General features: G+C 62.9%; 200 protein-coding genes, 5 tRNA genes, 2 pseudogenes, 2 riboswitches and 1 other annotated feature (1 of these 210 running past the window's edge). Of the genes and pseudogenes, 101 read left to right on the top strand and 106 right to left on the bottom strand.

The features are described from left to right. From AB5Y47_RS14680 to AB5Y47_RS14660, 5 genes are all read left to right on the top strand, one after another. Positions 1–645, top strand: the 3' portion of a protein-coding gene (locus AB5Y47_RS14680) for a multidrug efflux RND transporter permease subunit (protein WP_368220343.1). It extends 2,481 nt beyond the left edge of the window; 645 of the gene's 3,126 nt are visible here — the last part of the coding sequence; its start codon lies beyond the left edge, outside the window; it ends in the stop codon at positions 643–645. Positions 646–1,456: 811 nt separating this feature from the next. Then, the gene (locus AB5Y47_RS14675) at positions 1,457–2,806 is read left to right on the top strand and encodes a putative glycoside hydrolase (protein WP_139739425.1); all 1,350 of its coding nucleotides are present in this window, start codon (positions 1,457–1,459) and stop codon (positions 2,804–2,806) included. 61 nt (positions 2,807–2,867) lie between these two features. Beyond that, on the top strand, positions 2,868–4,157 hold the full coding sequence (locus tag AB5Y47_RS14670) for a carbohydrate porin (protein ID WP_041214661.1): 1,290 nt from the start codon (positions 2,868–2,870) through the stop codon (positions 4,155–4,157). A gap of 74 nt (positions 4,158–4,231) precedes the next feature. Then, positions 4,232–5,023: a MalM family protein gene (locus AB5Y47_RS14665; RefSeq protein WP_264818411.1), complete on the top strand. Its 792-nt coding sequence runs from the start codon at positions 4,232–4,234 to the stop codon at positions 5,021–5,023. Between the two features lie 217 nt (positions 5,024–5,240). Next, positions 5,241–6,263 carry a LacI family DNA-binding transcriptional regulator gene (locus AB5Y47_RS14660; protein ID WP_041201452.1) on the top strand — a complete coding sequence of 341 codons (1,023 nt, stop codon included), beginning with the start codon at positions 5,241–5,243 and terminating at the stop codon, positions 6,261–6,263. Between the two features lie 327 nt (positions 6,264–6,590). On the opposite strand, the gene AB5Y47_RS14655 is transcribed toward AB5Y47_RS14660, so the two are convergent. The 3 genes from AB5Y47_RS14655 to AB5Y47_RS14645 form a co-directional block, all read right to left on the bottom strand. Beyond that, the gene (locus tag AB5Y47_RS14655; RefSeq protein ID WP_124244621.1) at positions 6,591–7,922 is read right to left on the bottom strand and encodes an ABC transporter substrate-binding protein; all 1,332 of its coding nucleotides are present in this window, start codon (positions 7,920–7,922) and stop codon (positions 6,591–6,593) included. Between the two features lie 10 nt (positions 7,923–7,932). Next, entirely contained in the window at positions 7,933–9,906 is a 1,974-nt protein-coding gene (locus AB5Y47_RS14650; protein ID WP_185367370.1) for a methyl-accepting chemotaxis protein, read from the bottom strand. Positions 9,907–9,999: 93 nt separating this feature from the next. After that, positions 10,000–12,720: a glycoside hydrolase family 3 N-terminal domain-containing protein gene (locus AB5Y47_RS14645; RefSeq protein WP_368220340.1), complete on the bottom strand. Its 2,721-nt coding sequence runs from the start codon at positions 12,718–12,720 to the stop codon at positions 10,000–10,002. 676 nt (positions 12,721–13,396) lie between these two features. Here AB5Y47_RS14645 and AB5Y47_RS14640 point away from each other — a divergent pair. The 6 genes from AB5Y47_RS14640 to AB5Y47_RS14615 all read left to right on the top strand — a co-directional run bounded on the left by AB5Y47_RS14640 (position 13,397) and on the right by AB5Y47_RS14615 (position 20,957). After that, positions 13,397–15,748, top strand: coding sequence for a glycoside hydrolase family 9 protein (locus AB5Y47_RS14640; RefSeq protein ID WP_029313904.1), 2,352 nt, complete (start codon positions 13,397–13,399; stop codon positions 15,746–15,748). A gap of 828 nt (positions 15,749–16,576) precedes the next feature. Beyond that, positions 16,577–16,882 carry a PTS sugar transporter subunit IIB gene (locus tag AB5Y47_RS14635; RefSeq protein ID WP_010673339.1) on the top strand — a complete coding sequence of 102 codons (306 nt, stop codon included), beginning with the start codon at positions 16,577–16,579 and terminating at the stop codon, positions 16,880–16,882. A 27-nt stretch (positions 16,883–16,909) separates the two neighbouring features. Then, positions 16,910–18,262 (top strand): PTS cellobiose transporter subunit IIC, encoded by a 1,353-nt coding sequence (locus tag AB5Y47_RS14630; RefSeq protein ID WP_010673338.1) that lies wholly within the window; start codon positions 16,910–16,912, stop codon positions 18,260–18,262. Positions 18,263–18,319: 57 nt separating this feature from the next. Then, on the top strand, positions 18,320–19,699 hold the full coding sequence (locus tag AB5Y47_RS14625; protein ID WP_010673337.1) for a glycoside hydrolase family 1 protein: 1,380 nt from the start codon (positions 18,320–18,322) through the stop codon (positions 19,697–19,699). Positions 19,700–19,709: 10 nt separating this feature from the next. After that, positions 19,710–20,021 (top strand): PTS lactose/cellobiose transporter subunit IIA, encoded by a 312-nt coding sequence (locus tag AB5Y47_RS14620; RefSeq protein ID WP_010673336.1) that lies wholly within the window; start codon positions 19,710–19,712, stop codon positions 20,019–20,021. A 240-nt stretch (positions 20,022–20,261) separates the two neighbouring features. After that, positions 20,262–20,957, top strand: a complete 696-nt coding sequence (locus AB5Y47_RS14615) for a family 16 glycosylhydrolase (RefSeq protein ID WP_080560416.1) — start codon at positions 20,262–20,264, stop codon at positions 20,955–20,957. A gap of 94 nt (positions 20,958–21,051) precedes the next feature. On the opposite strand, the gene AB5Y47_RS14610 is transcribed toward AB5Y47_RS14615, so the two are convergent. Then, positions 21,052–21,139: transfer RNA gene (locus tag AB5Y47_RS14610), tRNA-Ser, on the bottom strand. Positions 21,140–21,337: 198 nt separating this feature from the next. On the opposite strand from AB5Y47_RS14610, the gene AB5Y47_RS14605 reads away from it, so the two are divergent. Further along, positions 21,338–22,087: a DsbA family protein gene (locus AB5Y47_RS14605; RefSeq protein ID WP_010673333.1), complete on the top strand. Its 750-nt coding sequence runs from the start codon at positions 21,338–21,340 to the stop codon at positions 22,085–22,087. Between the two features lie 118 nt (positions 22,088–22,205). Here AB5Y47_RS14605 and galE read toward each other — a convergent pair whose 3' ends face one another. The 20 genes from galE to AB5Y47_RS14505 all read right to left on the bottom strand — a co-directional run bounded on the left by galE (position 22,206) and on the right by AB5Y47_RS14505 (position 39,821). After that, positions 22,206–23,231, bottom strand: a complete 1,026-nt coding sequence (gene galE, locus AB5Y47_RS14600) for a UDP-glucose 4-epimerase GalE (protein WP_010673332.1) — start codon at positions 23,229–23,231, stop codon at positions 22,206–22,208. Between the two features lie 85 nt (positions 23,232–23,316). Continuing rightward, complete coding sequence (locus tag AB5Y47_RS14595; protein ID WP_010673331.1) at positions 23,317–24,336, bottom strand: hybrid-cluster NAD(P)-dependent oxidoreductase; 1,020 nt, start codon at positions 24,334–24,336, stop codon at positions 23,317–23,319. Between the two features lie 100 nt (positions 24,337–24,436). Then, a complete protein-coding gene (gene hcp, locus AB5Y47_RS14590) occupies positions 24,437–26,086 on the bottom strand; it encodes a hydroxylamine reductase (RefSeq protein ID WP_010673330.1) in 1,650 nt (549 codons plus the stop codon). A 236-nt stretch (positions 26,087–26,322) separates the two neighbouring features. Continuing rightward, a complete protein-coding gene (locus AB5Y47_RS14585) occupies positions 26,323–26,790 on the bottom strand; it encodes a Dps family protein (protein ID WP_010673329.1) in 468 nt (155 codons plus the stop codon). A gap of 130 nt (positions 26,791–26,920) precedes the next feature. Next, entirely contained in the window at positions 26,921–27,463 is a 543-nt protein-coding gene (locus tag AB5Y47_RS14580) for a DUF3833 domain-containing protein (protein WP_010673328.1), read from the bottom strand. Between the two features lie 11 nt (positions 27,464–27,474). Further along, positions 27,475–28,017, bottom strand: coding sequence for a chalcone isomerase family protein (locus AB5Y47_RS14575; protein ID WP_029313899.1), 543 nt, complete (start codon positions 28,015–28,017; stop codon positions 27,475–27,477). Beyond that, complete coding sequence (locus AB5Y47_RS14570; RefSeq protein WP_010673326.1) at positions 27,974–28,192, bottom strand: TIGR02450 family Trp-rich protein; 219 nt, start codon at positions 28,190–28,192, stop codon at positions 27,974–27,976. The genes AB5Y47_RS14575 and AB5Y47_RS14570 overlap by 44 nt, the downstream gene beginning before the upstream one ends. Continuing rightward, positions 28,189–28,668, bottom strand: coding sequence for a DUF2878 domain-containing protein (locus tag AB5Y47_RS14565; protein WP_010673325.1), 480 nt, complete (start codon positions 28,666–28,668; stop codon positions 28,189–28,191). Before AB5Y47_RS14565 ends, AB5Y47_RS14570 begins: the two co-directional genes overlap by 4 nt. 2 nt (positions 28,669–28,670) lie before the next feature. Further along, positions 28,671–29,927 (bottom strand): cyclopropane-fatty-acyl-phospholipid synthase family protein, encoded by a 1,257-nt coding sequence (locus AB5Y47_RS14560; RefSeq protein ID WP_010673324.1) that lies wholly within the window; start codon positions 29,925–29,927, stop codon positions 28,671–28,673. 106 nt (positions 29,928–30,033) lie between these two features. After that, entirely contained in the window at positions 30,034–30,813 is a 780-nt protein-coding gene (locus tag AB5Y47_RS14555; RefSeq protein WP_180906996.1) for a DUF1365 domain-containing protein, read from the bottom strand. Further along, a complete protein-coding gene (locus tag AB5Y47_RS14550; RefSeq protein WP_010673322.1) occupies positions 30,810–32,069 on the bottom strand; it encodes an NAD(P)/FAD-dependent oxidoreductase in 1,260 nt (419 codons plus the stop codon). Before AB5Y47_RS14550 ends, AB5Y47_RS14555 begins: the two co-directional genes overlap by 4 nt. Then, complete coding sequence (locus tag AB5Y47_RS14545; RefSeq protein WP_270821137.1) at positions 32,066–32,800, bottom strand: SDR family NAD(P)-dependent oxidoreductase; 735 nt, start codon at positions 32,798–32,800, stop codon at positions 32,066–32,068. Before AB5Y47_RS14545 ends, AB5Y47_RS14550 begins: the two co-directional genes overlap by 4 nt. Then, positions 32,797–33,225: a nuclear transport factor 2 family protein gene (locus AB5Y47_RS14540; protein WP_010673320.1), complete on the bottom strand. Its 429-nt coding sequence runs from the start codon at positions 33,223–33,225 to the stop codon at positions 32,797–32,799. The genes AB5Y47_RS14545 and AB5Y47_RS14540 overlap by 4 nt, the downstream gene beginning before the upstream one ends. 1 nt (position 33,226) lies before the next feature. Continuing rightward, a complete protein-coding gene (phrB, locus tag AB5Y47_RS14535; protein ID WP_368220339.1) occupies positions 33,227–34,651 on the bottom strand; it encodes a deoxyribodipyrimidine photo-lyase in 1,425 nt (474 codons plus the stop codon). Further along, complete coding sequence (locus AB5Y47_RS14530; RefSeq protein WP_368220338.1) at positions 34,648–35,535, bottom strand: MerR family transcriptional regulator; 888 nt, start codon at positions 35,533–35,535, stop codon at positions 34,648–34,650. Before AB5Y47_RS14530 ends, phrB begins: the two co-directional genes overlap by 4 nt. A 139-nt stretch (positions 35,536–35,674) precedes the next feature. Beyond that, positions 35,675–36,619 carry a YbgA family protein gene (locus AB5Y47_RS14525; RefSeq protein ID WP_368220337.1) on the bottom strand — a complete coding sequence of 315 codons (945 nt, stop codon included), beginning with the start codon at positions 36,617–36,619 and terminating at the stop codon, positions 35,675–35,677. A gap of 173 nt (positions 36,620–36,792) precedes the next feature. Next, positions 36,793–37,422: an outer membrane beta-barrel protein gene (locus tag AB5Y47_RS14520; RefSeq protein WP_039041374.1), complete on the bottom strand. Its 630-nt coding sequence runs from the start codon at positions 37,420–37,422 to the stop codon at positions 36,793–36,795. A gap of 178 nt (positions 37,423–37,600) precedes the next feature. After that, entirely contained in the window at positions 37,601–38,155 is a 555-nt protein-coding gene (locus AB5Y47_RS14515; protein ID WP_042864298.1) for a DUF3157 family protein, read from the bottom strand. 88 nt (positions 38,156–38,243) lie between these two features. Further along, positions 38,244–39,107 carry a hypothetical protein gene (locus tag AB5Y47_RS14510; RefSeq protein WP_185975471.1) on the bottom strand — a complete coding sequence of 288 codons (864 nt, stop codon included), beginning with the start codon at positions 39,105–39,107 and terminating at the stop codon, positions 38,244–38,246. A gap of 114 nt (positions 39,108–39,221) precedes the next feature. After that, positions 39,222–39,821 (bottom strand): HAD family phosphatase, encoded by a 600-nt coding sequence (locus AB5Y47_RS14505; RefSeq protein ID WP_210538475.1) that lies wholly within the window; start codon positions 39,819–39,821, stop codon positions 39,222–39,224. 191 nt (positions 39,822–40,012) lie between these two features. Next, positions 40,013–40,146 (top strand) — a sequence feature (Phe leader region). A gap of 38 nt (positions 40,147–40,184) precedes the next feature. Between AB5Y47_RS14505 and pheA the strand changes: the two genes are divergently transcribed. After that, entirely contained in the window at positions 40,185–41,357 is a 1,173-nt protein-coding gene (gene pheA / locus AB5Y47_RS14500) for a prephenate dehydratase (RefSeq protein ID WP_010673312.1), read from the top strand. A 625-nt stretch (positions 41,358–41,982) separates the two neighbouring features. On the opposite strand, the gene AB5Y47_RS14495 is transcribed toward pheA, so the two are convergent. After that, entirely contained in the window at positions 41,983–42,408 is a 426-nt protein-coding gene (locus tag AB5Y47_RS14495) for an LPP20 family lipoprotein (protein WP_010673311.1), read from the bottom strand. A gap of 88 nt (positions 42,409–42,496) precedes the next feature. Continuing rightward, positions 42,497–43,117 carry a FlgO family outer membrane protein gene (locus tag AB5Y47_RS14490; RefSeq protein WP_010673310.1) on the bottom strand — a complete coding sequence of 207 codons (621 nt, stop codon included), beginning with the start codon at positions 43,115–43,117 and terminating at the stop codon, positions 42,497–42,499. Between the two features lie 265 nt (positions 43,118–43,382). Between AB5Y47_RS14490 and AB5Y47_RS14485 the strand changes: the two genes are divergently transcribed. The 4 genes and pseudogenes from AB5Y47_RS14485 to AB5Y47_RS14470 all read left to right on the top strand — a co-directional run. After that, positions 43,383–44,534 (top strand): flagellar assembly protein FlgT, encoded by a 1,152-nt coding sequence (locus AB5Y47_RS14485; protein ID WP_039041370.1) that lies wholly within the window; start codon positions 43,383–43,385, stop codon positions 44,532–44,534. Positions 44,535–44,584: 50 nt separating this feature from the next. Then, positions 44,585–44,661, top strand: a tRNA-Arg gene (locus tag AB5Y47_RS14480). A 262-nt stretch (positions 44,662–44,923) separates the two neighbouring features. Then, positions 44,924–45,748, top strand: coding sequence for a polyphosphate kinase 2 (ppk2, locus tag AB5Y47_RS14475; protein WP_041214649.1), 825 nt, complete (start codon positions 44,924–44,926; stop codon positions 45,746–45,748). Between the two features lie 159 nt (positions 45,749–45,907). Next, positions 45,908–47,102: pseudogene (locus tag AB5Y47_RS14470) on the top strand (PQQ-dependent sugar dehydrogenase); the annotation flags it as partial. 81 nt (positions 47,103–47,183) lie between these two features. Here AB5Y47_RS14470 and AB5Y47_RS14465 read toward each other — a convergent pair. After that, a complete protein-coding gene (locus AB5Y47_RS14465; RefSeq protein WP_010673300.1) occupies positions 47,184–47,978 on the bottom strand; it encodes a DeoR/GlpR family DNA-binding transcription regulator in 795 nt (264 codons plus the stop codon). Between the two features lie 256 nt (positions 47,979–48,234). Here AB5Y47_RS14465 and ltnD point away from each other — a divergent pair, with 256 nt between their 5' ends. From ltnD to AB5Y47_RS14415, 10 genes are all read left to right on the top strand, one after another. Then, entirely contained in the window at positions 48,235–49,143 is a 909-nt protein-coding gene (gene ltnD / locus AB5Y47_RS14460; RefSeq protein ID WP_045523655.1) for an L-threonate dehydrogenase, read from the top strand. Next, complete coding sequence (gene otnK, locus AB5Y47_RS14455; protein ID WP_194860082.1) at positions 49,140–50,390, top strand: 3-oxo-tetronate kinase; 1,251 nt, start codon at positions 49,140–49,142, stop codon at positions 50,388–50,390. Before ltnD ends, otnK begins: the two co-directional genes overlap by 4 nt. Beyond that, positions 50,383–51,015: an aldolase gene (locus AB5Y47_RS14450; RefSeq protein WP_319888494.1), complete on the top strand. Its 633-nt coding sequence runs from the start codon at positions 50,383–50,385 to the stop codon at positions 51,013–51,015. The genes otnK and AB5Y47_RS14450 overlap by 8 nt, the downstream gene beginning before the upstream one ends. A gap of 61 nt (positions 51,016–51,076) precedes the next feature. Continuing rightward, the gene (otnI, locus tag AB5Y47_RS14445; RefSeq protein ID WP_039041065.1) at positions 51,077–51,850 is read left to right on the top strand and encodes a 2-oxo-tetronate isomerase; all 774 of its coding nucleotides are present in this window, start codon (positions 51,077–51,079) and stop codon (positions 51,848–51,850) included. An 11-nt stretch (positions 51,851–51,861) separates the two neighbouring features. Further along, positions 51,862–52,836 carry a D-erythronate dehydrogenase gene (gene denD, locus AB5Y47_RS14440; protein ID WP_319894299.1) on the top strand — a complete coding sequence of 325 codons (975 nt, stop codon included), beginning with the start codon at positions 51,862–51,864 and terminating at the stop codon, positions 52,834–52,836. Continuing rightward, the gene (locus AB5Y47_RS14435; RefSeq protein WP_368220335.1) at positions 52,833–54,338 is read left to right on the top strand and encodes a GntP family permease; all 1,506 of its coding nucleotides are present in this window, start codon (positions 52,833–52,835) and stop codon (positions 54,336–54,338) included. The genes denD and AB5Y47_RS14435 overlap by 4 nt, the downstream gene beginning before the upstream one ends. Before the next feature lie 90 nt (positions 54,339–54,428). Then, on the top strand, positions 54,429–55,319 hold the full coding sequence (locus AB5Y47_RS14430) for a DMT family transporter (RefSeq protein WP_103244395.1): 891 nt from the start codon (positions 54,429–54,431) through the stop codon (positions 55,317–55,319). A gap of 59 nt (positions 55,320–55,378) precedes the next feature. Then, positions 55,379–57,316 carry a methyl-accepting chemotaxis protein gene (locus AB5Y47_RS14425; protein WP_302098091.1) on the top strand — a complete coding sequence of 646 codons (1,938 nt, stop codon included), beginning with the start codon at positions 55,379–55,381 and terminating at the stop codon, positions 57,314–57,316. A 683-nt stretch (positions 57,317–57,999) separates the two neighbouring features. Next, positions 58,000–59,400, top strand: coding sequence for an OprD family outer membrane porin (locus AB5Y47_RS14420; protein ID WP_010673291.1), 1,401 nt, complete (start codon positions 58,000–58,002; stop codon positions 59,398–59,400). A gap of 114 nt (positions 59,401–59,514) precedes the next feature. Further along, entirely contained in the window at positions 59,515–60,345 is an 831-nt protein-coding gene (locus AB5Y47_RS14415) for an SDR family oxidoreductase (RefSeq protein ID WP_010673290.1), read from the top strand. An 81-nt stretch (positions 60,346–60,426) separates the two neighbouring features. On the opposite strand, the gene AB5Y47_RS14410 is transcribed toward AB5Y47_RS14415, so the two are convergent. Then, complete coding sequence (locus AB5Y47_RS14410; protein ID WP_010673289.1) at positions 60,427–60,759, bottom strand: DUF1904 family protein; 333 nt, start codon at positions 60,757–60,759, stop codon at positions 60,427–60,429. Between the two features lie 70 nt (positions 60,760–60,829). Here AB5Y47_RS14410 and AB5Y47_RS14405 point away from each other — a divergent pair, with 70 nt between their 5' ends. The 6 genes from AB5Y47_RS14405 (at position 60,830) to AB5Y47_RS14380 (ending at position 66,547) form a co-directional block, all read left to right on the top strand. Beyond that, positions 60,830–61,717, top strand: coding sequence for a TraB/GumN family protein (locus AB5Y47_RS14405; RefSeq protein ID WP_041214639.1), 888 nt, complete (start codon positions 60,830–60,832; stop codon positions 61,715–61,717). A gap of 155 nt (positions 61,718–61,872) precedes the next feature. Then, a complete protein-coding gene (locus AB5Y47_RS14400; RefSeq protein WP_010673287.1) occupies positions 61,873–62,022 on the top strand; it encodes a DUF3149 domain-containing protein in 150 nt (49 codons plus the stop codon). Between the two features lie 115 nt (positions 62,023–62,137). After that, entirely contained in the window at positions 62,138–62,719 is a 582-nt protein-coding gene (smrA, locus tag AB5Y47_RS14395) for a DNA endonuclease SmrA (protein WP_010673286.1), read from the top strand. Between the two features lie 106 nt (positions 62,720–62,825). After that, the gene (locus AB5Y47_RS14390) at positions 62,826–64,304 is read left to right on the top strand and encodes a carboxypeptidase M32 (RefSeq protein WP_010673285.1); all 1,479 of its coding nucleotides are present in this window, start codon (positions 62,826–62,828) and stop codon (positions 64,302–64,304) included. A 261-nt stretch (positions 64,305–64,565) separates the two neighbouring features. Continuing rightward, positions 64,566–66,074, top strand: coding sequence for a DNA-3-methyladenine glycosylase 2 (locus AB5Y47_RS14385; protein ID WP_010673284.1), 1,509 nt, complete (start codon positions 64,566–64,568; stop codon positions 66,072–66,074). Then, positions 66,071–66,547, top strand: a complete 477-nt coding sequence (locus AB5Y47_RS14380) for a methylated-DNA--[protein]-cysteine S-methyltransferase (RefSeq protein ID WP_010673283.1) — start codon at positions 66,071–66,073, stop codon at positions 66,545–66,547. Before AB5Y47_RS14385 ends, AB5Y47_RS14380 begins: the two co-directional genes overlap by 4 nt. A gap of 22 nt (positions 66,548–66,569) precedes the next feature. Here AB5Y47_RS14380 and AB5Y47_RS14375 read toward each other — a convergent pair whose 3' ends face one another. From AB5Y47_RS14375 to AB5Y47_RS14350, 6 genes are all read right to left on the bottom strand, one after another. Beyond that, entirely contained in the window at positions 66,570–67,235 is a 666-nt protein-coding gene (locus AB5Y47_RS14375; protein ID WP_010673282.1) for a class I SAM-dependent methyltransferase, read from the bottom strand. Between the two features lie 111 nt (positions 67,236–67,346). Further along, positions 67,347–67,604, bottom strand: coding sequence for a DUF1272 domain-containing protein (locus AB5Y47_RS14370; RefSeq protein WP_010673281.1), 258 nt, complete (start codon positions 67,602–67,604; stop codon positions 67,347–67,349). Between the two features lie 43 nt (positions 67,605–67,647). After that, the gene (locus tag AB5Y47_RS14365; RefSeq protein WP_010673280.1) at positions 67,648–67,977 is read right to left on the bottom strand and encodes a DHCW motif cupin fold protein; all 330 of its coding nucleotides are present in this window, start codon (positions 67,975–67,977) and stop codon (positions 67,648–67,650) included. A 117-nt stretch (positions 67,978–68,094) separates the two neighbouring features. Next, positions 68,095–69,957, bottom strand: a complete 1,863-nt coding sequence (locus tag AB5Y47_RS14360) for a U32 family peptidase (RefSeq protein ID WP_368220334.1) — start codon at positions 69,955–69,957, stop codon at positions 68,095–68,097. Positions 69,958–70,134: 177 nt separating this feature from the next. Further along, positions 70,135–70,746, bottom strand: a complete 612-nt coding sequence (locus AB5Y47_RS14355) for a LysE family translocator (protein WP_010673278.1) — start codon at positions 70,744–70,746, stop codon at positions 70,135–70,137. Positions 70,747–70,874: 128 nt separating this feature from the next. Continuing rightward, the gene (locus tag AB5Y47_RS14350; protein WP_010673277.1) at positions 70,875–71,828 is read right to left on the bottom strand and encodes a LysR family transcriptional regulator; all 954 of its coding nucleotides are present in this window, start codon (positions 71,826–71,828) and stop codon (positions 70,875–70,877) included. A 200-nt stretch (positions 71,829–72,028) separates the two neighbouring features. Here AB5Y47_RS14350 and AB5Y47_RS14345 point away from each other — a divergent pair, with 200 nt between their 5' ends. From AB5Y47_RS14345 to AB5Y47_RS14315, 7 genes and pseudogenes are all read left to right on the top strand, one after another. Further along, positions 72,029–73,117, top strand: a complete 1,089-nt coding sequence (locus tag AB5Y47_RS14345; protein ID WP_010673276.1) for a ketoacyl-ACP synthase III — start codon at positions 72,029–72,031, stop codon at positions 73,115–73,117. A 223-nt stretch (positions 73,118–73,340) separates the two neighbouring features. Continuing rightward, positions 73,341–73,425, top strand: a tRNA-Tyr gene (locus AB5Y47_RS14340). A gap of 42 nt (positions 73,426–73,467) precedes the next feature. Then, positions 73,468–73,552: transfer RNA gene (locus AB5Y47_RS14335), tRNA-Tyr, on the top strand. 31 nt (positions 73,553–73,583) lie between these two features. Continuing rightward, positions 73,584–73,668, top strand: a tRNA-Tyr gene (locus tag AB5Y47_RS14330). Between the two features lie 136 nt (positions 73,669–73,804). Further along, on the top strand, positions 73,805–74,077 hold the full coding sequence (locus AB5Y47_RS14325; RefSeq protein WP_010673275.1) for a hypothetical protein: 273 nt from the start codon (positions 73,805–73,807) through the stop codon (positions 74,075–74,077). Between the two features lie 100 nt (positions 74,078–74,177). Beyond that, the gene (locus tag AB5Y47_RS14320) at positions 74,178–74,909 is read left to right on the top strand and encodes an EAL domain-containing protein (protein ID WP_029313880.1); all 732 of its coding nucleotides are present in this window, start codon (positions 74,178–74,180) and stop codon (positions 74,907–74,909) included. A gap of 82 nt (positions 74,910–74,991) precedes the next feature. Beyond that, positions 74,992–76,294, top strand: a pseudogene (locus AB5Y47_RS14315) (endonuclease/exonuclease/phosphatase family protein). Between the two features lie 56 nt (positions 76,295–76,350). Here the strand turns inward: AB5Y47_RS14315 and AB5Y47_RS14310 are convergent. From AB5Y47_RS14310 to dsrO, 3 genes are read right to left on the bottom strand one after another with little or no spacing between them, the layout of a single operon-like run. Then, entirely contained in the window at positions 76,351–79,458 is a 3,108-nt protein-coding gene (locus AB5Y47_RS14310; RefSeq protein ID WP_010673272.1) for a tetrathionate reductase subunit A, read from the bottom strand. After that, the gene (gene nrfD, locus AB5Y47_RS14305) at positions 79,458–80,564 is read right to left on the bottom strand and encodes an NrfD/PsrC family molybdoenzyme membrane anchor subunit (RefSeq protein WP_010673271.1); all 1,107 of its coding nucleotides are present in this window, start codon (positions 80,562–80,564) and stop codon (positions 79,458–79,460) included. Before nrfD ends, AB5Y47_RS14310 begins: the two co-directional genes overlap by 1 nt. After that, positions 80,554–81,342 carry a sulfate reduction electron transfer complex DsrMKJOP subunit DsrO gene (dsrO, locus tag AB5Y47_RS14300; RefSeq protein ID WP_011707059.1) on the bottom strand — a complete coding sequence of 263 codons (789 nt, stop codon included), beginning with the start codon at positions 81,340–81,342 and terminating at the stop codon, positions 80,554–80,556. Before dsrO ends, nrfD begins: the two co-directional genes overlap by 11 nt. 259 nt (positions 81,343–81,601) lie before the next feature. Between dsrO and AB5Y47_RS14295 the strand changes: the two genes are divergently transcribed. The 3 genes from AB5Y47_RS14295 (at position 81,602) to pepE (ending at position 84,971) form a co-directional block, all read left to right on the top strand. Then, complete coding sequence (locus tag AB5Y47_RS14295) at positions 81,602–83,509, top strand: PhnD/SsuA/transferrin family substrate-binding protein (RefSeq protein WP_368220365.1); 1,908 nt, start codon at positions 81,602–81,604, stop codon at positions 83,507–83,509. 1 nt (position 83,510) lies between these two features. Beyond that, entirely contained in the window at positions 83,511–84,122 is a 612-nt protein-coding gene (locus AB5Y47_RS14290) for a response regulator transcription factor (RefSeq protein ID WP_010673268.1), read from the top strand. A gap of 120 nt (positions 84,123–84,242) precedes the next feature. After that, positions 84,243–84,971: a dipeptidase PepE gene (gene pepE, locus AB5Y47_RS14285; RefSeq protein WP_043152647.1), complete on the top strand. Its 729-nt coding sequence runs from the start codon at positions 84,243–84,245 to the stop codon at positions 84,969–84,971. 66 nt (positions 84,972–85,037) lie between these two features. Here the strand turns inward: pepE and AB5Y47_RS14280 are convergent, their stop codons facing one another. From AB5Y47_RS14280 to AB5Y47_RS14270, 3 genes are read right to left on the bottom strand one after another with little or no spacing between them, the layout of a single operon-like run. After that, a complete protein-coding gene (locus AB5Y47_RS14280; protein WP_010673266.1) occupies positions 85,038–86,576 on the bottom strand; it encodes a DHA2 family efflux MFS transporter permease subunit in 1,539 nt (512 codons plus the stop codon). A gap of 1 nt (position 86,577) precedes the next feature. Beyond that, positions 86,578–87,645 carry an HlyD family secretion protein gene (locus AB5Y47_RS14275; RefSeq protein WP_010673265.1) on the bottom strand — a complete coding sequence of 356 codons (1,068 nt, stop codon included), beginning with the start codon at positions 87,643–87,645 and terminating at the stop codon, positions 86,578–86,580. Between the two features lie 37 nt (positions 87,646–87,682). After that, the gene (locus AB5Y47_RS14270) at positions 87,683–88,111 is read right to left on the bottom strand and encodes a MarR family winged helix-turn-helix transcriptional regulator (RefSeq protein WP_010673264.1); all 429 of its coding nucleotides are present in this window, start codon (positions 88,109–88,111) and stop codon (positions 87,683–87,685) included. Between the two features lie 122 nt (positions 88,112–88,233). Between AB5Y47_RS14270 and fumC the strand changes: the two genes are divergently transcribed. Further along, positions 88,234–89,625 (top strand): class II fumarate hydratase, encoded by a 1,392-nt coding sequence (fumC, locus tag AB5Y47_RS14265; protein ID WP_368220332.1) that lies wholly within the window; start codon positions 88,234–88,236, stop codon positions 89,623–89,625. Positions 89,626–89,756: 131 nt separating this feature from the next. Here the strand turns inward: fumC and AB5Y47_RS14260 are convergent, their stop codons facing one another. Further along, the gene (locus AB5Y47_RS14260) at positions 89,757–90,194 is read right to left on the bottom strand and encodes a VOC family protein (RefSeq protein WP_010673262.1); all 438 of its coding nucleotides are present in this window, start codon (positions 90,192–90,194) and stop codon (positions 89,757–89,759) included. Positions 90,195–90,592: 398 nt separating this feature from the next. On the opposite strand from AB5Y47_RS14260, the gene putA reads away from it, so the two are divergent. Further along, complete coding sequence (putA, locus tag AB5Y47_RS14255) at positions 90,593–94,540, top strand: trifunctional transcriptional regulator/proline dehydrogenase/L-glutamate gamma-semialdehyde dehydrogenase (protein WP_368220331.1); 3,948 nt, start codon at positions 90,593–90,595, stop codon at positions 94,538–94,540. A gap of 157 nt (positions 94,541–94,697) precedes the next feature. On the opposite strand, the gene alr is transcribed toward putA, so the two are convergent. Together alr and dnaB are read right to left on the bottom strand one after the other, a co-directional pair. Further along, positions 94,698–95,771, bottom strand: a complete 1,074-nt coding sequence (gene alr, locus AB5Y47_RS14250) for an alanine racemase (protein ID WP_368220330.1) — start codon at positions 95,769–95,771, stop codon at positions 94,698–94,700. Positions 95,772–95,909: 138 nt separating this feature from the next. Next, on the bottom strand, positions 95,910–97,304 hold the full coding sequence (gene dnaB, locus AB5Y47_RS14245) for a replicative DNA helicase (RefSeq protein ID WP_039040054.1): 1,395 nt from the start codon (positions 97,302–97,304) through the stop codon (positions 95,910–95,912). A 421-nt stretch (positions 97,305–97,725) separates the two neighbouring features. Here dnaB and AB5Y47_RS14240 point away from each other — a divergent pair, with 421 nt between their 5' ends. Next, positions 97,726–98,580, top strand: a complete 855-nt coding sequence (locus AB5Y47_RS14240) for a Tim44 domain-containing protein (protein ID WP_010673257.1) — start codon at positions 97,726–97,728, stop codon at positions 98,578–98,580. Positions 98,581–98,773: 193 nt separating this feature from the next. Here AB5Y47_RS14240 and ushA read toward each other — a convergent pair whose 3' ends face one another. Continuing rightward, positions 98,774–100,444 (bottom strand): bifunctional UDP-sugar hydrolase/5'-nucleotidase UshA, encoded by a 1,671-nt coding sequence (gene ushA / locus AB5Y47_RS14235; RefSeq protein WP_010673256.1) that lies wholly within the window; start codon positions 100,442–100,444, stop codon positions 98,774–98,776. Between the two features lie 248 nt (positions 100,445–100,692). Between ushA and AB5Y47_RS14230 the strand changes: the two genes are divergently transcribed. The 3 genes from AB5Y47_RS14230 (at position 100,693) to AB5Y47_RS14220 (ending at position 102,446) form a co-directional block, all read left to right on the top strand. Continuing rightward, positions 100,693–101,031: a DUF2956 domain-containing protein gene (locus AB5Y47_RS14230; RefSeq protein WP_010673255.1), complete on the top strand. Its 339-nt coding sequence runs from the start codon at positions 100,693–100,695 to the stop codon at positions 101,029–101,031. Positions 101,032–101,146: 115 nt separating this feature from the next. Beyond that, complete coding sequence (locus tag AB5Y47_RS14225; protein WP_010673254.1) at positions 101,147–101,482, top strand: hypothetical protein; 336 nt, start codon at positions 101,147–101,149, stop codon at positions 101,480–101,482. A 97-nt stretch (positions 101,483–101,579) separates the two neighbouring features. Then, positions 101,580–102,446: a tetratricopeptide repeat protein gene (locus tag AB5Y47_RS14220; protein ID WP_010673253.1), complete on the top strand. Its 867-nt coding sequence runs from the start codon at positions 101,580–101,582 to the stop codon at positions 102,444–102,446. Positions 102,447–102,515: 69 nt separating this feature from the next. On the opposite strand, the gene AB5Y47_RS14215 is transcribed toward AB5Y47_RS14220, so the two are convergent. Together AB5Y47_RS14215 and fkpA are read right to left on the bottom strand one after the other, a co-directional pair. Then, entirely contained in the window at positions 102,516–103,919 is a 1,404-nt protein-coding gene (locus tag AB5Y47_RS14215) for a sigma-54 dependent transcriptional regulator (RefSeq protein ID WP_029313876.1), read from the bottom strand. A 148-nt stretch (positions 103,920–104,067) separates the two neighbouring features. Next, complete coding sequence (fkpA, locus tag AB5Y47_RS14210) at positions 104,068–104,877, bottom strand: FKBP-type peptidyl-prolyl cis-trans isomerase (RefSeq protein ID WP_029313875.1); 810 nt, start codon at positions 104,875–104,877, stop codon at positions 104,068–104,070. Positions 104,878–104,996: 119 nt separating this feature from the next. Here fkpA and AB5Y47_RS14205 point away from each other — a divergent pair, with 119 nt between their 5' ends. Together AB5Y47_RS14205 and AB5Y47_RS14200 are read left to right on the top strand one after the other, a co-directional pair. After that, positions 104,997–105,965, top strand: a complete 969-nt coding sequence (locus tag AB5Y47_RS14205) for a WD40 repeat domain-containing protein (RefSeq protein WP_041211198.1) — start codon at positions 104,997–104,999, stop codon at positions 105,963–105,965. A 14-nt stretch (positions 105,966–105,979) separates the two neighbouring features. Continuing rightward, positions 105,980–106,195: a SlyX family protein gene (locus tag AB5Y47_RS14200; RefSeq protein WP_010673249.1), complete on the top strand. Its 216-nt coding sequence runs from the start codon at positions 105,980–105,982 to the stop codon at positions 106,193–106,195. A 64-nt stretch (positions 106,196–106,259) separates the two neighbouring features. Here AB5Y47_RS14200 and AB5Y47_RS14195 read toward each other — a convergent pair whose 3' ends face one another. Together AB5Y47_RS14195 and AB5Y47_RS14190 are read right to left on the bottom strand one after the other, a co-directional pair. Next, on the bottom strand, positions 106,260–106,898 hold the full coding sequence (locus AB5Y47_RS14195) for a peptidylprolyl isomerase (RefSeq protein WP_010673248.1): 639 nt from the start codon (positions 106,896–106,898) through the stop codon (positions 106,260–106,262). A gap of 146 nt (positions 106,899–107,044) precedes the next feature. Further along, positions 107,045–107,251: a YheV family putative zinc ribbon protein gene (locus AB5Y47_RS14190; protein WP_010673247.1), complete on the bottom strand. Its 207-nt coding sequence runs from the start codon at positions 107,249–107,251 to the stop codon at positions 107,045–107,047. 39 nt (positions 107,252–107,290) lie between these two features. Between AB5Y47_RS14190 and AB5Y47_RS14185 the strand changes: the two genes are divergently transcribed. From AB5Y47_RS14185 to AB5Y47_RS14175, 3 genes are all read left to right on the top strand, one after another. Beyond that, on the top strand, positions 107,291–107,977 hold the full coding sequence (locus tag AB5Y47_RS14185; RefSeq protein WP_045523722.1) for a hypothetical protein: 687 nt from the start codon (positions 107,291–107,293) through the stop codon (positions 107,975–107,977). A 138-nt stretch (positions 107,978–108,115) separates the two neighbouring features. Beyond that, entirely contained in the window at positions 108,116–109,015 is a 900-nt protein-coding gene (locus AB5Y47_RS14180; protein ID WP_045523724.1) for a chemotaxis protein, read from the top strand. A 60-nt stretch (positions 109,016–109,075) separates the two neighbouring features. Continuing rightward, positions 109,076–110,059: a hydrolase gene (locus AB5Y47_RS14175; RefSeq protein ID WP_045523726.1), complete on the top strand. Its 984-nt coding sequence runs from the start codon at positions 109,076–109,078 to the stop codon at positions 110,057–110,059. Here the strand turns inward: AB5Y47_RS14175 and AB5Y47_RS14170 are convergent. After that, positions 110,041–111,192 carry a GGDEF domain-containing protein gene (locus AB5Y47_RS14170; protein WP_045523728.1) on the bottom strand — a complete coding sequence of 384 codons (1,152 nt, stop codon included), beginning with the start codon at positions 111,190–111,192 and terminating at the stop codon, positions 110,041–110,043. The two genes, AB5Y47_RS14175 and AB5Y47_RS14170, sit on opposite strands and share 19 nt — an antisense overlap. Positions 111,193–111,281: 89 nt before the next feature. Between AB5Y47_RS14170 and AB5Y47_RS14165 the strand changes: the two genes are divergently transcribed. From AB5Y47_RS14165 to AB5Y47_RS14155, 3 genes are all read left to right on the top strand, one after another. Next, the gene (locus AB5Y47_RS14165) at positions 111,282–111,527 is read left to right on the top strand and encodes a YheU family protein (RefSeq protein WP_045523730.1); all 246 of its coding nucleotides are present in this window, start codon (positions 111,282–111,284) and stop codon (positions 111,525–111,527) included. A gap of 235 nt (positions 111,528–111,762) precedes the next feature. After that, complete coding sequence (locus AB5Y47_RS14160; RefSeq protein WP_010673241.1) at positions 111,763–112,632, top strand: phosphoribulokinase; 870 nt, start codon at positions 111,763–111,765, stop codon at positions 112,630–112,632. 16 nt (positions 112,633–112,648) lie between these two features. After that, positions 112,649–113,182 (top strand): lipoprotein, encoded by a 534-nt coding sequence (locus AB5Y47_RS14155; protein ID WP_043152620.1) that lies wholly within the window; start codon positions 112,649–112,651, stop codon positions 113,180–113,182. 69 nt (positions 113,183–113,251) lie between these two features. Here AB5Y47_RS14155 and AB5Y47_RS14150 read toward each other — a convergent pair whose 3' ends face one another. After that, a complete protein-coding gene (locus AB5Y47_RS14150; protein WP_010673239.1) occupies positions 113,252–113,551 on the bottom strand; it encodes a hypothetical protein in 300 nt (99 codons plus the stop codon). Between the two features lie 48 nt (positions 113,552–113,599). After that, positions 113,600–114,004, bottom strand: a complete 405-nt coding sequence (locus tag AB5Y47_RS14145) for an OsmC family protein (RefSeq protein WP_010673238.1) — start codon at positions 114,002–114,004, stop codon at positions 113,600–113,602. A 374-nt stretch (positions 114,005–114,378) separates the two neighbouring features. Here AB5Y47_RS14145 and crp point away from each other — a divergent pair, with 374 nt between their 5' ends. Further along, positions 114,379–115,017: a cAMP-activated global transcriptional regulator CRP gene (crp, locus tag AB5Y47_RS14140; RefSeq protein ID WP_010673237.1), complete on the top strand. Its 639-nt coding sequence runs from the start codon at positions 114,379–114,381 to the stop codon at positions 115,015–115,017. A 127-nt stretch (positions 115,018–115,144) separates the two neighbouring features. Then, the gene (locus AB5Y47_RS14135; protein WP_368220328.1) at positions 115,145–115,945 is read left to right on the top strand and encodes a putative RNA methyltransferase; all 801 of its coding nucleotides are present in this window, start codon (positions 115,145–115,147) and stop codon (positions 115,943–115,945) included. A gap of 140 nt (positions 115,946–116,085) precedes the next feature. Here the strand turns inward: AB5Y47_RS14135 and AB5Y47_RS14130 are convergent, their stop codons facing one another. The 4 genes from AB5Y47_RS14130 to AB5Y47_RS14115 all read right to left on the bottom strand — a co-directional run bounded on the left by AB5Y47_RS14130 (position 116,086) and on the right by AB5Y47_RS14115 (position 126,105). Beyond that, positions 116,086–118,683, bottom strand: a complete 2,598-nt coding sequence (locus AB5Y47_RS14130; RefSeq protein WP_043152616.1) for a glycosyl hydrolase family 18 protein — start codon at positions 118,681–118,683, stop codon at positions 116,086–116,088. A 111-nt stretch (positions 118,684–118,794) separates the two neighbouring features. After that, a riboswitch (cyclic di-GMP riboswitch) is annotated at positions 118,795–118,881 on the bottom strand. A gap of 201 nt (positions 118,882–119,082) precedes the next feature. Then, positions 119,083–122,544, bottom strand: coding sequence for a PAS domain-containing hybrid sensor histidine kinase/response regulator (locus AB5Y47_RS14125; protein ID WP_182957157.1), 3,462 nt, complete (start codon positions 122,542–122,544; stop codon positions 119,083–119,085). Positions 122,545–122,607: 63 nt separating this feature from the next. Beyond that, the gene (locus AB5Y47_RS14120; protein ID WP_010673233.1) at positions 122,608–123,750 is read right to left on the bottom strand and encodes a 3-phenylpropionate MFS transporter; all 1,143 of its coding nucleotides are present in this window, start codon (positions 123,748–123,750) and stop codon (positions 122,608–122,610) included. A 261-nt stretch (positions 123,751–124,011) separates the two neighbouring features. Further along, on the bottom strand, positions 124,012–126,105 hold the full coding sequence (locus AB5Y47_RS14115; protein ID WP_216987943.1) for a TonB-dependent hemoglobin/transferrin/lactoferrin family receptor: 2,094 nt from the start codon (positions 126,103–126,105) through the stop codon (positions 124,012–124,014). Between the two features lie 196 nt (positions 126,106–126,301). Between AB5Y47_RS14115 and AB5Y47_RS14110 the strand changes: the two genes are divergently transcribed. The 3 genes from AB5Y47_RS14110 to AB5Y47_RS14100 are packed head-to-tail and all read left to right on the top strand — an operon-like array spanning position 126,302 to position 128,283. Next, positions 126,302–127,270, top strand: a complete 969-nt coding sequence (locus tag AB5Y47_RS14110; protein WP_268452297.1) for a ChaN family lipoprotein — start codon at positions 126,302–126,304, stop codon at positions 127,268–127,270. A 14-nt stretch (positions 127,271–127,284) separates the two neighbouring features. Then, complete coding sequence (locus AB5Y47_RS14105) at positions 127,285–127,818, top strand: cysteine hydrolase family protein (protein ID WP_182957147.1); 534 nt, start codon at positions 127,285–127,287, stop codon at positions 127,816–127,818. Between the two features lie 57 nt (positions 127,819–127,875). Further along, positions 127,876–128,283 (top strand): hypothetical protein, encoded by a 408-nt coding sequence (locus AB5Y47_RS14100; RefSeq protein ID WP_201896623.1) that lies wholly within the window; start codon positions 127,876–127,878, stop codon positions 128,281–128,283. A gap of 64 nt (positions 128,284–128,347) precedes the next feature. On the opposite strand, the gene hutZ is transcribed toward AB5Y47_RS14100, so the two are convergent. Together hutZ and hutX are read right to left on the bottom strand one after the other, a co-directional pair. Beyond that, positions 128,348–128,905 (bottom strand): heme utilization protein HutZ, encoded by a 558-nt coding sequence (gene hutZ, locus AB5Y47_RS14095; protein ID WP_010673228.1) that lies wholly within the window; start codon positions 128,903–128,905, stop codon positions 128,348–128,350. After that, positions 128,902–129,414 carry a heme utilization cystosolic carrier protein HutX gene (gene hutX, locus AB5Y47_RS14090; protein ID WP_045523746.1) on the bottom strand — a complete coding sequence of 171 codons (513 nt, stop codon included), beginning with the start codon at positions 129,412–129,414 and terminating at the stop codon, positions 128,902–128,904. Before hutX ends, hutZ begins: the two co-directional genes overlap by 4 nt. A gap of 167 nt (positions 129,415–129,581) precedes the next feature. On the opposite strand from hutX, the gene AB5Y47_RS14085 reads away from it, so the two are divergent. Genes AB5Y47_RS14085 through AB5Y47_RS14075 form a run of 3 tightly spaced genes read left to right on the top strand, consistent with a single transcriptional unit; the run spans position 129,582 to position 132,262 of the window. Further along, the gene (locus tag AB5Y47_RS14085) at positions 129,582–130,427 is read left to right on the top strand and encodes a hemin ABC transporter substrate-binding protein (RefSeq protein WP_103260746.1); all 846 of its coding nucleotides are present in this window, start codon (positions 129,582–129,584) and stop codon (positions 130,425–130,427) included. Then, positions 130,424–131,455, top strand: coding sequence for an iron ABC transporter permease (locus AB5Y47_RS14080; protein ID WP_039040072.1), 1,032 nt, complete (start codon positions 130,424–130,426; stop codon positions 131,453–131,455). The genes AB5Y47_RS14085 and AB5Y47_RS14080 overlap by 4 nt, the downstream gene beginning before the upstream one ends. A gap of 15 nt (positions 131,456–131,470) precedes the next feature. Further along, positions 131,471–132,262, top strand: a complete 792-nt coding sequence (locus AB5Y47_RS14075) for a heme ABC transporter ATP-binding protein (protein ID WP_368220326.1) — start codon at positions 131,471–131,473, stop codon at positions 132,260–132,262. Between the two features lie 97 nt (positions 132,263–132,359). Here the strand turns inward: AB5Y47_RS14075 and AB5Y47_RS14070 are convergent, their stop codons facing one another. Continuing rightward, positions 132,360–132,968 carry a YitT family protein gene (locus AB5Y47_RS14070; protein ID WP_124243950.1) on the bottom strand — a complete coding sequence of 203 codons (609 nt, stop codon included), beginning with the start codon at positions 132,966–132,968 and terminating at the stop codon, positions 132,360–132,362. A 292-nt stretch (positions 132,969–133,260) separates the two neighbouring features. Between AB5Y47_RS14070 and AB5Y47_RS14065 the strand changes: the two genes are divergently transcribed. Genes AB5Y47_RS14065 through AB5Y47_RS14055 form a run of 3 tightly spaced genes read left to right on the top strand, consistent with a single transcriptional unit; the run spans position 133,261 to position 135,605 of the window. Further along, a complete protein-coding gene (locus AB5Y47_RS14065; protein ID WP_368220324.1) occupies positions 133,261–134,298 on the top strand; it encodes a UDP-glucose/GDP-mannose dehydrogenase family protein in 1,038 nt (345 codons plus the stop codon). A 15-nt stretch (positions 134,299–134,313) separates the two neighbouring features. Continuing rightward, the gene (locus tag AB5Y47_RS14060; protein WP_368220323.1) at positions 134,314–134,610 is read left to right on the top strand and encodes a UDP binding domain-containing protein; all 297 of its coding nucleotides are present in this window, start codon (positions 134,314–134,316) and stop codon (positions 134,608–134,610) included. Continuing rightward, complete coding sequence (locus tag AB5Y47_RS14055) at positions 134,607–135,605, top strand: NAD-dependent epimerase (RefSeq protein ID WP_368220322.1); 999 nt, start codon at positions 134,607–134,609, stop codon at positions 135,603–135,605. The genes AB5Y47_RS14060 and AB5Y47_RS14055 overlap by 4 nt, the downstream gene beginning before the upstream one ends. A 42-nt stretch (positions 135,606–135,647) precedes the next feature. Here the strand turns inward: AB5Y47_RS14055 and AB5Y47_RS14050 are convergent, their stop codons facing one another. From AB5Y47_RS14050 to AB5Y47_RS14040, 3 genes are read right to left on the bottom strand one after another with little or no spacing between them, the layout of a single operon-like run. Then, positions 135,648–137,336, bottom strand: a complete 1,689-nt coding sequence (locus AB5Y47_RS14050) for an ArnT family glycosyltransferase (RefSeq protein WP_368220321.1) — start codon at positions 137,334–137,336, stop codon at positions 135,648–135,650. Then, positions 137,326–137,685 (bottom strand): lipid-A-disaccharide synthase N-terminal domain-containing protein, encoded by a 360-nt coding sequence (locus AB5Y47_RS14045; protein ID WP_045523761.1) that lies wholly within the window; start codon positions 137,683–137,685, stop codon positions 137,326–137,328. The genes AB5Y47_RS14050 and AB5Y47_RS14045 overlap by 11 nt, the downstream gene beginning before the upstream one ends. Further along, complete coding sequence (locus AB5Y47_RS14040) at positions 137,685–138,425, bottom strand: glycosyltransferase family 2 protein (RefSeq protein WP_323929032.1); 741 nt, start codon at positions 138,423–138,425, stop codon at positions 137,685–137,687. The genes AB5Y47_RS14045 and AB5Y47_RS14040 overlap by 1 nt, the downstream gene beginning before the upstream one ends. 312 nt (positions 138,426–138,737) lie before the next feature. Here AB5Y47_RS14040 and AB5Y47_RS14035 point away from each other — a divergent pair, with 312 nt between their 5' ends. The 4 genes from AB5Y47_RS14035 to AB5Y47_RS14020 all read left to right on the top strand — a co-directional run bounded on the left by AB5Y47_RS14035 (position 138,738) and on the right by AB5Y47_RS14020 (position 143,498). Then, positions 138,738–139,580, top strand: a complete 843-nt coding sequence (locus AB5Y47_RS14035; protein ID WP_368220319.1) for a lytic transglycosylase domain-containing protein — start codon at positions 138,738–138,740, stop codon at positions 139,578–139,580. Between the two features lie 198 nt (positions 139,581–139,778). Further along, a complete protein-coding gene (gene ettA / locus AB5Y47_RS14030) occupies positions 139,779–141,446 on the top strand; it encodes an energy-dependent translational throttle protein EttA (RefSeq protein WP_368220318.1) in 1,668 nt (555 codons plus the stop codon). Positions 141,447–141,557: 111 nt separating this feature from the next. Next, complete coding sequence (locus AB5Y47_RS14025) at positions 141,558–141,887, top strand: hypothetical protein (protein ID WP_045523765.1); 330 nt, start codon at positions 141,558–141,560, stop codon at positions 141,885–141,887. 255 nt (positions 141,888–142,142) lie between these two features. Continuing rightward, positions 142,143–143,498 (top strand): NCS2 family permease, encoded by a 1,356-nt coding sequence (locus tag AB5Y47_RS14020; protein ID WP_045523766.1) that lies wholly within the window; start codon positions 142,143–142,145, stop codon positions 143,496–143,498. 84 nt (positions 143,499–143,582) lie between these two features. Here AB5Y47_RS14020 and djlA read toward each other — a convergent pair whose 3' ends face one another. Genes djlA through AB5Y47_RS14005 form a run of 3 tightly spaced genes read right to left on the bottom strand, consistent with a single transcriptional unit; the run spans position 143,583 to position 146,102 of the window. Continuing rightward, the gene (gene djlA, locus AB5Y47_RS14015; protein ID WP_368220317.1) at positions 143,583–144,407 is read right to left on the bottom strand and encodes a co-chaperone DjlA; all 825 of its coding nucleotides are present in this window, start codon (positions 144,405–144,407) and stop codon (positions 143,583–143,585) included. 19 nt (positions 144,408–144,426) lie between these two features. Beyond that, positions 144,427–145,095, bottom strand: a complete 669-nt coding sequence (murU, locus tag AB5Y47_RS14010) for an N-acetylmuramate alpha-1-phosphate uridylyltransferase MurU (protein ID WP_052816414.1) — start codon at positions 145,093–145,095, stop codon at positions 144,427–144,429. Continuing rightward, positions 145,092–146,102: an aminoglycoside phosphotransferase family protein gene (locus AB5Y47_RS14005; RefSeq protein WP_049636187.1), complete on the bottom strand. Its 1,011-nt coding sequence runs from the start codon at positions 146,100–146,102 to the stop codon at positions 145,092–145,094. Before AB5Y47_RS14005 ends, murU begins: the two co-directional genes overlap by 4 nt. Before the next feature lie 174 nt (positions 146,103–146,276). Here AB5Y47_RS14005 and lptD point away from each other — a divergent pair, with 174 nt between their 5' ends. The 6 genes from lptD to AB5Y47_RS13975 are packed head-to-tail and all read left to right on the top strand — an operon-like array spanning position 146,277 to position 153,075. Then, entirely contained in the window at positions 146,277–148,709 is a 2,433-nt protein-coding gene (lptD, locus tag AB5Y47_RS14000; RefSeq protein ID WP_045523771.1) for an LPS assembly protein LptD, read from the top strand. 30 nt (positions 148,710–148,739) lie between these two features. Continuing rightward, entirely contained in the window at positions 148,740–150,032 is a 1,293-nt protein-coding gene (surA, locus tag AB5Y47_RS13995; RefSeq protein WP_010673209.1) for a peptidylprolyl isomerase SurA, read from the top strand. A 50-nt stretch (positions 150,033–150,082) separates the two neighbouring features. Further along, positions 150,083–151,078 (top strand): 4-hydroxythreonine-4-phosphate dehydrogenase PdxA, encoded by a 996-nt coding sequence (pdxA, locus tag AB5Y47_RS13990; RefSeq protein ID WP_080944220.1) that lies wholly within the window; start codon positions 150,083–150,085, stop codon positions 151,076–151,078. Then, complete coding sequence (gene rsmA, locus AB5Y47_RS13985) at positions 151,068–151,880, top strand: 16S rRNA (adenine(1518)-N(6)/adenine(1519)-N(6))-dimethyltransferase RsmA (protein WP_010673207.1); 813 nt, start codon at positions 151,068–151,070, stop codon at positions 151,878–151,880. Before pdxA ends, rsmA begins: the two co-directional genes overlap by 11 nt. Before the next feature lie 4 nt (positions 151,881–151,884). Continuing rightward, a complete protein-coding gene (gene apaG, locus AB5Y47_RS13980) occupies positions 151,885–152,247 on the top strand; it encodes a Co2+/Mg2+ efflux protein ApaG (protein WP_010673206.1) in 363 nt (120 codons plus the stop codon). Between the two features lie 6 nt (positions 152,248–152,253). Beyond that, positions 152,254–153,075: a symmetrical bis(5'-nucleosyl)-tetraphosphatase gene (locus AB5Y47_RS13975; RefSeq protein ID WP_039040022.1), complete on the top strand. Its 822-nt coding sequence runs from the start codon at positions 152,254–152,256 to the stop codon at positions 153,073–153,075. Positions 153,076–153,201: 126 nt separating this feature from the next. On the opposite strand, the gene AB5Y47_RS13970 is transcribed toward AB5Y47_RS13975, so the two are convergent. Together AB5Y47_RS13970 and AB5Y47_RS13965 are read right to left on the bottom strand one after the other, a co-directional pair. Next, on the bottom strand, positions 153,202–153,687 hold the full coding sequence (locus AB5Y47_RS13970; RefSeq protein ID WP_041211140.1) for a 2TM domain-containing protein: 486 nt from the start codon (positions 153,685–153,687) through the stop codon (positions 153,202–153,204). Positions 153,688–153,870: 183 nt separating this feature from the next. Further along, a complete protein-coding gene (locus AB5Y47_RS13965) occupies positions 153,871–154,860 on the bottom strand; it encodes a luciferase-like monooxygenase (protein ID WP_368220316.1) in 990 nt (329 codons plus the stop codon). 216 nt (positions 154,861–155,076) lie between these two features. On the opposite strand from AB5Y47_RS13965, the gene AB5Y47_RS13960 reads away from it, so the two are divergent. Next, on the top strand, positions 155,077–157,962 hold the full coding sequence (locus AB5Y47_RS13960) for an HD domain-containing phosphohydrolase (RefSeq protein ID WP_045523773.1): 2,886 nt from the start codon (positions 155,077–155,079) through the stop codon (positions 157,960–157,962). A gap of 70 nt (positions 157,963–158,032) precedes the next feature. Here the strand turns inward: AB5Y47_RS13960 and AB5Y47_RS13955 are convergent, their stop codons facing one another. The 4 genes from AB5Y47_RS13955 to rplU all read right to left on the bottom strand — a co-directional run bounded on the left by AB5Y47_RS13955 (position 158,033) and on the right by rplU (position 161,748). Beyond that, positions 158,033–159,403, bottom strand: a complete 1,371-nt coding sequence (locus AB5Y47_RS13955; protein ID WP_010673201.1) for a YjiH family protein — start codon at positions 159,401–159,403, stop codon at positions 158,033–158,035. Between the two features lie 366 nt (positions 159,404–159,769). Further along, positions 159,770–160,972 carry an Obg family GTPase CgtA gene (cgtA, locus tag AB5Y47_RS13950; protein WP_010673200.1) on the bottom strand — a complete coding sequence of 401 codons (1,203 nt, stop codon included), beginning with the start codon at positions 160,970–160,972 and terminating at the stop codon, positions 159,770–159,772. A 189-nt stretch (positions 160,973–161,161) separates the two neighbouring features. Then, on the bottom strand, positions 161,162–161,419 hold the full coding sequence (gene rpmA, locus AB5Y47_RS13945; protein WP_010673199.1) for a 50S ribosomal protein L27: 258 nt from the start codon (positions 161,417–161,419) through the stop codon (positions 161,162–161,164). A 17-nt stretch (positions 161,420–161,436) separates the two neighbouring features. After that, complete coding sequence (gene rplU / locus AB5Y47_RS13940) at positions 161,437–161,748, bottom strand: 50S ribosomal protein L21 (protein ID WP_005304210.1); 312 nt, start codon at positions 161,746–161,748, stop codon at positions 161,437–161,439. Positions 161,749–161,990: 242 nt separating this feature from the next. On the opposite strand from rplU, the gene ispB reads away from it, so the two are divergent. Further along, complete coding sequence (ispB, locus tag AB5Y47_RS13935; protein WP_010673198.1) at positions 161,991–162,962, top strand: octaprenyl diphosphate synthase; 972 nt, start codon at positions 161,991–161,993, stop codon at positions 162,960–162,962. 88 nt (positions 162,963–163,050) lie between these two features. Here ispB and AB5Y47_RS13930 read toward each other — a convergent pair whose 3' ends face one another. From AB5Y47_RS13930 to AB5Y47_RS13885, 10 genes are all read right to left on the bottom strand, one after another. After that, positions 163,051–163,239, bottom strand: coding sequence for a DUF2065 family protein (locus tag AB5Y47_RS13930; RefSeq protein ID WP_049636189.1), 189 nt, complete (start codon positions 163,237–163,239; stop codon positions 163,051–163,053). Positions 163,240–163,330: 91 nt separating this feature from the next. Then, a complete protein-coding gene (gene hflC, locus AB5Y47_RS13925; protein ID WP_010673196.1) occupies positions 163,331–164,215 on the bottom strand; it encodes a protease modulator HflC in 885 nt (294 codons plus the stop codon). 3 nt (positions 164,216–164,218) lie between these two features. Then, positions 164,219–165,370, bottom strand: a complete 1,152-nt coding sequence (hflK, locus tag AB5Y47_RS13920; protein WP_010673195.1) for an FtsH protease activity modulator HflK — start codon at positions 165,368–165,370, stop codon at positions 164,219–164,221. 93 nt (positions 165,371–165,463) lie between these two features. Continuing rightward, positions 165,464–166,750 carry a ribosome rescue GTPase HflX gene (gene hflX / locus AB5Y47_RS13915; RefSeq protein ID WP_010673194.1) on the bottom strand — a complete coding sequence of 429 codons (1,287 nt, stop codon included), beginning with the start codon at positions 166,748–166,750 and terminating at the stop codon, positions 165,464–165,466. Between the two features lie 63 nt (positions 166,751–166,813). Beyond that, positions 166,814–167,077: an RNA chaperone Hfq gene (gene hfq / locus AB5Y47_RS13910; protein ID WP_011704864.1), complete on the bottom strand. Its 264-nt coding sequence runs from the start codon at positions 167,075–167,077 to the stop codon at positions 166,814–166,816. 72 nt (positions 167,078–167,149) lie between these two features. Beyond that, entirely contained in the window at positions 167,150–168,067 is a 918-nt protein-coding gene (gene miaA, locus AB5Y47_RS13905; RefSeq protein ID WP_080770083.1) for a tRNA (adenosine(37)-N6)-dimethylallyltransferase MiaA, read from the bottom strand. A gap of 92 nt (positions 168,068–168,159) precedes the next feature. After that, positions 168,160–170,043: a DNA mismatch repair endonuclease MutL gene (mutL, locus tag AB5Y47_RS13900; RefSeq protein WP_043152557.1), complete on the bottom strand. Its 1,884-nt coding sequence runs from the start codon at positions 170,041–170,043 to the stop codon at positions 168,160–168,162. A 106-nt stretch (positions 170,044–170,149) separates the two neighbouring features. After that, positions 170,150–171,700, bottom strand: a complete 1,551-nt coding sequence (locus tag AB5Y47_RS13895) for an N-acetylmuramoyl-L-alanine amidase (protein WP_041214594.1) — start codon at positions 171,698–171,700, stop codon at positions 170,150–170,152. After that, the gene (tsaE, locus tag AB5Y47_RS13890; protein WP_029313846.1) at positions 171,691–172,164 is read right to left on the bottom strand and encodes a tRNA (adenosine(37)-N6)-threonylcarbamoyltransferase complex ATPase subunit type 1 TsaE; all 474 of its coding nucleotides are present in this window, start codon (positions 172,162–172,164) and stop codon (positions 171,691–171,693) included. Before tsaE ends, AB5Y47_RS13895 begins: the two co-directional genes overlap by 10 nt. Positions 172,165–172,181: 17 nt before the next feature. After that, positions 172,182–173,684 (bottom strand): bifunctional ADP-dependent NAD(P)H-hydrate dehydratase/NAD(P)H-hydrate epimerase, encoded by a 1,503-nt coding sequence (locus AB5Y47_RS13885; RefSeq protein ID WP_043152655.1) that lies wholly within the window; start codon positions 173,682–173,684, stop codon positions 172,182–172,184. A 99-nt stretch (positions 173,685–173,783) separates the two neighbouring features. Between AB5Y47_RS13885 and queG the strand changes: the two genes are divergently transcribed. Next, positions 173,784–174,938, top strand: a complete 1,155-nt coding sequence (gene queG / locus AB5Y47_RS13880; RefSeq protein ID WP_043152555.1) for a tRNA epoxyqueuosine(34) reductase QueG — start codon at positions 173,784–173,786, stop codon at positions 174,936–174,938. A gap of 83 nt (positions 174,939–175,021) precedes the next feature. After that, positions 175,022–175,765, top strand: a complete 744-nt coding sequence (gene ppgK / locus AB5Y47_RS13875; protein WP_010673187.1) for a polyphosphate--glucose phosphotransferase — start codon at positions 175,022–175,024, stop codon at positions 175,763–175,765. 52 nt (positions 175,766–175,817) lie between these two features. On the opposite strand, the gene AB5Y47_RS13870 is transcribed toward ppgK, so the two are convergent. Next, complete coding sequence (locus tag AB5Y47_RS13870; RefSeq protein WP_253585488.1) at positions 175,818–176,273, bottom strand: hypothetical protein; 456 nt, start codon at positions 176,271–176,273, stop codon at positions 175,818–175,820. Between the two features lie 472 nt (positions 176,274–176,745). On the opposite strand from AB5Y47_RS13870, the gene metN reads away from it, so the two are divergent. The 4 genes from metN to rfaH all read left to right on the top strand — a co-directional run bounded on the left by metN (position 176,746) and on the right by rfaH (position 179,848). After that, positions 176,746–177,789 (top strand): methionine ABC transporter ATP-binding protein MetN, encoded by a 1,044-nt coding sequence (gene metN, locus AB5Y47_RS13865; protein ID WP_045523782.1) that lies wholly within the window; start codon positions 176,746–176,748, stop codon positions 177,787–177,789. Further along, positions 177,770–178,423 (top strand): methionine ABC transporter permease, encoded by a 654-nt coding sequence (locus AB5Y47_RS13860; RefSeq protein ID WP_029313844.1) that lies wholly within the window; start codon positions 177,770–177,772, stop codon positions 178,421–178,423. Before metN ends, AB5Y47_RS13860 begins: the two co-directional genes overlap by 20 nt. A 26-nt stretch (positions 178,424–178,449) precedes the next feature. Continuing rightward, complete coding sequence (gene metQ / locus AB5Y47_RS13855) at positions 178,450–179,250, top strand: methionine ABC transporter substrate-binding lipoprotein MetQ (RefSeq protein ID WP_041211129.1); 801 nt, start codon at positions 178,450–178,452, stop codon at positions 179,248–179,250. A 97-nt stretch (positions 179,251–179,347) separates the two neighbouring features. Next, complete coding sequence (gene rfaH / locus AB5Y47_RS13850; protein WP_010673182.1) at positions 179,348–179,848, top strand: transcription/translation regulatory transformer protein RfaH; 501 nt, start codon at positions 179,348–179,350, stop codon at positions 179,846–179,848. A 167-nt stretch (positions 179,849–180,015) separates the two neighbouring features. On the opposite strand, the gene AB5Y47_RS13845 is transcribed toward rfaH, so the two are convergent. The 6 genes from AB5Y47_RS13845 to arcB form a co-directional block, all read right to left on the bottom strand. Continuing rightward, a complete protein-coding gene (locus tag AB5Y47_RS13845; RefSeq protein WP_368220315.1) occupies positions 180,016–181,992 on the bottom strand; it encodes a methyl-accepting chemotaxis protein in 1,977 nt (658 codons plus the stop codon). 37 nt (positions 181,993–182,029) lie between these two features. Further along, a complete protein-coding gene (locus AB5Y47_RS13840; RefSeq protein WP_041214588.1) occupies positions 182,030–183,241 on the bottom strand; it encodes an EAL domain-containing protein in 1,212 nt (403 codons plus the stop codon). After that, a complete protein-coding gene (locus tag AB5Y47_RS13835; protein ID WP_368220314.1) occupies positions 183,234–187,508 on the bottom strand; it encodes a transporter substrate-binding domain-containing protein in 4,275 nt (1,424 codons plus the stop codon). The genes AB5Y47_RS13840 and AB5Y47_RS13835 overlap by 8 nt, the downstream gene beginning before the upstream one ends. A 144-nt stretch (positions 187,509–187,652) precedes the next feature. Further along, on the bottom strand, positions 187,653–187,856 hold the full coding sequence (locus tag AB5Y47_RS13830; protein ID WP_041211124.1) for a hypothetical protein: 204 nt from the start codon (positions 187,854–187,856) through the stop codon (positions 187,653–187,655). 293 nt (positions 187,857–188,149) lie between these two features. Further along, positions 188,150–189,526, bottom strand: a complete 1,377-nt coding sequence (gene dgt, locus AB5Y47_RS13825) for a dGTPase (RefSeq protein ID WP_069651844.1) — start codon at positions 189,524–189,526, stop codon at positions 188,150–188,152. Between the two features lie 29 nt (positions 189,527–189,555). Then, positions 189,556–191,868, bottom strand: a complete 2,313-nt coding sequence (gene arcB, locus AB5Y47_RS13820) for an aerobic respiration two-component sensor histidine kinase ArcB (RefSeq protein WP_045523789.1) — start codon at positions 191,866–191,868, stop codon at positions 189,556–189,558. Positions 191,869–192,070: 202 nt separating this feature from the next. Between arcB and AB5Y47_RS13815 the strand changes: the two genes are divergently transcribed. Continuing rightward, on the top strand, positions 192,071–193,069 hold the full coding sequence (locus tag AB5Y47_RS13815; RefSeq protein WP_042881204.1) for a DUF2860 family protein: 999 nt from the start codon (positions 192,071–192,073) through the stop codon (positions 193,067–193,069). 61 nt (positions 193,070–193,130) lie between these two features. Here AB5Y47_RS13815 and AB5Y47_RS13810 read toward each other — a convergent pair whose 3' ends face one another. The 4 genes from AB5Y47_RS13810 to AB5Y47_RS13795 all read right to left on the bottom strand — a co-directional run bounded on the left by AB5Y47_RS13810 (position 193,131) and on the right by AB5Y47_RS13795 (position 196,062). Continuing rightward, on the bottom strand, positions 193,131–193,823 hold the full coding sequence (locus AB5Y47_RS13810; protein WP_029313837.1) for a DUF3334 family protein: 693 nt from the start codon (positions 193,821–193,823) through the stop codon (positions 193,131–193,133). A 118-nt stretch (positions 193,824–193,941) separates the two neighbouring features. Continuing rightward, entirely contained in the window at positions 193,942–194,388 is a 447-nt protein-coding gene (locus AB5Y47_RS13805; RefSeq protein ID WP_368220313.1) for an HIT domain-containing protein, read from the bottom strand. A gap of 73 nt (positions 194,389–194,461) precedes the next feature. After that, positions 194,462–195,085, bottom strand: coding sequence for a DUF2057 domain-containing protein (locus tag AB5Y47_RS13800; RefSeq protein ID WP_324022874.1), 624 nt, complete (start codon positions 195,083–195,085; stop codon positions 194,462–194,464). A gap of 74 nt (positions 195,086–195,159) precedes the next feature. Next, positions 195,160–196,062, bottom strand: a complete 903-nt coding sequence (locus AB5Y47_RS13795) for a LysR family transcriptional regulator (RefSeq protein ID WP_042016837.1) — start codon at positions 196,060–196,062, stop codon at positions 195,160–195,162. A gap of 97 nt (positions 196,063–196,159) precedes the next feature. On the opposite strand from AB5Y47_RS13795, the gene AB5Y47_RS13790 reads away from it, so the two are divergent. Then, complete coding sequence (locus tag AB5Y47_RS13790; RefSeq protein ID WP_042881199.1) at positions 196,160–196,762, top strand: short chain dehydrogenase; 603 nt, start codon at positions 196,160–196,162, stop codon at positions 196,760–196,762. A 123-nt stretch (positions 196,763–196,885) separates the two neighbouring features. Here the strand turns inward: AB5Y47_RS13790 and AB5Y47_RS13785 are convergent, their stop codons facing one another. The 3 genes from AB5Y47_RS13785 to dapA all read right to left on the bottom strand — a co-directional run bounded on the left by AB5Y47_RS13785 (position 196,886) and on the right by dapA (position 200,157). Beyond that, positions 196,886–197,989 carry a phosphoribosylaminoimidazolesuccinocarboxamide synthase gene (locus AB5Y47_RS13785; RefSeq protein WP_039040947.1) on the bottom strand — a complete coding sequence of 368 codons (1,104 nt, stop codon included), beginning with the start codon at positions 197,987–197,989 and terminating at the stop codon, positions 196,886–196,888. A gap of 169 nt (positions 197,990–198,158) precedes the next feature. Beyond that, positions 198,159–199,277, bottom strand: coding sequence for an outer membrane protein assembly factor BamC (bamC, locus tag AB5Y47_RS13780; protein WP_029313833.1), 1,119 nt, complete (start codon positions 199,275–199,277; stop codon positions 198,159–198,161). Beyond that, positions 199,270–200,157, bottom strand: coding sequence for a 4-hydroxy-tetrahydrodipicolinate synthase (gene dapA / locus AB5Y47_RS13775; RefSeq protein WP_029313831.1), 888 nt, complete (start codon positions 200,155–200,157; stop codon positions 199,270–199,272). Before dapA ends, bamC begins: the two co-directional genes overlap by 8 nt. 188 nt (positions 200,158–200,345) lie before the next feature. Between dapA and AB5Y47_RS13770 the strand changes: the two genes are divergently transcribed. The 3 genes from AB5Y47_RS13770 (at position 200,346) to AB5Y47_RS13760 (ending at position 202,062) form a co-directional block, all read left to right on the top strand. After that, on the top strand, positions 200,346–200,879 hold the full coding sequence (locus AB5Y47_RS13770; RefSeq protein ID WP_010673166.1) for a glycine cleavage system protein R: 534 nt from the start codon (positions 200,346–200,348) through the stop codon (positions 200,877–200,879). 23 nt (positions 200,880–200,902) lie between these two features. Next, on the top strand, positions 200,903–201,367 hold the full coding sequence (bcp, locus tag AB5Y47_RS13765) for a thioredoxin-dependent thiol peroxidase (protein ID WP_045523796.1): 465 nt from the start codon (positions 200,903–200,905) through the stop codon (positions 201,365–201,367). A 194-nt stretch (positions 201,368–201,561) separates the two neighbouring features. Continuing rightward, a complete protein-coding gene (locus tag AB5Y47_RS13760; RefSeq protein ID WP_214002839.1) occupies positions 201,562–202,062 on the top strand; it encodes a YfbU family protein in 501 nt (166 codons plus the stop codon). Between the two features lie 52 nt (positions 202,063–202,114). Here AB5Y47_RS13760 and yfbV read toward each other — a convergent pair whose 3' ends face one another. Beyond that, positions 202,115–202,555, bottom strand: a complete 441-nt coding sequence (yfbV, locus tag AB5Y47_RS13755) for a terminus macrodomain insulation protein YfbV (RefSeq protein WP_029313829.1) — start codon at positions 202,553–202,555, stop codon at positions 202,115–202,117. Between the two features lie 301 nt (positions 202,556–202,856). On the opposite strand from yfbV, the gene AB5Y47_RS13750 reads away from it, so the two are divergent. Further along, entirely contained in the window at positions 202,857–204,059 is a 1,203-nt protein-coding gene (locus AB5Y47_RS13750; protein ID WP_010673162.1) for an acetate kinase, read from the top strand. A 70-nt stretch (positions 204,060–204,129) separates the two neighbouring features. Continuing rightward, positions 204,130–206,283: a phosphate acetyltransferase gene (pta, locus tag AB5Y47_RS13745; protein WP_010673161.1), complete on the top strand. Its 2,154-nt coding sequence runs from the start codon at positions 204,130–204,132 to the stop codon at positions 206,281–206,283. A gap of 478 nt (positions 206,284–206,761) precedes the next feature. On the opposite strand, the gene ilvN is transcribed toward pta, so the two are convergent. From ilvN to AB5Y47_RS13715, 6 genes are all read right to left on the bottom strand, one after another. Further along, entirely contained in the window at positions 206,762–207,256 is a 495-nt protein-coding gene (gene ilvN / locus AB5Y47_RS13740; RefSeq protein WP_010673160.1) for an acetolactate synthase small subunit, read from the bottom strand. Beyond that, positions 207,256–208,974: an acetolactate synthase 3 large subunit gene (locus AB5Y47_RS13735; RefSeq protein ID WP_201888591.1), complete on the bottom strand. Its 1,719-nt coding sequence runs from the start codon at positions 208,972–208,974 to the stop codon at positions 207,256–207,258. The genes ilvN and AB5Y47_RS13735 overlap by 1 nt, the downstream gene beginning before the upstream one ends. A gap of 390 nt (positions 208,975–209,364) precedes the next feature. Further along, on the bottom strand, positions 209,365–209,517 hold the full coding sequence (locus AB5Y47_RS13730; RefSeq protein ID WP_010673158.1) for a hypothetical protein: 153 nt from the start codon (positions 209,515–209,517) through the stop codon (positions 209,365–209,367). A 35-nt stretch (positions 209,518–209,552) separates the two neighbouring features. Then, on the bottom strand, positions 209,553–210,662 hold the full coding sequence (locus AB5Y47_RS13725) for an MJ1255/VC2487 family glycosyltransferase (RefSeq protein WP_103244288.1): 1,110 nt from the start codon (positions 210,660–210,662) through the stop codon (positions 209,553–209,555). Beyond that, on the bottom strand, positions 210,659–211,162 hold the full coding sequence (locus AB5Y47_RS13720) for a phosphatase PAP2 family protein (RefSeq protein ID WP_119197347.1): 504 nt from the start codon (positions 211,160–211,162) through the stop codon (positions 210,659–210,661). The genes AB5Y47_RS13725 and AB5Y47_RS13720 overlap by 4 nt, the downstream gene beginning before the upstream one ends. A 125-nt stretch (positions 211,163–211,287) precedes the next feature. After that, positions 211,288–211,911: a TetR/AcrR family transcriptional regulator gene (locus AB5Y47_RS13715; protein WP_010673155.1), complete on the bottom strand. Its 624-nt coding sequence runs from the start codon at positions 211,909–211,911 to the stop codon at positions 211,288–211,290. A 405-nt stretch (positions 211,912–212,316) separates the two neighbouring features. On the opposite strand from AB5Y47_RS13715, the gene leuA reads away from it, so the two are divergent. From leuA to AB5Y47_RS13690, 5 genes are all read left to right on the top strand, one after another. Further along, entirely contained in the window at positions 212,317–213,879 is a 1,563-nt protein-coding gene (leuA, locus tag AB5Y47_RS13710) for a 2-isopropylmalate synthase (protein ID WP_010673154.1), read from the top strand. Between the two features lie 111 nt (positions 213,880–213,990). Next, positions 213,991–215,076: a 3-isopropylmalate dehydrogenase gene (gene leuB / locus AB5Y47_RS13705; protein ID WP_039041178.1), complete on the top strand. Its 1,086-nt coding sequence runs from the start codon at positions 213,991–213,993 to the stop codon at positions 215,074–215,076. A 32-nt stretch (positions 215,077–215,108) separates the two neighbouring features. Then, positions 215,109–216,506, top strand: a complete 1,398-nt coding sequence (leuC, locus tag AB5Y47_RS13700) for a 3-isopropylmalate dehydratase large subunit (protein ID WP_041211113.1) — start codon at positions 215,109–215,111, stop codon at positions 216,504–216,506. Positions 216,507–216,522: 16 nt separating this feature from the next. Continuing rightward, complete coding sequence (gene leuD, locus AB5Y47_RS13695) at positions 216,523–217,122, top strand: 3-isopropylmalate dehydratase small subunit (RefSeq protein ID WP_039041180.1); 600 nt, start codon at positions 216,523–216,525, stop codon at positions 217,120–217,122. 112 nt (positions 217,123–217,234) lie between these two features. Next, positions 217,235–218,164 carry a hypothetical protein gene (locus AB5Y47_RS13690; protein ID WP_049637128.1) on the top strand — a complete coding sequence of 310 codons (930 nt, stop codon included), beginning with the start codon at positions 217,235–217,237 and terminating at the stop codon, positions 218,162–218,164. A gap of 51 nt (positions 218,165–218,215) precedes the next feature. On the opposite strand, the gene AB5Y47_RS13685 is transcribed toward AB5Y47_RS13690, so the two are convergent. Then, a complete protein-coding gene (locus tag AB5Y47_RS13685) occupies positions 218,216–218,506 on the bottom strand; it encodes a PilZ domain-containing protein (RefSeq protein ID WP_039041182.1) in 291 nt (96 codons plus the stop codon). 91 nt (positions 218,507–218,597) lie between these two features. Continuing rightward, positions 218,598–218,688, top strand: a riboswitch (TPP riboswitch). 83 nt (positions 218,689–218,771) lie between these two features. Here AB5Y47_RS13685 and thiB point away from each other — a divergent pair. From thiB to thiQ, 3 genes are all read left to right on the top strand, one after another. Then, positions 218,772–219,752: a thiamine ABC transporter substrate binding subunit gene (thiB, locus tag AB5Y47_RS13680; protein ID WP_049637129.1), complete on the top strand. Its 981-nt coding sequence runs from the start codon at positions 218,772–218,774 to the stop codon at positions 219,750–219,752. Beyond that, positions 219,728–221,356, top strand: a complete 1,629-nt coding sequence (gene thiP / locus AB5Y47_RS13675) for a thiamine/thiamine pyrophosphate ABC transporter permease (RefSeq protein WP_368220312.1) — start codon at positions 219,728–219,730, stop codon at positions 221,354–221,356. Before thiB ends, thiP begins: the two co-directional genes overlap by 25 nt. A gap of 141 nt (positions 221,357–221,497) precedes the next feature. Next, positions 221,498–222,208, top strand: coding sequence for a thiamine ABC transporter ATP-binding protein (thiQ, locus tag AB5Y47_RS13670; protein ID WP_368220311.1), 711 nt, complete (start codon positions 221,498–221,500; stop codon positions 222,206–222,208). A gap of 209 nt (positions 222,209–222,417) precedes the next feature. On the opposite strand, the gene AB5Y47_RS13665 is transcribed toward thiQ, so the two are convergent. From AB5Y47_RS13665 to AB5Y47_RS13650, 4 genes are all read right to left on the bottom strand, one after another. Then, positions 222,418–223,788 (bottom strand): PhoH family protein, encoded by a 1,371-nt coding sequence (locus AB5Y47_RS13665; protein WP_010673145.1) that lies wholly within the window; start codon positions 223,786–223,788, stop codon positions 222,418–222,420. Between the two features lie 206 nt (positions 223,789–223,994). Further along, positions 223,995–224,678 (bottom strand): hypothetical protein, encoded by a 684-nt coding sequence (locus tag AB5Y47_RS13660; RefSeq protein WP_010673144.1) that lies wholly within the window; start codon positions 224,676–224,678, stop codon positions 223,995–223,997. Between the two features lie 9 nt (positions 224,679–224,687). Continuing rightward, positions 224,688–226,835: an adenosylcobalamin-dependent ribonucleoside-diphosphate reductase gene (locus tag AB5Y47_RS13655; RefSeq protein WP_368220310.1), complete on the bottom strand. Its 2,148-nt coding sequence runs from the start codon at positions 226,833–226,835 to the stop codon at positions 224,688–224,690. A gap of 207 nt (positions 226,836–227,042) precedes the next feature. Then, the gene (locus AB5Y47_RS13650; RefSeq protein ID WP_029313820.1) at positions 227,043–227,495 is read right to left on the bottom strand and encodes a pullulanase; all 453 of its coding nucleotides are present in this window, start codon (positions 227,493–227,495) and stop codon (positions 227,043–227,045) included. Between the last annotated feature and the right edge of the window lie 348 nt (positions 227,496–227,843).

Genomic DNA, 227,843 nt, shown 5'->3' with positions numbered 1-227,843 from the left:
GTGTCCAGTGGCGCCGCGATGGCGGAAATGGATCGCCTGGTGGCGCAATTGCCGCCAGGCTTCGCCCTGGCCTGGACGGGACAGTCGCTGCAGGAGCGCCAGTCGGCGGCCGAGGCCCCCCTGCTGATGCTGCTGTCGGCGCTGGTGGTCTTCCTGGTGCTGGCCGCGCTCTACGAGAGCTGGTCCATTCCGCTCTCCGTGATGCTGGTGGTCCCCCTGGGCCTGCTCGGCGCCGTGGCGGCGGTGATGCTGCGCGGCATGCCCAACGACGTCTTCTTCAAGGTGGGCATGATCACCATCATCGGCCTGTCGGCCAAGAACGCCATCCTCATCGTGGAGTTTGCCCGCCAGTTGCACGGCGAAGGGCGCTCGCTGCTTGACGCTGCGGTGACCGCCGCACGCCTGCGTCTGCGCCCCATCCTGATGACATCACTCGCCTTCACCCTCGGTGTGGTGCCGCTGATGCTTGCCAGCGGTGCCAGCGCGGAGACCCAGCATGCCATCGGCACCGGCGTGTTCGGCGGCATGATCAGCGGCACCCTGCTGGCCATCTTCTTCGTGCCGGTCTTTTTTGTCTTCGTCATCGGCACCCAGGCGCGCATTCAGGCCTGGCGGGCACAGCGAATACTGCACCGATCATGCTGACCGCTGCGCGGGTTTGCTGGCCATGGGGAGGCGATTAGCATGCAATGCATGCCTGGCACCATTCTGCGTTCCTTCGAAGAGGATGAGCGCGCCATGGTGCCGGGCCTGTGGTTCATGACCGATGCTGCGGGGACGGCCTTATCGCGGGTTGCCTCTCCTGGGTTTGTGACCAACCCTCCGTCGCCGGTGCATCCTTGGTCTTCTCCAAGATGGCGATCTGCTATCTGGCACAGGGGGCTTGCACCATCCCGGGTCGGTGCCAACCCTGCCGGAACCAGGCCTCAGCATCGCTCTGACGGCCGACTCCCTTGGCCTCATCGACTGCATGCTGTCTGCCATCACCAGTCAAGGCTGGACACTCCTGGTGCCTGAACCGCTGGAGAGGCCCCCGCAATGTTGATGACAGCCTGAGTCTCATTCAATACACCATGAAATCGAAGTCAGTTTAAGTGTTGCTCAGAAATCGACACATCGCAATCACCTCCGATACATTGCAGATCTACTCCGATACTTTCCCTCTGATCGTCAGTCTCAAGAGAAAAATAAAATAAGCCATTAAAAACAACACCATGAACTCTTTTCATTTAAAGATAACTCTTTCTTGCACATCCCATCAGCTGGTCATCAGGACACGCTTTCTGTGATTTGAAACACAAACTTTGATCATCACAGGGGATAAGCATTGCATTGGAAATCGATTTCAAGAAAATGAAGCCAGCATGATTTGTCTTGGCATCGATTGCATAGCGTCTGTTTGAGTCTTGACGGTTCATCGCGGTGGATATTTTTCCCATTGATTGGAGTGGTCAGTATGAATGCATCAAAAAAAGGACTTTTGGCGTCGTTGATCGCCGCTGCCCTGCTTGGCGGGTGTGGTGGGGCCGATAATATCGACTCGAATAGTGGCAACACCGGTGGTAATAACGGTGGCGACAACGGTGGCACCACGCCCCCTGGCGACAGCACCCTGATCCTGTTCGGGGTCGGTGCCAATGGGGGTACAACCCCCAGCATCCAGTCAGAGAAGGACAACTGGAGCTTGCAACCGGTCACCGCTTCTCCCGTCGCCATGACCAGCATCAGCGCCGTGCTCATCAACAATGCCGGTACCGATGACACCGCCGATGTGCAGGTAGCCGGTGACGGAGATGGCACCTTCATGCTCAAATCCGCCACCCCTCTGAACCTGAGCAAATACGCCTCCGGTTTCATCGAGTTCCAGTTGCGGACCAAGAGCAAGGTGCCGGAAGTGCTCAATGCCTCCATCGACAACGAATATCCCAACCGCAGCAGCCTGCCCATTGCCAGCGCCCTGACCGGTTCCGGCGACTGGGAAACGCTCACGCTGCCCATCAACTGCATGAAGCCCTTCCCCGGTGCCACGGCCATCAACCTCGCCACTGTGGGCACACCGTTCCACCTGGCCACCAAAGAAGCCTTCAACTACGAAATCACCAACATCAAGTACCTGCTCACCACCTCGGCCAAGCCCGTTGTCGACCCGGTCACCTGTGAAGCGCCTGGCGGCGCTACCGACCCGGGCACAGACCCAGGCACCGACCCGGGAACCGATCCTGGCACCGATCCAGGTACCAATCCGGACACAGGCTCCGGCGTCAACAATGCCCCCGCGCTGGTGGCCACCGATGCCGCACTCTACTACTCCGGTGACAAGAGCCAGGCCTTGGACCGCAGCGCCGATTACCCGGCAGCCAGCTTCGGCGGCACCCTGACCGATGAAAACCAGGTCATCACTATGGACCTGCCAGGCAATGGCGCCGCCTTCCTCGGGACCGACAGCGCCAATGGGGATCTCTCCGCCTATCAGGATGGCGCCATGCTGCTCGACCTGAAAGTCTCCAGCTACGGTGACTCCCCCAACATCCAGATCCGCATGGACGGTACCGCAGGCCCGGACTTTGGCACCTTCTTCACCATGGACAGCAACATCGTGCCCGATGACGACACCTGGTACCGCTGCATCCTGCCGGTCGCCTCTCTCATTCCGGCGGCCAACACAGGCTCGGTGCAAAAGGCGCTCTACCTGAGCGGGGCCTGGGACTCCATGGCCGGTCTGCGCTTCGCCTTCACCAACGTGGCCCTGAAAACAGCCATCCCGGCAGACTTTGACAGCAATCAGCCCTGCCAGCAGATCAAGTGACAAGGCATTGAATCTTCGAGAAATCGATTGAAAATAATTTTCTACGGATTGGAGCAATAAGATGAAATTGAAGTCACTCGCCTTGTTTGTCGGGGCATGTTGCGGGCTGGCAATGCCCGCAGTATCGAATGCCGCCGAGAGTTTTGGCTTCCACGGTTATATTCGTGCCGGCTCGATGTTTGACGCCAAGGACAACTTCGCCAAGGCGGGATACGAATATGAGATGGACAAGACCATGGGGCGCCTGGGCTCCGAGCTGGACAACAGCTGGGAAGCGGGCCTGAACAAGTTGTGGGATCTGGGCAGCAACAAGTCGGTCAACATCCACTTCAAGGTGGAGTCCGATGCCGATGGCCTGCAAACCCGTGCCGCGCCTCGCGAAAGCGGTGTGTCAGAAACCTATGTGGAGCTGGGTGGCATCACCCCGACCGGGACCATGTGGGGTGGCCTGCGCTATTACGACCGCGAGAACTACATCTGGACCACCGACTATTTCTACACGGACTACTCGGGAACCGGCGTCGGCATCAAAGCCATGGAGATGGCGGGTGGCAAGTGGGACTTTGCCTATATCAACAGCAACGACACCAGCCACTCCGACCGCGCCAATGGCACTGAAGCCACCATGCACACCCTCCACACCAGCGCCCTCTACGGTGCCTGGGACATGGAGATCGCACTCAAGCAGATGCCCAGCAACGAGTTCACCGGCGACAACAAGCAATATGCGACCAAGGGGGCAGAAGGAACCGTCATCTATTCCCGCGACGACTTCTTCTTCATGCCGGGCGGCTTCTCCAAGTTCATCGCCCAGGCAGGACGTGGGCTGGGTTCAGGGGACTTGCTGGGTGCCAACCTGACCAATACCGCCATGTATCGCAAGGGCTCCCTGTATCAGAAGACACTGCAGGACAAGGCGGATGGCTATAAACCCTACCAGTCCAAGGTGATGGAAGGCGATCAATCCTACCGCCTCTTCCTCTGGGGTGGCTGGTATGGCGCCAATATTCATCTGCTGCCGACCCTCTCCTATCAATACAACGATTACGAGCTGGGTGGCCATGACTCCTGGTATGCCGCATCTCTGCGCCCGGTATTCCCGATCAATGAGTTCTTCTCCATCCAGACGGAAGTCGGATATGTGAAAAACAACCTGATCATCGACAACGTCGAACGGGGTGGCACCTCTCACAAGGTCAGCATAGTGCCGACCTTCACCGTCAATACCGGCATGGGGCCCTCACCGGAGATCCGCATTCTGACGACCTATGTCGATCACAACAACGAGACCCCCTGGCAGGAAGACCGGGAAGATTTCCTGGTCGGTGTACAGGCGGACATGTGGTGGTAGGTTAGGTCGCGATACTTATCTGCACTATAATCTCGGGTCCCTTGGGGGACCCGCATTGCATACGAGGAAACACGATGAAGGGAACGAAGCAGTGTCTGCCTTTCCTGGTCAGTCTGCTGATGGCCGGATGCGCCGGCATGGGCCCGGAGCATTCGCCAGGATCGGCAGTCTCCGCCCTGCAGCAACAGGTTGAGCAAGGTCGGGAACAATTGTCGAACAAGGTGGCGGTCGAGTCATTCAAGGAACTTCGCTTCCAGTCCCTCGGGCAGGAGAGCCGCTGGATCGATGTGAGCACCGACAGCCAGGTCTATGCATTTGATTCAGGCAAAAGCTATGTAATGGCCTTCTCGCTGCCCGAAGTCAGCCAGGCAACTCGCGTCAAAATAACCATTCCGGTCGACTATACCGTCTTCCTGCCCAGCATCCTGTTGCTGGACGAGCAATACAACGCCGTTCAAACCATTCCCGGTTCCACATTCAGTTATGACGGTCGTTCGTTAATTTCAGGGCAGAACATTCAGGGGGAATTCACCATTCCGGCCCCCATCGGCAGCGCTCGGGCCGCCTATATGGTGATCTATTCCACGGCGAAGGACATGCAGGGCAGTACCCGGCTCAACCCGGACGATCTCCAGCGCGCCATGCAATATGATCGCACCACGGATGTCGCCCGCCTCATCAATGTGGAGGTGCCTCACTCTGCGACCGGACGCCTATATTTGACGCTGGACGCAGAGCCCGCTGCAAATGCGACGCAGATCGCAAAAACCATATCGCCCGTGATGGTCTCACCAGATAAATCGTTGGGTGAACTGGATTATTATCAGCATATTCGCACTGCCGTTCAGAGCAAAAACTATGAGTAGGCGCTCGCCTGGGTCAAAGCCGCCGAGCAAGCCGGTTTTACCAAGGCAAAAGAGGTCTTTTTTGCCGCCCAGCAGTAGCATTCCCTCCCCTGGCAAGGCGCATCATCGCTTGTCACCACCAGGGGAAACGGGTATCCTAACTTGCTGATTTATTAAGAAGATATTCATATAACACTGGCCATGACCAGGGGTTTTCACAGTCGAGTACGGAGGGGGGATGTCGAAGTCAGCTCAGGAGAAAAAAGCCACTGTCTATGATATCGCCCGCCGAGCCGGTGTCTCGGCAAGCACTGTATCCCGGATATTGAACGGCTCGGCCAAAGTGGCCGCAGATAAACGTCAGGCGGTGGAAGATGCCATTCAGGAATTGAATTTTCGTCCCAACCTGATGGCGCAATATTTGAAAACGGGTCAGTCCATGACCCTGGGTGTTTTGACCCAACATGTGGAGAGTCCATTTTCCAACGAAATGTTGCGGGGTGTTGAACACACTCTTCAGGGCATGGAGTATGTGCCGCTGATTGTCAGCGGTCACTGGAATGCGGAAGAAGAAGTTGAGCGGTTGCGCCTGCTGGTAGCCCGGCGGGTTGATGGCCTTATTATTTTGACCGGCCACGTCAATCAGCAAACACTGCTCGAGTTTTCCCAGCAAATACCGATTGTGGCCACAGGTCACAATATCATGACCGAGCGGGTACACTCCTTCAGCATCAATAACCGGCTGGGTGGCTACATGGCGACTCGCTATTTATTGGATCTGGGTCATCGTGACATCGCTCATATCGTCGGTTTACCGGATCATAACGATGCCATCGAGCGTCATCATGGCTATCGCCAGGCCCTGGTGAGCGCAGGTATCGAATATGACCCCTCCCTGGTCATCCAGGGGGATTTCGCCGAAGTCGGCGGGCTCAATGCCGTCAAGAAGCTGGTGGAGAGCGGCCGGAAATTCTCCGCCATCTTCTGCGCCAACGATCAGACCTGTTACGGTGCCATTCTGGGGCTCAAGCAGTGCGGCTTGCGGGTGCCTGAGGATGTCTCGCTCATCGGTTTTGACGACCTGCCCTTCTCTACTTATTCCAACCCGCCATTGACCACGGTACGTCAGCCCATCTACGAGATGGGTGTCAAGATGGTCAAGACTCTGTTGGGTTTGATCGAGAACACGGAGCTGAACTCGGACGAACTGCCCGAGTTGAGCATTGTGGTGCGTGATACCACACTGCCGTACAAGGGGTGAACACAGACCGGGGCGGTTCCCTGCGCAGCATCAGATCCCAGCACAGCATCAGCGCAAAGCGGCCTTCGGGCCGTTTTTCTTTTGTCAGCCACCTGCCCAGCGAATGACTTGCCCCTGTCGCGTCTTCCACCTTGACTCTCTGACATAGCACAGAGACTACGCACAACCTGGCGTCCCTCTTCTGCCGGCCCCTCAATCCGGCCTGGCCCGATGACACCAGCCAAAGCCTGGCAATCACAACCCGATGAACCCGGTCGACCTGAATGAAACAAGGCGCCTGAAGGCGCCTTGGGGAGTGTGCAGATCCCTGCGGGAGCAGGGCCACCGTCAAGGCGCTGCGAAGGGGGATTCCGTCCCGGTGGCCGCGCTGGTTGCCAGCGTGGGGAGAGGCTCGTCCGCTTCACACAGACTGGCTCTTCTCGTGGCCGCCTTCTGGGGGGGATACCAGTTTGCCAACCCCTGCTGGATGCGCGCGGCGGCCGCTTCCGGCGTCATGGTGCCGAGCACCACGGATTGCGATACCTCCGCAAGCTCTGTGGTAAGCGATGGCTCACCCCGGGTGAGGAACTGCGCCCCCAGACGCAAGGTGGAATCGCAGGTATCCCGCCAGCCCATCATGGTGCTCGCCACCGGGTCCTTGAGCTCGAAGAAGTGATTGGAGAGGGAGAAAAAGCCGGGCACCGAATTGGAGAAACGCTCGGCAAAGTCGGCGCTTGCCATCCACTCCACCAGTTTCAGGGCGGCCTCCTTGTTCGGGCTGGCGGCATTGATGCCGATCCCCATGTCGGTGTGATCGGTGAAATAGCAGGTGTCCCCCTCCCGCGCGACGGGGGGCGGGAAGGCACCAAAATTGACCTTGCCGGTGAACTGGGCCAGCGACCAGGAGCCCGCCACTATCATGGCGGCCTTGCCCGCGGCAAAGGCATCCACCGCCTGTGCTTCGGTGGCATCGGCAGGATGATCCCCTATGTAGGGCCGCCAGCTTGCCAGCTCACGAAACGCCGCCACATAAGGGGCATCGGTCACTCGCGCCTGACCGTTGATCAGCGCCAGGCGGCCATCTTCCCCATGCCAGTAATTGGGACCGATATTCTGATAACCAAGCTCGGAGACCACCCAGCTGTCGTGAGCCGCCAGTGCCAGCGGCAGATAGCGGCCATCCTGCTTCACCTTCTCCAGCACGGCGAAGAAGTCGGCACGGGTTCGCGGCGGTGTCAGCCCAAGGGCGTTGAAGATATCGACATTGAAGTAGAAACCCTGGATCACGGAGGCAATGGGCAGGCAGAAGGTCTGGGCCCCGGAGTCGGTCTGCCAGGCGGCCTTGGCAAAGCTCGGGAAGTTCTCCATCCCGGGCAGGTCCGTCAGATCCAGCAGATGCCCCTGCTGGAACAGCCGCAGGGACTGATCATAAGGACGGCAAGTGATGAGATCCCCCGCCTTCCCTGCCGCCAGCCGCTCGGCAAGCTCCCGATCGTAATCCGCCGAGCGCTGCGAATGCAGCTTAAGGGTGATCTCGGGATGGATCGCCTGAAAACGGGGCAGAAACTGCTCCTTCCAGAGCGCCTCGTCATCCACGCGCCAGGTTTCCAGCACCAGCTCCTGGGATACCGCCGCCGTACTCAGCCCCCAGACCAGCAGGGCACTCACAGATTTCCACATCGCCTCTCTCCTACACCTTGAAACGGGCCACCAGACTCTGCTGCTGGCTGGCCAGCCCCGACAACACCTCACCACTGCTCGCCGATACCCGGGACGCCTGCTCGGTCTCGTGAGCCACGTCTGCGATGGCCGCCACGTGCTGGGCCACTCCCTGACTCACCGAAATCTGCTCCGCTGCGGCATAAGCCATGTGATCCGCAATCTCCTTGATGGCCTCCATGCGCGAGGCGATCCCCGCCAGGGCACTCTCGACATCCCGGGTCTGCTGCACACTCTGCTGGGTCTGCTCATGGCTCTGGGCCATCACGCTCGCCACATCGCGGGCGCATCCCTGCAGGTTGTCGATCATCACCTGGATCTCCTGGGTCGCCCCTTGTGAACGGGTAGCCAGCGCCCGCACCTCCTCGGCCACCACGGCAAAGCCCCGCCCGGCCTCCCCGGCACGGGCCGCTTCGATGGCCGCATTGAGGGCAAGCAGGTTGGTCTGTTCAGCCATGCCACGGATCACCTCGAGAATGTTGCCAATGTTGCTGCTGTAGCCTTCGAGCTTGCGGGTGATCGCCATGGCCCCGGCGATGTCGGTCGCCAGTTGTTCGATGCCATCCCGATTGGCCTGCATCAGATGACGTCCGAGCCGGCTCTCGTCATTGGCCTCCCCCACCTCCCGACGAACATGATCGCTCGAGCGCGCCACTTCGGTCGCACTGGTCTCCAGCTCGAAGATGGCGGCCGCCACCTGATCGGTCTGAGCCTTCTGCGCCTGCACCTGCGACATCACCTGCTCGCCGATCTCCGCGGTCTTGCGCGTCTCGCTCACCAGGTACTCAGAGCCGGTCTGGACCTCCATCAGGAGCGTCTTGGTATGGTGGGCCAGCTGGTCGATGGAGTTCGCAACCTCACCAAGCTCGTTCCTGGCGGGGTAGCGAACCCGCAGCGTCATGTCCCCTTGTGCCATCAGACCGAGAACCCGATTGATCCGCACCAGCGGCACCTGGATGCTGCGGGCCGTACTCCAGGCAACAATGAGGGCGATGAGCACGGAACACAGGGCCACCATCACGATCCAGGTGCGGGCGCTGTCAACCGCGACGTCGGCACTCAGCCTGTCCTCCTGCATGCTCTGGTTGCTGATGGCGATAAGCCTGTCCAGGACCTCCCCCAGTTGCTGGCTCTGCGCCTCCTGCTGTTCACGCAAGCCATGGAGTTGCTGGCTGATTTGCTGACGGCGCACCAGGGTGGCAATCAGCCCCTTGTCGCCAAATACAAGTTGGGGAATGCGCGCCACATGGCGGGTGAACCTGGCCTTGACGTCATCGGGGACAACAATCCGCTCCAGACGCTGGTTCGCAATGTCGATGTCTTTGGCCAGCCCCCCCTGTAGCGCCACCAGATCCGTGTTGCCGTCGGCACGCAGGATCAGCTTGAGATCCCGTGCAATACCGCTGGTGATGAGCTCCGCCTTGTTCTGCAAAGAGCGCCGCCCTGCCGTGTAACGCACCAGCAGGTCTGCCGCCGAACGGTAGTTGTCGTCCAGGTGCAGCAGCTCGCTCCGCATCCGTGCGAGCACCCGTTCCAGCTCGACCGACTCTTCGTGCAGGCTCATCAACTGCTCAGAGAGGGTAAACAGCCGGGGGGCCTGGTCGGTGACCCGGGCGAGTTGCCGCTCACTCTCGGTATCGAGTGTCAGGGCCGCGAATGCCTTGATGTGCTGCTCATAGCGGACCTTGTCATGGGCAACACGCTGACGGGACTCGGGGAACGCCGACGTCTCCCGGATGGCGAGATGCGCCAAGCTGTCCCTGTCAGCCATCAGCAACGCGGCGCGCAGCCGGCTGGCGGTCAGGGCCTGAGGCGTCGCCTCCTCGGTCACCTGCTGGAAACGACCGTGAATGGAGGTCGTCTTCAGGTAACTGATGGCCCCGAGCAATAGCAACAGGACCAGCAGCAGCGTAAAGCCCAATCTGATCCGCTGTACGATCGACATCCTTCTCTCCCACCTCTCCCTCCGCATCGGGGCGGAGCCGGTTATCAAGGCACCAGGAGCCCGACAGGCATCCTGGTGCATCTGGCTGACGGCTTATCGGCTCAACCTGCCCTGGCAATCGAGCCTGACCACTTCCCCTGAGGCCCCCAGCAGAGAAGCCGGTACCCAGCGTACGGTCGCCATGTCGATGCGTGCCTGTCCACTGGTGCCCAGGATGAAGGGGGTATTGACCTTCGCGAAGTCCATGCCCTCTTCGAGGCAGCGCAGGGGCAGACTCAGGGTCACCCACTTCTGCGGGGGCAACTGGCGCAAGGTCGGAGCAATCTCGATGGACTTGCCGCAGGGCCAGCCACACTGCAGCCCCAGCGTCATGTCCCCCGCTGGCGCCTGCTGCACCCGCAGCGTCACCTGCAGCTCGCTCTCTCCCTTCAGGTAGGTGCGACGATCCGCCCCCTTGACCTGGGTGGTCTGCAACTGGATCGTGGCCCCGGAGTCGACATCCGGCTTGTTCGCCCCGAGGAAGGTGACCGCTCGCGCATCCTGCTGGCGCAGGTAGTCGATGGGCTGAACCTTGATGAAGGTCATCTCGGTCACGCTGTTGCCGGAGACTTCAGTCCCCGTCCAGTTGCTGGCATCCCCCATGCGCAGACGGTGTTCTTCACCCGCCTTTGGCCCGAACAGCTCGAGCACCTTGTCAGCGGCGCTCAGTTTGGCGGGGTCGCTCTCGTTGCAGCCGAAGGTACGATTATCCAGGGTCAGGGTATTGAGGTTGCTGACCCGGGCCGCCACAGGGGAAGGCTTGCCGTAGCTGAGCCCGTAGCCATAGGGGAAGAGCGGTGCGTACTCACCCGCTGGATCCTGCTCGAAGGCTGGACGCTGCCAGCCCGGGATATGGGTGGGCGTGTGATTGATGGTGGTGGCGCACTTGCTGAAGGGCCATGAGAAGGAGAGGCGTCCCTGGAAGTCATGGGCCACCTTGCCCTTGGCATCCCTGAACAGCAGATCGGTGATCCCCTCCCCCTCGGTGCCCGGCAGCCAGGCGGCGACAAAGGCGGAAGAGAGATTGAGCTCCTCATTGACGTAGAGCGGACGTCCGGAGAAAAGCACGGTCACCACGGGGATGCCGGCCGCCTTCAGCCGCTTGAGGGTCAACAGGTCCTCGTGATAGCTGCTCTTGAGATCCCCATAGGCAAGGGTCTTGTTGTCAGGAATGTCGCCGAACCACTCGGCATAGGGATCCTCCCCCATGACCAGGATGGCGACATCGGGCTTGGCTCCCGCAAACTCACCGGATCCCGTGCTCACCTGCACATGATCCGCACCGACGGTGGCGGTCACCGCATCCAGCACGCTCTGGGCACCGGGGAAATCACCGCGCCCGTTCTCGCTGCCTTGCCAGGTCAGGCTCCAGCCCCCCACCTGCTTGCCCAGATCGTTGGCGGCGCTCCCAGCCACCAGCACCCGGCTCTGCCGGCTCAGAGGCAGGATCCTGCCCTCGTTCTTGAGCAGCACCAGCGACTTGCGTACCGCCTCCCGGGCCAGCGCCTTGTGCGTCACGGCACCAAGTTCACCCTGCTTGCCCGCCAGCTCACGGGCCGACGGCATGGGTTTCTCCCACAGCCCGGCCCGCATCTTGACCCGCAGGATACGCGTCACGGCATCGTCGATCCGGCTTATCGGGATCTGCCGGCTCGCCACGCCATCGAGCAGGCTCTGGCGAAACTCCATCCAGTCCTTGCGCGCCGTGACCATGAAGATGTCGACCCCGGCCAGCACCGCAGGCAGGCAGCTCCCCATGGTGCAACCGGGGATCTCGCTGTGACCGTTCCAATCAGAGACGACAAGACCATCAAAGCCCATCTTGCCCTTGAGCACGTCGGTCAGCAGATAGCGGCTGCCGTGCAGCTTGCCGTTGTACTCCACCCCGTCTTCTGGCAGCACGTCGCGGTTGAGCTCGTTGTGCCAGCTGTTGAACGAAGCCATGACCACCTGGGCACCGGCATCCAGCCCCGAGAAGTAGCCCACCGCGTGCAGGTTGCGCAGGTCCTCTTCCGAATAGAAGTTCTGACCCCGGTCGACCCCGTTCAGGGTACCGCCGTCCCCCACGAAGTGTTTCACGTTCGAGATGACATGGCGCTGGCCGCGCAGATCCGTCGCGGAACCTTGCAGGCCACGCACCATCTCGCCGGCATAGTGATAGACGATGGCGGGATCTTCGGAATAGCCCTCATAGGTCCGGCCCCAGCGATCATCCCTCGGCACCGCCACCGTCGGTGCGAAGGTCCAATCCAGCCCGGTGGCGGCCACTTCCCGCGCCGTCACCTGGCCGATACGGTAGATGAGATCCGGATCCCGCGCCGCCCCCAGGCCGATATTGTGCGGGAAGAGGGTCGCCGCGAAGACGTTGTTGTGGCCGTGCACCGCATCGGTCGCCCACATGAAGGGGATGCGATACCCCCTGCCCTCAAAGCCCGCTTCCGCCGCCTGCCAATAGGTGTCGGCCTGGTGTGCCCAGTCCTGGGCCGACGCGTGTTTGTTGTTGCCGGGCCAGCCCCCCCCTCCGTTGAGGACGGAGCCAATCTTGTAGCGCGTCACCTCCTCAGGTGTCACTTCACGAAAGTCGGGCTGGATCATCTGGCCAACCTTCTCCTCCAGGGTCATCCGGGAGAGCAGAGCCTGGATCTGGCGCTCCATCCCCTCCTCCCTGGCAATGGCGCTGTGGATCTGCGGCCAGGTGGAAAAATAGGGCATGGTCGACAACTCATCCGCCATCCCGGCACTCCAGATGCCGCACCCCACGAATAGGCAGGTCATAGACCTGGTGAGACCTGTAGTTTTACGCATTTTCCTTATGACTCTCCGGATGTTCTCGTTCATCGCCTGGACTCATCGTTCATGGCGAGTCGTCTTGAAAAACAGTCAAATTTGAAATCGATTGCAAGGATATTAAATGGTAAACAGAAATCTCTTCGTCATTCCAGCAGTATCTTTGTCATGCCATGACAAAGATCCCGCTGAAAGAGAAAATAGTGATGCAACTCACAAACTCGGGGGCGTGCATCATCAGCAGAATACCCAGGAAGGAACGGAGAGAACAGGTAGACTCATGTCAGGAAGATCAACAAAATAAAATTAAAACAATAGTTTAAATGCAATCCACCACATTGATTTGCCGCATGAGCTGCCTGGAGCGACACCGATATGGCCAAACGGCTGGGGAGTCAGAGGAATGTTGAAAGGATTCAATGGAATTCAATTCAAGTGCATGAATATATCAATAAACGAAAATTTGCCGTCTCCATCACATTTCATAAAAGCAAACTTGATCTGCCAAAAAATTTACTGTTACCTGAATCGTGAAATCGATTTCCACTCAGGGATTGTGTGTGAATCTTGACAGTGAAATGCGGGCCGCAGGATGACTCGGTCATTTTCTGCGTGAGTGCGAAAATCGACGCCATTATTTCCGTCTGTGATCAAAGGGGTAACAATGAAAACATCTCGGCTTAGTGCCCTGACGCTTGCCATGTCTTGCGTCATTGGCTTGCATGGCTGCTCACTGCCCAGCGCAGGGGCATCTGGTTCAGGTACCTCCTCGGCATCTGCCGGGCCTGTGGGTGAATTGCTGACCAATGGGGGCTTCCAGGGAACCGATGGATGGTGGACGGCCGGGGGGACCCTGAACGCCGAGAACCAGATGGGCTGTATCACCTTCACCGAGTCGGGCTCCAATCCCTGGGATGTCATCCTGGGTCAGTCCAATCTCGGCCTGGTGCAGGGGCAAACCTACAAACTCCATTTCACTGCCATGGCCAAGAGTGACATCAACGTCAAGGCCCTGATCCAGCATGATGGCGCCCCCTACACCAACTACATGGTGCAGGACCTCGCCCTCGGCAGCACGCCCAAACCGTTCGATATCCAGTTCACACCTTCTGCCACTGACGAGAAGACCCAGTTCCAACTTCAGATGGGCACCCAGACACCGACCACTGTCTGTATCGGTGAAGCCACGCTATCGGGCCCCTCCTTGATCAAGAAATCGGAGCTGGGCAGCGTGCGCGTCAACCAGGTCGGCTATCTGAGCAAGGCTCTGAAACGGGCGACCATCGCCACCGACAGCAAGGACTCGCTCCCCTGGACCCTGCGCAATGCCCAGGGTGAGACCATCGCGGAAGGCAAGACCACGCCCTTTGGCCTGAATGCCGCATCCGGCGAGAACGTACAGATTGCCGACTTCAGTCAGGTCACCACCCCGGGCACCGGCCTGGTACTGGAGGTCGCCGGCCAGAAGAGTCATCCGTTCAGCATCGGCGATGACATCTATCACACCATGAAATTCGATGCCCTCTCCTTCTTCTATCAGCAGCGTAGCGGCATCGACATCGAAGCCAAATATGTCCAGCGCCCCGACCTTGCTCGCCCGGCAGGACACAAGCCCGAGAACGTAACCTGCTTCAACAAGCAGGACGCCAAAGGCAACCAGTGGCCTGGCTGTGACTTCACGCTGGATGTGACCGGCGGCTGGTACGACGCCGGCGATCAGGGCAAGTACGTGGTCAACGGGGGGATCTCGGTATGGACCTTGATGAACCTTTATGAACGGGAGCAGCTGGCGAAAGAGGGTGACAAGAGCGCCTTTGCCGACGGCAAGGTCAAGATCCCGGAACAGCACAACGGCTACAACGATCTGCTGGACGAGTCCCGCTGGATGATGGAGTTCTTCCTCGCCATGCAGGTGCCCGAAGGCAAGAAGGCCTGGGTGCCGGTAGGCGATCAGTCCAAGCAGCTCGACAGCCTGAAACTGACCGAGATCGATGCCTCCGGCATGGTCTTCCACAAGGTCGCCGACGAAGCCTGGACCGGGATGCCGCTCCCGCCCCACAAGGATCCACAACCCCGTTTCCTGAGCCACCCCAGCACGGCTGCGACTCTGAACCTGGCGGCCACCGCCGCCCAGTCCGCTCGCGTATGGAAGAATCTGGATCCGGCCTTCGCACAGCGCAGCCTGCAGGCAGCGGAACGAGCCTGGAAGGCGGCCAACCGCCATCCGGACGTCTATGCCTATGACAACTTTGTGGGATCCGGTCCCTATGATGACACCAACCTGAAGGACGAATTCTACTGGGCTGCCGCCGAGCTGTTTGCCACCACCGGCAAAGCCGAGTACAAGCAGGCCGTCCAGCAGTCCCCTCTCTATCTGGCTGCCCCCAAGGGGGATCGCAGCGCAAGTGGTGATCTCTACTGGCAGGATCTCAGCAGCGCAGGGACCATCACGCTGGCCATGGTGCCTAACAAACTGGGCAAACAGGAAGTGGAGAAGGCACGCGCCGCTATCATCGCCGCAGCTGACGGCTACCAGAAGAGCGTGGCGACGGAGGGTTACCTTATCCCCTATCAGGCGACCGAATACCCCTGGGGCTCCAACTCCAACCTGATGAACCGCAGCATCTTCCTCGGGTTGGCCCATGACTTCACGGGAGAGCGCAAATACCTGCAGGCCATGTCCGATGCCATGGACTATGTGCTCGGCCGCAACCCCCTCGACCAGTCCTATGTGTCGGGCTACGGCAGCCGTCCGCTGAAGAATCCGCACCACAGGTTCTGGGCTCACCCCATCGACCCCGCGTCTCCCCTGGTTCCGCCAGGTGTACTCTCGGGCGGACCGAACTCCATCAACTTCAGCGATCCCGTTGCCTCCACCCTCAAGGGCAAGTGTACCGGCCAGACCTGCTGGAAAGATGAGATTGGTGCCTGGACGCTGAACGAGGTCACCGTCAACTGGAATGCCCCCTTCTTCTGGACGGTCAGCGTACTGGATGAAGGTGGATTGACCCGCTGATCACCCTTCCAATGCTCCGTCCCCGTGACGGAGCATTGTTTTACTCCCCTGCCATTCTTGCCCAGGACAGCTCCCGCACCGGTCGCCACCCTCAGCTTTACGTTTTCCTTTTCCCTTTTCCATCATCATTCAGAGGCTGACGGCAGCAGAACCCTCTCTTATCGATCATTTCATCTGACCGCACCTTCGCAACCCTGTCATTTACATGTCCGTCTCTTGGCCACCTTATTTTGCGCATCCACTTGATCCCTCATTTGCCATCAGATCTGCTGACGCCATCTGGGCATCACCCGCCCCCCGCCTCTTCTACAGTGCCCCGCGCGCGAAGAAGGCGGGACAGCAAGATACCCGGCTCCTGAATCGGGTTTCGTGACCCTCAGCGAGAACCACAAGGCAACCCCAGGCTGAGCCCGCCATCTGAGCAAGACACTGTACAGAGCCCCTTAGCCGCCACCATGACCCCCTGCCACCAGAGGGTGAAGGAGCACGGCGATGGGCTCGGTTATCCAGGATTGCTGGCATGGGCGCCGGATCGGCACCATGCCGAAAGCGCCCCCTGCATCATGCAGGGGTCCAGGAGCAGCATGAAAACCACGACAGATTTGAAATCGATATTTCAAAATGCCAAGTCGAATAAACATGGCGTAAATCACATCATAAAAACAATTATAACTAACTGACAAATAACGATATTTTATTTTATAGACCTTATATCAAATATCCATCAAGTGATCGCGATCACAATTACAAAACCCCATTCGTGAAATCGATTTCCCACCTTGTTGCATCGATCTATAGTGAGCCCAGCTTAATAACTGAGGAATGATCATGAAAAAAATCATGTTGTGCTGCTCTGCCGGGATGTCCACCAGCCTGCTGGTGAAAAAAATGCTGGTAGAAGCCGAAAAACGGGGCCTGGCTGCCGAGATCAAGGCTTTTGGCGCATCGGAGTTCGATGACCAGATGCCCCATTACCAGGTGGTCTTGCTGGGACCGCAGATCAAGTACATGCAACCGGAGTTGCAAGCCAAGGCGGCGGCTCACGGCATCAAGGTACAACCTATCGACATGATGGATTACGGCATGCAGCGCGGCGACAAGGTGCTGGACTACGCCCTGTCCCTGATTGGTTAAGCGTGCTCACAAGGAAGGACACACACTATGAGTTCACTCTATGGGATGCTGGTCAAGTTGATCGAACAACGGATCGGCCCATTGGCAGGAAAACTGGGCCAGCAACGCTATGTTCTGGCCATCCGTGACGGTTTTATTGCCGCGCTGCCGTTCATGATCGTCGGCAGCTTCATGCTGGTCTTCATCTTCCCACCCATCTCCAGCGAAACCACCTGGGGCTTTGCCAGAGCCTGGCTCGATTTTTCCAACACCTATCGTGCCGAACTCATGTTGCCCTTCAACATGAGCATGGGGCTGATGACAGTCTTCATCTCGGTGGGCGTCGCATCCAGCCTGGCCAAGCAGTACTCCCTGGACCCCATCACCACGGGCCTGCTGTCGCTGATGTCGTTCATGCTGGTGGCAGCGCAATACAAAGACGGCACCATCTCCACCCAGTATTTCTCCGGTCAGGGCATCTTTACCGCTCTTATTTGCGCCATCTATTCGACTGAGGTCTATGCCTGGCTCAAGCGCAACAACATCACCATCCGTCTGCCCGAGCAGGTGCCGATGGGGGTGGCGCGCTCCTTCGAGGTGCTGATCCCGGTCCTGGCGATTATCCTGACCCTGCACCCCTTCAACATGCTGCTGCAGGAAACCACTGGCATGATCCTGCCCGAGGCGATCATGTCCATGCTCAAACCGCTGGTGGCGGCTTCCGACAGCCTGCCTGCCGTCTTGCTGGCGGTGCTGTTGTGCCAGATCCTCTGGTTTGCCGGCATCCACGGCACCATGATCGTCACCGGCATCATGAACCCCTTCTGGATGGCAAACCTGGCCAGCAACCAGGCCGCATTGGCCGCCGGCCAAGCTATTCCCCACACCTTCCTGCCCGGTTTCTGGGATCACTTCCTGTTTATCGGCGGCGTGGGCTCCACCTTGCCACTGGCATTCCTGCTGATGCGCAGCCGCGCCGTACACCTGCGCACCATAGGACGAATGGGCGTGGTCCCCGGGTTCTTCAACATCAACGAGCCGATCCTGTTTGGTGCTCCCATCATCATGAACCCGGTCTTCTTCCTGCCCTTCATCCTGGTGCCGGTGATCAACGCCATCCTGGCCTGGTTCGCGGTGGATCTGGGTCTGGTTGAGAAGGTCGTGATGCTGACCGCATGGACCACGCCGGCCCCCATCGGCGCCTCCTGGGCGACCAACTGGGCCTTCAGTCCGGTCATCATGTGCTTCATCTGCATGGGGATCTCCGCCCTGATGTATTACCCCTTCGTGCGGGCTTACGAACGCACCCTGCTCAAGCAGGAAGCCGAGACGGCTGAAGCGGAAGAAGCCGCCAGATCAGAAAAAGCAGACACAATCACACCGATTCAGAGTCAGGCGTAAGCGCCAGGCGTGCGGGCGCCACGCCGCCTGCACGCCGGTCATCAAGAGGAAACTGCAATGCAATATACATTCCCCGAAGGCTTCTGGTGGGGTAGCGCCTCGTCGGCCGCACAATCGGAAGGAGCTGCCAATGTGGGCGGCAAGGCACCGACCATCTGGGATCACTGGTTCGAGACGGAGCCACACCGTTTCCACGGTCAGGTTGGCCCGGCCAACACCTCCACCTTCTACGATCGTTATCGTGAAGACATCGCATTGATGGAACAGATTGGCCACAACAGCTTCCGCACATCCATCTCCTGGGCCCGGTTGCTGCCGGATGGCCACACCGTCAACCAGGAGGCCGTCGACTTCTACAACAAGGTTATCGATGAGCTGCTAGCCAAGGGGATCAAACCCTTCATCGGCCTGTTCCACTTCGACATGCCGATGTACTGGCAGGAGCAGGGTGGCTGGGAGAGCCGCGAAACCGTGGCGGCCTATGCCGAGTACGCAGCGCTCTGCTTCAAACTGTTCGGTGATCGCGTCGCCTGCTGGATGACCTTCAATGAACCCGTTGTGGTAGTGGAAGGAGGGTATCTGTATGACTTCCATTACCCGAACCAGATGGACTTCAAACGGGCAGCCCAGGTGGCCTATCACATGATGCTGGCCCACAGTCTGGCGGTGAAGCGTTATCGCACACTCTCCCTGCCCGGCCAGATCGGCATCGTCCTGAACCTGACCCCCTCCTATCCGCGCTCTTCAAACCCGGCAGACTTGAAGGCCTCGTTCATTGCCGACCTGTTCTTCAACCGTGCCTTCCTCGATCCTGCGGTGAAGGGGGTTTATCCCCAGGAGCTGATCGATATCCTGCGCGAGCACGATCAGATGCCAGTTGTGCAAAGCGGCGACTGCGAACTGCTGGCCGCCGGCAAGATCGATCTGCTCGGCATCAACTACTACCAGCCGCGGCGAGTGAAGGCACGCATGACGGCCATCAACCCGGACTCCCCTTTCCTGCCTGACTGGTTCTTCGAGAATTACGAGATGCCAGGCCGCAAAATGAACCCTTATCGCGGCTGGGAAATATATGAGCGCGGTATTTATGACATATTGATCAACCTGCGAGATAACTATGGAAATATCCCAAGCTATATCTCCGAAAATGGTATGGGTGTCGAAGGGGAGCACAGATTCATTGGTGAAGATGGTCAGGTAAAAGACGATTATCGTATCGACTTCATTCGCGGCCACCTCCAGTGGATTCATACCGCCATTGCCGAAGGAAGTAATTGCCGTGGTTATCACCTGTGGACCTTTATTGACAACTGGTCCTGGATGAATGCCTACAAGAACCGTTATGGATTCATCAGCCTTGATTTGGAAAGCCAGCAGCGCACCGTCAAGAAAAGTGGTGAATGGTTCGCCAACGTCTCTCGTAATAATGGATTTTAAGGAGTCATAAATGATGGATCTTGAAGAAGCAGTCATGGGCATCATCGTCAATGCCGGCCAATCTCGCAGTCTCTGTTTCGAAGCCCTGCGTCAGGCTCGTGCTGGCCAGTTCAGCGAAGCGGATGCCTTGCTGCTCCAGGCCACCGACGCGGGGAAGGCTGCCCATGCCGTACAAACCAAACTGATTGAAGCCGATGAGGGCGAAGGCAAGACCAAGATGACACTGGTCATGGTACATGCCCAGGATCACCTGATGACCTCCATTCTGTGCCGCGAACTGGCCACCGAACTGGTCGAGATCTATCGCCGCCAAGCCAGCTGATTTTAACTCATCGGATCGGGAGTCCGTGCTTTTGCCACCGTTATATACGGTGGCTTTTTTTATTCTGGTTATACCAGCCAGCCGTCATGTCTTTCATACCTTTTTCAGGCAATTTCAAAAGTATGAAACTGTCATGACGCGATACCAGTATAAGTTTCAATATCTGTTTATGGCTATTCTGATGCTGCTTGTAGTCATCAATAAAACACTCATTAATAAACACACAGGAATGTGGATAATATGCGTAAACTTGGACTGATGTCAGTATTGCTGATGGCGGGAGGATTATATTCCACTCAGGCATCGGCATGGTGGTGGAGCAATCAGGACTGGCAGGTCTCTGATGGTTGGCGCAATGGCGGGTCAGAATTCGACTGCACCTGGCGCGCCGCCAACGTCTGGATGGAGTCCGGCACGGCCATCCTCCATGCGAAATCCGACAAAGGGAACAAGAGCTGTGCTGAGCTGCGAACCTACAACTACACCCGCAAGGGTCGTTATGAGGTGCAGATGCAGGCAGGATCGGTGCCCGGCACCATCAGCTCCTTCTTTACCTATACCGGAGATGCAGGCACCAGCTCTCACTATGAAGTCGACATCGAGCTGATGGGGGGCACCAACCTGCTCCATACCAACGTCTGGATCCAGGGGCGTCAGTATCCCCAGGACATCGACCTGGGCAAGTACGGTATCTCCATCTGGAACATGGAGCGCTACGCCTTCAACATCGACGAGGCGGGAGTCACCTGGCAGGTCTTCAGCCGCACCCAGAACAAATGGGTGAGCGTGCGCCGCGAGAGCCGCCCCGTCACCAGCTGGATGCAGACGTTTGTGAATAACTGGATCAGCGCCAACCCGAGCTTCCCGCCCAGTTCCTACAACGGCCAGCCCGTCTACGCCAAATACAAGTACGCCAATGTGACGCCCTGGGAGTGATCGCGATGGTCAACTAAATCCGGGCACACGGCGGCATACCCAAAACCGAAGACACAAAAAAGCCCAACTGAATAAATCAGTTGGGCTATGTAGATGGCGGAGGAGGTGGGATTTGAACCCACGGATGGTCGCCCATCGCCGGTTTTCAAGACCGGTGCATTCAGCCGCTCTGCCACCCCTCCGCAGCAGTGCGACGCATATTACCCATGCCCCCAGCCCTTGTAAATCCCCACTCCGTTTGTTTGCCCATTTATTGGGCTATCTGGCGCACAAAACCGGCAAAACCTCTGCAAACCGTGCTTTTTCAAGCGGATGGCTTGACTTGAAAACAGACTCACCCACTATAGGGGCCACTACCACATCCCCAGCAAGATGGACTTATGAGAATCAAACATGCCCTGTTCGCCGCCCTGACCGGCGCGACCCTGCTTGCGGCGCCCGTGCAGGCGAGCGAGCTGACCAAGAGCGATGTCGAGCAGATCGTGCGCGACTATCTGGTCAAGAATCCGGAGATCCTGGTCGAGATGTCCAACGCCCTGCGTGCCAAGCAGGAGAGCCAGCAGGCCGAGAACGACAAGACGCTGATAGAAGCCCATGCCAAGCAGCTCTTCGCCAACCAGGATCCCGAGAGCGGCAATCCCAAGGGCAGCCTGACGGTGGTGGAGTTCTTCGACTACAACTGCGGCTACTGCAAGCGCGCTCATCCCCTCATTCAGCAACTGCTCTCTGAGGACAAGGAGATCCGCTACATCTACAAGCAGTTCCCCATCCTGAGCGAAACCTCCTACTACGCCGCCCGCGCGGCGCTGGCGGTGAAGCTCGGCCAGCCCGACAAATACCAGGCCTTCCACGACAAGCTGTACGCCCATCAGGGGCCCCTCTCCGATGAAGCCCAGGTGAAAGACGTCGCCAGGGCCGCCGGCGTGGACTGGAGCAAGGTAGAGGCGAAGATCAAGGACAGCAGCATCGATCAGAATCTGGGTACCAACCGGGCGCTGGCCGAAGCCATGGCCATTTCCGGTACCCCGGCCTTTATCATCGGCGATCAGATCCTGCGCGGCGCACCGCGGGATCTGGCCAGCCTCAAGGCCATCATCAAGGATGTCCGCGCCGGCAAGAGCATTCAGTAACCCGCGCGTTGTTCATGAAAAAACGCCCCGGCATGCCGGGGCGTTTTGCTATTCAGGCTGCAAACCATCAGGTCGCGAGACGCTGTCAGCAAGGCGAAGAGCAGCGCATGACCCTTGATCACGGCTTCGCAGCAGGGCCATAACCGTTCGGGTTCTGGCTTTGCCAGCGCCAGGTATCGATCATCATCTGCTCCAGCCCCCGCTCGGCCTGCCAGCCCAGCTCATCACGGGCCAGAGCCGGTTCAGCCCAGCACTCGGCGATGTCGCCGGGGCGACGGGGCTTGATCTGGTAGGGAATGGCACGGCCACTGGCTGCCTCGAACGCCTTGACCATCTCCAGCACGGAATAGCCCTGACCGGTGCCGAGGTTATAGGTGAAGACGCCGGTATCACTCTTGATGCGGGCCAACGCTTTGAGGTGACCGATGGCGAGATCCACCACGTGGATATAGTCGCGCACCCCGGTGCCGTCCGGGGTTGGATAGTCGTTGCCAAAGACCCCCAGCTCCTTGAGCTTGCCCACGCCGACTTGACTAATGTAAGGCAGCAGGTTGTTGGGGATGCCGTTGGGATCTTCACCGATGAGGCCGCTCTCGTGAGCCCCCACCGGGTTGAAGTAGCGCAGCAGCACAATGGCCCAGCGAGGATCGGATTTGGAGAGGTCACGCAGGATCTCTTCGACCATCAGCTTGGAGCGGCCATAGGGGTTGGTGGCGCTGGTGGGGAAATCTTCCCGCAGGGGTACCGAGGCCGGATCCCCATAAACGGTGGCCGAGGAGCTGAACACCAGCCGGAACACGCCGGCCCTGGCCATCTCTTCGCACAGCACCAGGGTGCCGGTGATGTTGTTCTGATAGTAGGTGAGCGGGATCTGGCCGGATTCCCCCACCGCCTTGAGGCCGGCGAAGTGGATCACGGATGCTATCCTGTGCTCGGCAAACAGCCGCTGCAGGCAGGCTCTGTCCAGAATGTCCCCTTCCACGAAGGTGACCGGCTTGCCGGTGATCCGCTCGACCCGTTTGAGAGATTCGGGGGAAGCGTTGGAGAGGTTGTCCAGTACTACGACCTGCTGCCCGGTACCAAGCAGCTCGACCAGGGTGTGGGAACCGATGTAACCGGCTCCCCCCGTCACCAGAATTGTCATTTTTTATCCCGTACTTTGCTGAAACTGGGGTTGAGTCTACCCGCACGACCCGTCCGGGAAAAGCTCGGGATACCAATGACGCCCGTCAGTACTCCAGGCTCACATCCCCTCTGGCGGTGCAGGAACAGGCCAGCGCCACCCCGTTCTCGAGATCTTGCGCGCTCAAGGTCATCACGCTCTGGCGCTCGATTTCGCCTTCCGTGGTGCAGCGACAGGCGCCGCACACCCCGGCGCGGCAAGCGGCCATCATGGTCTCCCCCGCCCCCTCCAGCGCTGCCAGCAGGGTCTGACCCGGCAGGATCTTCACTTTCTTGCCGCTCTTTTTGAGGGTCAGCCAGAAGTGGTCGCTGCCGGCCGCAACTGGCGCCGCACTCGATGTTCCAGCAGGCAGGCCGAACGACTCCTGGTGCAACTGCGCTGCCGGCAGTCCCAGCTCCGCCAGCATGGTGCAGACTGCGGTCATGTAGGGGGCAGGCCCGCACAGATAGACGTGGCGCGCCAGCAGGTCTGGCGCCAGTTCCCTCAACATGTCCGGTGTGAGCCGGCCAACCCAGGGATGAGCCGTTGGCGCCTCTTCCCCAACTTTCTCCAGCACTAAAGCATGGCGCACACCGGCATGAGCCTCGGCCAGTGAAGCCAGTTCCCTTGCGAAGATCACATCCCCGGGGGTTCTGGCGCTGTGAATAAAGCGGATATCGGCGTCCGGTCGCTTGGCGAGCTCGTCCCGCAGCATGGCCCACATGGGGGTGATGCCGGAGCCGGCGCTGAGCAGCAGCGGCCGCTCGCAGGGGAACGCGGTCAGGTGGAAATCGCCGAAGGGGCCGTCTACCCGGATCTCGTCCCCCACTTGCAGGCTCTTGTGCAGATGGTGAGAGACCAGCCCCACATCCTTGATGGTGACCTGCCAGAAAGGATCCTGCGGGCTGGAGGAGAGGGTGTAGGCGCGGCAGTGAGGCTTGCCGTCAATCATCGTGTGCAGGGTGACGCACTGGCCGGCCAGCACGGAGGGCAGGTCGCCAGCCAGGGGTTCAAATTGCCAGCTCGCCACGTCGTGGGTCTCTGCCCGGCGGGCTATACAGCGCAGGCTCAAAGAGGTGGAGGTCATCGCAAGGCTCCTCTTGCTCGGAAATAGCGTTGAAAAAAGGCGAGCCATCAGGCTCGCCAAAGGCTTACAACATGCTGAGCGTGTAAGGCTGTATCTTTGCTCAGGCCGCCAGGATCTCGGCGAGATCCGCGTCTGCCGTGGTGGTTCCTTTCAGGCCGAACTGCTCCTCCAGCACCTTGAGCAGGGCCGGGGTGAGGAAGGCCGGGGCGGTCGGGCCGGTGCGGATGTCCTTCACGCCGAGCGCCAGCAGGGTGAGCAAAATGACGATGGCTTTTTGCTCGAACCAGGAGAGCACCAGGGTCAGGGGCAGATCGTTGACGCCGCACTCGAACGCGTCGGCGAGCGCCAGGGCCAGCTGGATGGCGGAGTAGGCATCATTGCACTGACCCACGTCCAGCAGACGGGGAATGCCGCCGATGTCGCCGAAATCGAGCTTGTTGAACTTGTACTTGCCGCAGCCCAGGGTCAGCAGCAGGCTGTCCTGCGGGATCGCCTTGGCAAACTCGGTGTAGTAGGCGCGCTCGGCACGGTCACCGTCACATCCCCCCACCAGGAAGAAGTGGCTGATTTCGCCAGCCTTGACCTTGTCGATCACCGCAGGAGCGGCCTGCATCAGGGCGTTGCGGGCAAAACCGATGGTGATGAAGTGCTCGAGCTCAACGTGCTTGAAGCCTTCCAGCGCTTGCGCCTTGGCGATAACGGCGGAGAAATCTTCCCCTTCCAGGTGGGTCACACCGGGCCAGCCGACGATGGAGCGGGTGAAGATGCGATCGCTGTAGTTGCCCACGTTCGGGTCGATGATGCAGTTGGAGGTCATCACCACGGCGCCCGGGAAGTTGGCAAACTCCTTCTGCTGGTTCTGCCAGGCGGAGCCATAGTTACCCACCAGGTGCGGGTACTGCTTGAAGAAGGGGTAGGCCAGGGCCGGCAGCATCTCGCCATGGGTGTAGACGTTGATGCCAGTGCCCCTGGTCTGCTCCAGGATGAGCTTGAGATCCACCATGTCGTGGCCGGAGACCAGGATGCACTTGCCCGGTACCGGAGTGACGCGTACCTGGGTCGGCTCGGGATGGCCGAAGGCGGTGGTTTCACCGAGATCCAGCATCTCCATGATTTTGAAGTTCAGCAGGCCAATATCCATAGCGCACTTGAACAGGGGATCCAGATCGCAGGGATCCGTGCCGAGCCAGCTCATGATGCGATGGAATTCGGCGGCGACCCCGGCATCCTGCTGATCCAGCACCCGGGCGTGTTCCATGTAGGCGGCGGCCCCCTTGAGGCCATAGAGGCAGAGCAGGCGCAGCCCCATGATGTCTTCGTTGACCTCGTTCTTGCCCCGGTTGACCGCGGTCTGCGGCGCCTGGGCAAGCTGGGCCAGCAGATCGGCACCCGGCTCGAAGCTGGCCGCGGCGGGCAGTGTGTCGGCCTGCACCGCCAGCGGTGTCAGCTTGGCGGCCAGTTGCTGGCGATAGGCCAGTGCCTGGTTGACGTAGGCGACGATGCGAGCGGAGTCGAAGTTGACGTTGGTGAGGGTGGCAAAGAACGCCTTGGGCACGAAAGCGTCTATTTCGCTGTCGACGATGCCGTGCTCGCGGGCCGCCAGGGCCCAGGCGCTGAGCCCTTGCAGGGTATAGATCAGCACATCCTGCAGGTCGGAGGTTTCCGCCGTCTTGCCGCACATGCCTTGTGCATAGGCGCAGCCGTTGCCTGCCGGGGTACGAATAGTCTGTTCACATTGCACACAAAACATCATGTCTCTCCTAATTGGACATTTCAGTTATCTGTTTTGTGGCGATTCTATTCCCCTCCTGGAAAACTTAATAGGCATTCAATTTACCAATTAACGTTTCATTGATGCAGATCAAATAGAAAAAAGCCGCCCAAATCGGGCGGCAAGCGGGTGGGAAATCAAGGAGAGACAACTCGGGTTTGCAACAACAGGGGCAATGATACGGGCCGGAGCATGGGCAGCCGGCCCCAGGTTCATCAGGCCAGATAGGCGCGCAGCATCCAGACCAGTTTTTCCTGCTGCTGCACATAGTCGGAGAGGATGGACGCAGTCCCTTCATCACCGGCATCGGCGGCCTGACCCAGGATGCGGCGCTGGGCAACCAGCAGTTCGCGGAAGCTCGCCAGCAGGGATTCCACGCAGGCACGACCGTCATGCAACCCCTTCTGCTCGGGGATGGCGGACACCTGGATGTAGTCGCTGAAGCTGTGCAGGGGCACCCCATCCAGGGTCAGAATGCGTTCGGCCAGGGCATCGACTTTCAGCAGCAGGTCGTTGTAGATCTCTTCGAATTTCAGGTGCAGCTCGAAGAACTGGTTGCCGCGGATGTTCCAGTGGAAGCCACGGACGTTCATGTAGAGGATCTGATAGCTGGCCAGCAGCTTGTTGAGCTCGGCGGCCAGGGCTTGTGATTGAACGGTATCAAGACCAATGGGGCTCTTCATGATTCACCTCCAGGTGGTAAGCATTATCGGGAACGGAGTCAGCTTATCCAGAAGCAGACTCAAAGGACAATCGTTCGTGCCTTGCCGATCAATAGCCAATGGCTATCGTCGGCAAAAAATGCACCGGCGTTCATTGCTCAAGCCGTTCGATATAGAGGATCACCTCGCCGAGGTAAATGCCGAACTTGCTGATCTTCGCACGGTTGATCAGGCGATCGTCGTCCAGCAGATACATCCAGTCATCGAAGCTCACCCTCACCACGCTCTCATCCGGCAGAGCCAGATCGAGTTGATAACGCCAGTTGAGGGCGAAACCCTCTGTCTTGCCTACCGCCTCCCCCACCACGTCTGAAGCCGTGCCGCGCCAGTGGCCATCCGCCCCCTTGCTCAAAAACCAGGTGCGGGTCTGCCGACGGCCATCATCGAAGTAGAACTGCTCGAACAGCTCCCCCTTGCCCTCTCGCCAGTGCCCCTGCATCTCGACCCGAAAGCGACTGGTCACTTCGCCGCTGCGGTCCGTCACCAGGCCGTGGGCCACCAGCTTGCCATTGAAGAAACGGGCGAGATCCCAGCCCGGCCGGGAGCCGCGATAATCGTCAAGACCCGCGCCGCAACCAGAGAGCCACAGCAGGGGCAGCAACCAGGCAAGACGCCACCAGGAAGAGAACTTCATGGAATACTCCATCAGGATTGGCCGCGCAGGCGGCGGGTCAGAGCGGGATCCCGGCTGTCGTCAGTCAGCCAGATAGCAAGAAACGCGGGGGCGAAGGCGGGATCATCGAGAGAGCCAAGGAGGCGATCTCGCAACCAGAAGTGGCCCGTGCCTTGCTCGTCCACATAAAAAACCAGCTTGTCGCCGGGGGCGACATCCGGCCAGAGCGTGGCCAGTCGAGCCAGCCAGCGTTGGCGCTCACTCTCGCTACCAAGGCCGAGCCGCTGCCACTCGGCGGCGGTCGCCTCCAGCAGATCCTGGCGCTCGATGGCCCTCGCGTAGGTAATGCTGAGGGCCTGCGGGTAGCGCCCCGGCTGATAGCGACCGCTCTCGCTGTAGAGGGTGGCGTCATAGAGCTTGAACCAGAGCCAGCGCATCTCCCCCTGTCCCACGGTACGCAGCCCCTGCCAGGGGGCGGCAACGCTCTGGGCGGTCGCAAACAGTGGCAGGCTCAAGGCCGCCAGCAGCAGGCTAGTTCCACCCCATGTGCCAACGGGCGGGATCCTCCAGTTCATGCCAGTCCATCTCCTGTTCCTGCAGGGTGTTGATATCCTGCATCACCACGCTCGCCAGATGCCCCTGGGCATCGCGCTGGCAGGCCACCACCAGGTAGAAACGCTCGGCCAGCTCGCACTGGCCATCCCTGGTCCACTTGGAAAACAACAAGGTGTCGGTCGAAAAGGTGTTCATCTCGTCTCACCCTCCAGCTTGACCGTTACCCACAGGAGTACGGGTAACCACCACATCCAGATCACCGCCAGCAGCACTGCGCTTGTCCAGATGCCCCAGGGTAAGTTTACTGCCCCCATGGCGGCCCCCGCCATATAGGAGGAGGCGCCCCCCACCATGCCGAACAGCCCCTGTTGCCAGCGCGGCAAGGGGCGAAGCCAGGGAAGGCCGTGGGAGAGGGTCAGGGCGAAACCGCACCAGAGCAGCAACAGCCAGAGCGGAAAACCGGACGGAAAGTGAAACAGGCCGAGGCGCCAGAGCAGGATGTCGAGCAGGCAGCCTGCCAGGGCGACCGGGATGAGGCGCCAGTCCTGCCCACGGCGGGGGGAGAAGATGAAATGGAGCAGCAGCATCCCGAGCAGCGGGCCCGGTTGCTGCCATGTCACCGCCAGCAACCAGTAGAGGTTGAATCCCAGCAGGTGGGCCCACTGCCACATGATCAGCGACCGCTTGCCGGCAAGTCCCCGGACCAGCCATGGGGCCCCGGCTTGGCGGCCTCCAGTTGCACCAGGCTGATGGCCCGTTCCCAGAATCCCCCTTCACAGTAGGCGAAGTAGAAGTGCCAGAGCCGGATGAAATCCTGGCTGTAACCGAGCTTGGGCAGCTCCGGGGCCAGCGCCAGGAAGCGTTCGCACCAGTGGGCCAGGGTACGGGCATAGTGGTGGCCGTGATCGTGCAGCCGTACCAGCTGCATGTCGGTCTCCCGCGCCAGCAGACCCGCCATCTGGGAGACGCAAGGCAGGCAGCCTCCCGGGAAGATGTAGCGCTGGATGAAGTCCACCCCGCGCAGATACTGGGCGTGGCGCTGATCGGCGATGGTGATGGCCTGGATCAGCAGGCGTCCGCCGGGCTTGAGCAGGCGCGACAACTGGCGGAAATAGTCGGGCAGGAAGGCGTGCCCCACCGCCTCGATCATCTCGATGGAGACCAGCTTGTCATAGCGTCCCTCCAGCTTGCGGTAATCCTCCAGCAGCAAGGTGATGCGATCTCCCAGCCCCTCCCGCTCGATCCACGCCTTGGCATAGTCGTGCTGGGCCCGGGAGATGGTAGTGGTGGTGACCCGGCAGCCGTAGTGACGGGCCGCATAGACGGCGAGACCGCCCCAGCCGGTGCCTATCTCCAGCAGATGGTCGTCCGGCCCAAGCTCAAGCCGCTCGCAGATGGTGCGCAGCTTGGCCTGCTGCCCCTCCTCCAGGGTGGCATCCGGGTGGGGATAGATGGCGCTCGAATACTGCATGTGATCGTCGAGAAAGCCCTGATAGAGGGTGTTGCCAAGGTCATAGTGGGCGGCGATGTTGGCGCGCGAACCGGTCAGGGTATTGCGATTGAACCAGTGGCGCACCTTGTTGAACGGGAAGCTGAGCCAGCCGAGGCGCCGTTCCAGGGCGTCGAGCAGCGGCAGATTGCGGGCCAGCAAGCGCACCAGTGCCACCGGCTCCGGGCTGGTCCAGAGACCCTCCACCCAGGTCTCTCCTGCGGCGATGCTCCCCCCCAGCAGCAGGCGGCGATAAAACGCCGGATCCTGCACCACCAGCTCGGCATGCAGGTCGCTGCCCGCCTTGCCGAAACGGTGGCACTCGCTGCCGTCGTGGAGCACCAGCTGGCCCTGCTCAAGGCGCGCCAGCAATTTGAGCAGCAGTTGCTTGGCCCCCTTGTCGATGAAAGAGGCAGAGAGGGTTGATTGAGCAAGTTCCATTAGCGGCTCTCCGAATGGGTCAAGAGTGGGGTCGTTCGGTTGGGATGAACCCGCACCATGGGCTGCTGACAACACCAGGAAGCGGAGTTAAACGGGTGTGTCAGCGTCACGGGCGGCTCTCCGGATGGGTGAAGACGGGGGTGCGTTTGATAAAAAGGCGCAGGGCCTGCCAGTAGATCCCGAGCAGCACCTTCAGGGTCATCCAGGGCCAGCGAGCCAGCAGCGCCGCCAGCCCCTTGCGCGACAGCGGCGCGCGGCGCAGGGCCAGGGTGGCGTCAAACAGCTTGCTCTCACCGGATACGGGGTGGCTCTCGATATGGATCAGCGCCTCCTCTTTCGGCGCCCGGATGCGCCAGTGGTAGCGCATCCCCAGCCCCATGAAGGGGGAGACATGAAAATCCTTGTCATGGGGGGAGAGCGCCGCCAGATCCAGCAGGTAGTAGTGGCGCTCGTTCCAGGGGGTATTGGAGACCTCCGCCAGCAGGTAGCGGGTCTCCCCCGCCCGATCGCAGAAATAGAAATTAACCGGGCTGAAATAAAACCCGAGGCAGCGCACGTTGCCAAGGAGCAGCACCCGCCCGCCGGGCTCCGCATCCCCCCCAAGGGCCGCCACCTTGTCCCAGACCGCCTGCTTGAGGGGCCCTTCGCTGCCCCGCATATAGTCCTCGCGGCGAAACGAGAGCAGTCCGGCCCGCTCCACGGTAAACCAGCGCCCCTGCTCAAGCCCGGGCAGTTCGTCCAGATCCAGCCCCAGCATGAAGAGGCTGTATGAAAAAGCGTGGGCCCTGGGGGCGAAGCGGCGATGGCGCACCGAGCCTTGCCAGATGGCGCTGATCCCCTCCCCCATTCCCTCGTCCCCCTGCGTCAAGGCCGCGGCGCCGCTCATAGCTCGGCCCCGAAGCGTCTGGCCACGTCCAGGGCGCTGCGCACCCCGTCCTCGTGAAAACCGTTGTACCAATAAGCCCCGCAGAAGTGGGTATGCTGATGGCCACAGATCTCGCCCCGTCGCTGCTGGGCGGCGATGGAGCCCTGATTGAATACCGGATGATGATAGACGAAACGGCGCAACACCTTGCTCTCGTCCACCCGTCCACGGGGATTGAGGCTGACGCAGAAGGGCGCTGGGGAGCTCACCCCCTGCAGGATGTTCATGTTGTAGCTCACCAGGGGGCGCGCCCCGTCATCCTCACCGAGCTGGTAGTTCCAGCTCGCCCACGCCTTGCGGCGCATCGGCAGGCAGGAGGCGTCGGTGTGCAGCCAGACGTCGTTGGCCTGATAGGGCATGTTCCCGAGGATGGCCCTCTCTCCCTCGCTCGCATCCGCCAGCAGGGCCAGGGCCTGATCGCTGTGGCAGGCGAAGATCACCTCGTCAAAATGGGCCTCCTGCCCCTGGCTGGTGACCACGACGCCATCCGCCACCCGGCGCACCGCCTCCACCGGGGTAGCGAGGCGGATGTGCGACTGCCAGCCCGCCGTGAGCGGCCCTATGTACTCTCGCGAGCCCCCCGGGATCACATACCACTGGGGCCGGTTCGCCACCTCCAGCAGCCCGTGGTTGGCGAAAAACCGCAGGAAGAAGCTCAAGGGGAAGGCACGCATGTCCGCCAGGGTGGAGGACCAGATGGCCGCCCCCATGGGCAGGATGTAGTGACGGGCGAAATAGTCGCTGAATTTCCCCGCCTGCAGGAAGTCCCCCAGGGTCAGCTCGGGGGTCAGCTCCCGCTGGCGATGCGCGGCCAGCCAGGCCCGCGCCTCCCGGTTGAAGCGCAGTATCTCGGCGACGAAGCGATAGAAGCGCGGGCTCAGCAGATTGCGGCGCCGGGCGAACAGGGTATCGAGGTTGTGGCCGTTGTACTCCATCCCCTCGGGACTCTTGACCGAGAAGCTCATCTCGGCGGGTTGGCGCCCCACCCCGATGCGCTCCAGCAATTTGAGGAAGTTGGGATAGGTGCGGTCATTGAAGACGATGAAGCCGGTGTCGATGGCATAGTGGCGCCCAGCCTGTTCCACCTCCACGGTGGCGGTGTGGCCTCCCAGGGTCGGCGCCGCCTCGAACAGGGTGATGTCATGCAGCTTGTGGAGCAGAAAACCGGCGGTGAGACCGGAGATACCGGAGCCGACGATGGCGATCTTTTTCTTCATGAAGGGCGTCCTTTCGAAACGAGTGTGCGGCCAAGGCGCAGCCAGAGCCCCGTCGGCAGAGCGCCGAGCAGGCGCAGCAGCCAGATGAAGCGACGGGGAAAGTGGATCTGGTGGCGACCGGCGGCAAGCCCCGTCATGATGGCGCGGGAAGCCTCTTCCACCGTCACCAGGCAGGGCATGGGAAAATCATTCTTGTCGGTGAGCGGCGTCTGCACGAAGCCCGGGCGGATCAGGGTCACCCCGATGCCCTTGCTGGCCAGATCCAGGCGCAACGTATCCGCCAGATAATCGAGGGCCGCCTTGGAGGCGCCATAGGCCTCCGCCCGTGGCAGGGGCAGCCAGCTCACCGAGGAGCTGACGATGGCAAGCCGTCCACCCGCCCCCAACCGCGGCAGCAAGGCGGCCAGGGCGTTGCCGGTGGCAATGAGGTTGGTCTCGATGACCCGGGCAAACAGGGCGCCGTCAAAGCCTTCTGCCGGATCCATGTATTCACAGTTGCCCGCATTGAGAATGAGCAGGTCGAGGGCGGGCAAGCTTGCGGCCACCCCGGCCATGGCGGCGCTGTCGCGCGCATCGAATCGCAAAGGGGTGATCCCCAGGTCGGCCAGAGCCTGCAAGCGCGCCTCGTCCCGGCCACAACCCCACACCTGCCAGCCGGCGCGCCGATAATCCAGCGCCAGCTGGCGGCCGATGCCCGAGGTGGCCCCGGTGATCAGCACCCGGCCGCTCATGTCCCCAGCCTCCCCTTGATGGCCCGTACCACGGGCCCCAGCAGCGGCAACTGCTCGTAGAGCATGGCCCCGAGATCGAAGTAGTCCCGGTGCAGGCACACCTTGCCCCAGGAGTCGAACGTCAGCCGGGTGGCCCCCTCCACCCTGACGGCCCGGCCACCGGCAATCCTGGGGTGGGAGAAGGTCATGACCCAGGCGAGCCAGGCTTCGTTGCCCGACTGCTGCTGACTCGTTATCTCGAAACTGCACTGGGCAAGGCGCTCATAAAGGGAGGAAAAGTAGCGGGTGAGCGCGGCCAGCCCCTCTATCCGGTGCGCAGGATCGATGAAGAGCACCTCATCGGCATAGACCTCCGGCAAGCGGTGCAACTGATGCTTGTCCAATTGCAGGTAGAGGATGACAAAGCGGGCCAGCGCGTCATTCATACTAGTTTTTCTCCAGTTCGCGGAACATCTCGATGGCCCTCACCCGTGCAACGGCATGATCCACCATGGGGGCCGGATAATCCTGCCGCCCCTTGAGCCGCAACCAGTCGTGGGGCTCGTGGAGATAGGCAGCAGGCACATCCGCCAGCTCAGTGACCCAGGTACGAATGAACTCCCCTTGTGGATCAAATCGTTGCCCCTGGGTGGTGGGGTTGAAGACCCGGAAATAGGGCGCCGCATCGGCCCCGGTCCCCGCCGCCCACTGCCAGCCGCCATTGTTGGCCGCCAGATCCCCGTCGATGAGCCGACTCATGAAGTAGTCCTCCCCAAGCCGCCAGTGGATATGGAGATCCTTGGTGAGGAAGCTCGCCACTATCATCCGCAGCCGGTTGTGCATCCAGCCGGTGGCGTTGAGGCAACGCATGGCCGCATCGACCACGGGGTAGCCGGTGCGCCCCTCGCACCAGGCGGCGAAGGCATCCGGATCCCAGCTCCACGGCAGGGCCGCCGTCTCCGGCTTGAAGGGGCGGTTCATGGAGAGGCTCGGGATCAGCACCAGCAAGTGGCGGTAGAACTCGCGCCAGATGAGCTCGTTGAGCCAGACGAAACCGGGTTGGGCCTTCGACTGGGGCCGGTAGCCGAGACGCTGCTGCAGCGCCCCAACGCACTGGCGGGCACTGATGATGCCCGCCGCCAGATAGGGGGAGAGCACGGAGGTGCCCGCCAGCGCCGGAAAGTCCCGGGTCTCGCCGTAATCGAGCACAGCCTGATCCAGAAAAGTGTGCAACCGGCGGCTCGCCTCGGCCTCCCCCACCGGCCAGCGGGTGTCCGGCGTCAGATCCCCCAGCCCGTCGTCCACCCACTCCCGCTCGGCCAGGGGCAGCCACGGCAACGGCTCACCGCGTGGTGCGGGGGCACGGTGAATGACGAAGCCATCCTCCTCGAGAGCCTTGAGCCAGGCGCGGCTGAAGGGGGTGAAGACCTTGAACATCTCCCCCGACCCGGTCAGCACCCGACCGGGCGGCAGTACGCAGCAGCCGTTGAACCAGTGGCTGGTCATGCCCTGCTCCCCCAGCGCGGCGCTGACGGCGTGGTCGCGGCGCAGCTCGTCAATCTCGATGGCCTGGTTGGCGTAGAGCTGGCTCACCCCGAGATCCCGGCAGAGCGCCGTCAGCGCCGTCGGCACCTCGGCAAAGGTCTCGACCCGCAGCAGATGAAGCGGAATGCCGAGGGCCGCCAGCTCGCGGCCCATGGCATCCACCTGCGCCAGCATGAAGCGCTGGCGGACCGGGGCCAGCTTGTGCGCCTGCCACTGGGTCGGCGAGACGATGAAGAGTGCGGCGACCGGTTCATCTCCGGCGCAGGCGTGGCGCAGGGCCGGGTTGTCGGCCAGACGCAGATCGTTGCGAAACCAGACCAGCCTCATGACGGTGTTCTCCCGCCCTTGCCCTTCGCCTTGGCAGTGCGGGGCGTCGCACTGACCTCTGCCAGGGTGGCGTGCCAGTTGCGGGCACGCCGCCACGGCTCATCGTAGAGGCGTCCCAGCTCGCCAAAGAAGCGTGTGCCCGCAGGCCATTCGGCGGCCTGGTCCTGCTTGCCGAGCCCGGCCCCCAGCAGGATCAGCCAGGGGGGAGTGGCACGCCCCTCCAGCAAGGTGGCATGGCGGGGCTCCACCGCCCCCAGCAGTTGCACCTCATAACCCTGACCGATGAGCTCATACGCAGCCCAGACCAGATCCAGCGGCCCCACCTGCCCCCAGCTTGCCAGGGTGACGGGCACGCCCTTCTCCTGCTCGATGAGGTGGCGGGCGAAGCGGGTATGCAGCCAGCCGAGCCACACCTGTTGCAGCAGCTCGCCATCGGGACGCTCGCGCCACAGCCCCAGCAGCCGCTCCACCAGGGGCTGCAGCACCCGGCTGCGCACCAGCTCGAAGGGGTAGCTCGCCAGCAGATCGCCAAGATCGGCCTCCGCCTTGCGCTGGTTGAAAGCGAGCAGCGCCTGGCTGAACTGCTCCAGGGTCTGCTGCCAGTGATCGCTCACCGGCGCACTCTGGGGCTCGCTCAGGAGCCCCTTCACCTGACCTATGCTCACCCCCCGCTCCAGCCAGCTCAGGATCTCGCCTATCTGGCGGATATCCTGCTCGCTGTAGAGGCGATGGCCCTTCTCGGTTCGGGCCGGTTGCACCAGCCCGTAGCGGCGCTGCCAGGCGCGCAGGGTGACGGCGTTGACGCCGGTGAGGCGGGAGACCTCGCGAATGGGGTAGACGCCCTCGTCGGGGAGAGGCGCGGCTGCTTGTGATTCATCAGACATGAGAGAGTCCATCAGACGTTGGGAAGAGGCCCCGGTGATCCGCCGGGGCCTGCACAGGGTGTTCAGAGCCCGTAGCGCAGCTTGAGCGTGTCGGGATGAAGGTCGAGGTAGGCCTGATCGGCCAAATCCAGCCACACCTTCACAGCCCGTAACGCAATTTCAGCGTGTCGGGATGGGGATTGAGGTACACCTGCTCGGCGAGATAGGGGTTCGGGTACTCGCGCAGGTAGTGGCGGATCAGGGTAAGGGGCACCAGCAACGGGAAGACCCCGGTGCGGTACTTGTCGATGGTGTCGCACAGCTCCTGCTTCTGGGCCGGGGTCAGCACCCGCTTGAAGTAGCCCTGCAGGTGCATCAGCACATTGGTGTGGCTGCGGCGGTTGGCCCGCAGGGTCAGCGCCGCCATCAACCCCTGGATGTAGCTGTCGGCCACCTCCTGCAGGTTGGCCTTGCCAAGGTTGGCGAGCAGGCGCCCCAGCGCCCGGTAGTGGGTGGTGGCGTGGGAGAGCACCAGGTACTTGTAGCGTGAATGGAAGCGGAGCAGGGCTGAGGCGGTGATCCCCCGGGCGCAGAGCTGCTGCCAGTCGTGGTAGGCGAAGACCCGCAGCACGAAGTTCTCCCGCAGGATGGGGTCGCACAGGCGGCCATCTTCCTCCACCGGCAGCAGGGGGTTGGCCTCCATCAGCGCCTTGGCGAAGAGGCCGACCCCCTCCTTGGCGCTCCCCTCGTTGTTGGCGCCATAGATGCGCACCCGCTCCATGCCGCAGCTGGGGGACTTGGCGCAGAGGATGTAGCCGGAGAGGAAGTCGAGCTGGCGTGCCTTCTGCTCGCTGAAGGCAATCAGCTTGTCGGTGACGTCGAAGCTGCCGTTGCTTGCCTCGGCCCGCACCTCGCCCTGGCGCTTCACCAGCCGGATGGCGGCGCGGGGTGCCCCCAGGCCAATGGCCATCTCGGGGCAGACGGGGTGATAGTCGAAATGGGCACCCAGATCCCGTTCGCAGAAACTGGATCGTTTGTGGCCCCCGTCGAAGCGCACTTCCTGGCCGAGCAGACAGGCACTGATACCGACCTTGATCTTGTACATGATGAAGCCCCTTGTATAAGCCTTGAGTAAGTTATAGCAGTTATACAAAAGATTGGAAGCTGTATAACTATTGCGAACTGATACGGCCAGGGGGCGGCGGGCGGATCAGCCCCCATAAAAAAAACCCATGACCGAAGTCATGGGTAAAGGTGAAGACCCTGCAGGAAGGATGATCAGAAGCTGTATTTCACACCCAGGCTGGAGATGGAGCCTTTTTGCAGATCCCAGTTGCGATAGGTGTAGTCGGCGGTGAGGGCCAGGTTCTGGGTCAGCTTGTAGGCCGCCCCCGCCTTGAAGTCGTGCATGTCGTCGGTCATGTTGGCGTAGCGATAGCCGGTGGAGAGCTCGACGGCGCCGATGTCGTAGCGCAGGCCCACTTCTCCGTAGAGGCTGCCGCTCTTCTTGCGGGCCAGGGTATCCCAACCGGAATGGTTCACGTCGGAGGCCAGCTCCCGTTCCAGGCTGTAGCCCATCAGGCCGGTTTCACCGTAGAGGTTCAGGCCGGTGCTGAGGGGGGTGTAGACACCCATCCCCAGGCTGGAGATGGCCATGCTGTCGTTGCCGCTGCTGCGGGAGGTGTATTCGCTGCCGATCCGGCCATAGACATTGCTGGTGAAGCTCTTGGAGAGATCCAGGCTCAGGCCGCCGAAGTCGCGGTTCTCCCCATCCTTGCCACCGATGTAGTCAGACTTGGTGTGGGCCCAGGTGGCAGAGCCCTTGGCATAGCTGAAGGCATCTTGCGCCAGGACGGAGGTGGAAGAGAGGCCGGCCAGAACCAGAACAGACAGTGCGATCTTTTGCATTTTGTTGACTCCATGGGTTGAGTTAGGCGGACCTAACTGGAATGGAGCCATTGTGACGGGCAAAGGGGGCAACGCCGAGGAGCAAGCTGTTGCCAAACCATGTCAGATGTAAGCGGATATTGCTGGCGGTTACCGGTGCAACACTCTGCGGGGGAGCGAGGGCTCCCCCGCCGTCATCCTAGCGGAACTCCACCTCGTCGATCTGCACCCGCACCAGCGGCTTGCCGGTGAGGCCGGCGGGTCGTGCCAGCTCGATGGCCCGGGAGGCGCGTGCCTCCCCCTTGCGCAGGTAGGAGTCAGGCAGGCGGTTCTCCCCGACCCAGAAGCGCACGGGCTCGGTCGAGAGCTGCACCCCGTCGGCACTGAACAGGGTCAGGCTGCCGTTGACGCGCACCACGTTGCGACTGCCGGTGTTGCTCACCACGAACTGCAGGCTGAGGGGATCGTCCCCCGCCACCTGGTCCAGCTTCACCGTGATGCCGTCCCGGGTCGCCTGGGAGAGCAAGTCGGGATGGGCCATGGCCTGCTCGGTCAGCACCGGGGCTGCGACACTCGCCGTCACTGCCTGACCGGCTACCGTGGCTGCCGGCTTGACCAGCAGGTATTCCCAGGTGAAATCGTCATTGAGTTGCACCTGGCGACCATCCGGCAAGGTGATCTGGTGCAGGGGAGCCGCCTCGGCCAGCAGAGGGCACAGACAGAGGGCGACCAGCAGTCGGGAGAGGGGTTTCATGGGCAGGCACTCGATAAAGGATGCGAAGGGGGCAGTATAAAGAGTCGTGCCCTCCTTGCCTATGACCCCCCTCACGTTACGCCCCGGCTCAGATGACCAGGGGGTGGGGATCCTCCAGCGTGGCCAGATCCAGGGTCACCAGATCGAACTGGGCACTCCTGAGGGCCTTCTGGATGGTGGGCTGCATGTCGAACACCAGGGCCCGCAGCCGTTCGGGCACCCGGATCCTCGCAAGGGTGGTGACCCTGTCACCCAGGGTATGGAAGAAGACCTGGGCTCCCCCCAGCCCCATGTCCACCAGCATCTGCTCGGCCATGTCGACCATCCGCAGGTGCCGCCTGTCCAGGGAGGCCATATCGACAAACCGCCGGCTCAGGCAGGCCTCCCCCACGTCTCCCCAGAGCGCCAGTTGCCGCTGGTGAAAGCCGTAGCGAAAATCCCGGTTGGTCATCCCCTGCTCGGCAAAGATCCAGAGGGTGTTGGCGGGCAGGCTGTGGAATCGGCGCAGGTACTCCCGCTTCTCCTCCACCGAGGCCGACATCAGCAGCGGCGGGCCCTCTTCATGTTCGAGCTGCTGGCAGAGGTAGCGCACCGGGTCGGTCACCTCGGCGAGGTGGCCCAGGTGGGCGCTGAAGATCATCTCGTCGGTCTTGAGCACCTGATGGGGGATGCCGTAGTGCCGGCAGTAGCGCTGTGCCCTGGCCACCGACTGGCGGCTGAGGGTGGGGTTGTCCAGGGTGATGGCGCGAAATCGCACCCCGCTGGCCCGGCACAGATCCATGCTGTAGCAAGATTCCAGTCGGCCGGAGAAGGAGACAAGCAGTTCGCTGTAACCGGCCAGGGTGTTGATGAGCCTCTGTTCCCTGGCTTGAAAGGTCTGATCGTATCCCCGATGCAGCGCAACGACATTGGCATCCATAACAACAACTCCGGATGATGAACTGGATACCATTTTGCCCGCACCAAGCTGAATATACACTTAAAGAGCATGGATAAAGCTGTACGTTATTTGCCCTCAATCAAGGTTTTGCACACTTTTTTCGCTGCGAAGCGAAACTGGCTCTCCTCAGGCAGGCAACAACCCCTGAGCGATCAGATGCGCCCGGCACCGGGCCGGATCGGTGAAGATCAGCCCCCGCAGACCGAGCGCCTCGGCCGCCGCCACGTTGGCCGGGCTGTCGTCGATAAAGAGGCACTCCCCAGCCTTGAGGTCGAACGACACCAGCAGATAGCGGTAGATGTCGGGCTCGGGTTTGAGCATCCGCACCCGGGCCGACACCACCTTGCCGCTGAAGAAGCGCCAGAAGGACTGATGCTGCTCCAGCCAGTCGATGCTGGCGTGCCCCATGTTGGAGAGGGCATAGAGGGGGTGGCCTGCACCGTGCAATTCTTCGATGAGCGCCACCATGGCAGGATCCGGCACAAGGGAGGACGGCACCGCCTGCAAGATGGCCAGATTCTCCGCCATCGACAGGCCGGTGCGCCCCTGCGCCTGACGGGCCATGGTGTGCAGGGAGAGGGTCCCCCTGTCCACCTCCAGCCAGTCCGGGTGGTTGAACAGCTGCTCCGCGATCGCTGTCGCCCCATCGGGTCCGCGCACCCCACTCACTATGGCCACCGGATCCCAGCGCACCACCACCCTGCCCAGATCGAAGATCACCGCCATCGTCTCGTCCCCTCTATGTGTTGTTGCCACGGATGTGGTCACGGCGGTTGCCACAAACAGGGACCAGAACGACGCTCACTCCCCCTCGGCAACCCGAGCCACCACCCTGCCCCGTTCAACGCCCCCGGGCAAGTTTTACTTGCATCGCACCGCCAAATCCCTTAATGGTTATGGCGTTACATTCAGGACACGCCCATGAACACACCATTCTTCTTTGTTTTCTCGTTTACCCGGCCCACATGAGGGAAGGCCCGTCGTCACGTGAACCATTCGCGTAAACAGAAACCAAAGACGAATCGAGCCTCCCCAGCGGAGGCTTTTTTTTGCACCACACACCACAGAATCACTGGATAGGGAACCACCATGGCAACGCTCGACGAGATCAGACACGACATCACCCAGTTGGATCAGGAGCTGCTCGCCCTGCTGGCCAAACGCAAGACCCTCAGCATCGAGGTCGCCCGCGCCAAGCAGGCCAATCCCCGTCCCATCCGTGACCACCAGCGCGAACAGGACTTGCTGGTCGCCCTGATCCAGAAAGGGCGCGCCCTCGGACTGGATGCCCAGTACATCACCCGCATCTACCACACCATCATCGAAGACTCCGTGCTCTCCCAGCAGGCCTACCTGCAGAGCCTGCTCAACCCCCAGCAGCAGGAGCCCATGACCAGCGTCGCCTACCTGGGACCGCGCGGCTCCTACTCGAGCCTGGCCGCCCGCAAGTACCTGGCCCGCTACAAGGATCAGGTGATCGAGGTGAACTGCCAGAACTTCCGCGAGGTGCTGGACACCGTGGAGTCGGGCCGTGCCGCCTTCGGGGTGCTGCCCATCGAGAACACCAGCTCGGGCTCCATCAACGAGGTGTACGACGTGATGCAGCACACCACCCTCTCCATCGTGGGTGAACTCACCTATCCCATCGAGCACTGCATCCTCACCGCCGTGCCCACCGAGATCGAACGCATCAAGACCTTCTACGCCCATCCCCAGGTGTTCCAGCAGTGCTCCCATTACCTCAGCAAGCTGGAAGGGGCGCGCCACGAAATCTGCGACTCCTCCTCCAGCGCCATGATGAAGGTCAAGGAGCTGGCAAGCCCGGAAGCGGCGGCCATCGGCAGCGCCGCCGGCGGCGAGCTCTATGGCCTGGACGTGCTGGCCGAGCAGCTCGCCAACCAGAAGGAGAACTACAGCCGCTTCATCGTGGTGGCGCGCAAGCCCATCGACGTGGCGCCCCAGATCCCCGCCAAGACCACCCTCATCATGTCCACCTCCCAGAAGCCGGGCTCCCTGGTGGAGGCGCTGCTGGTGCTGCGCAGCCACGAGATCAACATGACCAAGCTCGAATCCCGTCCGGTGCAGGGCAACCCCTGGGAGGAGATGTTCTACCTGGATGTCTCCGCCAACCTGCAGACCCCGGCCATGCAGGCCGCCCTGCTGGAGCTGACCAAGATCACCCGCTACATCAAGGTGCTGGGCTGCTACCCGAGCGAAGACGTCAAGCCGACCGCCGTGCCGCCCGTCTTGATGGGAAGCTGATGGGGAGCGGATCCCGCCCCTGCCACACAAAGGCGAGCACCGGCTCGCCTTTGTGCTCTCTGCGCCCTCCCCGTGAGACGCGCCCGGTCCCGCCCCTCCCTTCCGGCGTTAAACCGCCCTCCACCCCCTTCCTCGTGGACCCGGGATCCTGGCGCTGCTGTCTTTCCACTCACCATCAGGCCATCTTCCTCCCGTTGCGGCCTCCTTTTGCCGCCTGCCGGGCCTTTCTATCGTTTGACTTTATTTAACGACATGGCAGCATCGTTAGATTTCCCTAAACAAAAAAGGCCGCCATTCCGGCGCCCGGGCACCTCTTGTTCTACTTCAGCCCCCTTTTTCCTCGCCACAGGCCGGATCCCGCCCGGCCATCAAGTCCGTTTCTCCTGCAGAAGACCAGCTCTCCCCCCAAGACGCCAATCCCGGTTATCCTCACCGCAGGCCAGTTATCCCCCAAGACGCCAACCCCGGTTATCCTCCCCAGGCCCTATCCCGTCCAAGGCGCCAGCCCCGGTTATTCCCCGCAGATCCGAGCTCTTTCCCGACCAAACAAAAAGGCGAGCCTGCGCTCGCCTTTGTCTGTGCCGTGATGATCGCCGGGCTCATGCCGGCGCCCCCCGGACCCGCCCTAGAACTGGCCCGCCATCAGCTGGTTCAGGTGATAGAGGTTGCGGGTGTCGAGCTCCAGCTCGGTGGCATAGGTGTTGCCACGGGGATAGGTCGCCACCACCCGGGCACCGCGCACCATGCCCGCCACCGACACATCCAGGGAGTTGGAGGTCTGGGTCAGGTCCTTGTAGCTGCTCTGGCCGCGCACCTGCTGGCCATTGAGCTGCTCCGCCAGCTCCCGGTAGGCGTCCATCTTGGAGGCGCGGATCGCCTGCAACATCTTCTCGGACTGGGAGGGACCGGGCTGGATGTCGATCACCGCATAACCCACCGCCTTGAGCACCGGGAAGTCATCGGGCTTCTCGCCCACGTCATAGTTCACCACCCGGTTGCCACTGCACGCCGTCAGCAACATGGCCATCAGGCAACCCAACAAGATTTTCATCGCTGTTTCCCCGTTTTCCTGTTCACCACACCCGATGTGTCACGGCTCAATGTCAGCCAGCCCGCTTCACGCTTCATGACGCGCCACCTCAAGGGGTCAGGTTGACCAGATGGCCGGACGGGCTCTGGCCCCCCCGCATCAGGTAACCGCGATTGATGGAGGCCCGGCCAAAGGAGTTGCTGGCACCGGACAAATATTGTTTCGGGATCAGGCTCTGGGCCGTGGTCTCCACCATCTTGGTGCGCAGATCGATGATGCGGGCGTTGACCAGGATCCCCTGCTGATTGCGGCTGAAGGTGCCGGTCAGGATGCGGGAGATGGGCAACCGGGACGAGAGATCCTTGTAGTTGCGGCTCATCACGAAGTCCCCCTGCGGGGTCACCTGGATGTTGCCCGTGGTCTTGAAGTCCACCACCACTTCCCCGCGCCGGTTCAGCTCGTAGATGAAGCTCTCCTCGATCTGCTGCCCCATCCAGTTGGTGTCCTTCAGGGTGTCGAGATCGACAAAGGAGGCGACCGCAATGGGCTCGGTCAGAGTCGTGAGGGACTTGCGCTCCATCAGCTGATCCGTCATGCGGGCCACCAGCCAGTTGAGCTCCATCCCCTTCGCCGCCTGGCGAGGGTCTCCCAGCTCCCGATTGATGGGGTCGGCCGACCCGCAACCGACCAATGCCAGCGCCACCGCCAGCACCGTGATAACTCTCTTCATGGATACCTTTCCTGTATCTGCACCTGACCTGTTATCGGTCGCAACCGCCAACACTTGAGGCGGGAATGCGCGCAGGATCCTCGATGATCCCCAAGCAGAGGCGCGTACTGTGCCACCGGAGCCCGCCGTACGGGCTCCGGCCAGGGAAGAAGGCATGGTTCTTGCTTTTATTTGGTCACCCGCTCCGGTGCAGACCGGATCTGTGTCCAGGATCCCTGACCCGCCCCACCGGCGGCAGCGGGGTCGCCCACTCAAGGTGTTTGTTATGAAAGTTTCGCTGCTGTTCACCCTGCTGCTGGCCAGCCTGTCGGCCAGGGCCGAACTTATCGAGGCCCAGGGCAGTGCCGCCATTCTGGGGGGCGACGAGGTCTACGCCCGCGAGCAGGCGACCCGGGATGCCCTGCGCCAGGCGCTGCTGGCCAGCGGTGCCTCCGTCTCCAGCATCCAGCGCCTGGAAAACGGCAGCCTGCGCTCCGAGCAGATCCAGATCCGCTCCGGCGGCGACATCCGCCAGTACCGCCTCAAGCGCGAAGAAGTGCGCAACGGCCGCATGTACATCACCCTCGTGGCCGACATCCAGGCGGAGCGGCAGATCTGTCAGACCCAGCACTACGCCAAGGATTTGACGCTGGTGCGTCTGCGCATGCGCTACCCGGACCAGGCGAGCACCGGTGCCCTGGACGACATGCCCGCCGATCTCTCCCGCCGGCTGTTTGAAACCCTGGCGACGACGCCCCAGGTGGTCGCACGCCAGTGGCTGGACGAGAACCTGCGCATCGACCCTCTCCATCTGCAACAGGGGGATCGCAGCGCCCTCGAGGAGATCAAGGCCCTGAGCCTGCGCACCGACAGCCAGTATCTGGTGCTCGGCAGCATCGACGACCTCTCCCTCGAGCCCCAGGGCAACGCCCTCACCAGCTGGTATGAGGATCCCGTGCGCAACTTCTCCATGCAGCTCTACCTGTTCGACGGCATCAACGGCAGCCTGCTCGGCCGCAAGGAGTACAAGGGCCGTGCCAACTGGACCTTCTCCAAGCGGGAACAGGTGGGCAGCAGCGGCGGCCAGTTCTGGCAGTCGAGCTTTGGCCAGGAGGTGGGCTACCAGTTGAAGGAGGCGGCCCAGGACATCGCCGCCGAACTCGCCTGTGCCCCCGTCACCGCCCGGATCGTGGCCCAGCACGAGCGCGGCCCCCACATCAACCTGGGCCGTCGCAACGGGGTCAAGCTCGGGGACCAGTTCCGGGTCCAGCACAGCGCCGACTTCGTCGACCCCTATGGCAAGTCCAGGGTGATGCGCAACCCCGCTGACGGTCTGTTCGAGGTGGTACAGGTGTTCGAGGATGGCGCCATCATCAGCAGTCAGAACAAATATTCGCCGTTCAATGTCCAAATCGGTGACCTGGCCGTATTGGAATAGGAATCAAGGGTTTAAAAGCACAATGCTTCTTGTATAATGCCCGCCACAAGGTTCCCGTAGCTCAGCAGGATAGAGCGGTCCCCTCCTAAGGGACAGGCCACTGGTTCGACTCCAGTCGGGAACACCATACACAGCAAGGGGCTGGCATCGTCATGATGCCAGCCCCTTGTGCGTTTCTGCGCCATTTCCCCTGCATCCATGGCGGCCAGGTCCCGCCCCCCCCTCTTCAATGTCTCACTGCCACCAACAACCCCGCGAGCCCCACCAAAGATGATCCCGGCCATCCCCCGGTAGTTGCCACTCCCGGTGGCGGCACACCGTCATCTACCCTTGAAGGGCGCCGTCCGGCAGGACGGCCTTCCATTCGCCGAGACACAGAGAAGGACATCATGGGCAGCAAACGAAAATCCAGAACGGAAGAACCGGTCGTGGCCGAGGCGCAAAAGCCCCTTGGCAACAAGGCATACGAAAAAGCGCTGCGCCTCTTGCACGTGGAGCTGGTCAGGCTGCAGCAGTGGGTGGTGCACAAAGGACTCAAGGTCTGCATCGTCTTCGAGGGGCGCGACGGGGCCGGCAAGGGGGGCACCATCAAGGCGATCACCGAGCGGGTCAGCCCCCGGGTCTTTCGGGTCGTCGCACTGCCCGCCCCCACGGAGCGGGAGAAGAGCCAGCTCTACTTCCAGCGCTACATCCCCCATCTGCCGGCGGCGGGGGAGATCGTCATCTTCGATCGCAGCTGGTACAACCGGGCCGGGGTGGAGCGCATCATGGGCTTTTGCAGCGAGGAGGCGAGCGACAAATTCCTGGCTGGCACCCCCATGGTGGAAAAAGCCCTGGTGGACTCAGGCATCATTCTGCTGAAGTACTGGCTGGAGGTGACCCCACAAGAGCAGGAGCGGCGGCTGCGTGATCGCATCGACGATGGCCGCAAGATCTGGAAGCTCTCCCCCATGGACATCAAGTCTTTCGATCGCTGGGATGATTACACCCGGGCGCGGGATGCCATGTTCATCGCCACCGACACCGCCTGGGCCCCCTGGTTCGTGGCCCACTCCGAGGACAAGAAACGGGTGCGCCTCAACATCATCTCCCACCTGCTGGCGCACATCCCCTACGAGGCGCTGCCGGCGGAGCCGGTGAAGCTGCCCAAGCGCAAGATAGGCAAAGTCAAACCATCGGAGCACCCGCTTCGCATCGTGCCAGCCCTCTTCTAGCCAGAGGGGGTGAGCCCTGGCTCACCCCCTTTCCCTTCCTACCCCAAGGGGCAACAGGCGCTGCCGGTATCACCCAATAGCTTGTTGTTGCTCACGTTTTCCCGTTTGCCTCCCCTATACTTCAGCGACATTCAGGTCTGGCCGAGCGAGGAGGCCCCCATGTTGCGACTGTTTGCCCTGCTGCTTGTCTGCCTGGTGCTCCCGGTGCGGGCGCTGACCCTGACCCCGGTGGCGGGGGAGCTACGCCACCCCTGGGGGCTCGCCTTCCTGCCGGATGGCGGCTACCTCGTCAGCGAGCGCCCTGGGCGCCTGCTGCGCATCGACGCGGGTGGCAACCGCCATGTGGTCTCCGGCCTGCCGCCCCTCGCCGCCACGGGTCAGGGGGGTCTGCTCGATCTCGCCCTGGACGGCGATGGCTGGCTCTATCTCAGCTACAGCGAGCCGGGGGACGGAGGCGCCGGCACCGCCGTGGCCCGGGCCCGACTGCAAAAAGACACCCTCGTCGACTGGCAACTGCTGTTTCGCCAAGAGCCCAAGGTGGCCGGCGGCGCCCATTTCGGCTCCCGCCTGGTGCTGACGGAGGACCACCTCTTCATCACCCTGGGGGATCGCTACAGCGAGCGGGAGCGGGCCCAGACGCTGGACAACCACCTCGGCAAGACGGTGCGTCTGCACAAGGACGGCCGGGTCCCCGCCGACAACCCCTTCGTCAAGACGCCGGGGGCCCTGCCGGAGATCTGGAGCCTGGGCCATCGCAACATGCAGGGGGCGGCCCTGCGCCCGGGCAGCCAGCAGTTCTGGGCTCACGAGCACGGTCCCCAGGGCGGGGACGAGGTCAACCTCATCCTGCCAGGCCACAACTACGGCTGGCCCAGAGTGACCTTTGGCGAGGAGTACGGGGGCGGCAAGATTGGCGTGGGCCAGAGCGCGCCGGGCATGACGGCGCCACGCTGGATCTGGGTGCCCTCCATCGCCCCCTCGGGCATGACCTTTTATCAGGGGGACCTGTTCAGGGAGTGGCAGGGGGATCTGCTGGTCGGCGCCCTGCGTGGTCAGGCCTTGTTGCGCCTGCACCTCGACGGAGACAAGATAGTGTCGGCAGAGCGGCTGCTGACCGATCTGGGGGAGCGGATCCGTACCGTCAAGGAGGGCCCCGACGGCGCCCTCTACCTGTTGACGGATTCAGGCCAGGGGCGCCTGCTCAAACTGACCCCATAGCATGAAAGGAGCAAGGATGAAGACGAATCGCATGCTGCTGGTGCTCTGCACCAGCCTCTGGTTGCTGGGCTGCAACACCATCCACGGGATGGGGCGGGACATCGAGAAGGCGGGGGAGGTGATCCAGGGCTCCGCCAAGCTGACGGACGCACCGGCCGCAGAGGGTCGCTGATCCCGGCCAGGTGGCGCTGTGGTTCGCCGCCTGTCGCCCCTCCTCTTACCCCTGTTCGGCGCTGGCCACCAGACTGGCCAGCGGCGCCATGGTCACCCTGACCCCGTGCTGTGCCAATGCCTCGCGGGCGCTCTGGGGCAGTTGCTCGTCGGTGATCACCTGATCGATCGCATCCCAGCTCACCACGTTGAAGGTCCCCACCTTGCCATATTTGGACGAATCGCAGATGAGGATGCGGGTCGCCGCCGACTCCACCACGGCCCGCTTCACCGGCACCTTCTGTTCGCTCGGGGTGGAGATCCCCTGACTGTCCCAGGAGGAGGCTGACAGGAAGGCGATGTCCAGATGGAGGTTGCGCAGGAAGTGGGCAGTGGCCTCCCCGGCACAGGACTGGTTCTCGCGAATGACCTGACCCCCGGTGTGATAGAGGCGGCAGCGGCCGTGCTCGATGAGGTAGGCGCAGACCATGAAGTCGTTGGTCACTATCATCAGGTCTTCCCGAAGCGCCAGCTCCCGGGCCAGCTCCAGGGAGGTGGTACCGGCATCCAGATAGACGGTGCTCCCCTCGCTCACCTGGGCGGCGGCGAGCCGGGCAATGGCCAGCTTGGCCCCCTGCATCAGGCTGCGCTTGGCGGCGTGGGAGGGCTCGCTCTTGATCCGCTGGGAGAGGCTGACCCCGCCGGAGACGGAGAGTACCCGCCCCTGCTCCTCCAGCTTCTGGATGTCGCGCCTGATGGTCATGTGGGAGACCTGCAGCCAGTCGGTCAGCTCCACTATGCTGACCACACCGCGCTCTGCCAGCAGTTGCAGGATACGTTGCTGTCGCTCTACGGGAATCATCTTGCCTCGCGCCTCGGGAAAAGGAAGGTGCCATTCTACCCCAGCGACCTGGGAAAAAATGATAAATAACCTGAAACGGGCTCACAAATCACATTTATTCACAATAAACACGCTAAAACTTGACCCAAAAGAATCTCAATCCGCATAAATAACAAAAATTAACACTCAATAAGTTATTTTTTGTGACGACTGCCTGATATTTCATCGCCGCAAGCCTCTACTATCTGCTCATCAGTCGTAATCGAGGAATCACGAGATGAGCACTCCCTATCATGTTGCGGTCATCGGCCTGGGCGCCATGGGCATGGGCGCCGCCCGTTCCTGCCTGCGGGCCGGGCTCACCACCTATGGCATCGACCTCAGCGAACAGGCCCGCGGCCAGTTGCAGCAGGCCGGTGCCGCCGCCGTCATGGCCGATGCCAGGCCCCTGGCCGAGACACTCGATGCCGTGCTGTTGCTGGTGGTCAACGCCACCCAGGTGCGCCGCATCCTGCTCGGCGAAGCGGGGTTGGCTCGCCACCTCAAACCGGGCACCGCCATCATGGTCTCTTCCACCATCGCCGCCGAAGAGGCGAGCGCCCTGGCTGCCGAGCTGGCGCTGATGGGGTTGCCGATGCTGGATGCGCCGGTTTCCGGTGGTGCCATCAAGGCCGATGCCGGCGAAATGACGGTGATGGCCGCAGGCTCCGACGCCGCCTTCGACAAGCTGGCCCCGGTGCTGGATGCGGTGGCCGGCAAGGTCTACCGGGTCGGCAGCGAGCCGGGCCAAGGCAGCACAGTCAAGATCATCCACCAGCTGCTGGCCGGGGTGCACATCGCGGTGGCCGCCGAGGCCATGGCGCTGGCCAGCCGGGCAGGGGTGTCCCTGGATCTCATGTATGACGTGGTGACCCATGCCGCCGGCAACTCCTGGATGTTTGAAAACCGCATGCCTCGGGTGCTGGCCGGTGACTACCAGGCCCGCTCCGCAGTGGACATCTTCGTCAAGGATCTCACCCTGGTGGCGGACACCGCCAAGGCGCTGCGCTTCCCGCTGCCGCTCGCGAGCACGGCGCTGAACATGTTCCTCGGCGCTAGCAACGCAGGGCACGGCCAGGAAGATGACAGCGCCGTCATCAAGATCTTCTCAGGCATCACCCTGCCGGGTCAGGAGGAGCAAGCATGAAACTCGGAGTCATCGCAGACGACTTCACCGGCGCCACCGACATCGCCGGTTTCCTGGTGGAGAACGGCCTCGCCACCATCCAGTTTGCCGGCATCCCGGCAGAGGCGGATCTGACCGGGGTCGACGCCGTGGTGATCAGCCTCAAGAGCCGCTCCTGCCCCGCGGACGAAGCGGTGCGCGACTCCCTGGCGGCCCTCGACTGGCTCAAGGCCCGCGGCTGCCCGCGCATCTACCAGAAGTACTGCTCCACCTTCGACAGCACGGCGGCGGGCAACATCGGCCCCGTCACCGACGCCCTGCTGGCGGCGCTGGAGAGCACGTTCACCCTGATCTGCCCGGCCCTGCCGGTGAACGGTCGCACCGTCTATCAGGGCAACCTCTTCGTCGGCACCCAGCCGCTCGCCGAGTCCGGCATGCGCCATCACCCCATCACCCCCATGACCGACAGCAACCTGCTGCGGCTGATGGAGGGACAGGCCCAGGGCCGTGCCGGTCTGGTGCCGTTCAATACCATCGCACAGGGCCCCGGCGCCATTGCCGACGCCTTTGAGCAGCTAACGCAAGCTGGTGTGCGCTACGCCGTGGTCGACACCCTGACCGAGCAGCACCTGCTGGACATCGCCACCGCCGCCCTCGACATGCCCCTGGTGACCGGCGGATCCGGCCTCGCCATCGGCCTGGCCCGTCAGCTTGGCAGCGGCGATCTGCAGGGTGCCCGCGAAGCGGGCTGGCCCAGAGGCACCCGCGCCGCGGTGCTGTCGGGCTCCTGCTCCGAGATGACCAACCGTCAGGTGGCCCGCTATCGCCAGCACGCTCCTGCCCTGGCGCTGGATGTGGTGCGCTGCCTCGAAGATGCCGACTACCCGGCCGAGCTGGCGCGCTGGGTACTGGACCAGCCCCGTACCCCGGCGCCGCTGGTCTACGCCACCACCAGCCCGGCAGAGCTGGCCCGCATTCAGGAAACCCACGGCCAGCAGGCGGCCAGCGATGCGGTGGAACACTGCTTTGCCCGCCTCGCCCAACTGCTGCAAGGCGCCGGCGTGGACCGCTTCATCATCGCCGGTGGCGAGACCTCGAGCCGGGTCACCCAGGCCCTCGGCGTCAAGGCGTTCCACATAGGCCCGCAGATCGCCCCCGGTGTGCCCTGGGTGCGGGCCATCGACGCCCCCCTGTCGCTGGCCCTCAAGTCCGGCAATTTCGGGAGCGACGACTTCTTCGACAAGGCTCAGGAGTACTTCCATGACTGAACAGGCACTGCGCGACACCATGGTGATGCTGGGGGCTTCTCTCTTCCAGCGCGGTTATGCCACCGGGGGCGCCGGCAACCTCTCCGCCCTGCTACCGGACGGCACCCTGATCGCCACCCCGACCGGCTCCTGCCTGGGACGGCTCAGCGCCGACAGGCTCTCTCACGTCAACCTGCAGGGGGAACACCTGGGAGGTGATCGCCCCTCCAAGGAGGTGGCCTTCCACCTCGCCATCTACCACAACAATCCGGACTGCCGGGCCGTGGTGCACCTGCACTGCACCCACCTGACCGCCCTCTCCTGTCTGGAGGGGCTGGATCCGGCCAACGTCATCCGCCCCTTCACCCCCTACTACGTGATGCGGGTCGGCCAGTTGCCGCTCATCCCCTACTACAAGCCGGGGGATGCCCGCATCGCCGAGGAGCTGGGGCGCCGCGCCCCCGAGGGCAACGCCTTCCTGCTCGCCAACCACGGCCCCGTGGTGACCGGCAAGGATCTGGTGGATGCGGTCAACAACATGGAAGAGCTGGAGGAGACGGCGCGTCTGGCCCTGATGCTCCATGGCCAGTCCATCCGCTACCTGAGTGAACCCGAGATCACCGAATTGAGGAGCCTGAAGCCATGAGCCAATCCTGGTCCGCCTCTCTGACCCGATACGAACACAACGCATTGAGGAACATCACGCCATGAGCAAGTTTGCCGCCAATCTCACCATGCTGTTTACCGAGGTGCCGTTCCTGGAGCGCTTCGCCGCCGCCCGCGACGCAGGCTTCGAGGCGGTGGAGTTCCTCTTCCCCTACGAGTGGCCGGCCGCAGAGCTGGGCCGCCGCTTGCGCGAGCAGGGGCTCTCCCAGGCCCTGTTCAACATGCCGCCGGGCAACTGGGCGGCAGGGGAGCGCGGCATGGCCGCCATTCCGGGGCGGGAAGCGGAGTTTCGCGGCCACCTGCCAAGCGTGCGTGACTATGCCCTGGCGCTCGGCTGCACCAAGGTGCACGCCATGAGCGGCATCGTGGACCCTGCTCATAGCCTCTCGGCCCACCGCCAGACCCTGATCGACAACATCCGCTTCGCCGCCGACTTCCTGGCCGAAGACGGCATCAAGGTACTGCTGGAGCCGCTCAACGATAGAGATGTGCCCGGCTACTTCCTGGCCCACCAGCTCGACGCCCTGGCCCTGGTGCAGGAGATAGACAGGCCCAACGTGGGGGTGCAGCTCGACCTCTATCACGCCCAGATCATGGACGGGGATCTCACCCGTCTCATCGGCAAGCTGGGTCCGGCCATCGGCCACGTCCAGATCGCCTCGGTGCCGGATCGCCACGAGCCTGACGAGGGGGAGATCGCCTACCCCCACCTGTTCAAGGCGCTTGCGCAGGCGGGCTACCACGACTGGATAGGCTGCGAGTACAACCCCAGAGCCGGCACCCGGGAAGGGCTGGGCTGGCTGACACAACAATAACGACCCTGAACATGAACGAGTCTGAGGATAACAAGATGCAGATCATCATCACCGGCGGCGGTGGCTTCCTGGGCCAGAAACTGGCCCGGGCCCTGCTGCAAGGCCCCCACCCTTTCACCGAGCTGCTGCTGGTGGACATCCAGCAGCCGCAATCCCCCCTGCCGGACCCCAGGGTTCGCTGTCTGCGGGCCGACCTCACCGAACCCGGTGTCGCCGAGTCCCTCATCAGCGAGCGGACTGCCGTGGTCTACCACCTGGCCGCCATCGTCAGCAGCCACGCGGAGCAGGACTTCGATCTGGGCTGGCAGGTCAACCTGGACACCACCCGCACCCTGCTGGAGGCGTGCCGCCATGCCCGGCCGGGCATCCGCTTCGTCTTCACCAGCTCGCTCGCCGTCTATGGCGGCCCGCTGCCGGAGCTGGTGAATGACGGTACCGCCCTGACCCCCACCTCCTCCTACGGCGCCCAGAAGGCCATGGGGGAACTGCTGGTCAACGACTACAGCCGCAAGGGCTTCGTCGACGGTCTGGTATTGCGCCTGCCCACCATCTGCGTGCGGCCGGGCAAGCCGAACCGCGCCGCCTCCTCCTTTGTCAGCAGCATCATCCGCGAGCCGCTGCAAGGGGAGAGCGCAATCTGCCCGGTGAACCCGGATCTGCGTCTGTGGCTCTCCAGCCCCGCCACCGTGGTCGCGAACTTCCTGCTGGCGGCCAGGCTCCCCGCCACCGGTGACGCCCGCAGCATCAACCTGCCCGGCATCAGCGTGACCGTCGGCGAGATGCTGGAGGCCCTCGCACGGGCCGGTGGCCGGGCGGCCCGGGATCGGGTGCAGTTTGCCGCCGATCCGGCCATCGAGCGCATCGTGGCGAGCTGGCCGGGACGCATCGACAACCAGCGGGCCAGCGCCCTCGGCTTCGCGGCAGACAGGACGTTTGCCGACATCATCGACAGTTTCATCACCCATGACATGCAGGAGGCATCATGAGCGACATCCCAACCCCCATCATCGGTCTCATCATCGCGGTCTTCGTGCTGGTGTTCCTGGTCATCCGCACCCGGGTGCACGCCCTGATCGCCATGCTGGCGGCGGCCTGCATCGCCGGGATCACCGGCGGCATGAGCATCGACAAGACCCTCACCGTGATCACCCAGGGCTTTGGCTCCACCCTCGGCAGCATCGGCATCGTCATCGGCCTCGGGGTCATGATGGGTCGCCTGCTTGAGGTCTCCGGCGCCGCCGAACAGATCGCCTACAGCTTCATCAAGTGGCTCGGCAAGCGCCGCGAGGAGTGGGCACTGGCCATCACGGGCTACATCGTCAGCATCCCCATCTTCGTGGACTCCGCCTTCGTCATCCTCTATCCGGTGGCCAAGGCGCTGGCGAAAAGCGGCAAGCGCTCCCTGCTCACCCTGGGGGTGGCGCTCGCGGGCGGCCTGGTGGTAACCCACCATACCGTGCCGCCGACCCCGGGCCCGCTGGGGGTTGCCGGCCTGTTTGGCGTGGACATCGGCGCCATGCTGCTGACCGGCATGGCCCTGGCCATCCCCTGCGTGCTCGGCATCGTCTTCTACGCCCAGTGGCTCGACAAGAAGTACCCCGAGTTCGGTGCCCAGGCCGCCCAGACCCCGGACGAGCTGCAAGCCACCTATGAGCAGTACCTCAAGGAGAAGGAGGGCAAGACCCTGCCGAGCCTGACCCTGTCGCTGCTGCCGATCCTGGTGCCCATCGTGCTCATCTTCGTCAAGGCCATCTTCACCACTCTGGCCACCCTGGAGGGCATGGACGGCCTGATGGCGAACCCCCTGGTGCAGGGCATCAACTTCATCGGCACCCCCATCATCGCGCTGGCCATCAGCGTGCTGCTGGCGGTCTATACCCTGGTCCCGCACATGGACAGGCACGCCACCGCCGCCCGCCTGGAAGAGGGGTTGCAATCCGCCGGCATCATCCTGCTGGTGACCGGTGCCGGTGGGGCGCTGGGGGCCGTGCTGCGCGACAGTGGCGCAGGCCAGCAACTGGCCGAGCAGATCGCCCAATTGCCCATCTCCCCCATCCTGATCCCCTTCATCGTGGCGACTCTGGTGCGCCTCATCCAGGGGTCCGGCACCGTGGCCATGGTGACGGCGGCCTCCATCTCCGCCCCCATCCTGGCGCAGATCCCCGGGGTCAACATGCTGCTGGCCGCACAGGCCGCCACCATGGGGTCGCTCTTCTTCGGTTACTTCAACGACAGCCTGTTCTGGGTGGTCAACCGCATGATGGGGATCTCCGACGTCAAGCAGCAGATGATCGTCTGGTCCATCCCGACCACCATCGCCTGGGCCATCGGCGGCACCGGCGTCGCCCTGCTGAACCTGCTGTTCGGCTCCGGCGGCACCTGGTTCGACCCCGTGCTGCCGCTGCTGGTGCTGGCCCTCATCGTCTGGTACGTCAAGGGGCAGTCCCTGGCTCCGGCGACAGGGGCCGTCCCGAGCCGGGAGTCATAACTCGCGCCGTCACGGCACCGCTGTGTGACGAGGGCCGGTCTGCTAGACTGGCCCTCTTTTTCGTTCATTCATCTTGCAAAGGAGTGTTGGATGCCTGCGTCTTCCTGGTGGGACAAGTCCACCGGTTTTGCCCTGCTCACCATCTTGTTGTGGGCCTCCCTCGCCGCGCTCACCTCCCGGATCACCAGCGTCTCGCCGCTCGTGCTGGTGGGGCTGGTGCTGCTGTTCTGCGGGGCGGGCACCCTGCCATTCTGGCGCCAGTGGCGCGCCAGCCCCCTCACCTGGCTGGTGACCATCACCGCCCTGCTGCTCTATCACCTGCTGCTGTTCACAAGCTTTCGCCACGCCCCCGTGCTGGAGGCAAACCTCATCAACTACCTCTGGCCGCTGTGCATCATCCTGTTCACCCCCTTGCTGCTGCCGGGTCATCCCCTGAGCCTGCACCATCTGCTGGCCGGGGCCCTGGGTCTCGCGGGATCGGTGCTGGTGATGGTCGATGGTCACCTGCAACTGCAACAGGCCCATCTGCCCGGCTACCTGCTGGCCCTCGGCGCTGCCATCGTCTGGGGCGCCTACTCCGTGCTCTCCCGCCGCCTGCCTCCCGCTCCCGCCGTGGTCACGGCCGCCGCCTGCCTGCCCGCAGGGCTCCTGGCCCTGCTGCTGGCATGGATGCTGGAAGGCCCCTTGCCATTCGCCCGGATCCCCCTGGGGGACTGGCTGCTCATCGCCGGGCTCGCCCTCGGCCCCATGGGGGCGGCCTTCGTCACCTGGTATCTGGCGCTGCGGGACGGAGATCCGCGCCGCATCGGCGCGCTCGCCTACCTCACCCCCTTGCTGAGCACCCTGCTGCTGGTCTGGCTCAACGGCGAGGCGCTCACCCCGCGCCATCTGCTGGCGGGGGGGCTCATCATGGGCGGCGCCCTGCTCGGCCTGCTGGTGAAGAGCCCAAGTCAACGGGAGCTGGCACGGCCACTGTCATAAAAACGCCATCAGACCTGATTAAGCTCGCGCCCATTGCGTGATTCAAGCAGGAATCTGATGTGAAAATTGCCCATTTTGCCTCCCTCTCTTCCCTCGTCTTGCTGCTGGTGGCCGGTGTTCAGGCCACCGCGCTCTATCATGGCTGGCAACAATTCAACCACTCGGCCCAGGCCCAGCGTCTGCAGGAGCGCCTGCAACAGCAACTGAGCGGTCCGTTGCAGGGGGCGCTTCGCGACTATCTCGGCAGCGGGGATCCCCTGCTGCTGGCCCAGGCACAGGGAGTGCGCCAGCAGGCGCTGGCGCTGTTGTCCCGCCTGGAGGATCCCCAGACCCAGCCGCTAAACGCCCGGCTTGAGCAGATGAAAACCCGCATTGACGGCGACTATCTGGCGGCGGGCAAGCTCTCCGGCAACAGCCAGTGGTTGCTGCAAAATGCCGAGAACGAGTTGACCACCCAGGCCAAAGCCTTGCTCCGTTACGGCCAGCAGGGAGCAGCCGCCGGGCGGGATCCGGTCCTGGCCGAGCAGTATCGCCAGGGGGCGGCCGACATCCTGACCGCCCTCCCCTCCCTCGCCCACCAGCGCCAGAACTACATGGAGCAGGCGAGTGCCAAGCGTCTCGAAGGGCTGCAATTCGAGCTGGCTGCCCTGCAAAAGCAGGCCGACTCCCTGGCCGCCCTGCCGAGCATGGAGCTTTTCGAGGAGGCACCGGCCGACGAATTCACCCTGGGAGAGCCAATACGCAAGGAGCTCGGGGATCAGCCCAAAGCCGAGTTGACCTCCCTGCTCAAGCGCTATCCCCAGGAGCTGGAAAACAGCCGCAAGGCGCTGCAACAGCAGCAGGCCGCTCGTCAGATGGTGCAGCAGGACATCACCCAGCTGCTGCAAGCGGGGGAGCAATTGGGCGAACAACTCGCCGCCGCCCGTCAGACCATGAACCGGGAGCTGGCCACCGTGCTCGGCGTGCTGGCGCTCTGCCTGGTCGTGGTGGCCCTGCTGTTCGCCCTAGTGCAGCGTCGCTGGCTGGTCAGGCCCCTGCTGCAACTGCGGGCAGCCTTCCTGCAGCTCGACGCCACGGGTCAGGCCCAGCTGCTGACCCCGGGGCGCGAGCGCAACGAACTGGCGGACATCGTCGCGAGCTACAACCGCCTGATACAGCGCCTGCAACAGGATCAGCAGCAGAAAGAGGGCCAGCTATCGGCGGTGTCGCAAAGTCTGCAAGGGATGGTCAACCAGGTGCAGGAGATCCATCACAGCACCCGCACCACGGAGCAGGCGGTGGATGAGAGCGACACCATGATGCAGGAGCTCAACCAGCTCGCCAGCGAGGTGCACCAGGTCGCCGCCGAAATCGCCCAGCACGCCCAGCACAATGAACACTCCATGAGCCAGAGCGAGCGGCTGGTCGGGGGCATGCTGACGGCTACCGCCCAGACCGGGCTCGCCATCGACGAGAGCAGCGGCGCCCTGGCCCAGCTGACCCGCTCGGTGGAGGACGTGACTGCCATCGTCGACGTCATCGGCCATATCTCCCAGCAGACCAACCTGCTGGCCCTCAACGCCGCCATCGAGGCGGCCAGGGCCGGGGAGCAGGGACGCGGCTTCGCGGTGGTAGCCGACGAGGTGCGCCACCTCTCCGCCGACACCCAGCGCTCCCTCGGCCAGATCACCGAGATCCTGGCCAGCCTCACCCAGGCGGGGGATCAGCTCGCCACCGTGCTGGCCCGCATCACCGCAGAGGCCGCCGAGCAGCGCCAGCAGGCGGAGCAGCTGCGCCAGACCACTCTGACGGTGCGGGAGATGGCGCGCAGCACCGCCGTCATCGCCCTGCAAGGGGCCGACAATGCCAAGAGCCAGGAGCACAGGCTGGCGAGCTTCGCCGCCCTCATCGGTCGCATCAGCCAGCACGCCCGCCAGGGCAGCCGCCTCTCGGTACAGGTCTCGGAGCACATACACCACCAGGCCCAGCAGATCCCCCGGATCCTGAGCCAGGCCTGATAACCCCCGGGTCTGGTTCGCACCAGACCCGGGGCGCGTTCCCTGTCTACCTGCCCGCAGTACGGCCTTGCCGCAACCCTTCTCTTGATGCTCCCGTCATGTCCTCACGGCCAATGACGGATTGCCTCATCCATTCAGTCACAGGCTCCCTCAGCCCTTTCACATCCCTGGTCCCCCTGTCTGTCGGGGGGGGACGGCTCACGCTCGTGACAGTGGGCATCCCGCCGGGCCCATCTTTTTTTGTGATACAAAATTATATGTTGCCACCGGGTTAACAAAGAAAGTTCTGCCTTGACGGCAAGATCTGCGCAGGAGAACGGTGAAACCACCATGAAAGCGTTGTCATTACCGACATGAGTGGCCTGGGAGTGCCCACACCAAGAATCATGATTATTTGCACTCGGTCATATTTTTGAAACTTGCCGGGAACTTTACATTGATATTTCGCACCGCGAACGTACTCTTGGTGATGTCAGATCGCCAAGGATCGACAGCCAAAAAATAACGACTGTAACGATGCAGATAGCCCCGACCGATGCGCCAAGGCATCAGGCACAAGGGCTCGACAGAGAACCATTTTTTTGCCCTTCGGGGTGTTGATTGCAATGCCAATACCGAGCGGCGGGTGCCTACCCGGCTGCCGGATAAAAAAGCTAAGTCCATAAAATCAGGAGCAATAACAAATGGAAAAAGTGATCTTCAAGCGCGCCGCGTTGAGTGCTGCCGTGGTCGCGGCACTGGTCGCCCCCGGCATGGCGTTCGCCGCTCAAGACATGATGAGCCCGGAATACGGCAAGTCCTACAGCGCCTTCATCGACGAAGGCAAGCTCACCGGTGGCCTGTTCTACTTCCAGCGTGAGCGTGATCGCGTCCAGGCAGGTCCGGGTCAGGATGGCAAATACCACTCCAACCTGAGCCATGCCACCACCCAGGCAGCCCTGAACTTCAACTCCGGCTATGCATGGGGTGTGGTCGGCGTCGACGTGGGCGGCTTCGGAGCCTACGACCTGGCCGTTGACGAGAGCAATGGCGTCAACGAAGAGAACGAGTTCTCCTTCTGGGGCGACAAGTGGGGTTCAGGTGGTGACGGCGTTCCCGAGAACGGCTTCAGCCTCTCCAACGCCGCCCTGAAATTCAAGTTCGGTGACGCCGTCACCGCCAAGGGTGGTTACACCCAGCTCTATGTACCCGGCATCCTCGGCGTCAACTGGTCCTATCAACCCGGTACCTACCGTGGTGGCCAGATCGAAGGCACCTTCGGCGGCCTCTACCTGACCTACGCCATCGCCGACGAGTACAAAGCTCCCTGGTTCAAGAACACCACCGGCTTCTCCAAGAGCAGCCCCTATGCCAGCGATCCCTTCACCGATGCGAACAAGATCGACTACATCCACGGTCTGGCCGCTCGCTACACCTTCGAGAACGGCACTGCCGTCACCGCCGGCTTCGGTCAGTCCGAAGGCTACATGGACAGCTACCACTTCAAGCTGGCCCACAAGTTCGACGTACTGGGTGGCCTGAACACCAGCTACCAGTTCTACGGTTCCGACACCGAGAACAGCGACTATGACGGCCTGGCCTGGCAACAAGCCCTGACCGCCAGCTGGGCAGCCGGCCCCTATGGCTTCCGTCTGGAAGGCCTGTGGACCAAGGCTGAAGGGGATCTGGGCAACTACCTGCCCCGTCTGACCCGCGGCTACGGCAACTCCCAGGGCGCGAACGAAATCTGGTGGGATTCCCGCTCCGACTGGAACCACAACGACGAGAAAGCCCTGTTCTTCGGCGTGACTCGTTCCCTGGATGATCTGGTGGGTGCACCGGGCTGGGGCGTGGGTGTCTCCGGTGCCTACGGCTGGGATGCCAACAACGGCGACAAGTCCCTGGAAGGCGGCAAAGAGTGGGCAGCCAACTTCGACGTCATGTACACAGTGCAGGACGGCAAGCTGAAGGGCACCCTATTCAAGCTGCACTACACCGACTACAACAACGAACAGGACGACAAGGGCAGCTGGTACTACCCGAACATGTTCAGCTCCGAGCATGACGTCAAGTTCCACATCATCATGCCGTTCACCATCATGTAATCAGGCATCTGACGTGACCGAAAACCGGGCCTCTGGCCCGGTTTTGTTTTTGGTGGCACCACGCTACCATGCCAGCTTCGGGCCACCTGCCGGCCGTCAATCAGGACCATGCTCATGCCCCATCCCTTCGTGCTCGTCACCGGCTGCTCCAGCGGCATCGGCCTCGCCGCCGCAAGAAAGCTCGGCGCCCGGGGCTTCACCGTCATCGCTTCCGCCCGCAAGGGCGAGGATGTGGCCCTGCTGCAGCAGCAGGGTCTGTTGGCGGTGCAACTGGATCTGGCGGACAGCGCCAGCATAGAGCGAGGGGCGGCAGAGGCGCTGGCCCTGGCAGAAGGGCGCCTCTACGGCCTCTTCAACAACGGCGCCTACGGCCAGCCCGGTGCGCTGGAAGATCTGCCCACCGAGGCGCTGCGCGAGCAGTTCGAGACCAACCTCTTTGGCTGGCATCACCTCATTCGCCAGATATTGCCCCCCATGCTGGCGGCAGGCGAGGGGCGCATCGTACAGAACAGCTCGGTGCTTGGCCTGGTGGCCATGAAGTATCGTGGCGCCTACAACGCCAGCAAGTTCGCGCTGGAAGGCTATACCGATACCCTGCGCCTGGAACTCGCGGGCAGCGGCGTGCACGTCAGCCTGATCGAACCCGGCCCCATCGACACCCGGTTTCGCGCCAATGCCCGGGAGGCCTTCCTGCGCCACATAGACCCGAGCGCGAGCCGCCATCAGGACGCCTATGCCCAGACGCTGGCCAGGCTGGAGCGTGAAGGGGGTGCCCGGGGCTTTACCCTGCCAAGCGAGGCCTGCATCCCGCCGTTACTGCATGCGCTCACGAGCAAGCGTCCCAGGCACCGCTACCCGGTCACCTTCCCGACCAAATTGTTTACCGTGCTGCGCCGCCTGCTGCCAAGCCGCTGGCTTGACAAGCTGCTGATCAAATCCGCCTGATAAAGGGAGCCCGGACGGCAGGGGCCCTCGGCGGGCCTCCTCTTGACATGCACCTGTCTTAGCAACGATACCCGCTCAATCTCAATAGTGCTGGCCGTTGCTGTAGTAGTGACTCTTGACGATGGGCAGCACCTGCACCACCACATAGGTCTGCTCCCCCAGCACCCCTTTCAGGTGGCGGGTGATGAGGGCGGCGGCGGCATCCTGCATCTCCTGCGGTCGCTCGAACCAGACCAGCTCCACGAAGGGGAAACCGGCTTCGGGCTGGCCATCTCGTACCCACTGGCTCGGCACGCACTCCAGGGTGACGAACTCCGGCTTGCCACCGGTCAGGGCGCAGAGATCCGTCATCAGGGGGGCGCTTATCCGCTGCAGGGTGTCGACAGAAACTGCCCGAAAACGAAGGTGGGGCATGGGAAACCTCTTGGCTGTGACAAATGAGGACTTATCATAGAGCACTCATCCAGCTCACATAAGGTGCCTCATGAGATTCCATCCCACGCTGCTCTCCTTCCTGCTCTGCCTGCTGCTGCCGCTCCATGCCATGGCCGATCCGGCCTTCTACCGCATCAACAAGGGCAACGAACAGCACTGGCTGCTGGGGTCCATCCATGCGGGCAAACCCTCTCTCTATCCCCTGCCGGACCCGGTGGAGCGCGCCTGGCAGCAGAGCCGCGCCCTGGTGATGGAGGTGGACATGACCCACATCAGCCAGGAGCAGTGGCAGGAGATGGGCGCCATCACCCGGCTCGTCGACGGCAAGACCCTCAAGGATCACCTGCCCATCGACCTCTACCGTCGCACCCTCATCGCCGCGGGCCAGAACGGTCTGAACGAGAGCATGCTGGCCCCGCTGCGTCCCTGGTTTGCGGCCATTACCCTGACCCAGGCGGCCCTGGAGCGCACCGGCTATCGCGGTGAATACGGTGTCGACCAGCACTTCGCCAAGCGGGCGAACGACGGCGGCAAACCCATCGTCGGGCTGGAGACCCTGCTGGAGCAGCTCGGCTATCTCGCGAGCGTCGGCGACAACCAGACCCTGATGCTGGAGAGCACCCTGGACGAGCTGCCCGACATCCAGCAGGGGTTCGACGCCGTGATGACCGCCTGGCAGAACGGGGACGAGGCCACCCTCATCAATCTGCTCAGGGAGGAGATGGCGCCGCCCAAGCTGCAAGCCTGGCTGGAACAGACCCTGCTGGCAGAGCGCAACCGCAACTGGGTCAAGAAGTGGCCCAGCCTGCCGAACGAGAGCTTTATCGTGGTAGGGGCCCTGCATCTTTACGGCGAGCATGGGCTGCTCGCCCTGCTGGAGCAGCAGGGCTGGCGCATCACGCCCCTCACCGAACCGACCCTGGAGAAAGCAAAGTAGCGTCCAGTCCGGCGACCTGACGCGCCGGATGCGTGTCGGCTCACAGAATTTGCTGCCGATTAAATAACCAGAGAGGGAGTTGATCGAGATCATCCCCTCCCTCCTGAAGAGGTATCTATCATGCCTGTCACCGCCCAGTGACAGGAGTGAACGAGATGGAATTCTGGATGAACCTGATGTTCGGCAACAGCGTGGGGCTGATGTCCATGCTGGTGATTTTCGGCACCTTCCTGCTCATCAGCGCCTATGCGGTCTATTTCATCTACAAGGTGATGCACGCAGAGCCGCCCAAAGAGGGGCAATAACCAGGCTCGCTCAGACCGCCCTCCCCGGCAGGGCCGGGGCCCGCGAGCGTTGCCATTCTAAGGCCCACCAAGGCCCGCTATACTGGCTCCCTCATTTTCATGCGGGGAGCCTGCCGTGTCTCATAACGACGAACTCTCACTGTTCCTGCAGGAAGTGGCCGACGTGCGGCCCCTTCGCAGCGACCATATCGCCCCCGTTGCGGGCAACAGCCAGCCCACCGAGGCGCAACTCGCGCGCCGGGAAGCCGCCACCGCCGAACAACTCACCCTGGATCACCTCGGCACGGAAGCAGTCGAGATGCTGGACCCCCACGCCATCGTCGGCTTCAAGCGTGACGGCGTGCAGGAGGGAGTCTACAAGAAGCTGCGCCTTGGCAAATACGAGCTGCAAGGCTCCCTCGACCTGCACCACAAAACGCTCAACGAGGCCCGTATCGCCCTGGTGCAGTTCATTGCCGAATGCGAAGTGCGGGATATCCGCTGCCTGCTGATCCTGCACGGCAAGGGGGAGCGCAGCACCCCGCGTGCCCTGCTCAAGAGCCATGTCAGCGCCTGGCTGCCACAGTTGCCTTCGGTGATGGCCATGCACAGCGCCGAGCGCCGCCACGGCGGCAGCGGTGCGCTCTACGTATTGCTGCGCAAGAGCGAGCGCAAGAAGGCGGAAAACCGCGAACGGCACCAGAAGCGCCTCGGCTGACTGCCTGAGGGTGGCACCAGGGTGGATGGCAGTGCTAGCATCGGGCGGCCCCGATCATGCCAGGTACGGGGTGCATACCATCAGGGACGATAACAAGGACAATCCCATGTCATACCAGAAACTCGAACAACATCAGCAACAACTGCACCGCCTCTCCCACCTCTCCGCCATCTGCGGCTGGGATCAGGCCGCCATGATGCCGGAGGGAGGCAACGAGGCCCGCGCCGAGGCGATGGCGGAGCTCGGCGTGCTGATCCACGGCAAGCGCACCGCCCCCGAGCTTGGGGAGTGGATAGCCAAGGCAGAGAGCGAACCGCTGGACGAGCACCAGCGTGCGAACCTGCGGGAGATCAAGCGCCAGTGGCAGGATGCAAGCCTGCTGCCGGGGGCGCTGGTGGAGGCGCTGTCGCTCGCCGGCAGCAAATGCGAGCACGCCTGGCGTCGCCAGCGCAAGGAGAACGACTGGGCAGGTTTTGCCCCGAACCTCGAGGAGGTGGTGCGCCTGTCGCGGGAGGTGGCGACCTTGCGCGCCGACGCGCTCGGGGTGCGCCCCTATGACGCCATGCTGGCGCTGTACGAGCCCGGCATGACGAGCGCGAGGCTGGATCAGATCTTCGGCGATCTGACGAGCTGGTTGCCCGGCCTCATCCAGACCGTGAGCGAGCGGCAGAAGAGCGACACCCTCCTCACCCCGCAAGGCCCGTTCCCGGTTGCGACGCAGCAGGCGCTCGGCCAGGAGGTGATGGGGCTGCTCGGCTTTGATTTTGCGCACGGCAGGCTCGACGTGAGCAGCCACCCGTTCTGCGGCGGCGTGCCGACGGACGTGCGCATCACCACGCGCTACAACGAGCAGGAGTTCGTCTCCAGCCTGATGGGCATCGTCCACGAGACGGGCCACGCACGCTACGAGCAGGGCCTGCCGCGCGCACTGCTCGGCCAGCCGGTGGCCGAGGCGCGCTCCATGGGCATTCACGAGAGCCAGAGCCTGTTCTGCGAGATGCAACTCGGCCATCACCCCGCGTTCCTCACGCTGATTGCGCCGCGCATTCGCGCGCACTTCGGGGCAGAGGATGCGCTCGCACCCGCGAACCTCGAGAAGCTGTACAACAGGGTCGAGCCCGGCTTTATCCGCGTCGATGCGGACGAAGTCACCTACCCGGCCCACGTCATCCTGCGCTACGAGCTGGAGCGGGACTTGATGGAAGGGCGCATCGAGGTCGCGGACATCCCCGAGCTGTGGGACGCGAAGATGCAGCAGTGGCTCGGCTTGTCCACGAAGGGCAACTACCAGAACGGCTGCATGCAGGACATCCACTGGACGGACGGCTCGTTTGGCTACTTCCCGAGCTACACGCTCGGCGCCATGTACGCGGCGCAGCTGCGCTTCGCACTCGAGCGTGAGCTCGGCGACATGGGCACGCTCGTAGAGTCCGGCCGCCTGCCGGAGATCTTTGGCTGGCTCGGTCGCCATATCTGGTCCCAGGGCAGCCTGCACGGCACGGACGAGCTCATTCGCCGCGCGACCGGTGAGGCACTCAATCCCCAGTGGCTGCGCAAACACCTCGAACAACGCTATCTGAAATAAGCGAGGTTGACCCCCCTCCCAGCCTCCCCCTTCACAAGGGGGAGGAGCTAACCCCGCCCCCGTTCACAGAGGGGAGCTGTTTGTCCCCTCCCCTTACGAAGGGGAGGGTTAGGGTGGGGTCCTGCCCCCCTAACCTTACAAAGGGAGGACTGGGATTCCTCGGATCGCACTATTTTTGCTATCCCTGTCCGTTTTTGGCTAGTCACCCCTCTCGCCCCCGCTTAGTCTCTGGGACATGCCCACAGCAACCCGAGCCATGCCATGACCACAGAGCCCCCGCATTCATCCCAACGAGACGAGATCATCCCGGGTCTCACCCGGGAGCAGTGCCACGCCGCACGCCTCGCGCGAGACGCGCGTTTCGATGGTCGCTTCTTCACCGGGGTGCTCTCCACCGGCATCTATTGCCGCCCCGTGTGTCCGGCGCGGGCACCGCACGAGCACAATGTGCGCTATTTTCGCTTCGCGGCGGCGGCGGAGCAGCACGGGCTGCGCCCCTGCCTGCGCTGTCGCCCCGAGCTCGCACCGGCCCAGAGCGGCGATCTGCCACCGCTCGTCGCCCAGGTGCTGGCGCGCATCGAGCGCGGCGAGCTGGCGGAGCACAGCCTGGGCTCCCTTGCAACGCAGGCCGGGATCACGGAGCGCACCCTGAGGCGCCAGTTCGAGCAACACCTCGGCGCCTCGCCGAAACAGGTGGAGCAGACGCGCCGCCTGCTGCTTGCGAAACGGCTGCTGACGGAGACGCGCCTGCCCATCACGGACGTGGCGTTTGCCGCAGGCTTTGCGAGCATTCGTCGCTTCAACGACGCCTGGCTGCAGGCGTATGGCATGACACCGGGCGCCCTGCGCAAGCAGGAAGGGGGGACTGGCGAGGCGGCGCCGCAATCGAGCCTGCAACTGCACCTGCTGTATCGCCCGCCGTTCGACGTCCAGGCCATGCTCGCGTTCTACCGGTTGCGCGCCATTCCGGGGCTGGAGCGGGTGGATGAGCACGGTTACGAGCGCCGTCACCGGGTCGGCGAGCAGGAGGGGCTCATCCGCATCGAGCCCGTCGAGGGGGAGAGGCTCAGACTCACGGTGCGGGATCTGCCGCCGAGTGCGCTGCCGGACATCCTGTACCGCGTGCGCCGCATGTGGGATCTCGACGCCGACATGAGCCGCATCGGCGAACACCTGGGGCAGGATCCGCTGCTCGCCGGCATCCAGGGACGATGGCCCGGGGTGCGGCTGCCGGGGGGGTGGGATGAATACGAGGTGATGCTGCGCGCCATCGTCGGCCAGCAGGTGTCGGTCAAGGGTGCCATCACCATCATGGGGCGCCTGGTGGCGCGCACCCAGGCTCAGTTCGGCACCGCGCAGCTGCCCACCCCGACCCAGCTGTGCGAGCTGGATCTCGACGGCATCGGCATGCCGGGCAGCCGCATCCGCACGCTGCAAGGGCTTGCCTCGGCGCTCGCAAGCGGCGCACTCACCCTGGGCAGCGCGAGCGACGAGCAACTGCTCGCGCTGCCGGGCATAGGCCCCTGGACTGTCGCTTACTGGCGGCTGCGCTGCGGGCTCGACACGGACGCCTTCCCCGCCTCGGATCTCGTGCTGCAAAAGGCGCTGGGGGGCGGTGACAAGCTGCCGATGAAAGAGGTGACAGCGCGCAGCGCCCCCTGGCAGCCGTGGCGCGCCTACGCCGCGAGCTGGCTGTGGCACGCCATGAGTGAACAACCGGCGCTGCTCACCCGGCCAACACAGACACAAGACGAGGAGAAGAGCCCATGATCCGCTATGACATGATGCCCACCGACCAGGGCGAACTGCTGGTCGCCATCGACGAGCGCGGTCTGGTGCACGTGGACTTCCTGGCCGGGCTGCGGCCACTGCCCGACATGAGCGACTGGCGGCAGGACGGCGAGGCGCTCGCCCCCTTCCTCGCCGAGTTTCGGGACTACTTCGCGGGCCGGTTGCAGCGCTTCACCCTGCCGCTCGCCCCCAGGGGCACGGCGTTTCAGCAAGCGGTGTGGCAGGCGCTGTGCGACATCCCCTACGGGGAGACCCGCAGCTACGGCGACATCGCCCGCGCCATCGGCAAGCCAAACGCGGTGCGGGCGGTGGGTGCCGCGAACGGTCGCAATCCGCTCTCCATCATCATCCCCTGCCACCGGGTGATCGGCCAGAATGGCAGCCTCACCGGCTATGCGGGAGGCCTGCCCATCAAGCAGGCACTGCTGACGCTGGAGAGGGCCTCTCGTTGATCCGGCGCAGCCCGGCCAGGGCTCACTGCCGCTGCGCCAGCCAGCCGTGAAACCCCAGCGCCTGAAAGAAGCGGTGCGCCGCCGCGAAACCGGCCCCTTGCAAGAGGCGCCGGGTCTGTCCCTCGTCCAGGGAGGTGAAATCCTCCCCGAGGCGGCGCACCATCTGCTCGCAGGCAGGAAGCGGCAAACCGGCGAGGGCGGCTTGCAACCCCATCGCCTTGCGCTCAAGCGGGTCCGTGGGCGCCATCAGATCCGCCAGCAGCAGGGGAGCGCCAGGATTGAGCTGGCGATAAATATCACCCAATAGCGCGGCTTTGGCATCTTGCGCCAGAAAATGCAGCACCAGCAGACAGAGTGCACCATCGCAAGGCTTATCCAGCACAGGCAATGCGCCCAGGTGCCAACACACCCTCTCCCCCATGCCCGCCTGCTCGGCCCGCATCCTGGCATGGGCCAGCATGTCCGCCGAGATATCCTGGGCCACAAAGGTCCAGCGGGGGCAGAGACGGCCAAGCAGCAGCAACTCGCTGCCCGTGCCCACCCCCACCAGCAGCACACGGGCCTGCTGGCCCAGCGCGGCCATCAGCCGGGAGGCACAAAGCTGGTGCAGCAGCTCGTAGCCTGGCACCAGCAGGGGGATGCGGCTGTCATAGGCCTTCGCCCCTTCTCCTTCGAATCGCTCCGTCATCTTTTGCTCCTTTGGTGTGAGCCCCCTTGATAGGGGTTGCCGCCGGGAGAAGGTCAAGAGCCACAGGGACGAGCCAGTTGCCAGCCCAGCCCTTCCCATGAAGGGAGGGCCCTAGCCCCCCTTGCCCAGCGCCGCTTTCAGGGCCGGATTGAAGACGCGCTGGAGGGAGGCGGGGTTGTTCACCAGCTTGGCCGCCGGGCGGCGCGGGCGCCTGACCAGCTCGCCGCCACAGTTGGGGCAGGTCAGGTGCAGATACTGATCGTTGCACTCGGCGCAGAAGGTGCACTCGAAGGAGCAGATGTAGGCCGTCGCCGTGTCGGCGGGCAGATCCCGGTCACAGCACTCGCAGTTGGGTCTGAGTTCAAGCATGGCAAGTTCCTGATGTACAAGGGGAAGCGGGAAAGAGAGCGGCTCAGTCGACGATAAAGAGGCGAGCGCCCAGTTCGCTATAGGAGCGATGGGGTTCGGCGTTGTCCGCCACCTGGTAGCTCATGCCCGGCGTCAGGGTGAAGACGCGGCCATCCTGCAACTCGGTGTGCAGCTCCCCTTCGAGGCAGAGCAGCACATGGCCCTTGCTGCACCAGTGATCCGCCAGATACCCGGGGGAGTACTCCACCATTCGCACCCGCAGATCCCCGAACTGCCGGGTGTGCCAGCGGGCGACGCCGCGCTCTCCCTTGTGTTCGGTCGTCGGGACCTCGGCCCAGTTCGTGGTGCAAAACGGCAGTGCATGGATGTTCATGACGGATCCTTTGTCAGAAGAAGGCTGGGGGAAGGCGGCTCGCCACGGGATATCCGTGACAAGGCCGCGCCCCATACTGCCATCAAATCCGCTCCAGCCCCATGCCCACACGGGCAATCATCCCCTCTTCAGGCTGCCCATCACCTGCATCTCGCAGCGGTGGCAGTCAAAGCGCAGGCGGAAACTCTCCTTGCCCATCTTGAGCGCCAGGGGCTCGGCCTTGAGACCGGGTACCTCCTTGGGGCAGAGCTGCTGGCTGTAGCGGATGCAGTGCTTCGTTGTCATCAGCACCACTTCCCGCTCCTCCTTGTTCGCCTCATACGCGGGGGCGATGCTCCCCACCCCGTGCTCGCGAAAGAACTGCTCCGCCGCGCTGTTCAGCACGTTGCCCAGATAAGAGAGCCGATGTTGGGGATAAACGGCGCCTCGCAGGGGAATGCGCCGCTCGGGTCGCCGGTAGGCAGCCAGACGGGCCGCCTCCAGGGCGGCAATGCCGTCCCGGCGCAAGCCGTTAAGCTGTGAAGCCGCAATAAACAGCGGCCTCGTTATTGCCAACTCAATCTGGCGAGCCACAAACAGGGTGTTGCCGAGTTTGCCGAGCTGATCCCTGGCCTGCTGCAGCGCCCGTTCCGGGTTGTCGGCCGGCTGCTGGTCGCAGGGGAGCGTAACGGCGGCGCCAATGCCCTGCTCGTCCACAAGTTCGAGCCGCAGTCCCTCGTCGCACTCCGATAGCCGCATATCGACCCGGATGCGGCGATCCGCGCTCCCCTTTTCGAGCTGCTTGCTGAAGGCCTGATCGTGGTTGCGAAAGATCTCGGTGCCCACCTTGAGACCGGGCATGGGTTCCGACAGGAGTAACCGCTTGCTCTGTGCCTTCTCTTCCACTTTATTGAGGCGCATGCCCACCAGCTCGCCCCCCGGCTTGAAGAAGCCGAGGCCATCGCCGTTGTTGAGGGCAACGGCCTGGCCGTCGATCTCGATGCCATCGCGGGTCACGCTGGTGACGCGCCCGAGCGGCTCCCCGACGTATTTCGGGCTGCGCGGCGAGTCGATGCCTGGCTGTCGGCCATGGAGGAAGTAGTCGGTGCTGCCCCGGTTGAAACTCTTCTTGGGATCCGGCGTAAAGGTGTAGCTGCAACGACCGGCGGAAGCGGCCACCAGATCGGGGCGGCTCGCCAGGATGGAGTCCAGCTTCTGGCGATACCAGGCGGTGACGTTCTTGACGTAGTCGAGCCCCTTGAGGCGCCCTTCAATCTTGAAGGAGCGGATCCCTGCGGCGATCAGCGCCTCCAGGTTGTCGGTCTGATCCATGTCTTTCAAGGAGAGCAGGTGGCTGTTTTCCACCAGCACCTCCCCCGCCAGCGTTTGCAGGGAACAGGGCAGTCGACAGAGCTGGGCGCACTCGCCGCGGTTCGCGCTGCGCCCGGTGCGGGCGTGGCTGATGTTGCACTGGCCGCTGTAGGAGACGCACAGGGCACCGTGGATGAAGAACTCCAGCTGCACGCTCGTGGCGGCGCTTATCTCGCGGATCTGCGCAAGGGAGAGCTCGCGGGCCAGCACCACCTGGGAGAAGCCCACGTCCTGCAGAAACTTTACCTTTTCCGGGGTGCGGTTGTCGGTCTGGGTGCTGGCGTGCAGCGCGATGGGGGGCAAATCGAGCGCCAGCAGCCCCATGTCCTGCACGATCAGCGCATCGGCCCCTGCCTCGTAGATCTGGTGGGTCAGGCGCCGGGCCTGCTCCAGCTCGTGGTCGTGCAGCAGGGTATTGAAGGCGACGAAGACCTGGGCGCCGAAGCGGTGGGCATGGCGCGCCAGCGCCTCGATGTCCTCGAGGCTGTTGCCTGCTGCGCTGCGGGCACCGAAGGCGGGGCCGCCCATGTAGACGGCGTCGGCGCCGTGGTTGATGGCCTCGATGCCATAGGCAAGGTTCTTGGCCGGGGCCAGCAACTCCAGGCGGTTGTGATGGTTCTGATCGCGCATAACGTCCGGTTCGAAGGGCTGCAAATGGCCGCCACTCTAGCCAGACTCCCCGCCCCCCGCCTTGATCCCGCTTAAGATCACCGCAGAATGCAGGATTGACCCGGTACAAGGACATCTGGCGGGCCCTCAACCCCCGGCCCTGAGAGAGTGCCGACTACGCAGGCACCCGACGCGGAGCTAGATCACGACCTTGAGGGCCAGCCCCAGCAGCACCAGGCCGCTCACCTTGTCGATCACGGTGGATTTGGCCTTGAGCCAGGCGAGTACGGGCCCGCGAGAGAGCACCAGGGCCACCAGCACATACCAGAGCGCATCGATGCCGCCTGCGGTCAGCATCATGATGCCCCCCTCACGCCAGCCGGTGTCGGCGTGCACGAACTGGCTGAACAGGGCGATAAAGAAGATGGCGAGCTGGGGGTTCAAGAAGGCCACCATAAAGCCCTCGAACGCCCCTTGACGTCCCCGTGGCGGGTGCCCCTCCTCGTTGCCTGCCTCACCCCCTGCGGGCCTGGCCAGCAACGCCTTGATCCCGAGCCAGGCGAGGAACGCCGCGCCGCCGTAGCGGATGAGATCGAACAGCAGCGGGGTCTGGGTGATCAGGATGGCGAGGCCGAGGGCCGTGATCAGCGCATAGATGCCGACTCCCAGGCCGTGTCCCAGCGCCGTGGCGACCCCGTGGCCCTGCCCTCCCTGCACCGTATTGCGGATGATCAGTGCCAGGCTCGGCCCCGGGCTGATGGCCCCCATCACGCAAATGGCGGCCAGCGCCAGCCAACTCGTCAGCTCCATACCTTCTCTTCCTTCGTGTCGATTGTTGTCACCCGGGATCAGGGTAGGGGGTGGCTCGCTATGCCAGAAGTGAAAGTTATGAATAGAGCCCATAGCCAGTGGCTATAGAGTGGCACAACCCGCTGCCATCAGCGGCTCGCCTGCGGCCCTCGGGCCAACTGCTTGCGACTCTCCCCCAGGGTGAATTGCAGGTGATCCCGCAGGAAGGGATAGGCCAGCTCGCGAAACCAGCGGTGAGCCGGATCCAGGTGGTGGCGCTGGTGCCACAGCAGATGATACTGCTGGACACGGGTGGCGAAGGGGAGATCGCAAAAACTCAGGGCATGTTCCCGGGAGAGCTGCCAGGCGATATGGGCCGGGGTGGTCATCAGACAGTCTGTGCGCAGCAGCACCTCCACCGCTGCCTGGAAGAAGGGCACCCGGGCAAACCAGCGGCGGGAGAGCCCGCGGGGGGCCAGCACCTGCTCCACCGGGCTGTCCTTGTCCCCGCCCCCGCTCACCTGCAGGTGGGGCCAGGCGAGGTAATCCTCCAGGCTGAGCGCCATGCCAGAGAGCGGGTGATGGCGCCCCATCAGCACCACCAGCCTGTCCTCCCCCTGATGCAGGCCGCGGATCTGGTCCGGCACCAGCTCCGTGATGGTGGAGACCATGTCCAGCTCCGATTGCCAGAGCTGGGGCAACTGGCGCTTGTCCCACAGGCTGTACTCCAGCGCCGCCCGGGGGGCGGCCCTCGCCAGGGCCGCACAGATGTCCGGCAAGATGTGCTGGGCCACGTAGTCGGAGGAGGCGAGCCGAAACACCCGCTCGCAGCGCTCGGGGGCAAATTCCGGCGCCTCGTAGAGCCGCTCCAGGGCACCGAGGGAATCGGCAAGCTGGGCCGCCAGGGCCTCGGCCCGCGGGGTCAGCAGCCAGCGCTGCCCTTCCCGCACCAGCAGCTCGTCGCCAAACTCGCTGCGAAGCTGGCCGAGCTGCTTGCTGATGGAGGGCTGGCTCAGGTTCAGCAGCTCCGCCGCCCGGCTGATGTTGCGGGTCTCCAGCAGCACCTTGAGGGTGGGCAAGAGATTGAGATTCGCTTTGTGCACAGGAGTCACCTCGGGAAGGGGTCGCCGGGATCGGGCCTTCATCTTACGGCAAGGAGAAGCGGAAATTTAAGCAAAATCACGGTCTTGCTCCCGCCACTCCCCTTACACTGGGGGGACCGCAGGATGACAGTGAACGCCCCGTGCGGCATAATTTCGCCACTTTCCGCCCCAGAGCGGCCATCACGACAAGCGACGACAAGATGACATACGCCACTATCACCGGGTGGGGAAAATGCCTGCCCCCCGCCTCGCTGACCAACGATGACCTCGGCACCATCATGGATACCTCGGACGAGTGGATCTACCCGCGCACCGGCATCAAGGCCCGCCGGGTCTCCCATGTCAGCACCCAGGCGCTCGCCACCCTGGCCGGCCGTCGCGCCCTGGCGTGCGCAGGTCTGGACGCCGCCGCCCTCGATGGCATCATCCTGGCGACCGCCACCCCGGGCACGCTGGTCCCCAATGGTGCCTCCGCCGTGCAGCAGGCTCTCGGCGCCCACAAGGCGGCGGTGTTCGACCTCAACGCCGCCTGCACCGGCTTCGTCTATGCCCTCTCGGTCGCCACCTCCCTGGTGCAGACCGGCATGATGCAAAGGGTGCTGGTGATCGGTGCCGAGCGGCTGACCCAGTTGCTGGACTGGGCCAAGCGCGACACCGCCGTGCTGTTCGGGGATGGCGCCGGCGCCGTCATCATCGAGGCGAGCGAGCAGGAGAGCGGCCTGATTGCCAGCAAGCTCGGTTGTGACAGCGAAGCGCGGGAGATACTGCACGTGCCGAACTTCGGTACGGATCGGGTGCGTTTCGCCGACATTGACGGCCTCTTCACCTTCAACTTCGAGGGGCAGGAGATCTTCAAGCGCGCCGTGCGCGGCATGGGCGAAGCCACCGGCACCGTACTGGCCCAGGCCGGCATCGCCCCCGAGCAGATCGACCTCATCGTGCCGCACCAGGCGAACGTGCGCATCATCGAGACCCTGGCCAAGCGGATGAACGCCCCCATGGAGAAGGTGATGGTCAACATAGAGCAGTACGGCAACACCTCCGCCGCCACCGTGCCCATCGCCCTGTGCGAAGCGCTGGAGCAGGGTCGGGTCAAGCCGAACAGCTACCTGCTGACCGCCGCCTTCGGGGCCGGGCTGACCTGGGGCGCCGCCCTCATCAAGTGGGGAGACCGCGTCACCCCGATCGCGAGTTGCGACGAGGTGCTGCCCCCCTGCGAGCAGAGCGCCCTCGAACTCATCGCCCATGCGGTGCAGGGTTGCCAGCAGGCCCGCCCCGCCGACGCCTGAGCGAGCGCCAGCTCCCCATGATCCGCCAGGAGCCCCGTGGCTCCTGGCAGCCAGCCCCCCTACGTCCCCTCGCCGTTTCGGCAGCGACATAAAAGTCATTGAAAAGTGTGAATTTTGAGCGAAACATATCAAAAAATGACCACTTGACACTTTTTTGTCGTCAGAATGCGGCCAAGGGGTTCACAACCTTGCCGGATCTGGTAGTATGCGGCCTCGCACTTGGGGAGGGGTTCCCGAGCGGCCAAAGGGATCAGACTGTAAATCTGACGGCTCTGCCTTCGAAGGTTCGAATCCTTCTCCCTCCACCATTCAAGTGCGTCAAGTAAGTAAAAATCAGGAAAATACCCCGTGGAGGGGTTCCCGAGCGGCCAAAGGGATCAGACTGTAAATCTGACGGCTCTGCCTTCGAAGGTTCGAATCCTTCTCCCTCCACCATCTTCCTGAACACAATATGCAATGCCCCTGTGGAGGGGTTCCCGAGCGGCCAAAGGGATCAGACTGTAAATCTGACGGCTCTGCCTTCGAAGGTTCGAATCCTTCTCCCTCCACCATCCTTCAGACAACCCGGCCTCGCGCCGGGTTTTCGCTTTTCTGGATAGAATCCACATGGCGCTGTCAGATCTGACAATTGCCCTTCCCGCACTTTTTAGAAACAGTGGAGCCTCATGTCGCAAGGAGTGCACACAGATGTTTGAAATCTGGGATGAAACGGGTCGCGAGCACGGGCTGACACTGCCCGAGCTGCAACTGCGGCTGCGGGATTATCAGGGAGACGTGATGGTGCGCTACCTCAACCGCCTCGGCCTGCCGAGCACCCTCTTCCTGACCATCCGTCAGGGATGCGCCTATCAGCGCTTCAAGGCGGGCTCCCCCATGCTCGACTGGTCCTGGCTTGCCCAGGCCATGCACGCAGCCCCCCTGGCTGGCGCCGCACCTGCACAGGGCCATGCCCTTCCCTGACCCCCTCCTTCCTGCCCACGCCCATTATCAGACTCTTCCTACAGCCTCCCTTTAGACCCTCCCTGTATGATGCGCAGCCATGTTCCGTCAGGTGAGAGCCATGTTTGCGTTCAAAGAAGAGTATCCCGTGAGTGCCATGGTCAGCATGGCGGATATCGTCATCCCCTTTTATCAGCCCATCATCGGCCAGGATCGTCAGGTCAAGGGGTATGAGGTGCTGGCCAGGCGCTGGGATGCCGGCAACCAGGGTTATCAGAGCATCGATTTTGCCGCCCTCGGCGAGGATGATGCTCTGCACCTCGATATCGTCATGCTCAGGGCCATCATGCGCGATCTGCCCGTGCTCGCCCAAAAAGGCCCCTATGCGCTCTCCATCAACCTCAATCCGGCGCTCTCCAGCCCCACCTACCGCAATCTGCTATTGCTGGTGCTGCTCCAGGCCCGCAAGCTGGGGATCGCCATCTGGTTCGAGGTGCTGGAACACGTCAGGATCAAGCACCAGCACAGGGAGATGATCGAGGTGTTGCGAGCCCATGGCGCCCACATCGCCTGTGACGACTTCGGCTCCCTGGCATGCAACTTCCAGCGCCTGATGATGCTCCCCTACGAGATCGTGAAACTGGATCGTTCCCTGCTGCTCCAGGCTGTACGCAGCACCCATGCCCTCAACATGCTGACGGGGCTGGTGAAATACCTGCAACGACTCGGCATGGCCGTGGTGTGCGAGGGAGTGGAGACCCAGGCCCATATCGAGGTGGCGAACCGGCTGGGCTGCGACTACCAGCAGGGCTACGCCTACGCCATTCCCTCCCCTCTCTCCCGCTGGGCCTGAGCCGAGCGCTTGCGTGTCACGGGGGAAACCCGGGCACCTTTCCCATGAAATTCGGCAGGGTGCTGCCATTTTCCTGCCAAAGATGGCAGGCTGTCCCGGCCACACTGACGCCGAGGCCCGCCATGGTTCGCTTTGCCACCTTCAATCTCGCCTTCGATCGCACTGCACCCGGCATGCTGGGGGAAGAGCTCGCCCTGACCCGCACCGAGCAGGATGCCCTGCTGGCCCGCCTCGCCGACGGCACCTTGAGCGGCGCCGAGAAGACCAAGGCCCTCGACGTGCAGCAGATCCGCAACATCGCCGAAATCATCCAGCGCACCCGGCCGGACGTGTTGCTGCTAAGCGAATTCGACAATGACGGCAAGGGCCGCGACACCACGGACCTCCACGCCTTCAACGACAACTACCTGGCCCATGCCCAGCACGACGAGGTGACCGCCATCAGCTATCCGGTGCTGCAGAACTTCGCCACCAACACCGGCCTGATGAGCGGCCATGACCTCAACCTGGATGGCCGAGTGAGCAGGCCGGACGACGCCTGGGGCTTTGGCAGCTATCACGGCCAGTACGCCTTCGCCGTGATGTCCCGCTATCCCATCGATACCAGGCAGATCCGCACCTTCCAGACATTCAAGTGGAAGGAGATGCCGGGCGAAGCGAACCCCGTCATCGACGACTGCCACAACCCCAGGGCACCGATCCCGAGCGGCCGCCAGTGTGGCGATGCCTGGTATGACGACGCAGCCTGGCAGGCGCTCCCCCTCTCCTCAAAGAACCACGCCGACGTGCCGGTGCACATCAGGCAGGGAGACAGGGAGGAGGTGATCCACTTCCTTATCTCCCACCCGACCCCGCCCATCTTCGGCAACGCGGCGCGCCACAACGTCAAACGCAACCGTGCGGAGATAGCCTTCTGGCAGGACTATGTGGCAGGGGCTGGCTACATGGTGGATGACGCCGGCAAGGCGGGTGGCCTGCCCGCGGGTGCCAGGTTCGTCATCGCCGGCGATCTCAACGCCGATCCCCAGATTGGCGATGGGGATCTCACCGCCATTCAGGCGCTGCACAACCATGTGCTGGTCAACCAGGCCGTCACCAACGGCGCCCTGATCCCGGTCAGCCAGGGCGGCCCCGAGTGCCTCGCCAGCCATCCGGATCAGTGCAAGCGCAACAACAACCGCCCCACCCCGGAGCGCATCACCAGCAGCAGCGGCCTGCAGCTCGACCACGTGCTGCCCTCCGCCAACCTGAACGCGGTCGCCTCCGGCGTGTTCTGGCCGGCCAGCTTCGAGCCGGGCTACCACCTGGTGTATGACCCCAAGCTCGGCATCGCCAAGGGCGTCAGTTCGGATCACCGCCTGGTGTGGGTCGACGTCACACTGTGACAGTGACGCAGAGCAGACAAGCAACGGGGCCCGCAGGCCCCGTTTTCATTGGTTTGTCATACCAGCTTCTCCACCCGGGCCGGCAGCCCCTGGCGGGCCGACGAGCCGATGGCCCAGTCCACCAGGGGATAGCGGCCATGGCGGCTGGGATCCAGCACCGCCAAGTCATTCAGATTGACCCCGGCTCCGCGCAGGGGATTGGCGACCACTTTCTGGCCGTCTATCCAATGTTCCCGCGCCCCCAGCTCCTTGTGGCCGAAACCGTGTTCGATGGCGATGGCATCGGCCTGCACCCCGGCCACGCACTCGGCCACCCCGATCACGCTGCCATCCGGGGTGCTGACCCGCACCCTGTCCCCGCTCTCGACGCCCAGCTGCGCCGCCGTCTGCGCATTGAGCCGCACCCGGTTGCTGGGGTTCACCTGGCGCAGGCGATCCGAGCCGATGCTCATGGAGCTCATGGTGTGGGACTTGTAACTGGTGAGCAGCAGCGGCCACTGGGCCGGCTTGAACGCCTCATTGAGCGGCGTGCCGTCCGCCAGCTGGGGGCGGAAAAAGCGCGGGGTACCGCTCAAGTATTGCCCGCTCTGGCTGTGGCGGCGGCTGCCCACCTCGGGGTTCCACACCATCAGCGGCTTGGGCCAGCGCTTGCTTGGCTGACCCGCGTCATCGCGCCCCTTGGCCGCCGGCTCGAAGCGCCCGCCACGGGCGAAGAGATAGGCGGCGCGGCCCGCCTCCTCCGCACTCAGGGTGGCATTCAGCACCGGCAGGATCCGCTCCACCCCGGACCAGGCGAGATCCTCAGGCCCGATAGGAGGCACCGGCTCGCCGAGATAGGCGACGTTGGCCGCCCCGTAGAGGGAGAAGTCCGCCGCCCTGTTCAAGCCATGCAACTTGCCGTCCGCCCCTTTGAGCGCCCCCTCGCCAAAGCCCGGCAGCCCCAGCCGTTTGGCCACCGCGATAAAAAAGGACTCCATGCAGACCGGATCCCCCTCGGCAGTCTTGGCGACTCTAGGCTCCACGATAGGCCAGCGGCCGGTGGAAACCTTGGTCAGCACCCCGTGCCAGGCGGTGGCCCAGCCCCAGGACTCGTAGGTCAGGGTATCCGGCACTAGGTAGTCCGACAGCGCCGATGACTCGTTGATGAAGCTGTCGATGCTGACCACAAGGGGCAGCACGGCGGGGTCCTTGAGCTCTTCACCGATGGCCTTGCTGAGCCCGGCCTGACCGTAGAGGGGGTTGCCCATGTGGTTGATCCAGGCCTTGAGCCGGTAGGGGTAGCCGTTTACCGCCGCAGTCAGGTGCTCGCCGAGCAAGGGGCCGGAGATGGGGAACCAGGGCTCTTGCGCCGGATAGGGGTTCTGACCCGCCTCGCGCTTGCGGCGATATTCGGAAGTTTTCTCGTAGGGGAACTTGGATCGCGACAGGAAGACCCCGGCTGGCTTGACCATGCCGGGGAAGCTCGCCAGATCGTAGCGCGGCCCCGCCCCGAAGGGATCGAACTTGCCGCCGCTCGCCACGGCGCCGCCCCGGGCGTTGAGGTTGCCGATCATGACGTTGAGCATCATGATGGCCCAAGCCGAGTAGAAGCCGTTGGCGCTCATGGTGCCGCCGTGGGAGACCACTGCCGCGCGGGTGCCGTGGCTGGTGAATTCCCGCGCCAGCGCCTCGATATCGGCCACCGGCACGGCGCACTCGGCGCTGTATTGCGCGAAGGAGTGCTCCCGGCACGCCTCGGCCAGCAGCTGGAAGCTGCTCTTCACCATCAGCGCCCCCTTGGGGCCCTGAATGGGGCGATCCACCCAGAGGTTGGCCCGCTCACACTGGCCGGCGGGTCTCGGCTCGCCACTGCTCGCCTCCTCTACCAGCATGGCGTCCCCCTCTCCATAGGCTTCCCCATCAAAGGGCAAGCCAAGATCGCTGGCCCGCAGCATCTGACCGAAGCGCGGGTGGGACTCGTCGCTGAGCACCAGGTGGCTGGCGTTGCAAAAACCGCGATAACCGGCCCGCTCGGCCGCCTCGGCATTGGGCGCCATCAGGAAGGGCTCGGCATAGCGTTGGTGGTCGATGATCCAGCGCAGCATGGCCATGGCCAGCGCCGAGTCGGTGGCGGGGCGGATGGGCAGCCAGCGGTTGGCAGGGGCGGACGGCATGTTCACCGTGTTGGGCAGGCTGGGGGCCACCACCACGTAGGAGAACGGCTTGCCCGGTCGCGCCCGGTTTGCCGCCAGCTGGCGGGACTGGCGCTTGAAGGGGTTGCCCGATTGCTGGGGCGAGGTGCCCATGAACAGCAGGAAGTCGCTCTCGTCCCAGTCAGGCTTAAGGTGGGCGTTCTTCTCCAGATCGTCCAGCAGGGCGCCGGCCCCGACCCGGAATGACAGGCCACAATAAGCGCCGTGGTTGGCGAAGTTGCGGGTGCCGAAGCTGTTGAAGGTGAAACGCTTGATGAAGTGATCCCGCCCCTCGTCCGAGGCGTTGCTCACCAGCAGCTGGTTGGCTCTGGGGCCGTACTCCGGGTTTGCCGGGTCGAGCGGCTCGGCGAGGTTGCGGATGGCCCGCAGCCCCTCAACCTGGCCCTCGCCAAACAGGTCTCCCCCCTCCACCACCTCGGCCACCAGCTGCTCGAAGGGGATGCTCTGCCAGCGGCCGCTGCCACGGGGCCCCACCCGCTTGAGACAACGGGTGACCCGCTGCGGGCTGTCGAGCTGCTCGAGCATGGCGTTGCCCCGGGCGCAGGCGGTGGAGCGCCCGTCCAGCCCCCCTTCCTGGTAGCCACTGGTTGCGAGCAGCGCCTGCTTGACCGGGGTCTTGAAGTCAATGTGATGGCGAGCGGAGAGGGGGTGATAGGGGTTGCCCAGGATCCGCACTATCTGGTCGCGCTCGTTGTCGATGCGGGCCCGCACTCCGCACAGGGTCCAGCAGCCGAGGCACATGGTGTTGGCAACCCGCTGGGCCGGGTTGGGGTGCAGCTCCCCCTGCTCGTCAACCCGGTACTCCACGGCCAGCGAGTTGCCATGGATGGGATCCCGGGTCGGCTGGCCCGAGCTGCCGGTGGCGAGGCCAGTCGCCACCTGCTTGAGGGTGTCGCTGTAACCGGCGACGAACAATCCGGTACCGCCGGCGATGGCGGCGCCCTTGAGAAACTTGCGTTTGCTGTGATCCATCAGAGTGCCTCGCGTGCAAAAGGAGTGGGTGCCTTGATGGCGGGGGAAGCAGAGGGGCGCACCAGCTCCGAGAGGGCCACCAGCAGGGCCAGCAGCAGACCGAAAGTACCGAGAATGCCGAGCACACCGGCCGGGCCCCAGGCGATTTCATAGAGGTAGACGCCGGCCCCGTACTTGGGTGCGAGCTGTCCCTGGATCAGCACCAGCCAGCGCAGGCCCCACACCAGGTGCAGCCCCAGCAGCGCCAGCCCCCAGAGTGCCAGGCGGGCAGAGATCCTTGGCCACAGCAGCCTCAGCAGGCCGGCCAGCCCCAGGGTCAGCAACAGCCAGTGGGCCGCCAGCCGCCAGCTCGGGTCGAGCCGATGGAGGGCTGCGGCCTCTGCTGCCGAGGCGCCGCCAAACAGGGCCCAGCCCAGCAGGGAGAGCGCCAGCAGGCCTAACGTCCAGCCGCTCTGGCGCAGCAGGGTCGACTCGGTCTGGGCATGCCAGCCCGCCAGCAAGAGGTTGAGCAGCAGCAGGGCGCTCTGGGCCCCCAGCACGGCGCTCAGGGTCAGCAGCCAGGGCAACCAGGGGGTATGCCAGAGCGGGCGCGCCGCCACCGCCATGGTCTCGAGCCCGGTGTAGAGGGCGATGCTGAGCCCGCTCACAGCCGCCAGCAGAGAGAGCGGCCGCTGCCAGACGTGCCCCGACCAGCTTCCCAGGCAGAGCAGCCGGGCAAGGCGGGCTATCTTGTCCCCTTCTGCACCGCGCCGGGCCAGGGCGGGTCTTAGCAGCAGCCAGCCGAGCAGCATGGAGAGCAGGCTGAACAGCGGCAGCAGATAGGCGCCATACCACATGACGGAGCCAAAACGCGTCTGGGCGTAGAAGTGCCAGGCCCGGGCCGGCTGGTGCAGATCCGCGGTCAGGGCGATGGGAGCCACCAGACCAGCCGCCACCATCAGCACCGCCGCCAGGGTCTGCAGCCGCGGGTCCGGCGCCTTGCGCCACAGCTCAAACGCGCCGAGCCAGAGGGCCCCGTAGGCGAGGCCGATGAGAAAGAAATATTGCACCGCCCAGGGCAGCCAGGTGATGGGCTGAGCCGGGGCCAGCAGTTCGTTAATGACCATGGGCTATCTCCTTGCCATCGTCGGTGAGCAGGGTGCGCAGGGCCGGGTTGCCGTCGACCTTGCTGACGAAGGCCTCGTCCATGCCGAGATAAAAGACCCGCGGCTGGGTATTGGCCTCCGGCTTGAGCACCTTGAGCGCCGGCTCGTGTTCGCGCAGCAAGCGGCTTATCCGGCTCTTGGGATCATTCAAATCACCTATGATGCGCGCCTCGCCGACGCAGCTCTCCACGCAGGCGGGCAAGAGCCCCGCCTCCAGCCGATGGGCGCAGAAGGTGCACTTGTCGGCGGTGTTGGTCTCATGGTTGATGAAGCGGGCATCGTAGGGGCAGGCCTGCACGCAGTAACCGCAGCCGACGCACCAGTCGTTGTTGACCACGACGATGCCGTCGTCGCGCTGGAAGGTGGCGCCAGTGGGGCAGACATCGAGGCAGGCGGGCTCGGCACAGTGGTTGCACAGCCTCGGCAACATCAAGAGAGAGGCGGGAGCCGCGAGGGCGGCCACGTCGCTCACCTCGTACTGGCTCACCGTGGTGCGAAACTGACCGAGGGGGGGCTGATTTTCGATGGTGCAGGCCACGGTGCAGGCCTGACAGCCGACGCAGCGGCGCAGGTCGATCAGCATGCCGTAACGCTTGCGCCCGTCCCCCCGGCTGATGGCCGCCCGCCCGTTGCGGGGAGCGGGAACGGACTGCGCCTGAACCTGGGTGACGGGGATCAGGGCAGCCCCTGCGGTGAGGGCGGCGATCCCGGATAACAATCGGCGCTTGCTGGGCTCCATGGCGTCTTTCCTTCTGCTGAGCTGGCTTGAAAGGGGTTGAGCCGATTGTCCTCAACGCAGGAAGTCGCCTCTATTGTGGTTTTCCACATACCGGGAGCCGGGTTGATCCAGCGCAATAAAAAATGTCCCAGCCCTGCTGAACTGTGACCGGGGCGGCGTTTGCCGCCCCTCCCGGCCCCCGTTCGCATGCAAGCGCACGTCCCGGTGATAGACTGCCCCTTTGCATAGAGAGGAGATCCCCCTGCACGCCCCAGTTCCCTTGCCCCTGCTCAGCCTGCTGCTCTTGCTCGCCCTGTCAGCCCTGCCGCTGCGGGTGCAGGCCGCCCCGACTCCCTCTTCGCCAGCGCCGGCCCGACAGGAATCCTCACCATCCCAGGCCACGCCGGTGCAGGCCATGGCCGAGCCGATACGCATCGGCGTGCTGGCCACCCGCGGCCCGGCCCTGGCCAGAGCCCAGTGGCAACCGCTGCTTCGCTGGCTGGCACTGCGCGTGCCCGGCCATCGCTTCGTGCTGCATCCGCTGGGGCTTGATGAGCTGGCCGAGGCCGTCGCCCGCGAGCACCTCGATTTCGTCATCACCAACCCGGGCCAGTCGGTGAGTCTGGCGCGCCAGTATCCGCTGGCCTGGCTCGCCACCCTCAAGAGTCCGGCCGGGGGGGACAACCTCGCCATCGGCGCTGCCCTGGTGGTGCCTGCCCAGACCCCCTACCAACACTGGCGTGACCTCGAGGGGCAAGCGGTCGCTGCCGTTTCGGAGAACGCCTTCGGCGGCTACCTCGCCTTTCGCTTCGAGGCAGGCGAACAGGGGGTCAGGCTGGAGCGCTTCTTCTCCACCGTGCAGTTCACCGGCTTTCCGCTGGACCGGCTCATCGAGCGGCTGGCGGCAGGGGAGGTGGCTGCCGCCATCGTGCCGGTGTGTCAGCTCGAGCGCATGGAGCGGGAAGGCAAGGTCGCCAGGGGGGCGTTTCGGGTGCTGGACGATCAGGCGCCGGCCGGCTTTGGTTGCCAGAGCTCGACCCGGCTCTACCCCAACTGGTCCTTCGCCAAGACAGAGCGGGCCTCCCCCGCGCTGGCGCTGGCGGTGACCCGCGCGCTGTACGATCTGCCCGCTGATAGCGAGGCGGCCATCGCCGCCGATTCGGCGGGCTGGACCGTGCCCACCAGCGAGCTCGCCATCGACCGCCTGCTCAAGGCGCTGGATCGCCACCCGCTGCAGGGCCCCTGGTGGCAAGCGGCCTGGCACTGGCTGCGCCAGCATCAGCAGTGGGGCTGGGGCGCCCTGGCGCTGGTGCTGCTGCTGGGGGGCCACCACCTGCTGCTGCAATACCTGTTCAACCGCAGCCAGCGCCGGCTGCTCAAAGCCCGCCACCAGCTCGAGCAGAAGGGACGCCAGCTGGCACAGGCCAGACGGCTCGCCGAACTGGGCGAGCTGGGCGCCAACGTGGCCCACGAGATCAATCAGCCCCTGAGCGCCATCGCCAACTACAGCCAGGGAGCCTTGTTGCGACTGGACAAATTGGCACAGGATCCGGCCCAGTCTGCCGCCCAGGCCTCCCTGCGTCAGGCCCTGGAGCAGATAGGGCTCCAGGTCCAGCGCATCACCCAGACCGTCAACCGGCTCAGAGCCAGGCTGCAAAAGCGCCCTCCCCGCTTCGCGCCTTGCGACCTGCCCACCCTGGTGGCGGAGCTGTGCCCCCTGCTGGAGCAGATGCTGGCGCCGCTCGACGTCGCCTTCACCCTGCACTGGCGAGGCCAGCCACGCCCGTTACCTCTGGACGGCACCGGGATGGAGCAGTTGCTGGTCAACCTCATCAAGAATGGCGCCGAGAGTGCGGCGCAGAGGGCTCGCCTTCCTACGCCAGCAGCGGCACAGGAGCCTGCCCGGGTTGAGCTGCTGATCGCCTTCGAGGCGCAGAGATTGTTGCTGGAGATCCGTGACAACGGTGCCGGCCTGAGGGTCCCCACGACCGAACTTCAGCAGGCGTTTTACAGCGACAAGCCCGATGGCATGGGGCTGGGGCTGGCCATCTGCCGGGAGGTAGTCGAGAGCCATCGCGGCCAGTTCAGCCTGGAGAACCTGAGCCCCCACGGCTGCCTGGCCCGGGTCATTCTGCCCGTGCCGCCCCCCGAAACCCTCCCTTCATCCACCGACATGCCGAGGAACTGAGATGACGTCCCCTGCCCGCCCCCCGCTCTATCTGGTCGACGACGACGAGGCCGTGCTCGACTCCCTGCGCTTCATGCTGGAGAGCTGCGACGAGCGACAGCTGTTCAGCTTTTCCGATGGCGAGCGCTTTCTGGCAGAGGTCGACCTGCACCAGCCCGCCTGCCTCATTCTCGACTGCCGCATGCCGGGGCTGTCGGGCCCCGAGGTGCAGCAGCGGCTGAAGGCGGCCCAGAGCCCCATCGCCATCCTGTTTCTCACCGGCCACGGCGAGGTGCCCCTAGCGGTGGAGTCCCTCAAGCAGGGGGCGGTGGATTTCTTGCAAAAGCCGGTGCAGCTGGCCCCCCTGCTCGCCGCCATCGAGCGGGCCGAGCAGGCGACGCAGGCGGCGGCCACCCGCCTCGCCCAGCTGGCCGCCTTTGAGCGCCTCACCCCGCGCGAACGCCAGTTGTTACAGCTCATCGCCCGGGGCCACAAGAACCAGCAGATAGCGCAGGATCTCTGCATTTCGGTGCGCACCGTCGAGGTGTGCCGCGCCAGCCTGATGAAACGCCTGGCGGTGAACTCCCTCGCCGAGATGCTGCTGCGCTACGCGCAGGTGAACGAACAACTCTGAGTGGCCTGCAACCGTACAAAACGGGCAGGGATCACACATTTGGCGCTTCGATGGCGGTAGAGTGCCCTCTTCTCTTCACCAGGATCGCCCGGGTCCTGCGCCTTGTTTCGAGGACACATCATGGAACTGCTTCTGCTCAGCAACGGTAAAACCACAGAACACCCCGGCCTGCTCGGCTGGGCCCGCGACCGGGTGCAAGCCCTGCTCGCTCGCAACCAGGTCAAGCGCATCCTGCTCATCCCCTACGCGGTGATCCGCAGCGACTGGGATGCCCGTGCCCGGGAGCTCACCGAGAGTCTGGGGGTGGACGCCATCAGCATCCATCACTTCGACGATCCGGTGGATGCCATCAACCGGGCCGACGCCATCTTCATCAGCGGCGGCAATACCTGGCTCCTGAACCAGCGGCTGCACGAGTATGGTCTGGTGGTCCCCATCCAGCGTGCGGTGCGCGAGCGGAGCGTGCCCTATGTGGGCTGGAGCGCCGGCTGCAACGTGGCCACCCCCAGCATCCGCACCACCAACGACATGCCGGTGTGCAGCGCCGTCGTGCTGCCTGCGCTGGGGCTCTTCCCCGTGCAGATCAACCCCCACTATCTGGACGCCAGCATCAGCGGCCACATGGGGGAGACCCGGGACGAGCGTCTGGCCGAGTTCTGCGCCATCAACCCGAGCGAATCCGTGGTGGCCCTGCGCGAGGCGAGCCTGTTGCAGATCGGCGGCGATCACATCGAGTACTGGAGCGCCCGGGGCGAGACCTTCAAGATCTTCAAGCACGGCGAACCCGTCCGGGAATACGGGGACGCTGCGCCTCTGGCAGCGCTCACCCCCTTCACGCCGGCACGCTGATCCTGCCAAACGACAGAGGGATGGCCTGCGCCATCCCTCTTTCTTTGTTGCTCGCCCCTTCGTGATTCACTCCAGAATGGCCATCTCCTCCCTAGAGCCGCTGCGCCCGGGAGTCCTCAGCAACACCACCAGCGGCACGGCGCACAGGCTGACCCACATCATCAGGCGAAAATCCTGCAGGTAGGCGAGCAGGCTGGCCTGCCGGGTCACCTCGCCGTTGATCATGGCCAGCCCCTTCGGCGTCATCAGCTCCGCCATGCCCCCGCCCTGATGCAGGTTGACATTGAACGGGGTGATGTAGGCGGCGAACGCCTCGTGGTTCATCTGGGATCGCTGGGCCAGATAGGTGATCACTACCGAGATGCCGATGCTGCTGCCGATGTTGCGCACCAGGCTGAACAGCGCCGTCCCCTCGTTGCGATAGCGCGGCGCCAGGGTCGCAAAGGTGATGGTGGAGAGTGGCACGAAGATGAAGCCGAGTCCCAGCCCCTGGATGATGCCGGTGCGCACTATGTCCCAGCTGTCGATGTCCGTGTTGAACAGGGTCATCTCCCACATGGAGAAGCTGGTGAGCAGCAGCCCTGACAGGATGAGGTAACGGGCATCCACCCGGCCCGACAGCCTGCCCACCAGCATCATGGCAACCATGGTGCCCACCCCGCGCGGGGCGAGCAGGTAACCCACGTCGATCACCGGGTAACCCATCAGTCCCTGCATGAAGGGAGGCAGCAGCGTCATGGTCGCCAGCAAGATGATGCCGACGATGAAGATGAAGAGCAGACCGACGCTGAAGTTGCGATCCCGGAACAGGGCCGGTTCTATGTAAGGATGCGGGTGGGTGAAGATATGCACCACGAAGAGGTAGAACGCCATCACCATCAGGGCGGTCTCGATGACGATCTCCCGGCTGGCGAACCAGTTCTGGGACTCTCCCCTGTCCAGCGCCATCTGCAACGCCCCGATGCCGAGACTCAGCAGGGCGAACCCCAGCAGATCGAAGCGGCGGCTGGCATCGATCTTCGTCTCCTCGATGAAGGCGGCAAGCCCGAACCAGGCCAGCAGGCCGAACGGCAGATTGATGTAGAAGACCCAGCGCCAGTTGTAGTACTCGGTGAGCCAGCCCCCCAGCGACGGCCCCAGAATGGGGCCCACCATGACCCCAATCCCCCAGAGCGCCATGGCGGAGCCGTGCTTCTCCGGCGGATAGGTGTCCAGCAGCACCGCCTGTGAGAGGGGCACCAGGCTGGCACCGAAGATCCCCTGAAGCAGGCGGAACAGCACGATCTGCTCCAGGCTCTGGGCCGCGCCACACAGCATGGAGGCGACGGTAAAGCCCGCCACCGACCACATGAACAGCCTTTTGCGGCCAATTCTTGCCGAGATGAAACCGGTCAGCGGCATGAAGATGGCGGCCGCCACTATGTAGGAGGTGAGCACCCAGGAGATCTGATCCTGGGTCGCCCCCATCGCCCCCTGCATGTGGGGGAGGGCCACGTTGGCGATGGTGGTGTCCAGCGCCTGCATGATGGTCGCCACCATCACCGACAGGGTGATGAAGGTGCGACGGGAAGCCTGGTCTGCCTGCCCTGTGGCTGCGCTCGTCATATCAACCTCGACCTGACAGGCCAGGCAGGGTGCGCTGATGGCCGGTGTCTATCTCGGCGGTGGCACTCAGACCCGCCCTCAGGGTGGGCAGATCCGCTCCCGAATCCAGCTTGATCCGCACTGCCACCCGCTGGGCGATCTTGACCCAGTTGCCGGTGGCGTTCTGGGCCGGGATCACCGAAAACTCGGAGCCTGTGGCCGGGCTCAGGCTCTCCACCACCCCGGTCCAGTGCGCATCGGGGTAGGTATCCACACTGATGCCCACCTTCTGGCCAGGTTGCACATGGGTCAGCTCCGTCTCGGTGAAGTTCGCCTCCACCCAGGGGGTGTCGGTCTCCACCAGCATCATGGCGGTCATGCCCACCAGATTGTACTGGCCGGGCTTGGGCAACTGGCTGACGATGCCGTTGGCGGGGGCATAGATGGTGGTGCGAGCCAGATCCAGCCTGGCCTTGGCCAACTCGGCCGCGGCCTCCTGATAGGCGGGCTGCTGATCCACCGGCAGGTTCACGTCCCCGCTGAGGGAGGCTTCAATCTTCTTGAGCCCCTCCTCCAGCGCCACCTGCTGCTGGGCGGTCTGTATGGTGAGCTGGCGGGCATCGTCGTAATTGGCGGTGGAGGTGAAGTGCCTGGTCACCAGATCCGCCTGGCGATGCTCCTCCTTCAGGGCATAGGCATGGCGGGTGCGGGCCACGGCGATCTCCGCCTGCTGGCCGCGATAACTGGTCTGCAACGCCACCAGATCGGTGCGCACCTTGGCAAGTTCCGCCTCGGCCTTGGCCACGGCGACCCGGAAGGACTCCTGATCCAGCTCGAACAGCGGCTGGCCAGCCCGGACCTGCTGGTTTTCCTCGACGAACACCTTGGCCACCCGGCCCAGCACCTCGGTGCTGATGGGGACCTTGTCCGCCTTCACATAGGCGTTGTCCGTCTCCACATAGCGCCCGCCCTGCAGGTAGATAACGCCCGCCCCGAGCAGGGCCAGTGCCGGCACCACCACCAGCAACAGCAGGCGGGTGCGGCGCCGGTTGGCGGCGGGACGGGAGGAAGAGGGGGAATCAGTGGTCATGATATGGCTCCACGTTGGTTGGCATCACAGGAAAGCATCAGAGGTGGCCGAGGTTGGCACGCAGGATCTTGAGGGAGCGGCACAGCGCCTCGGTCGCCTCCTCCCCCAGCTCGCCGATGGCCCTCTGATGCACCAGATCGGACGCCTGTTTGATCATCGCCAGATAGGGGGTGGCCCCTTCGGTCAGATGGAGCTGATAGGCACGCCTGTCATGGGGGTCGCTGCGCCGCTCCACCAGGCCGCTCTCCGCCAGCTGATCGAGCTGACGGGCCAGGGTGATGGGCTGGATGTCGAGCCGCTCCGCCAGATCCACCTGGCGGATCCCTTCGCTGCGTGCAATGTGCACCAGAGCCCTGGCCTGGGCCAGGGTGAGGCAGCTTCCCTCCAGCTGCTGCTGGAACTGGCGGCGCATCAGGCGCTGGACGTCGCCGATGAGAAAGCCAAGGGTGTCCGGTTGTTTGTTCATGATATGCAACCCATATAGTAAGCTTTACTTATTATATGCAAAGCGTATCCACGTGCAAGCTGGCCCCGGCCGCCGTTTGGGTTCATGCTGGGTGCCACCACCTCAACGGCAGGAGACACGTCATGGATATCAGGATGGAGCGGGACAGCCTGGGGGAGATAGCCGTCCCGGCGGACAGGCTCTGGGGGGCCCAGACCCAGCGCTCCCTGCATCACTTCAACATCTCGGGGGAGCGCCAGCCCATGGAGATCATCCATGCCCTGGCCTGCATCAAGTCCGCCTGCGCCCGGGTCAACCACGCCCTGGGGCTACTCCCCGCCCGCAAGGCCCAGGCCATCATGGCCGCCGCCGACGAAATCCTGCGCGGCCTGCACGACGCCGAGTTTCCGCTGATGGTGTGGCAGACCGGCTCCGGCACCCAGACCAACATGAACCTCAACGAGGTGCTGGCAAACCGGGCCAGCGAACTGCTCGGCGGCTCCCGGGGGGAAGCGCGGCTGGTGCATCCCAACGACGAGGTAAACAAGAGCCAGTCCAGCAACGATGTCTTCCCGAGCGCCATGAACCTAGCGACGGTCACCGCCATCACGCAGCGGTTGCTGCCGGCCCTCGCTGCCCTGAAGCAGACCTTGGCAGGCAAGGCCGCCGCCTTCGACCACATCGTCAAGATTGGCCGCACCCATTTGCAGGATGCCACTCCCCTCACCCTGGGCCAGGAGATCTCCGGCTGGGTCGCCCAGCTTGAACAGGGGGAGCGCCATCTACGGGCCGCCCAGCCCCATTTGTGCGAGCTGGCGCTCGGCGGCACAGCCGTGGGCACCGGCCTCAACTGCCCTCCCGGCTTTGCCGAGGCGGTGGCCAGAACCCTGGCCGAGCAGACCGGCCTGCCGCTCATCAGCGCCCCCAACAAGTTCGAGGCCCTGGCGGCGAGTGACGCCCAGGTTCACGCCCACGGTGCCCTCAAGACGCTGGCAGCCTCCCTCATGAAGATCGCCAACGACGTGCGCTGGCTGGCGAGCGGCCCCCGCAGCGGGCTGGGGGAGCTGCTCATCCCCGAGAACGAGCCCGGATCCTCCATCATGCCCGGCAAGGTCAACCCGACCCAGAGCGAGGCGCTCACCATGCTCTGCGCCCAGGTGATGGGCAACGATGTGGCCATCAACATCGGCGGCGCCAGCGGCAACTTCGAGCTCAACGTGTTCAGGCCGATGATCGCCTACAACGTCCTGCAGAGCGTGCGGCTGCTGGCGGACGGCATGCAGAGCTTCCACGACCACTGCGCCGTCGGCATCACCCCGAACCAGGCCAGGATCGACGATCTGCTCTCCCGCTCCCTGATGCTGGTGACGGCCCTCAACCCCCATATCGGCTATGACAAGGCGGCCGACATCGCCAAACGGGCGCACCATCAGGGGCTGAGTCTGCGGGAGGCGGCCATTGCCTCGGGCCACCTCAGCGCGGAGCAGTTCGATGCCTGGGTGATCCCCGCTGACATGGTGGGTCGCACGCCATAAGGCAGCTCAGCGCACTGCAATCCCATGCTCGGGGCATACCAGCGCAGGTGGCAGGCGCAGCAAATAGGGACAGTGATGGGCAATAAAGATGAAAAGGGCGCCATGGCGCCCTTTTCATTGCAGATCTGCCGTCAGGTCTTGCTCTGGCAGTTGAACATCCAGTGGGTGCCGAACTTGTCCACCAGGGATCCGAAATAGTCACCCCAGAACATCTCCGCCAGCGGCATCTCCACCTGGCCTCCCTCAGCCAGGGCTGCGAACAGGCGATCGGTCTCGCCCCGGCTGTCCGGCTCCAGGTTGAGGTAGCTGTTGTTGCCCTGCACCAGGGTGAACCCCATGCTGGCCGGAGCATCCGTGCCCATCAGCACGTGACCCCCAAGGATGGGCAGGGCCACATGCATCACCAGCTCCCCGTCTTCCTCCGACAAAGGGGGCTGGCCCGGGCAACCCGGGGACTCCTTGAACCTGTGGATGGGGCCGCTGAAGTCACCGCCGAACACTTCGCGATAGAAGAGGAAGGCAGCCTCCGTCTCCCGGGCAAAATTGAGATAGGTACTGACACGCGCCATGGGTTTCTCCTTGTCACCGATAGCTGGCCCCTGTGGCCAGCTAACAGCATAGAAGAGCACGGGGCTCTGTCAGGTGGCGCTCCACCCCCTTCTGCGCACGGGGGAGCCGCGCTCACAGCCCAGGCTCGGTCGAACACGCAAAAGCGCAACCCGATTCACAGTGGGTTGCACCTTATATAGGCATTCATAAGATGCATTGCCAACCCATTAATAATGCTGTGAAAAGCGGACAAGCGGCGGGCTTGAAAGGAGCCTGATGGAGACCGGATTCATGGAAGAATTCAACAATGTAACCAATACATTAAAATTTCTTGCTTGAAGGTTGCACCTGGTTGCACCATCATCGGCGAAATTTAACCGTCCGGTAATATTGTTACCTTCTAGACACAGGAAGTCCCATGGCCACTACCACCCTCGGCGTCAAACTCGATGAAGCGACCCGCGACCGCCTCAAACAGGCTGCGCAGACCCTGGATCGCACTCCCCACTGGCTGATCAAGCAAGCCATCTTCACCTATCTGGAGCAACTGGATCGCGGTCTGACCCCGCCCGAGCACTCCGGGCTGGCTGCCGCCGCCGGGGAAGAGGCCGTCGAGACCCTGACCGAGCAGGGCATCCAGGTCTTCCTCGAGTTTGCCGAGAGCATTCTGCCCCAGTCCGTGCTGCGGGCCGCCATCACGGGGGCTTATCGCCGCCCCGAGACCGAAGCCGTCCCCATGCTGCTGGAGCAGGCCCGTCTGCCCAAGGAGAAGGCTGACGCGACCCAGAAGCTGGCCATGGGCATCGCCGAGAAGCTGCGCAACCAGAAGAGCGCCAGCGGCCGTCAGGGCCTGGTGCAGGGGCTGCTTCAGGAGTTCTCCCTCTCCTCCCAGGAAGGGGTGGCCCTGATGTGCCTGGCGGAGGCGCTGCTGCGCATCCCCGACAAGGCGACCCGGGATGCCCTCATCCGCGACAAGATAAGCGGCGGCAACTGGAGCCAGCACCTGGGCCAGAGCACCTCATTGTTCGTCAACGCGGCCTCCTGGGGTCTGCTCATCACCGGCAAGCTGGTGGCCACCCACAACGAGGCGGGCATGAACAGCTCCCTCAAGGGACTCATCGGCAAGGGGGGTGAGCCGCTCATCCGCAAGGGCGTCGACATGGCGATGCGCCTGATGGGTGAGCAGTTCGTCACCGGCGAGACCATCGCCGAGGCGCTGGCGAACGCAGGCGGCATGGAGAGCAAAGGGTTCCGCTACTCCTACGACATGCTGGGGGAAGCGGCCCTGACCGAGGAGGACGCGAAACGCTATCTGGCCTCCTACGAGCAGGCCATCCACGCTATCGGCAAGGCCTCCCACGGTCGCGGCATCTACGAGGGGCCGGGTATCTCCATCAAACTCTCCGCCCTGCATCCGCGCTACAGCCGCGCCCAGTACGATCGCGTCATGGAGGAGCTCTACCCCACCTTGCTGGGCCTGACCCAGCTCGCCAGGCAGTATGACATCGGCATCAACATCGACGCCGAGGAGGCCGATCGCCTGGAGATCTCCCTCGATCTGCTGGAAAAGCTCTGCTTCGATCCGTCCCTCGCCGACTGGAACGGCATCGGCTTCGTCATCCAGGCCTACCAGAAGCGCTGCCCCTATGTGATCGACTACGTCATCGATCTCGCCAAGCGCAGCCGTCACCGCCTGATGATCCGTCTGGTGAAGGGCGCCTACTGGGACAGCGAGATCAAGCGCGCCCAGCAGGAAGGGCTGGAAGGCTACCCGGTCTATACCCGCAAGCCCTACACGGACGTCTCCTACCTCGCCTGCGCCCGCAAGCTGCTGGCGGTGCCCGAGGCCATCTATCCCCAGTTCGCCACCCACAACGCCCACTCCCTGTCTGCCATCTATCAGCTGGCGGGTCAGAACTACTACCCGGGCCAGTACGAGTTCCAGTGCCTGCACGGCATGGGTGAACCGCTCTACGAACAGGTGGTCGGCAAGGTGGCCGACGGCAAGCTGGGTCGCCCCTGCCGCATCTATGCTCCGGTGGGCAGCCACGAGACCCTGCTCGCCTACCTGGTGCGCCGCCTGCTGGAGAACGGGGCCAACACCTCCTTCGTCAACCGCATCGCGGACAACAACATCTCCCTCTCGGATCTGGTGCAGGATCCGGTGCAGCAGATCGAGCAGATGGCCGCCCGTGAAGGGACCCTGGGTCTGCCCCATCCGCGTATCCCCCTGCCCCGGGATCTCTACGGCGAGGCGCGCCCGAACTCCGCAGGTCTGGATCTCGCGAACGAGCACCGCCTGGGGTCACTCTCCGCCGCCCTGCTCGCCAGCACCAACACCGCCTATCAAGCCGTGCCCATGCTGGGTTGCGACACCGAGGCGCCGACCCAGTTCCAGCCCGTGCTCAACCCGGCGGATCACCGCGATGTCGTCGGTCAGGTGAGCGAAGCCACGGTAGCGCTGGTGGACAAGGCTCTCGCCTGCTCCCTCACGAGCGGCCAGATCTGGCAGTCCACCCCGCCAGCCGAGCGGGCCGCCGTGCTGGACAGGGCAGCCGATCTGATGGAATCCGAACTGCAACCCCTGATGGGCCTGCTGGTTCGCGAATCCGGCAAGACCTTCGCCAACGCCATCGCCGAGGTGCGCGAAGCGGTGGACTTCCTGCGCTACTACGCCGCCCAGGCGCGCAACCACTTCGCCAACGACACCCACAGGCCGCTCGGCCCCGTGGTCTGCATCAGCCCTTGGAACTTCCCCCTGGCCATCTTCAGCGGCCAGGTGTGCGCGGCCCTGGCCGCCGGCAATACGGTGCTGGCCAAGCCTGCCGAGCAGACCCCCCTCATCGCGGCACAAGCGGTGCGCATCCTGCTGGAGGCGGGGGTTCCCGCCGGTGCGGTGCAACTGCTGCCGGGCCGTGGTGAGACCGTGGGTGCGGCGCTCATCGCGGACGAACGGGTGCGCGGCGTCATGTTCACCGGCTCCACCGAGGTGGCGGGCATCATCTCCCGCAACCTGGCCGGTCGCCTCGACGCCCAGGGTCGCACCATTCCCCTCATCGCCGAGACTGGCGGCCAGAACGCCATGATCGTCGACTCTTCCGCCTTGACCGAACAGGTGGTGATGGATGTCATCTCCTCGGCGTTCGACAGCGCCGGTCAGCGCTGCTCCGCCCTGCGAGTGCTGTGCGTGCAGGATGACGTGGCGGATCGGGTGATCCGGATGCTCAAGGGCGCCATGGCCGAGTACAAGGTCGGCAGCCCCGAGCACCTCTCCACCGACATCGGTCCCGTCATCGACGCCGAGGCCAAGACCAACATCGAACGCCACATCAAGGCGATGGGCGACAAGGGGCGCAAGGTGCACCAGATCGCTCGCACCCAGGGGGATGCCTGCAGCCGCGGCACCTTCGTGCTGCCGACCCTGATCGAGCTCGACAGCCTGGACGAACTGGGACGCGAAGTGTTCGGCCCTGTGCTGCACCTGGTCCGCTACCCGCGCACCCGGCTCGGGGAGTTGCTCGAGCAGATCAACGGCAGCGGCTACGGCCTGACCCTGGGTGTCCATACCCGCATCGACGAGACCATCGCCCAGGTGGTGAACGTGGCCAAGGTGGGCAACCTCTACGTCAACCGCAACATCGTGGGCGCCGTGGTCGGGGTGCAACCCTTCGGTGGGGAAGGGCTTTCCGGCACCGGTCCCAAGGCCGGTGGCCCGCTCTACATGTATCGCCTGCTCGGCGCCCGTCCCCAGGAAGCGGTGGCCAACCAGCTGCACCAGGAGTCCGGTGCCCTGCATGCCGAGGCGAAAGCCCCCCTCGTGGCCCTGCGCGACTGGGCGAGCAAGCAGGATCCGGCCCTCGCCGCCCTGTGCGATCACTACGCCGCGATCTCCCAGAGCGGCCGTACCCAGCTGCTGACCGGCCCCACCGGCGAGCGCAACAGCTACAGCCTGCTGCCCCGGGAACGGGTGCTCTGTCTTGCCCAGGAGAAGGCCGACCTGCTGGCCCAGCTGGCCGCCTGTCTGGCGGTCGGCAGCCAGGTGCTGCTGCCGGACGATGCCCAGACACGCTCCCTGCTCTCTTCCCTGCCGACCGAGGTGCGGGATCCCATCGCGCTGGTGGCGGACTGGGCCACGGGGGAGACGGACTTCGATGCCCTGCTGCACCACGGCGACTCGGATCAGTTGCGAGAGGTGAGCAAGCTCGCCGCCGCGCGCCAGGCAGCCCGTAACGGCGCCATCATCGGTGTGCACGGCCTGCATCGCGGCGAGACCGACATCCCGCTGGAGCGCCTGCTCATCGAGCACGCCCTCTCGGTCAACACCGCCGCCGCCGGTGGCAATGCCAGCCTGATGACCATAGGCTAAGCGCCACATAGTGACGGAGACTCAAGCCCCGCCGATGCGGGGCTTGTTCTTTCGTCTCTGGGACACGCCCATGAAAAAGGCCGCCCTTGTCGGGGCGGCCTTTTTGTTCTCCCTTCTCCCCTCGCGGGAGAAGGATGGGGGATGAGGGGCGACTCGCCTACACATACTCCATAAAGACGCGGGAGGTGAGCTTGGTGATGAGCTCATAGGGAATGGTGCCGATCTGGTCGGCCACCCGCTCTACCGGCAGCCCTTCCCCCCAGAGCACCGCCTCGTCACCGGCCTTGTCGGTGGCGCCGGGGCCGAGATCCACCGTGGTCATGTCCATGGAGACGCGCCCCACCAGAGGCACGATGCGGCCATTGACCAGCACTGGCGTGCCGTTGGGGGCCATGCGCGGATAACCGTCGCCATAGCCGATGGCAATCACCCCGAGCCGGGTATCGCGATCCGACACCCAGTTGGCGCCATAGCCTACCGGCTCGCCCGACTTGTGATCCCGCACTGCAATCAGTTGTGTCTTGAGGGTCATCACCGGCTGCAGGTCGTAATCCGCCGCCACCGTATTAGGGAAGGGGGAGACGCCGTAGAGGATGACGCCGGGGCGGATCCAATCGCAGTGGGAATCCGGCCACGCCAGGATGCCTGCCGAGTTGGCCATGGCGCGCTCGCCCAACAGCGGCGCAGTCAGCTGGCTGAACAGATCGATCTGCTCGCGGGTGGTGGGTTGCTCCAGCTCATCGGAGCGGCTGAAGTGGGTCATGACGTTGAACGGCTGCACCACGTTCTTGCACTTGCCGAGGCGTTCGATAAAGGCGGGCATCTCTTCGGCCCGCACGCCGAGTCGGTGCATGCCGGTGTCGAGCTTGAGCCAGGCTACCACGGGGGCAGGCAGCTCGGCCTGCTCCAGCGCTTCGAGCTGCTCCCAGGTGTGCACCGCGGTCTGCAGGTTGTTGGCCGCCAGCACCGGCAGGTCGGCGGCGCTGAAGAAGCCCTCCAGCAGCACGATGGGCTTGACCACGGCGCAGGAGCGCAGCATCAGCGCCTCTTCGATGCGGGCCACCGCGTAGGCGTCCGCATCCACCAGGGTGCGGGCGACCGGCAGCAGGCCGTGGCCATAGGCGTTGGCCTTGACCACGGCAATGATCTTGCATTGGGGGGCGTGGCGTTTGACCACAGCGAGGTTGTGGCGCAGGGCCGCTGTATTGATCTGGGCGATAGCCGCTTTCATCTGTTTTCCCTTACGAGGGCATGATAATCAGGCACCGGGTGGTGTCAGCCCTCAAATCTCATCGTCTAAGGCCGGACCGGCAGAATTGTCGAACCGGGAAAACTGTTTATGGATGCCGGGAGCAGGCTCCCGGCTTACTTAGTAGTCATCATCAAACGCCGGGCCCGCGTAGTTGTCAAAGCGCGAGAACTGACCCTGGAAGGTGAGCCGCACTCGTCCTATGGGGCCGTTACGCTGCTTGCCGATGATGATCTCGGCGATCCCCTTGTCGGGGCTGTCGTCGTGATAGACCTCGTCGCGGTAGATGAACATGATCAAGTCCGCATCCTGCTCGATGGAGCCGGATTCCCGCAGATCCGAGTTGACCGGGCGCTTGTCGGCCCGCTGTTCCAGGCTTCGGTTCAGCTGGGAGAGCGCCACCACGGGGCACTGCAACTCTTTCGCCAGCGCCTTGAGGGAGCGGGAGATTTCACCGATTTCCAGAGTACGGTTGTCAGACAGCGCCGGCACCCGCATCAGCTGCAGGTAGTCCACCATGATCATGCTGATGCCGCCGTTGTCCCGCGCCACCCGACGGGCACGGGAGCGCACTTCGGTCGGGGTCAGGCCGGAGGAGTCGTCGATGTACATCTTCCCCTTCTCCAGCAGCAGCCCCATGGTGGAGGAGAGCCGCGCCCAATCCTCGTCGTCGAGCTGGCCGGTCCGCACCTTGGTCTGGTCGATGCGCCCCACCGAGGCGAGCATACGCATGATGATCTGCTCGGAGGGCATCTCGAGGGAGAAGATCAGCACCGGCTTGTCGGCGGTGAGGGCCGCGTGCTCGCACAGGTTCATGGCAAAGGTGGTCTTGCCCATGGAGGGACGGGCGGCGACGATGACCAGATCCGAACGCTGCAGGCCGGCGGTCATCTTGTCCAGATCGTTGTAGCCGGACGACACGCCGGTCACCCCGTTGTGGGGGGTCTTGAACAGCTCTTCAATCTTGTCGACGGTCTGCTCGAGGATGAGCTTCAGGGGCTGGGGGCCCTCGTTGGCGCTTGTGCGCTGCTCGGCGATCTGGAACACCTTGCTCTCGGCCAAGTCCAGCAGATCGTTGGAGGTACGCCCCTGGGGCTCGTAGCCCGCTTCGACTATCTCGTTGGCGACCGAGATCATCTCCCGCACCACCGCCCGCTCACGCACGATCTCGGCGTAGGCACTGATGTTGGCGGCACTCGGGGTGTTCTTGGCGATCTCCACCAGATAGGCGAAGCCACCGGCCTCTTCCAGTTGCTCGGAGCGCTCGAGCTCCTCCTGCAGAGTGATAAGGTCGATGGGGTTGCCCGCATTGGAGAGGCGGGTCATGGCCTGGAAGATCAGGCGGTGCGGGCGGCTGTAGAAATCCTTGTCGATCACCCGTTCGGCGACCCGATCCCAGGCCTCGTTGTCCAGCATCAGGCCGCCCAGTACGGACTGTTCGGCCTCAAAAGAGTGGGGGGGTACTTTCAGCTGTTGTGTCTTGGCGTCTTTTTTCGCCGTCACTTGCTCTGCCATACACATAAAAACCGCAGCGGGAAGGGGACGGGAATTTTACAAAAGAAACCCCGCCATCGCGAGTGCTAATACGTCCCGTCATCGCATCCGGCGACAAGACGGGACCCTGGCCTCGTCAGCGTCATCCACTTCTGCGCCGCAGACCTGCCTCACAGTACGAGAAAGGGCCAGACCAGGGTCTGATCTTTCGTTCTTGCTCTTTGCTTGTTGCGCAACCTGCGCACCGAGCGACTCGGCCGTCTGTGTCTCATGGGCGCCTCCCCTGTCGGACGACTCAATCTGTTCATGAATAATTCATGCCATCCGTGATAATCATACCCGCAAGCTGCAACACAAAAAGGGACTGGCAGCCTGCCATGCGCCTCGCTGAGCTTGCACAAGCAGAGCATGCCCCCACCTACATGAGAGTGAAAGAGTCAAAATGAAAAAGATGCTGACCCTGTTTGCCCTGATCCTGGCCATTGGCCTTGGGGCACCCATCGCCGAGGCCAAGAAACTTGGTGGCGGCAAATCCTTTGGCAAGAGCTACAAGACGGCTCCGGCCCAACCTGCAGCCAAGCCGGTCGACACCAAGAACCCGACCGTGGGCGCTCAGGCACCCAAGAAAGGCGGCATGATGGGCGGCCTGCTGGGTGGTCTGCTGGCCGGCGGTCTGTTTGCCTACCTGCTGGGCAGCGGTGCCTTCGAAGGTCTGCAAGGGATGGACTTCCTGCTGATCGCCCTGCTGGCACTGGGCGGTGTCTTCCTGTTCCGAGCCCTGCGCAGGAACAAGGCGGCAGCGGCCCAGCCACAGACGGCCTATGCGGGCTATCAACCGCCCCAGAGCGCGGCCCCCCAGCAGTTCGAGCAGAGCCACAGCGCCCCGCAGGCCACCGGTTTTGCCGACAGCGACGTGCCCTTCCGTCTGCCCCCGGGCTTTGACATGAACGGCTTCCTGGCCGGCGCCCGCGATCACTACCGCACCCTGCAAGAGGCCTGGAACAAGAACGACCTGGAGAAGATCCGCGAGTACGTGAGCCCCGAGCTGTTCGAGCACCTCAAGGCAGAACGCGCCGAGCTCTCCGGTGAGCAGCACACCGAGGTGATGTACGTGGACACCCAGCTGGTCCGTGCCGACTACGGCAGCGACTGGGCCCAGGTGAGCGTGCGCTTCAGCGGCCGCTACATGGACCGTCAGGAGCAGGTCGAGGAGGACATCAAGGAGGTGTGGCACCTCGAGCGTGATCTCGCCAAGGACAATGCCCCCTGGCATATCGTCGGCATCGAGCAGCTCTAAGGCTCAACCGACCCATTTCATCAAGGCGACCTCAGGGTCGCCTTTTTATTGCCATCAGATCGTGTCATGCCCTATTTCGGGGCAGCTTCCCGTGGCCGGATATATTTCCCGAGAGACACTGCTGATGACATTGAAAATAAAAAGAGAGGCAGCCATGACTGCCTCTCTTTTTTATTGGCTCGGGGTGCAGGGATTATTTGCAACCCTCTACCGAGGTGGAGTTGATATAGCTGACCTCGCCGGCCGGCTGATAATCGGCGACCTGAATGGTCTTCTTCACCGCGATATAATCCTTCAGCACACCGGCATCCACCAGACCGGCATTGATGGTGTCGATCTTCGGATAACCGTCACCACCGGCCGCGCTGAAGCTCGGGATGGAGAAGCTGTAGGTTGCTGCCGGATCGAAGGCCTTCCCGCCGATGGTGGCGATGTCCACGCTCTTGGCCTGGCAATCCACCGTCATCTTGATGCCGCCGAACTGGGCATAGCCACCGGTATTGGCGGTCTTGGTCGCGACCTGACCCAGGTAGGTCAGCAGCTCGTTGCCGCTCATGGTCGCCTTGTTGACGGTGTTGCCGAACGGATGCACGGTCAACACGTCACGGTAGCTGATGTCCCCTGCCGCGATGGAGGCACGCACCCCACCGGAGTTGACGATGCCAAAGTCGGTGCTCAGCTTCTCGGCGGTCGCGGTGGTGATGAGACGACCCAGGTTGGTCTGCTTGTTGCGGACGTTGGCGCGCTCACCGTCCAGTACGCCATCGGTGGCACCGATGACCACACCCAGCTCCTGCTGTCCCTTCTCCTGATAGGTGAGCAGGGTGTTGTAGAGCTCGGGATCCTTGACGATCTCTTCCTGAATGAAATCACCGTCCGCATTCTTCAGGTTGACCGGGATCAGATCGTACTGGGTCAGGGTCAGCTTGCCATTCTGATAGTCAAACTGGGCACGACCCACATACTTGCCCCACTCGTGAGCCTGCATGATCCAGGTGCCGTTCTGCTGATCCGGCTGACAGTCGTCGCCCGGCTTGAAGTCGGCGTACTTGTCCGGGGTGCCCGGCTCCATGCAGACCGGGTTCTGGGAGTGACCACCGATGATGGCGTCCAGAGTACCTGCCGGCAGCGCACGGGCCATCTCCACGTCACCCGGTGCGTTGCTGCCGTGCTGACCATTCTCGTAATGGCCCATGTGGGTGATGGCAAGAACCAGGTTCGCCTCTTTGTTGTCGCGGATTTGCTTGCCGAGATTGGCGGCTTCAGTGGTCGGATCGCGGAACTCGAGGGTCTGGACGTTGTTGGGATCCACCAGCTGGGCGGTGTCCTCTGTGGTCAGACCCAGCACGGCGACCTTGAGGCCGCTCTCCAGCTTGAACACCTTGTAGGGATCGAAGTAGCGCTTGCCGCTCGTCTTGTCATAGATGTTGGCGGAGATCATCGGGAACTGGGCCCACTGACGCTGTTTCTCGAGGATGGTCAGGGGGTTGTCGAACTCGTGGTTGCCCACCGCCATGGCATCGTAACGGATGCTGTTCATGGCCATGAAGTCCGGCTCTGCATCCTGCAGATCCGACTCCGGCACCCCGGTGTTGACGTCACCGCCGGAGAGCACCAGCACTTCGCTGCCCGCCGCTTTCGCCTCGGCACGCAGCCGCTCGACCAGGGTCTTCTGGGCCGCCATGCCATATTCGCCCTTGTCGTTGTGCCAGAAACGACCGTGGGTATCATTGGTATGCAAAATGGTCAGCTTGCAGACATTTTCGGTGCAGGGGGCGACGCTGTCGTTGCTTGAGGTATTGCAGCCGCTCAATGCGGCAAGCACTGCCAGTGCGATACTTCCTTTGACAAATTTATAATTCATTTCCATATCACCTTGTTATTTTGTTATTGGACGACCCTATCCAGGATCGGGCGGTAATATAACAAACAACATGTGACGGTTTTTCATCGGCGACTCACAAATTCCGCCAAATGTGATCATCCACGCAACCTGTTTCCCCTATTTGGAACAGAGGCACCCCACTCGCAGAGCAATTTCCCCCATGATGGCAGCCCGCCGGTAACGGTTATGGCATACTGCCCGCCAATCAATGCCAAGGAGTGCCTGGAATGGCCAAGTACGACAAAATTTCCCCCGAAACCCAGCAGGAGGCGATGAAGATCGCCCGTGCCAACCAGAAGCCGGGGCAGACCAAGGAGCAAACCCAGCTCATCGCCCAGGGGATCCAGAAGGGCATAGACGAATACAAGAAACAGATGAAGGCGAAGGCCCGCGAGGCCAGCCGCCAGAAGAAACTGCAAGCCAAAGCCAGGCACTCTTCCCAAGAGACGCCGGAAGAGGAGAGCGAAGCCGAGGTCATCGAGCTCACCCGCCAGCACCCGCTGCCCTGGATCCTGCTGGTGCTGAGCTGGCTGGTATTTGCCGTGCTCTGGTTCTGGTTCCGCTGATCCTGCCCAGGCAAACCTTTGCCCTGCGATCCGCTTCACAGCCCGGGCGCGGGGGACTGGTCATTCCCCACCCGGACTGCCTACACTCTGCCCCCCTTGTCAGGAGACACTCATCATGAACCCGGCCCCGCTCTATCTGCTGGCTCCCCTCGCCCTCTTCCTCGTGACCCTGGTGCTCTATCGCATCTCGCCACTGCGGGCGGTTGCCGCCGGCCATGCCCGCTGGTTTATCCTGCCCGCCTTCACCCTCTTTATCCTGCTCATCGTCATCAATGGCGCTGCGGATCCCGCCCTGAGAAGCCCTGCTTTCCACTGGCTGATGCCGGGGTTCGGCTTTGCCCTGAGCCTGTTCCCTGCCCTGCCCAAGGCACTGGTACCGCGCCTGGCTATCAAGGAGGGAGCCTTTGCTGCCCTGGGTCTGATGCTGATGAGCCTTGCCATGGTCTACTGATCGGCAAGCGCTGGCGTCACGATGGCGCCAGTCCCCTTCTTGTACAAAGAATGGCCTTCAGGCATCTTGGTGGGCGGATAACCGGCATGGAGGCCAGATGAACAATCCGCCCGATTTCATGGCACTGTGGGATTATCAGGATCCCGTTGCCAGCGCCCAGCGTTTTCAAGCACTGCTGCCCGAGGCGCGTGCCGCCAACCTGCAATGGGAGCTGGAGCTCCTCACCCAGATAGCCCGCACCCATTCGCTGCAACGCCAGTTTGCACAGGCGCACCAGCTGCTCGACGAGATAGAACCCCGCCTCACCGAGGCGACTCCACGGGCCCGCCTGCGCGCCTTGCTGGAGCGTGGCCGCACCTTCAACTCCGCCGGTGACAAGGCCAGCGCCAGAGCCCTGTTTGAACAGGCCTGGCAACTGGGAGAGCAGTACGAAGAGCACTATCTGGCCATCGATGCGGCCCACATGGTGGCCATCGCCGCCCCCTTGGAGGAGCAGAGCCACTGGCACCAGCTGGCGATGACCCTGGCCGAGCGCAGTCACGACAAGCGGACGCGAGGCTGGCTCGCCAGCCTCTATAACAATCAGGGCTGGACCCTGTTCGAGCTGGGTCGCCTCGACGAGGCCATCGCCTGTCAGCAAAAGTGCCTGGCTTGGCACGAGCAGCACAACAACCAGGGCAAAGCCTTTATCGCCCGCTGGAGTCTGGCGCGCCTGAGCCGGGCCCAGGAGCGCCATGAACAGGCCATGGCCGAACTGGCACAGTTGCGCGACGACATGGCCGCCGTCGGCACCCCCGAGGATGGCTATGTGTTCGAGGAGCTGGGGGAGAATGCACTCGTGCTCAATGATCCCGCGGCGACCGAGTACTTTGCCCGCGCCTGGTTTCTGCTGTCACAGGATGGCTGGTTCACCGCCAACGAGGCAGAACGGCTGGCCAGGCTCAAGCAGCTCGCCAAACTCTGATAAGCGTGCGGGGCGACCAATTGGCCGCCCCGCACATCAGCATGTCTGCCCGGGAGCAGAGGTGACGGCTCAGGCCGGACTCGCCTCTTCCCAGCTCTGCTTCTTGCGATAAATCGTGGAAGGGCTTATTTCCAGCAGGGCCGCCGCCTTGGGGATGTTGCCATCACAACTGGCGATGGCCTGTTCGATGGCCTCCTTTTCCACCTGCCAGAGCGGACGAACCTGCCTGCGAACGACCACGGGTTCTGACTGGGGATCCGCGATCCCGACCGCAGGCTCCGGGGCCAGGGTACGCCCCCCGTTGAGGGGAGGTGGCAGGATATCCGGGCTCACCAGCTCGCCATCGTTGAGCACCACTATGTTGCGCACCACGTTTTGCAGCTCGCGCACGTTGCCGGGCCAGGGGTAGTCGAGCAGCACCTGCACTGCGTCCGCATCAAAGTCCCTGAATCGCTTGTTCTCCTCACCGGCATAACGCAGCAGCAACTCCCGGGCCAGCAGCAGGATGTCCTCTCCCCGCTCCCTCAGGGGGGGCAGCGCCAGCGGGATCACGTGCAGGCGGTAGTAAAGGTCTTCACGAAACCGTCCGGCCTTGACCTCCACCAGGGGATCCCGGTTGGTGGCGCAGACAAAGCGCACATCCACCGTCTCCAGCTTGCCGCTGCCGACCCGCTGCAGGGTGCCGGTCTGGATGAAACGCAGCAGCTTGCTCTGCAGGTCGAGATCCATCTCGCAGATCTCGTCGAGGAAGAGGGTGCCGCCGTTCGCCAGACTGGCCGCCCCCTTGCGATCCCCCTGGGCACCGGTAAACGACCCCTTCACGTGGCCGAAGATCTCGCTCTCCATCAGGTCATGGGGAATGGCGGCGCAGTTGAGGGCGATGAAAGGCTGATCCCGACGCGGGCTGCACTGGTGAATGGCCTCGGCGCACACCTCCTTGCCGGTGCCGCTCTCGCCGGTGATGAAGACGGTGGCCTTGCTCGGCGCCGCGCTCTCGATGATGCGATAGACCGCCTGCATCGCCATGGAGGCGCCGATGAAACCGGCAAAGGAGCTGCGCTCGAAGTTTTCCCGATACTGGGCCACCAGCGAGCTGAGCTGCTGGTGCTTCAGGGCATTGCGCGCCGTGGCGCACAGGCGCTTGCCATCGAACGGCTTGGTGAGAAAATCGAAGGCCCCGAACCGCATCGCCTCCACCGCCACATCCACCGAGCCGTGAGCGGTGATCACCACCACGGAGCAGGGCAGTTGCCGCTCCGTGATCTGCTGCAAGATGTCCATGCCGGACATGTCGGGCAACTCCAGGTCGAGCAGCACCACGGGGGGCGGGCTTGCCAGCAATTGTGCCAAAGCCTGCTGGCCACAGTCTGCCAGCTGCACCTCGTAGCCATCCTGGGCCAGATACTGCTCATAGACGACCGCCAGACTGCGGGTATCTTCCACCAACAGGACACGGGGTTTGCTTTCAGCCACGAGATCCATCCTTGCGCTTGATTTTGTTGTCTATTCTGGGGGCTAGCCGCCACACACTCAAGACGGCCTCATCGCTTTATCCGGGGGATTGCGACAATACACAAGCAAAAACGGCTCCCTGGGGAGCCGTTTTTATGGTGCTTTGAGCTTATTTCTTGGCGTTGTCGCCATCGGCAGCCGGTTTTTCGATGGCCAGCAGCTCTACGTCAAATACCAGCACGGCGTTGGCCGGGATGGAACCTGCACCGTGCTCGCCATAGGCCAGCTTGGACGGCAGGAAGAACTTGAACTTGGAGCCGACCGGCATCAGTTGCACCCCTTCGGTCCAGCCCGGGATCACCTGGTTGAGCGGGAAGGTAGCCGGCTCGCCGCGATCGACGGAGCTGTCAAACTTGGTGCCATCGGTCAGGGTACCGGTGTAGTGTACCTTGACGATGTCGGTGGCCTTCGGCTTGGCGCCGTCACCCATCTTCTCGACCTGATATTGCAGGCCGGACTCAGTGCTCTTCACGCCCTCTTTCTTGGCGTTGGCAGCCAAGAACTCTTCACCCTTCTTCAGGTTTTCCACGGCATCCTTGTCGGCCTTCGCCTTGGTCAGCTCGTTGATCTTGGCGTCGTATTCCTGCAGAACCTTCTGGATCTCCTCGTCGGTCATCTTGGCTTCTTTGCCCAGACCGTCGGTGACACCCTTCAGGATCACGGTGTTGTCCAGCTTGATGCCGAGCTCCTGCTGGCGCTCCAGGGTATTGGCGATATAACGACCCATGGAGAGGCCGATCGCATAGCCGGATTGCTCTTCAAAGCTCTTGGCCTCAGCCTTGGGGGCCTCTGCCGGCTTGCTGGCTTCTGCCTTGACCTCTGCGGTGTTGGTCGCAGCAGGTTTCTCATCTTTTTGGCAAGCAGTCAGACCGACGGCAACCGCCGCAGCCAACAGGGACACCTTCAGAAAATTGTTCATCAGTTTCTCCAAAACTCTAAATACCGCTCTCGGTTCCTTCGTGAAATGAGAGGTTTATCGTGATAAGCGCCTTATACTAACGCCGTGATCGCAGGTAACGAAAGCATGAGACAGGAAAAATGATCAAAAGTGCCATTTATCTCATCGGTATTTGCCTGATGCTGACGGGGTGCGAACAACGCTCACTTCCCAGCCAGCAGATCCGCCTCGCCAACCAGGGTCTGCTGAGCGCGGATCTCGCCAGTTCCGGCAAGCTCGCGCTGGTCTCCAGCCTGGGTCAGGGCACTGTGGTGTGGGATCTGGAACAGGGCAAGGAGCGCTGGCGCTGGCGCCAGAGCGATGACCAGGAGGAGTTCGTCACCCTGACCCGCTTCTCCCCCGATGACAGCCATGCCATCACCGCCACCCAGCACACCTTCGCCATCTGGCGCTTGCAGGATGGCCGCTCCCAGGGCTACTACTCCCTGCCAGAATCCCGCCTGCGCGATGCGGCGATCTCGGCGGATGGCCGCCAGGTGCTCATCGGCCGTGAAGACGGCAAGGCGGAAGTGGTCGACACCCAGACCGGACGCCGGCTGCAATTCCTCGGCCACACCGAACAGGTCAACACGGTGGATCTCTCCCCCAATGGTCGCTATGCCCTCACCGGCGGCAACGATTACAGCGCCTATCTGTGGGATACCCGCACGGGCCAGGTGGTGTGGCGCTTCAACCACGCCGGGCGAGTCGTGATGGCGAGACTGGATCCGTCCGGACGCTTCGCCTTCACCGCAGACAGTCGCCAGGCCAGCATCTGGGATCTCAAAACCGGCAAGGAGCACAGCCGGTTGCAATATGATCACCGCTTCGAGGTCTACACCAGCGCCCGCTTCGCCAACGGCGGCAACTGGCTCATCACCGGCGCCCCCTCCCGCCAGCTCACTCTGTGGCAGGTGAGTGACGGCCAGCCGTTGCAGAGCTGGCGCGTCTCGCCCCATCCCAAGGTGAAACCGCCTAGCGCTGTGGTCTATGGCGTGGCTTTGCGCGACAATGACCACCTCGTCAGTGCCAGCTCCAGTGGCCTGGCTGAAATCTGGACTATCAAGTAAGGACCAAAAGGCCCATGAGTCAGCAACTAAACGAACGCCTCGAAACCCTGGAAAGCCGCCTCGCCTTTGCCGAATATACGGTGGAGCAGCTCAACGACGAGGTCACCACCCAGGGTCGCGAGCTGGACCGGCTCAAACACCAGATCCATCTACTGGTGGATAAATTGCAGAGCGTACAGCCGAGCCAGATCGCCAGCATGGCCGAAGAGACGCCGCCACCGCACTACTGATGCGTGCCAGCCATAAAAAAACCCGCGCCATGCGCGGGTTTTTTTATCATCGGCCAGGCCGTGATCAGTGCTGATGGCCCTTGCCGCCACAACCACCACCACCGCAGCAACCACCGTGACCGTGATCGTCGCCGTGATCGTGTGCATGGTTGTGACCATGGCCGCCACAGCAGCCACCGTGGTCATGATCGTGATCATGGCCGTGATCATGGTCATGACCATGATCGTGACCGCAGCCACCAGCGCCGTGCACATGGCCATGGGCCAGCTCTTCGGCGGTCGCGGCACGCACGTCCTTGATCTCGACCTTGAAGCCCAGGGTCACGCCAGCCAGGGGATGGTTGCCGTCCACCTTGATGAACTCCTCGGACACCTCGATGACGGTCACCGGGCGGTGACCATCGTCGGTCTCGGCCACAAAAGTATCCCCTTCAGACACTTCCATACCGTCGAACAGCTCGCCGGGCACTTCCTGCACCAGATTCTCGTCGTACTCGCCATAGGCCTGGTTCGGCGTCAGGGTGACGTCGAACGCCTCGCCCACGCTGCGACCTTCCAGCTCGGCTTCGAGGCCGGAGACCAGGTAACGGGTACCGTGCAGATACACCAGCGGCTCTTTACCGACAGTGGTGTCGATGACTTCACCGTGTTCGTCGGTGACCGTGTATTCCAGCGTAACCACGCTCAGGGGAGCTACTTTCATGTCAGGGATCCTGCGGATAGAAAAAAACGGGCTCAGAATACCTCAAAAAGGCAGACAAGCATATGGTCGGCCCGGCTTCAGTATGATGAAAAAGTCATCAACAGCGACCCGCCTGACCGGCGTACCATCACCTTGAGGCATGTCCCTCACTCGGGACGAAACACCCCTATCACCTGCTCCGCCTCACGCGTGGCCTTGTCCACCTGCTCCTGGGTCTGCACCTGGGTATCCCCGCACTCGACACAGGTCACCTTCTCGACTCCATGCTCCATATACAGCATCATGGTGTCCATCTTGCCGCACGCCGGGCAAACCGCCCCGGCAATGAAGCGTTTTTTACGTCTGGTTTCCATTTTTGTTACCTCCAGGCAGCATCATATCAGGGTTTTTACATGCATCACGCCATCGAATATCAGCATTTTTCCACTTCCACCCTTCAGGTCGGCCCCCGCAAACGCTCCCCCATGGGCCAATTGCTGCGCGTCACCCAGGGGGCGGCGCTGCTGAAATTGGGTGCCCATGAGCTGCTGCTGACACCTGGCAGCCACTTCTGGCTCTGTGCAGATGCCCTCGCCGCCTTCACCCCTCTGGCTGACTGCCAGCATGATCTGCTGGCCTGCTCCGTGCGGGTGCCCCAGCCCGCCCAGGCTGGCTGGTTGCAGGCAAGCCCGTTGATGGACGCACTGCTGGACAGCCTGGCGGCCTGGTCACGCCCCCGCGACTGGCAAGGCCCCTATGGGCAGCGGCTGCAAGTGATAGGGGATGAGTTGCACGGCTGCACCACCTCGTCCCTGGGGGATCAGGCACTGCAAGATGCCTGGCAAGCCCTGGCCAGAGCGCAGCCGGATAGCGTGGCTGCCTGGCAGACCCTGCTGGGCACTCGCGGTCTCGAGGGCCCGGACGCCCGGGCACTGCAGGATCAGTGGCAACTGTTGCAGGGGATTCGCCTGCTGCGAAGCGGCAGCACACCGTCACAGGTGGTGAGCAGGCTGGGTTATCGGGATGAAAGCGCGCTGGCCGAGGCTCATCTGCAATGGCTCGGGGCGCCCCTCTCCCCTCAGCCGTCCGCGACCCGATAAGAGAGGCATAAAAGGATGGCAAAAGAAATCCAGTTTTGCGGCTCACCGCCGCTAACAACAAAGGAGTCATTCATGTCACCATCCTTTATGCTGAACACCCGATTGACCGTCACCGACTAGATCAACAGGACATCCGCCATGACGAGCAAGGCCAACCAATCCCAGGGCATGTTGCTGTTCCACCTCTCTGCCAGACAATCCTTCGCCATCGGTACCCTCAAGGTGAAGGAGATCGTGCCCTACACCCAGCTCACCGCCCTGCCACAATCCCATCCCACCGTGCTCGGGGCCGCCAGCATGCGCGGCACCACCATCCCGGTGATCGACATGGCAATGGCCGTGGGCTACCGCCCCATCAGCCGGGAGGAGATGCCCCACTGCTTCATCATCATCACCGATTGCCGCCGCACCCTGGTGGGCTTTCTGGTGCGGGGCATCGACAAGATCACCGAGTGCAACTGGCGTGACATCGAGCCGCCCCCTCCCTCCTTGGGACAGAACGTCTTCGTCACCGGCGTGACCCGGGTGGGAGATCAGTTGATCCAGTTGCTGGATGTGGAGCTCATCCTGTCGCGGGTCTATCCGGACGATCCCAGCCATCTCTACCCCGTGCTGACCGACGTGCAGCGCGAGCGGCTCAAGCCGATGCGGATCCTGCTGGTGGACGACTCCTCCGTCGCCCGTCGCCAGCTCATGGCGGCGCTCGATTACATCAACATCCCCTACGAGGTCTGCACCAACGGACGCGACGCCCTCACCCTGATGCAGACCCGGGTCTCCCAGGGCACGCGGATCGACATCCTGGTGAGCGATATCGAGATGCCGGGGCTGGATGGTTACGAGCTGGCCTTCGAGGTGCAGAGCGATGCCAAGCTGGCGGGAGCCTACATCATCCTGCACACCTCCCTCTCCAGCGAGATCAGCGTGGAGCGGGCCCATCAGGTCGGCGCCCACGAGGCGCTCACCAAGTTTGAAGCCAACGAACTGATCCAGGCCATGCTGCGCGGCGCCGAGCACCACGATCGTCTGCTGGCCTGATGTCGCGGCGAGCCAAGGGCTCGCCGCACCCTTTTCCTCCCAGCTCTTCCGAGTCGCTGCATGTTGACAGAAAGCCACTTCCACGCCCCCTGGTGGGCCCGCAACCCCCATCTGCAAACCATTTTGCCCAAGTGGCTGCGCCGCTCGCCTGCCCGCTTCATCCAGGAGCGCTTCGAACTCCCGGACGGCGATTTCGTCGATCTGGCCTGGAGCGGCGAACCCGGCCAGGATGAACAACCCCTGGTGGTGGTGTTCCACGGACTGGAGGGGAGCATTCACTCCCACTATGCCAAAGGGCTCTTTGCCCACCTGCAGCGGCAAGGGAACGAGGCGGTGCTGATGCACTTTCGGGGGTGCAGTGGCGAGCCGAATCGGCTGCTGCAGGCCTATCACTCAGGCGCCATCGAGGACGCCCAAGCGGTGATTGCCGAGCTGGGGCGGCGTTTTCCTGGCCGTCCCCTGGTCGCCATCGGCTATTCCCTGGGGGGCAACATGCTGGTCAATCTGCTGGCGCGGGCCTGCCCGGCACCATTGAAGGCGGCGGTGGTAGTGTCGGCCCCGCTGCAACTGGCAAGCTGTGCCGATCGGGTCAATCAGGGCTTCTCACGGGTCTATCAGAACTACCTGCTGCGCACCATGCGAACCAACCTGCAAAGCAAGATCCGGCGCCAGAGCGCGGCACGGGCGCGCTGGCAGCCGGCCCAGATCACCCGCATCGCCACACTGAGGGAGTTCGACGAGCTGGTGACGGCACCGCTCCATGGTTTCGAAAGCGCCGATCACTACTACCAGACCTGCTCCGGCCTGAGCCTGCTGGCCCGCATTCCCATCCCGACCCTCGTCATTCACGCCGCCGACGATCCCTTCATGACCGATGCCGTCATTCCGGCGGCGGAGCAGCTCTCCCCTCTGGTGCGCTACGAGCTGAGCCGCCAGGGCGGCCACGTGGGCTTCCTGCACGGCTCTCCCTGGCGCCCCCGTTTCTGGCTGGATGAGCGCATCAGCCAGTGGTTGCGGCAACAGACTCAGGGCGCGAACCGGTAACCGTTGCGCCCCTCTTCCTTGGCCTGATAGAGGGCGCCATCGACCCGCTCGAGCAGCATGACGAGGCTCTCCCCGGCTCGCCACTGGGCTATCCCCTGGCTCAGGGTGAGGTGGGGGGCTACGTCGGAATCCTCATGGGGCAGAGCCCTGGCCGCCAGAGTGGCGCGAATGCGCTCCGCCACCTCCTGGCCACCGGCCAGCGTCGTCTCCTGCAGCAACACCACGAACTCCTCTCCCCCGTAGCGCGCCACCAGATCGCCGGGCTCCCGCACACTCTCCTCCAGGCACTCGGCCACCAAGATCAGGCACTCATCCCCCGCCTGATGCCCATAGCGATCGTTGTAGCGCTTGAAGAAATCCACATCGAGCAGGATCACGGTGAGCGGTACATCCTGGGTGGTGCCTTGCGCAATGGCACGCTTGCACGCCTGATCGAAGTGGCGACGGTTGGCTATGCCGGTCAGGGGATCCCGGTTGGCCATGGCATTCATCTTGTTTGCCAGCATCAGGTTGTCGTGCTCCCTTGACACCGCAAGCTCGAACCAGCCGTTGAGCATGCGCCGTCCCGTCTCCAGCACCACTAGCAAGACCCCGACCACGATGGTGTTGACCAGAACAAAGGGCTCAGGACTCCAGGAGGCTCTCACCAACAAGAACAGCAGGGGGACCGACACCAGTGCGTAAAACAGCCGCACATCGCAATACGCGGCGACGAGACCGGTCAGCAGCAACAGACTGACCATGTTGAAAATGAAACTGAAGCCTCCCTTCAAGTCGACGATCGAGATGGTGTAACCCACCATGGCCCAGGCCAGCCCCCAGGCCAGGGCACAGACGCACAGGGACACCAGCCAGATGGCATGGGGTTGACGGGAGAGCCAGCCCCACCCGAGCGGCAGCAGCAGGCCAACACCTATCATGGCAAAGAGCTGCCATTTGTAGGACCAGGGCAGGTTGCCGACCAGTACCAGGTGTGCATCCCGATAGATGTAGAAGCGGGTCAGCAGAAATACGAGGGCGATGAGATTGATGACCCAGTACCAGCGCAAACCGGCACTCAGGGCACGGCGGCGGGCATCGAACAGATGCTGTTCGAATTGGCTGGAGGGTCGGCGTTCGTCAATGGATGGCATGGCACCCCTCGTGCGAAACGAGACAAATCCCTTGCGCTTGCCGACCAGACACCGACAATATCCGCAACCCACTGCGTGAAGATGAAATCATGATTATCCCCTGGCAAGAACTGGAGCCGGACACCCTCACCAACCTGCTCGAACACTTTGTGCTGCAAGAAGGCACCGAATACGGTGAACAGGATGTCAGCCTGACCGACAAGGTCGAAGCAGTCAGGCAACAATTGCTACAAGGTAGCGCCGTGCTTGTCTACAGCGAGCTGCACGAAAGTGTCAATGTCGTCCCAAAGACTCATTTAGGCAAGTCTCCCACTGACGACTTCCCCCAAGCGTAACGCGGTCACGGCTTATCGGGCGGCTCACCCCGCCCTCCCCCTATCCAACTCGCACCATCAGGCCGCATGGCCAGCTCGCCACCCAGCAGCACCTATTCCGGCGTCCCCAGAGCACAGGGCAGCCCTCGTTCACCGCTATTGCCGGGAAGCGTGGGGGCAGCGGGAGGATGACGGCGCACTTGACCGCACTTTGGGCCACCCCTTATAACGGAACTCCCAAGGAAGAGAGAATTCTATGTCCGCCAAGCATCCCATCATCGCGGTCACCGGTTCGTCCGGTGCCGGTACTTCCACCTCCACCAACGCCTTTCGCTCCATGTTCCACCAGCTTGGATACAAGGCGGCCGTGGTCGAGGGGGACAGTTTTCACCGCTACACCAGGCCCGAGATGGACGTGGCTATCCGCAAGGCCCGGGAGCAGGGGCGGCATATCAGCTACTTCGGCCCGGAGGCCAACGACTTCGGTCTGCTGGAGTCCTTTTTCCAGGAGTATGGCCAGAGCGGCACAGGCCAGTACCGGCGCTATCTGCACAGCTTCGACGAGGCAGTGCCTTTCAACCAGATGCCGGGCACCTTCACCCCCTGGCAGGATCTGCCCGGCGAGACGGATCTGCTGTTCTACGAAGGACTGCATGGCGGCGTGGTCACGGGGGAGCACAACGTGGCGCGGCACGTGGACTTTCTCATCGGCGTGGTGCCCATCGTCAACCTGGAGTGGATCCAGAAGCTCATTCGCGACACCTCGGAACGCGGCCACTCCCGCGAGGCGGTGACCGACTCCATCGTGCGTTCCATGGACGACTACATCAACTTCATCACGCCGCAGTTCTCCCGCACCCACATCAACTTCCAGCGGGTGCCGACCGTCGATACTTCCAACCCTTTCAGCGCCAAGGTGATACCCAGCCTGGACGAGAGTATGCTGGTGATCAGGTTTCGGGGCATCAAGCAGGTGGACTTCCCCTACCTGCTGTCGATGATAGACGGCGCCTTCATGTCCAGGATGAACACCATCGTCGTGCCGGGTGGCAAGATGGGCTTCGCAATGGAACTGATCCTGCGCCCCCTGATCCAGCAACTGATCGAAACGGGCAAGATCACCTGAGCCAAGGAGCTTAATGATGCGCGCTGCACTTCTCTCATTCACGCTGGCAACCCTGCTGGGGGGTTGCAGCTCCGGCCCCGCCGCCCCCACGGTCGAAACGGGCACCATGGTGGTTCGCCCGGCGGAGCATTGGACCTACGGGGCGACACCACGCTATGCGCTGGCCGAACAATTCCAGTATGCGGGCAACAGCGCCGCGCCCTGGCTCGAGCCGGTACAGCAGGCCGTCATCCGGCAACTGGACGGCAAAGGCTGGCGCAGCGTTCCCCTGGATGAGGCCGACGTCTGGGTCGCCATCGGGGTAGCTGGCAGCCAGGACATGAGCGATGGCGAGATCTTCTCCCGCCTCGGCATGACACCGGGCCTGAACGCCGCCGCCAATGCCCGCAAGGGGACCCTGGCCGTCGTGCTGCTCGACGGGCATAGCCAGAAAGCGGTGTGGAGCAGCGCCATCCAGCTCGCCAGCGACGTGCCTGTCGCAGAGGAAGCCCGTGGCCAGCTTAGCCAGCAACTGGCCGCCCAGTTGCTGGGCTCGCTACCGTCAGACTGATGTCTCTTTCAACAAAAACGGCCTGCTTCACGCAGGCCGTTTTCCATGCACGCCGTGACGGCATCAGGGTCACTTCAACTCGCAGGTCAGCTGGGTCACACCGCTCTTGACCAGGGTGGCCTGCTTGTCCTGACGGGAGAAGGTAGTCACCCCGTCGGAATAGCTGGCAGTCTCTTTGGGCGACTCGATGCGCCCCAGCTTGTGATAGACACCGGCATAAGGGAACTGCACCATGTCGGCCTGGGCATCATAGGTGATGGCCAGCAACTCTTCCCCGCACTGATACTGGCTGTATTGATACTGGGTCGGCTGCGGCATGCTGCAGGCGGCCAGACCGAACAGGGGAAGCAACATCATCATTTTTTTCATCGCACTTTCCTTATGTCATGGCGTTATCGACGGGACAAACTTTAGCGGTCAACCCTCAAGAATTTGATAACTATGGGTAATTTCTACCGCTTTTTCCAACATCAGGGAAACTGAACAATATTTTTCCATGGACAGATCCACCGCACGGGCGACCTGCTTCTCCGCCAGCCCCTTGCCGGTCACCACGAACTTGAGGTGGATCTGCTCAAATACCCGGGGAACGGTATCGGCGCGGGTCCCTTCCAGTTCGACATGGCAGGCGGTCACGGACTGACGGGCCTTCTCCAGAATGGAGACCACATCGATGGAGCTGCAACCGCCGACAGCCAGCAGGATCATCTCCATCGGGCTGGCACCTTCACCCGGGTTGGCGCCATCCAGGGTCACCTGATGACCGGACTCGCTCTCCCCCACAAACTTCATGCCTTCCACCCAGCTGACCTTGGCTTTCATCTCTCACTTTCCTCTCAATGACGACGGTTCTAACGCCCATAGCATACCTCAAGCCGGGGTCGAGTGGCACATGCGCCAGGATCTTGCCCGTTCCCGACGATAAAGCCCCGTTTGTGGCGACAGCAGCCTCTCCTGCGAAACGGACGACGACCCAAAGGGAAATAGATCGAAATCAACATCCGACCTCCTCTTCTTGCCTAGAATGCCCCGGACGACGCAGCAGATGGCGGCTCACCGGTGGACGGCAAAACCCCAAAGCCTTGTCAGCACAGGCAAAGGCTCTTATTCTACTGCGACCAAAGAGTAAGGAATGGCAAGCTTGGCAACTTGCCTGGACGCACAGTCCATAAAAATGACACTACAGAGGAAGTCTCATGATCATTGGCAAACCGCAAAGCGATCCCACCCTTGAGTGGTTCTTGTCGCATTGCCACATTCATAAGTATCCCGCCAAGAGCACCCTGATCCACGCCGGTGAAAAAGCGGAAACCCTCTACTACATCGTCAAGGGCACCGTCGCCGTCCTGATCAAGGATGACGAAGGCAAGGAGATGATCCTTTCCTACCTGAATCAGGGGGATTTCCTGGGCGAGATGGGGATGTTCGAAGAGAACGAGAATCCGGAGCGTTCCGCCTGGGTACGTGCCAAAGGCGCCTGCGAAGTCGCCGAGATCTCCTACAAGAAGTTCCGCCAGCTGATCCAGGTCAACCCGGACATCCTGATGCGTCTATCCGGTCAAATGGCCAAGCGCCTGCAACACACCAGCCAGAAGGTCGGCAACCTCGCCTTCCTGGACGTGACCGGCCGCATTGCCCAGACCCTGCTCAACCTGGCCAAACAGCCGGATGCCATGACCCACCCGGATGGCATGCAGATCAAGATCACCCGCCAGGAGATCGGCCAGATCGTCGGCTGCTCCCGTGAAACCGTCGGCCGCATCCTCAAGATGCTGGAAGAGCAGGAGCTCATCTCCGCCCACGGCAAGACCATAGTGGTGTTTGGTACCCGCTGACCGGGTTCCGCCGACGGCGCCCGCACAGCGCCGTTGGATAAAAAGGCTGCCCATGGCAGCCTTTTCCGATCCTCTCCCCTATAATCCCGAACGCCCCGCCGTCATGGCCTTCGCCAAGAGAACTCCTATGCACCTTCAATGCCCCCTTTGCCGCAGCCCCCTGCACCTTCATGCCGCCTCCCGCGGGGTCTATTGCGACAACAAGCACCACTTCGATCCCGCACCGGAAGGCTATCTGGACCTCATCCCCGGCAAGAAGAACCCCAAGGACAGCGACAGCCGGGCCCTGCTGCGCGCCAAGCGCCGCTTCCTGGAACAAGGCCACCAGCTGCCTCTGGTGGACGCCATGGCGAACCTGCTCGCTCCTCTTGGCGATCGCGAGCTTGTCCACCTCGGCTGTGGCGAGGGGTACTACTGCCGCGCCCTGGCTGAGCGGCTGCCCGGCTGGCAGGTCGGCGGTTTCGATCTGGCCAAGAATGCCATCTTCGCCGCCAACAAGGCGCAACCGGAAGGCCAGTTCGTCATCGCCGACCCGGCGCGCGCCCCGCTGCTGCCTGGCACGGCCCAGGTGCTGCTGGTCAACGACCTCAAGGTCAAGACGGAACTCCTGGTCAGCTGGCTGGCACCGGGCGGCTATCTGCTCCACGTGCAGCCCGGCCCTCGCCATCAGTGGCAATTGCGCGTCAGCCTCAATCCGGTGAGCATGGAACATCCCCTGAGCTGGCCCGCCTTCACCGGGCTCGTCAGTGTTGCCCAGCAACGCGCCCAGTTCAGTACGGCGCTGGATCAGGGCCTGCGCGAGCACATTCTGGAGACCAGTCGCCTCGGTTGGCGTGCCAGCGGCGAGCAGCGCCACGCCTTCACCCACCAGGGGCCCGACGCTCTCGAGCAGGATCTGCTGCTCAGCCTGTGGCAAAAACCGCTGTGAACCGGTGACATACCATGAAAAAAGGCCCTGACGGGCCTTTTTGACAAAGCGAGTGCGCCTTTTCCCTGACAGGGAAGAGACACCCAACCACGCAGCAAGACAAAAATGGGGCTCTCGGCCCCATTTTTCTTCACGGCAGATCAGTTGCAGCTCGCCGCGCCCTGATCGACCCAGACGGCGGCCTTGCCGGGCTCATCGCCCTTGGTCCAGTACTGGGCCTTCCACTTGCGGCCGTTGTGGCTGGTGACATCACCGCCGTTGTAGACCACTCCGGCATCCCAACCCAGTTGCACCTGGCTCACCAGTTTCCACTGATCGGCGGTGCGGCTCGGCTCGTTGCCCTGGGTCCAATACTTGGCCTGCCACACCAGTTGCTTGTGGCTCACCTTGTCATTGGTGTTGTAGACGGTACCTGCACTCCAGGCCGGGTGGTTGGCCGCATCCGGATCGCTGGCCTCGCAGCCACCACCTGTACTGGCCGGCTTGACGGTCAGGCGGGTAACGGCTGTGGCATCCAGCGCCCCGTCGGTGACCACCAGGGTCAGATCGTAGGCCGTGTCACTGGTCACGTTCGAGCCCGTGACCACCAGGGTCGCGCTGTCCAGACCGGTGGCGCTGAGCCCGGCCGGCACTGTCCACTGATAGCTCAGGGCATCACCATTGGGGTCGGAAGCGGTGGCCTTGATGCTCACCTGCTTGCCGGCCTCGACGGTCGCACTGGCCGGTACGCTGACCACGGGGGGCAGGTTCGGCTGCGGCGCCTTGTTGGTGACCACCACCTGATCCTTGGCCGAGAGCCCCTGATCGTCGGTCACGGTCAGCTCGAACACCAGATTGATGTCGCTGCTGACGGCATCCAGTACCACACGGGCCTTGGCCTGGGTGGCATCCAGCAGGCTGGCCTGGGGTCCGGAGACCTGTTTCCAGCTGTAGGTCAGCGCCCCGTTTTCCGGATCATGGGAGGCGCTGCCGTTGAGGGTCACCTCGGCCGGACCGGTGGCACTCAGATCGCTGCCGGCATTGGCAACCGGCGGCTTGTTGACCGGCGGTAGCGTACCCTCGCCGTGGCCCAGCCCCTCGTGCATGGCGTTGAGGATGTCGCCGTTGTCCGCATCAATTTCCCAGGCGAACAGACCGCCAAGCTGGTTCGCCAGCACGTACTGCCCCTTGGCCTTGACCGAGCGGTCGTTGTCGAAGGTGATGAGGTCGCCACTGCTGGCCTTGAAGACATAGGGGGCCTCGGCCGACTCGTCATAGCCCTGTTCCCAGCCTGCGCCCATGCGGTTGTTGACGATGTCGCGGTAATCCACTACGCCATTTTCCCAGGTACCGCTCACCGGTCCGGTAGCGGTGCCGGTGAAGGGGTTGCCGGCCTGGTAGTTCTTCACTCCGGTCCAGCCACGGCCATACATGGCCGCCCCCACCACAATCTTGCCCGGTGTCACCCCCTGACCCAGCAGCGCCTTGACGCCCTTGTCAGTGGTGTACTTGGTGGCCGGATCCCAGCTGGAGGCAAAGAGGTTGGTCTGGTGGGCCAGATTCGTCAGGTCGAAGGCGCCGCTGAAGTCGTAGCTCATCAGGAAGATGTGGTCCATGTACTGCTGGGCCGCCTGATAATCCACCTTGGCAATCTTGTCACCGCCGGCGCTGATGGCCGAGGTCAGCTCATACTGGCGGCCGGTCTCGGCTTCCAGTTCATCGAGCATGGCTCGCAACTCCTTCATCAGCACCACATAGGTAGCGCCGTCATTCGGGCCGCCCAGGCTGGGGTTGGCCCCCTGTCCGCCCGGGAACTCCCAGTCGATGTCCACGCCGTCGAAGAATTTCCAGGTCTGCAGGAACTCTTTGACCGAGGCGACGAAGGTATCGCGCTTGGTCTTGTCACCCAGGAAATAGAAGGGATCGGAGAGGGTCCATCCGCCGACAGACGGCAGGATCTTGAGGTCCGGGTGGGCCTGTTTGAGGGCCATCAGGTTGCCGAAGTTGCCCTTGTAGGGCTCATCCCAGGCGCTGAGGTTGCCTTGGGACATCTGGATCGCCGCCCAGGGATCATGGATGGAGACCTTGAAGTCTTCGCGACCCGCACAGGAGCGCTGCAACGCCTCGAAGCTGCCGGAGATCTCTTTGAGGCTGTCGTTGATGCCGTTGCCACCGCAGATGGGGGTGAAGCCGTAGAGGATATGGGTCAGGTTCTGGGCCGGGATCTTGTCCACGGTGAACTTGCGACCATAGACACCCCACTCCACGTAGTAGGCCCCCACCACCTTGCCGGACTTGTTGGCGTAGGGCTTGTTGTTCTCCTTGAGGGGCGCATTGAGCGGCGCCAGGTGGCTGCCGTCGGTATCGGCGACCATCAGCTCCTTCTTGTCGGAGAGGGTGCAGCCATCGGCGTTGCACAGGGCCACCTGCATCTGGTAACGCCCCCCCTTGGTGACCTTGAAGTTGGCGGTACCCGCGGCGGAGGCCGGGCCTGACCACACCTCCTTGCCGTCGAGCAGTACCTTGGCGGTCTGTCCGACGTCACCGGACCAGAGGTTCCAGGTCACGCTGACGGGAGCGCCATCCTTGTGGACGGTCACCAGCTGGTTGTAGGCCGAAGCGGCCTGATTGACTTCAACGATGGCAAACTTGGTGGGGCCGGAGCCAATGGTGGGTTTGCCCGGGGCAGCGGCGAAGGCGGAGGTAGTGCAAAGCCCCCCGACCAGAAGCGCCAGCAGGGAAAGTTTTGGACTTAACATATTTGAACTTCCTTATTTCGTTATTGGAATTAACAACGAAAAAGGCAACGCAACCTGCCAGGTAACGCAGACAACATCGCAACCATGGCTTGGCCCATGGACGATACAACCTGTGGTGGCCCCGCTATCCTAGGTACGCAGACCCTTAGACCGGAAGCTTTGCGTCCCGGACTTTCATCCGGTTTGCCTTTTTGCACAACTTGATTTGCGACAAAAATAATCGCCGAATGACTATAGAGGAGAGTCGCCCGGGTGCCACCTGCCAAAAGTGACACCCAGAAAGACTCAATTATCGCCAATCACGAGAAATGGCGACGAAAATGGCGCCATCATCGGCGATCATGACGCCTGGATGGCATCCAGAAAATGTTCAGCCAATGCTCGATTCTGTGAGACCAGTCACTGAACCGGCATCAGCAGGCTGTTCATCAGTGCGCGCAGCTTGAGAGGTTTGACCGGTTTGCTCACGTAGCCGAAGCCGTGCTCACGGATCTGTGCCTGCAACTCGCTCTTGCGATCCGCACTGATGATGATGCCGCCGATACCGTTGCCGTGGGCCAGCCTGATCATGTGCAGCGCCTGCAACCCGGTCTTGCCGTCATCCAGGTGATAATCCGACAGCACCAGCGCAGGCAGGAAGCCGCCGCCGATGATCTCTTCCGCCTGCTCCAGGCTCTGGGCACAGCGCACCTCGCAGCCCCAGCGTCCCAGCAGCGAGGCCATGGCGATGAGGATATCCTCCTCGTTGTCGATGCAGAGGATCCTGACCCCTTCCAGCTGGCTGTCTCGCAGGGCCGGGGTCGTCACCTGGCTGGGGATGACGGGCCGGGTCGCGAGGTTCAGGGTGATGGCAAAGACGGACCCCGCTCCGGGCCAGCTGCGCAGGGAGAGCTGATGACCCAGCACCAGCGAAATGCCGCGGGCGATGGCGAGCCCGAGGCCAAGCCCCTGCTCCCTGGCGGTGCGGGAGTGATCGAGGCGGGAAAACTCGTCGAAGATCGCCTCCTGCTTGCCCTCCGGGATGCCGGGGCCGTTGTCCCACACCTCGATGCGCACCTTCTCCCCCATGCGGCGACAGCCGAGCAGCACCCGACCGCCGGGGTTGTAGCGAAATGCGTTGGTGAGGAAGTTCTGCAACACCCGCCGCAGCAAGCGCACATCGCTGTAGACCGCAAGGCGGCTCTCCACCACGGAGAACTGGATCCCACCGGCCTGGGCCAGCACGCCGAATTCCGCCTTGAGATTGTCCAGCACATCGCTCAGGGCGAAATCGAGCTTCTTCGCCTTGAACTTGCCCGCCTCGAGGCGCGAGATGTCCAGCAGATCCGTGATGAGATCCTCGGTCGCCCCCAGGGCGTCGTCGATGTGGCGAGCGATGCGGGCCGGTTCGTCCTCCGGGGGCAGCATCTCCAGCAAGGAGGAGGTAAAGAGCTTGGCCGCGTTCAGCGGCTGGGTCAGGTCGTGGCTCACCGCCGCAAGGAACCGGCTCTTGGACTGGTTGGCCCGCTCCACCTGCTGGTTTACCAGCAGCAGTTGGCGGTTGAGTTCGGAGAGCTCGTGGGTGCGCTCGGCCACCCGCGCCTCCAGGTGCTCGTTCGCTTCCCGCAGCACCCGCTCCGCCGCCCTGAACGGGGTGATATCGGTGAAGGTCATGACAAAGCCCCCCGCAGGCATGGGGTTGCCCTGCATCTCGATGACCCGGCCATCGGGACGCTCCCGCGCCGAGACATGGGGGCTGCCACGCTTCATGAAGGCAACCCGCCGCGCCACCTGGGCCTCGATGTCTCCCTGACCGCACAACCCCTGTCCGGCGTTGTAGCGGATGATCTCCTCGATGGAACGGCCCACCTGAATGAGACCGGGGGGATAGGAGAACAGCTCGATGTAGCGTCGGTTCCAGGCCACCAGCCTGAGCTCCCTGTCCACCACGGAGATCCCCTGCCCCATGTGTTCGATTGCCCCCTGCAACAGGCCGCGGTTGAAGCGGAACATGTCGGAGGCCTCGTCCACTATGGTGGCGATCTCCTCGAGCTGCATGTTGCGTCCCTGCAGGGCGGAGGCCAGCACCAGGCGGGCGGACGAGGTACCGAACACCCCGGCCAGCAGTCGCTCCGTGTGGGCGATGAGCTCGGCGGAGGCCTGCATCTGGGGCGCCAGGGTGCCTCCCCGCTCGCCGGCGAAGCGGCCGAAGGCCCGTTTGACGCGGCTGGAACCGACGAAGCGGGCCGCCAGCATCTCCAGCTCCTTCACCGAGACCCGCGCATGATAGAGCGCCGAGGTATCCCGGCTCGTCTTGCCGACGAAGTTGGCGGCCTGCAGCCGCTCGCTCACCGCCGCCCGTGACAGCAGGGAGCCCGCCACATAGCCGGCGAGGTTGAGCAGAAGACTCAGGAAGAGGCACCAGGCCCCCAGGCTCAGATCCCGCACCGCCGGCCAGTCTGGGGGCGCCAGCAGGGCTTCGAGGGGGGAGCCAGCCAGCAGTCCGCTCTCCGCCAGCAGGGTCACGAACCAGAGGCTGACCCCGAGGGCGAGCCCGAGATAGACCCCCTTGCGATTGCCATGACGCCAGTACAGGCCGAGCAGCAGGGCTGGCGCGAACTGGGCCACGGCCCCGAACGAAAGATAACCGATGCGCGACAGACTGGTGAGATCCCCGAGCCAGAGATAGAGCGCCCAGGCCGCCAGCAAAATCAGCAAGATGGCGCCCCGACGCACCTGCAGCAGCAACCGCATCAGGCGCTCGTCCCGCCCCTGTTGCCAGACCCGGCGCAGCAGGACCGGCAACACCAGATCGTTGCTCACCATGATGGCCAGGGCGATGGTGCAGACGATCACCATGCCGGTGGCCGCCGAGGTGCCGCCGAGAAATGCCAGCATCGCCATGCCGTCGAACCCGAGGGACATGGGGAGGCTGATCACATAGGTGTCCGAGGCCATGTCTGCCCCGACCCACTGCTTGCCTGCCAGCGCCAGCGGCCAGATGAAGAGCCCCATCAGGAAGAGATAGAGGGGGAAGATCCAGCGGGCCCAGTGCAAATCCTGCCCCTGGTTGTTCTCCACCACGGTCACGTGAAACTGGCGCGGCAGGCAGATGACGGCGCACATGGCGATCAGGGTGTAGATGGCGAGCTCCAGCAGGCCGCCCGGCGTCACCGCCACCACCGCATCGAGGAAGTCGCCCGCCACCAGGGTACGCGCCTCGCTCGGTCTGGCGATGATGAGCCAGAGCGCAAAGCCCCCCACCGCCATGAAGGCGAGCAGCTTGACCACGGACTCGAAGGCGATGGCCACCACCATGCCCCTGTGGTGCTCGGTGGCATCCAGGTTGCGGGTGCCGAACAGAATGCTGAACAGGGCCAGCAGCAGGGTGACACCCAGCGCCAGCTCCGCCATGTTGCTGGTGGGGCTGACCCCCGTGCTGTTGGCCATCAGCAGATCGAGCCCGGTGACGATCGCCTTGAGCTGCAGCACCAGATAGGGAAGTATCCCCATGACGGCGATGAGGCTGATCACCATGGCCAGGCGCTGGGACTTGCCATAACGGGCGGCAATGAAATCGGCGATGGAGGTGATGTGCTCGCGCTTGGCCACCAGGATGAGGCGGGCCAGCAGGCGCCAGCCAAACAGGAACACCAGCATGGGGCCCAGGTAGATGGGCACCGGCGACCAGGGGGATTCGCTGGCCTGGCCCACGGTGCCGAAGAAGGTCCAGGAGGTGCAATAGACCGCCAGCGACAGGCTGTAGAGCAGAGGCTGCCCCTTGGGGCGACGGCGCTTGTTCTTGTCCGCCACATAGGCGATGAGGAACAGCAAGCCCAGATAGGCGAGCGACAACCCGATCAGCAGCCATCCTTGGTGCATCTCTCTACTTCCCTTTTCCAGATAAGTCGGAGGCCTGCCGCGCCAGAGACCGGCAGACCTGTGTCATCGGCCCTGTTCAGGGCTCTCTTCACGCAGCCGCAACACGAAGACCGGCAGCACTACCAGCACCATGATAAAGAAGATGCCGCCTCCCAGCGGCTCGAACAGCACGCCGCAGATCGCCATCAGGGCCGCCACCGTCATGCCGAGGCCGAGCGCCGCATAGAGCGCCTGGGTGGGGATCTGCTGCTCCGCGGGCAACTGGCGGGTCATGAAGCGGATGGCGCCAAGGTGACTGACGCAGAAGGTGACCCCGTGCAGCAGCTGGCCGAGCACCAGCACCGCCAGGTCGGTAGAACTGCCGAGCAGCACCCAGCGCACCACGCAGCCAAGGGCCCCCACCAGAAACAGCGTCTGGGCGCCGAAGCGCTGGAGGAAGCGCTTGTCCGCGGCGAACATGGCGATCTCCGCCACCACTCCCAGAGCCCATAGATACCCGATCAGGGTGCCGCTGTAGCCGGCGCTCTTCCAGTAGATGGCGCTGAAACCGTAGTAGGCCGCATGACTCCCCTGCAGCAGGGCGGTGATGAGCAGGAAGCGGCGCACCGGAGCCGACCTGAGCGTGACGAGCAGCGAGGCCTTGGCCCGCTCCCCTTGCAGCTCCCGGGGGGCGGGTCGCAGCGGCAGCAGGCTGAGCCCCAGCATGATCAGCAGCCCGGCCACCATGGTGTGCAGCACCCAGTCGCTGCCAAAGTTGCCCACCAGGGCCCCCACCAGGGTGGAGGCGACGATAAAGGCAAAGGAGCCGCACAGCCGCACCTTGCCGTAGTCGAGGTGGGTCTGAACCACCATGCGGGTGGCAAGCGCCTCTCCCATGGGCATCAGGGTCGGGTAGATGAAGTTGGCCGCCAGGGTCAGCACCACCAGCCACCAGAGGCTGTGGCCCAGATAGAAACCGAGGAAGGCCAGCAGACTCAGCAGACAGAGCAGCCGGGTGACGGGCAGCAACTGGCCGGCACCCTTGACTCGCCCCATCACCATCAGGTTGCCGGCAAAACGGATGGCCATGCCCACCCCCAGCAACAGCCCTATCTGTTCAGTACTCACCCCGATGCCTTCCAGCCAGAGCGACCAGAACGGCAGGTAGGCGCCATAAACGAAGTAGAAGGCGCCAAAAAACAGGGCTAACCAGGAGAACGCGGGCATAGAGGCTCGGGCTGCATGACAAGGGGCACAAATGATAACCGATTTCGGGGCGGGGATCCCCAGGCGGCATGACAGATAAAAACCATAAATATCAATAAAGTTGAACCTTTGTCACATCCCCCTGTCTATTGGGTAACACCGCTTCCTGATGAGTGTTGCAATCCTTCCACCCGCCCCTGGCGGGTTTCTTTTTTGCATACGCCGACCTTTATGACAAAAGGGGCCCGAGGGCCCCTTTTCCTTCATGCTGGTCGACGACCATCAGAACACGTACTTGACCCGTGCACTGAGGTTGCGGCCAGGCTCGGTCTGCTTGCTGGTATCTGCGGTGGCGGCAAGGCCGGTGATGCTCTCGTAGCTCACGTACTCCTTGTCAAACAGGTTGAACACCCCCACGTTGAGCTGCAGGTCCTGCACCGGCTTGAACTGGGCATAGAGATCCACCACGCCCCAGCCTGCGCTCTTGATGTTGTCGTTGCCTCGCGCATCCTTGCCCACCTTGTCCATGTCGTCGGCAAAGCGCAATGCGGTGTTGATGTTCCAGTTCGGCTGCTCCAGACGCACCCCGACGCTGCCGTTCAGGGGGCTCAGGCTGTTGATGTAGTTGCCCTCGCCATCCTTGCCCTCGATGTAGGCCAGGTTGCCCCAGACGTTGACCAGCTCGTTCAACCAGTAGTCCGCCTTGGCCTCGGCCCCCTTGGTGGTCGCCTTGTCCAGGTTCTGGTACTGATAGAGGGCGGTACGGCCTTCGGTGCCCACGGCCGTCAGTTCGATGAAGTCATCGAACTTGTTGTAGAAGGTGGCCACTTCATAGCTGAACCCGCCACGGCTGCCGCGCACCCCCAGATCGATGCCGTCGCTGCTCTCTGGCTTGAGGTTCGGGTTGGGCTCGATGCGATAGCCATACGCCTGGTGGTTCAGGGTGGAGAAGGCGTTGTCATACATGGGCACCTTGAAGCCGTGGCTGTACTGGGCGAACAGGTTCGCTGCCTCGTGCGCCTTGAACACCAGCCCCAGCTTGGGAGAGAACTCCCCTTCGGAGATCTTCTTCATGTTCTCGCCGGTGTAGGCGGGATCCTCGTCCGGGGTCATCTTGTAGTAGTCGTAACGCACGCCCGGGGTCAGCACCCAACGCTCGCCGAACTTGATCTCGTCAAAGGCCCAGAGCGCACTGCGCTCGCTGGTGGTGGAGGGGAAGCTCAGCTCGTTGTAGCCGACGAAGTCACCCGGAACGGTCGGCCCCTTGAAGCGGGTGCGCTCGTTGTCGGTGTGCTCGTATTCCAGGCCCCAGGCCAGACGCTGGCTGGCGAGCGCCTTGTTGAACTTCACCTGGGCGCCCAGGCTCTCCTGCTCGAAACCGTTGTGATCCAGGGAGTTCTTGGTCACATAGGGGTTGCCCGGCATGACCGGATACTTGGACGAAGCGTACTGATCCAGGGTCTGCTTGGCGCGGCTGTAGTAGATCTTGCTGTCCACGCGATCCGCCCAGGGGGCGTTCAGGGCGAGGCCATGATCCAGTACCAGGGAGAGGTTGTCGGTCTCCTTGTCGGTAATGGGCTGGTTGAAGACGGAGCCCGCCTTGGTCAGATCGATGGCATCCGGATCCTGCCCCTCGGTGAAGTAATCCACCGTCAGTTTCAGGAACTGATCATCGGAGAGATTCCACTTGCTCTTGAACAGCACGGCCTGGCTGACGATGTCGAACTCGTTCTTGTCGCCGTCATAATTCTGGGTGACACCGCCATCGCGCCAGGTGTAGCGCAGCAGGTTCTCGACTTCCCCGGTGCGCAGCGCCCCCGTGATGCCGGCCATTCTCTGGTGGCTGCTGGAGGCATAACCCGTGGTCGCATCCAGATAGCTGTCGCGGCCCTTGAGGAAGTCGCCAGCATCCTTGGTGGTGATGGCAATGACGCCTCCCAGAGCATCGGAACCGTAAGCGGCGGAGGCCGGCCCTTTGGCCACTTCCACCTGCTTGATCATGTCGGTGTCGAAGTAGGTCTGACCCACGCCGCCATTCTTGTAGGCATCGTTCTGGCGCACACCGTCCTGCACCACCTTGACCCGGTTTTCGCTCATGCCGCGAATGGTGAAGGTCTGGGCATCTCCTGCGCCTCCCTGCACGCTCACCCCGGGCTCATAGCGGAACAGATCGGCGACGTTGCTGACGACCTGCTCTTCAATCTGCTCCGAGGTAATGACGGCGATGGGACCGGAAACATCTTCCAGCTTCTGTTCCATCCGTGAGCCGCTGACGACCATGACTTCATCGGCTTTCTTGTCTGCGGCGAAAGCGGGGGAGATCAGCCCGGCCGCCACGGCGAGGGCTATCAGGGAGGGGGTGTTGTTGTGCGCCACTGCAAAGTCCTTATTGAGAATTATTATCAAGCGGAAGGCATATTACCCCGCCAGAGACAAAGATCAATAATAAAGTGAATCATTCTCATTTCACTTTGTCGTCATTCCCCCTTACACTGGCGCCACTTTTTCGCTCGCCATGCCGCCATCCCATGGTGCAGCCTTTTCCCATCCCCTGTTTCTTGAGTGAGTAACCATGATCCGACGACTCCCCCTGCTCGCCCTGCCCCTGCTGCTGGCCGCCTGCGCCACCACGCCGCAGAACACCCCACCCGAGACCCTCTATCACGCACGGCTCGATACGGCCCAGGGGCAGGCGCTGACCTTCGAGCAGGCGGTGGCGCGGGTGGCGGATGCCGACATCGTGCTGGTGGGGGAGCTTCACACTCACCCGGCCATCCATCTGTTGCAGGCACGTCTGCTGGCGGGGCTTGACGAGATGTCGCAAGCCGATGGCCGGGCCCTGGTACTCTCCATGGAGCAGTTCAGCCGCGCCGATCAGCCGGTGCTGGATGCCTACCTGGCCGGACGCATCGGCGAATCGGCCCTCATTCGAGATGGCCATGCCTGGCCCAACTACCAGAGTGATTACCGCCCTCTGGTGGAGTTCGCCAAGGCGCAGCACCTGCCAGTGATTGCCGCCAATGCCCCCAAACCTCTGGTGAGCTGCGTCGGTCAGGAGGGACCGGCCTGGCTCGACAAACTGCCGGCCAATCGCCGCAGCCAGCTTGCCCGCGAGCTGACTCTGGGGGATGACGGCTACCGCCAGAAGTTCATGGCCTCCATGCACCATGGGGATGCGGACGGCAATGCCCGTCGCTTCGCCGCCCAGACCAGCTGGGACGACACCATGGCCGAAAGCATGGTGGATTATCTGGGCAAGCATCCCGGCAGGCGCATCATGCATATCGCAGGCAACTTCCACGTGGAGGGGGGACTCGGGATCGCCAGTCGCATCGCCAGCCGCAATCCGGCACTCAAGGTGGCACTCATCGTGCCGCAAACCGGTGACGAGACAGCCCCCGGGAGAGACGCCGATGTCAGGGTCCGCATCGCTCCCCTGCCGGAACGCTGGCTAAATGCAAAGGAAATGAAGCAAGATATGGGCGCACTGCATCAATCCCGAAGCCGTGACTGCAGCCAATGGTTGCAACCCTCAAAATAGCCCAAGGATTTCATATGGATGTGTTACTCGTCATCGACATGCAACAGGGGTTGTTCGATAACCCCCGCCATCAGGATGCCCAGGTCATCGCCAACATCAATCGTCTGGCCGATCGCGTGCGGGGCCAACACGGACGGGTCATCTATGTGCAACACGACGAACCGGGTTCCGAACTGGAACCTGGCAGTGCGGGCTGGCAACTGCACGCCGATCTGGCCCCATCTCCCCACGACAGCCGGGTGCGCAAGACCGCCTGTGACAGCTTCCTCGATACCGAACTCGGCTTCCTGCTGGCAGAGCAGTCGGTAGACAGACTGCTTATCTGCGGCTGTGCCACCGACTTTTGCGTCGATACCACGTTGCGCAGCGCCGCCGCCAGGGGCTTTGACGCCTTTGCGGTGACCGACGCCCATACCACGGCGGACAGGCCGCACCTGAGTGCGGAGCAGATCATCCAGCACCACCACTTCATGTGGCAGCATCTGAGCCTGCCTCAAGGCAGAAGCGTGACCCTGCTCACGACGGATGAGCTGCTGGCCACCATTTAACCCGAGCGGGCGTGTTAAGCTGCCCGTCCTGATGTGAACACCCGATTGGAGTCTTGTGTGCGTCTACTCTCTGCCGTTGCCCTCACGCTGCTGTTACCGGCGCTCACCGCCTGCTCCGGATTGCCGGGGGCAGCACCCGATGGCCCGGCCCCCCTGTTCCACACCCATATCAGCGACGACGGGAGCAAGCGCTTCACCTTTGAGGCCGCCCCTCTCGACGTCCTGCCAACCCGGTTGCAGGAGGGAGATGACAACCGGCTGAGCCGCCGCGACAAGAGCCTGCTGGAACGCCGGGAAGCCCTGCAGGACGAGCAGCTCACCCAGATGCTGGCCACGCGCAAATATTGCCGAAGCGGCTATATCGTCCTCAGCCAGACCTCCTGGAAGATCCGCGGGGAATGCAACGAGAGCGCCACCCAGGCCGATCGCGATGCCTTCCCCAACCTGGCAGGCTGGCAGGAGTAACCCGGGACATAACAACAAAACGGGCAGCCCAGGCTGCCCGTTTCTCATCTCGCTGATTGTCCCCTCAAACGGGTTCATCCGCCGGGCTGGTCAGCTCGGCGCCGTTGTCGATGCGTTTGTGCCCTTCCACCAGGTGAACGAAGTCCACCAGTTCGTCGCCGGAGACACGGAACGCCTGACCGAATCCCTTAACGAACAGTCCCTGCTCGGGCTTGAGCCTAAACAGCACGAAGTCCTTGAGGTTGGAAAGCCCTTTGACGATTTCGCCGAAGCGCCCTTCCAGCGCCGCAACGGCCTTCTCCCAGCGTGCGTCGTCGCGCGCCACCACCTCGGCGACCGCATCGAAGGTCAGACGCTTGCGGGCAAACAGCTCGCGTGCCCCGGTTTCGTCCTCGATCAGCATCAGCGATACCTTGGGCACCTGTTGCAGGTTGCGGGCGTGGCGAGCTATCTCGGAGATGAGCACATAGTATCCATCTTCCTGCAGCACGAAGGGGGCATAGCTGGCATTGGGGTTGCCTTCGCCATCCACAGTGGCGAGCTGCAGGGTACGGCAACCGTCGCGGAACTCGCGGATCTCCGGTTGCAGGCGGTTTTGCAGGCGCTCCTGACGTTCACTCATGCTTTCACTTCCTCTTGATACTGACGGCGCAGGGCCATGAAACGCTCCACCTGCTCAGGCAGCAGTTGACGCTGCTCGTCCCGGCCCAGGTAGATCTTGAAAATGCAGCGGCCACTGTGGCCGAAGAACTGGAAGGAGTGCCCTTCCTTGCCCATGAAGAGCTTGCTGACCAGGGCGATGCCCGCCACATTGTCGAGCTTGAGGTGGCCGTGCAGTTCGCCGTCCCGCCCCATCAGGTTGTAGTAGCCGCGCGCGTTCTTGCCCTTGGGGAAGGGAGCCTTCACCTCGAAGATGGAGCCATCGGATTCGACGATGGTGGTCACCTGACCCCAGCTGGACAGGTCCGCCAGCAGGGCTTCGGCCTCCCCGGCAGGCACTTGCGTCATCAGGGCGGCAGGCAGATGGCGTACCACCTCCCACTCGCTGACGGCCAGCTCGGTGGCGAGGGTGGACGGGTGGGCGCTGGGGTCTTGCTCCAGCAGCGCCTGAATGCGTTGTGCAATGCTCATCGGTTCTCCCTGGATGATCTGGCGATGGTGCTCGGTGTCGCGGCGGATACTGTAATAAAGCGCCCCAAGTAACGCAATTGATAATCGCTTTCATTCTCAGTGCATTTTGATGGACGACTTGATATTCTCGGCGGCAACCCTATTTCATTCACCCTTCGGAGGTTCGCATGGGCCGTCGTTTTGCCCTCGCATTCAGCCTGCTCGGCTGTGCCCTTTCCCTCTCTTCCCCATCCGTCATGGCGGGGGAGCGTATCGTCAGCATAGGCCCGGCCACCACGGAACTCATCCTGGCACTGGGAGGCGAGCAGAGCCTGGTCGCCACCGATGTCAGCAGTCCGGAGCCCAGAGGCGTGCCCAAGGTCGGCTATCACCGCGCCCTCGCCGCCGAAGGGATCCTGAGCCTCTCTCCGACCCTGGTGGTCGGCAGCGACGAGATGGGCCCGAACAGCACGCTTGATCAGTTGCGCCGTGCCAACGTCAAGGTCGAGGTCATGGCCACAGCCCCTACGCTGGCCAACCTCAACGAGCGTATCGATACCCTGGCCCATCTCCTGGGTGACCAGGCGGCAGGGAGCAAGCTCAAGGAGGAAATTGCCGCCCAGAGCGACACCCTGGCGGCGCAGGCGAAGCAGAACAAGCCCCTCAAGGTCGCCTTCCTGCTGCTGCACAAGGGTCAACCCACCAGCATCGCTGGCGGCAACACCACCGCCAGCGCCCTCGTCACCCTGGCGGGCGGCGTCAATCCGGTGGCTGGGCTCCACGACTACAAGCCCGTTTCCACCGAATCCCTCATCGAGCTGCAACCTGATCTGGTGCTGGTGAGCGGCCGCGACTGGCAGCAGTATCAGGATCCCGACGCCGTCCTGAGCCAGGTGCCGGCTCTGTCAGCCACCCCGGCAGGCAAGAACAAGGCTATCCACGCCATCGACGGACATGCCCTGCAAGGGGGCCTCAGCCTTCGTTCCCTGCAACAGGCGAACCAGATCGCCCAGTGGATCAAGCAGGGTTCCTGATGCGCCTGCCTCTGCCCTGGCTGCTCGCCCTGACCGGCTGCGCGCTGGCGTTGCTGCTGGTCGGGTCCCTCGCGACCGGCCCCATGTCCCTCTCCCTTGGCGAGAGCCTGCGCGCCCTGTTTGCCGGACCACAGAGCGGGATTGAGGCTCACAAGTTATTGATCGTGCAGGAAATCCGTCTGCCACGAACCCTGCTCTGCATCGCCGTGGGGGGCATTCTCGGCCTCTGCGGCGCCGTCATGCAGGGACTGTTTCGCAACCCCTTGGCAGACCCCGGCATCATAGGGGTGTCGGGTGGGGCGGCACTCGGCGCAGCCCTGGCCATCGTGCTGCTCGCCCCGTTGGGCTCGCACCTGCAGAGCCTGCTCGGCCTGGGGTTGCTGCCCCTGCTCGCCTTTCTCGGCGGAGCCCTCACCACCACCCTCGTCTATCTGCTGGGTACCCGGGAAGGGGGCACCTCGGTCACCGTGATGCTGCTGGCCGGGGTGGCCATCACGGCGCTCTCCGGCGCCGTCATCGGACTGCTCACCTATCTCGCCGACGATCAGATGCTGCGCAACCTGAGCCTGTGGCAGATGGGCTCCCTGGCGGCAGGCAAGCCGGTCGATGTGACGCTGGCGCTGCTGACCCTGGCCGCTTTGCTGCTGCTGTTCATGCGTGATGCCAATCCCCTCAACGCCCTGCTGCTGGGAGAGGGAGAGGCACGGCATCTGGGGGTGAACGTGCAGACGCTGAAGCGTCGCCTCATCCTGCTCACCGCTGCCGGTGTCGGCGTGGCGGTGGCCGTGGCGGGCATGATCGGCTTTGTCGGTCTGGTGGTTCCCCATCTGGTACGGCTGCTGGCCGGTCCCAACCATGTCCGCCTGCTCCCGCTGTCAGCCCTGCTGGGGGCTGGCCTGCTGCTGGGGGCCGACATGCTGGCGCGTACCCTGCTCGCACCGGCCGAGCTGCCGGTCGGCATCATCACCGCCCTGCTGGGTGCCCCCTTCTTCATCTGGCTCTTGGTCAAGAGCCGCCGAACCCTGTAACAGGAGATCGCCACCTTGCCCGGATCCCCCTCCCCCCTGCTCAGTTGCCGGGGCCTTCGCCTCAGTCGTGGCAACCGACTTATCCTGGACAGCCTGGATCTCGACCTGCATGCCGGCAGCCTGACCGCCCTGCTCGGCCCCAACGGGGCGGGCAAAAGCTCGCTGCTCAAGTGCCTGACCGGCGAGCTGGAACATGAAGGGGAGATCCACCTGTTCGGCCAGACCCGCAGGGGGTGGGCCGACAACGCTCTGGCCCACAGGGTCGGTGTGCTGCCGCAAAGCTCCTCCTTGAGCTTCCCCTTCCTGTGCGCAGAGGTGGTGGCCATGGGCCGGCTGCCCCACAGCGAGCCTGCCAGCCGGCGCGACGAGATTGTCCGCGCCGCCATGACCCACGCCGGGGTCGACCATCTGGCGAACCGCCTCTATCCCGGCCTCTCCGGCGGGGAGCGTCAACGGGTGCAGTTCGCCCGGGTGCTGGCCCAGATCTGGCAGGCACCGGAGGAACCGCAGCAAGCGCGGCTGCTGCTGCTGGACGAGCCCACCTCGGCGCTGGATCTCAAATACCAGCACCAGTTGCTCGCCATGGCCCGGGCGCTGGCCGGCCGCAACACCGCCGTGCTGGTGGTGTTGCACGATCTCAATCTGGCAGCCCGCTACGCCGATAGGCTGGTGATGCTGGAGCAGGGCAGGCTGATGGCTGACGGCAGCGCAGGCGAGGTGCTGACCCCGGCGCTCATCGCGCGCCTCTACGACTACCCCGCCCAGGTGATCCACCACCCCGAGAGCGGCGTCCCCATGGTGGTGTGACACCCGGGGGCAGATAGCAACAGAGCGCCATCAGGCGCTCTGTCTTTTTGCGGTATCCAGCCCTGGGCTGACCAGCAGGGCAATCCCCACGGGCACATCAGGCTATCTGGTAGCGCCCCGGCTTGTGATTGAGTGTCAACACCAGGTTACAGATGATGGCAGCCACCACGGAAAGCGCCAGCAGCCAGGGGGAGACCACGAAGAAAGAGGCGACGACGATGGCGCAATCCAGTCCCATTTGCAGCTTGCCTGCCCGCACACCCCATCTGTCCTGAATGAAGAGCGCCAGGATGTTGAAGCCCCCCAGGCTCGCCTTGTGGCGGAACATGATGAGCAGCCCCATGCCGATCAGGGTGCCGCCGATCAGCGCCGCGTAGACGGGTTCGATCTTGCCGATTTGCAGCACGGCGTTGAGGTGATCCGTCATGAAGGAGACGGTGGCCACGGCGGCAAAGGTATTGAGGGTGAAGCGCGGCCCCAATCTGAGCCAGGCCAGGGCATAGAAAGGCAGGTTCATGGCGAAGAACAGCAGGCCGAAGCTGATGCCGGTCACCTGTTGCAGCAGCAGCGCCAGGCCGGCGGTGCCACCGGTGAGCAGGCCGACCTGATGGAACAGGAAGATGCCGAGGGAAACGAAGCCTGCTGCGGTCAGCAAGGCGAGCACATCCTCATACAGTGGATGCGCAGAGCGTGAAGTGTTGTCCATAACCAGGTATCCAGTCGCGAAGCAAGAGAGTGTTGGCCGCCCGTCGGGCGGAGCGAGCCCCGTGAACCGGGGCTTCGTTATGCCGACAGTCTCCATTTTGAGTGAGATGGATCACAAGTCCCGCCCTTCACGCGCCAAAATGGTGCGCGTCATCCAGGCGTTACAATCCTTGCACCAAAATGTCCCACGCTCACCGCCGGCATGATGCTGAAAAACCTGAAACGGGGCGCTGCCCCCGCACCCGAATCGTTCTAGAATGAGTCGCTTGTCACTGCCAGCGGAACAACAGCGGATGAGAGTCACCGTATTCGGAATAGGTTATGTCGGGTTGGTTCAGGCCGCCGTACTGGCGGAGATGGGTCACAAGGTGATCTGTGTGGATGTGGATGCCGACAAGGTCGCGGCCCTGAAAGCGGGACACATTCCCCTCTTCGAGCCCGGCCTCGCCCCTCTGGTGCTGCGCAATCATCAGGCCGGCCGCCTGATCTTCACCACAGACCCGGCACGGGCGGTGGAGTTTGCCGAGCTTATCTTCATCGCGGTCGGAACGCCGCCGGACGAGGACGGATCCGCCGACCTCCATCAGGTGATGACGGTGGCGGACACCATAGGCCGCCTGATGCAAGGGGGCAAGGTGGTGGTCAACAAGAGCACTGTCCCTGTCGGCACCGCCAGCCGGGTACGGCGACACATTGCGGAGCGCCTCGCCGACCGTGGTCTCGATCTTCCGCTCGACGTGGTCTCCAACCCCGAATTTCTCAAGGAGGGCGCCGCCGTCGCCGACTGCCTGCGGCCGGATCGCATCATCATCGGCACCGACTCCGATCACGCCTTCTCCCTGCTGGAGGAGCTCTACGCCCCCTTCAACCGCAAGCGAGACCGCATCCTGCGGATGGATGCACGCAGCGCCGAACTGACCAAGTACGCCGCCAACGCCATGCTGGCGACCCGCATCTCCTTCATGAACGAGATGGCCACCCTGGCCGAAGCCCTGGGCGCCGACATCGAGGAAGTGCGCAAGGGCATTGGTGCCGATCCGCGCATCGGCCACCACTTCATCTACCCGGGCTGCGGTTATGGCGGATCCTGCTTCCCCAAGGATGTCAGGGCGCTGATCCACACCGCGAAGGAGGCGGGGTGCGAGACCCCCCTGCTGCGCTCGGTGGAGAAGGTCAACGAGGCGCAGAAGCACAGGCTCATGACCCGGCTGCACCACCATTTTGGTGCCAGTCTGTCGGGGCGCACCTTCGCGTTATGGGGACTCGCCTTCAAACCCAATACCGACGACATGCGCGAAGCCCCGAGCAGGGTGCTGATGGAGGCGATCTAGGCGGCAGGAGGCAAGGTGCAGGCGTTCGACCCCGAGGCCATGACCGAGGCCGCCCGCCTCTATGGCCAGCGGGCGGACTTGACCCTGTGCGACACCCAGGAAGCCGCCCTTCAGGGGGCCGATGCCCTGCTCGTCTGCACCGAGTGGCAACAGTTCCGCGCACCGGATTTCGACCTGCTTCGCCAGACCCTGAAGCAGGCCATCATCTTCGACGGCCGCAACCTCTATGATCCGGCCCGTCTGCGCCAGCGCGGTTTCACCTACTATGCCATCGGCCGTGGCGACAGCCTGACCCATCAGGAGGAGCGATGAAGTACCTCGTCACCGGTGCCGCCGGGTTTATCGGATTTCATGTGGCGCGCAGGCTCTGTGGCGACGGCCATCAGGTGGTGGGGATAGACAACCTCAACGACTACTACACGGTGAGTCTCAAGGAGGCGCGCCTCGCCCTGCTCACGCCTCTGCCCGGCTTTCGCTTCGAGCGCACCGATCTCGCGGACCGCGCGGCCATGGCTTCGCTCTTTGCCCGCGAGCAGTTTGACCGGGTGATCCATCTGGGGGCCCAGGCCGGGGTGCGCTACTCCCTGGACAACCCCTTCGCCTATGCCGACAGCAACCTCACCGGCCACCTCACCGTGCTGGAAGGGTGTCGCCAGACCCGGGTGCAGCACCTGATCTATGCCTCCTCCAGCTCGGTCTACGGGCTGAACGAACAGATGCCGTTCAAGCCGTCCCATGGGGCGGATCATCCCGTCTCTCTCTATGCGGCGAGCAAGAAGGCGGGAGAGCTGATGGCCCACTCCTACTCCCATCTCTACGGTCTGCCCACCACCGGGCTGCGCTTTTTCACCGTCTACGGCCCCTGGGGTCGGCCCGACATGGCCCTGTTCAAGTTCGTGCACGCCATCCTGAACGGCGACCCCATCGACCTCTACAACCAGGGCCAGCTCAGCCGGGATTTCACCCATGTCGACGACATCGTCGAGGGGATAGTGCGCATCTCAGACAGCCCCCCCGCGGGCGATGCCCACTGGCAGGGGGCCCCGGACGCCAGCCCGGCCCCCTATCGCCTCTTCAACATCGGCAACGGCAGCCCGGTCAGGCTGCTGGACTTCGTGGATGCCATCGAGGCGGCCCTCGGCAAACGGGCCATCCGCAACATGCTGCCCATGCAGCCCGGCGACGTGCTCGCCACCTGGGCCGACACCCGCTCGCTGTTCGACGCCACGGGCTATCGCCCCCGTGTCGGGCTCAAGGAAGGGGTAGACAGCTTTGTCCGCTGGTATCGGGACTACTACCGGGTCTGAGCCAAACGAGGTGGCAGGGTCCCCTGGCTCGCGACCCTGCGCTCAGGATGAAGGGGTATAGCTGAAGGGCACCATGGTGGGGGAGTGCCCACGGCAGGCGGGTTTGAGGGCCTGCGGGCCTGCCAGCAGCCAGTCGGTACGGTGACGGTTGCCGAGGTTTTCCATCTTCGCGGGGTCAAAACACCTCACCATCAGGTCGGCGCTCCCCAGTACCCAGCGCCCGGGGGCAGCCCCTATCCAGGCGGCAGCTTCCCGGGCCTGCTCCCCGTCTCCCATCAGATAAGGGTAATGTTTCACTGGTTGCAGGCTAAACAGCAGATGCTGCTCCTTGAAGCCCGCCAGCAGCAGTTCATTCCCCGCAGGCACCTTCTGCGCCGCCAATGCCATGACTGCCTGAGGGGTGCGCACCTCGTTAAGGCGCACGCTGATCCAGCAGGAGTAGATCAACCACCCCACTGCCAGGGAGCTGAGAATGGCGGTCAGTGGCGCCCGGCGAAGCCAGGCATTGATCAGCAGCAAGGATCCCCCCAGCACCAGCAGGGGAAGCCAGGGATCCGGCCCCAGTTCCCCCAGACGGCTGGCCACTCTGTCGCTAAATGCCAGCACCAGAGCCCCCACCAGCCCTGCCCCCCCCAGCAGCCAGCCGAGCCCGGCCAGCAGTCGCCCCGGCCAGACCCGGACCAGCAGGGTGCCGATGAAGGGTGCGGTCAGGAGCGCCAGGGCGGGCGTACCGGGCGTGATGTAGACGCCCCGCTTGCCCGGCGAGCAGGAGAAAAACAGCACCACCAGCACCAGATAACCCAGCAGCAGCAGGATACGCCCGTCCTGCGCCCGGATGGCGCGCCGCCAGGTCACCACCAGCCAGGGCAGCAGCAGAGAGAGTGGCAGCCAGAACGGCGGGATCACCGAGGTAAGGTAGTACCAGAAGGGTTTGACGTGGTGCCAGGCGCTGGTATAGCGAGTCACCGTCTGGCGCAGCAATATGTTGTCTCTGTAGGCCAGCAGGAGGGGATCCCCGCTTCGGGTCACGGCCTCCAGCATGGGGACCAGCCAGAGGCTCATCGCCAGGGCCATGGCCAGCGGCCCGAGCAGGGCCTTCAGCCAGGCTGACAAAGGCGCGGCGCGGATTTGCGACCTGTGGGTCCAGAGCGCGGGAAGCAGCACCAGCAGGGCCAGTACTCCCACCCCCTTGGTGATGACGCCAAGCCCCGCGGCAAACCAGCCGAGCCAGTACCAGCGCCACCCTCCCTCGCAGAGCAGGAAGCGCAGAAAACCATAGAGACCGAGGGTGATGAAGGCCGTCGCCAGGGCATCGATCTGCGCCGTCTTGGCCTGCAGGGTGAACTGGACGGTAAAGAGCAGCAGCAAGCCCGCCAGAAATCCCGTCGCCGGATCCCACAGGCGGCGCCCCAGGTCCCACACAAGCAAGATGGTCAGCAACCCCGCCAGCAGGGAAGGCAGCAGAAAGGCCACCTTGATGGAGCCAGTCAACACATAACCGATCGCGATCCCCCACATAAACAGCGGCGGCTTGTCCGGATAGAGCTCCCCGCCGCGCATGGGGAAGAGCCACTGGCCACTCTCCACCATCTCCTTGGCGATCAGGGCAAAGCGCGGCTCGTCCGCCGGCCAGGGATCCCGCAGACCCAGCCCGGCCCCCAGCACCACCAGCGCGATCAGCAGCAACCAGCCAAGGGACGTCTGATTGAGCAGGGTGCGATCACTCACCATGACGAGCCTCCCCGGTCACTCCCTTGTCACGCCGCCAGCCCCGATGCTGGATATCGAGATAGAGGCTGTAGAGCGCGGTGAAGGTGGGGAAGAGGTTTTGCAGCACGCCGACGGAGTCCTGCTTGGGAGAGAAGGTGAAGTAGCTGAGCGTCATCAGGCTGCCGAGCACGCTCATGTACCAGAACAGGCGCGGGATGACGGGTCGCCCCGCCCGCCTGGACGCCAGAAACTGCACCAGCCAGCGTCCGCCGAACATCAGCGCCCCCGTGTAGCCAATCAGCTTCCAGCCGGTGACATGCACCCCGGTCCAGTCCAGCCAGTCGATGGGGGCAGACAGCCAGGCGTCCATCACTCCAGCATCTCCCGGATTTCAACCACCTTGGAGCGGCGCTGCAACCACCAGACCCCGACCACATCCACCAGCCCGACCCAGAGCCTATTCCAGACCCCGTATTTGGAGATGCCCGCCTGGCGTGGCCTATGGTTGACCGGCCAGGGCGCCATGCGCCCCCCTTGTGCCTGGATCAGCGCGGGGATGTAGCGGTGCATGTGATTGAAGGCAGGCAGTTTCAGATACCAGTCGCGACGCACGACCTTGAGCCCGCAGCCGGTATCCGGAATGCCGTCGCGCAGCAGCAGGTCGCGAAAGCCGTTGGCCAGCTTTGAAGAGAGGCGCTTGACCCAGTCGTCACGGCGGTTGACCCGGTGGCCGATGAGGCCCACCTGGTATGGATCGCTCTGGTAGCGGCGCATCGCCTCCTCCAGCATGGCGGGAATGTCGGCGGGATCGTTCTGACCATCGCCGTCGAGTACCACCAGCCAGTCGCCACGCCCGTGGCGCACCCCGCTCAGCACCGCCATGCTCTGGCCCACGGCATGGACATGGCACAGCACCTTCAGCCTGGTGAAACGCGTCTGCAAATCGCGCAGCACCACATGACTTCCGTCCACGCTGCCATCGTCCACATAGATAAGTTCGTACTCGAACCTGCCCCCAAGGGCGGCATCTATTTCGCCGACGAGCGGGGCCAGATTGTCCCGTTCATCCTTGGCGGGTACCACGACAGAGATATCGACCGATTCGACCATATGCACATCCTGCCCTCATCCGAGGCGCTATCGATTCACCCGGCAGACCCGACGACATTGCATCGATGGCCTAGCTGACATCATGCAAATACAAGGCGTTAGAAAACAACTGTGTCAGCATATTGAACCTCAATTAACAAATCTGTCAAAGCAGTCACTGACCCGGGAGCCATACCGCTTCTCCCCTGCACCAAAAGTTCCATACCGTTTTCATCTCTGTTGCTCACCCACATAACCAGATGTTCCATCTGCTGGCTGGCGTCCCTCCCCGGATCGGGCCTATATGTTGCGGATACCAACGACGAGGTTTCCATGAAAAAACGACTCTGGGGCTGGGGACTCCTGATACTGCTCGCCACCACTTCCCACGCAGATCCCTTTCGTCAGGCCCCCAAGGCCATGAGCGCACTGCGCCAGGGCGCCGCCATGGAACAGGGAAACCCGCGGCAGGCCATCGCCCACTACTGCACCGCCGCCAACCTTGGCAACCCGGAAGCCTATTACCGCATCGGCCGCCTGCTGGCCCGCGGCCCCCAGGGGATCCGCAATGCCCGCAGCGCCAACGCCTACCTGGCCATGGCCATGCGCCTTGGCAACCAGCAGGCCGCCCGTTACTACAACGAGCGGGTCGGCAATGCGTCCCTGGGTACCTGCGGCATCGGAGGCGGTGGCGGAGCCCCCTGGGTGCGCCCCAGTACCCCCTTCGATCAGGAGCGCTACCTGGCCAGACAGTCACAGGCCAAGCAAAAGCTGGCCGTCATGATCCGCCAGGCCGCCCAGCGTCACAAAGTGGACCCCCAGCTCGCCCTGGCCATCGCCATCGCCGAATCCAATCTGAACAGCACCGCCGTCTCCCCCAAGCAGGCACAGGGCGTCATGCAGCTCATTCCCGAAACCCAGGCCCGCTTCGGCGTGACCCGGCCGTTCGATGCCCAGCAGAACATCCGTGGTGCCATGATCTACCTGAAGTGGCTGGAGAAGCAGTTCGGTCCGGACTGGGTGAGGATCAGCGCCGCCTACAACGCCGGGGAACAGGCCGTGCTGCGCCACGGCGGTGTGCCGCCCTATCAGGAAACCCAGGAGTATGTGCAGCGGGTGCTCTACTACTCGGGGCAGGATCCTGACAAACCGGCCCGCCGCAGCTCACCGCGCTGAGCTTGCCCGGTTGCCCCTCTTCCCTCGCGCCTGTCGGCCGTCCCGGCCTGCGGCGCCCGGCTTTGCCGCCCCTCTCCCATTGGTTTACAATCGACGGGTTTTTTGGAACCGGGTTGACGGCCCGTCGACCCGGCCCCACCACGACATCAGTTTGTTAATGCCAAGACATTAAACTGCTGAAAGGAAGAGAATTAGCCAATGGCTCAATTTATTTACACCATGAACAGGGTTGGCAAGGTCGTGCCGCCCAAGCGTCATATTCTCAAGAACATCTCCCTCTCCTTCTTCCCGGGGGCCAAGATAGGCGTGCTGGGTCTGAACGGCGCCGGGAAATCGACCCTGCTGCGCATCATGGCGGGCATCGACACCGAGATCGAAGGGGAAGCCCGTCCGCAGCCCGGCATCAAGATCGGCTACCTGCCCCAGGAGCCGAAGCTGGATCCGGATCAGACCGTACGCGAAGCGGTCGAAGAAGCGGTCGGCGACGTCAAACGCGCCATGGCGCGCCTCGACGAGGTCTATGCAGCCTACGCCGACCCGGATGCGGATTTTGACAAGCTGGCCCGCGAACAGGGCGAGCTGGAAGCCATCATCGCCGCCCAGGGCGGTCACAACATGGAAAACCAGCTGGAGCGCGCGGCCGATGCCCTGCGCCTGCCGGCCTGGGATGCCCAGATCAAGCACCTCTCCGGTGGTGAGCGCCGCCGCGTGGCCCTGTGCCGTCTGCTGCTGGAAAAGCCGGACATGCTGCTGCTGGACGAACCGACCAACCACCTGGATGCGGAATCCGTGGCCTGGCTGGAGCGCTTCCTGCACGACTACGAAGGCACCGTCGTGGCCATCACCCACGACCGCTACTTCCTCGACAACGTGGCGGGCTGGATCCTGGAGCTGGACCGCGGCGAAGGCATCCCCTGGGAAGGCAACTACTCCTCCTGGCTGGAGCAAAAAGATGCCCGTCTGGCCCAGGAAGCGAGTTCCGAAGCCGCCCGTCGCAAGTCCATCGAGAAGGAACTGGAGTGGGTTCGTCAGAACCCGAAAGGCCGTCAGGCCAAATCCAAGGCTCGTATGGCTCGCTTCGAAGAGCTCAACACCAACGACTACCAGAAGCGCAACGAGACCAACGAGCTGTTCATTCCGCCCGGACCGCGCCTGGGCGACAAGGTGGTGGAGGTGGCCAACCTCTGCAAGTCCTATGGCGACCGCCAGCTGATCGACGATCTCTCCTTCTCCATTCCGAAGGGTGCCATCGTCGGCATCATCGGTCCGAACGGTGCCGGTAAATCGACCCTGTTCCGCATGATGTCGGGTCAGGAACAACCGAATTCCGGTTCCATCACCCTGGGTGACACCGTGGTGCTGGCCTCCGTGGATCAGTTCCGCGACAGCATGAACGACAAGAAGACGGTGTTCGAGGAAGTCGCCGACGGCCAGGACATCCTGCGCATCGGCAACTACGAGTTCCCGAGCCGCGCCTACATCGGCCGCTTCAACTTCAAGGGTTCCGACCAGCAGAAGCGGGTCGGCGAGCTCTCCGGTGGTGAACGTGGCCGTCTGCACCTGGCCAAGCTGCTGCAGACCGGCGGCAACGTGCTGCTGCTGGATGAACCGACCAACGATCTGGACATCGAAACCCTGCGCGCCCTCGAGAACGCCCTGCTGGAGTTCCCGGGTTGCGCCATGGTCATCTCCCACGACCGCTGGTTCCTCGACCGCATCGCCACCCACATCCTAGACTACCAGGACGAGGGCAAGATCGAATTCTTTGAAGGCAACTTCACCGAATACGAAGAGTGGAAGAAGAAGACCTACGGTGCCGAGGCTATCCAGCCGCGCCGCGCCAAGTACAAGCGCATTGCCAAGTAAGGCGAGGCAACAGCTGCGCCGCCAGGTATGACGTCACAAGGGGAGCCGGGGCTCCCCTTTTTTGCCTCTTCTGACTTACAATCTCCACCTATTCCCCACCGATAGCGACCCATGACCCAAGCCTCCACCACCAGACTCACCATCCAGATCCGGCTCGAACCCGGCTGCCTGGGGCCGGATGGCAAGCAGCACATCGATACCTTCTGCGCGGCCGCCAACCGGATCCTCGCCGCCATCGAACCCCGACGGGTGCACTGGGTGCTGCTGCCCCGCCATGACAAGCAACTTGCCGAGCAGGCCTACTTCCTTGATGGCCGCCCCTTGAGCGAAACCCAGGCCACCCTGCTGCTGCAACGCATGGGGTTGACCCTCGATCCCTTGCTGGAGCAGAGCGATGCCGTGCTGAGCCAGCTTATCGAACGCTACCAGAAAAACCGTTGATCCCGATGTGGAAACGGGGCTCTATTGGTCCCCTTTCTCCTGCCTCCGGGAGAAAACGTTTGAATTTTTACTCTATTCATTGATCCGCCTCGCACATCCGGGGTTTGTAAACCTGGCCGCCTGTGTGAAAATGTGCGCGCTGTCACGGTATCAGGACGAGTCTGGTCACTTCACCGCCAGAATCAGGGTCCGTCGCCCCGCATGGATGGGCCGGGCCCCCTGCTGCCTATTTCACGTCACCCATTGGAATCCAACATGAATCAACCACATCACGCTACCGGGCAGACCGCCAGCCCGGCTGCCGGGCAGGGATTGCTCGAGCGCCTGTTTGCCCTGCGAGGTCATGGCACCACGGCCCGCACCGAGGTGATCGCCGGCATCACCACCTTCCTGACCATGGTCTACATCGTCTTCGTCAACCCGCAGATCCTCTCTGCGGCAGGCATGGACACCCAGGCCGTGTTCGTTACCACCTGCCTCATCGCCGGCATCGGCAGCATCCTGATGGGTCTGCTGGCGAACCTGCCCATCGCCCTGGCTCCCGCAATGGGCCTCAACGCCTTCTTCGCCTTCGTGGTGGTGGCTGGCATGGGCTACTCCTGGCAGGTCGGCATGGGCACCATCTTCTGGGGTGCGCTGGGCCTGCTGATCCTGACCCTGCTGCGGGTACGCTACTGGCTCATCGCCAACATTCCCCTGACCCTGCGGGTCGGCATCACCGCCGGCATCGGTCTGCTCATCGCCCTGCTCGGCCTGCACAATGCCGGCATCGTGGTCGCGAGCCCCGCCACCATGGTGACCGTGGGCAACCTCACCTCCCTGCCCTGCCTGCTGGGATTGTTGGGATTCTTCCTCATCTGCATCTTCTCCGCCCGCGGCGTCCACTCCGCCGTGCTCATCGCCATCGTGGTGACCACCACCCTGGGCTGGCTGTTCGGCGACGTCACCTTCAAGGGCTTCGTCTCCGTGCCGCCGAGCATTGCACCGGTCTTCGGCCAGCTGGACCTGATGGGATCGCTGGACATCAGCCTCGCCGGGATCATCTTCTCCTTCATGCTGGTCAACCTGTTCGACTCTTCCGGCACCCTGATCGGCGTGACCAACCGCGCCAAGCTGGCCGATGACAAGGGGCACTTCCCGCGCATGAAGCAGGCCCTGGTGGTGGACAGCGTCAGCTCCGTCGGCGGCGCCTTCATGGGGACCTCGTCCGTGACGGCCTACATCGAGAGCAGCTCCGGCGTCGCCGTCGGCGGTCGCACCGGCCTGACCGCCATCGTGGTGGGCATCCTGTTCCTGCTGGCCATCTTCTTCTCTCCGGTCGCCGCCATGGTACCGGCGTATGCCGCAGCGGGGGCTCTCATCTACGTGGGCGTGCTGATGTGCTCCGAGCTGACCCGGGTAAAGTGGGAAGACCTGACCGAAGCGGTGCCGGCCTTCATGACCGCGGTGATGATGCCGTTCAGCTTCTCCATCACCGAGGGGATCGCCGTCGGCTTCATCTCCTACTGCGTGATGAAGGCGGGCACCGGCCGCTGGCGCGAGATCAACCCCTGCGTGCTGGTGGTAGCCCTGCTCTTCGTCCTCAAGTTTGTCTGGGTCGATGCCCACTGATTTTTCTTCCATGAAATGAAAACCAGACTCTGAAAACAAAAATGCCCGTCATCGACGGGCATTTTTTTATGGCGGGCTCAGGGCTCAGCGAATACCGCGGGCCTCACGGATCCACTCCCAGGCCTGCTGGATCTCCTGGGTCTTCTCCTTGGCCATCTCCATCATCTCGGGGGGCAATCCCTTGGCGGCCAGCTTGTCAGGGTGATGCTTGCTCATCTCCTTGCGATAGGCACGCTTGATCTCCTGATCGCTGTCGCTCTCGTTCACCCCAAGCAACTGATAGGCATCCTTGAGGCGATCCCGGGAGGGGGGCTCCTGGCGGTATTGCTGCCCCTGGCCACTGCCCTGCTGTTGCTGGCGGTGGAAGAAGTTCATCTGGGCCTCGGCCATGGCCAGAATGCGGGCAAGCTCGATGCGACTGAACCCCAGCTCGTCGGCGATGGTTTGCAGGATGGCCCGCTCGTTCGCCTCCACCTGACCGTCGGCGAAGGCGGCCTGCAGCTGGACCTCGAGGAAGAAGCGCAGGATGTCGCGCTGCCCCAGGCTCGCCTGGCGAAACTCCGCCAGGGTCTCGCGCAGGGGGAAGTCCGCCTCCTTGCCAAGGCGGAACGACTCCTGAGCCCGTACCCGCTGCTCTCCGGCCAGACGCATCCTGTCCATCAGGTTGGACGCGACCCGTATTTCGTGCTCGGTGACCTGGCCGCTCGCCTTGGCGATGTGGCCCATGACGGCGAAGGTGGCATGGAAAAAGACGGCCTGTTGCTGCTGGCTGGGTGCCCGCAGGAAGGCCCCGCGGATCCCCATGCCCCGATCGAAGCGATGGCCGATCCACAGGCCCAGCAGGGCACCGAAGATGTTGCCGAGCAGAAAACCGAAGAAGGTGCCAAGCACCTTGCCCCAAATACGCATGGTTCAAGACCTCGTGATGTTAATGGGTGCCGGCGAGCAGTTTCTCGTCCAGCTCGCGCAGCCGATCCACTGTGCCGATGTCGCGCCACTCGCCTGCCAGCAGGCTGCCACCCACCCGTCCCTGCGCCATCCAGTCGCGCAGCAGGGGGGCCAGCTTGCGCGCCCCGCAGGGCAAGCCAGCAAAGGCAGCGGGGTGATAGAGACCGACGCCGCTGAAGGTGAGGGCCGGGGTGTCCAGCACCCGACCCGCTTGCAGGGAGAAGTCCCCTTGCGGATGCTGGGGAGGGTTGGGCACCAGCCAGAGGTGGGCGAGATCCTCCCCAAGCGGCTGGCTCACCAGAGCGCGATAATCCAGGTCGAGCCAGGTATCGCCGTTGATCACCAGAAAGGGTTCGCTGCCCAGCAAGGGCAGCGCCTGCACGATGCCGCCGGCGGTCTCGAGCGCGCTCTCTTCGGCCGACCAGTGGATGGATACCCCGAGCGCACTGCCATCGCCGAGGGCCGCCACCAGCTTGTGTCCGAGCCAGGCGTGGTTGATCACAAGCTGGGTCACCCCGGCAGCAGCCAGCTTCTCGATGTGGTGCACGATGAGCGGCTTGCCCCCCGCCGCCAGCAGCGGCTTGGGCAGCAGATCGGTGAGCGGGCGCATCCGCTCCCCCCGCCCCGCGGCCAGGATCATCGCCTTCATGGTGTCACCCCGGTGCGCGCCAATCCGGGCAGCACCACCTGCTCCAGCCACTGGCCGAAGCGGGCCAGCACCGGATAGGCGGCGCCATGGCTGCGACAGACATCGACCACGTAGCCCAGGGTACGGGGAATGTCCTTGAGGTAGCCGGCCTTGCCATCGCGGTGATAGAGGCGGGTGAAGAGACCCGCCGCCTTGAGATGACGCTGCATACCGGTTAGATCGGCTGCGCGACGAAACGCGGCATAGTCCAGATTGCCAAGCAGGCCGGCCTCTTGCAGGGTGTCGAAGCCAAGTCGCATGCCCTGCTCGATCACCGCGTCCGGCCAGCGCACGTAGCAATCTTTAAGCAGGGAGACCAGGTCATAGCTCAGCGGCCCGATGACCATGTCCTGGAAGTCAATAAGGGCGAGGTCGCTCTCCTTCGGATTCGTCCCGCCGCACACCATCAGGTTGCGGCTGTGGAAGTCCCGGTGCATCACTCCTTGTGGCTGGGCCAGGTTGCTCGCCGTGAGGCAGGCGAAGGTCTCTGCCAGCAACTGCTGCTCTTCATCGCTCAGGGTCAGTTGCAGATGCTGTCCCAGCAACCACTCGGGGAAGATGGCATTTTCGCGGGCCATGAAGGCCTCATCGAAGGGCTCGAGCTCGAGCGCCACGGCGCCGAGCCCTGGCAGCAGGGCGATGGCCTTGCCATACCAGGCCAGTACGCTCTCTTCGTTCAGGCAGCCGATAAGCTGGGTATCCCCCAGATCCGTCACCGCCAGCAATCCCTGCTCGTAGTCGACCCCCTTTACCTCGGGGGCCAGCAGCCCCGCATCGTGCAGGGCGGTGGCATTGCGAACGAATTCATGATTTTTTTCGGTTTTCGGATTAGCATCCACCCACACCAGACCGCCACCCCGGAAGTAGCGGCGGAAACTGGCGTCACCGGAAATAAGCGTCAACGAGAGGTTGGCGTCACCGGAAATCCGGCGAGCCCATTGCAAAAGCAGGGAAGCGCGATCGTGCATGAGTCGGGAACCAAATTGGAAAGCAGCACTTGGCTGTTAGCCCTGGCCGCAATAATGCTTTATCATTGCCGGCTAACATAAAGCAATGACATGCAATGTCAACTCGATGGATCCTGACATAAAATGCATGCCCTGAATCCACCGTTTTTACTACGGATTGCGCGAGCCTTTCACATGACAAAATGGACACTGGGATACTCCTGTCCCATCGCCCTGACCATCAGCCTTGTTCCTGCCCTGAGCCCGCTCATGGCCCAGGCAGCGCCACTCAATGCGCCACCCGCTACCGGGATCCTCGACAGCCTCTGCTATGACTATGTCCCCAAGATAGAGAAGCCCAGTGCGGGCCAGGACGCCAATGCCCAGCCCGTCGAGGTGGATGCCGATCGCCTGGAGGCCAAGCAGGGCGGTACCGCCGTCTACGAGGGTGACGTCAAGGTGCGCCAGGGCGTGCGCAAGTTCGACTCCGACTATGCCCAGCTCGACCAGAAGAGCCGGGATGTCATCGCCATCGGCAACATCTATTACAACGATGGCCAGATCACGGTCACCAGCGACAAGACCCTGAAATCCAACCTGGACACCAAGAACTCCGAGCTGGAAGAGGGCAAGTATCAGGTCCATGGCTCACCGGTGCGCGGCTTCGCCGAAAAGGTGACCATGACCAACAACAACCAGAACATCACTCTGGAAGGGGCCCAGTACACCACCTGCCCACCGGGCCAGGAGGCCTGGACCCTGAAGGCCGGCAGCATCGACATCGATCAGTCCGAGGTATTCGGGGAGGCCTGGAACGCCAGCCTCTGGCTCTATGACTATCCGGTCTTCTACTTCCCCTATATCAACTTCCCCATCAAGGATGAGCGCAAGACCGGTCTGCTCTACCCGGGCTATACCCAAAGCTCCAAGAACGGCATGGACATCACCCAGCCGTTCTACTGGAACATCGCCCCCAACTACGATGCCACCATCACCTCCCGCTTCATGGACAGACGGGGCCTGATGGAACAGGTCGAGTTCCGCTACATGCCGGACCCGGCCCACGTGGGGAGCCTCTACTTCGAGAACCTGGCAGACGACAAGCAGTACGACGAGACGGCCAGCCTCAATCAGCATCTCTCTGACGGTCACCGTTACCTGCTCAGTGCCCGCCACACCTCCATGTTCATGGACAACGCCATGCGGGTGTCGGTGGACTACACCAAGGTACGGGACCAGGACTACAACTACTTCAACGACTTCACCCCCAAGGTGGGGACCCAGGTCGACAACCAGTTGCAGCAATCCCTGAAGGCAGGTTACTACCAGCAGAACTGGAACCTCGATGCCGAGGTACGGACCTACCAGATCCTGCTGGCCAGCGCCCAGCAGCCCCACGAGCTGATGCCGCGCATCAACCACAACTACTACCAGCAGGGCAGCTGGTACGATCTGGCCTGGAATACCGAGCTGACCAACTTCGGCTACAACAACGATCAGGCCATCGAGCAGAACAAGGGTGAAGCCTACACCGGCACCCGGGTCTACACGGCCCCCACCCTGACCATCCCCCTCGTTGACGAGGCGGGCTACTTCCTCGACAGCCAATACAAGCTGATGTACACCCGCTACGACCAGACGGTGCCTGACCAGATGAGCAGCACCTTCACCAATCGTTTCACCCCGAGAGAGGGCGGCGACGTCACCCTGGAAGAGGGGACCATCACCCGGGTACTGCCCTCGTTCCGTCTCAAGGGCGGCATGACCTTCGAGCGGGATCAGCAGTGGTTTGGCGAGGGAGCCAACCAGACCCTGGAGCCTGAGTTCCAGTACCTCTATGTGCCCTACAAGGATCAGGACAACATCGGTGTCTATGACTCCACCACCATGCGCCAGGACTACTACAGCCTGTTCAGCGATCGCCGCTTCGCCGGTCTGGACCGCATCAGTGACTCCAACCGGCTCTCCTTGGGGGTCACCACCCGCATTTATGATCCGGCCGGGGATGAACGAATCCGGTTGGCCGTTGCCCAAGCCTTCGACTTCGTTGCGCCCAGGGTCAAGCTTTACAGCAGCGATGAGCTGAGCACCAATACCCGCTCCCCGCTGTCGTTCGAGGGTGACGCCAAGATCAACGAGCAGTGGTATGCCCATGCGGGGGCACAATATGATATGGAACAGCGCCAGATAAGCTCTGCCAACAGCGCCCTGGAATACCGTCACGAGAAGTTGATCAGCCAGTTGAACCACCGCTTCGTGCGGGATGCCAACTACGACCTCGACCACAAGGGCCAGGTGACGGATCTCAACCAGATCGGCCTGCTGCTGACCACCCCGCTGGACGATCGCTGGCACCTTTATGGCGGCTACTATCAGGAGCTCAACCAGAACGTCAAAGTGGACCGCAAGGTGGGTCTGAAATACGACTCCTGCTGCTGGAGCATCAACTTCAACCTGGAATGGGTCAACACGCCAGACAACGTGAACCTGACCCCGACGTCCGAGCGCAGCCTCGGCATTCAATTTGAAATGAAAGGATTGGGTAGCGTGGGTACCGGCTCCAAGGGCACTTCCCTGGACACCGAAGCACTGCCTTACATTCGTCCGTTTAACCTGCGAGACCAGTAACCGGTCTGGCAAACGCCTTGAGAGATGGATATGAAGAAGACGTTGATTTCCCTGCTGACCGCAGGCCTGTTCGGAGTCATGAGCCAGGGTGCCCTCGCCGCCCCCGAGCTGATGGACAAGGTGCTGGCCGTGGTCAACAAGGATGTGGTGCTGGCCAGTCAGCAGGAGGCTCTGGTGCAAAAGGTCAAGGCCTCCGCCCAGGAGAGCGGCCAGTCCCTGCCCGATGACGTCACCCTGCGCAAGCAGGCGCTGGATCGCCTGATCCAGGAGAGCCTGCAACTGCAACTGGCGGAGCGCCAGGGGCTCAAGATCAGCGACACCCAGCTGGAACAGGCCATTCAGAGCATCGCCGCCGACAACAAGATGAACCTGGAGCAACTGCGCGCCCAGCTGGAGCGGGAAGGCCTGACCTACGCCCAGTACCGTGAGGAGGTGCGCCGCGAGATCCTGATGAACGAGGTGCGCCGCAGCCAGGTCCGCCGTCGCATCAACATCTCCGATCAAGAGGTCAAACAGGTGGTCGAGGCCCTGAGCAAACAGGGCCAGCAGCAGACGTCATATCATATCGGCCATATCCAGGTCGCGCTGCCGGACAACCCGAATGCCGAGCAGCTCAACGCTGCCAAGGCCAAGATCGAGCGCATTCTGGCGTCCCTGAAAGAGGGTGCCGACTTCCGCAAGCTGGCCATTGCCGAGAGTAACGGTCCCAAGGCGCTGGAAGGGGGTGACTGGGGCTGGTTGAGCCCGCAGGAGATGCCCACCCTGATGGCGGAAGCCGTGCAAGGGGCAGGCAAGGGTGACATCGTCGGCCCGCTGCGCTCAGGCGCCGGTCTGCACATCATCAAGATCTTCGACACCAAGGGTCAGCAACAGGTCATGCAGACCGAGGTCAAGGCGCGCCACATCCTGATCAAGCCCTCCATCATCCTGAGCGAGGAGAAGGCCAAGGGCACCCTGGACGGCATCCTGCACGACATCAAGAGCGGCAAGGCCAGCTTTGCCAGCATGGCAGAGAAATACTCCGAGGATCCGGGCTCTGCGGTGCAGGGTGGCGAGCTGGGCTGGTCTGATCCCAACGTCTATGTGCCGGAATTCCGCGACATGCTGGGTCGCCTGCAACCGGGCCAGATCAGCGAACCCTTCCGCACCAGCCACGGCTGGCACATCGTGCAGCTCGAGGATCGCCGCAGCCAGGACGCCACCGGCAAGGCCCAGGAGCAACGCGCCTACCAGCTCATCTTCAACCGCCGCTTCGCCGAAGAGTCCCAGGCTTGGCTGGATGAGCTGCGCGACGAAGCCTACATCCAGATCGAACCCAATTGATGGGCGACAAGCAGATGAACAAGGCGCATCCAGGGCACGCCGAGGCACAACTGAGCTGCCACCGGCTTGCCATCACCCCGGGTGAACCAGCCGGGATCGGTCCGGATCTGGTGCTGCAGATTGCCCAGCGGGCCTGGCCCCATCAGCTGGTGGTGATCGCCGATCCCGCCCTGTTGCGCGAACGGGCCGCCCTGCTGGGGCTGTCCGTCGAGCTTGAACCCTATGACGAAAGCGCCCCCACCCGTCCGCAGCGGGCGGGAACTCTGACCGTCTGCCCCGTGCCGCTCGGCGCCCCCGTGGTGCCAGGCAAGCTGGATGAGGGCAACGGCGCCTATGTGCTGGCTACCTTGCAGCGCGCCTGCGACGGCAACCTGAGCGGCGAATTCGCCGCCGTGGTAACCGGGCCTGTGCACAAGGGGATCATCAACCAGGCGGGCGTCTCGTTCAGCGGTCACACCGAGTTCTTCGCCCAGCAGTCCGACACCGCCGATGTGGTGATGCTGCTGGCCACCGAAGGGCTGAGAGTGGCCCTCGCGACCACCCATATTCCCCTTGCCTATGTTGCCAAGGCCATCACCGAGGATCGCCTTGGCAAGGTGATCCGCATCCTGGATGCGGATCTCAAGCGCAAGTTCGGCATCGAACACCCCCGGATCTATGTCTGCGGCCTCAATCCCCATGCCGGGGAAGGGGGTCATCTGGGCCGTGAAGAGATCGATGTCATCGAACCCGCCCTGGCCGCCCTGCGCCAGGAAGGGATCGATCTGGTCGGCCCGCTGCCAGCCGATACCCTGTTCCAGGACAAATACCTCAAGGATGCGGATGCGGTACTCGCCATGTACCACGATCAGGGGCTGCCCGTGCTCAAGTACAAGGGCTTTGGCAACTCGGTCAACATCACCCTCGGACTTCCCTTCATCCGTACCTCGGTGGACCACGGCACAGCGCTGGATCTGGCAGGCAAGAACCTGGCAGACCCCGGCAGCCTCACCACCGCGATCAACCACGCCATCCAGATGGTAGAGAAAAAAAGATATGAGCAGTAAGGTGCACATGGGCCACACGGCCCGTAAGCGTTTCGGTCAGAACTTCTTGCACGACCGGTATGTGATCGACCAGATAGTGGCCGCCATCAACCCGCAACCGGGTCAGAATCTGGTGGAGATCGGCCCGGGTCTGGCTGCGCTCACCGAGCCGGTCGCCGCCCAGATGGACAAGATGACCGTGGTCGAGCTGGACCGGGATCTTGCCGCACGTCTGCGCGAACACCCGACCCTCAAGGAGAAGCTGACCGTCATCGAAGCCGATGCCATGCGCTTTGACTTCAGTACCCTGATGGGGGAAGGCAAGGGGCCGCTGCGCATCTTCGGCAACCTGCCCTACAACATCTCCACCCCCCTCATCTTCCACCTGTGCGAATTTGCCGACCGGGTGGAGGACATGCACTTCATGCTGCAAAAGGAAGTGGTGCTGCGTCTGGCCGCCGGCCCGGGCAGCAAGGCCTATGGCCGTCTGAGCGTGATGACCCAGTACTACTGTCAGGTAGTGCCGGTGCTGGAAGTGGGCCCGGGCGCCTTCAAGCCGGCGCCGAAGGTGGATTCCGCCGTGGTGCGTCTGATCCCGCACAAGAACCCGACTATCGTCGCGAAAGACATTCGTTGCCTGAACCGGGTCTGCACCGAAGGCTTCGGCCAGCGTCGCAAGACCATTCGCAACAGCTTCTCCAACTTCATCACCGACGCCCAGCTGACCGAGCTTGGCATCGATGGCAACCTGCGCCCGGAGAATCTCTCCCTCGAGCAGTTCGTCACGATCGCCAACTGGCTGGCCGACCAGCAACAGGCCTGATCCCATGACCCAAGCCCGGATAGTGGTCCGCCCCCACCCCAGCTATGTGGCGGGAACCGCAGATCCCTACCATTTTCTCTATCGCATCGAGATTGAGAACCTGGGTCCGGGCACGGTGCAACTGCTGCATCGACGCTGGCTCATTACGGATGCCAATGGCAAGATGCTGGAAGTGGAAGGTCCCGGCGTGGTCGGTGAACAACCCCTGATCGCCCCCGGCGAGACCTTTTCCTACCAGAGTGGCGTTCCCCTCGCCACACCGCTTGGCGTGATGGAAGGCAGCTACATCCTGCAGGATGAATCGGGGCAACAATTCGAAGCCCCCATCGCCCCCTTCACGCTGGCCGTCCCCAACATAATCAACTGAGGTTTCATGGCGAACTGTTTCGTCGGTGATATCCAGGGCTGCTACGACGATTTGCGCCGTCTGCTGGATCTTGCCGAGTTCGACTTCGATAACGACACGCTCTGGCTGTGCGGCGATCTCGTCGCCCGGGGGCCGGACTCCCTCAACACCCTGCGTTTCGTCAAATCACTGGGGCAGCAGGCCGTCACCGTGCTCGGCAACCACGACCTGCACCTGCTGGCGGTGGCCCACGGGGTCGCCCCGCTCAAGAAGAAAGACAAGCTGCAGGCGCTGATGGAGGCGCCGGATCGGGACGAGCTGCTGGAGTGGCTGCGTCACCGTCCCCTGCTGGCAGAACACCCCGACCTGCCCATCATGATGGTGCATGCGGGCCTCTCCCCCGCCTGGGACGCCCACACCGCCCGCAGTTGTGCCCGGGAGGTGGAGAGCCTGCTGCGCGGGGATCAGTACAGCTGGCTGCTGCACAACATGTATGGCGATCAGCCCGACAGCTGGAACGACAACCTGCTGGGCATAGAGCGTTACCGCTACATCATCAACAGCTTCACCCGGATGCGCTTTTGCTACTTCGACGGGCGCCTCGACTTCAAATGCAAGAAGGGCCCCACCGAATCGACCCCGGGCCTGCGCCCCTGGTTCGAGCAGCGCGAGCACCATGTGGATGACCCCATCCTGGTCTTCGGCCACTGGGCGGCCCTGATGGGCAACACCGGCAAATCCGATATCAAGGGACTCGACACCGGGTGCGTCTGGGGCAACAGCCTCACCCTGTGGCGCTACGAGGACGACGCCCTGATCGCCACCCCCTGCCCGGCCTATGCCAAGTAGAGCGGCTCTTTGCGGAACAAGAGAATGATCCGCCGTTGAGAGGAGAGCAATGCCCTCTCCTGCGAAATGGAGCTGAAAACAGAACGGGCCCGGCAATGCCGGGCCCGTTTTTTCATGATGAGCGGATCAGAGCCTGCGCCCCAGCCGTTTCTCGACCTGGCGCCGCTCCCATTCCGGGCCAAACAGCTTGAAGGGCTGGAACAGGTTGATGGCGTGAGAAGCCAATCCCAACCCCCAGCCCAGCATGGGCCACCAGGCCCAGATATAATCCGGGTTGCTCAGGTAGTTGATGACAAACAGCCCCCCTATCACCAGCACATAGCTCATGAGGTGGCCGTAGAAGCCCCTGAGCCCCTCCACGAACTTCATCGCCTCCCGCTCATCCCGCGCCACCTGCACGCGTCCCCGATCTTCGCCCTCATTCCCTTTCATCTCGCTCTCCTGCAGTTGGGTCACATCGAGCTCGAAGACGGCGGCCAGGGCCTTGAGGGATTCCAGTCCGGGTTGTTGTCCCTGCTCTATTCGCTGAATGGTGCGAACGCTCAGGCCAGTGAGGGTCGCCAGCTGTTCCTGGGACCATCCCCGTTGCAATCTCAACTTCCTGACGATCATCTTGCGCTCCTTGTGGTGATTGACAGGGCCAGCATAGGGGAAGGGGATGAGAGGCGACACGACAGATGGCCGACACTCACCTGACTTCCTTTAAAAATCATAAACTTACTACCACGCAATCGTGGCTTTTGCGCCCCGAGCAGCCAGGCTTGGCGTGCCGCTGGCGGCCAGGCGTCGCGGGGGTTACAACCCCTGCATCAGCTCGGCACCAATCTCGAAGGAGCGCAGGCGCGCCTGATGATCGACGATGGGGCCGTTGAACATCAGCTCGTCCGCTCCGGTCTCTGTCAGCAGAGCCTTGAGGCCGTGGCGTACCCGATCCGGCTCCCCCACCAGGGAGCGAGCCAGGGTCTGCTCCATCGCCATCAATTCGCGGGGAGACCACTCATCCCCCAGCGTCTGCACCGGCAGTGGCAGCTTGCCGGCATCCCCCCGGTAGAGACGCAGGAACTGCTGCTGCAGGGTGGTGAACAGGAAGCGGGCCTCACGGTCGGTGTCGGCGGCGATCAGATTCACGCACACCACCGCATGGGGTTTGGGCCAGCGGGCAGATGGGCGGTATTGGGTACGGTAGATCTCCAGCGCCTGCAGCAACATGGCGGGAGCGAAGTGGGAAGCAAAGCCGAACGGCAACCCCATGGCCGCAGCCAGTTGGGCACTGTAGAGGCTGGAGCCCAGCAGCCAGATGGGCACATGGAGTCCCTGACCCGGCACCGCCTGCACGGCACCGACCTCGTCGCCAAAATAACTCATCAGTTCGCGCACATCCGCCGGGAAGTCATCCACCTCGCCGCTGCGCTGGCGGCGAAGCGCCTGCATGGTGCGCTGATCGCTGCCAGGGGCGCGGCCCAGGCCGAGATCGATGCGATCCGGATAGAGGGAACTCAGCGTGCCGAACTGCTCCGCAATGACCAGGGGGGAGTGGTTCGGCAACATGATGCCGCCAGCTCCGAGCCGCAACGTCGTGGTGCCCCCGGCCAGGTGGCCAATCAGCACCGCTGTGGCGGCGCTGGCAATGCCCGGCATGTTGTGGTGCTCCGCCAGCCAGTAGCGGTGGTAACCCCAGCGCTCCGCATGGCGAGCCAGATCCAGCGAGTGGCGAAACGACTCGGCCGGCAGACCACCTTCGGGAACGGGCACCAGATCCAGCACGGAATAGGGGACGACAGACATGGGACACTCCATTGGTTCACAGGGCGTTTATCAGGGGAGCAATGTAGCACGAGATATCTGAACGAATCATCTCACCACAGGGCAAGGGCGCAACGCGAAGGCTGGCTGTTGATTTGGGGCTGAAGAGCGCAAGATCGAGTCCTAGGCTTTTTGTCATCCAGCAAGCACACTGTTAGGTGACCAATACGGCGATCGCCAGGGGACAAGGATCCGTCCATGACAAACGCAAGTCTCAGTCGCAGACCCTTTTACGTACACATTGCCACCCTTTTCATCCTGCTCTTCTCCTTGCTGGGGGGCGCCCTCATCGTGCTGCAGTTCCAGCAGGGCATGCAGCAGGGGCTGGAGCACGAACGTCAGAGCTTCCAGCAATACCGGGAGCAGCTTGCCCTCGCCATCAAGCTGAACCAGCGACCGGCCCGCATGTCCCTGAATCTGCTGCGCAGCGGCCAGCTGTCCGCCATGACAGGGCTGGAGACGCGGCTAGCCTTCCTGCCCCAGCTGGCGGAAGTGCTGGCCAACAGCACCAGTTACGGTGCCATCTATGCCGGTTACGAGGACGGCGATTTCTTTCTGGTACGCAAGCTGACCGAACGGGCGAGAGGGGCGCTGGAGGCGCCTCCGCCCGAGAGCCGCCTGCTGGTCCAGAGCCTGCATCAGGGACAGGGAGAGTTCCTCTATTTCGACCAGCGGCTGCGGCTGCTGGAGCGGCGCCCCATGCCGGATTACCGTTTCGATCCGCGAGATCGGGGCTGGTACAAGGAGGCGCGCTGGAGCACGGGCATCATAGTGACCCACCCTTACCTCTTCTTCACTACCCGGGAGCCAGGCATGACACTGGCGGTGGAGAGCGATGATCGCCGGGCGGTGATCGGGCTCGATGCGGGCGTGGAGGGACTCTCTTCCCTCATCGGCGAGTTGCCCCTGCCCGGTCACAGCCAGCTGGTGCTGTTTGACGAGGTCGGGACCCTGCTGGCCACGGATCCCGAGCGCCTTCCAAGCTTCGAGCAACTGAGCCGCCTGCCCATGCTGTCGGCCCTCAATCACCCCATTCTCACCAGGCTGCAACAGGAGATGGCCGCGCGGCCAGCCCTGCTGCATCACCCCGCCGAGCTGACCCTGGCAACGGTTCAGGGTCAGGAGTGGCTGGTCAACCTCTCCTCCCTCGGGGAAGAGTCTCCGTTTTATCTCGCCCTCCTGGTGCCCACCGAGGTGCTCACCGCCCCGGCGCGCCAGGATGCACTGCACAATCTCGCCTGGGCCCTTGCCGGTCTGCTGCTCCTGCTGCCCGTCATCTGGCTGGCAGCCCGGCGCACTGCCGCCCCCTTGCTGGTATTGACCGGGGAGGCTGAGCGGATCCAGCACTTCGACTTTGGCGAAAGCCCGGGGCCGGATTCGGCGATCCGCGAAATTGACGACCTCGCCCGCGCCATGTCCAGCATGCGCCTGACCCTCGGCAATTTCATGAACATGGGCCGGGCGCTGGCGGCAGAGCATCGCTTCGATTCATTGCTCAGCCGTATCCTGCACGAGACGGTGGCGGCTGCCCAGGCCGAGGGCGGCTGCCTCTTCCTGGCCCAGGAGAGCGAGATGCAGGCCGTTCACGCCATCTGGCAGGGGCAGCCGCTGGCGTGCGAACAGGTACAGTGGCAGGCGGCGCTGCTCGGCGGTCTCTACCACACGGAGCGCCTCTGCCTGCCCCTCGACGAGGCACAGTGGGCCCGCTACCTCACCGACTGGGGCCCCTTCCCTGGTGCCTGCCAACTGCTGGTCGAGCCCCTTCACAACCACCGTCAGGAGCTGATCGGCTGCCTGCTGCTGATCCTGCCAGACTGCTCGGCCCGCGAACTGGCCTCGCGCATCAGCCTCATCGAGGCGCTGGCGGGCACTTCCTCCTCCGCCATCGAAAACCAGCGCCTGCTGGAGGAGCAGAAGCAACTGCTGGAAGCCTTCATCGAGCTCATCGCCGGTGCCATCGATGCCAAGAGCCCCTACACCGGCGGCCACTGCCAGCGGGTGCCGGAACTGGCCAGGATGCTGACCCAGGCTGCCTGCTCACAGCAGACGGGGCCCTTTGCCGATTTCCGGCTCAACGAAGAGGAGTGGGAGGCCATCCATATTGCGAGCTGGCTGCACGACTGCGGCAAGGTCACCACCCCGGAGTTCGTGGTGGACAAGGCGACCAAGCTCGAGACCATCTACGACAGGATCCACGAGATCCGCACCCGCTTCGAGGTGCTCAAGCGGGATGCCCACATCGAGGCACTCTGCGCCCTGCTGCCCCCATCCGGGCAGCAGGCCGCCCTCGAGGCCCTGCTCCCCCTCTGGCACACCCTGGATCAGGAGTTTGCCTTCGTGGCCGAGTGCAATCTGGGGGGCGAGTGGATGGCGCCGGAGAAGCTAGCCAGGCTGGATGCCATTGCCAGCCGCACCTGGTTGCGCACTCTGGACGATCGGCTCGGTATCAGTCAGGAGGAACGCAAGCGCCACCAGGAGGCCCCCTCTCCCCTCCCCTGCCGAGAGTCGCTGCTCGCCGACAAGGCGGTCCATCTCATCCCTCGCCCCGAGCACGACAATCTCGCCCGACACAACCCATGGGGCTTCAAGGTGCGGGTGCCCACCCACCTCTACAACCGGGGGGAACGCTACAACCTCGCCATCGGCCGTGGCACCCTCACCGAAGAGGAGCGCTACAAGATCAACGATCACATCATCCAGACCATACGCATGCTGGAGAAGCTCCCCTTCCCCCGCCATTTGCGCAAGGTGCCGGAGATTGCGGGGGGCCATCACGAGCGGATGGACGGCACGGGCTATCCGCGCCAGTTGCAAGGGGGGCAGATGAGCATTCCCGCCCGCATCATGGCCATTGCAGACATCTTCGAGGCGCTGACGGCGAGCGATCGCCCCTACAAGTCTGGCAAAACGGTCTCCCAGTCCCTGGCCATCATGGTGAAGATGGTGCAGGAACAGCACATAGACCCGGCCCTGTTTGCCCTCTTCATCGAGAGCGGCATCTGGCGGGACTACGCCAGACGCTTCCTCGCCCCCGAGCAGCTGGACGAGGTCGAATGCCAGGCCCTGCTGGCAGGATCACACTGACCTTCCGCCGACACTCGCCCATAAAAAAACGGTCAACCCGGGTTGACCGTTTTTCGTTCCACTTCGTCCCTTAGAACAGCAGGTGCGCCACACCGGCAATCACCGGCAGGGTGACCAGGGTGCGCAGCAGGAAGATGACGAACAGCTCCCACAACTTGACCGGGATCTTGCTGCCCAGCAACAGAGCGCCCACTTCCGACATGTAGATGAGCTGGGTGACCGACATGGCGGCGATCACGAAGCGGGTGATGTCGCTCTCGATAGTGGAGGCCAGCACCGCCGGGATGAACATGTCAGCGAAGCCCACCATGATGGTCTTGGAAGCGGCTTCCGCCTCCGGTAGTTGCAGCAGCTCGAGCAAAGGCACGAAGGGCGCCCCCAGCCAGTTGAACACCGGGGTGTGCTCCGCCAGCATCAGGGCACAGGTCCCGACGGCCATCACCACCGGCAGCACGCCAAATACCATGTCCAGGGCGTTTTTCACCCCTTCACGCGCCACGGCGCCGAGATCCGTCATGCTGTCGGCCTTGGTCAGGGCACGATGGTAGCCGTAGCTCAGCACGCTGTGCTGATGGGGGATGGCCTCCTGCTTGCGGCACAGGGGAGTACCGTCGCTGTAGACATCCTTCTTCCAGGAGAGCGGCGGCAGGCGCGGTACCACGATGGCGGCCACCACACCGGCCAGGCAGACGGTCAGGTAGAAGGGGACGAACATATGCTCCAGCTTCACCTGGGAGATCACCACCAGACAGAAGGTGATGGAGACGGCGGAGAAGGTGGTACCGATGACGGCCGCTTCCCGCTGGGTGTAGAACTTGCCTTCATACTGCTTGCTGGTCAGCAGGATCCCGACGCTGCCATCACCGAGCCAGGAGGCGAAGCAGTCCACCGCAGAACGACCCGGCAGACGGAACACCGGACGCATGATCCGGGTCATCATGGTACCGACAAACTCCAGCAGACCAAAATCCAGCAGCAAGGGCAGCAGCAGGCCCGCAAAGATGAAGACGGAGAACAGTACCGGCAGCAGATCATGCAGCACCAGGCCACCGGTCGCCCCTGAGCGCAGCACCTCGGGACCGGCTTCAAAGAAGGTCAACAGCACGAAGACCCCGCCCAGCACCCGCACGCACGCCCAGAAGGGGGAGACGTTGAACAGGCTGTTGAGGAAGGGGCGTTTTACCAGGATCGCCGGTTTGAACAGCCAGGCGATCAGGGTCATCAGCATGGTGGTGGTGATGATGGCGCTGACCATGGCCACCAGATGATCGGCAAACACCGTTTGAACCAGCTTCGCCAACACGGCGACGGGAATGGTGACATTGCCGTCATAGATGACCGGGGTCATGAACAGCAGGATCCCGATCAGTGACGGGATCAAAAACATCAGCACGTTGCGGCGAGTACGGATTGCCGGTGCTTCCAGGGTCTTTTCCAACATATAAACAGCCTTAAATGTGACTTTTCCTTCAGCCGGGCCGCCTGCATACTCATGCCCTCGCCCGGAAAACGGGCGCAAGAATAACCCAAAAAACTGCACAAACAAGCCGTTAATTGATCATTTCAAGCATAAATATTTTATCAGGCGAACCATCCATAAGAACAAACCAAAACAGTCATGCATATCGATTCAATTTGAATGGTTAGCATAATGTTTCATACAGGTTACATTCAGGTGCGCAGTATAATCCGCAGCCACTGTCAGGCAATAAGAGACATAAAAAATATATCTATAGGGTGATCCCGTCGATCCTCCCATAAAAAAACCGGAGCCTGTCTGGCTCCGGTCTTGTCACGAACATGATGCTCAATCGCGAACGTAAATGACTTCGACGCCGTCGTCGTCCTCATCGTCCCAGTCGTCATCGTCCAAGCCATCATCGAAGGCCTTGGACGCCGCCAGGGCATCGGCTTCCGCCTTGGCAAGCTGGTTCTTGTGATAGTCATCCCACTTGAACTCCACCTTCTCGATGGCGTCTCTGGCATCTTCCGCCAGCTGACGAGGCATGGTATCCAGCAGATCCAGGATGTCGTAGCACACCTTCTTGGTGCCTTCCTTGCTGATGGCGGTGATGGCGTAGACCGGACCTTCGTGGTTGAGGGCTGCCTTGACTCTGTCCATCACTTCCTGAGCCTCTTCTTCCAGGATCAGGTCCATCTTGTTGAACACCAGCCAGCGCGGCTTGCCCGCAAGCTCGGGGCTGTATTTTTCCAGCTCCCGGACGATGGTCACGGCGTTCTCGGCAGGATCGGAGCCATCCACCGGGCAGATGTCCACCAGGTGGATCAGGACGCGGCAACGCTCCAGGTGCTTGAGGAAGCGGATACCGAGGCCTGCTCCCTCGGCAGCCCCTTCGATGAGGCCGGGAATGTCGGCAATGACGAAGGAGCGGGAGTTTTCACCTCGTACCACACCCAGGTTCGGTACCAGGGTGGTGAAGGGGTAGTCTGCCACTTTCGGACGGGCCGCAGAAACGGCGCGAATGAAGGTGGACTTGCCAGCGTTCGGCAGACCCAGCATGCCGACATCCGCCAGCAGCAGCAGCTCCAGCCTCAGGGTACGCACTTCACCCGGGGTGCCGTTGCTCTTCTGGCGCGGCGCCCGGTTGACCGAGCTCTTGAAGCGGGTGTTGCCAAGGCCGTGGAAACCGCCCTTGGCAACCAGCAGCTTCTGATCGTGACTGGTCAAATCCCCCAGCAGTTCGCCGGTGTCTTCATCGGTGGCGCGGGTGCCGACCGGTACTCGCAGGATCTTGTCCTTGCCGCGACGACCGGTACAGTTGGCACTCTGGCCGTTCTCGCCACGCTCGGCGGCGTGGAAGCGCTCGAAACGGTAGTCGATCAGGGTGTTCAGGTTTTCATCGGCCACCAGATACACGTCGCCACCATCACCGCCGTCACCGCCGTCCGGGCCGCCGTTCGGGATGTACTTCTCGCGGCGGAAGCTCACACAACCGTTACCACCGTCACCGGCATCGACTCGAATCTGGACTTCATCAACAAACTTCATAGGTAACCGTCACCTTAATTCGAAAAACCGATACGCAATTATAGTGATACGGGCCCCTTCGGGCGAGGCGCATCTGGCCGATGAGGGCTGTCAGCGCCGGCTCATCCGCGTGCCGTTTTTTCGTCAAACTCATCAGAAAAACAAAAGCCCCGCCAGGTTGGCGGGGCTTCGGATCCTTGCGGTCCGTAATTACTCAGCAACGATGCTGACGTACTTACGATTCTGCGGACCTTTAACTTCGAACTGCACTTTACCGTTCGCGGTAGCGAACAGAGTGTGGTCCTTGCCCAGACCAACGTTCTCACCAGCGTGGAACTTGGTGCCGCGCTGACGAACGATGATGCTGCCAGCCAGAACTGTTTCGCCGCCGAAACGCTTCACGCCCAGGCGTTTAGCTTCAGAATCGCGACCGTTGCGGGATGAACCGCCAGCTTTTTTGTGTGCCATCTATCGGACTCCTCTAATTAAGCGCTGATGCCAGTGATTTTGACTTCAGTGAACCACTGACGGTGGCCCGCTTGCTTACGGTGGTGCTTACGACGACGGAACTTGACGATAGTCACTTTCTCGCCACGGCCGTGAGCCACAACTTCAGCCACAACCTTGCCACCTTCAACGAAAGGAGCACCTACTTTGAAAGTGTCGCCTGCAGCAACCATCAGCACTTCGTTGAAGTCGATGGTAGCGCCAGTCTCAACGTTCAGCTTTTCCAGACGAACGATTTGACCTTCGGCCACACGGTGTTGTTTTCCGCCGCTTTGGAATACCGCGTACATTTGATTAACTCCGTAAAGGCGTGTCTTTTGCTCAAGGCCAGACACGCACAAAAACCTATAACAATGGGCGGGCATTCTACGCAGAACGATTTGCCGAGGCAAGGCCAATTTAGCAAAAAGTTTATTTTGTGCGCATATCTGCCCCCGTGAATAAACGCCTAACTGTAACCCATTGTGAAATCGTGTAGAATCCCCGCCATTGCTAAAAACGCAGTAAATGCTGCCGTCACGTTACGAGACTTATGGACCAACAGACTATCCGTGCGCTCTGTGCCGCCGACATGACGGCGGTCAATGAACTGATCCTGGCGAGACTCCAGTCCGATGTCAGCCTGATCAACCAGCTGGGTTTCTATATTGTCAGTGCGGGCGGAAAACGGATGCGCCCCATGCTGACCGTGATGGCCGCACGCGCACTGGGCTATGAGGGTGAAGATCACCTGAAACTGGCCGCCATCATCGAATTCATTCACACCTCCACCCTGCTGCACGACGACGTGGTCGACGAATCCGACCTGCGCCGCGGCCGGGAAACCGCCAACGCCCTGTTTGGCAACGCCGCCAGCGTTCTGGTGGGTGACTACCTCTACAGCCGCTCCTTCCAGATGATGAGCGAACTCTCCAACCTGAAGGTGATGGAGATCCTCTCCGATGCCACCAATACCATCGCCGAAGGAGAAGTGCTGCAGCTGATGAACTGCAACGATCCGGATACCACGGAAGAGAGCTACATGACGGTCATCTACTGCAAGACCGCCAAGCTGTTTGAAGCCGCGACCCGACTCGCCGCCGTGCTGACCCATCAGCCCGAGCCCGTCGAGCAGGCCATGACCGACTACGGCAAGTACCTGGGTACCGCGTTCCAGATCATCGACGACGTGATGGACTACTGCTCCCAGAGCGAGGAGATGGGCAAGAACGTGGGTGACGATCTGGCCGAAGGCAAGCCGACCCTGCCGCTGTTGCGCGCCATGGAAGTGGGTACCCCGGAAGAGCGTCAACTGGTGCGCGATGCCATCGAGCACCGCAACGGTATGGATCACCTGGAGCGTATTCTGGGCATCCTGGATCGCACCGGAGCTCTCGAATACTCCCGCCAGCGGGCTCGGGAAGAGGCTGACAAGGCCATCGCCGCCCTCGCCATCCTGCCGGACTCCCGGCACAAGCAAGCGCTGGAGACCCTGGCCCACATGGCGGTGCAGCGCAGCGCCTGATGCCAGCCGGCGGACAATAAAAAAGAGGCCAGAGGGCCTCTTTTTTATTGTCCGAATTCGCCGTGCCACTGTCGTATCAACACAGGCTCTAACGGGCCGACGCCCACAAGATGACACCACCTGCCACCACCAGACAGCCGCCGATGCGGCGCAGCTGTTCCGGCGGCAACTCCCCGAGCAGGCGCAGCATCTGCTGCCATGCCCTGGGAGCGAGCAAGGGCCCCAATCCTTCGAAGAGCAGCAGCAACCCCAGCCCCATCAACATGGATGTCAGCATCACCTCTCCCTATCCCTGTTCCCCTGCCGGTCTGTGGCCGGCAAACAAAAGGGCCTGAATCATCAGGCCCTTGGGTCATATCAACACATGTTTACTGCTTGTTGCCGTGCGGCGACTTGAGGTAGCGGAAGAACTCGCTGTCCGGTTTCAGGACCATGAGGTCGTTGCCACCGGCGAAGCTCTTGCGATAGGCCTCCATGCTGCGCACGAAACTGAAGAACTCCGGGTCCTTCTTGTAGCTGTCGGCATAGATCCTGGCGGCTTCGGCATCCCCTTCACCACGCAGTTGACGGGCATTACTCTCGGCGTCGGCGATCATCACGGTCACCTTGCGGTCGATGTCGGCACGCAGGATCTCGGCCTGCTCGCGGCCCTGTGAACGGTGTTCACGGGCAACCGCGGTCCGCTCGGCACGCATCCGCTGATAGATGGAGCTGGAAACTTCCACCGGCAGGTTGATCTGCTTGATGCGCACATCCACCACCTTGATGCCGAGCTCGGAGGAGCGCGCCATCTTCATCAGGGCATCTTCCATCACGGTACTGCGCTCGCCGGAGACGATGTCCTTGATGGTGCGGTTACCGATCTCGGAACGCAGGCCGTTGTTGATCTTGCGCTTGAGCAGGTCTTCAGCCTGGATCTTGTTGCCACCACCGGTCGCCAGGTAGTACTTGGAGAAGTCCTCGATCTTCCACTTCACGTAGGAGTCGATGATGAGGTCCTTCTTCTCGGACGTAACGAAGCGATCCGCCTGGCCTTCCAGAGTCTGGATGCGGGCATCCATCTTGCGTACCTGGTCGATGAGCGGCACCTTGAAGTGCAGACCCGGCTCGTACAGGCGCGGTTCACCAGAGTCGACCCGTTTCACCTTGCCAAACTGCACCACGATCCCCTTCTGTCCTTCATCGACGATGAAGATGGAAGAGAAGCAGACCATGGCGGCCACAGCGATGACACCAATAGCTAGCTTTTTCATCTATCAGTTTCTCCCTGTGCTGAAACGATCACCGCCACGCAGCGGGGTCGGAGTGGAGTTGGCCCCTTCGTTGGACGGCTGGGCCGCCTCGACTGCCGGGGTGCCCGCAGGACGTGCCGGTTGCACGGCATTCGCCTTGCCAGAGAGCTTGTCGAGCGGCAGGTAGATCATGCTGTTGTTGCCGGCCGGCATGTCGACCACCACCTTGTTGGCCTGCTGATAGAGCTCTTCCATGGTTTCCAGGTAGATACGATCACGGGTCAGCTCGGGCGCGGCCTGATACTGGGGCAGCAGCTCGTTGAAGCGGGCGACTTCACCCTTGGCCTTCAACACGATCTGGGACTTGTAGGCTTCGGCCTCCTGCTCCAGACGTTTGACCTGGCCACGAGCCTTGGGCTCCACTTCACGGGCATAGGCTTCCGCTTCACGGATGAAACGCTGCTCATCTTCCTGGGCGGAGATGGCGTCATCAAACGCATCCTTCACCTCTTCCGGCGGACGCGCCGGCAGGAAGTTGACGTCCACGATCTGCAGACCCATCTGATAAGGCTCAATGATGCTGTCGATCACCTGCCAGGTTTCCTGACGCACCTTCTCACGACCCGTGGTCAGCACATCGTCCATCCGGGTGTGACCCACCACGTAGCGCAGGGCGCTGTCCGTGGCCTGGCTCAGGCTCTCGTCGGCGTTGGTCACGCTGAACAGGTACTGCTCGGGATCGACCACGCGATACTGCACGTCCATCTCGACCCGCACCACGTTCTCATCCTGGGTCAGCATGAAACCGGACGCCGGCAGGGAACGGACAGACTCCACGTCCACCGGGATCACCCGGTCGATGAAGGTCGGTTTCCAGCGCAGGCCGGGATCCACGTTGTGGGAGTATTCGCCAAAGCGCAGCACCACGCCCCGCTCGGCTTCGCGAATGGTGTAGAAGCCGCTGACGACCCACACCACCACGGCCACCACCAAGGCGATGGAGAGGCCGAATTTGCCCACGTCACCACCACCGGATTTGCCACCACCGAGCAGACCGCCAAAACGACGGCTCACCTTGCGAAGCATCTCGTCCAGATCAGGGGGGCCCTGATTCTTGCCGTTGTTCCCCCAGGGGTCACGGTCTTTGCCATTGTTACCAGGCTCATTCCAAGCCATCAGCGTCTCCATTAATACATGCGGATGGATATCATCTCTATCGGGCCACAGAGGGGCGATGAAGTCAGCAAACCATTTATGTTCATCGACCCATCAATGTCTGATAAAGCGTTGTAAACTCTCACCTTCTTGTTTCATTAGGCGGTTCCAGTCAGCCAGTTGCAGGCGAACTTCCAGCACAAAGTCCCCCTCCTCGCTGAAACCTTCCTGCTCGATACCTTTCAGCCGATAGAGCGCACTGCGCAGTCTGGCGGCGGAAGGGGGCAGTTGCAGGGTGTGATGCACCATGGAGCCGGCCAGCAGCTCGGTCAGTGCCTGGAACAGGTATTCACTGCCCTCGCCAGTCTGGGCCGACAACCAGACTCGCACCGGTCGCCCAGCCTCATCCCGTTCAAGACCAGCCGGACGATCCCCCAGCTTGTCGATCTTGTTGCAGATCATCAGTTGGGGACGGTCATCCGCCTCGATCTCGGCCAGCACACGCTGGACCGACTCGATATTCTCCTGCATCTGTTCATCGGCGCAGTCCACCACATGCAGCAGCAGGTCCGCTTCGCGAGTCTCCTGCAGGGTCGCCTTGAAGGCCGCGACCAGATCATGGGGCAAGTGCCGAATAAATCCAACTGTATCCGCCAGGATCACATCACCCACATCCTGGATCACCAATTTACGCAGGGTGGGGTCCAGGGTTGCGAACAATTGGTCGGCAGCATACACGCTGGCATCTGTAAGTTGGTTGAACAAAGTGGATTTTCCGGCGTTGGTATACCCCACCAGAGAAACGGTCGGCACTTCGTTGCGGTTGCGGGCACGGCGCCCCTGCTCCCGCTGCTTGGCCACCTTGTCGAGGCGGCGCAAAATGGCCTTGATACGCTCACGCAGCAGGCGTCGGTCGGTTTCAAGCTGGGTTTCACCCGGGCCGCGCAGACCGATCCCCCCCTTTTGTCGCTCAAGGTGGGTCCAGCCTCGCACCAGACGAGTGGAAAGATGGCGCAACTGGGCCAGTTCGACCTGCAACTTGCCTTCGTGAGTGCGGGCGCGCTGGGCGAAGATATCGAGGATAAGACCAGTCCTGTCCACGACCCGGCACTGGAACAGACGCTCCAGGTTGCGCTCCTGGGCAGGGGTCAGGGCATGGTTGAAGATGACCACGTCGGCGTCCAGCATCTGGACCTGGGACGCGATCTCTTCCGCCTTGCCGCTGCCGACAAAAAATTTGGCGCTGGGTGCGCTGCGACTGGTGGTGATCACCCCCAGTGCATTGACCCCGGCCGAGCTCACCAGCATCTTGAGCTCGTCCAGATCCTCCCGCTCGCCCTCATCGCTGAAGTTGACATGTACCAGAACGGCCTGTTCACCAGCTTCGTAACGGTCAAACAAGCGCTTGCTCCTTGACAGGTATCATGATGGATCTGAGTTGGCGAGTGAACTCGCCGCAGGATATCACGCCTCGGCTTCACCCTGCTCTTCACCGGCGGCGCCCGGGGCGTGCTGGTGATGGTTGACGGCACGGGCCGGCACCACGGTGGAAATGGCGTGCTTGTAGACCATCTGGCTCACGGTGTTCTTCAGCAGAATGACAAACTGGTCAAACGATTCGATCTGACCCTGCAGTTTGATGCCGTTCACCAAATAGATAGAAACAGGAATACGCTCACGGCGCAGCGCATTCAAAAACGGGTCTTGGAGAGATTGCCCCTTAGCCATCTTTCTTTTCCTTATAGTTTGTTGTTTTTAAACACCGGATATTCAATATAACAACCTGATTATACAGGAGTGTCAAGCCGGACCAGCTTGGGCGACGACCCTGGCCAGATTGCCAGACTCACCAGATTCCAACCAGGTCACATCAGGCCAACCGCGCAACCAGGTCATCTGACGCTTGGCCAACTGGCGGGTGGCAACAATGCCGCGATAACGCATCTCATCATACTCCACTTCCCCCGCCAGGTAGTCCCACATTTGGCGGTATCCCACGCAGCGAATGGAGGGAAGATCCGGGGTGAGATCCCCCCGCTCGTAAAGCGCCCTGACCTCCTGCTCGAAGCCGCTGCCCAGCATCTTGTCAAACCGCTGTTCGATGCGCTGGTGCAGCACGGCCCGATCCCTCGGCGCGATGGCAAACTGCAGCGCCCGGTAGGGCAGCCCCTCTCCCTGTACCTGGGTCAACTCGGTGAGGGTCTTGCCGCTGATGCGGTAAACCTCGAGCGCCCGGCACAGGCGCTGGGGATCGTTGGGGTGGATGCGGGCACCGGCCACCGGGTCGATGCGCACCAGTTCGTCATGGAGCGCCTGCCAGCCGAGGCGGGCAGCCTCTTCCTCGATGCCGGCCCGAATGGCGGGATCGGCGGAAGGCAGCGGAGAAAGCCCCTCCAGCAGCGCCTTGAAATAGAGCATGGTGCCGCCCACCAGCAGCGGAATGCGACCACGGTCGGCGATCTCTTTCATCTCCCGCAGGGCATCCTTGCAAAAATCCGCCGCCGAATAGCTCATGGCGGGATCCAGGATGTCGATCAGCCGGTGCGGGGCCTGTGCCAGCTCGGCTGGCGTCGGCTTGGCGGTGCCTATGTCCATGCCGCGATAGATGAGCGCGGAGTCCACGCTGATGATGTCGCAGGGCAGGGCCTGGCACAGTTCAATGGCGAGATCCGTCTTGCCGGAGGCCGTCGGCCCCATCAGAAAAATTGCAGTCGGCAAGTCAGCCACGTTAAACACTCCCTTCGGCCGCCCCTTCACGGGCGAGCCGGCATAAAACTGGTCATATGGATGCAACAGACGACGAGACGCCGTCAGTTGCCATCGGCAAACTCGGCCAGCACGTTCGCCAGCGACAACGGGCGTACCATGCGAACGTCTGCCAGTTGGTCACTGAAATCGGCAACAAGTTCCGTCAACAACCGGGTGGCAGTGGCAAAATCGTATATTTTTTCGGCACTTATGCCTTGTTCCACCAACCACTGGCATAGTACCCCAGCCTGCGCGTCGGCATCACTGTCAGATCCGCTCTCGACCAATTGCAACAATTCGGGTAAGAGGCGGGCCAGATCGGTCTGGCGCAGCAGGGCGGGCACCCGAGTCAGGATCATGGTGTCGCGTCCCCCGCTTTTCAACTCCAGCCCCATGCGTTTGAGCAGACGTTCCCGCTCCTCCACCAGGGCGACCAGGTTTTTCGGCAGCTTGAAGGAGACCGGCAGCAACAGAGGCTGGGCCGCCAGCCCCTGGCCCCAGGCATCCAGCAGCCAGTGGCGCAACAACAGACGCTCGGCGCGCACCAGGGAGAGCAGCGCCAGTTGCCCCTGACGCTCCATCAGCAGATAGGCCTGCTCGACCAGGCTCAGGGCGCGCCACTCCCCCGTTCGGGCTGGCGTCTCGACGGCACCGCTCTCGGCTCCGGGCCGGGATGCCGGCGTCGCCACCTCGGGCAGGGTGGTAAGCAAGGCGCCCATGCCTCGCATCGCGGCCCGGCTCGGGGGTTCGGGAGGCTGGTAGTGTCCTCCCCTGCCACCACCGCCTTCCCGCACGCCGTCGCCATCTCGCGCAGGGGCAGGAGCCCGATAGCCGTGTTCGGCACCGTACCACTCGGTGCGCGGCGCCTGACCCGGATAGGTGATCTCCGGGCTGCCCGGCAGCTCGACCTGGGTCTCGGCCAGGGGGGCATCGGTGGCGCTCCCTGCCCCGTCCTGGCGCAGTGCGGTAAACAGCGCCTGGAAGATGAAATCGTGGATGAGACGCGCCTGATGGAAACGCACTTCGTGCTTGGCCGGATGGACGTTGACATCCACCTGGCGGGGATCCAGCTCGATATAGAGCACATAGGCCGCGAAGCGATCGGCGGGCAGCAGCTCGTCATAGGCCTGGCGAATGGCGTGATTGATGAGCTTGTCCCGCATCATGCGGCCATTGACATAGGTGTATTGCAGGTCGTTCTGCGGCCTGGCTCCTGCCGGGGTGGCCAGCCAGCCCCACAACCGCACGTCGCTGTGTTCGCTCGATACCGCCAGGGCATGGTGCATGAAGGGGGAACCGCAGACGGCGGCGAGGCGGCGCTCCTGCTCCGCCACCGTGTTGGCCGCCTTGTACTGGCGCACCACCTTGCCGTTGTGGCGCAGGATCAGGGTAGCGTCGAAGCGGGAGAGCGCGATGCGGCGCACCAGTTCGTCGATGTGGGCAAATTCGGTCTTTTCGCTGCGCATGAACTTGCGCCGCGCCGGGGTGTTGAAGAAGAGATCCACCACCTCCACCGTGGTGCCCACCGGGTGGGCTGCCGGCTTGACGGTGACGCTCATCTCACGCCCTTCCGCCTGGGCCTGCCAGGCCTCGCTCTGCTCTGCCGTGCGGGAGGTGAAGGTGAGGCGGGAGACGGAGCTGATGGAGGCAAGCGCCTCCCCGCGAAAGCCCAGGCTGTTGATCCCTTCCAGATCGTCCAGGGTCGCCACCTTGGAGGTGGCGTGGCGCGACAGCGCCAGCACCAGCTCATCCCTGGCGACACCGCAGCCGTTGTCACGAATGCGGATAAGCTTGGCGCCTCCCTTGTCGATGTCGATCTCGACCCGGTCAGCCCCCGCATCCAGGCTGTTTTCCACCAGTTCCTTCACCACGGAGGAGGGCCGCTCCACGACCTCACCGGCAGCAATCTGGTTGGCCAGAATCGGCGGCAATATACGGATTGGCATCGCTTGCTCCTGCAGATGAAAAAGGGGAAGAGGTGGACCTGGCGCCATCAATGCTCACCGCCCCTCCCTGCCATCGGCAGAGAAGGGCGGCGTTCTTCAGCCCGCGCTATTTTCGCGGAATATAGAGCACCTGCCCTATCTGGATGTCCCGCGACTTGAGCTTGTTGATCTCCACCAGTCGCGCCTGGCTCACCCCGTGTTTCTCGGCGAGCCGGGAGAGGCTCTGGCCACGGGTGACCACGTGGCGGATCATGTTGGACTTGTCGTTGCTCTGCACGCTGGCTACCGGCGCACTCGGCTCCTGGGCTGCGACCTTGTAAGGTTTGATCACGCCGGCACCGGAGGCGCTGCCGACACTGCTGACCGGGGCGCCGCCCTCACCGACGCGATAGGGCTCGCTCGCCGGCATCCGGTTGGTTACGACCTGCTGCGTTGGCTGGGCAGCCGGCTTGCTGACAGCGACCGGCTTGCTGGCAGGCGCCTGACGCGGCGGGGCGGCAACCTGGCCCTTGCCGGTGAGCATGGGCCCCTTGGTCGGATGGCTGCGGTAATAGTTGCGGATCCCCTCGAAGATGGCCCGGGCCAGCTGATCCTGATAGCTGGCGGTGGCCAGCAGCTTCTCCTCGGCGTGGTTCGAGATAAAGCCCGTCTCCACCAGTACCGAGGGGATGTCCGGCGCCTTCAGCACCGCCAGGCTCGCATGTTCCGGCGCCTTCTTGTGCAATCTGGCCACCCGGCCGAGCGAGCGCAGGATCTGGCGGCTGACGTCATAGCCTTCGGCCCTGGACTTGTCCATGGAGAGATCCAGGAAGGTCTGCGCCAGATAGGGGTTGGGATCAGACTCGGCCAATACCTTGCCAACGCCCCCCAGCAGCTCACCCTGCTTCTCCTGCTTCTCGAGCCAGCTACCCATCTCGCGGTTGGCGCGGTTGGTCGACAGCACCCAGACGGAGGCGCCGCGAGGAGTCGAGTTGTGGAAGCTGTCGGCATGCACCGACACCAGCAGGTCAGCCTTGGCCTTTCGGGCAATCTCGGAGCGTTTGTTGAGATCGACGAAGTAGTCGCCACGGCGGGTCAGCACGGCTCGCATGCCGGGCTCCCGGTCGATGAGGGCCGCCAGCTTCTGGGAGACCGCCAGGGTCACCCGCTTCTCGTAGGTGCGGCGCGGGCCGATGGAGCCCGGGTCTTCCCCGCCGTGACCAGGATCGATGGCGATGACGATGGCCTTGCCGTGTCCCCCGACGGGAGCGGGCTGCGCCGCAGCGCTCCCCTTCTCTTCATAGGGAAGATCGATCACCAGACGGTGGCCATAGGGGCCTGCCGGCGCCAGCGGGAAGACCACCGGCTTGATGGCAGAGCCGAGATCCAGCACCAGTCGCAGGCCGCCCTTCTCCAGCGGAGTGCTCTCGCGGATCTTGCGCACCAGCTCGCTCTTGTTCTCGATGCGGGCCAGGTTGGTGGCGTTGCTCGCCCCTTTCAGGTCGATGACCAGACGGTTCGGACCGGTCAGGGTGAAGTAGTTGAAATTGGGGGCGCTGCTCATGTCGAGCACCACCCGGGTGTTGTCCGGTGATGGCCACACCCGCACACTCTTGAGCTGATTGGCCCAGGTGGGCAATGCCATCAGGGAGAGAACAAAAACAAGGATCACGCGCACTGAGATGACAACCGTTCCAGAATGGCTTCGCCGATAGCAGTGCGGGCATCAATCTGCACCTCGCGCTGCTCGTTTGCATAACTCAGGGTGATCTCGAGATCCGGGGCTGGCAGCCAGCCGTCGCCCTTCTCTGGCCACTCCACCAGGCAGAGGGTATCGGCGGCAAAATAGTCGCGAATGCCCATGAACTCCAGCTCTTCCGGGTCCGCCAGTCGATAGAGATCGAAGTGATAGACCTGCCACTGGGCAAGCTCATAGGGCTCCACCAGGGTATAGGTCGGACTCTTGACCTTGCCCTCATGACCCAGTCCCTGTACCCAGCCTCGAGTCAGGGTGGTTTTGCCGGCCCCGAGGGCACCGTGCAGAAATACCGTGGTGGCCTGCTGGCACGCCTTTGCCAGACGGCCACCCAGCGCCACTGTTGCTGCCTCGTCCGGCAGTGTCATCATCAAGGTTTTTGCCATGTTCTTCTTGTTACTTGTTACTGTGTCGGATTGACCAGACGACGGATCCAGGGCAGCAGATCCGATGCCAGCATGCCCCTCTCACCCTCGGCGGCGGCCAGATCGGCGGCCTCTGCGTGGATCACGGCCCCGAGTCGGGTGGCCATGCCCGCAGACCAGCCCTGAGCCAGGAGGGCGGCGATTATACCAGACAAGAGGTCACCCATGCCGCCACTGGCCATGCCGGGGTTGCCCTCGTCGCACAGGGAAATGCGCCTGCCGTCGCAGATGAGCGACCCCGCCCCCTTGAGCAGCACCACGCCACCGTAGCGCTGTTGCAGCCGCGAGACGGCCGCAAACCTGTCCCCCTCGACCTCGGCGATGGTGCAGCCCAGCAGGCGAGCCGCCTCCCCGGGGTGGGGCGTGAGCACCCAATTATCCTGATGACGGGGGGCCTGCGCCAGCCAATTCAATCCATCGGCGTCCAATACCAGTGGCACGGCGGCTCCGATGCCCTGTTCGAACCGGGCCCGGCCCCACCCATCCTGACCGAGCCCGGGGCCCAGTACCTGCACCGATGCCCACCCTTCATCCATGTCCGCCGGGCATCCCATCAGCTCGGGTTGAACCAGGCTGGCCGCCGGGCAATCCGGGTGCTGGCGCAGGCGTACCAATCCCGCCCCCGCCCGCAGACAGGCCTGACCCGCCAGCAGGATCGCTCCCTGCATGCCGAGGTTCCCCCCCGTCAGCAGTACCTTGCCGCTGTGTCCCTTGTGAGCCGAGCGCCTGCGCGGGGTCAGCAACCCCTTGAGGCTGGGATAATCGATCCGCTCGGCAGCGGGAACCCGTTCCTCCCCCGGCGTCACTCCCAGGGGATCCCGGTCGAGGTGGCCGACTCCGTCTACCCCGTCGGCGGTGAGCATGCCCTGCTTGATGCCGATGAAAGTGAGGGTGCGGGTGGCACGCACCAGTGCGCCCATGGCGCGGCCGGTGTCGGCATGGAGACCGGAGGGGAGATCCACCGCCAGCACGGGCGCGTTCAAGCCATTGATTGTTGCGACGATCTTTGTCATTGACGAGGAGAGGGGAAGCTGGACGCCGGTACCGAGCAGTGCGTCTATGACCAGATCCGGCGGCGGCAGCGTGGCGGGCAGCAGATCCTCGGCCATGGTCACGCTCCCCCCCGATGCGAGCCACTCTTCGGCAGCCCGCCTGGCATCTCCCCTCAGCAGGCCGGGAGCCCGGGCGGCAATCACCAAAGGCTCGAGGCCGATGCGCCGGGCAAGGCGGGCCAGCACGTAGCCGTCCCCGCCGTTGTTGCCAGGGCCGACGAAGATCCACCACTGACGGCTGTCGGGCCAGTGGTGACAGGCATAGTTGCACAGCGCAGTCCCGGCCCGCTCCATCAGCACATAGAGGGGAAGCCCCTCCTGCTCGGCCCAGCGCCGTTCCATGCTGCGGATCTGCTCGGCCCGCCACAGGGGTTGTGCTAGACTCTCCCACTCATTTTTGCGGATAGCGTCCCCGAACACCTCTACCATGACGGCCCCCACGTTTCATCATCCCATGACCCGGCAACTGGCACGCCATATTGCCGCCCTGCGCCTGCCACACTCCTGCAGGCAGAGGGGGGATGCTGCATGACGGCTGCCGAACTTGCGCAACTGGCCCACGATATCAAGCTCTGGGCAAGGGAGCTAGGATTTGACCAGGTCGGCATCGCCGACACCGATCTCACCCTGGAAGAGCCGAGGTTGCAGGCCTGGCTGGATGCCGGTTATCACGGGACCATGGACTACATGGCGCGCCACGGCATGATGAGGGCCCGCCCCCACGAGCTGTTGCCGGGCACCTTGCGGGTCATCTCGGTACGGATGAACTACCTCCCGTTCGAGGCGGGCTTTGCCGCCACCCTGCGCGATCCCACCCTCGGCTACATCAGCCGCTATGCCCTCGGCCGCGACTATCACAAGGTGCTGCGCAACCGGCTCAAGCAGTTGGGGGAGCGCATCGAGCTGCGGTGCGAAACCCTGTTGCGGGCGGCGGGACAAACCCTGGGCGAGTGGCGCCCCTTCGTCGACTCGGCCCCTATTCTGGAAAGGCCGCTGGCGGCCAAGGCCGGCCTTGGCTGGGTGGGCAAGCACTCGCTGCTGCTCAACGAGTCTGCCGGTTCCTTCTTCTTTCTGGGGGAATTGCTCATCGCCCTGCCGCTGCCCGTGGATGCCCCGGTGGAGAAGGAGCTGTGTGGCAAGTGCGTGGCCTGCATCAACATCTGCCCCACCGGTGCCATCATCGCCCCCTATGTGGTAGACGGACGGCGCTGCATCTCCTATCTCACCATTGAGAATGACGGCCCCATTCCCGAGGAGTTCAGGCCGCTCATGGGCAATCGCATCTATGGCTGTGACGACTGCCAGCTCATCTGCCCCTGGAACCGCTATGCCGATGCCAGCCCCGAACCCGATTTCAGCCCCCGTCCCGACCTGCATCGCCCTCCCCTGCTGGTGCTGTGGCGCTGGAGCGAGGCCGAATTTCTCAAGCACACGGAAGGCAGCCCCATCCGCCGCATCGGCTATCAGCGCTGGCGCCGCAACCTGGCGGTGGCCCTTGGCAACGGACCAGCCAGCAGCGAGGTCCTGGACGCCCTGCAACAGGCGCTGCCTGAAGCGGCGCCCATGGTGGCCGAGCATATCGAGTGGGCGCTGGCGACCCTGGCCAGGCGTCAGCAGGAAGAGAATAAAAAGACGCGATTGCTGATCCGCTGCATCGAAAAAGGTCTGCCGGATCACGCATAAGTGATCTGGCCCTTGCCGGATCGCAGCCATTTTTTCATGCTCTGCCGACCATTGAACATCGGCACAATAAAAGGAAGATTCTGATGCAGATGCTGGGAGTAGATATTGGGGGGTCCGGGATCAAGGGCTGCCTGGTCGACACCGAAACCGGGGAGCTGATTGGCGAACGCCACCGCATCGCCACACCGCAACCGGCAACCCCGGCCGCCGTGGCACACACCCTCAAGGCGCTGGTCGAGCACTTCCAATGGAAGGGGCCCGTGGGGTGCGGTTTTCCCGCCACCATCCACAACGGCATCGCCAAGAATGCCTCCAACATCGACAAGAGCTGGATTGAGACCGATGCCGCCCACCTGTTTGCCGATGTGACCGGCCTGCCCTGCCATGTCCTGAACGACGCCGATGCGGCCGGTCTGGCGGAGATGCGCTTTGGCACCGGGCAGGATCGCCAGGGGGTCATCATTCTCATCACCGTCGGCACCGGCATCGGTACCGCCGTCTTCGTCAATGGCCAGTTGCTGCCCAATACCGAACTGGGTCACCTGATGCTGGAAGGCATGGTGGCCGAACACTATTGCTCCGATGCGGTGCGCAAGCGCGAGGATCTTTCCTGGGGCCGCTGGGGCAAACGTTTCAACAAATACCTGGCTCGCCTGGAGTTTCTGTTCTCCCCCGACCTCTTCATCCTGGGGGGCGGCAGCGCCGCCAAGCTCGACAAGTTCATCGACAAGATTGAGACCCGGGCTCCCCTGGTGGCGGCCGCGAACCTCAACCAGGCCGGCATCATAGGCGCCGCCCTCTATGGCGCGGCCCGGCAAGGGGGCTGACCGCCAGCAACATCAGAAGACCCGGCCCGTGCCGGGTCTCTCTCATCCGGGCTCAGAGATCGTCGAGGCGATGAGCACCGTGTACCAGACGGGTCAGGCGGGATTGGGCCATGGAGGCCAGGGCTTTCAGCAGCGCCGCCGTGTCGGGCGTGGGGCACTCCCGGGCCAGACGTTCCAGCTCGCCGATGAGCCTCTCCTCCTGGCGTGACACCAGGGCCACTATCTCCGCGGGCTGGGTTGTGGCGGGCAGCGCCAGACGCTCCCCCTCGGCCAGCAGATCCTCGCCAAATCCCTGATCCAGCCAGGTCTCCTTCACCGCGCTTCCCATCTGCTCGCGATAATCGTGCAGATGAGCCGCCGCGGCATCCTCCCGCCCTTGCAGATAGGCCAGCAACATTCTGCTGCGCTCAGCATCCACCCGGGGGATCTGGCGCCCGTAAATGTGCCCTTGCCGATGATGAAGCTCCTCGAGATAGAGCATCAGGTCCTTGATCTGTTGGAATCGCATCTCGCCTCCCTCCTGGCATCCACCTGCAGCCAGTATAGGGAGCTGGCATGTCGACACGGCCACAAACTGGTCATTTATTGTTCTGCATCAAGGAGATGGAAAAGAAAGCAGGAAAAGAGACGGCAGGAGGAAGGGGAAACCGGCAGCGAGACTGCCCGGACAACCGGGCACCTTGTCCGAAGGGGAGGCATCAAATCGACGACATAAAAGATATTTACCAGCTTATATTCGGACTAGAGTCATCAAATCGGAATCTAATATTGATGCTGGTGGTGATACCTCCACACCATAGTCAAATGGCGGGAATCCTTATCCATTTTTTAGACGTCTAGACGTAAAAACATGCGTTGACACAGCCATCCGGACATCTTAGCATCATCCTCCATGATGACAGAGCTACCCAGTGAAACCTCTGCCCAATTTACCCGCCTGTAGCGCCCTGTGCTTTAAGGCTGTTAGCACGGAAGAATCCATGATTAAGTTGATCGGTCTCAACAAAGTCTACGGTAAAGGCAGTGATGCCGTGCACGCCCTGCGTGACGTGAGCCTGCATGTGCCCCAAGGCAAGATCTTCGGGGTGATCGGTGCCTCCGGTGCCGGCAAGAGTACCCTCATCCGCTGCGTCAACCTGCTGGAGCGCCCCACCGAGGGGCAGGTCATCGTCGATGGCCAGGACCTGGTCGCCCTCAGCGAGCGGGATCTGACTCAGGCTCGCCGCCAGATCGGCATGATCTTCCAGCACTTCAACCTGCTGGCCTCTCGCACCGTCTCCGCCAACATCGCCTTCCCGCTGGAACTGGCGGGCTGGAGCAAGGACAAGATCCAGAGCCGGGTCAGCGAACTGCTGGCCCTGGTCGGGCTGGAAGCCCGTGCCCACGCCTATCCGTCCGAGCTCTCCGGCGGGCAGAAGCAGCGCGTCGCCATCGCCCGCGCCCTGGCACCGGCTCCCAAGGTCCTGCTGTGTGACGAGGCCACCTCGGCCCTCGACCCGCAGACCACCCGCTCGATCCTGACCCTGCTCAAGGAGATCAACGCCAAGCTGGGGCTCACCATACTGCTCATCACCCACGAAATGGACGTGGTGAAGGGGATCTGCGACGAAGTGGCCATCATCAGCGACGGCCGTCTCATCGAGCAGGGGGAAGTGGCCTGGTTCTTCAGCAATGCCAAGACCCAGCTGGCACGGGATTTCATCCACTCCACCATCCACCTGGAAGTGCCTCAGGAGTATCAGGATCGGATGAGTAGCGACCGGGTGCCCGGCAGCTATCCCCTGGTGAAGCTCGGCTTTACCGGTACCACGGTGGATTCGCCGCTGATTTCCGAGGCGAGCCGCCGTTTCAACATCGACATCAGCATCCTGAGCGCAGACATCGAATACGCCGGTGGCGTCAAGTTCGGCTTCCTGCTGGCGGAACTGTTCGGGGACGAGGCCCAGTGCGAGGCCACCCAGCAGTTCCTCATCGACAACCACATTCAGCTGGAGGTAATGGGTTATGTCCGAAGCAATGATTAATCTGCTGATTTCGGCTCTGGGCGACACCCTCATCATGGTGTTTGCCTCCGCCCTGTTCGGCTGCCTGCTCGGCCTGCCGCTCGGCGTGGCGCTGCACGTGACCAAGGCGGGCCAGATCCTGGCCAATCCGCTGCTCAACAAGGTCCTGGGCGTCATCGTCAACGTCGGTCGCTCGGTGCCTTTCATCATTCTGCTGGTCGCCATCATTCCGTTGACCCGCTTCATCGTCGGCACCAGCATCGGCACCATCGCCGCCATCGTGCCGCTGACCGTGGGTTGCATTCCCTTCATCGCCCGCCTGGTGGAAGGGGCCCTGATGGAGGTGCCTGACGGCCTGCTGGAAGCGGCCAAGGCCATGGGGGCCAAGCCCCTGCAAATCATCGCCAAGGTGCTGCTGCCCGAGGCCCTGCCGGGGATCCTCAACAGCGTCATCATCACCCTCGTCACCCTGGTGAACTACTCCGCCATGGCAGGTGCCATCGGAGGCGGTGGTCTCGGTGATGTGGGTATTCGCTACGGCTACCAGCGTTTCGATCCCACCGTCATGCTGGTCACCGTGGTCATTCTGGTGGTGCTGGTTCAACTCATCCAGAGCGCGGGTGAGCGCCTGGTCAAACAATGTGATCATCGTTAATCGTCGATTTCTGACAGGAGGTTTTTATGAAATTGGGCATCAAATCCGCAGCAGCTGCGCTGCTGGCAACCCTGGTACTGGTCGGTTGCGGCCAGAAGGAAGAGAACAAGACCCTGAAGGTGGGCGCCATCGCCGGTCCCGAGACCGAGCTGGTTGAGACCGCGGCCAAGGTGGCCAAGGAAAAATACGGCCTGACCGTCGAAGTGGTCACCTTCTCCGACTACGTCACCCCGAACGTGGCCCTGAACGACGGCAGCGTCGACGTCAACGCCTTCCAGCACAAACCCTACCTGGATGCCCAGATCCGTGATCGCGGCTTCAAGCTGGTGCCGGTCGGCAACACCTTCGTCTACCCGATCGCCGGTTACTCCAAGAAGGTCAAGGCCCTGTCCGAGCTGAAAGACGGTGCCCAGATCGCGGTGCCGAACGATCCGACCAACCTGGGTCGTTCCCTGATCCTGCTGGAGAAGCAGGGCCTGCTGACGCTTAAAGAGGGTGCCGGTCTGGAAGCGACCGTACTGGACATCGCCAGCAACCCGCGCAACTTCAAGATCGTCGAGCTGGAAGCCGCACAACTGCCGCGCTCCCTGGAAGATGTGGATCTGGCCATCATCAACAACACCTTCGCCGGTCAGATTGGTCTGACCCCGACCGAGAACGGCCTGTTTGTCGAAGACAAGGAGTCCCCCTACGTCAACCTGATCGTTGCTCGCGAGAACAACAAGGACGACGAGAAGGTCAAGGAGTTCGTCCAGTCCTTCCAGACCGACGAGGTCTTCAAGAAGGGGACCGAGCTGTTCAAGGGCGGTCTGGTGAAAGGTTGGTAATCACTCACTCTGGAAAAAAGGCCACGTCAAGCGTGGCCTTTTTTTTTACCCCCGTTATGATAGCCGCAAGCACGGCAACACGAAAAACAGAACAACAATGAAGAAATGGTATCTGGCCTACTGCAAACCCAAGGAAGAGGCCCGCGCCCGCGCCCACCTGGCAGCCCAGGGCGTTGAATCCTATTACCCCATGGTCGAGATTGAAAAACTGCGGCGAGGCAAGCGCGTGCCCCAGCGCGAGCCCATGTTCCCCAACTATCTCTTCATCTACGTGGATCTGGAAGAGGTCACCCCGGTCACCCTGAAATCGACCCGGGGAATCAGTCGCATCATCCACTTCGGCAAGGAGTGGACCCCCGTCAGCAGCCAGCTGATCTACCGGCTCATGAGCCGGGACGACAGCGACGAGGCGCGCGCCAGCTATGCCCGTCTGCCGACCCAGGGAGACAAGGTACTTATCGAATCCGGTCCCCTCGCCGGGTTTGAAGCCATCTATCTGGAGCCGGATGGCGAAAAGCGGGCCATCCTGCTGGTCAACCTGCTCAACCAGGAGACCTGCAGCAGCTTCGAAAACCAGGCCTTCCGCCGCCTGGAGTGAACCGTCCTGTCGGCAGAAAGAGACACAGGGCAGTACACAAGACACCATCCCCCTGCTTCCGAACGGTCAGGACCGCTCCTGCGTCGTGCATCCTTCCACCACCAGGTTTTCGGGCCGAAAAAAACGGGGCAGACCCAGAGGTCTGCCCCGTTTTTCTCTCCCTTGCGTCAGGCATCCAGTTCGAAGCGGCTGATGGCCGATGTCAGTCTCCCGGTCTCCCGGGTCAGGCGGGCGGCGATCTGCTCCCCCTGCTGGCCATGCTCGCTGGACTGATGGCTGAGCCCGGCAATCTCCTCCACCGTGCCCGCCACCTCCTGCGCCGCCCTTGACTGCTGCTCGGTGGCGGTGGCGATGGCGGCAAGCTGGCCGCTGAGATCCTGCACCAGCGTCGCCATCGACTCCAGGGTCTCGGTCACCGAGGCCACGGCGCCGCGCCCCTGCTCCACCAGCAGGGTACCGCTGCCCACGGTATCCGCGGTCTCCCGGGTCTGCTGCTGGATGCTGGCAATGGTCTGGTTGATCTCCATGGTCGATGCGCTGGTGCGGCTGGCCAACTGCCTCACTTCATCGGCCACCACGGCAAATCCCCGTCCCTGCTCACCGGCCCGCGCCGCCTCGATGGCCGCATTGAGTGCCAGCAGGTTGGTCTGCTCGGCGATGGTGGCGATCACTTCGGTGACCCTCCCCACCTGCTCGCTCTGGCTGCTGAGCTGCGTCATCGCCTGGTTTGCCTTGGCAATCATGGCACCAATCTGCGCCATGGTGGTCCCCATGCGGGCGAGGGCCTGCTCTCCCTCCCTTGCCTGTTGCTCGGTCTGGCGAGCCGCTCCCGCCGCGTCCGCAATGTTGCCCGCCACATCCCGGGTACTGACCGACATCTGCTCGATGGCGGCTGCCACCGCATCGAGCCGCTGATTCTGGCTCGCCAGATCATCCACGATGGCATTGGTGGTCTGGCCCACCTCGCGGCCAGCCCCTTCCACCTGACCGACCGCCCCCTGGATCTCCCCCACCAGCTCGCGCAACTGTGCCGACATCCGGTTGATGGAGCCCGTGAGCCCTCCCAGCTCATCCTGACGAAGCACGGGCAAGGGGGTGACGGGGAGGCGGCCATCGGCCACCAGGCCCGCCCGTTTCACCAGGCTGGCGATGTCCCGGGTCAGGCGCCGGCTGAACAGCAGGGCCACCAGGGTGCCCAGCAGGATGACGCTGGTGGTGGCCAGCAGCAGGGTGCGGTGAATGGTCTGACTGGCGGCCGCCATCTCCCCCGCCATCTTGTCCACCTCGGCACGGGTATGGGTCACCTGGGTCGCCAGCTGATCCGCCAGCCGGGTCAGGGCGGGCTCTATCTCGGTGGCCATCAGGTGGTTGGCCCTGTCCCAGTCCGGGGCCTGACGCTTCTCGATCACCTGGCCGACCAGCTCGGCAAAGGGGGCTGACATCTCTTCAAAGAGCGTCCAGAGCCCCTTTTGTGCCTCGGTGAAGTTGGCCTCTTGCTGCTTCAGCTCGGCCACCCGCTGCTGGTGGAACTGGTAGTAGTCCCGGTACTTGTCCAGGTACTCCTTCTCCCCCGAGATGAGGAAATCCCGCAGGGCGGAGAGCGCATTGCCCAGGCTGTTGTAGGCATCCCCCACCTGCTTGAGCAGCAGGCGCCTGTCACCGGGCAACGTCGCCTGGGGCGTTGCCACCTCTTCATTGGCAAAAGACTGCAACTGATCGAGGGCCGACTCCGCCAGGGGGCCGGCCTCCAGCAGCATCAGGGTGTGGGCGGGCAGGTTCTCTTCGGTGTGAGCCAGGGCCCACACCTGTGACTGTGCCCCCTTGAAATCCTTGAGTGCCCGGGTCAGGTCGGGGGTGAAACGCTGGCGATCGATGGCGTGCCAGGCCTCTTCCCACTCCTGCTTGATGCGATCACCCTGTGCCGGATCCTTGCCGAGGATGAGATAGGCCCGCAGGGATGAAACGGTGGCAATCAGGGCTTTCTGGCTCGCCTCGTCCCGCTGCAGGGCGGGCAGGGCCTGGGCCAGCAAGGCATCTTGCGAGCCTTCGATCCGGCCGAGCTGATGATAGACAAGGGCGGAGGAGAGAATGATGAGCAGGTTGATAAAACAGAAGCTCAACAACAACTTGCTTGATATTTTCATGGCCATCCTTGGAATTCGTCGGGCATCCTGCCCGGGATTAGCGTCTGATGAGCGCGGGCAAACGAGCCTGCCAACCCTGATGCCATCCCATCAGCTCCTCGCGGGGCATGGGACGGGCGGAGAAGAAGCCCTGGCATTGATCGCACCCCAGCTTCGCCAGCAATTGCCAGGTCGCCTCATCTTCGACCCCCTCGGCCACCGATTTCAAGCCCAACTTGCGAGCCAGCTCGATGCTGGACTCGATGATGGCTAGGCGAGAGGGATCTTCATAGCAGCGATCCACGAAGGATCTGTCCAGTTTCAACTCGGTAAAGGGGAGCAGGGCGAGCTGCTGCATGGAGGAGTAGCCGGTCCCGAAATCATCGATGGAGAGACCAAAACCGTGCATCCGCAAGCGGGTCAGCACCTCCAGCGACTTGCCGAGATCCTTGACGAAGGCGCTCTCGGTCACTTCGAGGGTGATGAGCTCGGGGTTGATGCTCCAGCGCTGGCAGTGGCTGAGCAGGGTGTTGCACAGATCCCCCTCGATGAGGGAGGTGGTGGAGAGGTTCATCGACAGGTTCAGGGAGAGCCCGGTCTTCTCCCACAGGTGGCCGTCCCGCAGCGCCTTGCCGATGATCACCTCGGTGAGCGGGTCGATGAGCCCGTTGTGCTCCGCCAGCGGAATGAAACGGGCCGGCGAGATGAGGCCATATTCGGGGTGCTGCCAGCGGGCAAGCGCCTCCATGCCGAGCCACTCCCCGTTGTGAAAACCCACCTTGGGTTGATACCAGGGCAGCAACTGGTCCTGATCCAGCGCCCGGCGCAGCTCATCCAGGGTCAGGTGATAACCATCCTCTTCCTGGCTGCGCACCTGCTGGGGCCGCCAGGCACCGATGAGCTGCGCGATCTGCTGGGGAGACGCGGGTTTCTCGATGCGCCCCAGCACCTGCAGGCCATAGGCCCGGCTCATGCGCAGCACGGCATCGACCACGTCATCCTCCAGGGCGCTGCACAGCACAATGCCGCCGCGGAACCCGCCAAGGGAGAGGCGGCGCAGCAGCGCCATGCCATCCATGCCCGGCATGCGCAGATCGCAGAACAGGATGTCGACCCTGTGGTGCTGGCACTGTGCCAGCGCCTCCTCCCCGTCCTGCGCCTCCAGCAGGTTGCCGTAGCCCAGTCCGCGGATCTGGTGCATCAGGGCCTTGCGCTGGAAGTTGTGATCCTCCACCACCATGATCGCCAACTCATGCCGTGCGCTATTCATCGAGCCATAACCCCGTTTCACCTCTGATAGAGTCCATCAATGCCTGTACCGCCCTGGCCAGGTCATCGAGCTTGTCCAGTTGTTTCAATCTGGCCGCCGCCTCCAGCCGGGCCGCCTCCTCTGCCAATGCCTGCTGTCCTACCATGCGCGCGGCCCCCTTGATGCGATGTGCCGTCTCCACCAGCGCCTGGGTATCCTGGCTGGCCAGCGCCAGCCTCATGTCCTCGCCATCCTGCTCGTTGGCTTCCAGATATTCGCTGGCCATGCTGCGAGCCACCGCCTCATCCCCGAACAGGGTCAACCAGCTTATGCCTGGCAGCTGAACCCTGGCTTGCCGGGGCGCCTCCGAGGCGAGCTGTTCTTCCTGAGTCGGCAACCAGCGTCCCAGGGTCTGGCTCAGGGCATCCAGGCTGTAGGGCTTGAACAGCATGTCGTTCATGCCGGCATCACGCATCTGCTGGCTCGCCTCCTCAGAGGTATCGGCCGTCACCCCGATAATGGGAGCACTGTCCCCGGCATCCCGCAAGGCTCGCGTGAGGGCATAGCCATCCATCACCGGCATGTGGCAGTCGGTCAGCAGCAGGGCGAAATCCTGCCCCTGCCAGGCGCGCAGCGCCTCCTCGCCATCTTCCACCACCTCGGATTCGAGCCCCAGGATAGCGAGCTGCCTCGTCAGCAATGCCCGGTTGACGGGGTGATCATCGGCCACCAGCACCCGCCCCCTGAGCTTCTCCCCCTCCATCCCCTTCGACTGGCTCGCCTGCTGGTTGAACAGTGACTGGCAGGTTTCCAGCAACAAATCGGGGTAGAGAGGCGATTGTCCCAGTCGCCACCAGGCGTCGCCCCCCATGCGCCCCCGCAGGGCCTCATGGGGAGAGAGTACTATGCCCTTGAGGTTCGAACGCTGCAAACAGGCCAGCCAGTCACTGCCAAGGGCCTGTTCCAGGTGATTCTCCTGCGCCAGCAGATGCCCCTCGAGGGGCTGCTGCCAATGGTGTGCCTCCATGCGTACCAGTCTGGCGCCCAGCCTGGCCATCACCGATTCCAGCCCCTCATCCTCCCCAAACCACCACCATACCTGACCGGTCAGGGGCGGCGCTTCCCACTGGCACTCGGCCAGGGGCAGCGTGAAGGTCACGCAGGTGCCCATTCCGGGGGTACTTTCCAGGGTCAGGCTCCCCCCCATTTTTTGGGTGAGTTGATGACAGATGGCAAGCCCAAGCCCGGTGCCGCCAAACCGGCGATTGGTGTCGGACTCCACCTGCTTGAACGGGATGAAGAGGGTGCGCTGCTGCTCCAGGGCGATGCCGATCCCGGTATCCCGGACCCGGAAGGCCAGCCGGTCGTCTTCATAATCCACCTGGATGGCGATCGCCCCTGCCTCGGTGAACTTCACCGCGTTGTTCAACAGATTGGAGATCACCTGCCCCACCCTTATCCCGTCGATGCAGGCCAGATCCGGCACCGTCTTCCCCCACCGCAGCGTCACGTTGAGCCCCTTGCCATAGGCCAGGGCCGCATGTCCCCGGATGACATCGCAAATCACCGAGGTCAGGCGGCAGTGATGGGGGTGCAGTTGCAACTGCCCGGCTTCCATCTTGGAGAAGTCCAGGATGTCGTTCACCAGATAGAGCAGATGGTTGGTGGAGGTCGAGATATTGCGCAACATGTAGCGCTGATCGTCGTCCAGCGCGCTCATTTGCAGCAGCTCCAGCATGCCGTGCATGCCGGAGATGGGAGTGCGAAGCTCATGACTCATGGTGGCGAGGAAGCGGCTGCGCGCCTGGGTCGCCTCCTCCGCCACCCGCCTGGCCTGACGCAGCTCCAGCTCCTGGCGCTTGAGCTTGGTGATGTCCTGCACCACGCCGTTCAATATGACCCCTTCAAGCCCCTCATGGTGAACGAAATGACCACGGATCTGCAAATAGCCCGCCTCCCCCTGGCGCCGGATCTCCACCTCGAGATCCAGCGGCTGCATGCTCAGGGCATGACGATCCACCGTGGCCACGAAGTCCTCGTGCGCCTTGCCTGTCAGCCCCAGGATGGAGGCACCGGTGACCGCCATGCCGACCAGGTCCTCTTCGACCCCCACCATCTCCCTGACCCCTTGCGAGGTGTAGAGGAAGTGCCCCTTGCCCGGCCCAAGCCAGTGATACTGATAGACCAGACCCGGCATGCTGTCGGTGATCTGGGTCAGCCGGGTCTGCGCCTCCTGGGCCGCAAACCGCGCCTGCTCCAGCTCGGTCACGTCGGTCAGCACGGTCAAGATCCCGAGCCGCTTGTCATCGGGCCCCGCAAAGAGCCGCTTGGTGTAGATCATCTGGTGCAGGCGATCGTCATCAAACCGGATCTCGCCCCGTCCATGAAGCTCCTCTCCGCTCTCCCAGACGCTGGCATCCTCCTCCATCACCCTGGCACGGATCGACTCGGGCAATCGATCCTGGAGCAACCGCTCATAGGAGCCCGTCAGGTTCTCCCCGCCGAGGAACATCTGCCGATACGCCCGGTTCGTCATTGCCACTTCATAGCGCTCGTTGGTCAGCACCACCTGGTTGGGCAGGGCATCCAGCATCATCTGGACAAACACCAGCTGCTCCTCGAGCCGCCGCTCGGCCTCTCGCCGCTGGCTGATCTGGCGGCGCAACGTCCGGTTCCAGCCCATGAACAGCAAGAGGCAGAGCAGGAAGATGCCGCCGCCAAGGGAGGACCAGAGCAGCACCGTCTTCGGATCCAGTCCCGTCTGTATGGTCAGGGAGAGCCACTTTTTCTCCAGGGCGGAGAGCTCGTCGGGGGGAATGGCGATCAGCACCTTGGTGAGGATCTGCTGCAGCATGGGGTCCTGCAACTGGGTCGCCATGGCGATGGGTACCCGCAGGTCGCTGCCGGAGAAGACCACCTGGTAGCGGTCGCTGAATCCCTTTTGCAGCGACTGCTCCAGGGTGGTGGTGCTCATCAGCACATAGTCGACCTTCTGCTGGTCCAGCAGGGGCAGCAATTCGGCATCGCTGGCCACCGGCACGGCGATGGCCCCCACCTCGTTCAGCAAGACCTGCTCCACCGAGCCCCCTACCATGCCCACCCTGTGCCCTTTCAGTGCTCTGGCGGCGGTGAGCTCGGCCATCCCCTGCCTCGCCACGACCACCCGGTTGATCGACGCGTAGTTGGGGGTAAACCGGGCAAACTGCTGACGCTCCGCGGTGGGAGTCATGGCCGGGATGAGATCCAGCTTGCGATCCTGGAAGAGCGCCATGCTCTGGGCCCAGCTCCGGGTCGGCACCAGGGTGAACTGGAGCCCGGCACGCTGGCTCATCAGTGTCAGCAGATCGGCAATGAGCCCCTTGAGCCGCCCCCTGTCGTCCACCTCGCTCATCCCGGGCCAATCCGGGGCAACCCCGTAGCGGATGACCGGATGTGCTTGCAACCACGCCTGCTCCTGCGGATTGAAGACGATCTCCCTGCTCCTTTTCACCAGGGCATAGTCGAGGATGTCCCCCGCCTCCAGAATGGCGCGACGCTCCAAGGGAGAGATATCCTCGAGGGCCCGCTCCAGCAGTCCCTGCAAGACATTATTCCTGGGCGCCACGGCCATGGCGAGGGAGGTATCCCTCATCCAGTCGATCCTGGCCAGCGCCATGCCCGCCATGGCTTGCAGCCGGTTCAGCATGGGCAACTCGGCCAGGTAGGCATCCGCCTTGCCCTCCTTGAGCATGAAGATCGCCTCGTCCCGGCTGTCGGCCGTGATCAGGTTCGAGATCCCCAGGCGCAGCAGCTCATCGCAAGCGCTGACACCGAAGACGCAGACCCAGCGCACCCCATAGGCCTCTTCCAGAGAGAGGCTCTCCCGCCCCCCCGTCAACAGCACGGCCCGGGGCAGTGCCATCAGCTCGGAGGTAAATTGCATCTGCAGGGTGCGGGTCGGGCTCGGAGCCACCCCGATCAACATGTCGACCTTGCCATCCAGCAAGGCCTGCTGGACCGCCGCATTGTTGGCATACGCACGGTAGCGAAGGCTCACTCCCAGCCTGGCTGCAATCTGGGAGGCGAACTCATCCAGGGGGCCGGTGAAGTTACCGCGCCCATCGGTATAGACATAGGGTGGCCAGGCCGCCGAAGGCATGCCGACGACCAGTTCATCATGGGTGGCAAGCCAGTGCAGTTCGTCCAGGGTGAAGTTGCTCTGGTCCAGTTGCGCCGGCGCAGCCGCAACCATCAGGCTCCAGAAAGCCAGACCACATAGCAGGATGAGACGACAGCAGCGGCGGAACATTATCAACTCCCATACGAAACGGAGGGGGATCATAGAGTGTTTGGCGCAATGTGCGACAACTAAATTGAGACAATTCTCATCAGGAAAGAAAAATGGCAGGCCCAGGCCTGCCATCCACCAGGTCGGGGGCCGGGCCCCCTCCCATCAGGTTATTCGGTTCCCGAGCCGGAAACCGGTTTGAAACTCCCGCTCACGGATGTGGGCGATCTGCACTTCCTTGCCTTCCAGCCCGATGTCTTTGAGCAGGGCAGGTGAAAGATGCAGGTAGCTGACGCGACGCTCCAGCCGGGTGATCCTTTTTTGAACCAGGGTCTCTACGTGGCGCAGCAGGGCGAGTTCGATAGACATAATATTCTCCAGTTGAACGTGCGGTTCCCCCGGAGAGAGGTGATCACCCTGCGGGACAACCGCGGGTGATGAAAAAAGCAGGTGTTACCTGTCCCCTCCACGCGGCAAATAAAGAGCACGAGTCTTCGCGCTGCCAGAGCAGCGATCGAACGCAACGTTGAACATGGAATGTTGCATGGTCGTCTCCTTACCGTGTGAAAGTTGAACAAGTTGCCGCAGTGTAAAAAAACACCGAATTTTACGCAATATCTCTCCCACCCATATGGGTGGAATGCGGCCAAAAAGAGGTTCAGTCAAATCCCTGACAACAGCCGGAACTCCTCCAGTGCATAGGTATCCGTCATGCCGCTCACATAATCGAGCAGCAGCCGCACCCGGTAGTACCACTCCTGCTCGCTCTCCTTTTCGAAACGGGGATCCCGGCTCGCCACCGCCAGCCGGTACGCCTTGAGGTGGCGGGCAGAGAGGCGGTGGAACAGCCGCCGGGCAAAGAAGAGCTCGCTCCCGCCGTTGCCTGCGAGCAGCCGCTCGAACTGGCTGGCGGGAAGGGCCAACAGGCAGGCGTAGGTGGAGAGCACCCCGCGCAGGGCGGCATAGCCTTCCAGCTCCAGCGCCTCCACCTCCGGGCGCATGAACACCAGCTCGCGAGCCACCCGCTTGAGGGTATCGAGTACCCGGGCTGCCGGAGCCTGACCGTGCAGCAGCGCCTGGGGATAGGCCCCGCTCAGGATCTGATCGTGCTCGGCCACATAGGTATGGGCGGCCAGCGCCACCAGATCCCGGGTCAGATGCTGGCGAAAATGGGGGAAGAACCCCCGACCGGAGGCAAGCGCCTCATCGAGCAGGTCGGCCATGTAACCGCCCTCGTCCGCCTCGCGCAGAGCTGCCAGTAGCTCGATCTGGGTGAGGATGCGCCTGTCCACCGCATCCTCGAGATCGGCGATGCAGTAAGAGATGTCGTCCGCCGCCTCCATGATGTAGACCAGCGGATGACGGCACCCCTCGGCCAGCCCCAGGCTCTGGCCGAGGGCACGATAGAGGGGTTGTTCGCTGAAGAAGATGCCGCGCTTGCTGGTCCAGCCGTGGTGCTGACCATAGCCCTGGGGATGGTGCAGGCCCGGCAGGGGCTGCTGCGGGTATTTGCACAGCGCCGCCAGCTGCCCCAGGGTGAGGTTCAGCTCGTGCAGGCTGTGTACCAGTCGCAGGCTCTGGGCATTGCCGTCAAACACCAGCAGATCCTGGCGAAGGGTTGCCCACTGGGGGCTCGGCAACTGGTCGTGGGCACGGGCGAAGAGGCCGTCCAGCTCCTGGGCAAGCCATTGACTCATCACCTGCTCGCCGAAATGGCCAAACGGCGGGTTGCCGACATCGTGCAACAGGCAGGACATCTCCACCAGATTGATGAAGGCCCCCTCGCAGACCACTCCGGCCGGCAGCGCCGCCAGGATGCGGCGACTGATCTGGCGACCGGTCTCCTGTACCTCCAACGAATGGGTGAGGCGGCTGCGCACCGAGGCTTTCACATCGAGCGGGAAGACCTGGGTCTTCTGCTGCAGGCGGCGCACCGGCGCCGCCTGCACGATGCGGGTGCGGTCCTGCTCCGTCGCCTCCAGCAGGTCTTCGTCTCCCCAGGGGTGAATGCGCTCGGGGGGGATCAAACGGTCATACATGTCGTGGCTCCTTGCCTGAGGCGTCGTGTCTACGAGAGCAGCCAGCGCCGCAGGCGGGCGATGTCACCCGGGTATTCCCGGCGCAGGGTTTCAATCCAGTCTTCCACGTTCTCCCACCAGGCGGGGTGCTCCGGGCTCTGGATAAGCTGGGCCGTCTGCTGCAACCGGCGCAGGCCGATGGAGCCCGCCGCCCCCTTGATCTTGTGGGCCTCCTCCACCACACCGGCCTGATCCCTGGCAATCATGTTGGAGTCGAGCACCGCCATGTAATCCGGCATCATCTTCTCGAACAGCTCGACGCTGGAGAGCAGCACCGGCTTGCCGACCGTGCTGGCGTAATCGGTGAGGAAGGGCAGATCCAGCAGGGCATCCTGATGGTGGACATCGTCCTGCTCGTCCGCCTCGTCCCCGGCAAGATCCGCAAACAGGTGGCCTATCACCTCCCGCACCGCCTTGGAGCCCAGCGGCTTGTTGATCACATCCTGCATGCCGTGATCCCGGTAGTACTGGCGATCGCCGGTGGCGTTGGCGGTGAGCGCCACCATGGGGGGCAAGCTGTCGCCGTAGCGCGCGAGCAGCTGCTCCGCCACATCGAACCCCGTCATGTCCGGCAGCTGGATGTCGAGCAGGATCAAGTCGAAATCATCCGGGTTGGCCATGGCCAGCGCCTCTGCACCATCCCGCGCCACCTTGACCTGATGGCCGAGCTTGTTCAGCAGGGCGCAGGCCACGGTCACGTTGAGCTCCACATCCTCCACCAGCAGGATGTCGAGGGAGGGCATCTCGGGCTCCGGGGCCGCGGCCCTGGGCTCGACGCAGTCCACCTCCAGCTCGGCGGTGAAGCAGGCGCCTTCGCCCGGGTCGCTGTCCACATAGAGTTGACCGCCCATGGCCTGCACCAGCTGGCGGGAGACCGCAAGACCGATGCCGGTGCCGGTGGCGTGCTTCTTGCCCTGCACCTGATAGTACATGGCGAAGATCTTCTCCTGCTGGGCGCGGGGAATGCCCACCCCGGTGTCTTCCACCTCGAAGTGCAGCGCCAGCTTGCCCGGTTCATCAGCGGCGTGGGCGAGACAGCGTATGGTGACGCCTCCTTCATCGGTGAACTTGACCGCATTGCCTACCAGGTTCCACAGCACCTGGCGCAGCCGGGTGCCGTCCGCCATCACGAACTGGGGCATGTCGCCGTCCCGGTCGAAGTGCAGATAGAGCCCCTTCTGCTCCGCCTGGATGCGCGACAGCGTCTCCAGCTCGTCGAGGAAGGCGGGCAAATCCAGCGGAGCCGGCGCAATCTCCAGCCGACGACGGTCGAGCTTGTCCAGATCGATGATGTCGTTGAAGATGTTGCCGAGCGTCACCGCGCTCAGGTGGATGGTCTTGAGCTGCTGCTGCTGTCTGGCATCGAGGGGCGTATCCATCAGCATCCGGCTCAGGCCGACGATGCCATTGAGCGGGGTGCGCAGCTCGTGGCTGATGGTGGAGATGAAGGTGGTCTTGTCCCGACTCGCCTTCTCCAGCTTGTCCTGGTACTGCTTGCGCTCAGTGATGTCGCGACCAAAGCCGAGCAGGCCGAGCCGCTTGCCGAAGCGGTCGAAGAAGGGCACCTTGCGCAGCTCGAAATAGGCCTTGCGGCCATCGGGATACTCCAGCCACTGCTCATAGGTGAGCGGCTCGTTCTGGGCGAAGACCTGCTTGTCGGTCTCCACCACCTTGCTGGCGATGTCGTGCTTGTAGACATCGAACGGGGTCAGGCCGATGAGTTCCGCTTCCACCTTGCCGGTGAGCTCCTCCATGGCGCGGTTGCAACCGGAAAACTGCTCGTCCTCGTTGCGGTAATAGACCAGATCGGGGGAGCAGTCGATGAAGGAGCGCAAGAGGGCGGTACGCTCCCCCAGATGCAACTGGGCCTTCTCCCGCTGGAACACTTCGTTTTCGAGATCCTCGATGGCTTGCTGGCGCAGGGTCTCGGCCCGGTTGGTCTCGGCGATCTGGGCATTGAGCCGGCTGATGTTCTCCTGCAACTGGCTGTTGAGCTCGAGATCCCGCTCGCGCATGTCTTGCAACTTGCGCACCATGCGGGTCAGCCGCTGGCGGGAGTCCTCCAGCTGATCCACCACGATGGAGAGAAAATAGACGGCCCAGGGGGTCACCAGCAGGCCGAAGAAGACAGAGCGCACCAGGTCGACGATGTCCACGGTGCCGCGCAAAAACAGGGTCACCCCCATCTGGATCGAAACGGCCAGCACTATGATGGCGGTGGCCAGGAACATGCTGAAGCGCACCAGTCCCAGCTTGGTCATCAGGTCGACGTAATATTGCGCCCAGGATTTGATCTGCTTCATCTCGTTGTTTTCTCCCCTTTTCTTGCGCAAACAGGATACCAGTACGGCGCCATGAACTCTTGTCCGTCGCGTATTCAATTATTGATTAACGTCACACTCCGGCTGGGGTAGCATGCCTGCCATGCCTCAGTCAGCACCGGTTCCACCGGAATACCGGGGCACACTGTCACCCTTCTCATTCGTTATGTCAGGAGCATACCCGATGCGAAATCATGTTCTGTTGAGCCTTGGCCTGCTGGTCGCCACCACCGCCCACGCCGATCTGGGGGAGATCCCCCGCCAGACCGGCTGGTCCGGTTTTCTGCTGGGCGGGGTCAATGCCGGCAGCCACAAGTCCAACTTCTATGCCGGTGACGACAGCAACAGCCGTATCGATGATCTGGGCTCCCCCGGCCGCGAAAGCGGTCTGAGCCCGCTGCTCAATGCCGATATCCGCTACACCTTCGCCGATACCCGCACCCAGGTCTTCCTCGGCAACCTCATCCAGGACGCGGTGCGCTTCGACTTTACCCAGCAACTCGGTCTGCGCCAGGAGATGGGTGACAAGGGTATCGTCGCCACCTCCCTGGTGTTCAACCTCATGCCGGTGGAAGTGTGGAGCGATCCCTTCGCCACCGGCGTGGATCGCAGCGCCACCGATCTCACCTCGAAAGGGGTGCGCTTTGCCTGGGACAGGATCTGGGGCAGCAACGTCTACGCCACCCTGACCAGCCGGGAAGTGGAGCTCGACGAGGAGCGCAGTGGCCAGCAATATGACCTGACCCACGGCACCCACTACGCCTCCATGCTGAGCCGCAACGGCAAGGTCCACGACCTGGCTGTCTCCTACCAGTACCACTTCGGCGGCGACCAGTTGCTGGAGCCCGCCTTCCTCTACAAGGAGGCCCGCCTGGACGGGAGTGCGGAGAGCTTCAAGAATACCGGTCTGCAGCTGACCTATGCCAAGCGCGCCTCCCAGTGGTCCATCGTGAGCAACCTCTACGCCGGCAAGCGCAAGTATGACGAGGCGAATCCCCTGTTCGGCCAGCGCGCCGATGCCAGCGAGTTCGCCCTCAATGGCACCTTCTTCTGGCACAACCTGTTCGGCATCAAACCCCTTGCCGCCACCTTCACCGCGGCCTACTCCAGCGCCGACTCCGACATCGACTTCTACGATGCCGAGGCGCTTCGCTTCAGTACCGGGCTGCTTTACAACTTCTGACCCGCCCCAAGCAAGAAGGCCACCCCCGGGGTGGCCTCTTCATTTGCACAACCCTCGACCATCAGATGCCGAGGGAATCCAGCAGATCGTCGTGCTCGTTGCTCGCCGGCGCAGCCGCCGGGGCCGGTTTGGCTGACTGCTTGGCCTGGGCGATCAGCTCGTCGGGATCCACCTCCTCCTGCACGCCGCCATCATGGATCCGGATAAACTCCGTCTTGTCCATGGCCAGCTCCAGATAGAAGATGTTGTTGCTGGCGGTGAAGAAGGTCACCCGGCGGGTCTCGGGATTGTCGAGGTTGGTGTCGACGCTCAGCATCACTTGCTTGTTGAGCGCCAGCATCTTGGGCTGGTTCTGGGTGATGTGGGTCTGCAGCTCGCGCCCCACCTTGGTGGTGAAGCTGCCGACGATCTGGTTCATCAGCTCGCCCATGACGTTGCTCACCTCGTCCGAGGTGTGGGAGATGGCAAGATCCTCCTTGGAGAGCCCCATGCTCAGCATGTAGCTCTGGTAGAGCTCCATGGCCGCGGCGGCGGAGAAGTTGATCACCACCAGCCCGGAGAAGCCGCCGTCAAACAGCACGAAACAGCCGATGTCAGGCTTGAGGCAGGTCTTGCTGATCCGCTGCACCATGCCGGAGAAGCGCACCTGGGTCTGGGTCGCCGCACTCAATACGCTCGTCACCGAATTGCACAGGCTCAGCAGTACGTCCTCTGTGGTCAATACGGCATCATCCTCGGATCTTGTCACTATCATGGAACCTTCCTGCTGATCGAAATAATGGGGCTGTCACTCGTGTCGCCCATGTCACCATGCACCGGCGCGATACGCTAACAGATTGCGTGATCCCGGTGCCCAAAGCGCGAGCCACCTCTCACTTGACTGGATTATCAGTCAGAAATGGCTGAAATCCATCCAGGGTAGCCAGACGGGTTTGCCAACTGGCAGCCGCCCCTTGCAAGGCCTGCTCCTCATAGGGAATGGCGGGACAGGCACCCCAGATGGGACCGGGCCAGGCCGCATCCGAGCTGAAGCGGGCCACGTGGTGCAGGTGCAGCTGAGGCACCAGATTGCCGAGGGCCGCCACGTTGATCTTGTCCGGGCCGAGTGCCCGCTCCATCAGGGTGGCGACGGTGCAGGACTCCTGCATCAACTGCTGTTGCTGCTCGGGGGCCAGATGATGGATCTCCCGCAGGTTGGCGACCCGGGGCACCAGAATCAGCCAGGGATACTGGCTGTCTTTGGCCAGCAGGACGCGGCACAGGGGCAGATCCCCGAGTATCCGGGTATCCGCCTGAAGGCGGGGGTGCAATTCAAACATGGGGGCCTCGCTGATCAACATGGGCACATCGGGAATCAAAGATGTGCCCACGTTACTGCAACGGGGAGCAAACTTAAAGGCGCGGCACGGCCCAACCGATGAAGCGCTTGCGAAGCGCGGGGTCCGCCTGCAGGAAAAGCTGTTGCAACTGCCCTTCCAGGGCGCTGGCCGGCACGGAGGAGGCCCGGGGCGTCGCCACGGCGGCCGCAGTCACATCCGCCGCACCGGCGAGCACGGCAGGCCCCTCGCCACGGTTGTACTCCATCAGCCTGGCATGCCAGTCCATGCCGATCTGCATCCCTTGCACCACCAGCGTATCCTGGCGCACCTCGAGGGGCTGCCCCCCCGCCACCAGGCCCAGGACAGGGGCCCTGGCGTAGCGTTCCATCCCGGCCTCGTCCGCAGGCACGGGAGCCTGCAGGCGCACCGACTGCCCGCGGGCCTCATAGCGAAGCACCTGGGGCTCGGAGCGAACCTGGCGATCGTTGTCGCTGCTGTTGCGACTCGGGATCACCCCCTCGTAACGCACCAGCAGTTGCTGCTCTCCGTCGGCCAGCATGGCGTGCTGCTCGTCCTGCACCTTGCCTGCGCTCACCGCCAGGATCTGGAAATCCCGGGGCACCTCGACCCTGACCTCGGCCTGCACACCGCCGCAGCACAGCAGCGCAACCCCTGCCCAACCCTGATGACGCTTCATTCCCTGACTCTCCTTTCGCGATGAAGGGCGCAGGGTAGCAGCCCCAGATGACAGAAAAATAACGGGATGCAGGCTCACCCCAGCAGATAATGGGGTCGCTCGGCAAACCACTGGGCCAGCACCTGCTTGAACAGCCGGATCTTGCGCGGCACCCGGCGCTGCTGGGCGTGCAGCACATGGATCGGGTGCAGGCCGGTCTGCCACTCCGTCAGCACGGCCACCAGCTCCCCTCGGGCCAGGCTGGCCTCCACCAGCATCAGTGGACACTTGGCAAAGCCCATGCCCGCCCGGGCCAGTTGCAGCAGGGTGCTGTAGTGGTTGGCCCGCACTCGCCCCTGCACCAGGATGTGCGCCTCCTCTTCCCCCTGGCGAAAGTGCCACTGCTCCCAGTCCGGGTTGTGGCCCTGCAGCAGGCAGGATCGCCCCCCCAGCTCATAGGGAGTGGCGGGGATCCCCTCCCGCGCCAGCAGGGCGGGGCTTGCCACCACCACATCCTTGAGCCTGCCGAGCGGCAGGGCCACCAGGTTGTCGGGGATCAGCTCCATGGCCCGCAGAGCGATGTCATTCTCCCCCTGGCTCATGTCGATCATGGCATTGGTGAAGTTGAGCTCGACCTGGACGCCGGGGCAGAGCTCGGCAAAACGGGCGAGCAGCTCGCTCACCATGCGGTCCCCCGTACTGACCGGGCAGGTGAAGCGCAGGCGGCCGCTGTCCTCCTCGGTCAGGGCGCGGATCCCCTCCTCCGCCTCCCGGGCCAGGGCGAAGATCTCGCCGGCCTGCTGGTGAAGCACCCGCCCCGCCTCGGTCAGGCTGAGTCTGCGGGTCGTGCGCTGGAGCAGCTGGGCATTGAGGGCGGACTCCAGGGCGCTGACATGGCGGCTCAGCATCCCCTTGCTCACCCCCAGGGCATCGGCAGCGGCGGAGAAACTGCCCCGCTGCACCACTTCATAGAAACTGGCCAGGTGGGTGATATCCATCATTAGCACCAATATGGAAACAATGGGTTCATCATAAGCGCTTTTTCTCCCTTTTTATCCCGCTATCATCAACTCATCTCAACCAGGAGCGATAGATATGAAGATTGTGATTGTGGGTGCCTCCGGCACCATTGGCGCCGCCGTCAGCGAACTGCTTGCCCAGGATCACCAGGTGATCCGGGTCGGTCACAGCCAGGGGGATGCCAGAGTGGACATGCGCGACCCCGCCTCCATCCGGGCGCTCTTCGAGCAGGTCGGGTCCTTCGATGCCCTGGTGGTCGCCAGCGGCAGCGTCGCCTTCAATGCCCTGACCGAGATGACGGACGAGCAGTGGCAGGTGGGGCTTCAGAGCAAGCTGATGGGCCAGATCAACCTGACCCGGGCCGCTATTACCCACCTGAGCGACCGTGGCTCCATCACCCTCATCAGCGGCATTCTGAGCGAGGAGCCCATCCACTGGGGGGTGAGCGCCACCACCATCAACGGTGCCATCGAGCACTTCGTTAAAGGTGCCGCCTGCGAGCTGCCAAGGGGCATTCGCATCAACGTGGTCAGCCCCACCGTGCTGGAAGAGTCGATGAGCAAGTATGCCGACTTCTTCCCGGGCTTCGTGCCGGTACCCGCCGCCCGGGTGGCCCAGGCCTACAAGAAATCGGTACTGGGGGTACAGACCGGCCAGATCTTCCGGGTCAATGGCTGAGCGCTCCGGACAACCCAATGAAAACGGGCCCCGTCATGGGGCCCGTTTTGTCATCTGCGTTGCAAGTGCCTCGCCTACCACCGGCAAACGTTTGTTCGCCTGCGGCAAAAAAAGCGGTCGGCCTCAGTCGATCAGGCCGTACTGCTCCCGCAGTACCTCGATGATCTCCTGCTTCGGATTGGCACTGCGTACCAGCGGCTGACCGATGATCTTCTCGGCGATCCCCACATAGGTGCGGGAGATATCCATCATCACCTCGGTGGGCAGCTTGTTGTCACGGGCCAGGGCGAAGCGCTCGGGCATGCGGTTCTTGTTGAGCAGGATGTCCGGATCCGGGAAGTGGTTCAGCAGCCACTGGCGGAAGCCCTCTTTGGACTTCTCGATGATCTCGCCGCCGCGAAGGGCTGCGCCGTCCCAGATGCGGGAGCTGTCGGGGGTGCCCACTTCATCCATGTAGATGAGCTTCTCGCGACCGGCGGCATCGGTCACGTAACCGAACTCGAACTTGGTGTCGACGAAGACCTGATCCAGGGCAGCCAGCGCCTCGCTGATGACGTTGAAGCCCTCTTTGAGCAGCGCCTCGTAGCGGTCGATGTCCGCCGGGGAGCGGAAGCCGAAGGCCTGATGGTGGCGCTCGATGTCGCCGCGGGAGACGTTGACGTCGTCCGCTTCCGGCACGCCATCCAGCCCCTTGAGGATCCCCTTGGTGGACGGGGTGATGAGGATCTCGGGCAGCTTCTGATCCTTCTTGAGCCCTTCCGGCAGGGTGATGCCGCAGAATTCCCGCTCACCATCCTTGTAGGCACGCCACATGGAGCCGGTGATGTACTGGCGGGCAATGGCCTCGATCATCACGGGACGGGCTTTTTGCACGATCCAGACGAAGGGGTGCGGGATGTCCAGGATGTGGCTGTCCGCCAGCCCCTGCTCCTTGAACAGCTTGAACCAGTGGCTGGAGATGGCATTGAGCGCCGCACCCTTGCCCGGCACGCCGTTCAGACCGTCCACCCCTTGCCAGATGCAGTCGAAAGCCGAGATGCGATCACTGATCACCATGAGGGCCAGGGGCGTATCGGCCGGCACATCATAGCCTTTCTCCCGAATGAGCCGGGCACTGTCTGCCGGGGTCAACCAGTAGACGCTGCGCACTTTGCCGGAATGGACAGGTTTATCGGTACGGATCGGCAAATCGTCGTTCACCGCCAATACTTGATCTGCAAGACTCATGGCTAATAACACTTCCTGTTGTGGGACTAGTTAGGCAGGGGCACCAGACCCCTGTCTGTGGGGGATTCACATCATCAGGTACTCAGGCCCGCGGCAACCGGCTCGGCACGCTGGCCCTGCGGCAACCCGGACATAACAAAACAGGGGCGCGAGGCCCCTGTTTCCATGCTTACTTCGCCCCCTGATCGGCCAAGCCCTTGGCAAAGGCCTCGGACAGGCTGATGTACATCTGGGAGATGACACCGGATGCGACAGGCTTCTTGTCCTTGTCGAACAGGGTGATGGAGGTCTTGCCGCCCGTCATCTCGCCGAGCTGGAAGCGATACTTGTCTTCCTCGAGCTTGAAGGGCTCCGCTCCCTTGGCCTTCCAGAACTCGCTGTCCGGCTCGTCGTACTCCACGTCGATCCAGCCCAGGGACTGCTGGGTGTCCTTGATGGTGAAACCATAGGCAGGCAGCACCTGATTGAGGCGGCGCCACACCTGGTCAAACGACCCTTCGGCAATCCAGGCGCTCAGCTCGTTGTTGTCCAGACCCAGCTCCAGCCCCATGCCATCGCTGGACTTGTGCTGTTCACGGGCCTTGAGCTGCTTGTCGTAATAGAGGGAGAACTGGTTCAGGGCGCGGGTAGCATAACGCTGGGCATCCGCCGGAGTCAGCACAGTGCTGGTCTCGCCGTCGATGGTCTCTTCGTGATCCAGCACCCGTACCGACATCTTGATGGCGTGACGCTGCACATCGTTGCGCAGGGTGAACTGGTAACGCTGACGGATCTTGAAGTCATCGTCATCTTCCGCCCAGCCATCGAGCACCGCTGAGTTGTCAAACCAGCCGGTCTGCAAGACGCCGTCCTGTTGATCCAGCTTCTCGGTGGTGACCTTGTGTTCGGCCAGGAAGTTCATCAGGAAGGCCCAGGTATCGCGCTCCACGCTCTGGGAGGTGCTGAGGGCATAGAAGGCGACGGTTGGCTCGCTGGCATTGGCCACCACCTGGCTGCCGGGCACCACGGTGAGCAACTGGGCGGGCGGACGCACGTCCACCTTGGCCCCGAGGGCGCCCTCACGGCTGCTCTCGGGCAGGGCCGGAATGTCGAAATTGCTGTTAAAGGCGGGGGTACTCAACCCGGCGGGCACAAGGAAGGCGCGGCCTTCGAGGCGGCTCTCTTCATACTCGAAGCCACGGTTGGCCATTTTGCGTTCCTGGGGTGAGCTGCAGGCAGCCAGCACGGCCACCGTCGCGACACTCAGTACCAGGCGCACTGCATTTCCCTTTCCATTTGCTTTAAACACTCGCCATCAACTCCGCAGTCGTCAGTGCTCGCGCCATCGCCGCTTCCCCCTCGGGGGTGAGATCGGTCAGGGGCAGACGCAAGGTCGCCGTCGCCATCAATCCCAGCCGGGCACAGGCCCATTTCACCGGGATGGGACTCGGTTCACAGAACAGAGTCTGATGCAACGGCATCAATCGATTGTTGATGTCATGAGCCTGCCCGGCATCACCGGCCAGGGCAGCACGACACATGTCGGCCATCTGGGGCGCCGCAATATTGGTGGTGACCGAAATGACACCATCGCCCCCTTGCAGCATAAAATCACATCCGCTGGCGTCATCGCCACTATAAAGCGCAAAATCCGGCCCGCACAGTTCGCGCAGCAGCGGGGTACGGCCAAGATCGCCAGTCGCTTCTTTCAAACCTATGATGCCGGGCACCTTGGCCAGACGGGCCACCGTCTCGGGTTTGAGGTCACAGCAGGTGCGACCGGGCACATTATAGAGAATTTGAGGCAGACCACTAGCCTCGGCGATCGCACAATAGTGACGATAGAGGCCTTCCTGGGTGGGTTTGTTGTAATAGGGGGTAACCGAGAGACCCGCCACCACGCCCATGGTGGCGAAACGCCGGGAGAGGGCGATGGCGTGAGCAGTATTGTTGGAGCCGCAGCCCGCGATGACGGGAATGCGTCCAGCGGCGTATTCCACCGTCTTCTCAACCACGGCGATATGTTCCTGCTCGCTCAGGGTGACCGACTCTCCCGTGGTTCCCACGGCGACGATGGCGCTGGTCCCGGCATCCACATGATATTCCACCAGCGCTGCCAGACTGACCCAATCGATGTCGCCCGAGGGCAGCATGGGGGTAACGAGCGCAACAATACTACCGCGTAACATGGATAATTCTCCCGATTTTCAGGGGCGTAATGGTAAAGCTGCCCCTTTTGAAAAACAAGGGAGGCACGGGACAAGCCGTGTTACCATCCGGCACAAAACGTATGAATGCACGAGCGCACAAGAGGCCTCACGGCAGGGTGCCGGCACCCGCGGTCAACGCATTCTCAATAATGGACGAGAGACGATTTATGACTCACTACCTGGTCGTAACGGCCATCGGCACGGACAGGCCTGGCATCGTCAATGAGGTGACCCGTCACGTCAGTGGCTGCGGTTGCAACATTGTCGACAGCCGTCTTGGCATCTTCGGCAACGAATTCACCTTCATCATGCTGCTGTCCGGTGACTGGAACAGCCTGATGCAACTGGAAATCAGCCTCCCACTGCGCAGCCAGGAGTGGGATCTCATCACCATGATGAAACGCACCGAGCGCCACCACTCCCTGCAATATGACATCAGCGCCAGCGCAGAGGTGCTGATCCGGGATCAGCCGGGCATCGTAAGTCAGTGCACCCAGTTCTTCAGCGATCACGGCTGGGACATCCAGGCCATGCAGACCATCACCCTGGAACAGCAGCCCTTCAACCTGCTCAAGGCGAACTTTCAGTTGAATCTCTCCAAGCAGGGAGAAGAGCCCGGCTCGAAGACAGCCTTCGCCGATTTCTGTCGTGGACTGGGCGCCGAGTCGTTCGAATTCATCGTCAATCACAAGTACGCCTGACGGCGTTTATCCGAGGAGACCCCATGTCACCACTAGAAGCTGGTACCCAGGCCCCCGATTTCTCCCTCTCCGATCAGGACGGCAATCAGGTTCGCCTCGCCGACCTGCGCGGCAAGAAGGTGCTGATCTATTTCTACCCCAAGGCGATGACCCCGGGTTGCACCACCCAGGCCTGCGGTCTGCGCGACGTCAATAGCGAGCTGACTGCCCTCAATGTGGTGGTGCTCGGCATCAGCCCGGACAGCGCCAAGCGCCTGAAAAAGTTCGAGGAGCGCGACAACCTCAACTTCCGCCTGCTGGCCGATGAGGATCACGCGGTGGCCGATGCCTTTGGCGTCTGGGGCCCGAAGAAGTTCATGGGCAAGGAGTATGACGGCATCCATCGCCTGAGCTTCCTCATCGACGAAGAGGGCAAGGTTGCCCATCGCTTCGACAAGTTCAAGACCAGCGATCACCATCAGGTGGTGCTCGACCTCGTCAAGGGGTAAGCCACCAGCGGCATTGTTGCAGGGCTCGCCATGGCGGGCCCTGCTCGTTTCACCACGGCATCAGCCCCCACTCTCTGGCGGCTCACCAGAGCGCCTCTCCCCCCTTTTCTCGCCAACCTCCCCTCTCAGATCAAAAAATTCATCCTGGATATGGGTTAACGTGACCCCAGATTCATTTTCCAGCGAGACAGCCCATGAACATGAGCCACACCGAACGCCTGATCCTGAGCAACCAGTACGAGATCCTGGCCAAACTCAATCCGGAAAAGGCGGCGTTTTACCAGCGTGCCAGCACCATCGTCGAGCGCGGCTACTGCCTGCAGATCCTCGAGCTGGAGAAGAGCTTCGGCCATCTGGACCTCGCCACCTGCCAGGAGGTGCTGGACACCCTGGAGCTGCACCATGCACTGGCCATCTCCTGGGGCAACCTGGATACCAGCGCCCGGGCCGATGTCAACGAGAGCCGCCTTGCCTTCAACGGCTACAGCCGCAGCCAGGAGCGGGAACTGGCGGATTACGTCTGCTTCCTGCTGGAAGTGGACAAGCGCTTCCCCGAACTGCCCTGCCCCTGCGACGAGCTCTCCAGCGACATCGCCATGCGGGACAAGTACCAGCGCATGCTGGCGGTCTGGCGTCAGTGCCCCCGTCAGTACAAGCTCTCCATCCAGGAGATCAGCAAGGTGCTGGCCGCCTGAATGTGAAAAAGGCGCCTGAGGGCGCCTTTGTCGTCAGTCTGACTTCGGAAAGTCATTCGTAGAGGAAGGATTTGTCCAGCTGCTTGAAGGCGGCGTTGAGGGTATCGGCCAGCTCTTCGTAGCGGGGACGGGCCACCAGCTGACGTTGACCGCCCTGCTCGTTCATCTTGCCGTTTATCTCCCGATACCAGGTGGCGAGGGAGGGGGGCAGCCGGGTATCGGCGCGCTGGCCGAGCCAGTAGTAACCTTGCAGCGGCAGGCTGAGCAGGAAGAGCACGGACGCCATCACGGAGGGCCAGTAATGAAGCTCGCCAAACTGGAACTGCACCATGACGCTGAGCACCGCCAGTGCCGGGATCACCTTGAGGGCGAATTCGGTGGCCTTGATCACCCGATTCTCCGGAAACATGGAATTAAGCTCGGGACGGCGCGGCCAAAGAGTCATATAATGACGGCCTTGCTGTAATTTAGTTCCAAAAATGTTCATGCTCATGCTACCTCCGAGCTCTTTTCGAACGTATTAACGGCAAAACCTCGACAATATTTGAGAGGCAATAACAAAGGTTGAGGATGACTTTGTTATTTTTCAACAATCAGGTTATCCTTTGTACGCCCATTTTTACGCTGGGGCACGGCCACTGACCAGTCAGGGACGTCTGAATTTCGGGTCTTGTATCACTATACAAGGGGCAAGCAACAGATTGCCAACCCTCATAAGGATAAGTTGATAGTTTTTGGACGCACCGCGTCCGGCGCATCCTCCAACCCAACCCAATCTGCGATAGGATTTATTCATGAGTAAGCTGGTTCTTGTTCTTAACTGTGGCAGCTCGTCCCTGAAGTTTGCTGTCATTGACGCAACCACCGGTGATGACCTGCTGTCCGGCCTGGCCGAATGCTTCAACCTCGACGACGCCCGCATCAAGTGGAAGCTGAACGGCGAGAAAGGCAACGCTGATCTGGGTGCCGGTGCCGCTCACCAGGAAGCGCTGGACTTCATCGTTCACAAGATCCTGCCGCTCAACCCGGAACTGTCCAAGAACCTGATCGCCATCGGCCACCGCGTGGTACACGGCGGCGAGCGTTTCACCTCCTCCGTTCGCATCTGTGATGACGTCATTGCCGGCATCGAAGCCGCCATTCCTTACGCACCGCTGCACAACCCGGCTCACCTGATCGGTATCCGTGCCGCCCTGAAGGTCTTCCCGGAACTGGCCGAGAAGAACGTCGCCGTGTTCGACACCGCCTTCCACCAGACCATGCCGGAAGAAGCCTTCCTGTACGCCCTGCCGTACAAGCTCTACAAAGAGAACGGCATCCGTCGCTACGGCGCCCACGGCACCAGCCACTACTACATCAGCCTGGAAGCGGCCAAGCAGCTGAACAAGCCGGTGGAAGAGCTCAACATCATCAACTGCCACCTTGGCAACGGCGGCTCCGTCTGCGCCATCAAGAACGGCCAGTCCGTCGACACCTCCATGGGCCTGACCCCGCTGGAAGGCCTGGTGATGGGTACCCGTTCCGGTGACATCGATCCGGCCATCATCTTCTTCCTGCACGACAAGCTGGGCATGAGCGTTGCCGAGATCAACACCATGCTGACCAAGGAATCCGGCCTGCAGGGTCTGACCGAAGTCACCTCCGACTGCCGTTTCGTTGAAGACAACTACGACAGCAAGGAAGAAGCCAAGCGCGCCATGGACGTGTACTGCTACCGTCTGGCCAAGTACATCGGTGCCTACGCCGCCGCCATGGACGGTCGTCTGGATGCCGTGGTCTTCACCGGCGGCATCGGCGAGAACTCCGCCCCGATCCGTGAGATCACCCTGAACAAGCTGGGCCTGCTGGGTTTTGACGTCGACCACGACGCCAACCTGAAGGCTCGCTTCGGCAAGGGCGGCGAGATCACCAAGGCTGGTTCCACCAAGGCCCTGGTTATCCCGACCAACGAAGAGTGGGTCATCGCCCACGACGCGCTGGAACTGGTCGGCGCATAAATTAGCTGTAGAGCAAGGCCGCCCCAGGGCGGCCTTTTCCTGATCCCAAAAAATGAACAAGGGGTAATAAGTGGCACGCACTATTATGCTCATCCCGGTCGGCACTGGTGTCGGCGTAACCTCCGTGAGCCTTGGCGTCGTTCGCGCCATGGAACGTCACGGTGTCAATGTCAGCTTCTTCAAACCGGTCGCTCAGCCGCGTCCGGGTGAAACCGGTACCGAGCGCTCCACCGCCGTGATCCGCGCCGCCGCCAACATCAACCCGCCCGAGCCGTTCGCCCTCTCCTACGCCGAGAACATGATCACCTCCAGCAACACCGACATCCTGCTGGAAGAGATCGTGGCCCGCTTCGAAGAGCACGTGAAGACCAGCGGTGCCGAAGTGGTGGTGATCGAGGGCCTGGTTCCGACCGACAAGCAACCCTTTGCCAACAAGCTGAACTACGACGTCGCCAAGGCGCTGGACGCCGACATGGTGTTCGTGACCCATCCGGGCAACGACTCCAGCCAGAAGCTCAAAGAGCGCATCGAGCTGGCCTGCTCCAACTTCGGTGGCGTCAACAACCCGCGCATCGTGGGCTGCGTCATCAACAAGGTGGGTGCCCCGGTTGACGAGCACGGTGTGACCCGTCCCGACCTGACCGAGATGTTCGAAGCGCACCACCACGGCGCCGATACCGGCCACAACCTGGAAGTGCTGCAAGTCTTCGGCAAGAGCCCGCTGCGCATCCTCGGCTGCATCCCCTGGAACACCCAGCTGATCGCCCCGCGCGCCAAGGATCTCGCCAAGCACCTGGCCGCCAAGATCATCAACAAGGGTGAGCTGGAAAGCCGCCGCCTGCAGACCGTGACCTTCTGTGCCCGCTCCATCCACAACATGATCGAGCACTTCCGTCCGGGCAGCCTGCTGGTGACCTCCGGCGACCGCTCCGACGTCATCGTCTCCGCCTGCCTCTCCGCCATGAACGGCGTTAAGCTGGGTGCCCTGCTGCTGACCGGCAACTACCACCCGGAACCCCAGGTGATGGCCCTGTGCCAACAGGCCATGGCCACCGGTCTGCCGATCATGATCACCGGCACCAACACCTGGCAGACCGCCGTCAGCCTGCAGAACTTCAACGTCGACATCCCGGAAGATGACCGCGAGCGGATCGAGCTGGTACAGGACTACGTTGCTGGTCACATCGACAAGCACTGGATCGAGTCTCTCTCCGCCAAGTCCACCCGCTCCCGTCGCCTGAGCCCGCCAGCCTTCCGCTACCAGCTGACCGAGCTGGCCCGTCAGGCCAACAAGCGCGTCGTGCTGCCGGAAGGGGAAGAGCCGCGCACCATCAAGGCGGCCGCCATCTGTGCCGAGCGCGGTATCGCCCGTCCGGTGCTGCTGGGCAACCCGGAAGAGATCCGTCGTGTTGCCGAACAGCAGGGCGTAGTACTGACCGACCGCGTCGAGATCATCGATCCGGTTGCCGTGCGCGAGCGCTATGTGGCTCGTCTGGTCGAGCTGCGCAAGAACAAGGGCATGACCGAAGTGGTTGCCCGCGAGCAGCTGGAAGACAACGTGGTACTGGGTACCATGATGCTGGAGCGCAATGAAGTTGACGGTCTGGTATCCGGCGCCGTGCACACCACTGCCAACACCATCCGTCCGCCGATGCAGATCATCAAGACCGCCCCGGGCTCTTCCCTGATCTCCTCCATCTTCTTCATGCTGCTGCCGGATCAGGTGCTGGTCTACGGTGACTGCGCCATCAACCCGGATCCCACTGCCGAGCAGCTGGCCGAGATCGCCATCCAGTCCGCCGACTCCGCTGCCGCCTTCGGCATCGAGCCGCGCGTGGCCATGATCTCCTACTCCACCGGCACCTCCGGCGCCGGCGCGGACGTGGAGAAGGTGCGTGAAGCGACCGAGCTGGCCAAGGCCAAGCGTCCCGACCTCATCATCGACGGCCCGCTTCAGTACGATGCGGCCATCATGGAGAACGTCGCCAAGTCCAAGGCACCGAACTCCCCGGTTGCCGGCAAGGCCACCGTGTTCGTGTTCCCGGACCTGAACACCGGCAACACCACCTACAAGGCGGTACAGCGCTCCGCCGAGCTGGTCTCCATCGGCCCCATGCTGCAAGGCATGCGCAAGCCGGTCAACGACCTCTCCCGTGGCGCCCTGGTGGACGACATCGTCTACACCATCGCCCTGACCGGCATCCAGGCAGCCCAGGCCGAGTAATCGACCCGCAGTCCGATGCAATGAAAAACCCGCCGAGAGGCGGGTTTTTTTATGGCTCGCGCCCAGAAATGTTGATCCGCAAGATCAGATCGGGATCCCGTCCGGATCCACGGACAGATCCGCGTTCCACCCTTGGCAAGGCACAAGGGATAAGCAAACGCTCACACCCTCGCCAGGGGATTGCACAAATGCGATCCAGCCAGGATCAAATTGAAATATCCCTTTAAGATCATGAGACTAACGCCAGACACACCGCTAATCTACAGAGTTTTCCACAGCTTTTGTGGATAGTTTACCGATCATTTGAAAGAAAATGACAGGTGAAGGCCCTCCCTTCCCCCTTCTCTTTCACCCCCTTGATAACCTCCTGATGCTGTGGCCTGCATCCCTACCGGCGCCCCCACTTGCCCGCAACGCTGCCAGACACGAAAAAGGGCTCCGAAGAGCCCTTGAACAGCTATTTTCACATCCGGCCACATCAGGGACGCAGGGATTTGTCCGCCCGGGAGATGCCACAGACACCGGAGCGCACCACTTCGATGATCTCGTTGGTCTGGGCAGCCGTCTTGATGAAGGCGTCCAGCTTTTCGCTGGTCCCGACGAGCTGCACCGTGTAGAGCTCGGGGGTGACGTCGACGATCTGGCCACGGAAGATGTCCGCCAGCCGCTTCAGTTCGTCACGGGCACCACCGGCGGCGCGCGCCTTGACCAGCGCGATCTCCCGCTCGATGTGCTCACCCTCGCTCAGGTCACACACCTTGAGCACGTCCACCAGCTTGTGCAGCTGCTTCTGGATCTGCTCCAGCACCCGCTCATCCCCCATGGTGACGATGGTCATTCGGGACAGAGTGGGATCCTCGGTGGGGGCCACCGTCAGGGTCTCGATGTTGTAGCCGCGCTGGGAGAAGAGACCTACCACACGGCTCAGGGCACCGGATTCGTTCTCCAGCAGAACGGAAATTATATGTCTCATCAGGTTCTCTCCGTCTTGCTCAGCCACATCTCGTCCATGGCACCAAATTTGATCTGCATCGGATAGACGTGCTCGTCCGGATCGACCGAGATGTCCATGAACACCAGTCTGTCCTTCATGGCAAAGGCCTTCTCCATGGCGCTCTCCAGCTCCGCCGGATCGCTCACCGCAATGCCGACGTGGCCATAGGCTTCCGCCAGCTTGACGAAGTCAGGCAGGGATTCCATGTAGGAGTGGCTGTGACGGCCACCGTAGAACATCTTCTGCCACTGCTTGACCATGCCCAGCGCACGGTTGTTGATGGAGATGATCTTGATGGGCACCCCGTACTGCATGCAGGTGGAGAGCTCCTGAATGTTCATCTGCACCGAGCCGTCGCCGGTGACGCAGCAGACCACCGCATCCGGGTTGGCAAACTGGGCGCCCATGGCGGCAGGAATGCCGAACCCCATGGTGCCGAGACCACCTGAGTTGATCCACTGACGTGGTTTGGCAAACGGGTAGTAGAGGGCGGCAAACATCTGATGCTGGCCCACGTCGGAGGCGACGAACGCCTCCCCCTTGGTCACCTTGTAGAGAGTCTCGATGACCTGCTGCGGCTTGATCAGGGTGGGATGGGTTTCGTAGGCCAGGCAGTTGCGGGAGCGCCACTGGTTGATCTGCTCCCACCAGTCCGCCAGCGCCTGCTTGTCGTTGTCAAAGCCGCACTCGCGGATCACTTCCAGCATCTGTTCCAACACGGTTTCCACCGAGCCGACGATGGGCACATGGGCCTGTACCGTCTTGGAGATGGAGGTGGGGTCGATGTCGATGTGGACTATGGTGGCGTTGGGGCAGAACTTGCTGACATTGTTGGTCACGCGATCATCGAAGCGGGCACCCACGGCGAAGATGAGATCCGCGTTGTGCATGCTCTTGTTCGCTTCGAAGGTGCCGTGCATGCCGAGCATGCCGATGAACTGCGGATGGGTGCCGGAGAAAGCGCCCAGCCCCATGAGCGTGGTGGTCACCGGCAGGTTCAGCAGCTCCGCCAGCTTGGTCACCAGGTGATCCGCATTGGCGTTGATGGCGCCGCCACCCACGTACATGACCGGGCGGCTCGCCTCGGTCAGCAGCTTGGCTGCCCGCTTGATCTGGCCCTTGTGTCCCGCCTTGGTCGGATTGTAGGAGCGCAGGGAAACGGACTCGGGATACTGATAGGGGAACTTCTCTTTCGGATTCTGCACGTCTTTGGGCAGATCCACCACCACGGGCCCCGGGCGGCCACTGGCGGCAATGTAATAGGCCTTCTTGATGGCCTCGGGAATGTCGCTGGCTTTCTTGCACAGGAAGCTGTGCTTCACCACCGGGCGGGAGATGCCGATCATGTCGGTCTCCTGGAACGCATCCTCCCCGATCATGCTGGTCGGCACCTGGCCGGACAGGATCACCAGGGGAATGGAATCCATGTAGGCGGTGGCGATCCCCGTGATGCAGTTGGTGGCGCCGGGACCCGAGGTCACCAGCACAGTGCCCACCTTGCCGGTGGAGCGGGCGTAACCGTCCGCCATGTGCACTGCGGCCTGCTCGTGCCGCACCAGGACATGCTCCATCTTGCCGTTTTCGAAGAGAGCGTCATAGATGTCGAGCACTGAGCCACCAGGGTAGCCGAAAACGTGTTCCACTCCCTGATCTTCCAGCGCTCTAACCACCATCTGGGCGCCTGATAACATCTCCATGATAAAGCCCTCCAGGCTTTGCTCCGTTAAGCGAAAGCTATCGACAGTCCGCTGCTTCCCGGCAGCGCCGATCCGAGTCTTGTTGTTGTCTGCAGGCAGATCAGGCGAGTTCGGAGCCGTCGATAGTAGAAAAATAGGGGTTTTCCATCATTCACCCGAAAAGCGGGTGAAAAACCAACTTAACCCGCCCGTGAACGCTTGTCCACGGCTTTGTCTGGCCATAACAGTCATAAATTTCAAACAGCTATTAACATTCAGTGACTTGGCCACCAGACGGGCAACAAAGAGGGGCCCTGGGGGGAACAACCAGCGGATCATGCTGCCCGCGTCGGTCAGGAACAAAATAAACGGCCCACCCCGAGGGGGTGAGCCGTCAAAAACTGGCTGGTTTCACTGCTCGTCTTCGGGTTCTGCCAGCCAGATCTGCTGATCCGGATCCGTCTCTTCGCAGACCGAAATGCTGACACCCATGTCGAGCAGCTCATGCAGGGTGAGATTGTCTGCCAGAGTCATGGTGTCGCCGTTTTCATTGGTAAAGCGCATGGTGTCCGTCCTCTCCGTGGTGGGATCGACTCAGTTTAGTCAAAGGCGCTGAGTTGGGATAACCAGGGACGCTCCTGGCCGGTGCGGCTGGCAAGCTCCCCCAGGCTGTCACACACCTCCTCCGGAAAGAGGGTCCTGCCCCAGAGGCGGCGGGAGAGCGCCCCCACCTCCTCCCCGGCCCCGGCCAGCAACCAGTCGGCCAGCTCTCCTGCCACATCGGGATAGCGTACCCTGCCAGGAGAAGGGGCCTCCAGCCAGCTTCGCACCGCATTGGCATCCAGGCTGTCCATCAACTGGGCCAACCCCATCAGCTCCAGGGTCCTGCCGTTGGTCAACTGCTCGAACTGGCCACCCAGGGGTTTGACCAGCAGCTTCTTGCCAAGGGAGAGCGCCTCGGAGGCAAGCTCGAATCCCGCATTGCTGATGACCCCGCGACAACCGGCCAGCGCCAGCTTGAACCCCTCTCTGGCCTGAGGTTCAAAGCGGATGTTGCGCCACTCGCTGCGCTTGCGCACCTCGGGATGGAAGCAGATGAACGACTGCTGGCTGAAACGCGACAACAGGGCCGCGATCGTCTCTGTCTGCTCGAATGGCAGATAGACCAGGATCTGCTGGTTGTCCGGCACCGGCTCGAGGGGATCGACGATGGGAGGCAGCAGGGGCTGGCCGAAATGGAACCAGTGCAGCCCCAAGGACTGGCGTACCGGCGCAAAATGGCGCATCAGCTGGCGGTTGAAGCCGCTCTCCCCCCAGCGCGGGATCGGCCAGTCGAAGCTCGCCTGATGGCTGATGGTGAGGCTGGGTTTGCCCCAGCGGCGAGCAGCATGGGCACTGAGCGGCTCGAAGTCGCTGATGACCAGATCGTACTCGCGACAATCGAGGGCACGCAGATCTTGCCAGAAACGCAGGGGAGAGAGTCCCTTGAGGGTGCGCCAGCCCGAGATGCGCCCCTGATGGCTGGCGAAAGTGATACCGGGGAAGGTGCGATAATCCCCGAACTCCCCCATCTCGAAGTAGCCGTCGGCGGCGCGCCCGCTGAACAGATAGTCCACCGCCACGCCCCTGCTCTTCAATGCGCGCGCCAGGGTCCGGCTACGACTGATATGACCGTTGCCGGTCCCCTGAACGCCGAACAGTATCCTCATCCCTGGCTCCAACCCAGCGCCCAGAGGGCGCAACCACCGCCAAGCAGCGCCCCGGCCACCAGATCGCTCAGATAATGCACCCCGAGCAGCAGGCGGGACGCCCCCACCAGCGCGGCCCAGACAAACAGCAGCGGTGCCCAGAGCGAGAAACTGGCGGCCAGTACGGTCGCCATCAGAAAGGCGGCCGCGGTATGGCCCGAGGGCAGGCTGTAACGATCCGACGGGGTGATGAAGACAGGCAGCCCTGCCGGGCGCTGGCGTTTGAGGGCATTCTTGAGCAGCAGGTAGAGCGGCAACTCGAGGGCAAACGCCCAGAGCGCCACCCTGACCGCCTCCTGCCCGACGCTCCCCTGCCACCAAAGCAGGCAGGCCGCCACGGCATAGAGGGGGCCGTCACCGGTACGGGAGACAAGCCGGCTTATCCTGGCCTGCGGCTGATTGTAGGGGTGGAGCAGGCAGACACGGCACACCCGCAGGTCCCATTGCTGGATCTTGTTCATCACGGCCCTCCCTTGCATCCTGAGTGCAGACTAGGAGGGCGGCATGACACTTCGTTGACGCCCAGATAACAGATTGATGAAAAAAAGGGCCCAGGGGCCCTTTTTCATCCGTCATCCCGAAAAAGTCAGTTCAGGGCACCGCGCAGGCCGTTTTCCATCAGGCGGCAGTTGTGGGCCGCGAGGCGGCTCATGAAGTGCTCGTCCACCGTCAGACCAAACACCTGTTCGTAGAGATCCTTCATCACGAAAGGCTGCCACATCATGCTGAGGAAGGAGATCTTCAGCATCTCGGGGTCCAGGTTGTCCGCCAGCTGGCCGTTGGAGCGCATGGATTCGAGCAGGGCATCGAACTGGGGAAGTTGGCGATCCAGCAGGCGGCTCAGCACAAAATCACGCCCCGGGCTCTTTTCAGTGGACAATGCGCTGGAGATGGCGGAGGTCAGCTCGCTGTTGGGCGCCATCACCTGATAGTAGGTGTTGAGCAGATCGGTCAGGCTGCGGTTGCTGCTCTCGTCGTGCCAGGCTTGCTCGAGGGGCTCGGCCACATCCCCCAGCACCGCCTTGTAGAGGCCTTCCTTGCTGCCGAAGTAGTAGTGGATCATCGCCAGATTGGAGCCTGCCAGCTCGGCAATCTCGCGGGTCGTCACCTTGCTGTAGGGGGTGTTGAGAAAACGTTCGCGTGCGGCGGCAAGCAGCTTGTCACGAATGTCGGAACGTCCGACTGGACGGCCAGGTCTGCGTTTTTCCATGGAATACCTCAGATAATTCAGCAAGGGCTGATAAGTCGATCTGATTGTGCGGGTGATCGAGTACAGCAGGAATGACCAGATAATCAGGCATGAACCGAATATGGGACAAGAGAATTTGCACTCCTTTACAATCCGATTAAATAAACCAGTGGATTGAACCTGTCCATTCCGGTTGACACAGCATAAAAATCTCGTTATTGGTAGTAGCGTTATCGACTGGAAGGATTGAGACATCATGCGTATTGCCGCTCCGCTACTACTGCTCTCCCTAATCGCGACTCCTCGCGCGGGATCCTTGTAGCCGGGCTAAGGCATAGCCGGAATTTACAGAAACCCGTGCACCCCGCACGGGTTTTTTTATGCCATGCAGGATGCACGCAGCGAACTTAGGAAGAGGGAAGTCACATGTCAGATCGGGTCATCATATTCGACACCACCTTGCGTGATGGTGAGCAGGCGCTGTCGGCCAGCTTGACGGTCAAGGAGAAGCTGCAGATCGCCCAGGCGCTGGAACGGCTCGGTGTCGATATCATGGAAGTGGGTTTCCCCGTCTCCTCCCCCGGCGATTTTCAATCGGTTCAGACCATCGCCCGCCACATCAAGAACAGCCGGGTCTGCGCCCTGGCTCGCGCCCTGCAAAAAGACATCGATGCCGCCGGCGAAGCCTTGAAAGTGGCAGAGGCGTTTCGCATCCATACCTTCATCTCCACCTCCTCCATCCACGTGGAGAGCAAGCTGAAAAAGAGCTTCGAAGACGTGCTGGAGATGGGGGTCGGCGCCATCAAGCACGCCTTGCGCTACACCGATGACGTGGAGTTCTCCTGCGAAGATGCGGGCCGCACCCCGATAGACAACCTGTGCCGCATGGTGGAAGCCGCCATCAAGGCAGGCGCCCGCACCATCAACATTCCTGACACCGTGGGCTACACGGTGCCGACCGAATTCTCCGGTATCATCCACACCCTGTTCAACCGGGTACCCAACATCGACAAGGCCATCATCTCGGTGCACTGCCACGACGATCTGGGCCTCTCGGTGGCCAACTCCATCAGTGCCGTGCAGATGGGGGCCCGCCAGATCGAGTGCACCATCAACGGCATCGGCGAGCGTGCTGGCAACTGCTCTCTGGAAGAGGTCGCGATGATCCTGAAGACCCGCGCCGACCTGCTCGGGGTACACACCAACATTCGCCACAGCGAGATCCACCGCACCAGCACCCTCGTCAGTCAAATCTGCAACATGCCGGTGCAGCCCAACAAGGCCATCGTCGGCGCCAACGCCTTCTCCCACAGCTCAGGCATCCATCAGGACGGCGTGCTCAAGGCGAAGAACACCTATGAAATCATCACCCCCGAGAGCATCGGTCTCACCCAGAACAACCTCAACATGACCTCCCGCTCCGGCCGCCACGTCATCAAGCACCGGATGGAGTCCATGGGCTACGCCGAGAGCAGCTACGACCTCGACGATCTCTACGCCAAGTTCCTCACCCTGGCAGACAAGAAGGGCCAGGTGTTCGACTACGACCTGGAGGCCCTCGCCTTCTTCAGCCAGATCCACGAGGAGCCCGAGCACTTCAAGCTGGAGTACCTCGGCGTGCAGAGCGGCAGCTCGGTGCTCGCCACCGCCTCGGTCAAGCTCAAGGTAGGCCAGGATCTGGTGTGCGAGGCCGCCACCGGCAACGGCCCGGTGGATGCGGTCTACCAGTGCATCAACCGCATCACCGGCTACGAGATCCGCATCGACAAATACGAACTCAAGGGCAAGGGCGAGGGCAAGAACGCCCTCGGCCAGGTGGACATCGTCGCCGAGTACAAAGGGCGCAAGTTCCACGGCATGGGGCTGGCCACCGACATCATCGAATCCTCGGCCCAGGCCCTGGTCCACGTGATCAACAGCATCTGGCGCGCGGACCAGGTGGCCGAGCAGATGGAGCGCAACCACACCATCAAATCGGAAACCGTCTGAGCCCGCCGCCGGACAAGATGACAGCATGACATGGGGAGGACCGGGGCCAGGGCAGTGGCCCGGACCGGCCTCCCGGATGAAACGGAATCACACTATCAAGACGGAGAGAGTATGAGCAGTTATCGGATCGCAGTATTGCCGGGTGACGGCATTGGCCCGGAAGTGATGGCAGAGGCCATCAAGGTACTGGAAAAGGTGCAGACCAAATTCGGCTTCTCCCTCGACTATGACCGTCACGACGTCGGCGGCATCGCCATCGACAACCACGGCACACCGCTGCCCCAGAGCACGATCAAAGGCTGCGAAGCGGCCGATGCGGTGCTGTTCGGATCGGTGGGTGGCCCCAAGTGGGAGCACCTGCCGCCCAACGATCAGCCGGAGCGCGGTGCCCTGCTGCCCCTGCGTGCCCACTTCAAACTGTTCTGCAACCTGCGCCCGGCCCGCATCTACACCGGTCTGGAGCAGTTCTCCCCGCTGCGTGCCGACATCTCCGATCGCGGCTTCGACATCGCCTGCGTGCGCGAGCTGACCGGCGGCATCTATTTCGGCCAGCCCAAGGGGCGTGAAGGGGAAGGCGCCACCGAGAAGGCCTTCGACACCGAGGTGTACCACCGCTTCGAGATCGAGCGCATCGCCAAGATAGCGTTTGAATCGGCCCGGGTGCGCAAGTCCAGGGTCACCTCCATCGACAAGGCCAACGTGCTCGCCTCCTCCATCCTGTGGCGCGAGGTGGTGACCGAGGTCGCCAAGTCCTACCCGGACGTGGCCCTGAACCACATGTACATCGACAACGCCACCATGCAGCTCATCAAGGATCCGTCCCAGTTCGACGTGCTGCTCTGCTCCAACCTGTTCGGTGACATCCTCTCCGACGAGTGCGCCATGATCACTGGCTCCATGGGCCTGCTCCCCTCCGCCAGCCTCAACGAATCCGGCTTCGGCCTGTTCGAACCGGCCGGTGGCTCGGCCCCGGATATCGCCGGCAAGGGGATTGCGAATCCCATCGCCCAGATCCTCTCCGCCGCCCTGATGCTGCGTTACAGTCTCGGCCAGGAAGCCGCCGCCCAGGCCATCGAGCAGGCCGTGGCCCAGACCCTGGCAGAAGGCTATTTCACCGCCGACCTGCATCAGGCCAGCGCCACGCACCCGGTGCAGAGCACGGCCGACATGGGCAGCCAGATCGCCGCGCGCATCTGATCCCACGGCATCGATAACAAGGAAACCGAGCAATGTCCAAGACCCTCTATCAGAAAGTGTTCGACGCCCACGTGGTGCGGGAAGTGGAAGGGGAAACCCCTCTCATCTACATCGACCGTCATCTGGTGCATGAAGTGACCAGCCCCCAGGCATTCGACGGCCTGCGCGCCATGAACCGCCAGCTGCGTCGCCCGGATCTGACCTGGGCCACCATGGATCACAACGTCTCCACCACCACCAAGGACATCGCCGCCTCCGGCGAGATGGCCCGCATCCAGATGGAGACACTCGCCGCCAACTGCAAGGCGTTCGGGGTTCGTCTCTATGACTTGAACCACAAGTACCAGGGCATCGTCCACGTGATGGGCCCCGAGCTCGGCATCACATTGCCCGGCACCACCATCGTCTGCGGTGACTCCCACACCGCCACCCACGGCGCCTTCGGGTCGCTCGCGTTCGGTATCGGCACCTCCGAAGTGGAACACGTGATGGCCACCCAGACCCTGAAACAGGGCCGCGCCAGGACCATGCGTATCTCTGTCAACGGCAAGCTGGCCGCAGGCATCAGCGCCAAAGACGTGGTGCTCGCCATCATCGGCAAGGTAGGTCACGCAGGCGGGACCGGCTACGTGGTGGAGTTCGCCGGTGAAGCCATCGAGGGGCTCACCATGGAAGGGCGCATGACGGTGTGCAACATGGCCATCGAGCTCGGCGCCAAAGCGGGCATGATTGCCCCCGACCAGACCACCATCGACTACATCCGTGGCAAGGAGTTCGCTCCCAAGGGGGAGGCGCTGGAGCAGGCCATCGCCTACTGGCTGACCCTCAAGAGCGACGAAGGTGCCCACTTCGATGCCGAAGTGGTGCTCGACGCCGCCGACATCGCCCCGCAAGTGACCTGGGGCACCAACCCGGGCCAGGTGATTGCCGTCAATGAGCCCATCCCTGCCCCGGAATCCTTCGCCGATCCGGTGGAGCAGCAGTCCGCCCGCAAGGCCCTCGCCTACATGGACCTGCAACCGGGCCAGAAGCTCTCCGACGTGGCCATCGACAAGGTGTTCATCGGTTCGTGCACCAACAGCCGCATCGAGGATCTGCGCGCTGCCGCCGCCATCGCCCGTGGCCGCAAGGTGGCCGCCGGGGTACAGGCCCTGGTGGTGCCGGGCTCCGAGCAGGTGAAGGCCCAGGCCGAGGCCGAGGGGCTGGACAAGATCTTCATCGAGGCAGGCTTTGAGTGGCGTTTGCCCGGCTGCTCCATGTGTCTGGCCATGAACAACGACCGGCTGCAACCGGGGGAGCGCTGCGCCTCCACCAGCAACCGCAACTTCGAGGGGCGTCAGGGTCGTGCCGGTCGCACCCACCTGGTGAGCCCGGCCATGGCCGCCGCCGCCGCCGTCACCGGCCGCTTCGCCGACATTCGCGCGCTGTAACGACAAGGAGAACATGATGACAGGTTTCAAACAGCATAAAGGGATCGTCGTTCCCCTCGACAGCGCCAACGTCGACACCGACGCCATCATTCCCAAGCAGTTCCTGCAGAAGGTGAACCGCATCGGCTTTGGCAAGCACCTGTTCCACGACTGGCGCTTCCTGGACGATGCAGGGGAACAGCCCAACCCGGAGTTCGTACTGAACAAACCGCAATTCGCCGGTGCCAGCATCCTGCTGGCCCGCGAGAACTTCGGCTGCGGCTCGAGTCGCGAGCACGCCCCCTGGGCGCTGGCGGACTACGGCTTCAAGACCATGATCGCCCCGAGCTTTGCCGACATCTTCTACGGCAACGCCATCAACAACGGCATGGTGCCGGTTCGTCTGAAAGAGGAGGAGGTCGACGCCCTGTTCCAGCTGGTCGCCGCCCAGCCGGGTATCGAGATCGAAGTGGATCTGGAGGCCAACCAGGTGCGTGCAGGCAGCCTCACGTTCGGCTTCGAAATCGACGAGTTCCGTCGCTACTGTCTGCTCAACGGGCTGGATGCCATCGGTCTGACCCTGCAGCACGAGGCCGCCATCAGCGCCTTCGAGGCGAAGCAGCCAAGCTGGATTTGACGAGCCTGCGACAAGAAAGCGAGTAGAATCAACAGGGAGCCAAGGCTCCCTGTTTTATTGTCGGGTCGCTGTACAAAGCCCGCCACCTCTGCATGTCCGACAGGAGACACCCATGTCCGCAAGGGGCGCCCTTTCATTGCTCTGCCTGCTGCTCAGCCTCCCGGCCCTGGGCGGGCAGACCTCTTTCACCAACAGTGGCGGTCAGCTCAACGTCGGCTGGCAGGACAGGGAGGGCAAGGCGCAGCAGCTCAGCTACCGGCTGGAGGCGGGCAAGCTGCCCCCTCTCATCGCTTACCGTCCGGCCAGGATGCAGGAAGACGTACTGCAAAGCCTGCTGCAACAGGCCCCCCTGGCGTTCCCCGAGGTGCAGTTCTCCCTCGTTCGCCCCGCCATGAGCCTCAGCATCAAGAGCCGCAACGCCAACAAGGCGCGGGAAGCCTCCCAATGGGTCAAGCCCGAGCAGGCCAAACTGGAGGCTGCCTGGCTCACGCAGCACTACTTCCAGCCCTTCACTGCCCCCGACGGCGCTCCCGCCATCAAGCAGGATCATGTGCGCATCGCCCTGGAGAGCCGGGACGAACTGGCCCCGTTGATGGAGCAGCTCAAGCAGGAAGGGGCCACCGAGACCGAGGCGCGCCAGAAGACGGTGGCCCACATGCTCGACTTCATCCAGGCCATCCCCTATCAACTGCTCGACAGCCAGTCGGGCCGCTCTGGCAAGGGGTTTCTGAGCCCGCGCCAGGTGCTGGAGCAGAACCGGGGGGATTGCGACAGCAAGGTGACCCTGATGGCCGCCCTGCTGGCCCAGGGGTATCCCGATCTCAAGCAGGCCATGGTGTTCGTGCCGGGACACGCCCTGCTGGGGGTGGCCTTGCCAGCCAAACCGGGGGAAGCCACCTTGAGCCGGGCGGGGGAGACCTACCTCCTGATGGAGCCGACCGGCCCGGCCCAGCTGCCCATGGGCCAGCTCGCGCCCACCAGCAAAACGCTGGTCGACAGCGGCCAGTTGAGCGTACAGCCGGTGCAGGATGAGGGGAAATGAGACAGGCCAGCCCATGGCTGGCCTGTCTCGAGGAGGACGGGCGCCCGGGTCTCAGGTGAGGGAGAGAAACTCCAGCGCCAGCAGGAGACCGTCTTCTTCCTCCAGCACCCGCACGATGCGGGCCTGGGCCTCGAAGGGAGGCAGAAGATTGCTGCTGGTCGCCAGGCTCACCCGGATGGGCTGGGCCAGATCGAACGCGTGCTTGTTCACCTCGACGCCCATGCCGTTGGCGCTGAGATCCCGGCAGACCCCCTCCAGCACCTGCTGATGCTGGAACAGGGTGACGGGGGCATTGATGACCATGCGCTGGAAGGCACGTCTTTCCTTGGTGCTGGTGATCACTGGGGACTTCCTCCTTGGTGGTGGCTCGCACGATGCGGCCCGTGAAACATAGTGCTGGCCTCCCCCCAGGAACGCCAATACAATGCGATGCGTTGCTCAAACGGGGTGCGGTTTACCGCTGAGATTATACCCGTGAACCTGATCCAGATAATGCTGGCGGAGGAATTTGAGGCATGGCGCGCGTTTTTTGTGCCCTCATCCGCCGGCGCTCACCACACGCGAGGTGCCATTGATGAGCACCCCGACATCCACAGGAGTGCCATTGATGAAGACCCTGCTGCTGATCGCCACCAGCCTGCTCTCTGCCCAGGCGTTTGCCGCCGACACCCTCACCGTCTACACCTACGGCTCCTTCGCCGCCGAATGGGGGCCGGGCCCCAAGATCAAGCAGGCCTTCGAGAAGGAGTGCGGCTGCACCCTCAATCTGGTACCCCTCGAGGATGGCGTCGCCATCCTCAACCGGCTGCGGCTGGAAGGCCAGCACAGCAAGGCCGACATGGTGCTGGGGCTGGACGATGCTCTCATCAGCGAGGCCAAGCAGAGCGGCCTGTTCGCCCCCCATGCCACCAGGCTCGATGGCCTCAAGGTACCGGGTGGCTGGCAAGACGACACCTTTGTCCCCTATGACTACGGCTACTTCGCCTTCGTCTATGACAGCAACAAGCTCAAGCAGCCCCCCAAGAGCCTGAAGGAGCTGGTGGCGCGCCCCGATATCAAGGTGATCTATCAGGATCCCCGCACCTCCACCCCGGGTCAGGGCCTGATGCTCTGGATGAAGTCGGTCTACGGGGATGAGGCACCGACCGCCTGGGCGCAACTGGCCAAAAAGACGGTCACCGTCACCAAGGGGTGGTCAGAGGCCTACGGCATGTTCCTCGACGGCGAGGCGGACATGGTGCTCTCCTACACCACCTCCCCCGCCTATCACCTGGTCGCCGAGAGCAAGCCCCAGTACCGGGCGGCCGCGTTCGAGGAGGGGCACTACCGCCAGGTCGAAGTGGCGGCCAAGCTCAAGGGCGCCACACAGGGCAAACTGGCTGACCAGTTCCTGCAATTCATGGTGAGCCCCGCCTTCCAGAACGAGATCCCCGGCGGCAACTGGATGTATCCGGTGACAGACGTGGTGCTGCCCAAGGGGTTCGAACAGATGATCACCGTAGCGAAGCCGCTCACCTTCAGCTCTGACGAGGTGGCCGCCAACCGCAAGGGGTGGATCCGCGAATGGCTGCAAGCCGTCACCCAGTGAGTTCAGGTCGTCGTTCCCTCTGGTGGCTGCCCGGCAGTGCAGCCACCCTGGTCATCCTGCTGCTCTCCATTGGGCCGCTGGTCGCCCTGTTGTGGCAGGCGGGGGCCCTTTCCCCCCGCGCCCTGCTAGGCGATCCCTACCTGCGCCACGTGCTGGGTTTCAGCCTCTGGCAGGCACTGCTCTCCACCCTGCTGAGCCTGGGGCTTGCCATCCCGGTGGCCAGGGCCCTGGCGCGACGCCGTTTCACCGGACGCCGCCTGCTGCTCAAGCTGTTCGGCCTCTCCCTGGTGTTGCCGGTCATCATCGCCATCTTCGGCATGGTGGCGGTGCACGGTCGCCAGGGCTGGCTGCCGCAACTGCTGCACGGCCTGGGCCTGGATCCCGGCAACTACCTCTATGGCCTGTTCGGCATCCTGCTGGCCCATGTCTTCTTCAACATGCCGCTGGCCGCCCGCCTCATTCTGCAGAGCATAGAGAGCATCCCCGAGTCGTCCTGGCGCCTCGCCAGCCAGCTCGGCATGCGCTCCTCCCACATCTTCCGGCTGCTGGAGTGGCCGCTCATCCGCGGCATCTTGCCGGGGCTCGCCAGCCTCATCTTCATGCTCTGCTTCACCAGCTTCACCACAGTGCTGGCGCTCGGGGGCGGCCCCAAGTCCACCACACTGGAGGTAGCCGTCTACCAGGCGCTGCGCTTTGACTTCGATCTCGCCACCGCTGGCGGGCTCGCCCTGGTGCAACTGCTGCTGACCCTGGCCCTGCTCCTGCTGCAACACAAGCTGCAGACCACCCCAGCCAGTCGCCTCACCAGCCGTCGCCCCTGCCTGCGTCCCGACAGACACCAGAAGGGCAGCGCTCTGGTGGATGGCCTGGCCCTGACCATGGGGCTCGCCATCTTCCTGCCGCCCCTGCTGGCCATCGTGGTCGCCGGGTTCAACCCCGGTCTGCTGGCGGCGCTCGGCTCACCCCGGCTGTGGCAGGCAGGGGGGCAGTCCCTGGGCATAGCCCTGGCGGCTGGCACCCTGGCCACTTTGCTCGGCGCCGGGCTGCTGCTCACCAGCCGACATCTGAGGGTGCGGGGTCGCAAACGGCGGGCCGCCGCCCTGTGGGAGGCCAGCGGCTCCATGATCCTGATGATCCCGGCGGTGGTGCTCTCCACCGGCCTTTTCATCCTGTTCATGCCTTTCACCGACGTCTTTGCCCTGGGCCCCTGGCTGGTGGTGCTGGTCAACGCCCTGATGGCGCTGCCCTATGTGCTGCGCACCCTCTCGGCCCCCATGCAACTGGTGGTGCGCCAGTACGATCGACTGGCGGACAGCCTGGGGGTGCGCGGCCTGCATCGCCTGCGCCTGGTAGAGTGGCCCCTGCTGCGCCGTCCGCTGGCCCTGGCCATGGCGCTCTCGATGATATTGTCCCTCGGGGATCTCGGGGCCATCGCCATGTTCGGCAGCCAGACCCTCACTACCCTGCCTTGGCTGCTCTATCAGCAGCTCGGCAGCTACCGGCTGACCGAGGCGGCCGCCACCGCCCTGCTGCTGCTCACCCTCTGCTTCTCCCTGTTCTGGCTGGTGGAGCGGGGACTGGGAGGCAGGCATGTGGATCACTGATCCCCGGCGGCATTGCCGCCTCCCTGCCCCCAGGATCCGGCCGGGCACGCCCCTGGGGCGCCCCTTGGGGCAGTCACTCACGCTGCCTTTCATCAATTTTTCTTACTTGTTGTTCTATAAAACGACATTCAGGAGCCAAACATGCTGGTAATTGAGGAACTGGTCGCCAGTTATCCCGACTGGCAGGTGACTTTCAGTGCGACCTTGCCCAAGGGGGAGATCACCGCCCTCATCGGTCCGAGCGGCGCCGGCAAGTCCACCCTGCTCGGCATGATCGCGGGCTTCGTGCCGGTGGAGTCGGGCACCCTCACCTTCGACGGCCAGGATCTGCTGTCACTGGGCCCCGCCGAGCGCCCGGTCACCACCCTGTTCCAGGATCACAACCTCTTCCTGCACCTGTCGGTGTTCGACAACATCGCCATCGGCCTGCATCCCGGCCTGCGCTTGAATCCGGCCCAGAAAAGGCAGGTGCAGGAGGCCGCTGACAAGGTGGGCCTGGGGGAGATGCTGACGCGCCTGCCGGAGCAGCTCTCCGGCGGCCAGCAGCAGCGGGTGGGGCTGGCCCGCGCCCTGGTGCGGGGCAGGCCGCTGCTGCTGCTGGACGAGCCCTTCTCGGCCCTCGATCCGGCCCTGCGGCGGGAGATGCTGGCGGAGGTCGCCCGCCTCGCCTGCGAGCAGGGCATCACCGTGCTGATGGTCTCTCACAACCCCGAGGATGCCCAGCTCATCGCCGATCAGGTGCTCTTCATCGACGCGGGACGCATCGCCTTGCAGGGCAAGCCGGATATCCTGCACAGCAGCGATCACCCCGGGCTGCTGCGCTACCTGGGCCGCGCTCTGGCGCCACAGTGAAGGGCTGACAAGCAGATGGTCTCTCCCTGTCGTTCCTAGGACGATGCCCTTCATCGACGCGGGGCGCATCGCCTTGCAGGGCAAGCCGGATATCCTGCACAGCAGCGATCACCCCGGGCTGCTGCGCTACCTGGGCCGACTGAGAGAGGCGGGATCAAAAAAGGGGAAGCCGTCCGGCTTCCCCTTTCTCATGCAGAGATCCCGTCAAATCAGAGATTTTCCTCGGCGAACGAAGCCAGCCTGCTGCGCACCACCCCGTTCAGGAAGATGTTGGCACTGCCGTCGAAGTCCTTGAACCGCTCGACGATGTAGGTCAGACCCGAGGTCACCGGGCTCAGGTAGTTGGAGTCGATCTGAGCCAGGTTGCCGGAGCAGACGATCTTGGTCCCCTCCCCGCAGCGGGTGATGATGGTCTTGATCTGGGACGCGGTCAGGTTCTGGCACTCGTCCAGCAGCACGAAGGTGTTCTGGATGCTGCGCCCGCGCATGAAGTTGACCGATTTGAACTGGATATTGGCCTTCTCCATGATGTAGCTGAGCGACCCGCTCATGTTCTCGTCCTGCTTGTGCAGCACCTCCAGGGTGTCGGTCACCGCCGCCAGCCAGGGCATCATCTTCTCCTCCTCGGTGCCGGGCAGGAAGCCGATGCTCTCGGCAATTTCCGGGGTATTGCGGGTGACGATCACCTTCTCGTAGATCCCCTTCTCGATCACCAGCTCCAGCGCCGCCGCCATGGCGAGCAGGGTCTTGCCGCAGCCCGCCGGGCCGGTCAGGATCACCAGGTCGATGTGCGGATCCAGCAGGGCATCCAGCGCCATGCCCTGATAGACGTTCTTGGGATGCACTCCCCAGGCCTTGCGGGACATCAGCCGCTCGCGGCCGAGATCTTTCAGGCGGATCTTGTTGCCGTCGTGGCTCAGTACCCGCGCGGCAAAGAAGTTCTCCTCGTCCAGCAGGTACTGGTTGACGTGGACTCCCTCCAGCAGGTTGGCATCGATGACGTGGACCGTATCGCGGCCATGGGTTTCGCTGTCGCACTCGCCGACCCGCTCCCAGAAGCTGCCGGGCACCACCTGGAAGCCCTTGGCGAGCAGGCGGATGTCGTCGATGAGCTGGTCGCTGCGGTAATCCTCCACATGGGCAAGACCTGCTCCCTTGGCCTTGAGGCGCATGTTGATGTCTTTGGTGACCAGCACCACCTGACGCTTCATCTCGTGCTTTTGCAGGTAGAGGGCGGCGTTGATGATGCGGTTGTCCGCCTCCTTGTCGGTGAACACCTCGGCATCCTGGGGCAGATGGTGATCGCTGAAGATGGAGATACGGCCGCTCGCCTCGCCGGCCAGTGCCACTCCTTGCACTATCTGCTCCGGAGTCGCATCGCGGAAGACATCTTCCAGGGCACGGATGGCGATGCGGGCATCACGGCTGACGTCCTTCTGGCGATCCTTGATGTTGTCGAGCTCTTCGAGCACCGTCATGGGGATGAGCACGTCGTGCTCTTTGAAGGAGTAGATGGCGAGGGGTTCGTGAAGCAGAACGTTGGTATCCAGGATAAACAGCTTTCGGTCCGTGTTGTCCATAAGCATCCTCCTTGGCACTGAAGGTGCCACGTGTGTGAATCTCAGATGTCATTGAAACCACACGGCCGTGACAGTTTTATTACCCCCAACGCTACGCCCGAATTTACCGGTGCGCAACAAATCGCTGCCATCATGGGCGTCGTTCGAACATAAAATCAGCAACGAAAAGGCCGGCATGTTGCCGGCCTTTGGTGGCAATCAGCACCTCAACCGCACTTGGAATCCCCGCAATTGAGACAGGTCATGCAGCCATCCTTTTGCACCAGCGCCTTGGTGTGGCACTTGTAGCAGAGCGCGGCACTGGGTGGGAAACCGCTGCCCGCCGGCTGCTCTTCTGCCTGTTGCTGTGCCTGCAATTGCGCCTGCTTCTCGGCCAGGAACGCCTGCTGGTGCTCGTCCAGCCCGGGCACCTTGAGCATGCCGATCTCGGTGAGATGGGTTTCGATCACGTTGCCAATTTCGGCGATGAGAGAGGGCACGTACTTGCCCTTGTTCCAGTAGCCCCCCTTGGGATCGAACACGGAGCGCAACTCCTCCACCAGAAAGGTGACGTCCCCTCCCTTGCGAAACACCGCCGAGATGATGCGGGTCAGCGCCACTATCCACTGATAGTGCTCCAGGCTCTTGGAGTTGATGAAGATCTCGAACGGGCGCCGGGTCTCGTGCACCGTACCCTCGTTGAGAATGATGTCGTTGATGGTGATGAACAGCGAGTGCTCGGAGACATGCTCCGGCGTTTTCAGCTTGTAGGTGGTGCCCATCAACCGCTCCGGGCGCAACACGGTTTCATGCATGTGCACCACGTCATCCTGGGGCGTCGGCGCATCTTGCGGCTCATCCCGGGTTTTTACCTTGTAGGCGACGATTTTTCTGTCGATTTTCTTGACCATGTCTCGTCCTCAGAACTTGCCGTAATAGCCTTCTTTCAAGGCGTCATAGAGGTTGGCGGCGGTGTGCAGCTCGCCATCGTATTCGATCTCCTCGTTCCCCTTCGCCGTGATGACGGTGCCATCTTCCAGGGTGAACTCGTAACTGGTGTTCTCCAGATCCTTCTCCTTCACCAGCACGCCCTGGAAGGCGGCCGGGTTGAAGCGGAAGGTGGTACAGCCCTTGAGGCCGGAGTCCGAGGCATAGAGGTAGATATCCTTGAACTGCTCGAACGGAAAATCGGTCGGCACGTTGGCGGTCTTGGAGATGGAGGAGTCGATCCAGCGCTGGGCCGCCGCCTGGATATCCACGTGCCCGGTCGGCGTGACGTCGTCCGCGGTGATGAAGTAATCCGGCAGGCGGCTACCCTCCTCCTCGGCATAGGGCATGGCGGCCGGGTTCACCAGCTCGCGATAGGCCAGCAGCTCGAAGGAGTAGACATCCACGCTCTCCTTGCTCTTCTTGCCCGGCTTGATGACATTGCGGCTGTAGTGGTGGGCAAAGCTCGGCTCGATGCCGTTACTGGCGTTGTTGGCGAGCGACAGGGAGATGGTACCGGTCGGCGCTATGCTGCTGTGATGGGTGAAGCGTCCACCCACCTCAGCCAGCTCGGCTACCAGAGCGGGATCCACCTCGGCCACCTGCTGCATGTAGCGGCTGTAGCGGGCATGCAACACCTTGCCCTTCACCTTGTCGCCGAGCTTGATGCCATCTGCCGCCATTTCGGGGCGCAGACGCAGCATCTTGCCGGTGACTTCGAACTCCTGCTCCATGATGGGGGCCGGCCCCTTCTCCTTCGCCAGACGCAGAGACTCCTGCCAGCCGGTCATCGCCAGCTCCTGGGAGACCAGTTCGGTGAAGGCGACGGAGGCCGCAGAGCCGTACTTGATGCGCAGCATAGTGAGGGTCGAGCCCAGCCCCAGGAAGCCCATGCCATGGCGACGCTTGGCGGTGATCTCCTCGCGCTGCTTGGCCAGCGGCAGCTGGTTTATCTCCACCACGTTGTCGAGCATGCGGGTGAAGATGGCCACCACCTTGCGAAACGCGGGCCAGTCGAAGGCAGCCTGCTCGGTGAAGGGATCGCGCACGAAGGTGGTCAGGTTGACCGAGCCCAGCAGGCAGGCCCCATAGGGCGGCAGAGGCTGTTCACCGCAGGGGTTGGTGGCACGGATCTCTTCGCAGAACCAGTTGTTGTTCATCTGGTTCACCTTGTCGATCAGGATGAAACCGGGCTCCGCATAGTCGTAGGTAGAGGTCATGATGACGTTCCACAGCTTGCGCGCGGGCAGGGTCTTGTAGACCTTGCAGGCCACCTGGCCCAGCTCGTTGATCACCACACCCTCCTTGTTGGGCCAGTCCGCCCAGACCACCCTCGCAGGGTCATCCAGCGCGATGCCATCCTGCTCAACCTCCTTGGCGGTGTAGGGGAAGATCAGTTGCCAGGGGGCATCCTCCTTCACCGCACTGACGAACTCTTCGGTGATGAGCAGGGAGAGGTTGAATTGACGCAGGCGACCATCCTCCCGCTTGGCCTGGATGAACTCGACGACATCGGGGTGACGGATATCCATGGTGCCCATCTGGGCGCCACGACGGCCACCGGCAGAGGAGACGGTAAAGCACATCTTGTCGTAGATATCCATGAAGGAGAGCGGCCCGGAGGTATAGGCCCCCGCTCCCGAGACGAAGGCTCCGCGCGGTCGCAGGGTTGAAAAATCATAGCCGATGCCACAACCCGCCTTCAGGGTCAGCCCCGCCTCGTGCACCTTGCCGAGGATATCGTCCATCGAATCCTCAATGGTGCCGGAGACGGTGCAGTTGATGGTGGAGGTCGCCGGCTTGTGCTCAAACGCCCCGGCGTTGGAGGTGATACGGCCCGCCGGAATGGCACCATTGCGCAGGGCCCACAGGAAGGGTTCATACCAGGTGTCGGGTTCGCGCTCCTGCGCAGCAAGCGCGCGAGCGACACGCTGGTAGGTCTCGTCGATAGTACCGTCGATGGGCGTACCGTCTTTGCTCTTGAGGCGATACTTGCTGTCCCAGATCTCGAGGGACGTCTCCTGCAGGGGGATCTGACGGGCGGCGGTGACACCCTCCAGCACAGGGATGGATTTGGCCATGTTCAATTAACCTCATATGAATGCAGCAGCATCTCTATGTCAAAAACACTACTAATAGTGAATGTTTACATCACAAACACAATATATAGTAATTCTGTCGTGATAAGGGCGCAGATTCTATCCTAAAAAAATGCCCCGGCCAGCAGATTTCTGGGCCAGGGCATTCAACCGGTTCAATTCCCGAGAGATTTAACGCGAAGGGCTATCTCAGGGTTTCTTGACGTATACGCTCGGTGTCTCACCCGCCATATTCAGATAGAACTCGTAGACGCCATCCGCCTCGGGCGAGAACTTCATGTCCTCATACTTGGAGCACGGGTTGACCGGTACAGGTTCCCCGCCGAGCACGGCAACGCCATCGCTCGGGCTCTTGTAACCGAAGTTGGTGCCACAACTCCAGCCGGAGTCGGCAAACTTGAACTTGTAAGGAGCCCACTCTTTCTTGAGCGTCCCCTTGGCCATGTAGAGCTTGTCGGCAACCTTGACGACCTTGCTTTCGTCGGTGGCCATCCAGTCGTTCATCTCACCACGCAGGTAGATGGACTTGCCACCGAAGTCGCTGTTGTCCGCCGCTGCCTGCTCTGCACCACCATTGGATGCGCAACCGCCTAATACCAGGGTTCCCGCCGCCAGCATCATCGTTACTGTTCTTTTGAACATGTGTCCATTCCTCAAATTATTGTGATTCCTTGGTCCATCGATGTGGACCCGGGAATTAAACCAGAGCAGGCATGACAAGAAAGGTAGAAGCATCACATTCTGTGCTTTTTATATCCAGAATGCAGGCTTTCGAATAGATATTGAGCAGATACAGGCCACAAACAACCCGATATTGGCTGGGATGATGAATGCGAGTATCAGAAAACACGGCGGGAGACCGCACCATAGTGCCCGTTTGCCCTCCAGTGAGTGCTGAATTTCAGGCAATAAAAAACCCCGCTCGAGTGAGCGGGGTTTCTTGTATTGGGTGCCTGGCAGTGTCCTACTCTCGCATGGCGAATGCCACAC

The organism is Aeromonas sp. R7-2 (assembly GCF_040908105.1).
Classification (GTDB): domain Bacteria; phylum Pseudomonadota; class Gammaproteobacteria; order Enterobacterales; family Aeromonadaceae; genus Aeromonas; species Aeromonas caviae.
Note: the sequence above shows the minus strand (reverse complement) of the source record. Positions and strands in the feature narration are given on the sequence as shown.

What these genes read in the sequence shown, in the direction of transcription:
- hcp (WP_010673330.1), bottom strand. Translation starts at nt 26,086, where the DNA reads ATGTTTTGTGTGCAATGTGAACAGACTATTCGTACCCCGGCAGGCAAC.
- AB5Y47_RS14625 (WP_010673337.1), top strand. Translation starts at nt 18,320, where the DNA reads ATGCAATATACATTCCCCGAAGGCTTCTGGTGGGGTAGCGCCTCGTCG.
- AB5Y47_RS14495 (WP_010673311.1), bottom strand. Translation starts at nt 42,408, where the DNA reads ATGAAAATCTTGTTGGGTTGCCTGATGGCCATGTTGCTGACGGCGTGC.
- AB5Y47_RS14275 (WP_010673265.1), bottom strand. Translation starts at nt 87,645, where the DNA reads ATGACCACTGATTCCCCCTCTTCCTCCCGTCCCGCCGCCAACCGGCGC.
- AB5Y47_RS14005 (WP_049636187.1), bottom strand. Translation starts at nt 146,102, where the DNA reads ATGCACGATCGCGCTTCCCTGCTTTTGCAATGGGCTCGCCGGATTTCC.
- AB5Y47_RS13750 (WP_010673162.1), top strand. Translation starts at nt 202,857, where the DNA reads ATGAGTAAGCTGGTTCTTGTTCTTAACTGTGGCAGCTCGTCCCTGAAG.
- AB5Y47_RS14520 (WP_039041374.1), bottom strand. Translation starts at nt 37,422, where the DNA reads ATGCAAAAGATCGCACTGTCTGTTCTGGTTCTGGCCGGCCTCTCTTCC.
- pheA (WP_010673312.1), top strand. Translation starts at nt 40,185, where the DNA reads ATGGCAACGCTCGACGAGATCAGACACGACATCACCCAGTTGGATCAG.
- alr (WP_368220330.1), bottom strand. Translation starts at nt 95,771, where the DNA reads ATGAAAGCGGCTATCGCCCAGATCAATACAGCGGCCCTGCGCCACAAC.
- AB5Y47_RS14415 (WP_010673290.1), top strand. Translation starts at nt 59,515, where the DNA reads ATGCCCCATCCCTTCGTGCTCGTCACCGGCTGCTCCAGCGGCATCGGC.
- phrB (WP_368220339.1), bottom strand. Translation starts at nt 34,651, where the DNA reads ATGAGGCTGGTCTGGTTTCGCAACGATCTGCGTCTGGCCGACAACCCG.
- leuD (WP_039041180.1), top strand. Translation starts at nt 216,523, where the DNA reads ATGACAGGTTTCAAACAGCATAAAGGGATCGTCGTTCCCCTCGACAGC.
- AB5Y47_RS13650 (WP_029313820.1), bottom strand. Translation starts at nt 227,495, where the DNA reads ATGTTCAAAAGAACAGTAACGATGATGCTGGCGGCGGGAACCCTGGTA.
- AB5Y47_RS14570 (WP_010673326.1), bottom strand. Translation starts at nt 28,192, where the DNA reads ATGAACACCTTTTCGACCGACACCTTGTTGTTTTCCAAGTGGACCAGG.
- AB5Y47_RS14085 (WP_103260746.1), top strand. Translation starts at nt 129,582, where the DNA reads ATGGGCCGTCGTTTTGCCCTCGCATTCAGCCTGCTCGGCTGTGCCCTT.
- queG (WP_043152555.1), top strand. Translation starts at nt 173,784, where the DNA reads ATGACGGCTGCCGAACTTGCGCAACTGGCCCACGATATCAAGCTCTGG.
- ltnD (WP_045523655.1), top strand. Translation starts at nt 48,235, where the DNA reads ATGAGCACTCCCTATCATGTTGCGGTCATCGGCCTGGGCGCCATGGGC.
- AB5Y47_RS14345 (WP_010673276.1), top strand. Translation starts at nt 72,029, where the DNA reads ATGACATACGCCACTATCACCGGGTGGGGAAAATGCCTGCCCCCCGCC.
- rplU (WP_005304210.1), bottom strand. Translation starts at nt 161,748, where the DNA reads ATGTACGCGGTATTCCAAAGCGGCGGAAAACAACACCGTGTGGCCGAA.
- AB5Y47_RS14120 (WP_010673233.1), bottom strand. Translation starts at nt 123,750, where the DNA reads ATGCCCGCGTTCTCCTGGTTAGCCCTGTTTTTTGGCGCCTTCTACTTC.
- AB5Y47_RS14420 (WP_010673291.1), top strand. Translation starts at nt 58,000, where the DNA reads ATGGAAAAAGTGATCTTCAAGCGCGCCGCGTTGAGTGCTGCCGTGGTC.
- dapA (WP_029313831.1), bottom strand. Translation starts at nt 200,157, where the DNA reads ATGTTACGCGGTAGTATTGTTGCGCTCGTTACCCCCATGCTGCCCTCG.
- AB5Y47_RS14240 (WP_010673257.1), top strand. Translation starts at nt 97,726, where the DNA reads ATGAAAAAGATGCTGACCCTGTTTGCCCTGATCCTGGCCATTGGCCTT.
- metN (WP_045523782.1), top strand. Translation starts at nt 176,746, where the DNA reads ATGATTAAGTTGATCGGTCTCAACAAAGTCTACGGTAAAGGCAGTGAT.
- ilvN (WP_010673160.1), bottom strand. Translation starts at nt 207,256, where the DNA reads ATGAGACATATAATTTCCGTTCTGCTGGAGAACGAATCCGGTGCCCTG.
- AB5Y47_RS14380 (WP_010673283.1), top strand. Translation starts at nt 66,071, where the DNA reads ATGATCCGCTATGACATGATGCCCACCGACCAGGGCGAACTGCTGGTC.
- galE (WP_010673332.1), bottom strand. Translation starts at nt 23,231, where the DNA reads ATGACAATTCTGGTGACGGGGGGAGCCGGTTACATCGGTTCCCACACC.
- AB5Y47_RS14230 (WP_010673255.1), top strand. Translation starts at nt 100,693, where the DNA reads ATGGCCAAGTACGACAAAATTTCCCCCGAAACCCAGCAGGAGGCGATG.
- bcp (WP_045523796.1), top strand. Translation starts at nt 200,903, where the DNA reads ATGTCACCACTAGAAGCTGGTACCCAGGCCCCCGATTTCTCCCTCTCC.
- AB5Y47_RS14615 (WP_080560416.1), top strand. Translation starts at nt 20,262, where the DNA reads ATGCGTAAACTTGGACTGATGTCAGTATTGCTGATGGCGGGAGGATTA.
- AB5Y47_RS14365 (WP_010673280.1), bottom strand. Translation starts at nt 67,977, where the DNA reads ATGAACATCCATGCACTGCCGTTTTGCACCACGAACTGGGCCGAGGTC.
- AB5Y47_RS14630 (WP_010673338.1), top strand. Translation starts at nt 16,910, where the DNA reads ATGAGTTCACTCTATGGGATGCTGGTCAAGTTGATCGAACAACGGATC.
- AB5Y47_RS14180 (WP_045523724.1), top strand. Translation starts at nt 108,116, where the DNA reads ATGACGAGCAAGGCCAACCAATCCCAGGGCATGTTGCTGTTCCACCTC.
- leuB (WP_039041178.1), top strand. Translation starts at nt 213,991, where the DNA reads ATGAGCAGTTATCGGATCGCAGTATTGCCGGGTGACGGCATTGGCCCG.
- AB5Y47_RS14130 (WP_043152616.1), bottom strand. Translation starts at nt 118,683, where the DNA reads ATGTTAAGTCCAAAACTTTCCCTGCTGGCGCTTCTGGTCGGGGGGCTT.
- AB5Y47_RS13885 (WP_043152655.1), bottom strand. Translation starts at nt 173,684, where the DNA reads ATGGTAGAGGTGTTCGGGGACGCTATCCGCAAAAATGAGTGGGAGAGT.
- AB5Y47_RS14150 (WP_010673239.1), bottom strand. Translation starts at nt 113,551, where the DNA reads ATGAAAAAAATGATGATGTTGCTTCCCCTGTTCGGTCTGGCCGCCTGC.
- AB5Y47_RS14505 (WP_210538475.1), bottom strand. Translation starts at nt 39,821, where the DNA reads ATGGCGGTGATCTTCGATCTGGGCAGGGTGGTGGTGCGCTGGGATCCG.
- fkpA (WP_029313875.1), bottom strand. Translation starts at nt 104,877, where the DNA reads ATGAACAATTTTCTGAAGGTGTCCCTGTTGGCTGCGGCGGTTGCCGTC.
- AB5Y47_RS13805 (WP_368220313.1), bottom strand. Translation starts at nt 194,388, where the DNA reads ATGTTTGAATTGCACCCCCGCCTTCAGGCGGATACCCGGATACTCGGG.
- AB5Y47_RS14270 (WP_010673264.1), bottom strand. Translation starts at nt 88,111, where the DNA reads ATGAACAAACAACCGGACACCCTTGGCTTTCTCATCGGCGACGTCCAG.
- AB5Y47_RS14225 (WP_010673254.1), top strand. Translation starts at nt 101,147, where the DNA reads ATGAACCCGGCCCCGCTCTATCTGCTGGCTCCCCTCGCCCTCTTCCTC.
- AB5Y47_RS14430 (WP_103244395.1), top strand. Translation starts at nt 54,429, where the DNA reads ATGCCTGCGTCTTCCTGGTGGGACAAGTCCACCGGTTTTGCCCTGCTC.
- AB5Y47_RS13715 (WP_010673155.1), bottom strand. Translation starts at nt 211,911, where the DNA reads ATGGAAAAACGCAGACCTGGCCGTCCAGTCGGACGTTCCGACATTCGT.
- AB5Y47_RS14220 (WP_010673253.1), top strand. Translation starts at nt 101,580, where the DNA reads ATGAACAATCCGCCCGATTTCATGGCACTGTGGGATTATCAGGATCCC.
- AB5Y47_RS14485 (WP_039041370.1), top strand. Translation starts at nt 43,383, where the DNA reads ATGAAAGTTTCGCTGCTGTTCACCCTGCTGCTGGCCAGCCTGTCGGCC.
- AB5Y47_RS14045 (WP_045523761.1), bottom strand. Translation starts at nt 137,685, where the DNA reads ATGGACGCCTGGCTGTCTGCCCCCATCGACTGGCTGGACTGGACCGGG.
- ushA (WP_010673256.1), bottom strand. Translation starts at nt 100,444, where the DNA reads ATGAATTATAAATTTGTCAAAGGAAGTATCGCACTGGCAGTGCTTGCC.
- AB5Y47_RS14375 (WP_010673282.1), bottom strand. Translation starts at nt 67,235, where the DNA reads ATGACGGAGCGATTCGAAGGAGAAGGGGCGAAGGCCTATGACAGCCGC.
- AB5Y47_RS14585 (WP_010673329.1), bottom strand. Translation starts at nt 26,790, where the DNA reads ATGAAGAGCCCCATTGGTCTTGATACCGTTCAATCACAAGCCCTGGCC.
- AB5Y47_RS13870 (WP_253585488.1), bottom strand. Translation starts at nt 176,273, where the DNA reads ATGCGATTCCAACAGATCAAGGACCTGATGCTCTATCTCGAGGAGCTT.
- AB5Y47_RS14605 (WP_010673333.1), top strand. Translation starts at nt 21,338, where the DNA reads ATGAGAATCAAACATGCCCTGTTCGCCGCCCTGACCGGCGCGACCCTG.
- AB5Y47_RS14310 (WP_010673272.1), bottom strand. Translation starts at nt 79,458, where the DNA reads ATGGATCACAGCAAACGCAAGTTTCTCAAGGGCGCCGCCATCGCCGGC.
- djlA (WP_368220317.1), bottom strand. Translation starts at nt 144,407, where the DNA reads ATGCGTATTTGGGGCAAGGTGCTTGGCACCTTCTTCGGTTTTCTGCTC.
- hutX (WP_045523746.1), bottom strand. Translation starts at nt 129,414, where the DNA reads ATGAGCATTGCACAACGCATTCAGGCGCTGCTGGAGCAAGACCCCAGC.
- AB5Y47_RS14675 (WP_139739425.1), top strand. Translation starts at nt 1,457, where the DNA reads ATGAATGCATCAAAAAAAGGACTTTTGGCGTCGTTGATCGCCGCTGCC.
- AB5Y47_RS13665 (WP_010673145.1), bottom strand. Translation starts at nt 223,788, where the DNA reads ATGGACAACACGGACCGAAAGCTGTTTATCCTGGATACCAACGTTCTG.
- mutL (WP_043152557.1), bottom strand. Translation starts at nt 170,043, where the DNA reads ATGCCAATCCGTATATTGCCGCCGATTCTGGCCAACCAGATTGCTGCC.
- AB5Y47_RS14055 (WP_368220322.1), top strand. Translation starts at nt 134,607, where the DNA reads ATGAAGTACCTCGTCACCGGTGCCGCCGGGTTTATCGGATTTCATGTG.
- AB5Y47_RS13770 (WP_010673166.1), top strand. Translation starts at nt 200,346, where the DNA reads ATGACTCACTACCTGGTCGTAACGGCCATCGGCACGGACAGGCCTGGC.
- thiQ (WP_368220311.1), top strand. Translation starts at nt 221,498, where the DNA reads ATGCTGGTAATTGAGGAACTGGTCGCCAGTTATCCCGACTGGCAGGTG.
- AB5Y47_RS14580 (WP_010673328.1), bottom strand. Translation starts at nt 27,463, where the DNA reads ATGAAGTTCTCTTCCTGGTGGCGTCTTGCCTGGTTGCTGCCCCTGCTG.
- AB5Y47_RS14400 (WP_010673287.1), top strand. Translation starts at nt 61,873, where the DNA reads ATGGAATTCTGGATGAACCTGATGTTCGGCAACAGCGTGGGGCTGATG.
- AB5Y47_RS13760 (WP_214002839.1), top strand. Translation starts at nt 201,562, where the DNA reads ATGAACATGAGCCACACCGAACGCCTGATCCTGAGCAACCAGTACGAG.
- AB5Y47_RS14660 (WP_041201452.1), top strand. Translation starts at nt 5,241, where the DNA reads ATGTCGAAGTCAGCTCAGGAGAAAAAAGCCACTGTCTATGATATCGCC.
- AB5Y47_RS13930 (WP_049636189.1), bottom strand. Translation starts at nt 163,239, where the DNA reads ATGCTGACATCCATGTTGATGGGGCTGGGGTTGCTGCTGCTCTTCGAA.
- AB5Y47_RS14490 (WP_010673310.1), bottom strand. Translation starts at nt 43,117, where the DNA reads ATGAAGAGAGTTATCACGGTGCTGGCGGTGGCGCTGGCATTGGTCGGT.
- AB5Y47_RS14195 (WP_010673248.1), bottom strand. Translation starts at nt 106,898, where the DNA reads ATGAAAGTAGCTCCCCTGAGCGTGGTTACGCTGGAATACACGGTCACC.
- AB5Y47_RS13785 (WP_039040947.1), bottom strand. Translation starts at nt 197,989, where the DNA reads ATGAGTCTTGCAGATCAAGTATTGGCGGTGAACGACGATTTGCCGATC.
- AB5Y47_RS13830 (WP_041211124.1), bottom strand. Translation starts at nt 187,856, where the DNA reads ATGTCTATCGAACTCGCCCTGCTGCGCCACGTAGAGACCCTGGTTCAA.
- AB5Y47_RS14135 (WP_368220328.1), top strand. Translation starts at nt 115,145, where the DNA reads ATGCACCTTCAATGCCCCCTTTGCCGCAGCCCCCTGCACCTTCATGCC.
- AB5Y47_RS14530 (WP_368220338.1), bottom strand. Translation starts at nt 35,535, where the DNA reads ATGTCTGATGAATCACAAGCAGCCGCGCCTCTCCCCGACGAGGGCGTC.
- AB5Y47_RS13860 (WP_029313844.1), top strand. Translation starts at nt 177,770, where the DNA reads ATGTCCGAAGCAATGATTAATCTGCTGATTTCGGCTCTGGGCGACACC.
- AB5Y47_RS13735 (WP_201888591.1), bottom strand. Translation starts at nt 208,974, where the DNA reads ATGGAGATGTTATCAGGCGCCCAGATGGTGGTTAGAGCGCTGGAAGAT.
- AB5Y47_RS14205 (WP_041211198.1), top strand. Translation starts at nt 104,997, where the DNA reads ATGATCAAAAGTGCCATTTATCTCATCGGTATTTGCCTGATGCTGACG.
- AB5Y47_RS14065 (WP_368220324.1), top strand. Translation starts at nt 133,261, where the DNA reads ATGAGAGTCACCGTATTCGGAATAGGTTATGTCGGGTTGGTTCAGGCC.
- lptD (WP_045523771.1), top strand. Translation starts at nt 146,277, where the DNA reads ATGACAAAATGGACACTGGGATACTCCTGTCCCATCGCCCTGACCATC.
- AB5Y47_RS14450 (WP_319888494.1), top strand. Translation starts at nt 50,383, where the DNA reads ATGACTGAACAGGCACTGCGCGACACCATGGTGATGCTGGGGGCTTCT.
- AB5Y47_RS14200 (WP_010673249.1), top strand. Translation starts at nt 105,980, where the DNA reads ATGAGTCAGCAACTAAACGAACGCCTCGAAACCCTGGAAAGCCGCCTC.
- AB5Y47_RS14645 (WP_368220340.1), bottom strand. Translation starts at nt 12,720, where the DNA reads ATGACCTGCCTATTCGTGGGGTGCGGCATCTGGAGTGCCGGGATGGCG.
- AB5Y47_RS14540 (WP_010673320.1), bottom strand. Translation starts at nt 33,225, where the DNA reads ATGAATGACGCGCTGGCCCGCTTTGTCATCCTCTACCTGCAATTGGAC.
- AB5Y47_RS14515 (WP_042864298.1), bottom strand. Translation starts at nt 38,155, where the DNA reads ATGAAACCCCTCTCCCGACTGCTGGTCGCCCTCTGTCTGTGCCCTCTG.
- AB5Y47_RS14435 (WP_368220335.1), top strand. Translation starts at nt 52,833, where the DNA reads ATGAGCGACATCCCAACCCCCATCATCGGTCTCATCATCGCGGTCTTC.
- hflK (WP_010673195.1), bottom strand. Translation starts at nt 165,370, where the DNA reads ATGGCTTGGAATGAGCCTGGTAACAATGGCAAAGACCGTGACCCCTGG.
- rpmA (WP_010673199.1), bottom strand. Translation starts at nt 161,419, where the DNA reads ATGGCACACAAAAAAGCTGGCGGTTCATCCCGCAACGGTCGCGATTCT.
- AB5Y47_RS13730 (WP_010673158.1), bottom strand. Translation starts at nt 209,517, where the DNA reads ATGCGCTTTACCAATGAAAACGGCGACACCATGACTCTGGCAGACAAT.
- leuC (WP_041211113.1), top strand. Translation starts at nt 215,109, where the DNA reads ATGTCCAAGACCCTCTATCAGAAAGTGTTCGACGCCCACGTGGTGCGG.
- AB5Y47_RS14185 (WP_045523722.1), top strand. Translation starts at nt 107,291, where the DNA reads ATGCATCACGCCATCGAATATCAGCATTTTTCCACTTCCACCCTTCAG.
- crp (WP_010673237.1), top strand. Translation starts at nt 114,379, where the DNA reads ATGATCATTGGCAAACCGCAAAGCGATCCCACCCTTGAGTGGTTCTTG.
- AB5Y47_RS14670 (WP_041214661.1), top strand. Translation starts at nt 2,868, where the DNA reads ATGAAATTGAAGTCACTCGCCTTGTTTGTCGGGGCATGTTGCGGGCTG.
- AB5Y47_RS13725 (WP_103244288.1), bottom strand. Translation starts at nt 210,662, where the DNA reads ATGAGGATACTGTTCGGCGTTCAGGGGACCGGCAACGGTCATATCAGT.
- AB5Y47_RS13970 (WP_041211140.1), bottom strand. Translation starts at nt 153,687, where the DNA reads ATGATCGTCAGGAAGTTGAGATTGCAACGGGGATGGTCCCAGGAACAG.
- otnI (WP_039041065.1), top strand. Translation starts at nt 51,077, where the DNA reads ATGAGCAAGTTTGCCGCCAATCTCACCATGCTGTTTACCGAGGTGCCG.
- AB5Y47_RS13835 (WP_368220314.1), bottom strand. Translation starts at nt 187,508, where the DNA reads ATGTTCCGCCGCTGCTGTCGTCTCATCCTGCTATGTGGTCTGGCTTTC.
- putA (WP_368220331.1), top strand. Translation starts at nt 90,593, where the DNA reads ATGGCCACTACCACCCTCGGCGTCAAACTCGATGAAGCGACCCGCGAC.
- apaG (WP_010673206.1), top strand. Translation starts at nt 151,885, where the DNA reads ATGACCCAAGCCCGGATAGTGGTCCGCCCCCACCCCAGCTATGTGGCG.
- AB5Y47_RS14165 (WP_045523730.1), top strand. Translation starts at nt 111,282, where the DNA reads ATGATTATCCCCTGGCAAGAACTGGAGCCGGACACCCTCACCAACCTG.
- ppgK (WP_010673187.1), top strand. Translation starts at nt 175,022, where the DNA reads ATGCAGATGCTGGGAGTAGATATTGGGGGGTCCGGGATCAAGGGCTGC.
- AB5Y47_RS13810 (WP_029313837.1), bottom strand. Translation starts at nt 193,823, where the DNA reads ATGATAGTGACAAGATCCGAGGATGATGCCGTATTGACCACAGAGGAC.
- fumC (WP_368220332.1), top strand. Translation starts at nt 88,234, where the DNA reads ATGGATATCAGGATGGAGCGGGACAGCCTGGGGGAGATAGCCGTCCCG.
- AB5Y47_RS14360 (WP_368220334.1), bottom strand. Translation starts at nt 69,957, where the DNA reads ATGCGCGATCAGAACCATCACAACCGCCTGGAGTTGCTGGCCCCGGCC.
- ettA (WP_368220318.1), top strand. Translation starts at nt 139,779, where the DNA reads ATGGCTCAATTTATTTACACCATGAACAGGGTTGGCAAGGTCGTGCCG.
- AB5Y47_RS14190 (WP_010673247.1), bottom strand. Translation starts at nt 107,251, where the DNA reads ATGGAAACCAGACGTAAAAAACGCTTCATTGCCGGGGCGGTTTGCCCG.
- AB5Y47_RS14370 (WP_010673281.1), bottom strand. Translation starts at nt 67,604, where the DNA reads ATGCTTGAACTCAGACCCAACTGCGAGTGCTGTGACCGGGATCTGCCC.
- AB5Y47_RS14665 (WP_264818411.1), top strand. Translation starts at nt 4,232, where the DNA reads ATGAAGGGAACGAAGCAGTGTCTGCCTTTCCTGGTCAGTCTGCTGATG.
- AB5Y47_RS13795 (WP_042016837.1), bottom strand. Translation starts at nt 196,062, where the DNA reads ATGGATATCACCCACCTGGCCAGTTTCTATGAAGTGGTGCAGCGGGGC.
- AB5Y47_RS14550 (WP_010673322.1), bottom strand. Translation starts at nt 32,069, where the DNA reads ATGAAGAAAAAGATCGCCATCGTCGGCTCCGGTATCTCCGGTCTCACC.
- tsaE (WP_029313846.1), bottom strand. Translation starts at nt 172,164, where the DNA reads ATGGCAAAAACCTTGATGATGACACTGCCGGACGAGGCAGCAACAGTG.
- AB5Y47_RS14405 (WP_041214639.1), top strand. Translation starts at nt 60,830, where the DNA reads ATGAGATTCCATCCCACGCTGCTCTCCTTCCTGCTCTGCCTGCTGCTG.
- AB5Y47_RS13790 (WP_042881199.1), top strand. Translation starts at nt 196,160, where the DNA reads ATGAAGATTGTGATTGTGGGTGCCTCCGGCACCATTGGCGCCGCCGTC.
- leuA (WP_010673154.1), top strand. Translation starts at nt 212,317, where the DNA reads ATGTCAGATCGGGTCATCATATTCGACACCACCTTGCGTGATGGTGAG.
- AB5Y47_RS14575 (WP_029313899.1), bottom strand. Translation starts at nt 28,017, where the DNA reads ATGAACTGGAGGATCCCGCCCGTTGGCACATGGGGTGGAACTAGCCTG.
- AB5Y47_RS13815 (WP_042881204.1), top strand. Translation starts at nt 192,071, where the DNA reads ATGCGAAATCATGTTCTGTTGAGCCTTGGCCTGCTGGTCGCCACCACC.
- ppk2 (WP_041214649.1), top strand. Translation starts at nt 44,924, where the DNA reads ATGGGCAGCAAACGAAAATCCAGAACGGAAGAACCGGTCGTGGCCGAG.
- AB5Y47_RS14410 (WP_010673289.1), bottom strand. Translation starts at nt 60,759, where the DNA reads ATGCCCCACCTTCGTTTTCGGGCAGTTTCTGTCGACACCCTGCAGCGG.
- AB5Y47_RS14640 (WP_029313904.1), top strand. Translation starts at nt 13,397, where the DNA reads ATGAAAACATCTCGGCTTAGTGCCCTGACGCTTGCCATGTCTTGCGTC.
- AB5Y47_RS14390 (WP_010673285.1), top strand. Translation starts at nt 62,826, where the DNA reads ATGTCATACCAGAAACTCGAACAACATCAGCAACAACTGCACCGCCTC.
- AB5Y47_RS14555 (WP_180906996.1), bottom strand. Translation starts at nt 30,813, where the DNA reads ATGAGCGGCGCCGCGGCCTTGACGCAGGGGGACGAGGGAATGGGGGAG.
- AB5Y47_RS14170 (WP_045523728.1), bottom strand. Translation starts at nt 111,192, where the DNA reads ATGCCATCCATTGACGAACGCCGACCCTCCAGCCAATTCGAACAGCAT.
- AB5Y47_RS14510 (WP_185975471.1), bottom strand. Translation starts at nt 39,107, where the DNA reads ATGGTATCCAGTTCATCATCCGGAGTTGTTGTTATGGATGCCAATGTC.
- AB5Y47_RS14325 (WP_010673275.1), top strand. Translation starts at nt 73,805, where the DNA reads ATGTTTGAAATCTGGGATGAAACGGGTCGCGAGCACGGGCTGACACTG.
- surA (WP_010673209.1), top strand. Translation starts at nt 148,740, where the DNA reads ATGAAGAAGACGTTGATTTCCCTGCTGACCGCAGGCCTGTTCGGAGTC.
- pepE (WP_043152647.1), top strand. Translation starts at nt 84,243, where the DNA reads ATGGAACTGCTTCTGCTCAGCAACGGTAAAACCACAGAACACCCCGGC.
- AB5Y47_RS14465 (WP_010673300.1), bottom strand. Translation starts at nt 47,978, where the DNA reads ATGATTCCCGTAGAGCGACAGCAACGTATCCTGCAACTGCTGGCAGAG.
- rsmA (WP_010673207.1), top strand. Translation starts at nt 151,068, where the DNA reads ATGAGCAGTAAGGTGCACATGGGCCACACGGCCCGTAAGCGTTTCGGT.
- AB5Y47_RS14155 (WP_043152620.1), top strand. Translation starts at nt 112,649, where the DNA reads ATGCGCGCTGCACTTCTCTCATTCACGCTGGCAACCCTGCTGGGGGGT.
- otnK (WP_194860082.1), top strand. Translation starts at nt 49,140, where the DNA reads ATGAAACTCGGAGTCATCGCAGACGACTTCACCGGCGCCACCGACATC.
- arcB (WP_045523789.1), bottom strand. Translation starts at nt 191,868, where the DNA reads ATGAAGCAGATCAAATCCTGGGCGCAATATTACGTCGACCTGATGACC.
- AB5Y47_RS14650 (WP_185367370.1), bottom strand. Translation starts at nt 9,906, where the DNA reads ATGTCGATCGTACAGCGGATCAGATTGGGCTTTACGCTGCTGCTGGTC.
- AB5Y47_RS14125 (WP_182957157.1), bottom strand. Translation starts at nt 122,544, where the DNA reads ATGCACCAAGGATGGCTGCTGATCGGGTTGTCGCTCGCCTATCTGGGC.
- AB5Y47_RS14355 (WP_010673278.1), bottom strand. Translation starts at nt 70,746, where the DNA reads ATGGAGCTGACGAGTTGGCTGGCGCTGGCCGCCATTTGCGTGATGGGG.
- hflC (WP_010673196.1), bottom strand. Translation starts at nt 164,215, where the DNA reads ATGAAAAAGCTAGCTATTGGTGTCATCGCTGTGGCCGCCATGGTCTGC.
- AB5Y47_RS14020 (WP_045523766.1), top strand. Translation starts at nt 142,143, where the DNA reads ATGAATCAACCACATCACGCTACCGGGCAGACCGCCAGCCCGGCTGCC.
- AB5Y47_RS14545 (WP_270821137.1), bottom strand. Translation starts at nt 32,800, where the DNA reads ATGAGCGGCCGGGTGCTGATCACCGGGGCCACCTCGGGCATCGGCCGC.
- AB5Y47_RS14280 (WP_010673266.1), bottom strand. Translation starts at nt 86,576, where the DNA reads ATGACGAGCGCAGCCACAGGGCAGGCAGACCAGGCTTCCCGTCGCACC.
- AB5Y47_RS14595 (WP_010673331.1), bottom strand. Translation starts at nt 24,336, where the DNA reads ATGACCTCCACCTCTTTGAGCCTGCGCTGTATAGCCCGCCGGGCAGAG.
- AB5Y47_RS13800 (WP_324022874.1), bottom strand. Translation starts at nt 195,085, where the DNA reads ATGAAGCGTCATCAGGGTTGGGCAGGGGTTGCGCTGCTGTGCTGCGGC.
- ispB (WP_010673198.1), top strand. Translation starts at nt 161,991, where the DNA reads ATGGACCAACAGACTATCCGTGCGCTCTGTGCCGCCGACATGACGGCG.
- hutZ (WP_010673228.1), bottom strand. Translation starts at nt 128,905, where the DNA reads ATGAGTGAACGTCAGGAGCGCCTGCAAAACCGCCTGCAACCGGAGATC.
- AB5Y47_RS14025 (WP_045523765.1), top strand. Translation starts at nt 141,558, where the DNA reads ATGACCCAAGCCTCCACCACCAGACTCACCATCCAGATCCGGCTCGAA.
- AB5Y47_RS13720 (WP_119197347.1), bottom strand. Translation starts at nt 211,162, where the DNA reads ATGAACAAGATCCAGCAATGGGACCTGCGGGTGTGCCGTGTCTGCCTG.
- AB5Y47_RS13955 (WP_010673201.1), bottom strand. Translation starts at nt 159,403, where the DNA reads ATGTTGGAAAAGACCCTGGAAGCACCGGCAATCCGTACTCGCCGCAAC.
- AB5Y47_RS13965 (WP_368220316.1), bottom strand. Translation starts at nt 154,860, where the DNA reads ATGTCTGTCGTCCCCTATTCCGTGCTGGATCTGGTGCCCGTTCCCGAA.
- dsrO (WP_011707059.1), bottom strand. Translation starts at nt 81,342, where the DNA reads ATGGAGCCCAGCAAGCGCCGATTGTTATCCGGGATCGCCGCCCTCACC.
- AB5Y47_RS13655 (WP_368220310.1), bottom strand. Translation starts at nt 226,835, where the DNA reads ATGGCCAAATCCATCCCTGTGCTGGAGGGTGTCACCGCCGCCCGTCAG.
- dgt (WP_069651844.1), bottom strand. Translation starts at nt 189,526, where the DNA reads ATGTATGACCGTTTGATCCCCCCCGAGCGCATTCACCCCTGGGGAGAC.
- AB5Y47_RS14035 (WP_368220319.1), top strand. Translation starts at nt 138,738, where the DNA reads ATGAAAAAACGACTCTGGGGCTGGGGACTCCTGATACTGCTCGCCACC.
- AB5Y47_RS14175 (WP_045523726.1), top strand. Translation starts at nt 109,076, where the DNA reads ATGTTGACAGAAAGCCACTTCCACGCCCCCTGGTGGGCCCGCAACCCC.
- AB5Y47_RS14620 (WP_010673336.1), top strand. Translation starts at nt 19,710, where the DNA reads ATGATGGATCTTGAAGAAGCAGTCATGGGCATCATCGTCAATGCCGGC.
- dnaB (WP_039040054.1), bottom strand. Translation starts at nt 97,304, where the DNA reads ATGGCAGAGCAAGTGACGGCGAAAAAAGACGCCAAGACACAACAGCTG.
- AB5Y47_RS14050 (WP_368220321.1), bottom strand. Translation starts at nt 137,336, where the DNA reads ATGGTGAGTGATCGCACCCTGCTCAATCAGACGTCCCTTGGCTGGTTG.
- hfq (WP_011704864.1), bottom strand. Translation starts at nt 167,077, where the DNA reads ATGGCTAAGGGGCAATCTCTCCAAGACCCGTTTTTGAATGCGCTGCGC.
- AB5Y47_RS14070 (WP_124243950.1), bottom strand. Translation starts at nt 132,968, where the DNA reads ATGGACAACACTTCACGCTCTGCGCATCCACTGTATGAGGATGTGCTC.
- AB5Y47_RS14560 (WP_010673324.1), bottom strand. Translation starts at nt 29,927, where the DNA reads ATGGAACTTGCTCAATCAACCCTCTCTGCCTCTTTCATCGACAAGGGG.
- rfaH (WP_010673182.1), top strand. Translation starts at nt 179,348, where the DNA reads ATGAAGAAATGGTATCTGGCCTACTGCAAACCCAAGGAAGAGGCCCGC.
- AB5Y47_RS14105 (WP_182957147.1), top strand. Translation starts at nt 127,285, where the DNA reads ATGGATGTGTTACTCGTCATCGACATGCAACAGGGGTTGTTCGATAAC.
- AB5Y47_RS14260 (WP_010673262.1), bottom strand. Translation starts at nt 90,194, where the DNA reads ATGGCGCGTGTCAGTACCTATCTCAATTTTGCCCGGGAGACGGAGGCT.
- AB5Y47_RS14145 (WP_010673238.1), bottom strand. Translation starts at nt 114,004, where the DNA reads ATGAAAGCCAAGGTCAGCTGGGTGGAAGGCATGAAGTTTGTGGGGGAG.
- metQ (WP_041211129.1), top strand. Translation starts at nt 178,450, where the DNA reads ATGAAATTGGGCATCAAATCCGCAGCAGCTGCGCTGCTGGCAACCCTG.
- AB5Y47_RS13690 (WP_049637128.1), top strand. Translation starts at nt 217,235, where the DNA reads ATGTCCGCAAGGGGCGCCCTTTCATTGCTCTGCCTGCTGCTCAGCCTC.
- nrfD (WP_010673271.1), bottom strand. Translation starts at nt 80,564, where the DNA reads ATGGTCATTAACGAACTGCTGGCCCCGGCTCAGCCCATCACCTGGCTG.
- AB5Y47_RS13975 (WP_039040022.1), top strand. Translation starts at nt 152,254, where the DNA reads ATGGCGAACTGTTTCGTCGGTGATATCCAGGGCTGCTACGACGATTTG.
- AB5Y47_RS14160 (WP_010673241.1), top strand. Translation starts at nt 111,763, where the DNA reads ATGTCCGCCAAGCATCCCATCATCGCGGTCACCGGTTCGTCCGGTGCC.
- AB5Y47_RS14385 (WP_010673284.1), top strand. Translation starts at nt 64,566, where the DNA reads ATGACCACAGAGCCCCCGCATTCATCCCAACGAGACGAGATCATCCCG.
- AB5Y47_RS13845 (WP_368220315.1), bottom strand. Translation starts at nt 181,992, where the DNA reads ATGAAAATATCAAGCAAGTTGTTGTTGAGCTTCTGTTTTATCAACCTG.
- murU (WP_052816414.1), bottom strand. Translation starts at nt 145,095, where the DNA reads ATGAAGGCGATGATCCTGGCCGCGGGGCGGGGGGAGCGGATGCGCCCG.
- AB5Y47_RS13960 (WP_045523773.1), top strand. Translation starts at nt 155,077, where the DNA reads ATGACAAACGCAAGTCTCAGTCGCAGACCCTTTTACGTACACATTGCC.
- AB5Y47_RS14565 (WP_010673325.1), bottom strand. Translation starts at nt 28,668, where the DNA reads ATGTGGCAGTGGGCCCACCTGCTGGGATTCAACCTCTACTGGTTGCTG.
- yfbV (WP_029313829.1), bottom strand. Translation starts at nt 202,555, where the DNA reads ATGAGCATGAACATTTTTGGAACTAAATTACAGCAAGGCCGTCATTAT.
- AB5Y47_RS14525 (WP_368220337.1), bottom strand. Translation starts at nt 36,619, where the DNA reads ATGTACAAGATCAAGGTCGGTATCAGTGCCTGTCTGCTCGGCCAGGAA.
- AB5Y47_RS14290 (WP_010673268.1), top strand. Translation starts at nt 83,511, where the DNA reads ATGACGTCCCCTGCCCGCCCCCCGCTCTATCTGGTCGACGACGACGAG.
- AB5Y47_RS14320 (WP_029313880.1), top strand. Translation starts at nt 74,178, where the DNA reads ATGTTTGCGTTCAAAGAAGAGTATCCCGTGAGTGCCATGGTCAGCATG.
- denD (WP_319894299.1), top strand. Translation starts at nt 51,862, where the DNA reads ATGAACGAGTCTGAGGATAACAAGATGCAGATCATCATCACCGGCGGC.
- cgtA (WP_010673200.1), bottom strand. Translation starts at nt 160,972, where the DNA reads ATGAAGTTTGTTGATGAAGTCCAGATTCGAGTCGATGCCGGTGACGGT.
- thiP (WP_368220312.1), top strand. Translation starts at nt 219,728, where the DNA reads ATGGCTGCAAGCCGTCACCCAGTGAGTTCAGGTCGTCGTTCCCTCTGG.
- AB5Y47_RS14635 (WP_010673339.1), top strand. Translation starts at nt 16,577, where the DNA reads ATGAAAAAAATCATGTTGTGCTGCTCTGCCGGGATGTCCACCAGCCTG.
- AB5Y47_RS14110 (WP_268452297.1), top strand. Translation starts at nt 126,302, where the DNA reads ATGATCCGACGACTCCCCCTGCTCGCCCTGCCCCTGCTGCTGGCCGCC.
- AB5Y47_RS13660 (WP_010673144.1), bottom strand. Translation starts at nt 224,678, where the DNA reads ATGGTCAAGAAAATCGACAGAAAAATCGTCGCCTACAAGGTAAAAACC.
- AB5Y47_RS14040 (WP_323929032.1), bottom strand. Translation starts at nt 138,425, where the DNA reads ATGGTCGAATCGGTCGATATCTCTGTCGTGGTACCCGCCAAGGATGAA.
- AB5Y47_RS13840 (WP_041214588.1), bottom strand. Translation starts at nt 183,241, where the DNA reads ATGAATAGCGCACGGCATGAGTTGGCGATCATGGTGGTGGAGGATCAC.
- AB5Y47_RS14655 (WP_124244621.1), bottom strand. Translation starts at nt 7,922, where the DNA reads ATGTGGAAATCTGTGAGTGCCCTGCTGGTCTGGGGGCTGAGTACGGCG.
- thiB (WP_049637129.1), top strand. Translation starts at nt 218,772, where the DNA reads ATGAAGACCCTGCTGCTGATCGCCACCAGCCTGCTCTCTGCCCAGGCG.